Source organism: Chryseobacterium sp. GP-SGM7 (genome assembly GCF_049166575.1).
Lineage (GTDB): Bacteria > Bacteroidota > Bacteroidia > Flavobacteriales > Weeksellaceae > Chryseobacterium.
The window spans coordinates 692,057-922,742 of sequence record NZ_JBMHFF010000001.1 but is presented as its reverse complement, the minus strand read 5'-3'; the positions used below and the strand labels follow the sequence as shown (position 1 = coordinate 922,742).

General features: G+C 34.0%; 211 protein-coding genes, 1 tRNA gene, 1 pseudogene and 1 riboswitch (1 of these 214 only partly in view). Of the genes and pseudogenes, 90 read left to right on the top strand and 123 right to left on the bottom strand.

Annotation, left to right across the window (positions count from 1 at the left end; translation table 11 throughout):
- Positions 1-145: 145 nt before the first annotated feature.
- From rhaM to ACOOWA_RS04115, 10 genes are all read right to left on the bottom strand, one after another.
- Positions 146-460, bottom strand: coding sequence for an L-rhamnose mutarotase (gene rhaM, locus ACOOWA_RS04160; RefSeq protein ID WP_421373400.1), 315 nt, complete (start codon positions 458-460; stop codon positions 146-148).
- A gap of 6 nt (positions 461-466) precedes the next feature.
- Positions 467-1,555: an L-rhamnose/proton symporter RhaT gene (gene rhaT / locus ACOOWA_RS04155; RefSeq protein ID WP_421373398.1), complete on the bottom strand. Its 1,089-nt coding sequence runs from the start codon at positions 1,553-1,555 to the stop codon at positions 467-469.
- 325 nt (positions 1,556-1,880) lie between these two features.
- Positions 1,881-3,029 (bottom strand): glycoside hydrolase family 88 protein, encoded by a 1,149-nt coding sequence (locus tag ACOOWA_RS04150; protein ID WP_421373397.1) that lies wholly within the window; start codon positions 3,027-3,029, stop codon positions 1,881-1,883.
- Between the two features lie 316 nt (positions 3,030-3,345).
- Positions 3,346-4,122 (bottom strand): rhamnogalacturonan acetylesterase, encoded by a 777-nt coding sequence (locus ACOOWA_RS04145; protein WP_421373396.1) that lies wholly within the window; start codon positions 4,120-4,122, stop codon positions 3,346-3,348.
- Between the two features lie 167 nt (positions 4,123-4,289).
- On the bottom strand, positions 4,290-6,107 hold the full coding sequence (locus ACOOWA_RS04140) for a rhamnogalacturonan lyase (RefSeq protein WP_421373394.1): 1,818 nt from the start codon (positions 6,105-6,107) through the stop codon (positions 4,290-4,292).
- Positions 6,108-6,495: 388 nt separating this feature from the next.
- Positions 6,496-7,299, bottom strand: a complete 804-nt coding sequence (locus ACOOWA_RS04135; RefSeq protein ID WP_421373392.1) for a hypothetical protein — start codon at positions 7,297-7,299, stop codon at positions 6,496-6,498.
- A 9-nt stretch (positions 7,300-7,308) separates the two neighbouring features.
- Positions 7,309-10,083 (bottom strand): glycosyl hydrolase, encoded by a 2,775-nt coding sequence (locus tag ACOOWA_RS04130; protein ID WP_421373391.1) that lies wholly within the window; start codon positions 10,081-10,083, stop codon positions 7,309-7,311.
- A gap of 131 nt (positions 10,084-10,214) precedes the next feature.
- Positions 10,215-11,537, bottom strand: coding sequence for a rhamnogalacturonan acetylesterase (locus ACOOWA_RS04125; RefSeq protein WP_421373389.1), 1,323 nt, complete (start codon positions 11,535-11,537; stop codon positions 10,215-10,217).
- Position 11,538: 1 nt separating this feature from the next.
- The gene (locus ACOOWA_RS04120; protein ID WP_421373388.1) at positions 11,539-14,394 is read right to left on the bottom strand and encodes a glycoside hydrolase family 2 TIM barrel-domain containing protein; all 2,856 of its coding nucleotides are present in this window, start codon (positions 14,392-14,394) and stop codon (positions 11,539-11,541) included.
- A complete protein-coding gene (locus tag ACOOWA_RS04115; RefSeq protein WP_421373387.1) occupies positions 14,394-15,770 on the bottom strand; it encodes a rhamnogalacturonidase in 1,377 nt (458 codons plus the stop codon). The genes ACOOWA_RS04120 and ACOOWA_RS04115 overlap by 1 nt, the downstream gene beginning before the upstream one ends.
- A 402-nt stretch (positions 15,771-16,172) precedes the next feature.
- Here ACOOWA_RS04115 and ACOOWA_RS04110 point away from each other — a divergent pair, with 402 nt between their 5' ends.
- The 6 genes from ACOOWA_RS04110 to ACOOWA_RS04085 all read left to right on the top strand — a co-directional run bounded on the left by ACOOWA_RS04110 (position 16,173) and on the right by ACOOWA_RS04085 (position 20,231).
- Entirely contained in the window at positions 16,173-16,562 is a 390-nt protein-coding gene (locus ACOOWA_RS04110; RefSeq protein ID WP_421373385.1) for a hypothetical protein, read from the top strand.
- A gap of 59 nt (positions 16,563-16,621) precedes the next feature.
- Positions 16,622-17,068 (top strand): thioredoxin family protein, encoded by a 447-nt coding sequence (locus ACOOWA_RS04105; RefSeq protein WP_421373384.1) that lies wholly within the window; start codon positions 16,622-16,624, stop codon positions 17,066-17,068.
- A gap of 5 nt (positions 17,069-17,073) precedes the next feature.
- Positions 17,074-18,000, top strand: coding sequence for an FAD:protein FMN transferase (locus tag ACOOWA_RS04100; protein ID WP_421373382.1), 927 nt, complete (start codon positions 17,074-17,076; stop codon positions 17,998-18,000).
- A gap of 40 nt (positions 18,001-18,040) precedes the next feature.
- Entirely contained in the window at positions 18,041-18,268 is a 228-nt protein-coding gene (locus tag ACOOWA_RS04095; protein ID WP_421373380.1) for a DUF4266 domain-containing protein, read from the top strand.
- Between the two features lie 34 nt (positions 18,269-18,302).
- On the top strand, positions 18,303-19,472 hold the full coding sequence (locus ACOOWA_RS04090; protein ID WP_421373379.1) for a DUF3570 domain-containing protein: 1,170 nt from the start codon (positions 18,303-18,305) through the stop codon (positions 19,470-19,472).
- Between the two features lie 63 nt (positions 19,473-19,535).
- A complete protein-coding gene (locus tag ACOOWA_RS04085) occupies positions 19,536-20,231 on the top strand; it encodes a VIT1/CCC1 transporter family protein (RefSeq protein ID WP_421373378.1) in 696 nt (231 codons plus the stop codon).
- A 186-nt stretch (positions 20,232-20,417) separates the two neighbouring features.
- On the opposite strand, the gene ACOOWA_RS04080 is transcribed toward ACOOWA_RS04085, so the two are convergent.
- From ACOOWA_RS04080 to ACOOWA_RS04060, 5 genes are all read right to left on the bottom strand, one after another.
- Positions 20,418-20,909, bottom strand: a complete 492-nt coding sequence (locus ACOOWA_RS04080; protein ID WP_421373377.1) for a hypothetical protein — start codon at positions 20,907-20,909, stop codon at positions 20,418-20,420.
- A gap of 410 nt (positions 20,910-21,319) precedes the next feature.
- Positions 21,320-21,823 carry a phosphatase PAP2 family protein gene (locus tag ACOOWA_RS04075; protein WP_421373376.1) on the bottom strand — a complete coding sequence of 168 codons (504 nt, stop codon included), beginning with the start codon at positions 21,821-21,823 and terminating at the stop codon, positions 21,320-21,322.
- 267 nt (positions 21,824-22,090) lie between these two features.
- Positions 22,091-22,648 (bottom strand): CinA family protein, encoded by a 558-nt coding sequence (locus tag ACOOWA_RS04070; protein WP_421373375.1) that lies wholly within the window; start codon positions 22,646-22,648, stop codon positions 22,091-22,093.
- A 407-nt stretch (positions 22,649-23,055) separates the two neighbouring features.
- Positions 23,056-23,781, bottom strand: a complete 726-nt coding sequence (locus ACOOWA_RS04065) for a polysaccharide deacetylase family protein (RefSeq protein WP_421373374.1) — start codon at positions 23,779-23,781, stop codon at positions 23,056-23,058.
- 154 nt (positions 23,782-23,935) lie between these two features.
- Positions 23,936-25,009, bottom strand: coding sequence for a serine hydrolase domain-containing protein (locus ACOOWA_RS04060; protein ID WP_421373373.1), 1,074 nt, complete (start codon positions 25,007-25,009; stop codon positions 23,936-23,938).
- Positions 25,010-25,045: 36 nt separating this feature from the next.
- Here ACOOWA_RS04060 and ACOOWA_RS04055 point away from each other — a divergent pair, with 36 nt between their 5' ends.
- The gene (locus ACOOWA_RS04055) at positions 25,046-25,432 is read left to right on the top strand and encodes a GLPGLI family protein (RefSeq protein ID WP_421373371.1); all 387 of its coding nucleotides are present in this window, start codon (positions 25,046-25,048) and stop codon (positions 25,430-25,432) included.
- A gap of 120 nt (positions 25,433-25,552) precedes the next feature.
- On the opposite strand, the gene ACOOWA_RS04050 is transcribed toward ACOOWA_RS04055, so the two are convergent.
- Positions 25,553-25,996: a hypothetical protein gene (locus ACOOWA_RS04050; RefSeq protein ID WP_421373369.1), complete on the bottom strand. Its 444-nt coding sequence runs from the start codon at positions 25,994-25,996 to the stop codon at positions 25,553-25,555.
- Positions 25,997-26,459: 463 nt separating this feature from the next.
- Between ACOOWA_RS04050 and ACOOWA_RS04045 the strand changes: the two genes are divergently transcribed.
- The 3 genes from ACOOWA_RS04045 to ACOOWA_RS04035 all read left to right on the top strand — a co-directional run bounded on the left by ACOOWA_RS04045 (position 26,460) and on the right by ACOOWA_RS04035 (position 29,643).
- Positions 26,460-27,461: an SPFH domain-containing protein gene (locus tag ACOOWA_RS04045; RefSeq protein WP_421373367.1), complete on the top strand. Its 1,002-nt coding sequence runs from the start codon at positions 26,460-26,462 to the stop codon at positions 27,459-27,461.
- A 265-nt stretch (positions 27,462-27,726) separates the two neighbouring features.
- On the top strand, positions 27,727-28,914 hold the full coding sequence (locus tag ACOOWA_RS04040) for a hypothetical protein (protein ID WP_421373366.1): 1,188 nt from the start codon (positions 27,727-27,729) through the stop codon (positions 28,912-28,914).
- Positions 28,915-29,205: 291 nt separating this feature from the next.
- On the top strand, positions 29,206-29,643 hold the full coding sequence (locus ACOOWA_RS04035; protein WP_421373365.1) for an SRPBCC family protein: 438 nt from the start codon (positions 29,206-29,208) through the stop codon (positions 29,641-29,643).
- A 590-nt stretch (positions 29,644-30,233) separates the two neighbouring features.
- On the opposite strand, the gene ACOOWA_RS04030 is transcribed toward ACOOWA_RS04035, so the two are convergent.
- Positions 30,234-30,425, bottom strand: a complete 192-nt coding sequence (locus ACOOWA_RS04030; RefSeq protein WP_421373364.1) for a hypothetical protein — start codon at positions 30,423-30,425, stop codon at positions 30,234-30,236.
- Between the two features lie 115 nt (positions 30,426-30,540).
- Here ACOOWA_RS04030 and ACOOWA_RS04025 point away from each other — a divergent pair, with 115 nt between their 5' ends.
- The 5 genes from ACOOWA_RS04025 (at position 30,541) to ACOOWA_RS04005 (ending at position 35,783) form a co-directional block, all read left to right on the top strand.
- The gene (locus ACOOWA_RS04025) at positions 30,541-30,708 is read left to right on the top strand and encodes a hypothetical protein (protein ID WP_421374674.1); all 168 of its coding nucleotides are present in this window, start codon (positions 30,541-30,543) and stop codon (positions 30,706-30,708) included.
- A complete protein-coding gene (locus ACOOWA_RS04020; RefSeq protein WP_421374646.1) occupies positions 30,675-31,700 on the top strand; it encodes an MFS transporter in 1,026 nt (341 codons plus the stop codon). The genes ACOOWA_RS04025 and ACOOWA_RS04020 overlap by 34 nt, the downstream gene beginning before the upstream one ends.
- A gap of 38 nt (positions 31,701-31,738) precedes the next feature.
- On the top strand, positions 31,739-32,998 hold the full coding sequence (locus ACOOWA_RS04015) for an arsenic transporter (RefSeq protein WP_421373363.1): 1,260 nt from the start codon (positions 31,739-31,741) through the stop codon (positions 32,996-32,998).
- Between the two features lie 156 nt (positions 32,999-33,154).
- A complete protein-coding gene (gene nhaA, locus ACOOWA_RS04010; protein WP_421373362.1) occupies positions 33,155-34,498 on the top strand; it encodes a Na+/H+ antiporter NhaA in 1,344 nt (447 codons plus the stop codon).
- Positions 34,491-35,783: a DUF389 domain-containing protein gene (locus tag ACOOWA_RS04005; RefSeq protein ID WP_421373361.1), complete on the top strand. Its 1,293-nt coding sequence runs from the start codon at positions 34,491-34,493 to the stop codon at positions 35,781-35,783. Before nhaA ends, ACOOWA_RS04005 begins: the two co-directional genes overlap by 8 nt.
- Before the next feature lie 50 nt (positions 35,784-35,833).
- On the opposite strand, the gene ACOOWA_RS04000 is transcribed toward ACOOWA_RS04005, so the two are convergent.
- Positions 35,834-36,604, bottom strand: coding sequence for a 4-hydroxy-tetrahydrodipicolinate reductase (locus tag ACOOWA_RS04000; RefSeq protein ID WP_421373360.1), 771 nt, complete (start codon positions 36,602-36,604; stop codon positions 35,834-35,836).
- A gap of 578 nt (positions 36,605-37,182) precedes the next feature.
- Here ACOOWA_RS04000 and ACOOWA_RS03995 point away from each other — a divergent pair.
- From ACOOWA_RS03995 to ACOOWA_RS03980, 4 genes are all read left to right on the top strand, one after another.
- Complete coding sequence (locus tag ACOOWA_RS03995; RefSeq protein WP_421373359.1) at positions 37,183-38,091, top strand: universal stress protein; 909 nt, start codon at positions 37,183-37,185, stop codon at positions 38,089-38,091.
- Positions 38,092-38,104: 13 nt separating this feature from the next.
- On the top strand, positions 38,105-38,548 hold the full coding sequence (locus ACOOWA_RS03990; RefSeq protein WP_421373357.1) for a GNAT family N-acetyltransferase: 444 nt from the start codon (positions 38,105-38,107) through the stop codon (positions 38,546-38,548).
- Between the two features lies 1 nt (position 38,549).
- The gene (locus ACOOWA_RS03985) at positions 38,550-39,665 is read left to right on the top strand and encodes an alanine racemase (protein WP_421373356.1); all 1,116 of its coding nucleotides are present in this window, start codon (positions 38,550-38,552) and stop codon (positions 39,663-39,665) included.
- A 71-nt stretch (positions 39,666-39,736) separates the two neighbouring features.
- Positions 39,737-40,618: a helix-turn-helix domain-containing protein gene (locus tag ACOOWA_RS03980; RefSeq protein ID WP_421373355.1), complete on the top strand. Its 882-nt coding sequence runs from the start codon at positions 39,737-39,739 to the stop codon at positions 40,616-40,618.
- A gap of 192 nt (positions 40,619-40,810) precedes the next feature.
- Here the strand turns inward: ACOOWA_RS03980 and ACOOWA_RS03975 are convergent, their stop codons facing one another.
- The 5 genes from ACOOWA_RS03975 to ACOOWA_RS03955 all read right to left on the bottom strand — a co-directional run bounded on the left by ACOOWA_RS03975 (position 40,811) and on the right by ACOOWA_RS03955 (position 45,048).
- The gene (locus ACOOWA_RS03975) at positions 40,811-41,293 is read right to left on the bottom strand and encodes a DUF6691 family protein (RefSeq protein ID WP_421373354.1); all 483 of its coding nucleotides are present in this window, start codon (positions 41,291-41,293) and stop codon (positions 40,811-40,813) included.
- A gap of 11 nt (positions 41,294-41,304) precedes the next feature.
- Positions 41,305-41,868, bottom strand: coding sequence for a YeeE/YedE family protein (locus ACOOWA_RS03970; protein ID WP_421373352.1), 564 nt, complete (start codon positions 41,866-41,868; stop codon positions 41,305-41,307).
- A 16-nt stretch (positions 41,869-41,884) separates the two neighbouring features.
- Complete coding sequence (locus ACOOWA_RS03965; RefSeq protein WP_421373351.1) at positions 41,885-43,297, bottom strand: MBL fold metallo-hydrolase; 1,413 nt, start codon at positions 43,295-43,297, stop codon at positions 41,885-41,887.
- A 254-nt stretch (positions 43,298-43,551) separates the two neighbouring features.
- A complete protein-coding gene (locus ACOOWA_RS03960) occupies positions 43,552-44,346 on the bottom strand; it encodes a sulfite exporter TauE/SafE family protein (RefSeq protein ID WP_421373349.1) in 795 nt (264 codons plus the stop codon).
- A gap of 69 nt (positions 44,347-44,415) precedes the next feature.
- A complete protein-coding gene (locus ACOOWA_RS03955) occupies positions 44,416-45,048 on the bottom strand; it encodes a Crp/Fnr family transcriptional regulator (protein ID WP_421373347.1) in 633 nt (210 codons plus the stop codon).
- Between the two features lie 142 nt (positions 45,049-45,190).
- Here ACOOWA_RS03955 and ACOOWA_RS03950 point away from each other — a divergent pair, with 142 nt between their 5' ends.
- Positions 45,191-45,433 (top strand): hypothetical protein, encoded by a 243-nt coding sequence (locus tag ACOOWA_RS03950; RefSeq protein ID WP_421373346.1) that lies wholly within the window; start codon positions 45,191-45,193, stop codon positions 45,431-45,433.
- Between the two features lie 61 nt (positions 45,434-45,494).
- Here the strand turns inward: ACOOWA_RS03950 and ACOOWA_RS03945 are convergent.
- The 3 genes from ACOOWA_RS03945 to ACOOWA_RS03935 all read right to left on the bottom strand — a co-directional run bounded on the left by ACOOWA_RS03945 (position 45,495) and on the right by ACOOWA_RS03935 (position 50,454).
- Positions 45,495-45,568 (bottom strand) — tRNA-Arg (locus ACOOWA_RS03945).
- 69 nt (positions 45,569-45,637) lie between these two features.
- The gene (locus ACOOWA_RS03940) at positions 45,638-47,407 is read right to left on the bottom strand and encodes a TonB-dependent receptor (protein ID WP_421373344.1); all 1,770 of its coding nucleotides are present in this window, start codon (positions 47,405-47,407) and stop codon (positions 45,638-45,640) included.
- A gap of 80 nt (positions 47,408-47,487) precedes the next feature.
- Positions 47,488-50,454: a tetratricopeptide repeat protein gene (locus tag ACOOWA_RS03935; RefSeq protein ID WP_421373343.1), complete on the bottom strand. Its 2,967-nt coding sequence runs from the start codon at positions 50,452-50,454 to the stop codon at positions 47,488-47,490.
- 251 nt (positions 50,455-50,705) lie between these two features.
- On the opposite strand from ACOOWA_RS03935, the gene ACOOWA_RS03930 reads away from it, so the two are divergent.
- From ACOOWA_RS03930 to ACOOWA_RS03915, 4 genes are all read left to right on the top strand, one after another.
- Positions 50,706-52,376, top strand: a complete 1,671-nt coding sequence (locus tag ACOOWA_RS03930) for an APC family permease (RefSeq protein ID WP_421373342.1) — start codon at positions 50,706-50,708, stop codon at positions 52,374-52,376.
- Positions 52,377-52,383: 7 nt separating this feature from the next.
- Positions 52,384-52,995, top strand: a complete 612-nt coding sequence (locus ACOOWA_RS03925; protein ID WP_421373341.1) for a hypothetical protein — start codon at positions 52,384-52,386, stop codon at positions 52,993-52,995.
- 501 nt (positions 52,996-53,496) lie between these two features.
- Complete coding sequence (locus tag ACOOWA_RS03920; protein WP_421373340.1) at positions 53,497-53,820, top strand: Mpo1-like protein; 324 nt, start codon at positions 53,497-53,499, stop codon at positions 53,818-53,820.
- A gap of 179 nt (positions 53,821-53,999) precedes the next feature.
- Positions 54,000-54,341: a DUF4377 domain-containing protein gene (locus ACOOWA_RS03915; RefSeq protein ID WP_421373339.1), complete on the top strand. Its 342-nt coding sequence runs from the start codon at positions 54,000-54,002 to the stop codon at positions 54,339-54,341.
- Positions 54,342-54,396: 55 nt separating this feature from the next.
- On the opposite strand, the gene ACOOWA_RS03910 is transcribed toward ACOOWA_RS03915, so the two are convergent.
- Together ACOOWA_RS03910 and dgt are read right to left on the bottom strand one after the other, a co-directional pair.
- Complete coding sequence (locus ACOOWA_RS03910) at positions 54,397-55,335, bottom strand: SPFH domain-containing protein (RefSeq protein WP_421373337.1); 939 nt, start codon at positions 55,333-55,335, stop codon at positions 54,397-54,399.
- A 78-nt stretch (positions 55,336-55,413) separates the two neighbouring features.
- Positions 55,414-56,769 (bottom strand): dGTP triphosphohydrolase, encoded by a 1,356-nt coding sequence (gene dgt, locus ACOOWA_RS03905; RefSeq protein ID WP_421374644.1) that lies wholly within the window; start codon positions 56,767-56,769, stop codon positions 55,414-55,416.
- A gap of 97 nt (positions 56,770-56,866) precedes the next feature.
- On the opposite strand from dgt, the gene ACOOWA_RS03900 reads away from it, so the two are divergent.
- The 4 genes from ACOOWA_RS03900 (at position 56,867) to ACOOWA_RS03885 (ending at position 60,555) form a co-directional block, all read left to right on the top strand.
- Entirely contained in the window at positions 56,867-57,571 is a 705-nt protein-coding gene (locus ACOOWA_RS03900) for an endonuclease (protein ID WP_421373335.1), read from the top strand.
- Between the two features lie 539 nt (positions 57,572-58,110).
- Positions 58,111-58,605 carry a MepB family protein gene (locus ACOOWA_RS03895; RefSeq protein ID WP_421373334.1) on the top strand — a complete coding sequence of 165 codons (495 nt, stop codon included), beginning with the start codon at positions 58,111-58,113 and terminating at the stop codon, positions 58,603-58,605.
- A gap of 325 nt (positions 58,606-58,930) precedes the next feature.
- Positions 58,931-59,656: an AAA family ATPase gene (locus ACOOWA_RS03890; RefSeq protein WP_421373333.1), complete on the top strand. Its 726-nt coding sequence runs from the start codon at positions 58,931-58,933 to the stop codon at positions 59,654-59,656.
- A gap of 131 nt (positions 59,657-59,787) precedes the next feature.
- Positions 59,788-60,555 (top strand): hypothetical protein, encoded by a 768-nt coding sequence (locus ACOOWA_RS03885; RefSeq protein ID WP_421373332.1) that lies wholly within the window; start codon positions 59,788-59,790, stop codon positions 60,553-60,555.
- Between the two features lie 166 nt (positions 60,556-60,721).
- On the opposite strand, the gene dnaN is transcribed toward ACOOWA_RS03885, so the two are convergent.
- Complete coding sequence (gene dnaN / locus ACOOWA_RS03880; RefSeq protein WP_421373330.1) at positions 60,722-61,852, bottom strand: DNA polymerase III subunit beta; 1,131 nt, start codon at positions 61,850-61,852, stop codon at positions 60,722-60,724.
- Positions 61,853-61,967: 115 nt separating this feature from the next.
- Between dnaN and ACOOWA_RS03875 the strand changes: the two genes are divergently transcribed.
- The gene (locus tag ACOOWA_RS03875; protein ID WP_421373329.1) at positions 61,968-62,324 is read left to right on the top strand and encodes a diacylglycerol kinase family protein; all 357 of its coding nucleotides are present in this window, start codon (positions 61,968-61,970) and stop codon (positions 62,322-62,324) included.
- Between the two features lie 123 nt (positions 62,325-62,447).
- On the opposite strand, the gene ACOOWA_RS03870 is transcribed toward ACOOWA_RS03875, so the two are convergent.
- From ACOOWA_RS03870 to tpx, 23 genes are all read right to left on the bottom strand, one after another.
- Positions 62,448-62,831, bottom strand: coding sequence for a ribonuclease inhibitor (locus ACOOWA_RS03870; protein WP_421373328.1), 384 nt, complete (start codon positions 62,829-62,831; stop codon positions 62,448-62,450).
- Between the two features lie 117 nt (positions 62,832-62,948).
- Positions 62,949-66,641 (bottom strand): phosphoribosylformylglycinamidine synthase, encoded by a 3,693-nt coding sequence (locus tag ACOOWA_RS03865; protein WP_421373327.1) that lies wholly within the window; start codon positions 66,639-66,641, stop codon positions 62,949-62,951.
- 10 nt (positions 66,642-66,651) lie between these two features.
- Positions 66,652-67,977: an ArnT family glycosyltransferase gene (locus tag ACOOWA_RS03860; protein WP_421373326.1), complete on the bottom strand. Its 1,326-nt coding sequence runs from the start codon at positions 67,975-67,977 to the stop codon at positions 66,652-66,654.
- 40 nt (positions 67,978-68,017) lie between these two features.
- On the bottom strand, positions 68,018-69,445 hold the full coding sequence (purB, locus tag ACOOWA_RS03855; RefSeq protein ID WP_421373325.1) for an adenylosuccinate lyase: 1,428 nt from the start codon (positions 69,443-69,445) through the stop codon (positions 68,018-68,020).
- A gap of 124 nt (positions 69,446-69,569) precedes the next feature.
- The gene (locus ACOOWA_RS03850) at positions 69,570-70,028 is read right to left on the bottom strand and encodes a hypothetical protein (RefSeq protein WP_421373324.1); all 459 of its coding nucleotides are present in this window, start codon (positions 70,026-70,028) and stop codon (positions 69,570-69,572) included.
- An 82-nt stretch (positions 70,029-70,110) separates the two neighbouring features.
- Positions 70,111-70,560 carry an SRPBCC family protein gene (locus ACOOWA_RS03845; RefSeq protein ID WP_421373323.1) on the bottom strand — a complete coding sequence of 150 codons (450 nt, stop codon included), beginning with the start codon at positions 70,558-70,560 and terminating at the stop codon, positions 70,111-70,113.
- A gap of 135 nt (positions 70,561-70,695) precedes the next feature.
- Complete coding sequence (locus tag ACOOWA_RS03840; protein ID WP_421373322.1) at positions 70,696-71,124, bottom strand: SRPBCC domain-containing protein; 429 nt, start codon at positions 71,122-71,124, stop codon at positions 70,696-70,698.
- Between the two features lie 40 nt (positions 71,125-71,164).
- A complete protein-coding gene (locus tag ACOOWA_RS03835; RefSeq protein ID WP_421373321.1) occupies positions 71,165-71,998 on the bottom strand; it encodes an SDR family oxidoreductase in 834 nt (277 codons plus the stop codon).
- A gap of 134 nt (positions 71,999-72,132) precedes the next feature.
- A complete protein-coding gene (locus ACOOWA_RS03830; protein ID WP_421373320.1) occupies positions 72,133-72,999 on the bottom strand; it encodes a VOC family protein in 867 nt (288 codons plus the stop codon).
- A gap of 280 nt (positions 73,000-73,279) precedes the next feature.
- Complete coding sequence (locus ACOOWA_RS03825) at positions 73,280-73,543, bottom strand: hypothetical protein (RefSeq protein ID WP_421373319.1); 264 nt, start codon at positions 73,541-73,543, stop codon at positions 73,280-73,282.
- A 36-nt stretch (positions 73,544-73,579) separates the two neighbouring features.
- Positions 73,580-73,993, bottom strand: a complete 414-nt coding sequence (locus tag ACOOWA_RS03820; protein ID WP_421373318.1) for an SRPBCC family protein — start codon at positions 73,991-73,993, stop codon at positions 73,580-73,582.
- 58 nt (positions 73,994-74,051) lie between these two features.
- A complete protein-coding gene (locus tag ACOOWA_RS03815; RefSeq protein ID WP_421373317.1) occupies positions 74,052-74,483 on the bottom strand; it encodes a VOC family protein in 432 nt (143 codons plus the stop codon).
- Positions 74,484-74,803: 320 nt separating this feature from the next.
- On the bottom strand, positions 74,804-75,580 hold the full coding sequence (locus tag ACOOWA_RS03810) for an alpha/beta fold hydrolase (RefSeq protein WP_421373316.1): 777 nt from the start codon (positions 75,578-75,580) through the stop codon (positions 74,804-74,806).
- A gap of 2 nt (positions 75,581-75,582) precedes the next feature.
- Complete coding sequence (locus tag ACOOWA_RS03805) at positions 75,583-76,107, bottom strand: DinB family protein (protein ID WP_421373315.1); 525 nt, start codon at positions 76,105-76,107, stop codon at positions 75,583-75,585.
- Positions 76,108-76,299: 192 nt separating this feature from the next.
- Positions 76,300-76,707 carry a VOC family protein gene (locus ACOOWA_RS03800; protein WP_421373314.1) on the bottom strand — a complete coding sequence of 136 codons (408 nt, stop codon included), beginning with the start codon at positions 76,705-76,707 and terminating at the stop codon, positions 76,300-76,302.
- A gap of 78 nt (positions 76,708-76,785) precedes the next feature.
- Positions 76,786-77,376, bottom strand: a complete 591-nt coding sequence (locus tag ACOOWA_RS03795) for a Crp/Fnr family transcriptional regulator (RefSeq protein ID WP_421373312.1) — start codon at positions 77,374-77,376, stop codon at positions 76,786-76,788.
- 324 nt (positions 77,377-77,700) lie between these two features.
- Positions 77,701-78,912, bottom strand: a complete 1,212-nt coding sequence (locus tag ACOOWA_RS03790; protein WP_421373311.1) for a DUF763 domain-containing protein — start codon at positions 78,910-78,912, stop codon at positions 77,701-77,703.
- A 241-nt stretch (positions 78,913-79,153) separates the two neighbouring features.
- On the bottom strand, positions 79,154-80,035 hold the full coding sequence (locus ACOOWA_RS03785; RefSeq protein ID WP_421373310.1) for a YitT family protein: 882 nt from the start codon (positions 80,033-80,035) through the stop codon (positions 79,154-79,156).
- A gap of 7 nt (positions 80,036-80,042) precedes the next feature.
- The gene (locus ACOOWA_RS03780; RefSeq protein WP_421373309.1) at positions 80,043-80,627 is read right to left on the bottom strand and encodes an HD domain-containing protein; all 585 of its coding nucleotides are present in this window, start codon (positions 80,625-80,627) and stop codon (positions 80,043-80,045) included.
- Positions 80,628-80,824: 197 nt separating this feature from the next.
- Positions 80,825-82,873, bottom strand: coding sequence for an adenylate/guanylate cyclase domain-containing protein (locus tag ACOOWA_RS03775; RefSeq protein WP_421373307.1), 2,049 nt, complete (start codon positions 82,871-82,873; stop codon positions 80,825-80,827).
- 5 nt (positions 82,874-82,878) lie between these two features.
- Positions 82,879-84,834 (bottom strand): adenylate/guanylate cyclase domain-containing protein, encoded by a 1,956-nt coding sequence (locus ACOOWA_RS03770; RefSeq protein WP_421373306.1) that lies wholly within the window; start codon positions 84,832-84,834, stop codon positions 82,879-82,881.
- A gap of 361 nt (positions 84,835-85,195) precedes the next feature.
- On the bottom strand, positions 85,196-87,535 hold the full coding sequence (locus tag ACOOWA_RS03765; RefSeq protein WP_421373305.1) for an adenylate/guanylate cyclase domain-containing protein: 2,340 nt from the start codon (positions 87,533-87,535) through the stop codon (positions 85,196-85,198).
- A gap of 87 nt (positions 87,536-87,622) precedes the next feature.
- Positions 87,623-88,120: a thiol peroxidase gene (gene tpx, locus ACOOWA_RS03760; RefSeq protein WP_421373304.1), complete on the bottom strand. Its 498-nt coding sequence runs from the start codon at positions 88,118-88,120 to the stop codon at positions 87,623-87,625.
- 173 nt (positions 88,121-88,293) lie between these two features.
- Here tpx and ACOOWA_RS03755 point away from each other — a divergent pair, with 173 nt between their 5' ends.
- Positions 88,294-90,513 carry an NADP-dependent isocitrate dehydrogenase gene (locus tag ACOOWA_RS03755; protein WP_421373303.1) on the top strand — a complete coding sequence of 740 codons (2,220 nt, stop codon included), beginning with the start codon at positions 88,294-88,296 and terminating at the stop codon, positions 90,511-90,513.
- Between the two features lie 292 nt (positions 90,514-90,805).
- On the opposite strand, the gene ACOOWA_RS03750 is transcribed toward ACOOWA_RS03755, so the two are convergent.
- The 4 genes from ACOOWA_RS03750 to ACOOWA_RS03735 form a co-directional block, all read right to left on the bottom strand.
- Positions 90,806-91,996: an MFS transporter gene (locus tag ACOOWA_RS03750; protein WP_421373302.1), complete on the bottom strand. Its 1,191-nt coding sequence runs from the start codon at positions 91,994-91,996 to the stop codon at positions 90,806-90,808.
- Between the two features lie 67 nt (positions 91,997-92,063).
- On the bottom strand, positions 92,064-93,065 hold the full coding sequence (locus ACOOWA_RS03745) for an aldo/keto reductase (protein ID WP_421373301.1): 1,002 nt from the start codon (positions 93,063-93,065) through the stop codon (positions 92,064-92,066).
- An 87-nt stretch (positions 93,066-93,152) separates the two neighbouring features.
- The gene (locus ACOOWA_RS03740) at positions 93,153-94,058 is read right to left on the bottom strand and encodes a helix-turn-helix domain-containing protein (protein WP_421373300.1); all 906 of its coding nucleotides are present in this window, start codon (positions 94,056-94,058) and stop codon (positions 93,153-93,155) included.
- Between the two features lie 120 nt (positions 94,059-94,178).
- Complete coding sequence (locus tag ACOOWA_RS03735; protein ID WP_421373299.1) at positions 94,179-94,601, bottom strand: hypothetical protein; 423 nt, start codon at positions 94,599-94,601, stop codon at positions 94,179-94,181.
- 264 nt (positions 94,602-94,865) lie between these two features.
- Here ACOOWA_RS03735 and ACOOWA_RS03730 point away from each other — a divergent pair, with 264 nt between their 5' ends.
- Complete coding sequence (locus ACOOWA_RS03730; protein WP_421373297.1) at positions 94,866-95,153, top strand: GNAT family N-acetyltransferase; 288 nt, start codon at positions 94,866-94,868, stop codon at positions 95,151-95,153.
- Position 95,154: 1 nt separating this feature from the next.
- On the opposite strand, the gene ACOOWA_RS03725 is transcribed toward ACOOWA_RS03730, so the two are convergent.
- Positions 95,155-96,246, bottom strand: coding sequence for an MBL fold metallo-hydrolase (locus tag ACOOWA_RS03725; RefSeq protein WP_421373296.1), 1,092 nt, complete (start codon positions 96,244-96,246; stop codon positions 95,155-95,157).
- Between the two features lie 524 nt (positions 96,247-96,770).
- On the opposite strand from ACOOWA_RS03725, the gene ACOOWA_RS03720 reads away from it, so the two are divergent.
- Positions 96,771-98,261 carry a S41 family peptidase gene (locus ACOOWA_RS03720; protein ID WP_421373294.1) on the top strand — a complete coding sequence of 497 codons (1,491 nt, stop codon included), beginning with the start codon at positions 96,771-96,773 and terminating at the stop codon, positions 98,259-98,261.
- A gap of 5 nt (positions 98,262-98,266) precedes the next feature.
- Positions 98,267-98,827 (top strand): YdcF family protein, encoded by a 561-nt coding sequence (locus tag ACOOWA_RS03715; protein WP_421373293.1) that lies wholly within the window; start codon positions 98,267-98,269, stop codon positions 98,825-98,827.
- 53 nt (positions 98,828-98,880) lie between these two features.
- Here the strand turns inward: ACOOWA_RS03715 and ACOOWA_RS03710 are convergent, their stop codons facing one another.
- Entirely contained in the window at positions 98,881-99,483 is a 603-nt protein-coding gene (locus ACOOWA_RS03710) for a hypothetical protein (RefSeq protein WP_421373292.1), read from the bottom strand.
- 85 nt (positions 99,484-99,568) lie between these two features.
- Positions 99,569-100,063, bottom strand: coding sequence for an RNA polymerase sigma factor (locus tag ACOOWA_RS03705; RefSeq protein ID WP_421373290.1), 495 nt, complete (start codon positions 100,061-100,063; stop codon positions 99,569-99,571).
- 161 nt (positions 100,064-100,224) lie between these two features.
- Here ACOOWA_RS03705 and ACOOWA_RS03700 point away from each other — a divergent pair, with 161 nt between their 5' ends.
- A complete protein-coding gene (locus ACOOWA_RS03700; RefSeq protein ID WP_421373289.1) occupies positions 100,225-101,055 on the top strand; it encodes an alpha/beta fold hydrolase in 831 nt (276 codons plus the stop codon).
- Between the two features lie 211 nt (positions 101,056-101,266).
- Here ACOOWA_RS03700 and ACOOWA_RS03695 read toward each other — a convergent pair whose 3' ends face one another.
- The 3 genes from ACOOWA_RS03695 to ACOOWA_RS03685 all read right to left on the bottom strand — a co-directional run bounded on the left by ACOOWA_RS03695 (position 101,267) and on the right by ACOOWA_RS03685 (position 104,132).
- Positions 101,267-102,895, bottom strand: a complete 1,629-nt coding sequence (locus ACOOWA_RS03695; protein WP_421373287.1) for an NADP-dependent glyceraldehyde-3-phosphate dehydrogenase — start codon at positions 102,893-102,895, stop codon at positions 101,267-101,269.
- Positions 102,896-103,051: 156 nt separating this feature from the next.
- Positions 103,052-103,651, bottom strand: a complete 600-nt coding sequence (locus ACOOWA_RS03690; protein WP_421373286.1) for a TonB-dependent receptor plug domain-containing protein — start codon at positions 103,649-103,651, stop codon at positions 103,052-103,054.
- Positions 103,652-103,745: 94 nt separating this feature from the next.
- Complete coding sequence (locus tag ACOOWA_RS03685) at positions 103,746-104,132, bottom strand: hypothetical protein (RefSeq protein ID WP_421373285.1); 387 nt, start codon at positions 104,130-104,132, stop codon at positions 103,746-103,748.
- Positions 104,133-104,441: 309 nt separating this feature from the next.
- Between ACOOWA_RS03685 and ACOOWA_RS03680 the strand changes: the two genes are divergently transcribed.
- Positions 104,442-104,942, top strand: a complete 501-nt coding sequence (locus tag ACOOWA_RS03680; protein WP_421373283.1) for a hypothetical protein — start codon at positions 104,442-104,444, stop codon at positions 104,940-104,942.
- A gap of 26 nt (positions 104,943-104,968) precedes the next feature.
- Here ACOOWA_RS03680 and ACOOWA_RS03675 read toward each other — a convergent pair whose 3' ends face one another.
- The 5 genes from ACOOWA_RS03675 to ACOOWA_RS03655 all read right to left on the bottom strand — a co-directional run bounded on the left by ACOOWA_RS03675 (position 104,969) and on the right by ACOOWA_RS03655 (position 108,091).
- The gene (locus tag ACOOWA_RS03675) at positions 104,969-105,991 is read right to left on the bottom strand and encodes a cytochrome-c peroxidase (protein WP_421373281.1); all 1,023 of its coding nucleotides are present in this window, start codon (positions 105,989-105,991) and stop codon (positions 104,969-104,971) included.
- Positions 105,984-106,283 (bottom strand): type II toxin-antitoxin system RelE/ParE family toxin, encoded by a 300-nt coding sequence (locus tag ACOOWA_RS03670; protein WP_421373280.1) that lies wholly within the window; start codon positions 106,281-106,283, stop codon positions 105,984-105,986. Before ACOOWA_RS03670 ends, ACOOWA_RS03675 begins: the two co-directional genes overlap by 8 nt.
- Positions 106,273-106,608: a hypothetical protein gene (locus ACOOWA_RS03665; RefSeq protein WP_421373279.1), complete on the bottom strand. Its 336-nt coding sequence runs from the start codon at positions 106,606-106,608 to the stop codon at positions 106,273-106,275. Before ACOOWA_RS03665 ends, ACOOWA_RS03670 begins: the two co-directional genes overlap by 11 nt.
- 101 nt (positions 106,609-106,709) lie before the next feature.
- Positions 106,710-107,297 (bottom strand): hypothetical protein, encoded by a 588-nt coding sequence (locus tag ACOOWA_RS03660; RefSeq protein ID WP_421373278.1) that lies wholly within the window; start codon positions 107,295-107,297, stop codon positions 106,710-106,712.
- Between the two features lie 35 nt (positions 107,298-107,332).
- Positions 107,333-108,091 (bottom strand): NAD(P)-binding domain-containing protein, encoded by a 759-nt coding sequence (locus ACOOWA_RS03655; RefSeq protein ID WP_421373277.1) that lies wholly within the window; start codon positions 108,089-108,091, stop codon positions 107,333-107,335.
- Between the two features lie 426 nt (positions 108,092-108,517).
- Here ACOOWA_RS03655 and ACOOWA_RS03650 point away from each other — a divergent pair, with 426 nt between their 5' ends.
- Positions 108,518-109,339, top strand: coding sequence for an alpha/beta fold hydrolase (locus tag ACOOWA_RS03650; RefSeq protein ID WP_421373276.1), 822 nt, complete (start codon positions 108,518-108,520; stop codon positions 109,337-109,339).
- Between the two features lie 235 nt (positions 109,340-109,574).
- Here ACOOWA_RS03650 and ACOOWA_RS03645 read toward each other — a convergent pair whose 3' ends face one another.
- The 4 genes from ACOOWA_RS03645 to ACOOWA_RS03630 form a co-directional block, all read right to left on the bottom strand.
- Entirely contained in the window at positions 109,575-109,766 is a 192-nt protein-coding gene (locus ACOOWA_RS03645) for a cold-shock protein (RefSeq protein WP_421373274.1), read from the bottom strand.
- 423 nt (positions 109,767-110,189) lie between these two features.
- Positions 110,190-111,356 carry a zinc-dependent alcohol dehydrogenase gene (locus ACOOWA_RS03640; RefSeq protein ID WP_421373273.1) on the bottom strand — a complete coding sequence of 389 codons (1,167 nt, stop codon included), beginning with the start codon at positions 111,354-111,356 and terminating at the stop codon, positions 110,190-110,192.
- 30 nt (positions 111,357-111,386) lie between these two features.
- On the bottom strand, positions 111,387-113,528 hold the full coding sequence (locus ACOOWA_RS03635) for a catalase (protein WP_421373272.1): 2,142 nt from the start codon (positions 113,526-113,528) through the stop codon (positions 111,387-111,389).
- A gap of 138 nt (positions 113,529-113,666) precedes the next feature.
- Positions 113,667-113,891, bottom strand: coding sequence for a hypothetical protein (locus ACOOWA_RS03630; RefSeq protein WP_421373270.1), 225 nt, complete (start codon positions 113,889-113,891; stop codon positions 113,667-113,669).
- 346 nt (positions 113,892-114,237) lie between these two features.
- On the opposite strand from ACOOWA_RS03630, the gene ACOOWA_RS03625 reads away from it, so the two are divergent.
- Positions 114,238-114,645, top strand: a complete 408-nt coding sequence (locus ACOOWA_RS03625) for a hypothetical protein (protein ID WP_421373269.1) — start codon at positions 114,238-114,240, stop codon at positions 114,643-114,645.
- A gap of 138 nt (positions 114,646-114,783) precedes the next feature.
- Here the strand turns inward: ACOOWA_RS03625 and ACOOWA_RS03620 are convergent, their stop codons facing one another.
- The gene (locus ACOOWA_RS03620; RefSeq protein WP_421373267.1) at positions 114,784-115,380 is read right to left on the bottom strand and encodes a Crp/Fnr family transcriptional regulator; all 597 of its coding nucleotides are present in this window, start codon (positions 115,378-115,380) and stop codon (positions 114,784-114,786) included.
- A 354-nt stretch (positions 115,381-115,734) separates the two neighbouring features.
- Between ACOOWA_RS03620 and ACOOWA_RS03615 the strand changes: the two genes are divergently transcribed.
- Positions 115,735-116,199 carry a PA2169 family four-helix-bundle protein gene (locus ACOOWA_RS03615; protein WP_421373266.1) on the top strand — a complete coding sequence of 155 codons (465 nt, stop codon included), beginning with the start codon at positions 115,735-115,737 and terminating at the stop codon, positions 116,197-116,199.
- Positions 116,200-116,220: 21 nt separating this feature from the next.
- A complete protein-coding gene (locus ACOOWA_RS03610; protein ID WP_421373264.1) occupies positions 116,221-116,448 on the top strand; it encodes a hypothetical protein in 228 nt (75 codons plus the stop codon).
- A gap of 72 nt (positions 116,449-116,520) precedes the next feature.
- Here the strand turns inward: ACOOWA_RS03610 and ACOOWA_RS03605 are convergent, their stop codons facing one another.
- Positions 116,521-117,273: an SDR family oxidoreductase gene (locus ACOOWA_RS03605; RefSeq protein WP_421373263.1), complete on the bottom strand. Its 753-nt coding sequence runs from the start codon at positions 117,271-117,273 to the stop codon at positions 116,521-116,523.
- Positions 117,274-117,566: 293 nt separating this feature from the next.
- On the opposite strand from ACOOWA_RS03605, the gene ACOOWA_RS03600 reads away from it, so the two are divergent.
- Positions 117,567-118,154 (top strand): DUF892 family protein, encoded by a 588-nt coding sequence (locus ACOOWA_RS03600; RefSeq protein ID WP_421373262.1) that lies wholly within the window; start codon positions 117,567-117,569, stop codon positions 118,152-118,154.
- Between the two features lie 400 nt (positions 118,155-118,554).
- Here ACOOWA_RS03600 and ACOOWA_RS03595 read toward each other — a convergent pair whose 3' ends face one another.
- Complete coding sequence (locus tag ACOOWA_RS03595; RefSeq protein WP_421373260.1) at positions 118,555-118,872, bottom strand: GIY-YIG nuclease family protein; 318 nt, start codon at positions 118,870-118,872, stop codon at positions 118,555-118,557.
- A gap of 380 nt (positions 118,873-119,252) precedes the next feature.
- The gene (locus ACOOWA_RS03590) at positions 119,253-119,954 is read right to left on the bottom strand and encodes a DUF6261 family protein (RefSeq protein WP_421373259.1); all 702 of its coding nucleotides are present in this window, start codon (positions 119,952-119,954) and stop codon (positions 119,253-119,255) included.
- A 410-nt stretch (positions 119,955-120,364) separates the two neighbouring features.
- Between ACOOWA_RS03590 and ACOOWA_RS03585 the strand changes: the two genes are divergently transcribed.
- From ACOOWA_RS03585 to ACOOWA_RS03575, 3 genes are read left to right on the top strand one after another with little or no spacing between them, the layout of a single operon-like run.
- Positions 120,365-121,486, top strand: coding sequence for a DUF262 domain-containing protein (locus tag ACOOWA_RS03585; RefSeq protein WP_421373258.1), 1,122 nt, complete (start codon positions 120,365-120,367; stop codon positions 121,484-121,486).
- On the top strand, positions 121,483-122,625 hold the full coding sequence (locus tag ACOOWA_RS03580; RefSeq protein WP_421373256.1) for an AAA family ATPase: 1,143 nt from the start codon (positions 121,483-121,485) through the stop codon (positions 122,623-122,625). Before ACOOWA_RS03585 ends, ACOOWA_RS03580 begins: the two co-directional genes overlap by 4 nt.
- Entirely contained in the window at positions 122,625-123,284 is a 660-nt protein-coding gene (locus ACOOWA_RS03575) for a hypothetical protein (RefSeq protein ID WP_421373255.1), read from the top strand. The genes ACOOWA_RS03580 and ACOOWA_RS03575 overlap by 1 nt, the downstream gene beginning before the upstream one ends.
- A gap of 73 nt (positions 123,285-123,357) precedes the next feature.
- On the opposite strand, the gene ACOOWA_RS03570 is transcribed toward ACOOWA_RS03575, so the two are convergent.
- From ACOOWA_RS03570 to ACOOWA_RS03550, 5 genes are all read right to left on the bottom strand, one after another.
- A complete protein-coding gene (locus ACOOWA_RS03570; RefSeq protein WP_421373254.1) occupies positions 123,358-125,343 on the bottom strand; it encodes a urocanate hydratase in 1,986 nt (661 codons plus the stop codon).
- A gap of 229 nt (positions 125,344-125,572) precedes the next feature.
- Positions 125,573-125,989: an endonuclease domain-containing protein gene (locus ACOOWA_RS03565; RefSeq protein ID WP_421373253.1), complete on the bottom strand. Its 417-nt coding sequence runs from the start codon at positions 125,987-125,989 to the stop codon at positions 125,573-125,575.
- 209 nt (positions 125,990-126,198) lie between these two features.
- The gene (locus ACOOWA_RS03560) at positions 126,199-130,434 is read right to left on the bottom strand and encodes a T9SS type B sorting domain-containing protein (RefSeq protein ID WP_421373252.1); all 4,236 of its coding nucleotides are present in this window, start codon (positions 130,432-130,434) and stop codon (positions 126,199-126,201) included.
- A 269-nt stretch (positions 130,435-130,703) separates the two neighbouring features.
- Positions 130,704-131,048 carry a phage holin family protein gene (locus tag ACOOWA_RS03555; RefSeq protein WP_421373251.1) on the bottom strand — a complete coding sequence of 115 codons (345 nt, stop codon included), beginning with the start codon at positions 131,046-131,048 and terminating at the stop codon, positions 130,704-130,706.
- 26 nt (positions 131,049-131,074) lie between these two features.
- Positions 131,075-131,497, bottom strand: a complete 423-nt coding sequence (locus tag ACOOWA_RS03550) for a PaaI family thioesterase (RefSeq protein WP_421373250.1) — start codon at positions 131,495-131,497, stop codon at positions 131,075-131,077.
- Positions 131,498-131,601: 104 nt separating this feature from the next.
- Between ACOOWA_RS03550 and ACOOWA_RS03545 the strand changes: the two genes are divergently transcribed.
- The gene (locus ACOOWA_RS03545; protein ID WP_421373249.1) at positions 131,602-132,906 is read left to right on the top strand and encodes a DEAD/DEAH box helicase; all 1,305 of its coding nucleotides are present in this window, start codon (positions 131,602-131,604) and stop codon (positions 132,904-132,906) included.
- A gap of 161 nt (positions 132,907-133,067) precedes the next feature.
- On the opposite strand, the gene ACOOWA_RS03540 is transcribed toward ACOOWA_RS03545, so the two are convergent.
- Positions 133,068-133,958, bottom strand: coding sequence for an SMP-30/gluconolactonase/LRE family protein (locus ACOOWA_RS03540; RefSeq protein WP_421373248.1), 891 nt, complete (start codon positions 133,956-133,958; stop codon positions 133,068-133,070).
- Positions 133,959-134,037: 79 nt separating this feature from the next.
- On the opposite strand from ACOOWA_RS03540, the gene ACOOWA_RS03535 reads away from it, so the two are divergent.
- The gene (locus ACOOWA_RS03535) at positions 134,038-134,382 is read left to right on the top strand and encodes a MerR family transcriptional regulator (RefSeq protein ID WP_047445952.1); all 345 of its coding nucleotides are present in this window, start codon (positions 134,038-134,040) and stop codon (positions 134,380-134,382) included.
- Positions 134,383-134,747: 365 nt separating this feature from the next.
- The gene (locus ACOOWA_RS03530; protein ID WP_421373247.1) at positions 134,748-136,052 is read left to right on the top strand and encodes a hypothetical protein; all 1,305 of its coding nucleotides are present in this window, start codon (positions 134,748-134,750) and stop codon (positions 136,050-136,052) included.
- 188 nt (positions 136,053-136,240) lie between these two features.
- On the opposite strand, the gene ACOOWA_RS03525 is transcribed toward ACOOWA_RS03530, so the two are convergent.
- From ACOOWA_RS03525 to ACOOWA_RS03515, 3 genes are all read right to left on the bottom strand, one after another.
- On the bottom strand, positions 136,241-138,367 hold the full coding sequence (locus ACOOWA_RS03525) for a DNA topoisomerase 3 (RefSeq protein WP_421373246.1): 2,127 nt from the start codon (positions 138,365-138,367) through the stop codon (positions 136,241-136,243).
- A 268-nt stretch (positions 138,368-138,635) separates the two neighbouring features.
- Complete coding sequence (locus ACOOWA_RS03520; RefSeq protein ID WP_421373245.1) at positions 138,636-139,193, bottom strand: DUF2652 domain-containing protein; 558 nt, start codon at positions 139,191-139,193, stop codon at positions 138,636-138,638.
- A gap of 84 nt (positions 139,194-139,277) precedes the next feature.
- Complete coding sequence (locus ACOOWA_RS03515) at positions 139,278-140,024, bottom strand: metallophosphoesterase (RefSeq protein WP_421373244.1); 747 nt, start codon at positions 140,022-140,024, stop codon at positions 139,278-139,280.
- A gap of 390 nt (positions 140,025-140,414) precedes the next feature.
- Between ACOOWA_RS03515 and ACOOWA_RS03510 the strand changes: the two genes are divergently transcribed.
- From ACOOWA_RS03510 to ACOOWA_RS03495, 4 genes are all read left to right on the top strand, one after another.
- Positions 140,415-141,443 (top strand): methionine ABC transporter ATP-binding protein, encoded by a 1,029-nt coding sequence (locus tag ACOOWA_RS03510; RefSeq protein ID WP_421373243.1) that lies wholly within the window; start codon positions 140,415-140,417, stop codon positions 141,441-141,443.
- Positions 141,436-142,092: a methionine ABC transporter permease MetI gene (gene metI / locus ACOOWA_RS03505; protein ID WP_421373242.1), complete on the top strand. Its 657-nt coding sequence runs from the start codon at positions 141,436-141,438 to the stop codon at positions 142,090-142,092. The genes ACOOWA_RS03510 and metI overlap by 8 nt, the downstream gene beginning before the upstream one ends.
- Before the next feature lie 149 nt (positions 142,093-142,241).
- On the top strand, positions 142,242-143,051 hold the full coding sequence (gene metQ / locus ACOOWA_RS03500; RefSeq protein ID WP_421373241.1) for a methionine ABC transporter substrate-binding lipoprotein MetQ: 810 nt from the start codon (positions 142,242-142,244) through the stop codon (positions 143,049-143,051).
- A 624-nt stretch (positions 143,052-143,675) separates the two neighbouring features.
- Positions 143,676-145,937, top strand: a complete 2,262-nt coding sequence (locus ACOOWA_RS03495; protein WP_421373240.1) for a glycoside hydrolase family 3 C-terminal domain-containing protein — start codon at positions 143,676-143,678, stop codon at positions 145,935-145,937.
- Positions 145,938-146,028: 91 nt separating this feature from the next.
- Here ACOOWA_RS03495 and ACOOWA_RS03490 read toward each other — a convergent pair whose 3' ends face one another.
- Positions 146,029-146,577: a type 1 glutamine amidotransferase domain-containing protein gene (locus ACOOWA_RS03490; protein ID WP_421373239.1), complete on the bottom strand. Its 549-nt coding sequence runs from the start codon at positions 146,575-146,577 to the stop codon at positions 146,029-146,031.
- Between the two features lie 127 nt (positions 146,578-146,704).
- Positions 146,705-146,983 carry a DUF1294 domain-containing protein gene (locus ACOOWA_RS03485; RefSeq protein ID WP_421373238.1) on the bottom strand — a complete coding sequence of 93 codons (279 nt, stop codon included), beginning with the start codon at positions 146,981-146,983 and terminating at the stop codon, positions 146,705-146,707.
- A 96-nt stretch (positions 146,984-147,079) separates the two neighbouring features.
- Between ACOOWA_RS03485 and ACOOWA_RS03480 the strand changes: the two genes are divergently transcribed.
- Positions 147,080-147,421: a hypothetical protein gene (locus ACOOWA_RS03480; RefSeq protein WP_421373237.1), complete on the top strand. Its 342-nt coding sequence runs from the start codon at positions 147,080-147,082 to the stop codon at positions 147,419-147,421.
- A gap of 21 nt (positions 147,422-147,442) precedes the next feature.
- Here ACOOWA_RS03480 and ACOOWA_RS03475 read toward each other — a convergent pair.
- Together ACOOWA_RS03475 and ACOOWA_RS03470 are read right to left on the bottom strand one after the other, a co-directional pair.
- Positions 147,443-148,294: pseudogene (locus ACOOWA_RS03475) on the bottom strand (GLPGLI family protein).
- A 170-nt stretch (positions 148,295-148,464) separates the two neighbouring features.
- On the bottom strand, positions 148,465-148,689 hold the full coding sequence (locus ACOOWA_RS03470; RefSeq protein ID WP_421373236.1) for a hypothetical protein: 225 nt from the start codon (positions 148,687-148,689) through the stop codon (positions 148,465-148,467).
- A gap of 288 nt (positions 148,690-148,977) precedes the next feature.
- Between ACOOWA_RS03470 and ACOOWA_RS03465 the strand changes: the two genes are divergently transcribed.
- Both ACOOWA_RS03465 and ACOOWA_RS03460 read left to right on the top strand, forming a co-directional pair.
- Complete coding sequence (locus tag ACOOWA_RS03465; RefSeq protein ID WP_421373235.1) at positions 148,978-150,708, top strand: AraC family transcriptional regulator; 1,731 nt, start codon at positions 148,978-148,980, stop codon at positions 150,706-150,708.
- A 435-nt stretch (positions 150,709-151,143) separates the two neighbouring features.
- On the top strand, positions 151,144-151,515 hold the full coding sequence (locus ACOOWA_RS03460) for an STAS/SEC14 domain-containing protein (protein ID WP_421373233.1): 372 nt from the start codon (positions 151,144-151,146) through the stop codon (positions 151,513-151,515).
- Positions 151,516-151,663: 148 nt separating this feature from the next.
- On the opposite strand, the gene ACOOWA_RS03455 is transcribed toward ACOOWA_RS03460, so the two are convergent.
- Positions 151,664-152,275, bottom strand: coding sequence for a hypothetical protein (locus ACOOWA_RS03455; protein WP_421373232.1), 612 nt, complete (start codon positions 152,273-152,275; stop codon positions 151,664-151,666).
- Entirely contained in the window at positions 152,232-154,046 is a 1,815-nt protein-coding gene (locus ACOOWA_RS03450; RefSeq protein WP_421373231.1) for an Ig-like domain-containing protein, read from the bottom strand. Before ACOOWA_RS03450 ends, ACOOWA_RS03455 begins: the two co-directional genes overlap by 44 nt.
- Before the next feature lie 357 nt (positions 154,047-154,403).
- Here ACOOWA_RS03450 and ACOOWA_RS03445 point away from each other — a divergent pair, with 357 nt between their 5' ends.
- Positions 154,404-154,988 (top strand): hypothetical protein, encoded by a 585-nt coding sequence (locus ACOOWA_RS03445; protein ID WP_421373230.1) that lies wholly within the window; start codon positions 154,404-154,406, stop codon positions 154,986-154,988.
- Between the two features lie 108 nt (positions 154,989-155,096).
- On the opposite strand, the gene ACOOWA_RS03440 is transcribed toward ACOOWA_RS03445, so the two are convergent.
- The 6 genes from ACOOWA_RS03440 to msrB all read right to left on the bottom strand — a co-directional run bounded on the left by ACOOWA_RS03440 (position 155,097) and on the right by msrB (position 161,372).
- Positions 155,097-155,954, bottom strand: a complete 858-nt coding sequence (locus ACOOWA_RS03440; protein WP_421373228.1) for an aldo/keto reductase — start codon at positions 155,952-155,954, stop codon at positions 155,097-155,099.
- On the bottom strand, positions 155,914-156,147 hold the full coding sequence (locus tag ACOOWA_RS03435; RefSeq protein WP_421373226.1) for a hypothetical protein: 234 nt from the start codon (positions 156,145-156,147) through the stop codon (positions 155,914-155,916). The genes ACOOWA_RS03440 and ACOOWA_RS03435 overlap by 41 nt, the downstream gene beginning before the upstream one ends.
- A gap of 33 nt (positions 156,148-156,180) precedes the next feature.
- Positions 156,181-158,397 (bottom strand): xanthine dehydrogenase family protein molybdopterin-binding subunit, encoded by a 2,217-nt coding sequence (locus tag ACOOWA_RS03430; RefSeq protein WP_421373225.1) that lies wholly within the window; start codon positions 158,395-158,397, stop codon positions 156,181-156,183.
- 34 nt (positions 158,398-158,431) lie between these two features.
- Positions 158,432-159,409 (bottom strand): FAD binding domain-containing protein, encoded by a 978-nt coding sequence (locus ACOOWA_RS03425; protein WP_421373223.1) that lies wholly within the window; start codon positions 159,407-159,409, stop codon positions 158,432-158,434.
- Complete coding sequence (locus tag ACOOWA_RS03420; protein ID WP_421373221.1) at positions 159,406-159,999, bottom strand: (2Fe-2S)-binding protein; 594 nt, start codon at positions 159,997-159,999, stop codon at positions 159,406-159,408. Before ACOOWA_RS03420 ends, ACOOWA_RS03425 begins: the two co-directional genes overlap by 4 nt.
- A gap of 272 nt (positions 160,000-160,271) precedes the next feature.
- Positions 160,272-161,372: a peptide-methionine (R)-S-oxide reductase MsrB gene (msrB, locus tag ACOOWA_RS03415; RefSeq protein ID WP_421374642.1), complete on the bottom strand. Its 1,101-nt coding sequence runs from the start codon at positions 161,370-161,372 to the stop codon at positions 160,272-160,274.
- Positions 161,373-161,953: 581 nt separating this feature from the next.
- Between msrB and alaS the strand changes: the two genes are divergently transcribed.
- The 8 genes from alaS to ACOOWA_RS03375 all read left to right on the top strand — a co-directional run bounded on the left by alaS (position 161,954) and on the right by ACOOWA_RS03375 (position 178,139).
- Positions 161,954-164,557 (top strand): alanine--tRNA ligase, encoded by a 2,604-nt coding sequence (gene alaS, locus ACOOWA_RS03410; RefSeq protein WP_421373220.1) that lies wholly within the window; start codon positions 161,954-161,956, stop codon positions 164,555-164,557.
- 456 nt (positions 164,558-165,013) lie between these two features.
- Positions 165,014-167,497, top strand: coding sequence for a DUF5686 family protein (locus ACOOWA_RS03405; protein ID WP_421373219.1), 2,484 nt, complete (start codon positions 165,014-165,016; stop codon positions 167,495-167,497).
- Positions 167,498-168,393: 896 nt separating this feature from the next.
- A complete protein-coding gene (locus tag ACOOWA_RS03400) occupies positions 168,394-169,140 on the top strand; it encodes a hypothetical protein (RefSeq protein ID WP_421373218.1) in 747 nt (248 codons plus the stop codon).
- A 191-nt stretch (positions 169,141-169,331) separates the two neighbouring features.
- The gene (locus tag ACOOWA_RS03395) at positions 169,332-170,807 is read left to right on the top strand and encodes a hypothetical protein (RefSeq protein WP_421373216.1); all 1,476 of its coding nucleotides are present in this window, start codon (positions 169,332-169,334) and stop codon (positions 170,805-170,807) included.
- A 137-nt stretch (positions 170,808-170,944) separates the two neighbouring features.
- Positions 170,945-172,753 carry a cytochrome-c peroxidase gene (locus ACOOWA_RS03390; protein ID WP_421373215.1) on the top strand — a complete coding sequence of 603 codons (1,809 nt, stop codon included), beginning with the start codon at positions 170,945-170,947 and terminating at the stop codon, positions 172,751-172,753.
- 111 nt (positions 172,754-172,864) lie between these two features.
- A complete protein-coding gene (locus ACOOWA_RS03385; RefSeq protein ID WP_421373214.1) occupies positions 172,865-175,270 on the top strand; it encodes a hypothetical protein in 2,406 nt (801 codons plus the stop codon).
- A 33-nt stretch (positions 175,271-175,303) separates the two neighbouring features.
- Positions 175,304-175,540, top strand: coding sequence for a hypothetical protein (locus tag ACOOWA_RS03380; RefSeq protein WP_421373213.1), 237 nt, complete (start codon positions 175,304-175,306; stop codon positions 175,538-175,540).
- A 145-nt stretch (positions 175,541-175,685) separates the two neighbouring features.
- A complete protein-coding gene (locus ACOOWA_RS03375; protein WP_421373212.1) occupies positions 175,686-178,139 on the top strand; it encodes a DUF5686 family protein in 2,454 nt (817 codons plus the stop codon).
- A gap of 30 nt (positions 178,140-178,169) precedes the next feature.
- Here ACOOWA_RS03375 and folP read toward each other — a convergent pair whose 3' ends face one another.
- Positions 178,170-179,045, bottom strand: coding sequence for a dihydropteroate synthase (folP, locus tag ACOOWA_RS03370; RefSeq protein WP_421374640.1), 876 nt, complete (start codon positions 179,043-179,045; stop codon positions 178,170-178,172).
- 112 nt (positions 179,046-179,157) lie between these two features.
- Between folP and ACOOWA_RS03365 the strand changes: the two genes are divergently transcribed.
- The 8 genes from ACOOWA_RS03365 to ACOOWA_RS03330 all read left to right on the top strand — a co-directional run bounded on the left by ACOOWA_RS03365 (position 179,158) and on the right by ACOOWA_RS03330 (position 187,560).
- On the top strand, positions 179,158-179,730 hold the full coding sequence (locus ACOOWA_RS03365; protein ID WP_421373210.1) for a DUF1599 domain-containing protein: 573 nt from the start codon (positions 179,158-179,160) through the stop codon (positions 179,728-179,730).
- Positions 179,727-180,836, top strand: a complete 1,110-nt coding sequence (locus ACOOWA_RS03360) for a BT_3928 family protein (RefSeq protein ID WP_421373209.1) — start codon at positions 179,727-179,729, stop codon at positions 180,834-180,836. Before ACOOWA_RS03365 ends, ACOOWA_RS03360 begins: the two co-directional genes overlap by 4 nt.
- 86 nt (positions 180,837-180,922) lie before the next feature.
- Positions 180,923-181,273 carry a TerB family tellurite resistance protein gene (locus ACOOWA_RS03355; protein ID WP_421373207.1) on the top strand — a complete coding sequence of 117 codons (351 nt, stop codon included), beginning with the start codon at positions 180,923-180,925 and terminating at the stop codon, positions 181,271-181,273.
- 20 nt (positions 181,274-181,293) lie between these two features.
- Positions 181,294-183,420, top strand: coding sequence for a S9 family peptidase (locus ACOOWA_RS03350; protein ID WP_421373206.1), 2,127 nt, complete (start codon positions 181,294-181,296; stop codon positions 183,418-183,420).
- Between the two features lie 40 nt (positions 183,421-183,460).
- Positions 183,461-183,838 carry a GxxExxY protein gene (locus ACOOWA_RS03345; RefSeq protein WP_421373204.1) on the top strand — a complete coding sequence of 126 codons (378 nt, stop codon included), beginning with the start codon at positions 183,461-183,463 and terminating at the stop codon, positions 183,836-183,838.
- 108 nt (positions 183,839-183,946) lie between these two features.
- Positions 183,947-184,705, top strand: coding sequence for a triose-phosphate isomerase (tpiA, locus tag ACOOWA_RS03340; RefSeq protein WP_421373203.1), 759 nt, complete (start codon positions 183,947-183,949; stop codon positions 184,703-184,705).
- Between the two features lie 152 nt (positions 184,706-184,857).
- Positions 184,858-185,053: riboswitch (cobalamin riboswitch) on the top strand.
- A gap of 103 nt (positions 185,054-185,156) precedes the next feature.
- The gene (locus ACOOWA_RS03335) at positions 185,157-186,431 is read left to right on the top strand and encodes a T9SS type A sorting domain-containing protein (RefSeq protein WP_421373201.1); all 1,275 of its coding nucleotides are present in this window, start codon (positions 185,157-185,159) and stop codon (positions 186,429-186,431) included.
- Positions 186,432-186,438: 7 nt separating this feature from the next.
- Positions 186,439-187,560, top strand: a complete 1,122-nt coding sequence (locus ACOOWA_RS03330; protein ID WP_421373199.1) for a T9SS type A sorting domain-containing protein — start codon at positions 186,439-186,441, stop codon at positions 187,558-187,560.
- Between the two features lie 76 nt (positions 187,561-187,636).
- On the opposite strand, the gene clpP is transcribed toward ACOOWA_RS03330, so the two are convergent.
- Both clpP and dnaG read right to left on the bottom strand, forming a co-directional pair.
- Positions 187,637-188,323 carry an ATP-dependent Clp endopeptidase proteolytic subunit ClpP gene (gene clpP / locus ACOOWA_RS03325; protein ID WP_421373198.1) on the bottom strand — a complete coding sequence of 229 codons (687 nt, stop codon included), beginning with the start codon at positions 188,321-188,323 and terminating at the stop codon, positions 187,637-187,639.
- Between the two features lie 211 nt (positions 188,324-188,534).
- Positions 188,535-190,520, bottom strand: coding sequence for a DNA primase (gene dnaG / locus ACOOWA_RS03320; protein ID WP_421373197.1), 1,986 nt, complete (start codon positions 190,518-190,520; stop codon positions 188,535-188,537).
- A 108-nt stretch (positions 190,521-190,628) separates the two neighbouring features.
- Here dnaG and ACOOWA_RS03315 point away from each other — a divergent pair, with 108 nt between their 5' ends.
- The 12 genes from ACOOWA_RS03315 (at position 190,629) to ACOOWA_RS03260 (ending at position 199,596) form a co-directional block, all read left to right on the top strand.
- Complete coding sequence (locus tag ACOOWA_RS03315; RefSeq protein WP_421373196.1) at positions 190,629-191,243, top strand: hypothetical protein; 615 nt, start codon at positions 190,629-190,631, stop codon at positions 191,241-191,243.
- A gap of 39 nt (positions 191,244-191,282) precedes the next feature.
- Positions 191,283-191,873: a transglycosylase domain-containing protein gene (locus tag ACOOWA_RS03310; protein WP_421373195.1), complete on the top strand. Its 591-nt coding sequence runs from the start codon at positions 191,283-191,285 to the stop codon at positions 191,871-191,873.
- 66 nt (positions 191,874-191,939) lie between these two features.
- Entirely contained in the window at positions 191,940-192,347 is a 408-nt protein-coding gene (tsaE, locus tag ACOOWA_RS03305) for a tRNA (adenosine(37)-N6)-threonylcarbamoyltransferase complex ATPase subunit type 1 TsaE (RefSeq protein ID WP_421373193.1), read from the top strand.
- 69 nt (positions 192,348-192,416) lie between these two features.
- Complete coding sequence (locus tag ACOOWA_RS03300; RefSeq protein ID WP_421373192.1) at positions 192,417-193,610, top strand: alanine dehydrogenase; 1,194 nt, start codon at positions 192,417-192,419, stop codon at positions 193,608-193,610.
- Positions 193,611-193,619: 9 nt separating this feature from the next.
- Complete coding sequence (locus ACOOWA_RS03295; protein WP_421373191.1) at positions 193,620-193,991, top strand: hypothetical protein; 372 nt, start codon at positions 193,620-193,622, stop codon at positions 193,989-193,991.
- A 109-nt stretch (positions 193,992-194,100) separates the two neighbouring features.
- On the top strand, positions 194,101-194,871 hold the full coding sequence (locus ACOOWA_RS03290) for a histidine kinase (RefSeq protein WP_421373190.1): 771 nt from the start codon (positions 194,101-194,103) through the stop codon (positions 194,869-194,871).
- Positions 194,849-195,556 (top strand): LytR/AlgR family response regulator transcription factor, encoded by a 708-nt coding sequence (locus tag ACOOWA_RS03285; RefSeq protein WP_421373189.1) that lies wholly within the window; start codon positions 194,849-194,851, stop codon positions 195,554-195,556. Before ACOOWA_RS03290 ends, ACOOWA_RS03285 begins: the two co-directional genes overlap by 23 nt.
- A gap of 117 nt (positions 195,557-195,673) precedes the next feature.
- Entirely contained in the window at positions 195,674-196,552 is an 879-nt protein-coding gene (gene bla-A, locus ACOOWA_RS03280) for a CGA/CIA family class A beta-lactamase (protein WP_421373188.1), read from the top strand.
- A gap of 30 nt (positions 196,553-196,582) precedes the next feature.
- Complete coding sequence (locus ACOOWA_RS03275) at positions 196,583-197,005, top strand: hypothetical protein (protein WP_421373187.1); 423 nt, start codon at positions 196,583-196,585, stop codon at positions 197,003-197,005.
- Positions 197,005-197,898, top strand: a complete 894-nt coding sequence (locus tag ACOOWA_RS03270) for a 3-hydroxybutyryl-CoA dehydrogenase (protein ID WP_421374638.1) — start codon at positions 197,005-197,007, stop codon at positions 197,896-197,898. Before ACOOWA_RS03275 ends, ACOOWA_RS03270 begins: the two co-directional genes overlap by 1 nt.
- 103 nt (positions 197,899-198,001) lie before the next feature.
- On the top strand, positions 198,002-199,318 hold the full coding sequence (locus ACOOWA_RS03265; protein WP_421373186.1) for a hypothetical protein: 1,317 nt from the start codon (positions 198,002-198,004) through the stop codon (positions 199,316-199,318).
- 38 nt (positions 199,319-199,356) lie between these two features.
- Positions 199,357-199,596, top strand: a complete 240-nt coding sequence (locus ACOOWA_RS03260) for a hypothetical protein (RefSeq protein ID WP_002977986.1) — start codon at positions 199,357-199,359, stop codon at positions 199,594-199,596.
- A gap of 55 nt (positions 199,597-199,651) precedes the next feature.
- Here the strand turns inward: ACOOWA_RS03260 and ACOOWA_RS03255 are convergent, their stop codons facing one another.
- Both ACOOWA_RS03255 and pheT read right to left on the bottom strand, forming a co-directional pair.
- Positions 199,652-200,068, bottom strand: a complete 417-nt coding sequence (locus ACOOWA_RS03255) for an META domain-containing protein (protein WP_421373185.1) — start codon at positions 200,066-200,068, stop codon at positions 199,652-199,654.
- Between the two features lie 154 nt (positions 200,069-200,222).
- Positions 200,223-202,625 carry a phenylalanine--tRNA ligase subunit beta gene (pheT, locus tag ACOOWA_RS03250; RefSeq protein WP_421373184.1) on the bottom strand — a complete coding sequence of 801 codons (2,403 nt, stop codon included), beginning with the start codon at positions 202,623-202,625 and terminating at the stop codon, positions 200,223-200,225.
- Between the two features lie 493 nt (positions 202,626-203,118).
- Here pheT and ACOOWA_RS03245 point away from each other — a divergent pair, with 493 nt between their 5' ends.
- Positions 203,119-203,745 (top strand): hypothetical protein, encoded by a 627-nt coding sequence (locus ACOOWA_RS03245; RefSeq protein WP_421373183.1) that lies wholly within the window; start codon positions 203,119-203,121, stop codon positions 203,743-203,745.
- A gap of 9 nt (positions 203,746-203,754) precedes the next feature.
- On the opposite strand, the gene ACOOWA_RS03240 is transcribed toward ACOOWA_RS03245, so the two are convergent.
- The 9 genes from ACOOWA_RS03240 to ACOOWA_RS03200 all read right to left on the bottom strand — a co-directional run bounded on the left by ACOOWA_RS03240 (position 203,755) and on the right by ACOOWA_RS03200 (position 213,352).
- Complete coding sequence (locus ACOOWA_RS03240) at positions 203,755-204,384, bottom strand: peptide deformylase (protein WP_421373182.1); 630 nt, start codon at positions 204,382-204,384, stop codon at positions 203,755-203,757.
- A 293-nt stretch (positions 204,385-204,677) separates the two neighbouring features.
- The gene (locus ACOOWA_RS03235) at positions 204,678-205,550 is read right to left on the bottom strand and encodes a ChaN family lipoprotein (protein ID WP_421373181.1); all 873 of its coding nucleotides are present in this window, start codon (positions 205,548-205,550) and stop codon (positions 204,678-204,680) included.
- Positions 205,551-205,736: 186 nt separating this feature from the next.
- On the bottom strand, positions 205,737-206,765 hold the full coding sequence (locus tag ACOOWA_RS03230; protein WP_421373180.1) for a hemin-degrading factor: 1,029 nt from the start codon (positions 206,763-206,765) through the stop codon (positions 205,737-205,739).
- A 4-nt stretch (positions 206,766-206,769) separates the two neighbouring features.
- Complete coding sequence (locus ACOOWA_RS03225; protein ID WP_421373179.1) at positions 206,770-207,420, bottom strand: class I SAM-dependent methyltransferase; 651 nt, start codon at positions 207,418-207,420, stop codon at positions 206,770-206,772.
- Positions 207,421-208,194, bottom strand: coding sequence for a heme ABC transporter ATP-binding protein (locus ACOOWA_RS03220; RefSeq protein ID WP_421373178.1), 774 nt, complete (start codon positions 208,192-208,194; stop codon positions 207,421-207,423).
- Entirely contained in the window at positions 208,194-209,234 is a 1,041-nt protein-coding gene (locus tag ACOOWA_RS03215) for a FecCD family ABC transporter permease (RefSeq protein WP_421373177.1), read from the bottom strand. The genes ACOOWA_RS03220 and ACOOWA_RS03215 overlap by 1 nt, the downstream gene beginning before the upstream one ends.
- Positions 209,218-210,096 carry a heme/hemin ABC transporter substrate-binding protein gene (locus tag ACOOWA_RS03210; protein WP_421373176.1) on the bottom strand — a complete coding sequence of 293 codons (879 nt, stop codon included), beginning with the start codon at positions 210,094-210,096 and terminating at the stop codon, positions 209,218-209,220. The genes ACOOWA_RS03215 and ACOOWA_RS03210 overlap by 17 nt, the downstream gene beginning before the upstream one ends.
- A 22-nt stretch (positions 210,097-210,118) precedes the next feature.
- Entirely contained in the window at positions 210,119-211,204 is a 1,086-nt protein-coding gene (locus tag ACOOWA_RS03205; protein WP_421373174.1) for an HmuY family protein, read from the bottom strand.
- Positions 211,205-211,216: 12 nt separating this feature from the next.
- Complete coding sequence (locus tag ACOOWA_RS03200) at positions 211,217-213,352, bottom strand: TonB-dependent receptor plug domain-containing protein (protein WP_421373173.1); 2,136 nt, start codon at positions 213,350-213,352, stop codon at positions 211,217-211,219.
- A 241-nt stretch (positions 213,353-213,593) separates the two neighbouring features.
- Between ACOOWA_RS03200 and ACOOWA_RS03195 the strand changes: the two genes are divergently transcribed.
- Together ACOOWA_RS03195 and ACOOWA_RS03190 are read left to right on the top strand one after the other, a co-directional pair.
- Positions 213,594-214,391: a T9SS type A sorting domain-containing protein gene (locus tag ACOOWA_RS03195; protein WP_421373172.1), complete on the top strand. Its 798-nt coding sequence runs from the start codon at positions 213,594-213,596 to the stop codon at positions 214,389-214,391.
- A gap of 203 nt (positions 214,392-214,594) precedes the next feature.
- Positions 214,595-215,881, top strand: a complete 1,287-nt coding sequence (locus ACOOWA_RS03190) for a T9SS type A sorting domain-containing protein (protein ID WP_421373170.1) — start codon at positions 214,595-214,597, stop codon at positions 215,879-215,881.
- Positions 215,882-216,052: 171 nt separating this feature from the next.
- On the opposite strand, the gene ACOOWA_RS03185 is transcribed toward ACOOWA_RS03190, so the two are convergent.
- From ACOOWA_RS03185 to ACOOWA_RS03160, 6 genes are all read right to left on the bottom strand, one after another.
- On the bottom strand, positions 216,053-216,343 hold the full coding sequence (locus tag ACOOWA_RS03185) for a putative quinol monooxygenase (protein WP_421373169.1): 291 nt from the start codon (positions 216,341-216,343) through the stop codon (positions 216,053-216,055).
- Between the two features lie 182 nt (positions 216,344-216,525).
- Positions 216,526-217,410, bottom strand: coding sequence for a sulfite exporter TauE/SafE family protein (locus ACOOWA_RS03180; RefSeq protein ID WP_421373168.1), 885 nt, complete (start codon positions 217,408-217,410; stop codon positions 216,526-216,528).
- Positions 217,411-217,544: 134 nt separating this feature from the next.
- A complete protein-coding gene (locus tag ACOOWA_RS03175) occupies positions 217,545-218,786 on the bottom strand; it encodes a sulfate adenylyltransferase subunit 1 (RefSeq protein WP_421373167.1) in 1,242 nt (413 codons plus the stop codon).
- Positions 218,787-218,937: 151 nt separating this feature from the next.
- Positions 218,938-219,846: a sulfate adenylyltransferase subunit CysD gene (cysD, locus tag ACOOWA_RS03170; RefSeq protein ID WP_421373165.1), complete on the bottom strand. Its 909-nt coding sequence runs from the start codon at positions 219,844-219,846 to the stop codon at positions 218,938-218,940.
- A 24-nt stretch (positions 219,847-219,870) separates the two neighbouring features.
- On the bottom strand, positions 219,871-220,563 hold the full coding sequence (locus ACOOWA_RS03165) for a phosphoadenylyl-sulfate reductase (RefSeq protein WP_421373163.1): 693 nt from the start codon (positions 220,561-220,563) through the stop codon (positions 219,871-219,873).
- A gap of 84 nt (positions 220,564-220,647) precedes the next feature.
- Entirely contained in the window at positions 220,648-221,055 is a 408-nt protein-coding gene (locus tag ACOOWA_RS03160; protein ID WP_421373162.1) for an RrF2 family transcriptional regulator, read from the bottom strand.
- Positions 221,056-221,209: 154 nt separating this feature from the next.
- Between ACOOWA_RS03160 and ACOOWA_RS03155 the strand changes: the two genes are divergently transcribed.
- Positions 221,210-221,638, top strand: a complete 429-nt coding sequence (locus ACOOWA_RS03155) for a DUF4268 domain-containing protein (RefSeq protein ID WP_421373161.1) — start codon at positions 221,210-221,212, stop codon at positions 221,636-221,638.
- Between the two features lie 321 nt (positions 221,639-221,959).
- Here the strand turns inward: ACOOWA_RS03155 and ACOOWA_RS03150 are convergent, their stop codons facing one another.
- Positions 221,960-222,634 (bottom strand): YceI family protein, encoded by a 675-nt coding sequence (locus ACOOWA_RS03150; RefSeq protein WP_421373160.1) that lies wholly within the window; start codon positions 222,632-222,634, stop codon positions 221,960-221,962.
- 741 nt (positions 222,635-223,375) lie between these two features.
- On the opposite strand from ACOOWA_RS03150, the gene ACOOWA_RS03145 reads away from it, so the two are divergent.
- The 3 genes from ACOOWA_RS03145 to ACOOWA_RS03135 all read left to right on the top strand — a co-directional run bounded on the left by ACOOWA_RS03145 (position 223,376) and on the right by ACOOWA_RS03135 (position 224,318).
- Positions 223,376-223,552 carry a hypothetical protein gene (locus ACOOWA_RS03145; protein ID WP_421373159.1) on the top strand — a complete coding sequence of 59 codons (177 nt, stop codon included), beginning with the start codon at positions 223,376-223,378 and terminating at the stop codon, positions 223,550-223,552.
- Between the two features lie 208 nt (positions 223,553-223,760).
- The gene (locus ACOOWA_RS03140; RefSeq protein ID WP_421373158.1) at positions 223,761-224,000 is read left to right on the top strand and encodes a hypothetical protein; all 240 of its coding nucleotides are present in this window, start codon (positions 223,761-223,763) and stop codon (positions 223,998-224,000) included.
- Positions 224,001-224,003: 3 nt separating this feature from the next.
- Positions 224,004-224,318 (top strand): type II toxin-antitoxin system RelE/ParE family toxin, encoded by a 315-nt coding sequence (locus ACOOWA_RS03135; RefSeq protein ID WP_421373157.1) that lies wholly within the window; start codon positions 224,004-224,006, stop codon positions 224,316-224,318.
- Positions 224,319-224,365: 47 nt separating this feature from the next.
- Here ACOOWA_RS03135 and gldG read toward each other — a convergent pair whose 3' ends face one another.
- From gldG to kbl, 6 genes are all read right to left on the bottom strand, one after another.
- A complete protein-coding gene (gene gldG, locus ACOOWA_RS03130) occupies positions 224,366-226,033 on the bottom strand; it encodes a gliding motility-associated ABC transporter substrate-binding protein GldG (protein WP_421373155.1) in 1,668 nt (555 codons plus the stop codon).
- A 4-nt stretch (positions 226,034-226,037) separates the two neighbouring features.
- A complete protein-coding gene (locus ACOOWA_RS03125) occupies positions 226,038-226,766 on the bottom strand; it encodes an ABC transporter permease subunit (protein WP_421373154.1) in 729 nt (242 codons plus the stop codon).
- An 86-nt stretch (positions 226,767-226,852) separates the two neighbouring features.
- The gene (locus ACOOWA_RS03120; RefSeq protein ID WP_421373153.1) at positions 226,853-227,404 is read right to left on the bottom strand and encodes a CopD family protein; all 552 of its coding nucleotides are present in this window, start codon (positions 227,402-227,404) and stop codon (positions 226,853-226,855) included.
- 93 nt (positions 227,405-227,497) lie between these two features.
- Entirely contained in the window at positions 227,498-228,148 is a 651-nt protein-coding gene (locus ACOOWA_RS03115) for a hypothetical protein (RefSeq protein ID WP_421373151.1), read from the bottom strand.
- A gap of 77 nt (positions 228,149-228,225) precedes the next feature.
- Positions 228,226-228,666 (bottom strand): hypothetical protein, encoded by a 441-nt coding sequence (locus tag ACOOWA_RS03110; RefSeq protein ID WP_421373150.1) that lies wholly within the window; start codon positions 228,664-228,666, stop codon positions 228,226-228,228.
- Positions 228,667-228,733: 67 nt separating this feature from the next.
- Positions 228,734-229,930, bottom strand: coding sequence for a glycine C-acetyltransferase (gene kbl, locus ACOOWA_RS03105; protein WP_421373149.1), 1,197 nt, complete (start codon positions 229,928-229,930; stop codon positions 228,734-228,736).
- Between the two features lie 165 nt (positions 229,931-230,095).
- Between kbl and ACOOWA_RS03100 the strand changes: the two genes are divergently transcribed.
- On the top strand, positions 230,096-230,686 hold the 5' portion of the coding sequence (locus tag ACOOWA_RS03100; protein WP_421373148.1) for a cupin-like domain-containing protein. Its footprint extends 276 nt past the window's final position; the window shows 591 of its 867 coding nt (coding positions 1-591); the start codon lies at positions 230,096-230,098; the stop codon falls past the right edge of the window.

Sequence of the window (230,686 nt, the reverse complement as noted above, 5' to 3'; positions counted from 1 at the left end):
CGAAAACGATTACTAAAGTTCATTTTCAGTTAACATAAAAAGGCACCGAAAATTTCAGTGCCTTTGACCTTCTAACTCGTAACTATATAAATATGATAAAAAAATAAAATTTCATATCGTAGAAGAATCTGTTGTGATTTATTCTTTATTTTAAATAAAAAATTTCTTCAAGATTCATGCTTTTCGGAGAATTATCATCATTGGTCTGCATAATGTCTTTATTGTATTCCCACCATTTTTGCATAATAGACTGATTCGGCAGATTTTGGTATTTTACTTCATCTTTACAGATTAAAACTCCAAATAAAATATTCGTTTCTTCATCTAAAAAGATTGAGTAATCTTCCACACCAGATTCTTTTAATAAGTTTTTTAATTCCGGCCAGATTTCAATATGACGTTTTTTATACTCTTCCTCGAAACCTTCATGAATAAACATTTTAAATGCAATTCTTTTCATCACTAATTATCTTAATGAGTTTCCATACCCTACAATTAAAATAGAGATAAACATTACCAACATTCCTACAGAAATCATCGTAATTGTTTTCTTGGAAACACCTTTCCATTCTTTGATGATTACGCCCCAAAGATTAGCAATTAAAATGATAAATGCCATGTGAAGAATCCAAGAGCTTGGTCCGTTCCCCATTTTGCTTTCACCCATTCCGTAGAAAAAAAATTGTAAAAACCACATTGTTCCTGCCAAAGCACAAAAAATGATATTCTTTGCTACAGGTACATTTTTCTTGGTATAATCAGTATAAGATTTATTTTTAAATGAAAGATAAAGGCAACCGATAAGATTGGTTGCCATCCCGCCCCAAAGTACAACAATGTATGTTACATTATTCTGAAAAAGAAATTCTCCCTGATTAGGATTTGCCAGTTTCCATGCTTCATTAGCTACAGAGGCCATTGGTTTTCCTGCTTCCAGTCCGAAATTGAAACAGGCGCTTAAAACTCCGGAAATAATCGCAACAATCAATCCCAAACCAAATTTATATTCTGTTTTCACTTCTGAACCATGGGAATCCAGAGAATCAGTCTGAAGCTCTTTATCTTTCATTACCCCAGCTTTTCCGCTGATTATAATTCCTATAACACAGACAAAAAGCCCTACTAAAACCATTTTTCCCCACGAAGTTGACATCATTAATCCTATATTGTCTTTTCCTGCCTGCGGTGAAAATTCATAAAAAATGGAAGGCACAAGTGATCCAATAACCATCGTTAAACCTAACATAATACTGCTTCCCAATGCAACACCCAGATAACGAACTCCCAAACCGTACATAAAACCTCCGATTCCCCAAAGTGCACCGAATAGGAAAGTTAACCCTAATATCGATGAACCTGCATTTTGAATAATATCCCAAAAATCAGGAATCGTAAGAAATGCAGCCAATGGCGGAACAATGATCCAAGAAAAAGTACCTCCGATCAGCCAAAACGTTTCCCAAGACCATACTTTTACTTTTTTGTATGGCAAATAAAAACTTCCCGAAGAAAAACCTCCTAAGAAATGAAATATAATTCCTAATAATGCATTCATAATTTATCTTATGTATTGAATTTGAAAATTACCAAGATGGAATCGATTGCGCATCTTGTAGTGTCATGCTTAAAATCCTGAAAAAAAATAAGACTTTTTATGATGACTTGCTGTCGTTATTTAACTTATTAAAATAGTGTGATTTATGCTTTTTTTAATTGAATTGAGTTTTTATATTTTTCTCCAAAAATGAATGCTGTTTTATTATTATTGAAATTTTTAGATATTGAATCAAGTTGTATTTATCTCTATATATTTGATTCTTATACATGAAAAAGACTCAACAATTTTCATTATTAAGTCTTTATTTCTGTTTAAAAATAATTTATTTTAGTTTATAAACCTCGCTGCTCGCCAATAACAGACAGCCTAAACCATAATCTTCAAAATCCGGTTCTTTGCTTACAGAAAGCGGTTGACCGTCTTTCGGCTCTTTTCCTGTTCCTTGTACCCAACCTAAAAAGCCGTTTGGCTGAACAGAATCTTTTGCAATGGCTTTCCATGCTTTCACCAAAACCGGAAGATAAGTTTCTCTGTCAATTAAACCATTATTTACGCCATACGCCATTCCATAAACAAACAAAGCTGTACCTGTCATTTCCTTTCCTCCAAAATTAGTCGCATCATGCAAGCTTACATTCCAAAAACCATCTTCTCTTTGAATTGGGAGCAATGCAGCCAACAAATCTTTGTAATCCTGCAGATATTCCTGATAATGAGGATCAGATTTTGGTGTGTCGTGAAGTGTTTTTGCCAAAGCTGCGACTACCCAACCGTTCCCGCGGCTCCAGTAACAATCTTCCCCATTCGGTTCTTTATATGGCGGAAGAAAACTTTTGTCCCGCCACCAGATTTTGTCTGCCTGATTGTAAAGGCCGTTTCCACCTTCTTTGTATTTGGTATGGGCATACATTTCGTAGTTTTTGTCGAAATATTTTTGCTCGCCTGTTATTCTACCTAATTTAGTAAAAATAGGCATCGACATTTGAAGGGCGTCAATCCACCACCAATCATCCACTTTTGAGGTAGCAATCATACTGTCCATCGCCGCTTTTACGTTTTTAATTCTCTCAGGATTTTTTCTTCCGTCGATTTCATAGAGATCAAGATAGGTTTGCCCGCAAGCTTGGTGATCAGCGTTCCGCGTGTATGTTCCGCGCTGTAAATTCCAGTTGTGATTATTTGCCCAAGACATTGCGTAATCGTAATATTCTTTTTTAGGATCTACCGAATACAAGGCCATCAAACCTTCATAATAAACTGCTCTTGTCCAAAGATTACTTGGCCATACTTTTTTGCCAACGATATCTTTTTTGGTATCGGGCCACTTATTCATAAAATATTGATTTGCTCTTCTAGAAACTTCCAAAACCTCTTTCTTATCGGGAAGATCAACCTTTGTTTTCTGTACAGAGCAGGAAGTTACTCCTGCAAGAATCAGTGCAAAAAAACCTGTTGTTAATAGCTTTTTCATAGGTATATATTTATTTTTCTATTTTCTTTTTAATCATAAATTTTTTATTTGAAGCTTTTCCCACTTTCCACTATATCTTTTGCTCCACTTCGCTACACAAAAGGATATCGTTGCAATCGGGGTTATGGTTATTGTCATCTATTTAAGCATTAGGAATATTCACAGAGTTTGTCATTCCATAGGAATCTGGACTCGAATCTTTCTATTTTATTTTCTAATACTTTGCCTAGATTCCTACGGAAAGACAAACTTTGAAAATAAAAAAATTAATCAGTTTTCCTATTTATTCAAACATCAGAAACGAATTCACAATGCGTTATTTGATATACTTTCTGAGCTCACAACCTTTTAATTGTTTAATCCCTTTTGTTACCAATTCTGCGTTTACAATTGCGCCTTTTTTGTTGGTGTGGGTATGATCTTTCGGGAAAAATTCTTTTACTTTTTCAGCACCCATTTTTTCATATTTTTCGATAACCCTTGTATTTAAATCTAAAAAATAGACTCCGGTTTGCTGTGCCACTTCTTTAGCCCAAACTCCATACTGATCTTTTTCGATTTTCCCTTCTGCATTAAATTTATTTCTCGGAATTGGCGAAACGATAATTGGGATTGCCCCTTTAGATTTTGCTTCGTTCGCATATTTCCTCATGTAATGTCCGAAAGTGTACACTGTTTCATTTACTTTTCTAATCGGATTATAAATATCTTTTGATTCTTCACCAATTCCTTTGATCGTTCCTCTCGCTCTCAAAGTATCTGCCAATTCACCACCATCATTATGACCGAACTGCATCAAAACATAATCGCCTTTTTTAATGGTTTTCATAATCGAATCCCAACGACCTTCAGTAATAAAAGTTCTGCTGCTTCGTCCCCCTTTTGCTTGATTCTGAATTTCAATTTTGTCTGTTTTAAAATATAAATTCATAAAACTTCCCCATCCCCAAAGTGAATCCGCACCTTTGCCTGAACCGTTTTGTACCGTGGAGTCTCCGATGATATAAAGCACAGGTTTATCCTGAAACTTTTGAAATGAAACCGCTAGAAATACGATTGATGCAATGATGGGGAGGATGTATTTTGTTTTCATAATTTATTGTTTTTGAACACTAATTACACAGAGTTTTTTTTAAAATGTTGCTGTTTAGTTTCACAAAGCCGCTATCACTTACTATAAGCTGACCGAAAATCTTTGATTTTCAAAACTTATTTGATCTTTTCAAAAGCCGAATCACAAGCTTTGCATAACTAATATGTTTAAAAATCTTTTGTACCTTTTGTGGTTAAAATATTCGGCTTTGGCAGCTCTTTAATTGATTCATCTAAATAATAATCGGTGTGTGGCGGCTGATTGTAGCCTACATTTTGCCAGACAATACTTAAGCGGTATTGCGGATTATGCATTAAAGTGTATAACCGGTGTTTTGTCGGAATTGCAGTTGAAAAAATTCTCAATTCCTGATTGTCGGCTGTTCTGTACATCACTTCTTCCCGCCAGTCTCCGAATAAATCTGCCACTAAAGCTGGATTTTTCTTTGTTCCGTTATTCGATTCACAATTGAAATCTTTGGCATCAAAAATCACATTGGTTTTCTCTTTTTTCCAGTCCCATTTTGAAATGACTGTTCCATCTAAAATTTCGCTTAAAAAATCCCCATCCCAATAAATTCCCATATTCACTGCCGGATTTTTGTCGCTGATCTTTTGGCCTTTTGAACTATAAACACCTTTTAAACCTGCTCCTGCAGCCCAGGATTCAGAACCTTCATAACGAGGGTCAATATTTAAAGACAGACCTCTTCCCGGACCCTGAAACTTACTCGCTTTACTGTAAACTGTTGAAGGTAACTTCCATAAAACTTTTCCGGTTTTTCCATCTCTGAAATGTGCTCCCGCATCATCAAATCTTTCCTGAATATCAAAAATTTCCAGCCCAGGATTCGACGGGTCTAAATCTCCAACATGCAACGCATCGCCGTGACCATATCCTGTGCTGGTCAACACTTTTCCGTCATCATCAACCGTCATTGCGCCGAAAACAATTTCATCTTTTCCATCGTTATCAACATCTGCAATGCTAAGATTATGATTTCCCTGTCCACGGTATTTTTTGTTTTCTTCTGAACTTTCGGTATCGAAAAGCCATCTCAAACTGAGTTTTTTATCTTTATAGTCCCAAGCTGCAATCGCCGTTCTGGTGTAATAACCTCTCGACATAATCACGCTCGGAGTGTTACCATCAAGATATGCAACTGCTCCTAAAAATCGGTCTAAGCGATTTCCTTTTGCGTCACCCCAGGTTTCGGTCATTTGTTCGTTAGTGGGATTTAAACTTCCTGAAAATCTTGGAACTTCATAATTTACCGTATGAATTTCTTCACCCGTTTCACCATTAAAAACTGTCAGAAATTCCGGGCCCGAAAGGATCATTCCGTTTTCATTGACGTAATTTTTCGTTGCATCTCCGATGATTTTGCCTTTTCCGTCTTTGCTTCCGTCAGCAGTTTTCATTACGATTTCAGCTTTTCCGTCCTGGTCTAAATCATACACCAAAAATTGCGTGTAATGCGCTCCTTCTCTAATGTTTTTGCCTAAATTAATTTCCCATAGAAATGTTCCGTCCATTTTATAAGCCTGAATAATCGGCGGGTCTGTTTCTCCTTTTTGGCTGTTGTCTTTTGACCTTCCGGTTTGATGAATGATGATTTCGTATTCGCCGTCACCATCCAAATCGGCTACTGAAGCGTCATTCGGAGTGTAACCTTGTGGAGTTTTTAACGGAATCGAAAAATAAGGTTTCTGATTGGCTGTATATTTTGCAAAATCTTGATCTACCGATTGATTCTGAGTATTTGATTTGATGAAATAGGTATAATTTTTTCCTTTGTTGGCGGTTTTGTCTAAAAAATTGGTTTCGTGGATTAATGGTTTTTCATTAAGTTTTTTAGTTTGATTATTTTCAGTTCGATACAAATCAAAATGAGTGTTTTGAGCTTCAGTTCCGAGCAATCGCCAACTTACAAACACACCGTTTTCTGCTGGAATGGCAACGATTCCACGCTTTAGATATTCCATTTGTTTTTGGGCTGAAAAGAGCTGTGACAGAAAAATGGCGGATGTAATGAATATATATTTGAATTTCATAAATCTTTGCTTTGTAGGTTTTTGGCTAAAGCCGAATTTGAATTCTCATTTTTAAACGGGTTAAAGCCCGTTTCTATTGAATTTTCATCCTTTTCAGAGTTTGAAATTTGACGTTGAATCTTTCGCAGCCCGACTTGAACGGAAATCCTTTTTTGCTTGGTCTGCGAGTTCTATATAATCTGAATAGTCTTGCAAAAAAGATTGAGAGTGGAAGGCGGAATTGTCTGCCATAAAAAAATAACTGTTTGAAATTCAACAAAGTTAAATAGCTGCCCAGATAATATTCATTCTTACCAATCAATCGATTGCGCAAGTGTAATTATTTTGTAGAAACCTGCTTCAATAACCACTTCACCCATTCCTCAGTTCCCTGGTAATTCGTAAAATCTGCTGGTAATTTTTTGCCGTCGATATATTCGTTGTAGCACCACGGATCACCCAGAGCAAACACAGTTCCTTTGCCTATTTTTGCAATGGCTGCGATGTTTTTACCTTCTGCGGATAATAGTTCTTTCGCCGGACTTTTCACGGAAATCGTCGCCACTTCCTTCATATATAATTTTTGTTCAGAGAAAATTTCATTTCCAGCCGGAATCATCACTTTTCCCTGTTCAAATTCTCTTTTCTGAACCCGGTTGTAACTGTCTTCATTAAAATGAATTCCAAATTTATTTGCCAGTTTATTAAAGTTTACAAACTCAGAATTTCCTTTATCGTTGCTCAGTAAAACTAAAACACTTCCGTTTTTCACCCAGTTTTCAAGAGTCTTAATAGATTTTGCATCGACTAAATTTGCTTTTCCACCGTATGCTTCTTTATCAATATCGGGATCTACGATGATGTAAATATTGGCGTTATCTAAATCTTTTTTGGTCGGAGCATTTGTCAGCATACTAATTTCCGCGCCTTGTTTTTGAAAGATTTCTCCCAACAGAGAAAATCCGCCGTTGGTGGTGTCATTCCACGTGTAATGCCAGGATTCCAAAGCTTTGGTTTCTTTATTTTCTCTTTTTTCGTTGTTGAAAAAATGGTCTAAAACAACTTTCGGTTTCTGTTGGGCATTGGAAAAACCAACGGTCAGCAAAGTTCCTAAGATGAATGATTTTATGATATTTTTAGTCATAATTTATTTTTATTTTGAATAATGAATTGGGATTAATTGAATCTCGCCATCCAGACCGGAAGGCTGAACTTTCCAGTTAGATGCATCGAAAGGCTTGTAGTTAATATTCACAAAATTGATTTCGTGATAATTTCGCCATGCAATTTTATTTTGGTCCATATATCGGATTCGGTTAGCCATCAGGTTTGAAACTTCAATCTGAATGGTATTTTTTCCTTTTTTAAGATATTTTCCAACGTTGATTTCAAACGGATTGCTCCAGACAATTCCGGCTTCTTTTCCGTTGACAATCACCGTTGCACTTTCGTAGAGTTTGTCGAACTTCAAAAGATAATCGTCTACTTTATTTTTCTTTAAATTAAATGTTGTTGTGTAAATTCCGGTTCCAGAAAAACTCTGCGTTGAAGTGTCATCCGTGAAATTTGTCCAGGGATGAAGTTTCGTCAAAGTTCTTGATTTCGGAAGTTCCGGACCACCTTCTTTGAATGATAATTGCCAAGGTTGATTTAAAATAATCGGAGCTTCAACTTTTTCAATGTATCTCCATTTTGAAATTGAATTGTCTGGAGTTTCCGAAGCTTTGATAATTAAAGATTCTCCTGATTTCAACTGGATTTTTACTGAATTATCCTGAGTTTTAGCGATTCCAAAATCCCCGTTTTCAGGATTCATCAAAGCGACTTGTTTCCCAATAAAATTCAGCGGAATATCTTGATTAATTTCTTTTGAAGTGTGATTGACGATGTAATAGTATTTCCCGCCATCAAATTGTCTTCTCACGAATTTCAATCCGGTGTCCGTCAGTTTTTCTCTATCAATTTTTAAAAATTCCATACCTTTTTCGACATCTGAAATCAGAATAATTTTTCCTTTTCCAAATGTTGCCAACTTTACATTTCCATTTTGCTGAAAAGGAATTGATTTCCACAAATTCTGAAGTTCAGTTTTTCTTTTTTCGGCTTCAAAATGTCCCGGAATATTTTTCGGTTCATTTTGAAATATAATGGATGCTCCTTTTTGAGCTAAATTTAAAATATTTTTCAAGGTAGATTCCGGCAAATAATCCAGTTGTGGAATGATGAGCACTTTGTACGAACCACCCTCTTTTGAAACCTGAATATTCTGATGATCCAACTGCGCCTCTCCAATCATTTTGTCGGAAGCCATATCCAGAGAATATCCGGATTTTCCCAATTTATCGAGGCTTTTATAAAACTCAGTTGGCTGTAACCACTTTTCAATATTGTGAATTTTAAAAGCCATATCTTTTCCTTTCGGACTCGCCCATTGGTCATAAATCGGCCAGTAAATCAAGATTTCATTATCTGATTTTCCGCTTTGTAATACACTTTGCGTGCGGGCAACGTAAGAATTTAGTCCGCTCAACTGTGGCCATAAACTATTCTCAGGTACAAAATTGGTCGACGCATAAAAAAGCCATCCCGGAAATTTTACATCCGCCGGTGTATACGTTGTTCCGTGATAAAAAACATGATTGATTCCCGATAAAAAAACCTGCTCCACTTCCGGTTTTGCCTGTGACCAAGAGGTTTTAAAATGCTCAGTCAGCCACGTGAAAGTTTCATTCGAAATCAGTTTCTTGCCCATCACATTCGCTGCCGAAGAAGAAAACTTCAGCATATTAATATCCGGAATATCCGATTTTTGAATGTCGGCACTGTCTCTTTTTAGACCTAAAATATCAAACGGCGTGCTTCCAAAAGTTTCAGATTCGGGAATATCAACTGCGGCGTATAAATCCAATAAATTTCCAGGTGAACCGTGTGCCTGATTGGTGTTTTTTGAGTTTTTGGAATGTGCCCAATTGGTAAAATCTGTGGTAAAACGGTTTAAAATGAGGTCACTCAAGGTTTCTCTATAATCCGATTTTATTCTCGCAGCGATTTCGTTTTCCTCGTTATCCACTAAATATTTGATGTACGGACTTAAATCGTACCCACGTCTTTTTTGAAATTCTTTTTTAAAATCTGGCGTCCAGTCTGCATTGTAAACTTCATAACTATCATTGAAAAAAGAACGGATTCCATAGTTTGAATTTCCGAAAGCTTTATCGAAAGTTTTGAGATAATCTTTTGTGGCGCTGGGAGAAAAATGGTCTAAAGTATAGCCTTCGCCACCGGGAGCAGCACGTTTTACTTTTTGCAAAGTTTTACCAATAAAAACAGCGTAAATAGACCATTTCCCTGAAGTCGGTTTCCAGTTTAAAGTTCCGTCAACATTGATTTTATCGTTTAAAACGACTGTTTCATTTTTATCATTGTAAGCCGTTACAATATCCAGTTTTGCTGTTTTTAAATTTTTCTGTTTTTCGTCTTTCAGAACGATTTTTTTTGAAAATTTTTCATTCGGTTGAATCTCGTAAGTCTGAACAATAATCTTAGTCGCCGCATCATTTTCACTGACTTGCGGTCCGCCAATCGGCCAACCGGTTCCGACTGCCATATCCACTCCCATTTGTAAGCTTTTTGCTTTGCTGGTCGTAAATTGAAGCATTTTCATCCATTCTGGGGAAAGATAATTGATGTATTGAGTTTCAAAACCTTTTGTACCATAAATCGGGACAATTTCTACTCCACCAAAACCTGATTTTGAAAGCGTGGTTAATTGTTTGTCTAAACCTTTTTCGTCAACGGCACTTCCCATCCACCACCAACGCGTCCATGGTTTGGCAGTTTCGGTAATTGCCGGCCACGGATTTTGTGCGGAGAGATTTCCGAAGGCAAAACAGAGAACGCTGAGCTTGACTATATTTTTAATTTTCATTTTTCAACTTTTTATTTAACCACGCTTTAAATTAACCACAAAAGTCACAAAAGAATTTAGACACATTTGTTATTTTAAAGGAGCTATTCTACTTTTGAGAAGAACACACTAGCTTTAAAAATCAAAGATTTTTAGTTTCCATCAGGTTTTAAAGATTCCATATAAATGCTTTCCGGCCAATGAAAATCTTCGACAGCATCGGGTTTATTTGGATCAAAACTTTTATAATTTTTTGATATGTATTTGCTCAAAGGCAACTTTTGGTCTACAATAGATTTCACAACACATTTTGCCAATTCGTAGGCTCCGTAAGGATTGAAGTGCGTATCATCTGCTAAAATCTGCTTTTGATTTGGATAAGAATTGGCTGGATAATAGACGAATGCTTTCTTGGAATTTTCTGGTCCCATCGCTTCAAACAGCGTCTTACTTACCATATTGAGGTCGATTAAATATACATTTTCTTCTCTCGAAATTTCCCGCATCGCATCAGGAAAATCATCTAAAGTGTTGACTATTTGATTATTGTCATCAAAAACTCTGCGATTCATTGATGTTACAAAAACCGGAATCGCACCCAACTGTTTAGCCTTCTGAATCCATTCTTTTAATCTTTTTCTGTAACCCGATTTTACGCTGTTTCCCGCTTTCTGGTCGTTGTGACCAAATTGAATAAATAAATAATCTCCGGGTTTTATTTTATTCCAGATTTTATCGATTCTGTGGCGGTCTTCGAAAGCTTTTAAGGTTTCTCCGCTTTCCGAGTAATTGGCAATCACCACTTCATTCGGAACGAAAAAATACGGCAACATTTGTCCCCAAGAAGCCCACGGTTCGTATTGGGCATCCACAACTGTGGAATCTCCTGTGAGATAAATGGTCTTTGCCTTTTTGTTAGGTTGAATCGTAACAGCGCAAACTTTTGGGGCTTTATCATTAAACTCAATCGTCAGCAAATTGTCCCAATGCAGATATTTTGTTTCTCTTGGTTTTAATTTTATCATTCCTATTTTTTCGCCGTTTTGATTTCTAATGATACTGTCTTTAACGTGAACGGTGGTTTGCTTTTCAATAATCTCGCCCTGTTTTGTTTCGATATCACTTAACATCAATCGACGGTTTTCTACACGGACGGTTGTTTCAGAAATTCCTTTTGTATCGCCTAAATTCAGTTGAATATCATAATTTCCTTCAGGAATCGCCACTGAAAAATAGAACGGTTTGTCGCTCGTGATGAAATCACCAGTCAAAGCATTTCCGCCTCTGTCGACTGATTTTAATCCGGAGATATCCATAAAACCATAACCGATTTTCTTGTCAAATTTTGAAGTTGACGTAATGGGAATGAAACCTTTTTCAACTCTGTCTCTACCAAAATCAAATTTGAAACTGGTTTGCTGTCCAAAATAAAATGAACAGAAAAAAATCACTAAAAAAGCTAATTCTTTTTTCATTTTAATCTGTTAAAATATTTTCTTTGGGCATTGTGAATTGCTTATTTTCATCACCCAAATCCGGCAAACCGAAATAGAAATATAAGATTCTTTTAAAAGTTCCGTTCAGGTGATTCAGTTCACTTTCAGGTCCTAAAGATTCGGTTTTATCATTAATGTTAAACGCCAAAACAGTTCCCAAAGGCGGAATCGCATCGAGGAAAGAAATATTTCCGTTGGGTAATTTCGGATAACCTTCTGCTCCATAAATTCCGTAAAAATCGAAAAGTCTGACGAACATTTTTTCTTCATTTGTTCCAACCGTTATTTTTCCTTCCGCAGTATCGAGCTGCAACCACGAAACATCATCAAAATAACCTTTAAATTCAGGATAAATCCAAGGCGATTGACCCGTTCTTGTGATATTTTTTAAATTTTGCCAAACATTGTAAGTCTGTCCTTGCAAACGGTTTTTCCAAACGTGATAAGGCCCTTTTCCCAGCCATTTTGCATTGATAACATAATTCTCAGGATAATCGAAACTTACGCCTGCAAACGGGTAATCTCCGGATAAATAATATTCGTAATTTAATTCTAAAATTCCGTTTGGATTGAGTTTCCAAATAACTTTTTTTCCGTTTTTGTAATTGACTTCAATCAGTTGGTTTTGTCCTTCTGCAAAAGATTTTATGGATGATAATTCCGTTGTTCCGTTGACGAAAACCGGTCCGTTTTTGAAAGTCATTTTTTTGCCTTTTTTATCGACAATGACAGATTTTAACAAACCGTCTTTCTTTCCGATTGTAAATTCTTTTTCTTCTGATTTCAAAATAAAAACGGAATCATTTTCAGCAATAGAAACAGGAAATTCTTTAGTTAAAGATTTTGAAAACTGTTGAGAAATTTCATCATTAGATTTAATTTTCCAGGTCCAGGTGTAGATTTCTTTTCCAAAAGAATCGTTTGCTGTCAATAACAAGCCTTCATTTTCTTTCCAGTTTGCAGGAAGATTTAAATTGATATTTCCTTTTTCTGTTGGTTGAATATTGGGTGATTCAGCTTTTCCAGTTTTAATAATATCAAAACCAGATTCAGAAGAAAACGGTATTTTAAACTTAACTAATTTCCACTCAAACTGACAGTCTTTTAAATTCGTAAAATGATAACGGTTTTCTACAGGAATATTTCCGTTAAAATCATTTGGTAACATTTTCAAATCAATTTTTACAGGACTATAAATTTCGCGAATTGCGTAAAAACTTCCTTCTTTTTCACGATGGGGTCCTAAAACTCCGTCGGGAGCGTTAATTGCGTTCACATCAATCTGATTGTTGAAATCCGTTCGTACCAAACCTTCATCCACAAAAGCCCACAGAAAACCGCCCGCTCCTTTCGTGGAATTCCAATGAAGCTCCCAATAATCGGCTAGAGAAGTTCCGCCACCACCGTCGTCTTGGGCGTGAAGAAATTCAGTCGGCATATAAATATTTTCGCCTTCAAGAATATTTTTTGTGCTGTAATAATCTTCGTAATGGTTGCAGTCGATTCCGTTGAAAGCGTTTCCAGGTTTGTGATGTGCGTGAATGACAGGACGGTTTGATAAATCATATTTTGCAAATTCATTATCCAAATCAAAATTATGCCCACCTTCATTTCCGTTGCTCCAGAAAATTATGGAAGGGTGATTTGCATCTCTCGTCACCATTTCTTTCACAAGCTTTTTGCCGATTTCTGTGCTGTATTTTTTTTGCCAACCCGCCAATTCATCCAGAACATATAAACCGAGCGAATCGCAAATCTTTAAAAATGACTTATTTGGCGGATAATGAGAACAACGAACAGCGTTCATATTCATTACTTTGATAAGCCGAACGTCCATTAAATCCATGTTTTCCGTCACAGCCCTTCCTGTTTCCGGCCACCAAACGTGACGGTTGATGCCTTTCATTTTTATTTTCGTTCCGTTAACGTAAATTCCGTCGCTTTTTTTGATTTCTATTGTTCGGAAACCGAATTTTTCTTCGGACTGAAAAATTGTTTTTCTTTTTTTATTTAAAGTGAATTTGGCTTTGTAAAGACTGGGCGTTTCGGCAGTCCAAAGTTTTGGATTTTTAATGGAAAACTGAATCTGTTTTAAAGTATCTCCTTTTTGAATCTGAACCTGAGATTCGGCAACCAAATTATTTTTAACATCAAATAATGCAACTTTTAAATTATTGACATTTTGAATTCCATTTAAATGAATATCAGAGCGGAAAGTTCCGTCAGCTTTGGCATCAATTGCAGTCCACGAAATATGTTCCTTTGAAGCAGCTTCCAAATAAACCGGTCTGAAAATTCCACCTAAAATCCAGTAATCTGCCAAACGTTCTGCATTGTTGACCGATTTATCAGCAGACATTTTTGAAACTTTGACTTCGAGAATATTTTCTTTTCCGAACTGAATTTTATCTGAAATATCATATTTAAATTCATAAAAAGCACCCTGATGAATTTTTCCGGCAGGTTTTCCATTGATTTTCACTTCTGTATCTGTCATTGAACCTTCAAAAACGATAATGATGGTTTTGTTTTTCCAGGAATTGGGAATGGTGAATCTGTGTTTGTATAAACCCGTTTCGTCGTGAAACTTGAAATTTCTTCCATACGTCACATAATCACGACCGTAGTTATAAGAGCCAAAACCTTGTTGTTCCCAATGAGAAGGCACATTTATTTTGCCCCAACTTCCGGATTTTCTACCAGAATTTATCCAAAAATCCCACTCTTTTGTGTGTTCAGCATCTTTCCCAGTTAAGAATTGAATTTCTTTAGACTGAGAAAACAAAAGTTGTGAACAGACACATAAAAGAGCGAATATTTTAAAAGAAAAATTCATTATTTTGCAGCGATGTCGGAGTCGTCTTTTTTATCGTAAGATTGTGTAAGAGAAGGTACTTTCATAACATTGACTTTGGTTTGTTTTAAGTTTTGAATGTTATTTAAGTTTTCCATTTCGGGTTTTAAAGCTTTGATTTTTAAATTTTCAAAAGTAAAATCTTTTAAATCAAACAAATCCGATTTTTCAATAGAGAAAGCGGTTTCACAACTTAAATCTATATTTTTGATGGTAATATTATTGGCTAAACCTTTTTTAGGTCTTGCTTCACCTTTTAAATCAAAAAACTGATTCCAGCCTTTTACGTAGATAAAGGTTTTTACATTTCCCTTGATGTTGTCGACAGTGAGATATTCATAATGTTGAGGCGTATCCGGACGCATTTTTAAGTGTAACAATCTTGAAGCATCTTTGACCTTAGAATTACGCAAAATTACATTGTAATTGTGAATTGATTCGCTTCCACAAGTCAGAACTGAATGGCAGAATCCGAAAGTATTATCTTCAATCAAAACATTTCTATTTTCGCCGTTATTTGGGTCTGAATCAGCTTTTGGACCTTTTCCACCTTTCAAAGCGATTGCATCATCGTTCACTGACATGTAGCAATTTTTAATGAGGAAATTTGAACAGGCATCGATATCCACAGCGTCTGTACTGGGTGCTTTTACCGGTTCTTTCGGTGCAAGAATCGTAAGATTTAATAATTTCACGAATTGAGATTTGTAATAATGCGTGCTCCAGAAAGGAGAATTTTTTACCGTAATATCTTCAATCTGAACATTTTTAGAGTTTGAAACGTAGATAATTCTCGGTCTCATTTCGTCCATATTGGTACATTTTGGATTCCATTCGCGTCTTTTCCAGAACGATTTCCAGAAACGAAGTCCGTTTCCGTTCAGTTCACCTTTTCCTGAAATTGTGAATCCGTCTAATCCGTCTGCATTAATCATTGCCGGGAAATATTTTACGGTCTGACCTTCCATTCTTGTTATTACAACAGGATAATCATTGATGTCATCGCTTCCTTTTAATTTTGCTCCGCTTTCTAAATGCAAATGTGTTCCTTGTTTAAAGAAAATTGAACTTATCAGGAATGTGCCTTTAGGAACAATAATTATTCCACCATTCTTTGAAGCTTCATCGATAATATTCTGAAGCTGTTTTGTCTGAAGAATTGTGCTGTCATTCTTCATTCCGTTTTCTGTAATGATGTATTTTTTGCCTAATTTGTTGATGTCGGTCGGTTTATTTTCTTTAAACCATTTTGGAATGGTGGTTCCGTCGGGAAATTTGTCCTGACTTTTCACTGCTGACGAAAAAATCAAAAAGGCAAATAAGGATAACAGGATATTGGATTTATTTTGACGCTTCATAGTTTACTTGTATTGCTAAAATAACTTGATCTCCATAAATATTTAAGAATAAATTTAGAAATCTCTTGAATAATTTTATATCACTAAAGAAAAAATTATTCATTTATTTCGTTTTATAAAAATATAGATTTTTAAGACTTTCACTATCCTGCTCTTTAGGGTGTAAGTAAATAAGATTATAAATCACTGAAATGAAACTGGTTTGATCAATATAGTATAACCTTTCTTTTAAAAATTCGAAAAAACTTTTCAACAGATTAAATTATCTCAAACATCATTGTTTACAGACAAAGAAAGAAGCTTTTTTACATCAACAAATCAGACAACCTTTACGTTTAAATATTTTATACATTTGGTCTTATTTAAAATCATTCTAACAAAAACATTTCCTAACTTTGATTAGTGAAAAAGCTGGTTTCCATATTGTTATTAACCCTGTATTTGGTTTCAACGACCGAGCTCTATCAGCTTTTGAAAATACCACAATTGGTGGAACATTATATAGAGCATAAAGGATTAAATTCGGAAATGACTCTTACTGCTTTTCTGAAAACGCATTATGACCATCCTGCAAAAGACGGTGACTATGGGAAAGACCAAAAATTACCGTTCATCATCCACGCCAAACCGCTGAGCTTCCTTTTCACACTGAATAAAGAATTTCAGATGGATGCTTATCAGGAATCATTTGTAAAAATTATATCTCATAAAATGCCTTCAAAAGATGAAGATTTTTGTTTTAAAGGCTTTCTGAATTCTGTCTGGGAACCGCCCAGGTTTTCTTTTTCTTAATTAAATCATCGATCTACAAATCGTACATTAAATATTTATTCATCATTAATTTTAGAATAATGAAAACATTTTTTTCAGCCATATTAATGGTTGTCTTCGCTGTTGGCATTCAGGCGCAAAGCCGTCTTGAAAATGCCAAGAAACAGGCATCGGAAAATAAAGAACTTATATTACTCAATTTTTCCGGCTCAGACTGGTGTATTCCGTGTATCAAACTTCATAAGAATATTATTGAAACTGATGAATTTAAAAAACTGGAAACCGAGAATATTGTCGTTTACATCAACGCAGATTTCCCCCGAAGCAAAAAAAATCAGCTTTCTCCGGAACTGAAAAAGGAAAATGCTTTTCTTGCCGATCAGTACAATCAAAAAGGGCTTTTTCCTTATACCATTCTTCTGAACTATGATGGGAAAATCCTGAAAAGCTGGGAAGGTCTCCCGTCTGAAAATGCTTTGGCTTTCAGTAAAGAAATAAGAGAGATGAAAGAAAATCAAAAACCTTAAAAAGTATGTTGAGAGAATTCAAAAGACCCCGGAAGCTGATGGGGAATGCTTTTGAAATAACCGTTGTAAACGAAGATGAAAATTCCGCAAACGAGCATATTGATAAAGCCATTGCAGAAATCCAGAGAATCGAAAAGCTTCTCACTACTTTCAATGAAGATAGCCAGACCAATCTCATCAATCGAAATGCAGGAATAAAGCCTGTAAAAGTCGATGAGGAAATATTCGATTTGATTGAAAGAAGCATTAGAATCAGCAGAATAACAGATGGATATTTCGATATTTCATATGGCGGAATCGATAAAAGCTTCTGGAATTTTGATAAGGAAATGAAAGAGCTCCCAAATCCTGAATTGATTAAAGAACATCTGAAACTTGTTAATTATCAGAATATTATTCTTGACCGCAGAAATCTGACTGTTTTTCTTCAGGAAAAAGGAATGCGAATCGGTTTTGGAGGAATCGGAAAAGGCTATGCTGCGGAAATGGCAAAACAACTGCTTCAGAATCGTGGCGTGCATTCGGGAATTGTGAATGCATCCGGCGATTTGACAACTTGGGGAAATCAGGCGAACGGAAAACCGTGGACTGTCGGAATTGCAGATCCTGATAATTCAAAACAACCGTTTTCTTATATGAATATCACCGATATGGCGGTTGCAACCTCGGGAAACTACGAGAAATTTGTCGTTATCAACGGTAAAAAATATTCTCATACCATCAATCCGAAAACGGGAATGCCCGTTTCAGGTGTGAAAAGTGTCACCGTTTTTTGTCCGAATGCAGAAATTGCCGATGCGATGGCAACTCCGGTAAGTATTATGGGAATTAGTGCAGCGCTGAATATGGTGAATCAAATCAATCATCTGGAATGCATTATTATCGACGACAAAGACAATATCTATTCATCTCAAAACATCAATCTAAAATGATTTCCTTGATTTCATTTCAATAAAAATAAATTCAATACAAATGAAAAATTTAATTAAAATAGCGATCGTAACTTTTTCTGTTGTCCTCATTGCTTCTGTGCAGTCTTGCGTAACGGTAAAAGAGTACGAAAAAAATAAACTCAACGATGCCGAAATGGCACTCGGAAACAGAACCATCGAAAAAACCGAACTCAGCTTCCAGTCCTACAGAGAAGGTTCTTCCGGAGCCAATGCGGGAAAAGTTGGCGGTGGATGCGGTTGTAATTAAAAGAGTTAACAATAAAATATAATTGTGATTTAAAATGAAAAAAATTATCATAAGTATCGTTGCTCTTTTCGGGATTTTCAATGTGAAGGCGCAGGAAAATACGAGCAACGAACAGCCAAAGAAACTGACTTTTGATGAAGCCAATCTGGTTTCAAGTTATTATAAGCAAGACGGAAACAATTCTGCCGTGACCGGCGGAATCGGTACAGAAAAACTGACCGATATTTCCAATACCATTGATGTGACGATGGTAAAATATGATAAAAAAGACAGAAAAAACAAGTTCGGATTCAGTGTCGGGATTGACCATTACACTTCTGCTTCTTCGGATATGATAGATCTGAAAGCCAATTCTTCAGCTTCCCACGCAGACAACAGGATTTATCCTGCCTTGAGCTGGAGCAGAGAAAACACGGACAAAGGAACTTCTTTATTGGCGGGTGTTTCCACATCTTTTGAATTTGATTACCAGTCTTACAGTGCCAATATCGGGATTTCACAAAAAACCAAAAACAGAATGGGCGAATTTACCGCAAAATTCCAGGCTTATATGGATCAGGTGAAAATGATTGCGCCGATTGAATTACGAACGTCTGACAACGAAGGAACAAGTGGAAGGAACACTTATGCGCTTTCTCTGGCCTATTCACAAATCATCAATCAGAATTTCCAGATGGAGTTTTTGGCAGACGGAGTACAGCAAACTGGATATCTGAGTTTGCCTTTTCACAGAGTTTATTTTGATGATAATTCTGTGCATCAGGAAGCTTTACCCGACAAACGTTTCAAAATCCCGGTTGGCGTAAGAGCTAATTATTTTTTTGGCGACAAAGTCATTTTGAGAGCATATTACCGTTATTATACCGATGACTGGGGTTTGAAATCCAATACTTTCAGTCTGGAAACGCCTGTGAAGATTTCGCCTTTTGTTTCGGTAAGTCCGTTTTACAGATATTATTCCCAGACTTCGGCAAAATATTTTGCACCTTATCAACAGCATACGGCGTTTGATGATTTTTACACCAGCAATTATGATTTGTCTAAATTCAGCAGCAATTTTTACGGAGCAGGAATCAGAATCAATCCTAAAAACGGTCTTTTTGGAATTTCAAGACTTAATATGCTGGAAATACGGTATGGTCACTATACGAAATCTATCGGGATGAAATCTGATATTATTTCATTAAATTTAAGATTTAAATAAATCATTTTTAATTTTGACTTGTTAAGATAATTGGCAAGTCAAAATTTTATTAAAACTAAAACTATGCATCATCAACTGGAAAAACATTATGTAAACAGAGTCGGCTGGCTTCGTGCTGCAGTTTTAGGAGCGAATGACGGATTATTGTCTACGACAAGTATTGTAATTGGTGTAGCAGCAACCAATCCGGACAGAAATACTATTATCCTCGCCGCATTGGCCGGAATGATTGCCGGAGCAATGTCTATGGCAGCCGGAGAATATGTGTCGGTAAGCTCGCAGGAAGATACTGAAAAAGCTGATTTATTAAGAGAAAAACGGGAATTGGAAGAAATGCCGGAAATTGAATTGAGAGAGCTGGCAAAAATTTATGAAAGACGAGGCGTCAGCAAAGAAACAGCTTTACAGGTTGCTACTGAATTAACAAATCACGATGCTTTGGCAGCGCATGCACACGATGAATTGGGAATTAATGAAATTACTCAGGCAAAACCTTTGCAGGCCGCTTTTGCGTCGTTTGGCTCATTTGCTTTGGGTGCAATATTGCCTTTCGCTGTTTCTCTTTTAGCACCCATTAAAGAAATGGTTTATTTCCAGTATGGATTTTCGATTGTATTCCTGATGATTTTGGGAGCTATTTCTGCGAAAACGGGCGGTTCTAAAATAGGAATTGCAGTTTTGAGAATCTGTTTTTGGGGAACTGTTGCGATGGGAATCACAGCATTGGTAGGACATCTTTTCGGAGTTTCGGCAACTTAAAGTTTTATGAATTGAATCATCGATTCAGCAATCTTTTTTTCTCTTGTTTTAATTCAGAATAAAACTGACTGTCACATACATTCATTGAAAAATAAAAAAACATTGCGAGGCCGATAAGCATCAAAGTTGTAGAAATTTGTTTCTATTGAGCTGCAATTTTAAGTTCAGCCAACTGATTATCAATCATTATTTATTTTTTATTCCGATAATTTTAAGAGATGCCGAACTCAAATAAATTTCTAAATCAGTGAGAGATTCAATGTTTTCAAAATTTTGACAAAGCATATCTTTTTTATTAAATGACAGCTCAATTTCCGGGTTGTATCCGGCTACAATTCTTACGACCGAATATCCGTTGTATGCCAATTGAAATCCTTCGAAAAGACATTTTTTTTCTGCTTTTTTATATAATTTGTGTTCCTCAAGCAAACTGGTACTCTCATCATCATTTTTATTATGATCCAAAGATTTCCAGCTAGAATAATTTTTAGGCTGTTTTAATGGAATACCCTCACTGTCAACAGGTATAAACATTTCAAGTTTTAAAACTTTTTTTAAAAACTGAGCATATTTAACCATTAAATTAAGCGTCTGCAAGTCTGCATACCCTTCATTTGAATAATAATCAATTACAAAAGAAGTCATCGGTATCAGCTTATAGAAAGCATTTCTAGACATAAATCAAATCCTTTTATCTGAAGGGCAAATATACAGATTTAACATCTTGGAATATATCTAAATAAGGGTTTATGATATGATCCTAACCCTGAATAAACCCAATTTTTTTTATACGAATAGAATTTTCTTTAGGCATCAGCTCATTTCAGAAAAATACAGAAGACTCTCAATATAATTTAAAATAGTTCTCTATTCATCAACAGAAACTACGATCACGCATACTTATGATTCATGATAAAAATGTTAAGCAGGTTCTGTCTTATTTTCGAAATTTACCCATCTTGGCACACAAATTGAAACTAAGAAATCAAACTATTTTAAAAATAGCTATTTAAGGGAACCAAAATATTCTCAGCAGATGCTGAGGATATTTTTTTTGTATATGAATTTCGGTAAGCAGTAATAGTGAATTAATCTTTGAAGAAAAATCTCTCTTTTTCTAATGTAGATTTTTTTTTGAGATACAATGCTGCGGCTATAATGATAAACTGCAATCCGACGATAAACCCTCCCATCACATCCGTAAACCAATGAGCGCCCAAATAAATTCTGGATACTGCACCCAAAACAAGCATCAAAATCATCAATGAAATAAGTAACGCTTTATTTAGCCTGCTTAATATTTTACTATATGCAATTATTACAGAAAGTAATCCGAAGTAAACGGTATAAAAAAGAACATGACCACTTGGAAAACTCTGAAAATGGGTCTCCTGAACTATTTTTACAACATCACTTCCCGGTCTTGGCCTATCGATTAAAAATTTTAAAATCCAGCTTATTCCTCCTGTAAGAATGGTTGAAAATATAAGATAAGCTTCCTTTCTTCTCTGGTTTATATAAAAAATAAAAGATGTTGCCAATATAATTACCAATGCAACCGGCGAATATCCCAAAAAACTTACTCCTTTCATTATTTTGTCTAAAAAAGAATGCTCGTAGTTTTGAAATACAACAGATACATAAATATCCCAACTAAGCAATGATTCATTGTTAACAAAGGAAGTTAAAGCAATAAAAACACAGAGCAGAACAATAAAAAAAATGATGTCTTTTCTATATAAATGATGGAAGATTGAATATTTTTTCAAATTACTTTTTTACTATTAGTTATAAATAAACAGGATACTTAAACGGTTCGAAAGAACTTATATTTTCTTATTTCGAGCTTACAGATAAACTTAAGTTTTATCTAATTCGAGCTTTAAACAACCAAGAATGAACTCACTGTAATAAAGCTGCGCCTTGAGAGACATTGTTCTGGAATGCAGATCAAGCCTTTCAGAGAGGATGATATTTCCTTTATGTGATATAGCAAAGTAGGCAAACAGCTTGTTTCCTGATTCCTGAAGCGTTGTTGCATATCCGGTAATCCCAATTGACCAGTCACTGCTAAAAATCTCGGCAACCTCCAATGCCATACTTTCCGCTGTATTTGAAGAAACACCGTTAGTAATAAGTGCTTCTTTTTCGTTTACATCCAAAAGAGAAATTTTTTCTTCCACTCTATAAGCTGTAATGCCACCTTTGAAGAATTTTGAAGCATCTTTCATCTGTGAAAATGAAAATTGCAGAAATCCTGATGTCACACTCTCTGCTACAGAAATAGTTTGATTGGAAGAATGTAACTGCTCTCCTACATAATCTAACAAAGTCTGCAATTCGACCAAAAAATTAATAAAAGAATGAGCATTGAGGTGCTCTACAGTAAGGTCGATTTTTGAATGCTTTAAAATCATGATAATCAAATTCTATGCATTTGCCAATCTAATATTAAGCCAATACTTTGGGTAATTTTGTACACTTCTGTATTGTATTAAGATTCAAATCAATATATTTCAGAATTCCGGCATTTTAATTTTAAATATTAAAAACGACAAAGCATATTCTTCTGGAAACTGTACCTTAATGCGGGATTTTACAGCAAAAAATAACGCCACTATAATTTATTGGCGTTGTTTGTGATCCCAAATATTCAAATCCGAACAATTTTCAGAGTACTTAAAATAACTTTTGTTGCACTATAATTTAATTGACGGATGTCTAAATAATCCTTAAAATACGATAATTATCGATACATTCATCGATACAGTTTAAAATAAAAACATTCTCAGATTTAGCGAAACATCAATCTTAAAATTAAATTCTATTGCGGATAAAATCTCATCTGGTCAAAGACATTATTGGGTTTTGCTCTCAGCAGGTCAATTAACTGTTTTAGTTCAGATTCTTCCCAAGACTTCTGAAACATTTCATCGTGGATAAGCATTACCACATTATTTTTAGTAAAAGTATTTCCCGAATTACAAAGACTTTGTACCGATTTGTACATTTCGTCTACCGTTTGTATTGGTGTACCATCACTATCCCGATGCTGCCATTCTATATCCCATCCAACGACTTTATATCCTAACTTTGCCAATTGATCGGCAGTTTGGATTCCATTGGAGATATCGTTCTTTGATTTGCCATTCAGACGCCACATATTGCGACCGGGAAGACGTACAATTTTATATGGAAGCTTCAGCAAACTTTGATTATATACAATGTCATTAACAGATTTTTGAACATTATTGTAAAATGTTTCGTAATGGTTATTGGCATGCGTAAAACTGTGATTGTACTCATCTATGTAAGGATTTGCTTCGTAATATTTGGCATAAGTATCCATCTGTTTATTTTTAATCACATGTTCTCCAACCATAAAAACACTGATTTTTACCTTTTCTTTTAAAATAATATCGTTAATATTTTCACTTCCATTGAGTGGGCCATCATCAAAGGTAAGATAGATATAACACTTGCTTTGCGCCTGAATATGATTGAAAATCATACACGCCATAATGACAAAAAAAGAAATTTTCCTTTTCATATAAACGGTTTTTGTAAAGGTAGGTAAAAATGGAAAAATTTTTAATTATTTTCAAGATCGTAACTCTACCATTTATTAATCAAAATACTAAGATAATCGTCAAATTACATTTGGTTTAGAGTTATTTGTTTCAGACTATTAATCAAAAACGTTTTTACTGCCCAAAATAGGCTGAGATTAATCTCTCTCTCATTTTATTGAGGTACTTAATATCTTTTGTATTGGATAAAATGATAAGCGTAAGTTTTTTTTCAGGCAAATGTACCCAATTGGCACTGTGACCATATCCTTCACCCTGTCGTTCCACAAATAATGTACTCATTTTCCCAAAGCTTTTAGGATATACCCAATAGCCTAAAGCGGTATCTTCAAGATTTTTGACAGGAGTTAACATAATCTCTAAAGTTGATTTCTTTAATAAAATATTATTAAAAATCGCCTGATCAAAGACCAACATGTCTTTTGGCGTAGAATACATGGCTCCGGCAGAGTAAAAATTATCAATATAAGTGTTTGTGGGAGTGTGAAGTAAAAAAGGATCAGATTCGTCTGCGGTATAGCCGTCATCAATATTTTTAGTAATATCATTATGATGCAGCAATCCTGTATTTTGCATTTTTAAAGGAATTAAAATTTGTTCTTTTAAAACTTCTTCAAAAGATTTTTTATATATTTTTTCAATAATCTTTCCAAGCAAAATATAGTCACCGTTGTTGTAGCTAAACTTTGTGCCTGGTTTATCAATAAGTTTTTCAGACAAATAGGTGTTTATAAAGTCATCCAGATTCCAGATCGTGTTGTCGTATGCCTGATGAATAAATTCCGGTGTGCTGATGTCTTTATTTTCTCTGCCGCTACTGTAGGTCAGTAAGTTTCTGATGGTTGCTTTCTGCCCGGCTTCTCCTCTGTATTCAGGATAATAAGTAGAAATCTTAACATCCAAATCTATTTTCCCCTGTTCATACAATTGCATAATGAGAACGGCTGTGAAAGTTTTTGTAAGAGAAAAAATATGAAATCTGGTATTATCAGAAAAATTAATATTATAGTGTCTGTCAGCAAGACCTTTGTAGGTAAGCAATTCAGTTTTTCCGTTTTGAGCCAATAGTACGGCACCGTTGAAATTATCCATCTTTACGGAGGAATTAATAACCTCTTCCACTTTTTTTATTTGAGAATAACTTAAAGTTATGGTTAAAGTTAACACACCGATAAGAATATTTTTCATGTTGCCGATTTTAAAGCTAATATAATAATTTTTGATATGTACAATGCGTGGTTTACAAATGAAATTCCTATTTCTGAAGGCCCTTATAAATTCAGCGGACTTCCAGGTTTGATTGTGAAAATCGAAGACACAAAAAAACAACATATCTGGGAGCTGAAAGGAATTGAAAAATTCAGAAATATGAAATTTAGCTTTTCGAGATTTATTACTGTTACAGAAATGCAGTATAAAAAAGCTGTTGAAAACTACATCAAAGATCCGATGAGTAAAATGAGAGAACTTAAGCAAAGGTATGAAATCACTAGTTTGACGTCAAATTTACCCGACGAAAGTTCGCACTCAGATATTGATTATGAAAAAATGAGAACCAAGAAAATACAGGATAACTATAAAGAAAACAATAATTTTATACAACTTGATTAATTGATAAATGTCTCACTATTTTTTAACCAGGTCAGATTTTATATTAAAAATTTGGTATTTGATTCTACCATAGAAAATCATGATTATAACCTATTAAATACTGATTTTACCGATTGGTTTCTATACAGAAACCAACGCAGACCTTATTTTTTCAGCATATCCTGAAGATGTTTCCAGATCCCGTTCGAAAATAACACTTCCATCTGTTTTCTTTATAATCCTCAAGGTATGGAATGTTTTTCTGAATATAGAAAATAAAGGTCTGTCTTTTATCGCCAGAAATCGGTCAGAAATCGTAAAATCATATTCCGACCGGGAAAATTCTTCTTTATAGATGCGTACAGACCGTTCTGTTATTACGCATCTGTTTCTGAAATAAGTTGAAACAATCATAACAGGAAAAATAATGAAACCTAAAAGACTCCATGCCCCGATCTTTACAACTGATGCTTTACCCAAAATGAGACCATCAACCAAATTATAAAATGACCCGAATATAATAAACGGAGCAAGTATTGTATAGAAAATCAGTGTTGACTTTGACAAATTGAAGTGCTGTTTCATAGAAGCATATTTACTTTACTAAAGTACTTAGTTTTTATATCCCACCAAAATGTATGATAATCATATTCATATTTTTTTGTTTTTTAATTAATTTTATCTGAAATATCTGCTATTTTACATCAAAGCATGAATGAATTTTATTAAATTTATATTAACATCTTTCTGTTGGGTATTTGGATTGTTAATTGATAATAAAAAACATGTTGTCTATTTATGGGAAAATATTAAATAAACTGAAAAGCAAAAACTTGCATTTCTTTGATAAGCGAAGCGCCCTTGTTTTACTTTATTTCAGCATAGTTTTTTAGTTTCTTTTGTTTAACCTTGCGTTTATTTTATCGCAAAGGAAAACAAAGAATTTAAATCAAAAAGCTTTTTTAAAGGTAGACAAAGGCGTTTCACTTACTGAAGTAAAACAAATTTATAAATGTAATACAGGTAATAAAAATTAAAATAATAAAATATGGGTTTAGGAGAGTTTTTCAGAAGCCAGCTTTCACAGGTCATTGAATGGAAAGACCAACAGCCGGAAATACTGGTTCATAAATTTCCATCGGGAAATGATGAAGTTAAAAATGCATCTAAAATTATTGTGGCACCGGGTCAGGGAGCAATTTTGATTTACGAAGGCAAAGTGGCTGATCAGATAGATAGTGAAGGCATCTATAACCTTGAAACAGACAATCACCCATTTATCACGACATTGCTTAAACTTCGCACCAATTTTGAAAGTGAGCATAAGTTAAAAATCTATTTTTACCGTACTTCTGAAGTTGTTAACCAGGGATGGGGAACTTCACAGGAAGTTAAATATCTGGATCCCATTTATAAGATCCCTGTGGAATTGGGCGCAAACGGAACCTTTTCTTTCAGGATCGCCGACCCTTTATATTTATTCTCAAACGTAGTGGGATCCAGAGACCAATATTCTGTACAGGAGGCACGCGAACTGTTGCAAGGCAGGTTTCCGCAGAATCTTGCTTCAGTGCTTGCCAAAAGCGGGATCTCCTACCAACACATTGATGCACAACTACCCTCGCTGTCTAAACAAATTTATGACCAGTTGCAGCCGGAGGTTCAAAACCTTGGATTTCTACTCACCGACTTTAAACTCAACGGAACACTATTCGATCAGTCCACAACGGAAAGAATTGGCAAAATAGCCGATATCACGGCAGAGTCAATGGCTGCCGGAGAAGGCGGGCTGTTTTATGTAGAAATGGAAAAACTGAAAGCACTGCGTGATGCCGCAAGCAACGAAGGCGGACTTGCCGGTGCAGGTCTGCAACTGGGTGTTGGTATGGAGCTGGGTAAAACTTTTGACATTGCCAAGGAAAAACAATTAAATAGCGAGGCCACCGACATTGTTACAAAATTGCACCAGTTGAAGCTACTGCTTTCTGAAGATCTCATCACCCGGGAAGAATTTGAGGCCAAAAAAAAAGAGTGGTTAGATAAACTTTAATTCGTAAAAAGATGAAGAAAACTGTGGGGATTGTTATCATACTTCTAAGTATTGTATTAATTGGTATTATCATATTACGCATCTGGAATATTGAGATTATCGGCCTTCTAAATCTTATTCAAAGCAGTGCTACCATAATTTTGCTCGGTATTGCAATTTTGATACTCATTATTGTTTATGGTAGTTTTTTAAGAAATGAAAATCAGCTTTACAATAAGAACAGAGGCAATAGGGCTCATCCCAAACAATAATATTAAAACTGAATATGGCGAAGAATATCAAAGCAATCAAATGTCCAAACTGTGGTAGTATTAAAAAGACCGAAATCAAAGCGGATTATTTTCGATGTCTCAACTGCGATACCGAATATTTCCTTGATAATGACGATATCAACATCAATATTAATCAGACACCTTATCAAAGTTCACCACAAGCAACGGTCGCGAAAAAAAATCCAACTTCAGCAGTAATTATAGCAGTATTACTTGTATTCACACTCTTTATGGTGATTAATTATTTCAATAAAAGCTCTACCAAAGCAATATCGGCTGAGACAGAAAAAGTAAAATATGATTATTATGGAGGAGATATTGTCTATCAAAATTCAAATACAGGCAAAGCTGTGTTGCTAAGACTGGGGCGCGAAAATATTGTCGGAGCAGATAACAGTGTAGACTATGTCAATACTCACGCAGTTTTTGTCGATCCTGTAAGCAAAAAACAGTTCCAAGATAATATAGTATTTGAACGCACAAGGCGGCTGAATGATTACCAAAGTACTTTCAAAGTTTTTCAGGATGGGACTATATATATGACCTATCCCGGTGAAAAATTGTTTACTATTGACCGCAAAAATGATAAGCTTGTGGATGTGACCCAATCTATTTTTAGCAAACATCCGGAAATGCGCTCGGGAATAGCCAAAATAAAACTCAGTGATGACTACTTTGATCTGATGGCCAATGACGGTAATCAATATTATTATGTCCCGAAAGTAGATTTACTGACAGATAAACGTGACGAGGCAGAAAAAGCGATCTACAGCACTTATCCCGATACTTGGCTTGAGTTTGACATTTTTTCATCTGACAACCTGATGAAGATGATACTTGACAGAGTTACGTTAAAACCAACTGGTATCAATCTGCTACCAAATCGTAAGTTTTTCAGTCCAAAATTACTTTATCAGGATGCTAAAAATTTAATTATTGCTACTTGTTCCACCGCCAATACGGACGGACCTGTAATGCTACAAAGCCTGGATGTGATGACGGGAAAAATCATATGGTCTCAGCCTGCCGTTACTTTTTATTACAGAAGTGCTGCAAAATGCAATGAAGGATTTGCTATCAAATATACTTCGGGACAAGATCACGATTACATATCCGGGGTATTGGTGATATCACCGGAAGGGAAAGTAATAAGTGATTATCTGCTAAAACGTGGAGAATAAACAAATGTTTTCCGGTATTGATATAGAACCACCCCTTTCGTGTAAAATTTTCAATCCTTTTTAGAGTACCTTAAAAAATGGTAGAATAACAATTCAATTAATTTGCTAAGTTAACCTATTAATTTATTATATTTACGGTAATGATTTATCAGGAATCAATTAAAATCGAGTGCATTAAACACGATTAAAGGATTTTTTACTAAAAGTATTGCTTTTTGTTATCCACTTTTTATTATTCATTTTCAAGATAAATCTTCACATAAAAACATAAATTTTAAAAAAAAATTAGCTATGGCATTTTTATTAAGAACTGAAATCACGATCAATGCGACGCCCGACAAAATCTGGGCAATACTTACAGACTTCAAAAATTATCCCAATTGGAATCCCTTTGTAACTTCTTTGACAGGAGAAGTGAAAACAGGAAATAAAATCACAGTACGCCTTGAACCGCCCGGTGCGAGTGTAAATAATTTTAAACCTACTCTAACAGCTATAGAAACAAACAAGAAATTTAGTTGGTTGGGCGTCTTTCTATTCAGAGGAATTTTTGATGGAGAACACAAATTTGAACTTATTGATAACAAAAATGGATCAACCACTTTTGTACAGAGTGAAAATTTTATTGGAATTCTTGTACCACTTTTCAAAAAGACGCTGGACAATAACACCAGACGAGGATATGAAGCAATGAATAATAAATTGAAAGAGTTGGCTGAAAAACAATGATAATACCATAAGCAGCCTCTTGGCAAAATATACTTTTGAACCATTATTCATCGAATAGAATAATCAAATATGAATGTCCGTTTTTAAAAAATCAGCTAGCTTTTAATATCTGATTTCTATGACAAGCAGAACCTTAGAAATTAAGTTTTACTAATTATGGACATTCATAAAAAATAATGCCAACAGAATCTGTTAAAATTATTTGGTGCTCAATGGCATTTGTGACCCCGGAGGTGCTTTTTCGAACACTATTTTGGAAGATTAGATAAGCTTGCTGAACTTTCAAAAATTATTTTTTTTAGAGCCTGTTTAAATTTTATTCATATATAACATGAAAAACTGACAATCAATTTAATACTTAATCACTTCTTAATCAGTCATTTATCCTTAAACATTTTTCTCCTTGATTTTTAAACAGACTCTTAATATTTTTATTAATATTATTATTAGGATAATAAGCAAGATTCATAAAAACAATGATTTTGTAAACAACTTTCACCCAGGAAAAGTGTAATTGTCCTATCAGTACTTCTATATTCGCACAATTATTTTGACTAAGTCAAATAATTATTTATTATTCGAAAGTCTAATCATTTTCTGCCAATATCAATAGAATGGTTATCCATAGCATGATTTTTTTGACTTTTACCTGACTTTCCTTTCTTTTCCTGAATATCTTCATCTACCAGTTCATATGATATTTCAATATAATTGACAGTCGGACTTAAATCGGAATACTTTTTGGAAATGACAATTATCTGACTCAAAGAAACTTGAGACAATCGATCATTTAAGCTTTTCTGAATATAGATACCAAGAAATCATATGAAAAACGCAACCCAAAGACTGTCAAAACCTTTATCAGCATTGAAGGCGCTTAATTTCTTTATGGCAGATATGCAGGCAGGCATAGGGCCGTTCTTAGGGATCTTCTTACTATCAAAAGGATGGCAAAGCGGTCCTATAGGTACTGTAATGTCTTTAGGAGGCATAGCAGGAATGATCATGACCACACACCGGCGGGAGCTCTTATTGATTCATCCAAACGTAAAAGAATATTTATAGTCATCCCGGGAATCTTCACTGTTATAGCATCTGCACTAATATTATTATCACAAAATTTTTGGGTTGTAAGTTTATCGCAGGTGGCGACTGCAATTGCAGGAGCTGCAATCGGCCCAGCTGTAGTGGGAATCACATTAGGAATTGTTAAGCAAAAAGGTTTTAATCGTCAAAATGGTCTCAACCAAGCTTTTAACCACGCCGGAAATGTTGTCGGTGCAGGATTGTCAGGTTATCTCGGACTAAAGTACGGAATGCACGCCATTGTACTCCTTGCCGCACTATTTGGAATTTTGAGTATTGTCAGTGTCCTTATGATTCCATCAAAAAGTATTGATAATGACGCTGCAAGAGGTGTTGCTAACGATAAGGGAGAAAATGAAAATGTCAGCGGCCTCAAGGTTCTGCTGAAATGTAAACCTCTTCTTATACTGGCAGCAGCACTTGCTTTTTTTCATTTGGGTAACGGTGCATTGCTTCCGCTTTATGGAATGGCGGCAGCTTCCAAAATGCAGGAAAATGCTTACATGTTTGTGGCTTTAACCGTTATTATTGCTCAAGTAGTGATGATCCTTGCCTCAATAGCAGGGATGAAGATTGCAGAAAAGAACGGATACTGGATGATAATGCTCATTTCATTCATATCTCTTCCGATAAGAGGGCTCATCGCCTCGCAGATGATCAGTGAAGTCGGATTATATCCAGTACAGATCCTTGACGGTATCGGTGCAGGACTTCAGAGTGTCGCAGTGCCTGCGTTGGTTGCTCATATATTGAACGGTACCGGCCGGATCAACATTGGGCAAGGTGCTGTAATGACCGTTCAGGGTGTAGGTGCAGCGTTAAGCCCTGCTATCGGCGGATGGATCGCCCAGCAAATCGGTTACAGTCATGCGTTTGTAATTTTAGGGTTCTTTGCTGTCGTATCGATTATACTTTGGTTTTATAATGCCGAGACAATGAAGAAAGAGTGCGCACCGAGTTCAAATCATTAAATTTTCCTTAGAGCTATTAAAATCCATACCTTGGAAGAATGACTACAGATATTTTCATATACCTAATTACTCTTATGGCAATTTTAGGGGTAATCATCAGACCATTTAAGATTCAGGAATCTATTTGGGCTGTAAGTGGTGCAGTATTACTTTTAATTTTTGGATCAATCACTTATCAGGACGCATGGAAAGGCATCATTAAAGGGCTTGACGTTTATCTTTTCCTGATAGGAATGATGACCTTATCTGAATCGGCACGAAAGGAAGGCCTATTTGACTGGCTTGCTTCCCATGCGATAAACCTCGCAGCAGGCTCCTCATCAAAATTATTCGTTTTGATCTATCTGATAGGTCTTGCAGTAACCATATTCATGTCAAATGATGCTACAGCAGTTGTTTTGACGCCGGCCGTTGCGGTAGCCGTCGCTAAGGCAAAGATTAAGAATCCGCTTCCTTACTTACTGATATGTGCTTTTATCGCCAACGCGGCTTCTTTCCTCCTGCCAATCTCCAATCCTGCCAACCTTGTTATTTATGGTTCAAATCTTCCGTCATTGATCACCTGGCTAAAAATATATACCCTTCCTTCGATAATTTCAGTATGCATAACTTTTCTCATCCTTTTCCGGACCCAGAGAAAGTTTTTAAATCACGAAATTACAGATGAACAGAAATACCTTAAATTAGGCAATGGAGGAAAAGTTGCTTTGGCAGGAATTATCATTACTACATTCGTACTTCTACTCTCCTCATTTTTACATTGGGATCTTGGTATCCCAACATTTCTTTCTGGTGTAGTTACATCAATTCTGATATTAATTGTCTGTAAGAAAAGTCCGCTTGAGTTGATACGCCATATCTCCTGGTCGGTAATACCGCTCGTTGCAGGTCTTTTCATACTTGTAGAGGCGGTGCAGCAGACAGGCATTATCAGCAACCTATCAAAGCAATTAGCCGATTTAGACGCCACTTCACCAGACAAAGCAGCCTGGAATGCAGGGCTTATCACAGCATTTGGGAGTAATCTGATCAATAATTTACCGGCTGGTCTCATTGCCGGAACAACGCTATCTGGCATACATCTGCATGAAGTTGTCCGAAGTGCTGTACTTATCGGAATTGATCTCGGACCTAATCTTTCGATCACAGGATCGCTCGCGACAATTCTATGGATTAAAGAGCTAAGAAAAAACGGATACGATATAAGCGCATGGCAATTTCTAAAATTAGGTATACTCATCATGATACCTACCTTAATGGTAACTTTGGCAGTTGTAATATTGCAGGAATCTTTGTAAGAACAAAATAACCAATCCTGAAAATTCTATGGATAATATTACATTCTCAATGTCAAAGTCTTGACAGGGATCAGCATTAACTGCAAAAATATCTATTGAGCTGTAATAAATTTTCTTTTTAGTATTCATAAATTTGCGATCAGTTAATTTGATATTATGACAGAAGACGTAATCCCTAAGCCAATTGATAAGATTGCGCAGCCGATGCAAAGGTTTATTCAACAGGAAAAATCAGGTGGATTGCTTTTGGGCATCAGTGTGATCATTGCATTAGTATTTGCTAACACAGGTTTATCGAATGGCTATCATCACTTTTTGGAGCAGACCTTTGGTTTTCAGTGGAAGGAAGATGTTTTTTTTGACTTCAGTATTCATCATTGGATCAATGACGGATTGATGTCCATTTTCTTCTTCGTGGTGGGACTGGAATTGAAACGTGAGATCATCGGTGGAGAATTGTCAAATCCCCGCAAAGCACTGTTGCCTATCGTGGCAGCTGTTGGTGGAATGGTGATGCCGGCTTTGATATTTTTACTGCTTAATCCATCCGGTGAAATGCATAAAGGTTGGGGCATCCCGATGGCAACGGACATCGCCTTTGCATTGGGTGTACTGTTTCTCTTAGGAAAGAAAATTCCACTTTCTCTCAAAGTATTTTTAACAGCATTGGCGATTGTAGATGACTTAGGGGCAGTCTTGGTTATCGCATTTTTCTACACTTCTAATATAGAAATAGTATATCTGGCCATCGGTCTTCTTATACTTGCTTTGATGTATCTGGGAAATAAACTTGGCGTACGTTCCATTTTTTTCTTTGCTTTCCTCGGCATCTGCGGTGTATGGACGTGCTTCATCATTTCCGGTGTCCACGCAACGATTGCGGCAGTACTTGCTGCTTTTACCATTCCTGCAGATGTCAAGATCAAAGAAAATCTCTTCATAACCAAAATCAGCAGCTATCTCGAACGATTTAAAAATTTAGATCCTACAGAGAATACGCCTACTTTGACTAATGATCAGCTGCATGTTCTTGAAAAGATCAATGAAGTAACACTCGCAGCCACTCCTCCACTTCAAAGGCTGGAACATTCGATGCACCCAATTGTAACTTTTGTCATCATTCCTATTTTTGCCATTGCAAATGCTGGTGTTTCTTTAGATATCGACTTTGACAATCTTTTTAACACCAATGTAGCATTGGGTGTTGCCGCCGGCTTATTGATAGGAAAAGTATTGGGAGTCGTAGGTTTCACTGCCATCTTCATCAAATTAAAGATCGCACAATTACCCAATGGAATGAATATCCGCAATCTATTAGGTCTAGGTTTTCTGGCATCCATAGGATTTACGATGTCATTATTTGTGACTTCTCTGGCTTTTACTCACGAGGAATATCAGACTCAGGCAAAAATCGGTATATTTGCAGCTTCACTTATAGGTGGCATTATAGGCTATATTATACTCAACAAAAATTCTAAAACAACACAAAGTGATGAATAATATGTTTAACTTCATCAATCTTCATAATGGTGAAGAGGGAAAAAACAAGGTTCTGGAAAACGTAACTTCCAATATATCCTTTCGTGGTTCTAATCTCTGGATTCTGGCCTGTGCGATAATCATTGCGTCTGTAGGTCTAAACGTCAACTCGACTGCCGTGATTATCGGTGCAATGTTGATTTCGCCTTTGATGGGTCCGATCGTCGGTGCAGGATTTGCACTTGGAACATACGATTTCACGCTTCTTAAAAAATCTTTTAAAAATCTTTTGATCGCCACCGTGGTAAGCCTTTTGGTTTCTGCCCTATATTTTTATATCAGTCCGTTCAAAGATGTGCAGTCGGAGCTGCTTGCGAGAACGTCCCCAAACATTTATGATGTACTCATCGCATTTTTCGGTGGACTGGTTGGGGTCATTGCGATCACAAGGGTTGAAAAAGGAAATCCCATTCCCGGCGTAGCCATCGCTACAGCGTTGATGCCGCCCCTGTGTACTGCCGGTTTCGGTTTGGCAACTTTTAATTTTTCTTTTTTTGTAGGAGCATTCTATCTTTATACCATCAATTGCTTCTTTATATGCATCGCAACCTTCCTTGTTGTAAAGTATCTCAAATATCCTTCCTCTATTGTCGATAACAAATATGAGAAAAGAATCAGATACAGTATAACTTTTCTGATTTTAATTATGATCATACCGAGTTCATATCTCGCCTACAACCTCTTTCAGGAGAAGAAATTTACGAAGACCGCAGAACTTTTCCTCCAGAAAGAATTTGAAAAAAATGGTTATACATTAATTTATAAAAAAATAAATTACAATGCCACTCCCAAAACGATTGACGTGGCTTTCCTGAACAAAAAATTCACACCGGAAGAAATCAAATTATACAACAAATTGCTTGCTGATAATGGGCTGTTTAATACTACAATTAATATCAGGCAGAACAATTCTGACCTCAAGTCGGAGATTCTGAATGAAATTAATAAAAATAACACCAACATTTCCGAGAAGGATATTGCATTGTCCAATCTGCGGTCGGAGCTTGATAAATATAAGGTTTCCGATTCTACTTTAGGAAAGGAACTTCAGATCCTGTTCCCCGACATGTCTGATGTTTCGTATGGTAAAATATCTGAGTTTGCAGGAACGGACAGCACCAGACTTCAGCTTTTTATGGTTTACTCCGGCAAAGGCATCAACGAACCTCAGCTTAAAAGATGGCTGGAAAAAAGGCTCAATGAGAAAAATATCGAACTCTTAAAAAGACCCGAAATCAAGGAATAGATAATAAATGCCATTCATATGTTAAATGGCATTTTATTTTTTCTGTGGTTTCAGGAAAAACTTTTGGCGGTCTCGCCAAAGAAAAAGGGGCGGAGAATGTCTTCAAAATTATAAAGCCCTTTCTGTTTGTTTTTCAGGTTCTCGGCAACGAACAAGGCCCCGCTTCCAAAAGCTTCCCGTGATATGGATTCGTGGACCAGCCGAACGGTCTGATAAGGGAAACCAAAGATCACTTCGTGTTTTCCGACGATTCCGCCTGCTCTTACAGAATTAATACTGTCAGTCTCGATATCTAATGTTTCAGCAATTTTCATTGCTGTCCCCGACACTCCGGATTTGGTCTTGAAATGCTCCTCGACCACCTCGATATCAACGCCCGGAGCAATATTTTTTAATAGAGAGGCAGCAAATAATAGGTAATTGACTCCTAAAGTTATGTTTGGTGACCAGAATACAGCGGTCTCCTTTGCCAATTCCTTTAGAAGCCTGACTTCGTTTTCCCCGTAATGGGAAATGGCGGAAATGATCTTGATCTGCTTTGATGCTGAAACCTTTCCGTAATGATGGATGCCATTCTCATTTGAAAAATCGATAATAAAGTCTACGGGATGCTCTTCCAGTAATATTTTAATATCAACTGTACTTTGAGAATATATTGTGGCACAATCTGGCGATGAGATTCCCAGAATATCTTTTGCGGAGAGATTGTCTAATGTATCAGTTTTCTTTAAAATCCACTCCAGTGAAAAATCACTGCTCTGAAGAATAACATTCGCAACAGCCTTTCCCGCCTTTCCAAATCCTAATAATCCTATTTTCATAATTACACTTTTATATTATTTAATTGATGATTTCGAATAATTGATTTTAGTAAGATACAAAAAAATTAAAAAAGCACCCTCTTTTGCATGAGTACGCTTCCGGACACTACGATTTCAAAGCAACTTCAGCTTGCATCCAATATGCTTTTGGTATATCCCTACTGACCATACACACAATGGAAGAATTGTTTTTTATTTCAACAATGAAGCTGCCAGTAAAGTAAATCTCCACGATAAAAAAAGATAATGAAACTTAAACGATATATAAAATACTTTACTAGGATTGATGCATCTTAAAAAGATTAAATATTTCATATTGGCTATATGATATTTGCAATCTGAGGCTGCACGGCTATTCTCAAATCAAAAATATAATTCTCAACTGACATATCAAAAAGCACTCTAAGAATCAGCTTTTAAAGCTTTGGCAAATCAGATCTTGAACGAATTAGTTTTATCACAATAATAATTTTACATATTCTATAAATTATACCATCATCATTGGTTATTCTAACATACTTTGATTTAAGAATACCAGAACTTTGCACATCAATATCATCGTGATAAATAATTAGACTATGCAAAATTCTATAAGTACCCTATTAGTAACCACTGACTTCACGGAAAAATCAAAGAATGCTTTAGAGATGGCAGTGCATATCGCGTTGAGGCATCATTCACGCATTATCATATTGCATAATATTAATCATTTTTTTGTGATTGATAAGACCGGGAAACAGCTTTTAGGTGCAGATGTTGTCAAAAACAATGTGAAGCGCGTCGAAAAGACCTTTCAAAAGATGAAAACTTCTCTGGTCTCAGAGTACCCCAAATTGGTCATTGAGACCATACTGACATCTGATACGTTAATTAACGGCATAAATAAAGTAATAGATGATGAGGATGTAGACCTTGTGGTGTGTGGTACGTCAGGAAAACAGGATTTTATCAGGGTCGTAATCGGTTCGCTTTCGTACGAGATACTGACAGGAGTAAATACTTCTGTACTTCTCGTTCCGGAAAGTTGCACTAAATATACATTTGAAAAAATACTTGTACCTGTGAGGGTCACTGATAATCTGTCAGACAAGATAGACCTTTCTTTGACTATTGCTAAAAAGAATAAAGGCTCTATTGATATTTTGGGAATCAGCAAGGAGGATAATGTCAATACAATTGGGAAGGCATACCTTGACGTAAGGAGAACACTTGAATATTGTTCGCAGCGATATGATTCTCATTTTGTGGAGACCGGAGACAATGCACTTCAAATCTCAGAGTACTCAAAGGATGATGGAGCGGATATTATCATTCTCAACTATCAGGATGAACAAAGCTGGAAATCAATCTTTATGGAAAACTTTTTCAAACAAATTATTAATAATACGGTTGTTCCGCTATTCTTTTTAAAGAACAGATACGAAAAGAAGATAGATAGCACAAAAGTCGGTGATGGCTATGATGTCCTTCTTCCTCATCCAGGATAAATTTCAATTTAAAATGAACATAAAAAAATATTCTGAAAAGAATAAAATAGAAGAAAATAAGAAACAGGAAATTGTTGAGTTCCTATTTGAGCATCTGGAGCAATTTGGTGATCCTGAAGGTGACATCGCTGATGCCATTGACTACGCTTTAGGATATGGTAACAAGCCTGGCGGAATAATCATAACTGCCACAGACCCGGAAAATCAAAAAATTGCCGGCGCTGTGGTCGTGAACAGGACAGGAATGAGCGGGTATATTCCGGAAAATATCCTGGTATATATTGCAACCGATAAAAAAGTGCGGGGAAGAGGAATAGGAAAACTCCTGATGCAACATGCAATCGAGGCTTCACAAGGAGATATTGCCCTTCATTGTGAACCTGACAATCCGGCTATACATCTTTATAAAAAATTAGGTTTCACCAGCAAGTACCTTGAAATGAGATTAAAAAAATAACATGTCATATATTACACTTAATTCAAATAAATTAAAATACAATTACCATTATTTAGATCAGATTTTCACAGAACATCACATTCAGTGGGCTGTGGTTGCAAAACTGTTATGCGGAAATGAAATGTTCCTGAAATGTCTTCTCGAATTCTCTGATAAAGAGATCTGTGACTCCAGGCTGACCAATCTGAAGCATATTAAAACAATATCACCCAAGACTCAAACTGTATATATAAAACCGCCGGCAAAAAGACTGGCAAAAAGCATTGTTAAATATGCCGATGTGAGTTTCAACAGTGAAATTGAAACCGTAAAAGCACTTTCGAAAGAAGCCGTGTTGCAAAACAAGATTCACAAGATTGTCATCATGGTAGAAATGGGAGAATTGCGGGAAGGGATTATGGTTAGGGATTTATCTCGTTTTTTCGGTAAAGTGAAAAAATTTCCAAACATTGATATTGTAGGAATCGGAACCAACCTTAACTGCCTGAATGGTATTTTACCGGATGAGAAAAAGTTGATGAAACTCCATAGTTTTAAAGAGATCATAGAAGAATCGCATCGCACGAGAATACCTTTCATCTCCGCAGGATCATCAGTTACCATTCCTTTGATATTCCAGGATAAAATCCATTCTGGAATCAATCATTTCAGAGTTGGAGAATCTTTATTTTTCGGTACAGATGTCTACAACGACTCTACCATCAGTGGGATGTATCAGGATGTATTCAAACTTACCGCCGAGATCATTGAAATTGCACAAAAGCCAATGATACCTGCAGGGAATGCCGGAACTAACCTTACAGGTGAAACACCTCAACACGATATTTCAAATAGAGGAAAAACTTCTTTCAGAGCAATTGTTGACGTTGGTGTGCTGGATATCGACCCCAAACAGATCGTCCCTCTTACAAAGGATGTCAAAATCATCGGTGCAAGTTCGGATATGATGATATTGGATCTTTCCGAGAACCTGAATAATTTGAAGGTCGGAGATACTGTAGACTTTAGCATGAATTACCTGGCTGTATTGCGTGCAATGAATTCAGAATATGTAGATAAATTGATCGACTACGAAATCTTTCCTGCAGAATTGAAGATCTTAGATCATCAAAATTGATCTCCACAGACTGAAATCAAAAAAATCGGGATTTAATTAATATCAATATCTTTGATTTTAAATAACAGAATTTGATTTCAAATATAATTTCTCTGACACTAAAAAAGCTCGACAAAAGCTCAGAAACCAGAAATGAATTTCTGATGATGCCTTTTTCTGATTTTTATAAAAAACTTACGTCAGAAGTGCATTATAAAAATAAATTTTATGCTGTCCTGTTTTTCAGGCGTGCAGAGGGCTCTGTTGTAATTGATAATCGGGAATTTGCTCTTGACGTAAATCGTTTTTTTTTCATCAACTACAATCAGGTCTACAGTTTCAAATGCAGCGAATCAAATGAGGGTGATGTGATATTCTTTACCAAATCATTCTATAACCACGTTTACACGGGTAATAAAATGATCAGGAGCGATACTGCCCTTCGGAATGTCTCGCCATTTATTTCACCAAAATCTGATAATTTATTTGATATTAACAGGACATTTTTGGAACTGCATAATGAATATCAATCTAAGCGTAAATCTAAGAAAGAGATCCTATGCCTTCTTCTGAAAGTACTTATGCTGAAGTATATTCGAAATTCGTCAAAAAAAAATGTGATCGACCGGTCTGTAGATCATAAGAAGAAATTGGTGGATGACTTCAATGACCTTGTAAATGTTCATTATAAAGAATTAAAAACGACTTCAAAATATGCTGATCAATTAAATATAAATTCCAGCTATCTTAACACATTGGTCAAAGAATTTCTTGATATAACAGCAGGTCAGGTTATTAAAAACCGTGTCATTCTGGAAGCTGAAAGATTGTTGCTTCACACCTCTCTTTCGATCATCGAAATCTCGTATGAACTAGGTTTCAATGATAATTCCCACTTTGGAAAATATTTTAAGTCAGTCAAAGGCATTTCTCCAAATAATTTCAGAATAGCTCATGTGAATATCAGATTCTGAATTAATCCAAAGCCTTTAGGAAGGATTCCAAGTCGAAAAACAATTCTATTAATATAGAACCGCACTTTCAAGAATGGTTCTCTACACTTCCATAATGAATTTAAATAAACCTGTTATTACACGTCGATTAATCAATTTGGCTAACAGTAAGTCTCTAGTTATTTTTATGAAAACACAATTATTTTTTTAAGATTAATGCGGCAGTTTATCTCTGACGTAGCCATAGACCCAAGTTCCTGCAACAGCACTCAATAAAGTAATGACAACCGCAAAAGCTCCTGTTCCGATCTGAGCAAAAAGAGGTCCCGGACAAGCGCCGGTAATTGCCCATCCAAATCCGAAAATCAATCCGCCATAAATTTGGCCTTTATTGAATGTCTTAGGAGCAATAAAAATTTTCTCTCCGTAGATGGTTTTTACTTTGAATTTTTTAATCAGCCAGACAGAAATCATCCCCGTTAAAACTGCGCTCCCAATCACACCATACATATGAAACGATTGCAGACGGAACATCTCCTGAATTCTGAACCAACTGATAATTTCCGCCTTTACAAACAAAATTCCGAATAAAATTCCTACAATAAGATATTTCAGGTTGTAGTACGATTGATGTTTCAGAAGACTTTCATTGGTGCAAATGCTGTCCTGATGCCGGATGTCTTTTTCTTTTGTCATTATTAAATATTTTAGAGTGAAAGTATGATTGGCAAAATTACATTTGCCATTAAAAACCCACCGATCATAAAGCAAATGGTCGCTACTAAAGAAGGCCATTGAAGATTGGAAAGTCCCATTATTGCGTGTCCGCTTGTGCAACCTCCGGCATAGCGTGTTCCGAAACCTACAAGAAATCCACCTACAACCATCATAATGAATCCTCTTAAAGTTAACAAGCTTGAAAAATTCATCAGTTGCCTCGGGACAAGATTGCTGAAATCCGTAATTCCGTACATCGCAAGTTCTGCTTTAAGATTTGAATTGACTGTAATTTCTCCGGAATTTACCAGGAAATTGGCAGCAACCATTCCTCCAAAGAAAATTCCTAATACAAAAAACAAATTCCAGGATTCCTTTTTCCAGTCGTACTTGAAAAAACTCACATTTGCCGGAATACAGGCTGCGCAAATATGTCGCAATGATGAACTTATCCCGAAAGATTTATTACCTAAGATCAGTAATATCGGGACGGTAAGTCCTATTAACGGACCTGCAATGTACCATGGCCACGGTTCTTTTATAATATCTAACATTAATTATTTATTTAAATTATTTTAAAACTTTACTTTGACATACAAAATCGCTTTTGGGAACATCAGTTTGTGCGATGGCTTTAAATCCTCCTTCAATTTCGGTAAAATTTCTGAAACCTCTTGCCAGAAGAATGCTCGCCGCCATCATACTTCGGTATCCACCTGCACAATGAAGATAAAAATGTTTGGTCGGTTCAATATGGTTAATCCATTCATTGATATAAGCTAAAGGTTTGTTATAGGCTTCATCGACGTGTTCTGCTTCGTACTCATTTTCTTTTCGTACATCAATGATTTTAGCATCTTTATCTTTAATTTCGTTTTCAAAATCTGTAGCAGAAATTCGGTGAACCTTGTCAATTTCTTTTCCGCTGCTCTTCCAGGCTTTAAAACCACCTTTCAGAAAACCCAAAACATTGTCAAACCCTACTCTGCTGAGTCTTGTGACCGTTTCCTCTTCAGTGTTTTCATAGGTAATTAACAAAATAGGTTGTTTTACATCTACAATCAGAGCTCCGACCCAAGGTGCAAAATCTCCGTCTAGTCCAATATTAATCGACTGAGGAACAAAACCTTTCGCAAAATCATCATTATTTCTGACGTCAAGAATCAAAGCCCCAGAAAATTCGGCAGTTTCTTCAAATTCTTTGGGAGAAAGTGCACAAAGACCTTTAGATAAAACCGCATCAAAACTTTCGTAGCCTTGTTTATTCATCGCTACATTCATCCCGAAATAAGCCGGTGGAGGAAGAAGTCCTTCTGTAACGGCTTTTATAAAGCTTTCTTTGTCTTTTTGATTCAATGCATAATTGGTTTTCTTTTGATTGCCCAACGTATCAACGGTTTCTTTCTGCATATTTTTTCCGCAGGCAGAACCCGCTCCGTGTGCGGGATAAACAACAATATCGTCATTCAAAGGTAAAATCTTCTGACACAAACTATCGTAAAGCAGCCCCGCTAATTCTTCCTGAGTCATACTTGCCGCTTTCTGTGCCAAATCCGGACGACCGACATCGCCCAAAAACAAAGTATCTCCACTGAAAAGCGCTTTTTCTTCTCCATTTTCATCGATTAATAAATAGGAAGAACTTTCCATCGTATGTCCCGGTGTATGCAGAACTTTTATTTTGATATTTCCAACTTCGAAAACCTGATTGTCTTGAGCAATTATGGCTTCAAATTCGGGATTTGCAGTCGGTCCGTACACGATTGGCGCATTTGTTTTTTTGCTTAAATCAACGTGTCCGCTTACAAAATCTGCATGGAAATGCGTTTCAAAAATGTATTTTAATTTTAAATTGTCTTTTTCCAGTCTCTCGATGTAAGGTTGAGTTTCTCTTAAAGGATCAATGATTGCGGCTTCATTTTCAGAAACAATATAATAAGCTCCCTGAGCGAGACACCCTGTATAAATCTGTTCTATTTGCATTTTGATATTTTAATTTGATACAAATTTCCGGGTTTTAATTCTGTTGTACAGCTACTTTTGTTACATAAGATTTTTATTAATTATCTCCTATTTTGAAACGCCGAATGATCGCAGCCCGATTTGTCCCTGTTTCTTTTATTTATTTTAAAGGAATCGGCGAATCTCGTTCCTCGATTTGAACTTAACTCTTTAGTTAGAAGGAACGACGAGCATAAAAGTGAGATTGGAAGGCGGACAAAGCTGCCCAAATAATATCATAAGAAAAGTTCTTTGATAATGATGTAAATTCCCATCACCAGAATGAACCAACCGAAAGCAGGCTTGAGCTTTTTACCATCTATTTTTTTTGATAATTTTGAGCCAATGATGATTCCAACGATGGCAATTGCGGAGATTCTTCCTAATAAATTCCATTCTATTTTAATGTGATTCATTGATGAAAAAAATCCGATCAGAGAATTTAAAGAAATGATGACCAAAGAAGTTCCGATGGCTGTTTTCATCGGTGTTTTCAATAGATTAACCAATGCAGGAATTATCATAAATCCGCCTCCTGCTCCTACCAAACCTGTCAGAATACCGACAACGAAACCTTTTCCTGTCACCAAAAGTGAACTGTTGTTTTGTGAAGAGAGCTTTTCGATTTCTAATTTTACTCCTTTTTGAATCATTTTATAGGAAGCGACAATCATTAATCCTGCAAAAACCAGTACCAGAAAAATGTCTTTGGTTACGAGAAAGTTTTCAAATTTTATAATCTTATCAGGAATTAAAGGAAGAAGAAAATTCCTTGTAAGGAAAATGGAAATGATGGATGGAACACCGAAAACAAAAGCCGTTTTGAAATTCACCAATCGTTTTTTGAAATAAGAAAATGAGCCAACCAAGCTGCTGATTCCTACAATGAAAAGTGAATATTCTGTTGCCAGAAAAGTATCTAATCCAAAAAGATAGACCAGAACGGGAACGGTAAGAATGCTCCCTCCGCCACCGATTAATCCCAAAGAAATACCAATAAAAACCGAAGCGATATATCCGAAAATTTCCATATTCTCAACTTTATGTTGCAAAATTGGTAAGATTGGAAATGATCTACCGCTACTTTTGTTACATAAGACCTAAAGATTGCTTGAAAGTATAATTTTATTTCGTCCGAGTTTTAATTTTCCGGAATCTTCCAGCTGTTTCAGAAGTCGGGAGACCACTACCCTTGCAGTTCCAAGCTCATTGGCCAGTTGCTCGTGGGTTACAATAATTGTTTTAGAATTGAGATTTTCAGATTTTTTTGTGAGAAGATTCAGCAGTCTTTCATCCACTTTTTTAAAGGCAATAGCGTTGATGATATCCAGCAATTCTTCAAAACGTTTGTGATACAGTCTGAAAATATAATCCAGCCATTCAGGATATTCTTTGATGAACAAAGAAACTTTGTCTATGGGAAGAAAAAAAATTTCTGCATCTTCCTCTACTTCGGCTCTCACGATGCTTTTCTCGTTGTGCATTCCGCCTAAAAAAGACATTATGCAGCTTTCGCCGGCTTTGATGTAATAAAGCATAATCTCTCGACCGTCTTCTTCCGTTCTGATAACTTTCAGCAGTCCCTTCATCACAATGGGAATAGCACGGATAGACGAATTCTCGTCTACAATCACATCGCCTTCCTGGTAGACTTTGGTGATACCGTTTTGATTAAGTTTATCAATCAATTCAGGAGAGGAAATGAATTCAGAAGAAATTATATCTAAGTTCATTTTTTATAAATATCCTACGAAATTACACAAACACAGCTTTATATCCAATTCATAATAAGTTTCATAAAGTAAAACAAGGGCGCTTCGCTTATCAAAGAAATACAAGTTTTTGATTTTCAGTTTGTTTAATATTTTCCCATAAATGCACAACAGGTATATTAAAGCCTACAAAGATGAAGAAGCTTGTCTCGTAGACGCTACTCATGAAAAGTTAATTTCAGAATTATTATTTTACAAAGTCCAAAGAGTTTTGAGTGCGAAAAGCTGGGAAGAAAGATCACAAGTAAAAGTAATTGCCAACAATCATTTTCCTTTAATAGGTTTTTTGAAATGTCCAAACTGCGGAGAACATCAACTCTGCCCTATCATCTATCTTACTAATTAACAATAGTTTACAAAATAAAAAAAAGGAAAAACCACTGATAAAAGTGGTCTCTCCCTTAGAGTGACTTCGGAGGGATTCGAACCCCCAACCAACGGAGCCGAAATCCGCCATTCTATCCAGTTGAACTACGAAGCCGTTTTTGATAAGTAGTGAGTAATTAATAATCAGTAAATTAAATATTATCAATTACTCATTACCCATATTTTAGAATGTAATCTTCACTCCTCCCGCAATCTGCGCACCAAGAACTTTGTAGCCTTTGTACGTTTGGTATTTTGAGCTCAGAAGATTGTTTCCGAGTGCGAAAATACTGAAATTTTTGTGAACTTTATACTCCGCCGAAAGATTTAAATCTGCATAACCTCCCACTTTATCATTTGTATCTTCTGCAGATTGGAAAATCATTGACGGACTTCCCACTCCTTCAAGCATATACGAGTTTGTCGTTCTGTCGCTTGCGAAAATTCCTTTGAAACCTAATGATAACTTTTTCTCAAACATTGTGTATTTCGCACCGATACTTCCTGTGACTAAAGGAACGTTATAAATGTTTTTGTAATTTTTTAAATCATATTTTAAAAATCGAACATCAGCATCCAAAATTAAATTTTCTAAAGGAAAATACTGCAAACTACCTTTGATATCACTTACATTTCCGTCGTCATAAATGGCAGAAAAAGTATTTGCAAAATCGTAACCGGGTCTGTCTAAAGTAAATTCATTGGTAAAAAGATTATTGGCTCCGAAGAACATAATGTTTTTCATTTTTCCGAATCCTGCAGAAACATCATATTTAAAAGTTTCATCAATATCTCCTCTCAAACCTGCATATAGATGATACTGAGTTTCCGTTGGTCTCAACATCTGATCAGATACCAGAAACGGATTTTCCTGTAGTAATTCTGCGTAAGTATTTAGTTTTAAACCACCGTCAACTCCACCATAGAACTTGAATTCCTTAGAAGCCGCCACCTGAAATTCAGCCTGCGGAAACCAATACGTTTTATTGTTTTTCAATTCTTCTGCTAAAATCAGATTTGAATTTCTTGCATTCAGGAAATTAATTCCGGAGCCTAACATCAAGTAAGATTCTCCTTTTGCAAAAGTTAATTTCGGAGTAATTCCGCCATTAAAAAATGTCGCTGAATTTTTATTTAATAAAGTAAAATCAGTTTTCACGGTTTCTAAACCTAATCCTAGATCAGCATTCATTACAATCCCGCTTTTTCCAAGCTCAACTGCGTGTTTTGAAAGGTTTGCCAAGATCGAAGCCTGATTTTCTTTGGCATCAAAATGATCACTCAAAAATGAAGATTTTACTCTTATATCATTCAGAATTTCATTAGAATAAAAATCATAATAACCGTTTACCTTAAACTGATTGACTTTCTGTTGCAAATCAACATCAGCAGAAGGATTTACGGCATAAATTCCGTAATAATTATAATTGTTTAAACCATATTCTGCGTTCACATTGATTTTTCCCTTTTCACCGTAAGAATTTAAGAAAGCCCCTAAAGTCGCCGAACTTTGCTTAGAATCCCAAGGATAATCTTTTTTCAGTCCGTTTGTAGACAAAACATGAACATCTGCACCAACTTCCAGTTTATTTTCAAGGGTTGTAGAAATATTGGCATCCGCTAAAATCTTTCCGTAATTACCCATCCCAATTTGGAAATAGTTATTTTGAGCTGTTCCGTCAAATTTCGGAGCAACATCTTCTCCCTGAATTGTGGAAGTTTTAAAATCTGAAACTGCTGGAACATCCGTAATGGTATATTTTACCGGATTCGCTGACTTCTCTTCAGGTGGATAGTTTTTTTCAATCACCACAGAAGTTTTTTTCTTCTCGATTTTCTTTACTTCCGGCTCTCTTTTTTTGTTAAGAATCAGCTTTTCTTCTTTGATTTGGGAAAACGCTACAGACGAAATCCCCAGAAATAATATAGATAATATTTGAATTTTCTTGTTCATTGCTTATTGTATTTAAGTATTTGTGATGAAGTATTCATGATTTAAATTTTAAATACTCACCCATTGATACATTATACATTTTACTTTTTAATCTGTTTTTTAACCTCTTTTGCTTCTGCAACAATTTCAGGGAAATCTGCATAGTTTGAGATAATCTGGTCGCAAGTGTAACTCGCTTGGTAATTATCTTTTAGACCAATATAGTTTTTCGCCATTAAAACCAAAGCTTTTGCGCCCCAATAATCTTCTGAAGCATAATTATTGGCAATTTTAAAGATGGTTTCGTTGGAAGATTTAAAGGCTTTTCCTTTATTCTGATAGAATGCTTTTGCGTAAAATGCTTCAGCCGCAACTTCCGTATTGGATGATTTTTCTAGAGCAGAATATGCTGTTTGCGCATCTTTATCTTTCCCAGAATTCATCAGACTTCTTGCCTTAATTACTTTTGCAGTTTCAATTACCGCCGCAGAATTTTTACTGTTGGCAATTACGGCATTTGCTAATTTTTCTGCTTCTGAGAAATTCTTTTCTTCTGCATACAATTTCATCAATTCAACATTAGCATAATTTTTAACGTTGATATTCGATGAATTTTTAATGTTCTCCAAATATTTTTTAGCTTCGGCAAAATTCCCTTGGGAAATATAAATCTGAGAAACTCTCGTTGCTGCATCGTCCTGATAATCGTTCTGAACATTGGCAACTTCTTGAAGAACCAGCAATGCTTTTGTAGGATTATTCGTCTGATAATAACTTTCTCCCAACTCATATTTAGCCTGGTAAAGACCTTCTCCTGTAGGATTTTGAGTTAAATATTTCTCGTAATAAGAAATGGCATTTTTGTAATCTTTCTTCGTGAAATATTGTTTTCCGGTTGATAAGTTGATTTCGTCAATTTCCGAAGCATCAACATTTACACCGATATTTCTTGCGAAACTTTCATAACCTGAAACATCTCCGCTTTTCGTGAAAATAGGTTTTGCAGCCTGAACAATTTTCTGTGCATAAGCCGTATTTTTATATTGTTCACCTAAAGATTTAAGCTCAGATAATGCTTTATCATTTTGATTCTGGTCGATATAATTCTGCGCTCTGTAAATCAATGCATTGGCTACCAAATCTTTATCAGAAGAAGATTTAATAACTTTTCCGAAGAAATCATTTGAATTGACGTAATCATTCTGAGCAGCGTATGCAACTCCGATTTCATACTGTGCATCATCGATGTATTCAGACGCAGGATATTTTGAAATCAATGATTTTAAGTTGGTAATTTTTGCAGCATTATCATCTTTAAATCCTAAAGCCAAAGCTTTTTGGTATAAAGTATAATCTGTAGCATCATCATTGTTTTTATCGTAAATCGCAATTGCCTGATCCAAATCGTTATTGGCGTAATTAATATCTGCTAAACGAAGTTCGGCATCATTTTTAAACTCAGGTTTTGGATTTTTTAAATATTGTGTAAAAAACTGTTCAGCCTGATCAAATTTTTTAGATTTAAAGTACGCATATCCCAAATCGTAAGAAAGCTGCTGTTTTTCGGGGAAAGTTTCGTTCGTCAGTTTTTCGTAACGGGCAATTGCAGAAGGATAATTTCCTTTCTGATAATAAACCTGTCCTAACCAATACAACGCTCTGCTGTGGAATTCTTTATTTAAATCAAATTCTAAACTTCTCAGGAAATACTTTTCAGCTTCGTCAAAATTTCCTTTGTTAAATTCTTCCGTTCCTAATAAATAAGAAACTTCCTGGTCAACCTTATCTGTTTCAGGAGTAGAATTTGGTAATTTATCAATCGCATTTAAAGTCTCTTTAAAGTTACCGGAATACAGATAAGATTTCACCAAAAGCGATCTCATTTCTGAAGTTTTCGCATCGTTATTGTTGATGGTAATATAGTTCTGAATCACATTTGTAGGATTTTCAAACGGATTCCCGATGTCGTAACTTAATTTTGCATACTGTTCGTGCGCCAGTTTTTTCACACTCTTATCATAATCCATCTGGTAAGCCGAACGGAAAGCTGAAAGAGCTTCCTGCTTTTTTTCGACTGCCAGATAAGCATTTCCTAACTGATAATAAGCATTCTGAGCCAAAGCCGAATTGCTGTTTAACAATTGGTTGTAATAAGAAACTGCTTCATCATATTTTTTCAGCTGTGCTGCAACAAACCCCATTTCATACAAATCATTTTCTGACGGGTTTTGCTGAACACTCAGATAATCTTTCAGATGCGGATAAGAAGCATTATAATCATTTTTCATGAAATAAGATTCACCAATGATTTTATGAACTTCTGCTTTGTAAGATTCTGAAATATCTTCGTTTAGCAAAGCATTTCCTTCCGAAATCGCTTTATCATAATCTTTATCATTATAATACATCTGCACATAGTACGGACGCACCAGTTTTGAAAATTTAGGCTGATCTTTTACCGAATCAAAATATTGAAACGCCTGATCATTCTGTCTTTTAGAATAATACAAATGTCCCAACATGTAAGCGATGTCGCCTTTTTGAGATTCATCAGCAGTTTTGTGAGCTTCTTCCAATGCATCAATAGCACCTTTAGAATCGCCCATCATAAATTTAGCATAACCCAATTTCAATATATACTGCGTGTTTTCTTCACGAGTTAACTGATATTGATTTACCTTTTTTAAGGTTTTCAAGGCTTCTTTAAAATCTTTTTTAGCCAAATAATAATCCGCTAAAGGTAAATTTGCCTGAGCAAAATAGGCCGAGTTCGGATATTCTTTCATAAAAGCTGTCAAACCGTCTTCTGCATGATTTTTCTGAAGGATCACTCCGATCACGTTATCAAAGAACTGCGCTGCCTCTTTTTTCGACTGCGCCAGATTCTGATTATAGAAATACTGACGTGCATATTCGTATTGAGAAGCGTTATATATTTTGGTCTGATAGAGATTTTCGGCAAGATTAAACCTGTAGTTTTCCTTTTGGGTAAAGTATTGAGACTGTTGCGCTTCGGAAACTCCGAAATAGAAAACAGCAGCCGCTAAAAGTATTTTTTTTGATTTCATTAATATCAAATTTTAAAATGGGAAGGTCATCAAAAATAAGACCATTTATTTTAAATTTCAGATAAGATTTTATCCACAAATTATCAACGAAAATATCGAAAAGATATTGTATAAACAAGTCTTTTCACATAATGTTAGTATGTGGATTATTTTTTAATACTAATTAACTTTTCAATAAGAAATATTAAGAAAATCTTAATTATTTATCAGAAATAATTACATTTGTTTTTTTCAACATAAATTGTCATTGAATGAATCAACTTTTCAGAAGAAAACAATACTCAGAAACAGACACATCAACGAGTTTACACAGAGTTTTAGGAGTTTGGGATATCGTATTTTTTGGTATTGCAGCAATTATCGGAGCGGGAAGTTTCAGCAGTTTAGGCGAAGCAGTCTTCAGAGGCGGTCCCGGTGTTATTCTTCTTTATCTGATCTGTGGTTTTGCATGTGGATTTACTGCTTTATGTTACGCTGAGTTTGCAAGTAGAATTCCAACTGCAGGTTCTGCCTATACTTATGCTTACGCAAGTTTTGGGGAATTGATTGCCTGGGTAATTGGCTGGGCACTGATTATGGAATATTCTTTCGGAAATATTTATGTTGCCTTTTCGTGGTCAGATTATTTTACAAGTTTTCTCGAGCGTCTCGGAATGCATATTCCTGATTATTTAACCTGCAGTTATACCGAAGCGAAAAAAGCTTTTCAAAATGGTTCAGAAAATAAAGAATTGATAAACGCTTGGGTTAACGCACCGTTATTAGGAAGTTTAAAATTCATCGTTGATGTTCCGGCTTTGGTAATTAACGGATTGATTACCTGGCTGTGTTACAGAGGCGTAAAAGAAAGTAAAAACTTCAATAATTCTTTGGTTATTTTAAAACTTGCTGTTATCGTTTTGGTTATTTTGGTTGGTTTTTCTTATATCAATACGGAAAACTGGACTCCCGTAAGTTTAGAAACCGGAAATCCTTCTTTTATGCCGAATGGTTTTGCCGGAGTGATGAGCGCCGTTTCAGGAGTTTTCTTTGCTTATATTGGTTTTGATGCTTTAAGTGTACTTTCTGAAGAAACCAAAGATCCGCAAAAAACATTACCGAAAGGAATGATTATCTCTTTGGCTCTGTGTACAGTAATCTACATCTGTCTTACTTTAGTTTTAACCGGAATGGTTGACTACAGAAAATTCGACGGAGTCGGCGATCCTTTATCATTCATCTTTGAAAAAACAAACGCAAACGTTGCCTGGATGGAATTGACGGTTTCATTCGTCGCAATTGTAGCGATTACCACAGTTTTATTGGTTTTCCAGATGGGACAGCCAAGAATCTGGTATGCAATGAGTCGTGACGGATTGATGCCTAAAAAGTTTCAGGATGTTCATCCAAAATACAAAACTCCGGCGTTTGCAACGATTGTTACGGGAATTGTAGTGGGTGTTCCTATTATCTTTACTGATAAAAGCTTCATTTTAGATTTTACAAGTATCGGAACTATTTTCGCTTTTGTTTTGGTTTGTGCAGGCGTTTTAATGCTTCCTCCAAAAACAAAAATAAAGGGCAGATTTCACCTTCCTTATATTAATGGAAAGATTATTTTTCCTGTTATTTTTATTGGTGGGTTGATCGGTTTTCATTTTTTTCAACCTGATTTTTTCAACCATTTGATGGAATGGAACGATCCTAAAGAAGGTGAATTCAAAGCTTCTATTTTCTTTTTTATATTAATTAATTTAGGACTTTGTATTTTAACTTTCATTAAAAATTTATCCCTGATTCCTTTAATTGGATTGAGTTCTTGTTTATATCTTTTAACAGGAATGAGTCACGAAAACTGGTTCTATTTCGGAATTTGGTTTGCTGTGGGTTTGGTGATTTACTTCTGCTACGGATATAAAAACAGTAAGTTGAGAAACGTTTAATCAGTTAATGAAATATCTTTTCACCCTGCTTTTTTTAACCATAATCGGATGCAACAAATCAAAAGTTGAATCTGATAAAAATTTATCAATAGAAAATTCTGAAAGGAAGAAAGTTCCATACAAAGATTTTTTGAGTTCAATTAATAAAAAATCAAAAGAAGAGAAAAAAAATTATCTGTTTAAATTTATCAATTACGATGTTCCGAATTACTGGACTTCTACTCTATGGTCATTTAACGGAACATCGAGAGAGCCACAAAAAGGAACAATTGCGTGTGGATATTTTGTAACGAATACGTTGACCGATTTTGGTTTTGATATTAATCGAGCTTATTTGGCGCAACAGGCTTCATCGGTAATGATAAAAAAACTTTGCAGTGACATCAAATATTTCAGCGAACGAAAGGATTTAGAAAAGTACATTTTAAGTAAAAATAAAAATCAGGTGTACATTGTCGGACTTGATTTTCATACCGGTTTCATCACAAGAGAAGATAAAGATACTTATTTTATACATTCAAATTATATTAAAAATAAAGGGGTTGTAAAAGAACTTACAAAAAACTCAAAAGCTTTAAATGCTTCTAAAACTTTCATGATCGGAACTTTAAATTATTGATAACAATCCAATCCTTGTTTTTTCGAAAATTAGTGAAACGTCATTGTATATCTTAATTTGAGAAACTATTAAATACCTGTTGTGCATTTATAAATTTGTTTTATTTCAGTAAGTGAAACGCCTTTGTTTATCTTTAAAAATTAAATTCTTTGGTTTCCTTTGCAATAAAATAAACGCAAGGTTAAACGAAAGAAACTCCAAAACTATACTGAACTAAGTAAAACAAGGGCACTTCGTTTATCAAAGAAATACAAGTGATTGATTTTCGGTTTATTTAACATTTCCCTTTTAAATGCACAACAAGTTATTAAATAACTCGTTGTTTAGCTTTGCATTTAATTATCGCAATGAAAGACAAAGTTTTTGACAACCTGCATATTGTTTAAGAAAGCAATACTATATTTGAATACAATCATCTAAAACAAAACAAAGTTTTATTTTACAATAAATAATTGGCGAAATTATTGCTAAGATTTTTATAGAATCAAAAACAAAAATGCCATGTCTGAAAGAATCCAAACCTACAAAGAATTCTACGAGTTTTATTTAAACGAACACAGGAAACTGGGAACAAGGATTTTTCATTTTCTTGGAATTTTGTTCGTTTTTCTTGTCATCGGATTTGTGATTTATACCGGCAAAGAAAGGTTTTTATGGTACATCCCTATTTTCGGATATGGTTTTGCCTGGCTGAGTCACGCTTTTATTGAAAGAAATAAACCCGCAACTTTTAAATATCCTCTTTGGTCATTGATTTCGGATTTTAAATTATTTTTTGAATTGTTGATTGGAAAACAAAAATTTAAAACTCAGGAAAAAGCTTAACTTTGATTATCATTATATGAATGTCGATTTTTAATTATAATACGAAAAATCTACAGTCTTTTTGTCTTTCCGAAGGAATCTAAATCATTTTATTTCAACGTGATGAGATTCTTTCAGAATGACAAAAATGAGCTAAAAATTAAACTATTACGCATATACATAATCATTAAAATTACAATATGAAAAATATTTTTAAAATAATAAGCTACACTTTTTCAATAGCATTTTTCATGATACAATGCAAACCGACGCCAAATTCATCTTCAGGTGATGAGAAAACATTCATCATCGCATCAGAAACAAAAGACTGCACCGGAGTTGCTCCGATGAAATGTCTTCAGGTAAAAGAAAAAGAATCCGACAATTGGGGAAATTTCTACAGCAACATCGAAGGTTTCACTTACGAACCTGGTTTTGAATATGTTTTAAAAGTAAAAACAGAAAAAATTGAAAATCCGCCAATGGACGGCTCTTCAATCAAATACAGTCTGATAGAGCAGGTCTCGAAAACCAAAAGATAAAAAAATCCCTTTCAAATTCGATTGAAAGGGATTTTTATTTTTATAACCGTTTTATTTATTCTTGAAACCCTCTGTTTTTTGGAGAAGGTGGAGATTGAGTTTTTGTAAAATCATCCATTTTTTGTGTTGCAGTCATCGAAACGACCAAATCATTCAGCATCGAACTTGCTGCTGTTGGTGAATTCGGAAGCAAAACCAAATTACTTCTGTTATTTGCGCCAATGGAGCTTAATGTGTCATAGTGCTGTGTTACAACGATTAAAGCAGAAGCTTCCTGAGCATTAATGTTCGCAGCATTCAGCATTTTCACAGATTCTTCCAGACCTTTTGCAATCTCTCTTCTTTGATCTGCAATACCTTGTCCCTGAAGTTTTTTAGATTCTGCCTCTGCTTTTGCAACCGCAACAATTCTTATTCTTTGTGCTTCAGATTCGTATTCAGCAGCCGTTTTTTCTCTTTCAGCAGCGTTGATTCTGTTCATTGCATGTTTCACCTGTTCATCCGGATCGATATCAGTTACCAAAGCTTTGATAATATCGTAACCATAACTTTGCATGGCTTCCTGCAATTCACTTTTTACAGCTACTGCAATATCGTCTTTTCTTACGAAAACATCGTCTAATTTTGTTTTTGGAACTTCAGCACGAACAACATCAAATACGTAAGAAGTAATCTGATTTTCAGGATTTTCCAAACGGTAATATGCATCTTTTACATTTTCTCTGATTACCTGATACTGTACAGAAACTTTCATTTTAATGAAAACGTTATCCAACGTTTTGGTATCAATAATAACGTCTAATTGTTGAATTCTTAGATTCAGACGCTTTGAAATCTGATCCAGAAAAGGAATTTTTAAATGCAAACCGGCGTGACTTACTTTTAAAAATTTACCTAATCTTTCTACAACTGCTGCAGATTCCTGCTTTACCGTAAAAAAAGAGGCGAATAATGTGACAAGCCCGAAAAAGACTAAAATACCTAAATACACCATATTGTTTTTATTTTAATTAATTGATATGTTGAGAAGATACAAAAAATTTGTAAATAAATCAAATTAAAATGAATACCGTTACATCGTCATTCCAATGTCTATTCCTTTGATTTTTCGGTAAAGATCGGTTGCGTAATTATCTGTCATTCCGGAAACGAAGTCGACAATCCCCAAAGTTTTTTGATAATCGCTTCCCTCTTCATACACAAACTGTTTCGGAAGAAGTTTTAAAGCTTTGGTATCGTAAGATTTCCTTTCATCCTTTGTTTTTAAAATAGAAGGTATAAAATGGTCAAGTAATTCATACATTACATTGTAACCTGCATTTTCAATCTCAACCACAGTTCTGTGATTGTAGATTTTTTCGATAGAGAAACTTTCAATATCCTGTAACGAATTATTTTCAGATTTATAAATATCCAGCAATCCTTTTTGCAAATTTCCTTCTAAAATGGTATTAAAATTAGATTTGTAAAGTTGTAGAGATTTATTAATTAATGCATTGATAACTTTGGCTCTTAAATAAGAAATCTGTTCGTTTTCATTTCCGATTGAACTCAGTTTTGTGTCTATTCTTTTAATATCATCGGTTTCCGATTTCACCAATTCAAAAAATAAATTTTTACAGTCTGCCGTTGATACAATTCCCAAACGATGCGCATCTTCCATATCGATAATATTGTAGCAGATATCATCTGCAGCTTCTACCAACCAAACAAAAGGATGCCTTTTAAAAATATAGGGCTCGTCACTTTCCTGAATCAGATTTACACCTTTTGCAATTTCAAGGAACGTTTCTTTTTCGTTCTGAAAAAATCCGAATTTTTTTCTGTGAATAATTCCTTTTTTCCTGGCAATGGCTTCACAAGGATATTTTGCAATACTCGCCAAAGTGGTAAAGGTAAGCTGAGTTCCTCCTAAATCTTTCCCTTGTTGCTGATGTGCCAAAACACGAATTGCATTGGCATTTCCCTCAAAATTGACCAGATCAGCCCACTCTTTTTCTGAAAATTTAGGCTTAAGGTCATTTTCATTTCTTTCAAAATAGCTTGCAATCGCATCTTCACCGGAATGCCCGAAAGCCGGATTTCCTACATCATGACACAAACAAGCTGCTGCAATGACGTTTCCTAAATTATGATTGTAAAAATTCTTTGAATCGTCTGTCAGTTCACTTTTATAATTTTCAGCAATATATTCTCCGATCACGCTTCCTAAACTTCTTCCTACAGAAGAAACTTCTAACGAATGCGTTAAACGATTGTGTACAAAAACACTTCCCGGAAGCGGAAAAACCTGCGTTTTATTTTGCAGTCTCCGGAAAGCCGACGAAAAAATAATCCGGTCAAAATCTCTCTGAAAATCGGTTCTTGAAGCTACAGTATTTGGATTATTACCGGTTCTCTGACTGGTATAAATTTCGTTCAAATTCATCATTTTCCAAAATTAATTCAAATTTTACTTTTAAAGGAATAATATTTGAGTTTTTGTTGAAAAGTACGAGATGCCCGAAGGTCCCACAATTGTTCTAATGAAAGAAGATCTGCAAAAATTTGCAGGTGAAAAAGTAACGGAAATTACAGGAAGCGAAATTCCTGAAAAAGGTGAAATCGAAGGTGAAATTTTAAGAGAAATCAAAATATTCGGTAAGCAAACTTTTCTGATTTTTGATCGTATTATATTTAAAGTTCATCTGATGATGTATGGTTCTTACAGTCTATTTAAAAGAAAAGATATTGATACACTTAAACTTGGACTTAAGTTTAAAGATGGCGGAATGTTTTTCTATACCTGTATCGTGAAAGTTGTTGATGAAAGCTATCTTCTAAAAATCGATTGGGAAACGGACATCATGAGTGATGAATGGAATCCTGAAAAAACTGAAAAAACTTTAAAGTCAAATCCCAAAATGATGATTTGTGATGCTTTGATGAATCAGGAAATTTTTGCAGGTGTCGGAAATATTATTAAAAATGAAGCTTTATTCCGAGTTGGAATTCATCCGGAAAGTTTGATTGGTAATTTGCCTGATAAAAAATTGAAAGAAATCATTGCAGAAGCACGTAATTATGGTTTTGATTTTAAAAAATGGAAGAAAGCGAATGTTCTGAGTAAACATTTTCAAATTTATCATCAGAAAAACTGTCCGGTATGTGGAGCAGAAATTATTAAAAAAGACACCGGTAAAAGTAAGAGGACAAGTTTTTTCTGTGAACATGATCAAAAGCTGTATTAAGTTTTATTAATTCATAAGAATTTTGATAAAATAATTGTTAAAAGTAAATTAATATGCAAATCATTGTACTTTGTTGTTTTTGTCAAATCAAAAATAAATAATACACAATAATTAACAAATCAATAATATTTTACGAATTAAATAATCAATTTAATTCGTAAATTTTAGAGTTATTAAATAATTAAACTCATAAAATTAACACTAAATACACATTCAGGCACTTTAAAACAGTGATAAACATCATAATAGATCTCTTTGAGGTTTAATTTAATTGCCGTAATATTGCATTATAAAATTCGCAATAAAAACTAAATTAATTAAATATTTAAAATTATGATCGCAATTATCGGAGTAGCAACATGTGCAGTATTAGTTTCTTCTTATATCGCAACGGTTAAAAAAGAAAACAACTAATTATTAACTAAAGAATTTTGTCTATAAGACAATTTTATCAGTTAACATTCTTTATGTTTGCAGTATAAAATTACTGCCCGCTCTTCTACTTACTCGGAGTAGAAGAGCGCAAAAAAACATAAAATATGATTACACCCATTGAGAAACTTCAGAAATTACTTTTTTCTCATCTCAATGCAGTTATTACCAATCTTCAGAAAGAGCCGGAATGCGAAGATTATTTCGGATTTAATTTTCAGCTCAACAATTATCAAATAAAATTCAGAAAAGCTAAAATAACGCCGACCAAAATTGGTCAGTTTGTTACTTTATGGAAAAGAAATTCTATTTCTAAAGAAACAGAACCCTTTTCTTCAGAAGATCGATTTGACTTCTACTTAATTTTAACCGAAACAACAGAGAATTTTGGGGTTTTCTTATTTCCAAAAAGCATTTTAATTAAAAATCAAATTCTTACTGTAGATTCGAAAGACGGAAAGCGAGGTTTCAGAGTTTACCCTAACTGGGATATTCCGGAAAATAAACAGGCAACGAAAACTCATAATTGGCAGACAAAGTTTTTTGTTGATTTTTCTGATGATGATTTTGTTGAGAAATTTGAGAATATCTTAATGTCTTAAATTTTATCTCGCAGATTTTTCTGATTGCGCAGATTTCTATTTTCATTATTTTTAAACTTTTTTAAACCATTAAGCGAATGAAGTTTTTAAGAATAAAACTGTTTAGATTTTTTAAGATTCACCAAGTAAACCATTAAGCAAAGCGCAAAAGTTAATTTTCTGATTCTTAAAATTCCTCTTACATTCAACAATCATAATGGTAAGAATAGTATGAGCTTAATTGATTTGCGAAATCTGTCTGAGCGAAATGTTTTAAAAATTTTAAATAAACTTAAAAATCTTTAAATCGATTATCTTTGCAGCTCAATAATAATGCACTGCAAGTATGAATCTGTACAATCTCATCATTCAGGATAAAGAATCTGTAAAACTCGATGATGTTTTTCTTGAATCTCGAAATAAGGAGCAGTTTGTACAGCTCATCAAAGAACAGACCTACGCTAAAGAATTACAGGAATACGGACTTCCCGTCAACAATAAGATTCTTCTCGAAGGAAGCTCGGGTTGCGGGAAAACAATGACTGCAAAAGCCATTGCCAATGCTTTAGACAAGAATATTATCATTCTTAATCTCAGCAATATTATTTCCTCAAGAATTGGTGAAACTTCGCAAAATATTAAAATGATTTTCGACAAAGCGGCGAGAGAAAGATCAGTTCTTTTTCTTGACGAACTCGACCAAATCGGAAAAGCGCGTGGAAGTGATGATAAAGATGTCGGTGAAATGAGAAGATTGGTCAATACTTTGATTCAGCTCATTGATTATTATCCTGAAAATGCGCTTTTATTGTGTGCTACGAATCATGCTGAAATTATTGATACCGCTATTATCAGACGTTTTCAGCTCAAAATAAAATACGAAATGCCTTCCAGAGAGTTTCTTGATTCTTTTTATGACAGCCTTTTATTAAAATTTCCTGAAGATGTGAGGAGTATTGATAGAAAGTACGGGATTTCTTTTGCGGAAGCGAAGGATCATACTTTTACGGTGGTGAAAGGGAGGCTGATTGAGAAGTTGGATGGAAAAAATCAAGACAATTCTAATATTTAAATGAAGATTTTTCTTTTAGTGTTGATTTAAAATTGTTTTAGAAAGGATAATTATTTATTTTAGCGTGATTAGTTGAATTGACACAATGAGTTAATACAAGAGTTATCGGTAACCTAAAAAAAAAATAAATCTTGAGAATATTAAGTGATTTAGAAAAAGAAATTTGCACAAAAATTTTAAAAAATAGTGGTTCTAATAATTTTATTGCAAATATAATAGATACTGATCTAAAAGGCGTTTGTATTGAAGTTAAACGTAACCCAAAAAGTGCAGGACTTATATTTACAATAAATTCTGACATCCCAACAGATGAAGAGAAGGAAAATATTATATTTAGAACTGAAAAACTATCCTTTTTTATTCTGCAATTAGTTAACTTATTAAAAATGCTTGAAAAAGATGGTTATATTTTATTATTGGAACGAGGTTCAAATAGCAAACAAGACAACAAATTTGGAAGATGTATATCTAATCTTCCGTCAATAAAACATACTTTTTCTGATGAAAATATCATTTCTCTTTTATGCGCATACTCAAATAAGGAAATTTATTCTACAGATGAGTTTGAAAGATTTTGCAAAAATGGATTTGTTCCAAGAGATGAACAAAGGTTTAAAAAACAGATAACTATTACTCAATCTGCATTAGGCATTGCCATTTTAGCATTATTATTTAATATTTGTTACAATTTATTTAAAGCAACATCTGATAATATAAAAATTAATAAGAATCAATATCAAGGTATTATTCAAAACACTAACGATATTAAAAATAAGTTAGATTTCATAATAAAAAATGAAAATGATGATATAAATTCAGGTTTATTAAAAAATATAAACTCAAAATTGGATTCTATTAAAAATCAATTAAAGAAAAATATAAAAGAAAAAATAAACTAAAGGTTCTCAAAAAGCCAACCAAACGCCCGAGTACGATTTGCTTTATTTAATATCTTAAATTTAAAAATCAATTTATTAAATCAATTTTTCAAATACAAAATGTAGCATAACGAAACAAAAAAAGGATTTCAAAATTTGAAATCCTTTTTGCATATATTTTTTAATCTTACAATCCGATTACCGGCATTGAAAGCATCAGGATATTTTCGTTTTCTTCAAGTCCGTCAAGCGGCTCGATGATTCCCGGTCTGTTTGGCTGAGACATTTTCATGGTAATGTCATCTGCTCCTAAAATCCCCAACATTTCTGTCAAAAACTTAGAGCTGAAACCGATATTGATGTCTTCCCCATTGTAATCGCAAGGAATCTGCATATCTGCTTTATTTGCATATTCTGTATCTTCTGCATGAAGATGAAGAATGTTGGCAGACAATTTAAACCTAACCTGATTTGTTGATTTATTCGACATGATTGACGCTCTTTTGATCGCACCCAATAAAAGGTTTCTGTTAATCGTCAAAACATTCGGATTTTCTTTTGGAATTACAGCAGTATAGTTAGGATATTTCCCGTCGATTAATCTACAGATCCAGATATGTTTACCAAAAGTAAATTTAGCCATATTCTCGTTGAAGTCGATGGTAAGATCTTCGTTCGAGCTTGCTAAAATATTTTTGAAAATGTTCAAAGGTTTTTTAGGCATGATGAATTCCATGGGCTCGGCGTTCATCAAGTCTGTTCTTTTATATACAACCAATCGGTGAGAATCTGTAGAAACAAAATTTGTTTCGTTTTCTCCAAACTGGAATAAAACTCCCGTCATTACCGGACGAAGAGAATCATTACTTGTTGCAAAAAGTGTGTTGGTTAAAGCTTCAGACAAAACTCCTGCAGGCATTGTTACAGATTGTGCTGCATCAAATTCAGGAATTTCAGGATAATCATCTGCGTTGTCTAATGCAACCGCAAAGTTATCTTTCTCGTCTAAAATCTCAAGCAAACTACCTGTACCTTCAGCATTATCTTTTACCACCAAAGTAAGAGGCTGCTCACCATATGTTTTGATAAAATCTTGAAAAATCTTAGCAGGAACCGCAAATTTACCAGAATCATCAGACTTTACTTCCAATGAAGTAATCAGCGTAGTTTCTCCATCGGATGCAGTAATGGTAACGTTGTTTTCGTTTAATTCAAAAAGATAGTTTTCTAAAATCGGTCTCGACTGAGAACTTGATATTACACCACTTACAGTTTGTAAAGCCTTCTGTAGTTCACCACTTGAAATAATAAATTTCATAGATTTAAAAATAAGTTTCTACAAATATAACAAATACAAAACAGATAAGAAAAAATAATGTTGAGAGTTATTAACAAGCATCAAATAAATTTATCTTTGCTAACAATAAATAAAGATGCGCAAACCGCCAATCCATAAAAGTTTAATTAATGCATTTCGAGGTGTTTTTCTGATGATGAAATCAGAAAGAAATTTTCAGCTGGAATTGTTGGCTTTCGTCGTGAATGTTTTTTTGATTTTTTATCTGAGACTTTCAAATTTAGATACAACTCTTATTCTATTAGTTTCGTTTGGAGTTTTAACAGCGGAAATTTTCAATACTGCTATCGAAAAAATATGTGATATTATTCAGCCTGATTTTGATAAAAGAATAGGTTTTATCAAAGATATTTCTGCCGGAGCAGTTGTTTTGATGGCAATTCTCTCTATAATTGTTGGTTTTTTGGTGTATTGGAAGTACATTTTTAATTAATCCTGTCATTGCGAGAAACGAAGTAACAAAGCAATCTCAAAAAATGATTTTCCACAGATTTCACGGATTTACACAGATGATTGTATTATTTGTGAAAATATTTGTATAATTTGTGTTTAAGAATCAATCTAAAATCAATCGTATATTTTGGTGTGATTCTATAATTTCAACCAACATTTCAAAAAGAGTTTGTCCGTTTCCATAAATCAACTCATCCAATTTCTTTTGAATCAACTCTACATTAAACGGTTTTCCCTGTCTGATTTTGTTTTCATAAAATTCTTTGGTCAAATCAAAACCTAAATCTTCTTTTGACTTCTGAGAATCTTTCCACATAATATCAGTATTAATTCCATACAAAATGTCATCAAAACCGTCCAAAGTTCCGACTTGCCAATCTTCATCTTTCATAAAAAGTTCAGAAACTTCTGCATAGAAACCTCCAAGATTTGAAAAATGACTGCCATTGATGACAGTCATTTTTTTATTTATATTATTCTTTTTCATTATTAATTGCAATCTAAAATCATTTATTGATTATAAAATTCCATTCAGTTATTCAAACCTCACAGGTTTTAAAGACCTGTGAGGTTTTTAGACTTCTCGTGGTTGCAAACCAATAATTTATTTAAAATATTCAACGCCGTTTTTAAAGATATTATGGTAATTCGCAGTCGGAATATTCTTCATTAAACCTTTTGCAAAACGTTCAGGATGCCCCATTCTACCAAAAATCTTTCCACATGGACTTGTAATTCCTTCAATTCCGAACAATGAATTATTTGGATTGAACGGCATTCCGTGAGCGATATTTCCTTCTAAATCTAAATATTGCGTAGCGATTTGTCCATTTTCAAACAACTTTTGAATTTCTGCTTCTGAAGCCATAAAACGACCTTCGCCGTGAGAAATCGGAATGGTATAAATCTGCCCTTTCATTCCTTTCAACCAAGGAGATTCGTCATTCAGAACTTTTACGTTGACCATTTGAGAAATATGTCTTCTGATCGCATTATGAGCCAACGTCGGAGAATTTTCATCCAGATCTTTGATTCTTCCGTAAGGCAACAATCCTGACTTCACCAACGCCTGAAAACCGTTACAAATCCCGATAATCATTCCGTCTCTGTCGAGCAATTCATGAACTGCATTTCTCATCTTTTCGTTCTTCAAAACATTCACGATAAATTTAGCAGAACCATCCGGTTCGTCACCCGCAGAAAATCCTCCGGAGAATGCTAAAATCTGTGACTGTTTAATTTCTTTTACCCACGCATCGATGCTTTCATCAAGCAATTGATGATTGATGTTAATTAAAGGTAAACTGTTAACAATTGCACCTTCTTTTGCAAAAGCATTCAGCGTGTCATACTCACAGTTTGTCCCAGGAAAAACCGGAGCAAAAACTCTTGGCTGAGCAATCCCGTGTTTTTTAATGATGATATTTCTTGCAATAACTGAGTTTAATTCTGAATTTAATTCAACTGTAATTTTTTCTTTTTCTACTGTCGAAAAAAGGTTTTCAAAAGTTTTCGTATTGGCTTCAAGTAATTTTTCGATTTTGAAATCCAAATTATTGATTTTCAGAATATTTGAATTTTTAACTTCACCAATTAGTTGAAGATCAACAAAACTCAATTCTTCAGTAGATTCTATAATTAAACTTCCAATGTTTTTAGCTAATAAAACGTTTTCATCAGCAACATTTATTTCAGCACCCAATCTGTTTCCGAAACTCATTTTTGCTAAAGCAACTGCTACTCCACCTTCCTTAACTGTTTTCACTGAAACAATTCTTCCGGCTTTAATATTTTCGAAAATCAAATTATAAACAGCTTTTAGATTTTCATAATTTGGAAGTCCGTTTTCCTGTGGAATATGATTGAAGAAATACAATTTATTTCCAGCCTGTTTAAATTCCGGAGAGATAATATTTTTCTTTTCTCCATTCGCACAAGCGAAAGAAATTAACGTTGGCGGAACATTCAAATCCTGATATGTGCCACTCATCGAATCTTTACCCCCGATTGCTGCTAAACCGAAGTTAATCTGTGCATCATAAGCTCCTAAAAGTGAAGCCAATGGTTTTCCCCATTTTTCAGGATTCTGACCTAGTTTCTCAAAATATTCCTGGAAACTGAATCTGATATTTTTATAATTGCCGCCCATTGCAACGATTTTCGCAACGCTTTCAACGACTGCGTAAGAAGCTCCCAACAATGAGTTTTGTTTTGAAATTTCGGCATCAAATCCCCAACTTGCCAAAGAAACGGTTTCAATATCTTTTGCTCCTAAAATCGGCAAAGTCTGAACACTTCCTTCCATCAAAGTCTGCTGATATTTTCCGCCTAAAGGCATCGCAACCGTAGTTGCACCGATAGAAGAATCGAACATCTCCAACAAACCTTTTTGAGAAGCGACGTTTTTATCACCTAAAATTTTCAAGAAATTCTCTTCATTAAAAGCTAGAGTTTCTTCTTTTACTTCGTTAAGATGGGTAATCTTAACTTCCTGGCTTTTTGAGCAACCATTCGTATCTAAAAATGCTCTTGAGAGGTCAACAATTTTATTGCCTTTCCAGAACATCTGCATTCTTCCTGAATCTGTAACCTTTGCAACTTCAACAGCCACAATATTTTCAGCTTCACAGAACTTGATAAACTTTTCTTTATCTTTCGGTTCAACTACAACCGCCATTCTTTCCTGAGATTCAGAAATAGCAAGCTCGGTTCCGTTCAAACCTTCGTATTTTAATGGTAAAACATCTAGATTAACTTCCAAAGAATCAGCAATTTCACCGATTGCTACAGAAACACCTCCAGCTCCAAAGTCATTTGATTTTTTAATCAGTCTTGTCACTTCAGGATTTCTGAATAATCTCTGGATTTTACGCTCTTCAACCGCATTTCCTTTCTGAACTTCAGAACTCATCGTGTGGATCGAAGTTTCGTCCTGCTCTTTTGAACTTCCGCTTGCCCCACCAACTCCGTCACGACCGGTTGCTCCTCCTAAAATAATAATAGAATCACCCGCTTCAGGTTTTTCACGTCTCACCCAATCCACAGGAACCGCTCCGGCAACGAAACCGACTTCCATTCTTTTTGCTTTGTAGCCTTCGTCATAGATTTCAGAAACCATTGTAGTCGCCAAACCGATTTGGTTACCATAAGAAGAATATCCGTTTGCAGCATGTTTTGTGATTGTTTTTTGAGGTAATTTGCCCGGTAAAGTTTGGTCAACAGACTCCAAAACGTCAGCAGCACCCGTTAATCTCATCGCCTGGAAAACGAAAGAACGTCCGGATAAAGGATCCCTGATCGCACCACCTAAACAAGTTGAAGCCCCACCAAAAGGTTCGATTTCTGTCGGGTGATTGTGTGTTTCATTCTTGAATAACAAATACCACGGTTCTTTTTTACCATCGTACTCAGCTTCAATTTGGATTGTACAAGCGTTGATTTCATCTGAAACCACCAGGTTTTCCAAATCACCTGTTTTATGGAAATATCTTCCGCAAACGGTTGCCAAATCCATTAAAGAGATCGGTTTTAATTCGCGTCCTAAGAATTTTCTTTTTTCGATGTAATCATTGAAAATAGTTTCCAATGTATGTTTAAATTGTCCTTCAAATTCAATATTTGACAATTCAGTTTCAAAAGTTGTGTGACGACAGTGGTCACTCCAATACGTGTCTAAAACTTTAAGTTCCGTTTCTGTAGGATTTCTTTGTTCCGATTTAAAATATTCCTGAATGAATTTTAAATCATCCAAACCTAATGCAAAACCATGATTATTAAAAAATTCCTCCAGTTGAGCATCATCAAAATTGATAAAATTTTCGTGAACAATTACTTTTGAAGGTGTTTCTTCCGCAGGGATATCTAAAATGGTTAAATCTTTTTCCTGAGATTCTACTTTATTGATGAGAAGATCTTTGATTTTTGCTAAATCAGATTCGGAAATCCCTTCAAACTCGATTAATTTCCCACTTCTTACTTTAGACTTCTCATTTCCAGTCAGTAAAGCAATACACTGTTGGGCAGAATCTGCACGCTGATCGTATTGTCCAGGCAAAAATTCCAATGCGAAATAAATTCCCTGTGCAGGATTTTCTTCAATTAAAATATCAGTAACCGGATCTACAAAAGTGCTGTTAACCACTTTTTCAAATTCGCCATCATTTAAACCAAAAATATCGTAAACGTTGTATACTTTTACGCTTTGGATCGACGGAACGACCGCTTTTACTTCATCAAAAATTTTTGGACTTTCCACATCGAAAATTCCTCTTTTTTCTACGAAAATTCTTTTATTCATTTTTACTTTTTTATCGATCAAAATTGAATTCAGTTAAGATTCCTTTTCCATATTCTGAAATGTCATAATGATGAAAATTTTCAATTTCTTTCTTAACTGTAATTGGATAATATATTTTATATCCTTGTGAAATATAATGTTTTAAAAGATCTAGAGTAGGTCCTTCATATATTTTTATATTTCTATTGTTATTGGGGTAATTATATAAATAACAGTTGTAAAAACATCCTGCTACCAATACTTTTTTATCACTTTTAATTTTTGAAAACTGAGTATGAATTGACTTTGTATAGACTAGAAAATCGTTCTCCATTTTCTCGTTGACAAAAACGGTTCCTTTAAACTGAACTTTATTTGAGCTTACATAAATTACAAACGGGCTTAGAATAAATGAAGAAAATATAATATTCTTTACCATCTTATTCTGAATCAAAAATACTAAAATCAATATCACAAATGGAATAAGCGGTATATTATAGTTGCTTTCAAAAGGATATTTTAAATATAAGAAACTAGTAATAAGAATCATTAGAACTGAGAAAATTAATATTTCTTTATTGCTTTGAAAATTCCTGACTAAATTCTTCGAAAAAATGATATAAATACAACCTACTAAGAGTCCTAAAATTCCCAAAACACCGTAAATATACATGGTGTACTGACTTACTATACTTTTCAGATCGATCGAACTTTCGCCAACATCCGGCAAAATATTCAATGAATACTTACTAAAAACCGGAGTAAAAATTAAAACAAAAGTTGACACTGCAACACCAAATATTACCAAATAATCTTTCAAAGATCTAATTCTAACCGTAAAATACAAGAAATACAAAATTGGCATTAATAAAATAATATTTGTAAATCTTGTACTCACCATTAAACCTAAAGCCACACCTGCCCAAAAAATATATTTTTTCAAAATAAACCATAATCCCGACAGCAAGAAAAACAAGCTCCACACATACTCCATATTACTTGTAGATGCTATAAAAACAGCCTGTACAAAACCAAGAGCCAGAGCAGCCATTACTTTATCTTTAACTCCTAAGTTTCCTATTATTTTGTAAAAAACAACACAGCATAAAGCAGTAAATAGTACACTTAAAACATTGAGAATTAGCCATGCGCAATCTCCAAAAAGTGACGCCAAATATTCTGAAACAGGATAACCAGGAAATCTTGATGCCCTGTAAGATCCCGTCTCGAGAATTTTTTTCCCTGTATGAAGAACCAGCCAATTGTCCAGATCTAGTCCAGGACTATTCCAAATAAATGGTAATCTTGATATGATTACTGAAAAAAAAATAAATGTAATATTAATTTTATCCTTCATGTAGGCTCATAAAATATGCAGCCCAAAGACTGCATATCAATTATACTTTAAGGTCAGCTTCCAGGCCAATCAAATCCTGATTCGCATCAATAATCGGCTGAACTTCATTGGCAATGAATTCTTCCGTTTGAATAGGTGCAAAACCGATGAAGTTTTTCGGGTCCAGAACTTCTTTTAATTTTGATTTATCCAGTTTTAATGAATTGTCGTTCAGGATTCTTTCGATCAAATCGTTTTCTTTTCCTTCTTCTTTTACCTTTTTAGAAGCTTCCATAGAATGAACTCTGATTACTTCATGAATTTCCTGACGGTCGCCACCAGCTTTCACTTCTTCCATGATGATGTATTCTGTTGCCATGAAAGGAAGCTCTTCCATAATATGTTTGTTGATTCTGTTCGGATAAACCACGATTCCGTTCATGATATTATTCCAAATCAATAGAATCGCATCAACTGCTAAAAACGCCTGAGGAATGGTTAATCTTTTGTTTGCTGAATCGTCCAATGTTCTTTCAAACCATTGTGTTGAAGCGACCATCGCAGAACTCGTTGTCAAAGACATCACATATTTTGCCAGTGCTCCAATTCTTTCGCTTCTCATTGGATTACGTTTGTAAGCCATTGCAGATGAACCGATTTGATTCTTTTCGAATGGCTCTTCAATTTCTTTCAGATTTTGAAGTAACCGTAAATCGTTTGTGAATTTATGCGCAGATTGAGCAATATTTCCTAATAAAGCCACCACTTTAGCATCAATTTTTCTGTCATAAGTCTGCCCGGAAACTCCGAAAACCTTTTCGAAACCGAATCTTTTAGACAATTCTTTATCTAAGTGTTTCACTTTAGAATAATCACCGTTGAAAAGCTCCAAGAAACTTGCTGCAGTTCCTGTTGTTCCTTTTACTCCTCTGAATCTTAATGTTTCTAAGAAAAAATCCAATTCTTCGATGTCTAAAACTAAACTTTGTAACCAAAGAGTCGCTCTTTTTCCAACGGTCGTTAACTGAGCTGGTTGGAAATGTGTGAATCCTAAAGTTGGAAGATCTTTATATTGAATGGCAAAATCAGAAAGATTTTTCATTACGTTCACCAACTTTTTCTTCAAGGTTAAAAGTCCGTCACGGATTTGAATCAAATCTGTATTGTCTCCTACAAACGCTGAAGTTGCCCCCAAGTGAATAATTCCTTTTGCTGATGGCGCCACATCACCATAAGCGTGAACGTGAGCCATCACATCGTGACGGAATTTCTTCTCATATTCTGCCGCTTTATCATAATCAATATTTTCTGCATTGGCTTTCAGGTCAGTGATCTGCTCGTCTGTAATTTCAAGACCAAGATCTTTTTCGATTTCAGCAAGAGCAATCCAAAGCTTTCTCCAGTTCTGGAATTTGTTGTTATGAGAAAAGTTAAACAACATTTCTTCGCTTGAATAGCGTTCTTCCAAAGGATTTTTGTAGGAATTCATTCTTTTCTTTTACTTTTTTATAGATATGCAAAAGTAAGATTTTTTGGTGAGAGATAAAAATTCATAAAGCGCGTTTTGAATTTTGCTTACATCAGAGCAATTTCAATAGATTTGGCCTAAAATTTTAATTTAAGTAAATTCCAAAAAACCATGTCCAGGTTATTAAAATAATCTGCATCGGAATTCTTTCTTTATAAAGATAGCTCATTCCCGGACCGGAATAATCACCCTTAAAAATATTCACTTTCTTTTTGGATGAATTTATATTTGCCACAAAAACCAAAACAAGAAAAACAATGAGTAAGGCTGCAGTCAATTCACGGATTGAAGGAATCATCAAACCAAATCCCGCCGCAATTTCTATTAATCCCGTAAAATAAACCCAAAACATTTTCGCCGGAACAAAATCAGGAATCATTAAAGCCATTCCTTTCTGGAATTTAAAATGAGCAAAACCTGTGAAAAGAATGAAAACTGCCATTCCTAAATTTCCCGAAAACAGAAAATTCCAGTTTCCCTGAAAGATTTTTGTTCCCAATAACGCTAAAATAAATGTTGTGAAAAGAATGACTAATAATTTCATAATTCTTAAAATTGAGCCTAAAGTTAAACAAAAAAGAGATTTTCCCAATGAAAACCTCCTGACTGAAACTATTCAGCTCATATTATTTTGCCTCCGAAAGCTCTTTAACAATTTGTAAGCCTTTATTGAAGCCTTCATTCATGTGATCACGCCATTCTTTATCAACCTGAACTTCGGTATGGAGTTTCGTTTTTCCTTCAAAATCAATCAGAATATATTTTTCAAAGCAGCCACTCCATTCCATCACTTCTTTGCTTTGGGTATCTTCGTTTCCGTCTTTATCGACCATTCCCAAATGTTTAAAAATAATCTGACCAGGTTTTTCAAGACTGTCAATTGTTGAGACCATCCCTTCTCCGTCTGCATTAGTGAAATATGTTTTTCCGCCAACTTGCCAATCGGATTTCATTATTGACGCTGATTTGGGATTGAAAAATTTAGTCCATTCGCTGTACGATTTGTTTTCCCAAAGAACGTCCCATATTTTTTCTTTTGGTGCATCGATGATAATTTCGTAAGATAAGGTTTCCATATTTTTGATTTTTGATTTGTTTTAATTTAAACACAAATGACACAAATTTTCAGCACGAATTACACTAAATAAAGTATTAAATATTAATAAGAGTTTGTGATATTTGTGAAATTCATTTGCGTAATAAGTGTTTAATTACAGTTGATTTTCAGATAAGTTTTTCACATTCTGAATCGCCTGTGGAACTTTCTCTTCAAAAAAGCTTTTATATTCTTCATTGGAATTAATTTTTAAAATAAGCTTTGTACTTTCATCATCTCCTTCAAGAATATAAGATTCAGTGGCATCACCCCAATCCATCGGAGTTTCAATTCCGTTGTAGATCTCTCCTAAATGCAGAAATACCATTTCCTTATTTGGAATATTCTTAACGACTTCGCTGTACATTCCGTTGTTTTGCGGATCTAAAAACTGTATTTTACTCCCTTCTTCCAAAGTTCCCATATAATAGGAGCCTTCGATAAAAGCGGAGGTCCATTGTCTGTAGGAAAACTCGTCCCAAAGTACACTCCATACTTTCTCGGGTGCAGCGTTTATTTCAATTTCAAACTGTAAAAGTTCCATTATATTTTAAGTTTAGGTTCAAATTTTAAGCAAAAATAATTTATCCTCCAACGAAATCTCCACCGTTTATATGAATAATTTCTCCGGTAATAAAACTTGAATCTTCAGAAGCCAGAAAAACATAAGCGGGAGCAACTTCAGAAGGCTGTCCTGCTCTTTTTAGCGGTGTATCTCTTCCAAAAGAAGCAATATCTTCAAAAGTTTCTTTTACCAAAGGTGTCCAAATCGGTCCTGGAGCAACTCCATTGACAAGAATTTTCTTCTCGGCAAGATTTACAGAAAGTGAACGGACGAATGTAGCAATTGCACCTTTTGTTGCTGAATAATCGATAAGATGATCACTTCCCCGATACGCTGTAACAGACGTTGTGCAAATAATTCTTCCGCCTTTGGTCATTAAATTCAAACAATCTCTCGTAAAGGAAATCATTGAAATAATATTGACATCAAAGGTTTTTTTTATTTGTTCATCCTTAATCTTGGAAATTTCACTTTTAGGAAACTGAATTCCGGCATTATTAACCAGAATATCGATTGTTTTCCAATCTTTTTTAATTTTCTCCAAAGTATTTTTTCTAAAAGTTTTATTGGATATATCGCCTTTAAAAAGCACACATTTTCCACCTTCTTTTTCAACGAGTTTCTGTGTTTCTTTGGCATCTTTTACACTGTCTTTGTAAATCACTGCAACATCGGCTCCTTCTCTTGCGAAATGTACTGCAACCGCTTGTCCGATTCCGCTGTCGCCACCGGAAATAACGGCTTTTTTATTGAGTAATTTTTTACTACCCAAATAATTTTCTCTGATAATCTCAGGATTTAAACCGTCTTTCGGTACTTTTGAAAGCGATTTTGACTTGTTCTGTGTCTTCATAAGCAAATCTTTTAGAGAAAAGCATCAAACAGCAAGCCGAAGAGGAAAGTTGGGTGATGGAAGCTGGATGCGGGAAGTTATTTTCAGACTAAATATTACTTCCAGCCTCCATCATCAAGCTTCCAGTCAAATATTTAAGAATTATAAGCTTCTTCCAAATCCTGAATGATGATTTTCTGCATTTTCATCATTGCCTGAAAAACTTTCTGAGCTTTTTCCTGATTTGCATCATTCATCAGTTCGATTAATCTTTTAGGAACAATTTGCCAACTGAAGCCAAACTGATCTTTCAGCCAGCCACACATACTTTCTCTTCCGCCCTCAGAAATAAGTGAATTCCAAAGATGATCGGTTTGTTCCTGATTATCTGTCATGACAACCATCGAAATTCCTTCATTAAAATCAAATTGATGATCATAAGAATTATCCATACAGAAAAAAGAATATCCGTCGATTTCGAAGTGAGCATGCTGTACATTTTCAGGAACTTCATGAGTTTCATTACCCACTCCGTCTCCGTATTTTAAAATGCTTCCGATTTTTGAATTCGGAAAAATTTCAGTGTAAAACTCCATCGCTTTTATAGCTTTGCCATTATTCTGATGAATAAACATTAACGTCGGAATAATTTTTTGTTCTACATCGCGGTTTTCAGCCAAATAAACCTGCCAAGTCACACCAAATTTATCACGAACCCAGCCGTATTTTTTGCTCCAGGGATATTCTCCGATTTCCATTAAAGCCATTCCGCCATCCACCAAATGATCCCAATATTTCTGAACCTCATCTTCAGTTTCACAAATTATCATGAAAGAAACTGAAGCATTTTTCTGAAAGTGAGGACCACCATTTAGCAACATTAATTTTTGACCGAAAAGATCAATATTCATCACCATTTGAGTATCTGCCGTAATTTTTCCGTCAAAAACTTTACAGTAAAATTCTGCGGATTCTTTTGCATCTCCGTCGTACCAAATACACGGGAAAATATTGTTATTCATAATTTTTATTTTTATTTTTTTGTCTAAACACTAATGCCACGAATTATCACTAATATTTTCAATTACAATCTTAAATATCAAATAGGTATTTTTTCTATAAAAAGATTCTTCACTATGCTATGCTTCTTTCAGAATAAGAAAAAGTGTCTAAAAAATTCTGCTTTCATTGGCCAATGAAATCAAAACTCTACGAGATAAACGCCTTTGCGAAAACATGCACAATCAACTAAAAAAAAAATTTTTGTCTGCTTTGCATTTTTTAAAAAGTCAGATTGCTACGTCACAAGCTTCTCGCAATTACAATTTCATCAGTTTTAAAAGAGAAATTGTTTTCCTGCATATAACCTTTAAGCTTAAGAATAGTATTTTTTCCAAAACCGTGAAATTTTATCAGTTCATTTTCAGAATAATCTGAAAGCTTACTAAGAGAATCTATTTTCTCTTTTGCCAGTGCTCTTCTTGCAGGCATTGCAATAACGCCCTGTAAAAAATCGTTTTCTACAGCATGATGCTCAGTACAAATGGATCTTAAAGATTTTGCCATTATTACCAAATTGATCATGATTAAAAAATTTCAAGTTTAATGATTTTCTACGTATTTGTGAAAATTATCTAGTATTGCATACCAACCATCTCGTTGCATTTCTGCAGAATTCTGAGTTTCAGGATCGAAAATTTCGGTTACTTTGGTTGTATTTTGGTCAATTTTTTCAAAAATTACTTCTACCACTCTCCCATCTTCCAAGTGATATTGGATTTTTTCATTGGTGATTACCTCATCATAAATTCCTTCAAAATCAAATCCGAAGCTTCCGTCTTTTGCTTCCATTCTTGTTTTGAATTTGCCACCCATTCTCAAGTCATTTTCAGAGCTTGGACATTGCCAAGATTCGTGAGCAAAATTCCATTTTGTGATATGTTCGGGAGTGTTGAAATAGTCCCAAACTTTTTCTACTGGAGCAAGAATTGTAACATCTACTTTAATTTTTTCCATAATTTTATTTTAAATTGTAAAACCACAAACAGCCACCCTATTACAGATAAATATATGATTAATTTGTATATTTAGCGTTATAATTAATCATCCAATGCACCCCATATTTGTCTTGAAAACTACCAAAATAGTCTCCCCAAAACTGGTCTTCAAGCGGCATTTCGATGTTTCCTCCTTCCGAAAGTCCTTTGAAAAGCCTGTCTGCTTCTTCTCTTGATTCGGGGAAAACTGATACGTAATTGTTGTTTCCAACATTGAGTTTCTGTCCGAAACTTGGAACAATATCTGAAGCCATCAATACATCTCCGCCAATCGGAAGCGCAATGTGCATCACTCTGTTTTTTTCTTCATCAGTAAGATTTTCTGTTCCTGGAGCATTACCCATTTTGTGGATTTCACCACGAAATTCTCCGCCAAAAACAGATTTGTAAAATGTAAAAGCTTCTTCTGCTTTTCCGTCGAAATTTAAGTAAGGATTTAATTTTGTCATGATTTTTTATTTTAATTAATATTTTTATTTTTTAAATACAAATAGCACTAATTTTTTCACGAATAGACACTGATAACGTTTGTGAAATTTGTGTAAACTATTTGTGTTGTTAGTGTTTAGTTTTAACGCAAAGTTCGCAAGGATTTTTTAAATGTTTGAGAATATTTTTCGTTCTCAAAGGCGTTTGACTTCGTCGAATCTTCGATTTCACTCAGCTAAGAAATCGGTATTTATTATTTACTCAATTTGTAATTCTTAAAGTAGTAGAGTTGATTAAAGAATCTATTTTTATACTCTCTAATTTTCGTTTCATTAATTTTTTAATTATTCAAAAACTTTTCAATTTCACTTACTGTAAAATCAATCAGTTTTCCATCAATATTTCCTCCGAAATCTGCCATCATATAAGAGCCATGAGTTGCAGGGAGAATCATTAATTGAGAATTTTCTACCAAACGCCACATTTCGACAACGTGTTCCGGTTTCATTACATCTTTGTCGCCAGAAATAAATAAGGTTGGAGACTTTATTCCTTTCAAAAGATCTTCACTCCAGTCTTCGAAAGTCTGCATTCTTTTGCTGTCTTTTTCAAACATATTTTTGAGAGCAGACTGATCTGAATTTAATTCTAAAAAATTATTTTTGAGTGATTCGGGCATAGATTCTAATGTGACATTTTCCATTCCTTCAAAAAAGCCATCTATCATCCCTGTTTTTTTGTAAAATGCAGAAGCAACTATAAGTTTTTCAACCAGATCAGGAAACAGATGGGCGATTTGCATCACTGTATTTCCACCGTTACTAAACCCCCAAAACGATGCTTTCTCAATTTTAATTTCTTTAAGAAGTGAAGCAACGTCTTTCGTATCCTGCTCGAAAGTTTCAGGTATATTTCTATGTTCTGTCATTCCGTGATTTTGGAGATCAATTCCAATGAGTTGAAATTTATTTTCAAGCTTTGGAATAATTTCCTTAAAATCAAACCGAATCGAACCAGCTCCGCCGTGAATCAATACTAAAGGTTTTCCGGAACCATAGATTTCATAGTACATTTTAATTCCGTTGACTTCTTTATGCCCTTTTTCTACAGGATTCATTTTTAATATTTTAAATCTGTATCAAAGTCATATTTCATTCCCGGATAGTTAAGAATTCTTCGCATTAAACCCATTTGTCCGCACAGATAATCTTCACGACCGATGCACATTCCGACGAAATTTAAAACTGTTTCAGGAAAGAAATCGATATTCATTCCCATCGGAAATGCTTTATCTAAATCTTCATCAGTTGCCGACAATAATTTTTGATACACCAATGGTGAAATTTTATGAAAACTAGTTTTGAGCTGTTCTAAAGTAGGGTATTTAAAACTTTCGTCCAGTGCTTTTCCCTGAAAGAAAAAATCTTTAAACTCAAATTCTTCATTCAACCCAAGTACATTTCCCAGTGCATAACGCATATCGAGAAAGTTGCCAATCATCCAGATGATATGATTGGTACGTCCTTCAATTCTTCTAAGGGCATCTTCATCTGAAATTCCGTCAAGAACCATCAGAAAACTCTGGCTGTGACCACGAAATGCGGGGATGATGATGTCTAATTTTTTTGATATTGGTGTATCCATTTGTTTATTTTTTTGATTTTTTTAATTTCCCACAGATTGCTCAGATTTACATGGAGATTGTGTTTATTCGTGAAAATATTTTTGAGATTTTGTATTAAAATTTTCTCGTAGATTTTGCTGATTACGCGGATTTTTTCACTTGAAAAAACTTATAAAAATTGTGGAAAGTCATTTTTTATATTTGTTTTTAAATTATTCTGTTGGCATTTGAGAAAGGTCTGCATAAGTTACGTTCCAGCCATGACCGTTGATGTCCCAAAAAGAATTTTGATACATCCAGCCATAATCCTGAGGTTCTTCATGTTGGTAAGCTCCGTTTTCCACAGCAGCATTTACAACTTGATCAACTTCTTCACGACTATCTAAACCAATGGCAACCAAAACCTGCGTTGTATCGCCTTTAGGAACCGGTCTTTCAGAAAAAGTCTGAAAATATTCTTCCGTTAAAAACATTACATAAATTGTATCACTCATCATCACGCATACTGCCTTTTCATCTGAAAACTGTTCGTTGATGGTAAAACCGAGATGAGTCCAAAATTGTTTTGTTTTCGGAATATCTTTTACTGGAAGATTTACATAAATTTGGTTGATTTTCATTTTGTAATCTGTTTATTGTTAAACTTTAAACCAAAATTACCAAGTTGCAACGAAAATCAACTTGCCATAAGACAAGATTTAAATTTTCTTGGGATGCGAAACCAATTCTTTACGAATTCTGCTTAAAGAAGTGTCTGTCACACCTAGATAGGAGGCAATTTGCTTTAACGGCGCAAACTGTATGACATGTGGTTTTTGCTCTAAAAGATTGAGATAACGTTTTGTAGCAGAAAGTATAAACATTTCTACAGAACGCTGTTTGTAACTGAAAAGTTCCTGAGACATCCAGGCTCTTCCCCACTCGCTCAAATTTGGAATTCTATGATAAAGTTCCTGAAATACTTCAAAATCTATCTTCCATAATTCACAATCTGTGATGCAGACGATATTTTCCTGCGTAGGAATTCTTTGAAATAATGATGAGACTTCGATTACGATTTCATTTTCCACGAAAAAGTGCGTGGTAACTTCGTTTCCGTTGAAATCATTGACGAAGGAACGAGCCAAACCTTTTTCAAGAATAAAATATTCATTGGCGGTTTTTCCTTCTTTAAGAATAAAATCTCCTTTTCGAAAATTTTTTTTTTCGTGGGCTTTAATTATTTCTTCTAATTCTTCAGGGAAGAAAAAAGGAAAATCGTAGTAAACGTTAAAAGCTTTTTCAGTCATTTAAAATGTTTTTTTGAGCTTTAAAATTAAATTTTTTATTGGAATTGGAGATGATATATTTTTTTTCTTTTGTCATTTCGCAAAAATCTAAATCAATTTTATGTTTTTCAGATTTTTTCAGAATGGTAAACTTGACGAAAATTATTTTTATCTCTAAATAATTTATGTGAAATCCTTTGTATGTAATATTTTAATTATCGCAAAGGCAGACGAAGAATTTTAAATTACTAAACGTCTTTATGATATATAATGGCGTAAACTTATCAATGAAATACAGATTATACCCTTTGAAGCAACGAGTAAAAAGAAACATTTAATTAAAACTTAAAATAATGATAGCTGAATAGGTTTTGGAGGAGCTGGTTTTTCGGCATCTCCGAAGACAGTTTTCCCGCCAAAACGCCATGAATTTTGTCTTTCCTCTTCAATGACATCGTTGATATCGAAATCGGGAGTGAAATTTTTCTCCGCTTCTGAGATTATCGTATGAAGTTTGTTGATGGATTGTAATTTATCCGAATTTCCAAGTTTGGATTTTTCGATACCTTTCTGTAAAATTGAAATTGTTTCGTCATATACATTGATCGGAACAGGAAACGGGTGACCATCTTTTCCGCCATTGGCAAACGAAAACCTTGCCGGATCTCTGAATCTTGAAGGCGCACCGTGAATAACTTCACTTACCAAAGCAAGACTTTGTAAAGTACGCGGTCCGACTCCTTTTAACAAAAGTAATTCTTCAAAATTTTCAGGCTGGTTTTCTCTCGTCATGTATAAGAGCGTTCCGAGTTTTTTTAAATCAACATCTGAAGCACGCACATCGTGATGATTGGGCAAAATTAAATTCGCAAAGTCCTGCATTATTTTTTCTGAATCGGTATGTGAAATTTCAAGAATGCCATTACGGTTTTCCTGAGCTTCACTGGCTGTTAAATTCAGAATATTTCCACGGTTGATCCCCTGAATTCCTTTGTGAGGTTCATCCACAAAAGATTTCATGTTTTCGGAATGCCAATGATAACGTCTTGCCGTTCCATCAGCGTCGTTCATTCCCTGTTGAACAACAGACCAGCTTCCTTCATCAGATACAATAAAATTATGCAGATACAATTGATAACCGTCCTGAATCGCCGTGTTATCTACTTTCGCAGATAATTTACTTGCACGAACCAGCTCACTACCGTTCAAACCTGTTTTGTCGGCAATGACTAACAATTCATTTGGAGTTTCTTTGGAAAGTTTTCCTTTTCCACCACAAATATAAATTCCAAGTTCTTTAGAATTCGGATTAATTGAACGTTTTAAAGCTCCCATAACAGAAGTAGTGATTCCTGAAGAATGCCAATCCATTCCCATTACTGCACCAAAACTCTGAAACCAAAAAGGATCTGCCAATCTGCGAAGAACTTCATTCTTTCCATAATCAGAAAGCATTACTTCAACAATAGATAGCCCGAGAATCGACATCCGTTCATACAGCCAAGGTGGTACTTTGCCGTAGTGAAGGGGTAATGTTGCGGTTCCGGAGCGTTTCATTGTTGGTTGTTGGTTGTTGGTTGTTGGTTGTACAAAATTAAAGCCTTATGAGGATATTTCATAAGGCTTTGAGCATATTTTTATTTTTTAAAGCAAAAGATTTTATTTCTTTTAAAGCTGTTCAAAAATTTACAAAACAATAATTACCGTATGTTTTTACATTTTGTAAGCTTTTGAATTACTATTTTTTTTCAATTATTTCTTTTGGTTCTTTTGGGGTAAAAAATTCTTATAATATAATTTAATGCTTCACAATTTCTTTTACAATTCCGCCCTGAGGTTCTCTTACGGTTTGCGTAAAAATAAAAGCTTTGGGATCAATCGAACGAACGATATTCTGTAATTTTCTTACCTCAAGTCTTGTTACGATGGTAAAAATAATATCTGCATCCTGGCTCTGTTCAAAAGATTCTTTCATAAAACCTCTTTCTCCTCTGTAAACGGTAATCCCTTTATTCATCGTTAAAACCAAAGCTTTTTTAATTTCTTCACTGTTTCCGGAAACGATGGTTACGCCTGTATAAGCTTCAATTCCTTCAATCACATATTTGGTAATCTGACTTGCTACAAGATACGTCATAATTGCATACAAAGCGGTTTCAAATTTAAGAAAAACGGTAGCGATGATGAAGATAATAACATTCATTCCCAAAATAATTTCAGTAATACTGAAACTGCTTTTTTTGAATGTTAATAAGGCTAAAACTTCCATACCGTCGAAGGTTCCACCACCTCGCATGGATAAACCTATGCCTATTCCCATGAAAAATCCTCCAAACACAGCGACAAGAAGTTTGTCGTGGGTTACTTCCGGAAAAGGAACAAAAGAAATGGTTACAATAATAAATAGAATCGTCAAAAAACTTCTGATTGCAAAATGTTTCCCGATCTGAAAATAAGCTAAAATGATGAAAGGAATATTTAAGACCAATAAAACAATACCCAAATTCCAGTGATAAACTTCGTGAATTAAAAGTGAAATTCCGGTAACGCCTCCGTCCAAAAAATGGTTGGGAACGAGAAACGATTTTAAAGCAAAACTGGCAGAGATCACCCCTAAAATAAGATAAATAATATCCGAAAGAGTAAATAGCGTACCATGTTTAGTTGTTGCTGAGCTCATACAATGATTAGTCGTTTTTTAGTTTTGTTTTAATGATATCCAGATTAGCCTGCTTTTTTTCTTTTCTGGTATTGATAGCAGTTTTTGTGAAATAATGATGACTTTCGAGAAATTTCTCCTGCAGTAAATTCCAGTCGCGCTCTGAATTTACAATTCCAAACATAGAAAGTTCTTCGAATAATTTATCACCAATCACAAAGAAATCATTTCTTCCTAAATAATCCAAATCGGCATCTGCTAAAATCTGTTCTAAATGATTGTGCGGTGTCTGCGGAATTTTTGTCGCCATAATCATTCCCTTTATTTTCTTGGTCTGCGATTCGGAATAACCATAATCTGAAAGATATTCTTCAGCAATTTCACACGATTTTTCTTCATGATTTTTTGAACCGAATAAAAATCCTGTGTCGTGAAATAAAGCTGCCGTTTTCAGCAACACTAAATCTTCTTCTTTAACGTTTTCAGCTTCTGCAATTTTTTCTACAGAATCAATAACGTCTTTTACATGCATCACGCTGTGATAGGAAAGATGCTCAGGAAGATTTTCCCTGAGTCTGCTGATGATGATTTTTTTTAATTTTTCGTATTCCATATTTTTAAATAGAGAATGTTTTTTTACCACAAAAGGTACAAAAGACAAATAAAGATTATTAAAGTGTTAATAAAAACTTATTAAAGTTCAAATAAGGCTAAGAAATTTCTTCATGCTTTTTTGAACTTTAAACAGTATTTTTCGATACTCTAATATTTAGAAAAAAACTTTTGTGCCTTTTGTGGTTAAATTATAGGTTAATCTTTTTTAATTTCCAGTGCAAAATACATATCCATATCGCCTTTTCCTTTGGTGTGAATTTTTCCTCTGTATTCGCAATTGATTTTATCTTTTATCAACTGATAGGTTGATTCAGAAATATTTATTTTGCCTTTTTCGCTGTTCTGCTCCATTCTTGCAGCAGTATTTACAGTATCACCCCAAATATCGTAAGCAAATTTTTTAACGCCTACAATTCCTGCAATCAGAGAACCTGAATTAATCCCGATTCTGATATCTAAAGTATTAGGATTTACCTTTTTCCTTTCTTCAATAAAATCAATAATATCTAAAGCTACCAAAGCTGTCTGATATGCATGATTTTCATTTTTATTCGGTAAACCACACACTGCCAAATAGGCGTCACCAATTGTTTTTATCTTTTCTAAACCATGCTTTTCCATGATTAAGTCGAAAGCAGTGAAACATTCGTTGAGTTCTACCAACATTTTTTCGGCTCCCAATTTTTCGGAACTTTGGGTAAAATTAACAAAATCGGTAAATAAAACAGTGACTTCATCGTAATATTTTGCTTCAGAACTACCGTTTTCCTTCAGTTCTTCTGCAACTTCGTGCGGAAGAATATTCAGTAATAAATTTTCTGTTTTCTGTTTTTCTTTCTGCAGTTCAGAAGTTCTTTCATCCACCTGTTTTTCAAGCAAATCATTTTGATCCTGAAGAATCTGCTGTTTTTCCTGCTCCTGTTTTAAATTAACATCAGAAAGACGGTTGACTTCATCCAGCTGTTTTACCAAACTTAAATTGGTTGATGCGAATTGCCAAGCCAAATAAGCAGAGATCGAAATCGGAAAGCTTATGAAAATAAACGCCAAAACATATCCCATGAAATCATCTCCGAAAGCTTTATTAATGTCAATCGTATTTGTTTTATTTAAAAACATGAAAACGATAGACATTACAATAAAAAGAAAGAATACCAAAACTCCTCCTCCTACAATGAAAGCAGATTTTTCTCTTCTGATCATTGCTCTTACAATTAAATAAAAAGATTCAAAAGCAACAAAAGAAAGGTAAAAAAAAGCAAAACTAGCAGCTGAAGCCGCACTGAAATAATAGAGAATAAAAATAGAAGCTGAAATAATCAACATTACCTTTAGTCTTTTTTTTGTTTTTCCAAATAAAGTATTGACAAATCCTGTAAGCGAAGTACCGAATGCCATTACCGAAAGAAATGCAAAAAATGTATAAGAGTCGACATCTAAAGGATTTCTTATTTCTGACAAGAGCAAGACCATATAACTCATCAAAGAAATCGAAAAATTGTACGTAGAAAAATACAGATTATAAATTGCTTTTCTGTAAAAAATAAATAACAAGAGATGAATAAATCCTAATGCACCAAATATTCCGCAAATCAACATAGTGTAAAAGTTGAAATACTGCACTTCTTCAGTTTTATCTCTGATAAATTCGTTAGCAGAAGCAAGTTCTACACCGATGGCAAAAGGGACTAAAGTAATAGTCTTTTTTTTGTCCGCAGCAATCGGTAAAAATCTTATCGCTAAAACATTTACCTTGGTATTATTTAAAGTAAACAATTCCGGGATTCTATTTTTAATCCTGAATTCTCTTGATTTTTCGTCGCCGATTTTGCCAATGCTTTCAATCTTTTTACCGTTTAAATAAATTTCGGAAGCACCAAGTTGCTGAATTCTAAAACATAAAGATTTATTAACCGACGCAGAATCTATCTTAAAATAGTACCGAACCCAATAAATCTGATTTTTTTTTGAATCTTTTTTATACTTATAATTCGTTGGATTCCACGAATAAACTTTTCTAGAATTAAAATTGACATGTTTCCATGAAGAATCATCAAATTGTGGTGAAGCAAAAGCAGGGTTATCACCAGCAAAAAATTTACTTTCTTCATCAATAGATGCACCTTTTTTTATTTCCTGCTCGGTAAAAATTTTAGGTTTTTCGAAAGAATTTTGGGCAAAATATAAATTCTGCAATCCGATTAACAAGAAAAATATAAGTACGAAGAGTATATTTTTTTTCAAAATTTCTAAATTTTAGATTTGTTTACAAAATACATTTCCATAGCGCCCTTTCCTTTGGTTTCAATCTTTCCGCGATATTCAAAACTAAAGTCATCTTTTATCAAATTATAGGTCGCTTCGGAAATATTTAATTTTCCTAAAGCACTGTTCTGCTCCATTCTTGCAGCGGTATTTACCGTGTCTCCCCAAATATCGTAAGCAAATTTTTTCACTCCGACGATTCCCGCAATCACAGGCCCGGAATGAATTCCGATGCGAATATCCAAAGCATTTGGGCTGTTTCTTTTCCTTTGCTGAATATAGGAAAGAATTTCCAAACCAGCATTTACTGCGTTTTTAGCATGCTCATCATTAGAAATCGGCAATCCGCTTACTGCTAAATATGCATCACCGATGGTTTTAATTTTTTCTAAATTATATTTCTCCATGATTCTGTCGAATTCTGTGAAACAGATATTCAGCTCATTTAAAACTTCCTGAACACCTATTTTTTCTGAATTGGCTGTAAAATTGACAAAATCGGTAAATAAAACCGAAACCTGATCGTAATGTTTTGCATTTGATTTTCCCTTTTGTTTTAACTCTTCAGCAATTTCATGAGGGAGAATATTAAGCAAAAGGTCGTCAGACTTTTTCTTTTCGGCATTAATTTCTTTTGTGCGTTCAAAAACCTGACATTCCAGAAATTCGTTTTGAGTCTCCAGAATTTCTTGTTTTTCGGAAGATAAAGTTTCTACCTGCTCGATTTTCTGGTGAAGATTTTTATTATCATTTGCAGAACGCCACGCCAAAAAAGCAGAAAGCGTAAACGGAAGGCTGAAAATAAACATAATGTAGAGGATAAAAATAAACATTTCACCAAAACTGCTTCCGGGATTTACCGCCAAAACTCCATCTGAATAAATCAGATAAATTAATGTGCAGAAAAGAACAACAAAGAAGAATAGCAATCCCGCACCCAAAATTCTGGAGCCCGGAATTTTCTTAATGATTGCCCGAATAATCAGATATAGCGCTTCAAGGGAAACAGCTAAAATGATAACAACCATCAACTGCTGACCAATTTCCAGATCTACCCCGAAAAATATCATCAATAAAAGCATTAAAACTGCCAAGCCAGCCAGGATTTTAAATCTTATCCCAATTTTTCCAAAAAGATTATTGAGCATAACACTTAAAAATACTGCGGCAAACAAGCCTGACAGAGAACTAATATATCCTAATCTCACACTCGTTTCGACATCTGATGTTTCAAATGAAAAATACCATGTGAATAAAAAAAGAGACATCCACAAATTAAACATAGAAAAGTAAAGATTTGAGAGATCTTTTCTATAAAATAAAAATGTAAGAAGATGAATAAGGAATAAGGTAAAAAAAATAAATGCAATTCCTTCCAGCAAAAAGCTTCGGGTAAGGGATTGTCCCAATAGTTGTGAAACATATTGATTGGGGTCTGAAAGTGTAATTTCAAAACCTTTAATACGCTGTTCAGCGAAAGGTTCAGTATTTTCGTATCTGATGGCAAGTGAATGTCTACCGGCATTTCCGCTACTGATGATTACGGGAATTATAGGATTAACATATTTCTTTTCACCCACTTTATCCTTCGCAAAAGTCCCTAAACGTTTAACGAATTTTCCATCCCAATACACGTCCATCGCTGCACCGCTTCTGAATTCCAATCCGATCGGCTGATTTTCTGCTGATGCATCAGTACATATTTCAGTTCTTAGCCAAACAATATCTTTTGGATTTTTACTTTGAAGTTTTGAGTTTTTGAAGTTTTTGGTAATTGATTTTTCCCATTCAGAATCATCAAAATTCTTATCTGCCCATTGTTTTTGATCACCAATCCTGAATTTCCAGGGTTTGTTGAGTTCAATTTCCTGATTATTTTGGAAAAAACTGTTTTTCAAGAAAATACTGCACGTATCATTTGCCGTCTTTTTTGCCTGCATGCATATTGACAGCAGAATTAAAATAAATAAACAAATGTTTTTTTGATATTTCATGAAAATTAGTCGGTTTGATCGGAATTTTATGCAAGATATTAAAAAAAGAACATCATTTTAACGCATTTTTTAAAAGAATTCTTTATTAAATGAAATTTTTATCTTAATGTCCGTTTTCAATCATAACTCTAAAATCAGCCGTCATTTTATCATTGCGTAGGAATCTAAACATCCTGAAATAAAGCAATTTAGATTCTTCCGGAATGACAAACAAACTTTTAAAACTAAATTATTACCAATAATGGACATTCATAGATTTTTATTACAAAAATAATATTCCGGCAATTATTTTCTTATAAATTTAAAGTTAACTTTGCGAATCGACAAAATACATTTGCATTGCGCCTTTACCTTTGGTTTCAATCTTTCCGCGATATTCAAAACTAAAGTCATCTTTTATCAAATTATAGGTCGCTTCGGAAATATTTAATTTTCCTAAAGCACTGTTCTGCTCCATTCTTGCAGCGGTATTTACCGTGTCTCCCCAAATATCGTAAGCAAATTTTTTCACTCCGACGATTCCCGCAATCACAGGCCCGGAATGAATTCCGATTCTGATATCTAAAGCATTCGGATTGTTTAATTTACGTTGCTGAATGTATGAAAGAATTTCCAGACTTGCATTAACTGCATTTTTTGCGTGTTGCTCATTTGAAACCGGCAATCCGCTTACTGCTAAATATGCATCACCAATGGTTTTAATCTTTTCTAAATTATATTTCTCCATGATTCTGTCGAACTCTGTGAAACAGATATTCAGTTCATTCAAAACTTCCTGAACTCCTATTCTCTCAGAATTTGCAGTAAAATTGACAAAATCGGTAAATAAAACCGAAACCTGATCGTAATGTTTTGCATTTGATTTTCCCTTTTGTTTTAACTCTTCAGCAATTTCATGAGGAAGAATATTAAGCAGTAAATCATCAGATTTCTTTTTTTCTTCGGCAATTTTTTTATTGTCTTTTCTTTTCTGGTTGTAAGAAAATCCTGCAAAACCTAATAAAAGAATAGATAAGCCAGCTCCCACTGCCCAAATGTTTTTCTGGTTTTGTGAACTTTCCAATTCTGCTTTTGCAATGGTATCTTTTTTCTCCTGGTTTATTTTGGCAATCTTTTTTTCCTGATCGTATTTTAATGCAACTGCTTTTTGCTTTTCATCGAATTTAATCTGAATTTCTTTTCGTTTTAAATCTTCCTCAAGAGCTAATCTTTTTCTTTCTTCTTCTGTTTTTGCAGCTGCCTGTTTTTTTTCGTATTCAAAACGGAGTGCCTTTAATTCGATTTCCTTTTGTAAGCTGATTCTCTTAGCTTCTTCCTCAAATTTCACCCTTACTCTTTCGTTGGCAACTTCAGTTTCAGATTGTGTTTCAGATAAATTTCTCATCTTTTCCAACCCATAAGCTTCGTCGTTTTTGTCCTTTGATTTTTTCAGATAATAAAGAGATTTTTCATAATCTCCCAATTGTTCATAAGCTTCCTGAAGAATATCATAATTCTGAATAAAAACCTCAGACGGAACTACTGTTTTTAGATTTAAAAAATAATCAAGCTTTTCAGACTGCTCTTTTGTAAGCTTTTGCAGTTCGGCTTTTTTTATTTCATTATTTTTAAAATCAGCTTCCTGATTTAGTAAAGTCTTCAGATCAACCAGACCTTTTTGATGACTGTAATAAGAATGCATATAATCTTTATCATCACTCAGCCTTAAAGACTTATCTATTAAAATTTTAGCATTTGCATAATCTTTTTGTTTATAACTAAGATCAGACAAAAAATAATAAATCATTTTAAGATTATCATTCAGCTTATGTTTTTCGTAATATTCTTTAGATTCTTCCAGAAAAATACGTGCCTTATCATATTGCTTCGTTTCACTATAAATATCACCTAAAAACATTTTGGCATTTGCCATTTTCAATTCATCTTTATTTTTAGCGGCAAATTTTAAGGACTCTTCAAAATAAAAGGATGCTTTTTTTAAATCTTTATTAGATAGATAAAATACACCTGCTAAATTGTAAGCTTCATGTAAGAATTCCGGAAAATTGGTTTTGGTAAATTCAATGTATGTATTTAAAGATTTATAGCCTTCTACCGGATTTTCCTGAACAAAATTGTTTTGAAACAACCTTTGGTATGCAACCAAAACCAGCTTTTTATCTTTAATTTTCTTTTGGCTGTAAAGATCTAAAATCTGATTACAATAATTATTTGCGACAAGATTTTTTTTATTTACCGAATTAATTGTTGCCAAAAGAAAATAAGTTAAAGCCCTTTTTTCGTAATTCTGAGTTTTATTCAAGTACTTTTCAGCCTCATTAAGATATTTCTCACCATTAGAAATATCCATTTTCTGCAACAACAGATTTCCGATAAATAGATTTGATCTGCCAATTTGCTCAGTATCATTCAGCTTTTGGTTGATCGGCAAACCCAATTTAGCATAAACCAATGCACTGTCAACATTTTTAGCATCAATATATCTGTTCCCGATTTCATCTATAATCTTTATTTTATCTGTAGTAGTTTTTGTTAGAGCCAATTTATTTTTAAGCTCCTTAATTTCTTTAGAATCCTGTGCTTTTAGGTGTAAGTTTCCAAAAAACAGATAACAGATTATTGTAAAAGAGGTAAATTTATTCTTCAATGTTTGGTTATTGCGTTGATGCACAAAAATAAAAAAATCATTCCGTTAAACAACAGAATGATTCAAATTGATGAGAAATACTTTTATTTATTTCAAAGAAGCAATGGCAGCTTCGTAATTAGGCTCTTGTCCGATTTCCGGAACCTGCTCTGTGTAAATTACTTTAGCTTTTTCATCCAACACAACAACAGCTCTGCTCAAAAGTCCTTTTAAAGGAGAATCTGAAAGCGTAACGCCATAATCTTCACCGAAATTCCCTCTGAAATCTGATAAAGTTTCTACATTATTTAAACCTTCAGCTGCACAAAATCTTGACAAAGCAAATGGCAAATCTCTTGAAACATTAATCACAACTGTATTATCAAGTGTTGAAGCTTCTTCGTTGAATTTTCTTGCAGAAGCAGCACAGATTCCCGTATCAATACTTGGGAAAATATTTAATACTACTCTTTTGCCTGTATAATCAGCAAGATTTTTTTCAGATAAATCTGAGGATACCATTGTAAATTCCTGAGCATCATTTCCAACTGCCGGAAGTGTTCCAACTGTATGTATAGGGTTTCCTTTGAATGTAATTGTAGACATAATTTATTTTTTAAAAAAGTTTATCAAATTTATTCAATTTTCAGCCGATTTTGTTAGAAATAAAGGTTAAATAATTCTTAAAACGCAAAATCTCATTGATTATTAAAGTGTAAAAAATTAAAAATTAACTAAATTTGTGAAACTTAAAATTAAATCAATAAACTAACACTATAATGTCAGACAAATCAAAAATCTATTACACCCTTACGGATGAGGCTCCAATGTTGGCAACACATTCGTTTTTACCTATTGTAAAAGCATTTACAAAGTCAGCAAACATTGAAATCGCAGTTCCGGATATTTCTTTAGCAGGAAGAATCTTAGCTAACTTCCCTGAGTTTTTGACTGATAATCAAAAAATAGGTGATGCTTTGGCTGAGTTAGGAGAATTAGCTACTCAACCTGATGCAAATATTATCAAATTGCCCAATATTTCTGCTTCTGCACCTCAATTGGATGCTGCAATTGCTGAATTGCAGGGAAAAGGTTTCGCCGTTCCAAATTATCCTGCAGAACCGAAAAATGACGAGGAAAAAGCAATCAAAACTAAATATGCTAAAGTTTTAGGAAGTGCCGTAAACCCTGTGCTAAGAGAAGGAAATTCTGACAGACGTGCTCCGAAAGCCGTTAAAAATTACGCAAAAGCAAACCCTCACAGAATGGGTAACTGGGCTTCAGACAGCAAAACTGACGTTGCTCACATGAGCAGTGGAGATTTCTACGGAACAGAAACTTCTACTACTCTTGAGAATGCTACAAAATATAAGATCGTTTTCAAAGGAAATGATGGCGCTGAAACTCAACTGAAAGATTTTGCAGGTCTTCAGGCGGGAGAAGTAATCGATTCTTCTGTAATGAATTTAAATTCTTTGAAATCTTTCGTACAGGATGCGATTGAAGAAGCTAAAAACAGAAATGTACTTCTTTCTGCTCACCTGAAAGCAACGATGATGAAGATTTCAGATCCAATCGTATTTGGAGCTATTGTTGAGACTTTTTTCAAAGATGTTTTCACTAAATACTCTGAGACATTCAAATCTTTAGATGTTAATCCGAACAACGGTTTGGCCGATCTTTTTGATAAGATCAAAGGAAATGCTCAGGAAGCTGAAATCAAAGCTGATATCGAAACTGCTTTGGCAAACGGACCAAGAGTGGCAATGGTAAATTCCGACAAAGGAATTACGAATTTCCACGTTCCTTCAGATATCATCGTTGATGCTTCTATGGCTGCTCTGGTAAGAGGCGGAGGAAAGATGTGGAACAAAGACGGAAACGAAGAAGATACTATTTGTATCATTCCGGATCGTTCTTATGCAGGTTTCTATCAGTCTGTAATTGATGATATGAAAGCGCATGGAAAATTAGATCCAACAACAATGGGTTCTGTTCCGAATGTTGGTTTGATGGCGCAGAAAGCTGAAGAATACGGATCTCACGACAAAACTTTCCAGGCTTCTGCCGAAGGAACTATTGAAGTTCAGGACGAAAACGGAAACGTTCTTCTTTCTCAGAAAGTTGAAAAAGGTGATATTTTCAGAATGTGTCAGACGAAAGATGCTCCAATCCAGGACTGGGTAAAATTGGCTGTAAACAGAGCGAGATTATCTGATACTCCTGCCATTTTCTGGTTGGATAAAGGAAGAGCGCACGACACGGAAATGATCAAAAAAGTTGAAAAATATTTAGCTGATCACGATACAAACGGACTTGACATCAAAATTCTTGACGTAAAAGATGCAATGACTGAAACATTGCATAGAGCAAGAGAAGGAAAAGATACAATTTCTGTTTCAGGAAACGTATTGAGAGATTATTTAACCGATCTTTTCCCAATTCTTGAACTTGGAACTTCTGCTAAAATGCTTTCTATCGTTCCATTGATGAATGGTGGTGGTTTATTTGAAACCGGAGCCGGAGGTTCTGCTCCGAAACACGTTGAACAGTTTTTGGAAGAAGGCTATTTAAGATGGGATTCTTTAGGAGAATTCTTAGCTTTACAGGCTTCTTTAGAGCATTTGGCACAGACTCAGAACAATACAAAATCCCAGGTTTTAGCAGATGCTTTAGATGAAGCTAATGCTAAATTCTTGGCGACAGATAAATCTCCTGCAAGAAAAGTCGGACAAATCGATAACAGAGGTTCTCATTTTTATTTGGCAATGTATTGGGCGGAAGCTTTGGCAAATCAAACTGCTGATGCTGAATTGGCTGAACAGTTTGCTCCGGTTGCGGAAGCAATGCAGGAAAATGAAGAAGTAATTAATGCTGAATTGATCAATGCCCAAGGAAAACCTCAGAATATTGACGGTTATTACAAAACTGACACTTACAAAACGTACGAAGCAATGCGTCCAAGTACTGTTTTAAATGAAATTATTGACGGAATTTAATTTTTCGGATTTAATTATAAAATTGAAAGCTCCTTTTTTAAGGGGCTTTTTTGTTTGTCTAAAAACGAATATCACAAATGTTTTTCACGAATAACACAATAAAATATGCGATCTATTTGCCATTCTGACGAAGGAAGAATCTCTATGTAGTATTAGCGAAATATTTTTAAGTTTTGGCTAAAGGCAATCGTTATATATTACAAAATTAAAGCGGGCTAAAGCCCGCTCCTATTGATATTGATTAGTATAAAATATGAAATTTACCAAAAACTAATTCCTAATTTCTAAATAATCAAACATGCGCTTTTCTAATTTTAATCATACTCAAAATAAACAATCCTAAAACTCCCAGTACAAAATATCCTTCGGCAACTTCCATTTGAATTTGAGGTTTAATAAGTGAGACAATTCCGTAGCTGATTGCTGATGTGATGATAAAAGCAACTCCGCCCGTTAAACCTCCTGCAATGCCCGCAGAATCCGGAAATCTTCCGATACAGTAGGAGAAATAATTATTAAAAATAAATCCGGCCGTTATGTGGATCACAAAAGCAAACGCCACCAGACTGTAAATATTATTTGAAAAATAAGATACAATAAACATCAAAATGATTAAAAATATCTGGATAAAGTTGGCGTAACGAATTTTAGGCAAAAACGCTTTATTGATTAATGCTTTTCCTAAAAAGCCACCCGTCATCCATGCAAAACCGAGGATTAATGAAACATAGCCGGCAACCACTTCAGAGTAACCCATTTTGTGTTCTATGATAAAAGAACCACAAAGATTGAAGAACATAATCATTGAATAACTCAATCCGCACATAATCATTCCGTAGAAAAAATCTTTAGCTCTGAACATTAAATCATATTCTTTCAACAAAAAATCAACACGAAAAGGATTTCTACTCTTTAAAGTTTCACCAGAAAAAATAAATTCCAAAACCAAAAGAACCAGACTATATCCTGCCAAAACATAAAAATTCGACTGCCATCCGAAAACTTTTTGCAGATAACCACCGATAAAAGGTGCAATAATTGGCCCTACTGACCAGACAATTGTCATAATACTCAAATAATGCTTTCTTTCATCCCCTTCATAAACATCTACAAAAAATGCCCTCTTGGAAACTACTGCAAAACCTGACAAAATTCCCTGTAAGATGCGCATTGCATAAATTACAAATATGTTTTGAGTGGTTGCAGTAATCAAAAAAGAAACTACAAACAAAGCCAAAGAAGCCAATGATATTTTATACCTTCCGAAAGAATCCACAATGCTTCCTGCAAAAAACTGAGTTAAACCATAACTGATTAAAAATATGGATAATGTAAGCTGAATATTGCTTTCCGGCTGATGCAATTCGGTCGCCATACTCGGCATTGAAGGAAGATAAATATCTGTCGCCAAACCCGACATCGGAATTACGGCAAATGCTAAAATCGTAGCAATAAATTTATTTTTTTCTTTAAGTGTAATCATTGTTGATGCTAAAAAAATTCATGGAAACCAAGATTCCTGAACCAAATTCAGAAATCTAAAATTTGTTTTAATTGTTTACCAATCTCATAGAACCTTCGCTGTATCTTTCGCCAGTATTTGGATATTTTTTTAAAATAGAATCGATAATTTCCAGGTCAGATCGAGAAAGTTCAATATTGGTAGCTTCTATATTTTCCTCTAAATATTTAATACGTTTTGTACCCGGAATAGGAATAATATCTTCACCTTGATTTAGCACCCATGCCAAAGCGAGCTGCGTTCCTTTCACACCTTTTGATGCGGCAAAATCATTGATTTCTTTTGCCAAATTCCTGTTATTTTCCAGATACTCTTCCTGATAACGGGGAAGTGATTTTCTAAAATCTTCATTGCCAAAATTCTGAACATCATTAATATTCGAAAAAAGCCCTCTCGCTAATGGAGAATACGGAACCAGAGTAATTCCCAATTCTCTGACCGTAGGTAAAATTTCCTTTTCAATATCTTTCGTTAATAAAGAATATTCCGACTGTAATGCGGTAATCGGATGTATTTTATGTGCTTTTCTTATTGATTCTGCTGAAGCTTCTGACAAACCTAAATATTTCACTTTTCCTGCTTTTACCAAATCTGCCATGGCTCCGACTGTTTCCTCGACAGGAATATTGGGATCTACTCTGTGTGCATAATACAAATCGATTTCATCAATTTTTAATCTCTGAAGACTTAAATCAACAGCTTTTTTGATCCATTCCGGCGAGCCGTCGAAATAAGTTCCGGGAGCACCACTGTGACTCGCTTTTCCGTCTTTAAACCTGAATCCGAATTTTGTCGCAATAAAAATTTTGTCACGATTCGGAACAAGAACTTTAGAGATCAGCTTTTCATTTTCTCCATTGGCATACATATCTGCAGTATCTAAAAAATTGATACCAAGATCCAAAGCCTTGCGTAAAGTGTTGATGCTTTCCTTTTCGTCCGCAGGTCCGTACGCAAAACTCATTCCCATACATCCTAAACCGATTACTGATATCTGCTCTCCTGTATTTCCTAATTTTCTAAATTTCATGATAATTGTGATTTAAAATTTATAGTGCAAAGTTATACTTGAAACCCGCCGTCTGTAATATAGAATTCAAACGAAGAATTATAAAATTCAAACAACAGAAGTTCTTACTGCATTGGGAGTCACTCCTGTTTGTTTTTTGAAATAATTGGTAAAATAGGCTGGTTCTTCAAAACCTAAACCGTAGGCTATCTCAGCAATATTCCAGTCTGTGTGTCTCAACAATTCATAAGCTTCATGAATGATTCTTGAGGTAATCTGCTGACTTGTTGTTTTTCCTGTAATCTCTTTCACAGAACGGTTTAAAGAATTAACATGGATAGACAGATTTTCAGCGTAATCTACCGGGCTTTTTAATCTTAAAAAACTTTCAGGACTGTCAATCGGGAATTGTCTTTCTAATAATTCCATAAATAATGACGCTACTCTTTGCGAAGCATTCTGATAATGTTCAAAATTCTCTACAGGACGCATTTTCATCGTTTCATGGATCAAAAGATGAAGATAAGCCCGCAACATATCATATTTATGTAAATAATCCGACTGGATTTCGGTCATCATTTTAATAAAAATATCTGCAACAGTATTCTGCTGTTCTTCGTCAATAAAGAAAATCGGAGTTCCGCCAACTCTGAAAAGCGGTGATTCCTGTAACATTCCCAAACGGTTTCCATCAAATAAGAAATGGTCGGTAAAAAGGCAGAAAAACCCTTTCTGATCTTCATTATCAGCTTCCCACGAATATGGAACAGCAGGATTTGAAAACAATAAAGCAGGCTTATCCACACGAACCCATTTATCTGCATAATGCAGCCTGCCTTTTCCTATAATTAATGAAATTTTATAATAATCTCTCCTGCTGTAAGGCGTAATTGATGAACAATTCTCTCGTGAAAATACATTAAAATGCCCTACTCCGGGAGTTTTAATGCACTGTAAATCTCTGTTAAGCGCATTACGCTCATAAAAACCTTTTACTGTTTCTCTTGATTCCATAATTCAAAATTATAAAATTCAAACAGATATAAAACTGTAAAATAATAAGAATTGATAAAATAAAAAATGACCAATCTTTCGATCAGCCATTTAAAAATTGAATTTTTGTTGATAATTGATTCAATGGTGTCGGTTTCCGTGCTTTGCTTTATGCACTTTTACTTTTTTATCCATGTGTTTGTATCTCTTATCGTTGTTTTTGTTTCGGTTATATACTGCTACAGGATTTTGTCCTTTATAATATTTACTTTTGAATTTTGCATACTTTTCACGACCCATTATTCTTTCCAATTCACCATAACGGTCAGTAGACCATCGATCGGGATTGTTTGCATATACTCTGTTCCAGCCATCATAATCGGTGTATTTGTCGTTCAGCGAATTTAATTGATTGGCTTGTGTTGCAGAAAGTAACAAATCTGAAACCACGGTTTGCCAGTTTACATCGGTCACACTTCTTCTGTAATCATCATAATAAGCTGACTGCGCATATCCTAAACTAAAAGTTCCAATGAATAATGCTGTTATTAATATTTTTTTCATTTTAATCAATTTTAAATATTGTATTTCAAGAATTTCAATACAGATGCCAAATTATATATCAATGGTGATAAAATTTGTTAAAAAGTAAATGAAGATTATTTCAAAGAAATTATATGATACGCTTGAACAAGAAACTGAAAGAAATTATCATCGTTATCTCAATTTTAAATCAATATAAATTGCTGAAGATTAAAATGAATAATCTGTTCATATTATAAAAATTTGTATTTTTAAGGAAGAGTTTCACCAAAAGACATCAGTATTATGGAAAATATAAAGTTTGAAATCACCCCTTATCAGGATGAATTACAATTATTAATTGATGATAAAAAAGTTGGTTATATGTCGATTTCTGTTGACGGAAGACTGCTCAATGTTTATTATACAAAAATTGATGAAGATCTTGAAGGTCACGGTTACGCCAAATTACTATTAGATAAGTTAGTTAATTATGCTGAAGAGAAAGATTTAATGATTGATCCCGAATGTGATTTTGTAAGACAACAATTAGAAAATCATCCTAAAAGATATAAGGGAATTTGGCATGACTAAATTATTCCCACCAATTTTGAAACTGTTGATCTGTTTTACTTAAATATAGTTTTTCACCGATTTTAGGAGTGAGAATATGAAGATTTTTCTCCTTTCCTAAAGCCGTAACTTTTTGCAGAGGCTCATTCCAAGGATGTAAAGCCAGAGCAAACTTCCCGGAATGTACCGGAATAATATTATTTGCCTGAATATCTACACTCGCCTGAACCACATCTTCCGGCAAAGCGTGAATGTATTTCCAGGCTGCGTTGTACTGCCCGTTTTCCATTATGGCGTAATCAAAAGGTCCGTATTTTTCGCCGATGGTTTTAAAATGGGTGTCGTAACCGCTGTCTCCACCTAAAAACAGTTTTTTTGTAGGAGTTTCTAAAACATAAGACGTCCATAACGTATTATTTCTATTGAATTTTCGTCCTGAAAAATGTCTTGCAGGTGTGTAAGTAATTTTAAAATTATTTTTCAGCTTAACCGTTGTTTCCCAATCTTCCTCAATCAGCTTTTCCGGAGAATATCCCCATTTTTCGAAATGCGCACCAACTCCTAAAGGCATAATAACTTTTCCAACCTTTTCACGGATTGATTTTACGGTCGGAAAATCCAAATGATCGTAATGGTCATGCGTAATAACCAGATAATCAATATTCGGAATATCTTGAGGCTTAAATAAATCTGAACCATCAAAAGCTTTATTAAAAAACTTAAAAGGCGCGCCAAAAGTGCTTAAAACAGGATCAATCAGAAAAGAAATTCCATCAATTTTTATGAAATAAGAAGAATGTCCCATCCAGATAAAGACATCTTCATTTTCAAGAAGATTTTTCAGGTTGGTTTGAACATTCGGGATGCTCTGTAAAGGCTTCAGCAAAGGATCTTTTTTACCAAATAAAAAATTAACCATTACTTTTGGCATCGAAAAACCTTCCGCAATTTGCGGCGTAAAACTTTGATTTTGAAATTGTTTATCTTTATAATTCTTAGATTTCAAAATTCTTTCCAGACGTTCTCCTTTCGGTTCTGCTCCAAAAACTTCCTGTGAAAGCACTGAATATGCCACAATTGCAATAACCGCAACCAATATGATAAAATAAATCATTGTAAAAATTTAAGATTCAAATGTAAAAAACTTTCTTTAAGTTTGATACTCTTTCATCAATGACGCATAAAAATGAATTTTACTTTTTTATATTTTAATTTTTTAAACTAAGTTAACCGCAAAAGAGGTAAAGAATAATTTTGAAAATAGAAATCTACAAGCTTTCAAAACATAGAAATCTCAAATTATATAGTTTTGTACGCTTTTGAAGAACTTCGGGAAATCAAATCTTTTATTTCTTTTGAGGTTTAAAAAAATCATCTAATAAAATCCAAATTATATTAAAAATTCTTTATCAATGTCCGTAATTATTAATAACTTAGTTTTCAACAGTTTTTTTATCATTCTGAAAAAATCTAAACTACATTATTTTCCACCTGTTGAGATTTCTACGAAATAACAAAATGACCGCTGAAATTAGCATCATACATTTAAAAAAAATTAAATTTGCTTATCAAAAAGCTAAAACCTTGAAATATTTTTTATCCATTTTATTTGTTCTTTCGGTTTTTTCATGTAACCCTGTGAAAAAGTATAACGAACAAAGATTAAGTTTGATTCAGCCTGAGAAACTTCGTGAAGATGTTGATTTCGTTTACCGAAAACTACAGGAATTGCATCCCAATCTGAATTGGTATATTTCAAAAAAAGAACTCGATTTTAAGTTTGACAGTTTAAAAATGACGATCAATACACCTTTAACTTCCACTCAATTTTATTTTAAATTACAGCCAATTGTTGCGAAAATCCGTGAAGGACATTTATCGTTGAAGATTCCTGCGAAAAGATTTTCAAAGAGAGAAATTAAAGCTTTAAAAAACAAAAAAGGTCTTTTCGGAAGGTTTGAATATTATGCAGAAGATAATCATTTGTATTTTATTGAAAACAAAGATTCCATTCAAAATATACAACCGGGAACTGAACTTTTGAGCATTAATGATGTTCCGGTTTCAGATTACATGAAAAAATATCGTGAGCTGATCAGCAGTGATGGTTACAATGAAACTTTTTATAATCATTATTTAAAAGACGTTTTTTTTAATTTTTTTGTTGCCGAGAAAGGAATCATGGACAGTGCAAAAATCGAAACGCTTTACAAAAACGAAAAACAAATTCTCACTTTAAAGCGTGAAACAAAGGATAAAAAAGATCTTGAAAAAGATAAAGCCGAGAAAAAACGTACTCCTGAAAAAAAACTGAATGATTATGTTGCTTCAACAAGTTCTTACAACAGGAATTTTAAATTTCTTGATAAAGACAGTACAATTGCCTACATAAAAATTAAAAGTTTCTCCAGAACGTTCGCCAATAAATTTTATAAAGAATCTTTTGCAAAAATCAAAAATGCAGAATCCTCTTACCTCATCATTGACATCCGTGAAAATTACGGTGGCTCATTGTATGAAATCAACCAACTGTATTCTTATTTAGCTCCGGAACCGTTTGTTTTGATTAAACCTTCGCAATTGGCTTCAAGAAATACACCTTTAAAAACGAATTATTTCAGAAAATCAAATCCTCTCGAATACACGCTTAAAACTTTGGCTTATCCCGGATATTTTTTATATCAAACATTAAATGTTTACAAAGGAAAAGACGGTATTGCCTATTACAAAATGAAAGAAAGCAAACCGACGAAGCCAAAAGATGATGTTTTTAAAGGAAAGGTTTATGTTTTAATTAATGGCGGTAGTTTTTCGGCATCATCGATAATTTCATCTAAATTAAAATTTGATAAGCGTGTAACTTTAGTTGGTGAAGAAACAGGCGGTGCAAACGACGGAACGGTTGCAGGATTTTACTCTTACCAGAAACTTCCAAATTCCAAAATAGATTTACCGATCGGATTGCTCTTGGTTCAGCCCAATATTACTTTTGAAAACACTCAGAAAGGTGTTGTTCCAGATGTAGAAATTGAGGAAAGTATGCAGGACATTATTGATAAAAAAGATTTGGAACTTGATTGGGTGAAAACTGATATTCAGAAATTGAAAGCCAATAAAATTCACGATTAAATTAAATGAAACATATCATTAAAGGTTTAAAAATTATTTGTTTTATCATCTTCGTATGGTTTATTATTCATTCTGTGTACATTGTTTCTGATGGCTTATCAGATAAAGGAACAATTGCCGATGTTGCAGTAATACTTGGTAATAAAGTGAATGAGGATGGAACTTTATCTGAAAGACTTGAAAAACGTCTTGAAACTGCAGTCGACCTGTACCGAAATCATCGAGTAAAAAAATTGATTGTAAGTGGCGGTTTGGGAAAAGAAGGATTTTATGAAGGTTCGAAAATGAAAGAATATCTCATCAGCAAAAACATTCCTGATTCTGTAATTACTGTTGATAATAAAGGAGATAACACAAGATTGAGTGTCGAAAACACTTTAGAAATTCAGAAGAAATATTCTTTTAAAAGTATCATTGTTGTATCGCAGTATTTTCATGTGACAAGAACTAAAAAATTATTTGAAGAAAAAGGATTTGAAGATGTGAACAGTGTAAGTCCGAGATATTTTGAATGGCGTGATTTTTATTCTATTCTTCGGGAATTTCCGGCTTATTATACACAATAATATTAGTCAAAAAATAATCGACGAACTTCCCAGTCCGCCGAAATATTTTCAAACTATTTTTTAAGTTTGCTCAGAAGATTCTCAATCTGACTGACATATTTTCCATAAAAGCTTTTATACCAATATTTACCTAATAAAAACAATCCGAAAAGACCTATTGCCACTGCAGAAATCAATATCGTTGCAATTCGCAGATCACTTAACGGTTTTGGATGCGGAATAAATTCAATCACAATAATCATTTCACAGACCAAAAACGGAACAAACGAAAGTATAAATGAAAGATAATATTGTTCATTTAATTTAAATTGAAAAAGTAAATCCTGCAAAGACTCATATGTTTTCATCATCGGACTGCTAATTTCTTTGTACAGTTTAAAAAACTTACTGAAGAAAAAAGAGACTACGATTACCATTGAAAAAAGCAGAACCGTTAAATAAAATTTAAACTTAAATAATGGTGCGTCAGGAAAAGGAATCCACACGACGGCAAATCCGAAAAGCAATATTCCTATTGTCGACCAGAATTCCATTCTCATATTTTTTCTGATTTTTTCTAAAGGAAGATTAATTTTTTGCGACTGCTCTGTTGAAATTTCCGGTGTTTCATCAGAAACATCTTCATTCCATGTATTTTTTAGGTCATCTATATTCATAATGTTTGTTTTTAATTCTTGGCTGGAAGTTGGAAGATGGGTGTTGGAAGTCTTCAAGTTTCAACCTTCCGGCTTCTAACCTATTTTACTGTTTATTACTTAAAATTTCTTTCAGTTTATTTTTGGCGCGGTTCATTTTTACTCTTACGTTTCCTTCTGAAATACCCATTTGTTCGGAAATCTCTTTTCCTGAAAAGTCTTCGAGATAATAAAAGATAAATGCTTTATCGATCGGGTTTAGCTGATTAATGGCTTTGTACATTTCTGCCAGCTTTTCTTCTTTTTCCAAATCATATTCGTCCTGAACAATTTTATAATTAGAAAAATCTTCGTTGGCAATAAAACTTCTTTTCTTCTCAGATTTCAGGAAAATAATTGCCGTATTTAATGCAATTCGGTACAACCAGGTTGAAAATTCACTTTCTCCTTTGAATTTCGGGTATGCCTTCCAAACCTGATATGTAATTTCCTGAAACAAATCGTCACGATCGTCTTTATCGTCCATATACATTTTAGAAATCTTAAAAATGATTCCTTTATGCTTTTCGATTTTGTTTATAAATTCCTGTTGTAAGGTCATTTTTTTGTTCCGCTCTGTAGAGTTAGTATCACATTAAAATATTTGTTACAATTTTTTTAAGATATTTAAAATTAATTAAAAAACAGATACCACATCTTTATTTCACACTTGTGGTGGCTCAAAAATTGTGTTTATTCAGTACATCACAAAAAAATATCAATATGCCTTACATTACAAAACAAGAAAACAAAGATTTTGAACTTTACTACGAAGATTTCGGTTCCGGACAACCGATTATTTTAATTCACGGATGGCCTTTAAGTGGAAAATCCTGGGAATTACAGGTTCCTGTACTTTTAGATTTAGGGTACAGAGTTATTTCTTACGACAGAAAAGGTTTCGGAAAATCTGCTCCGTCTTCAGATGGCTATGATTATGATTCTTTAACCGCAGATTTACATGAACTCATTACTCAATTAGAATTAAAAAATGTTATTCTTTTCGGATTTTCAATGGGTGGTGGCGAAGTAGTTCGTTATCTAACAAATTACGGCTCTGAAAACGTGGATAAAGTAGCATTAATTTCTTCCATCATTCCTTTGGTAAAACAAAAAGATGACAATCCGGATGGAGTTGCTGAAGAAGAATTATATGGAATTTTAAACAGTCTAAAAACTGATAGAGTAACCTTCCTGGAAACTTTCCATAAAAACTTTTACAATTACGGACTATTATCACAAAAAGTGAGTCAGGCACAATTGAATTATGACTGGAGTATTGCATCTTGCGCATCACCAATTGCTACAATAAAATGTGCAGAAAGCTGGGCAAATACAGATTTCCGACCAGAATTGGCAAATGTAAATGTAAAAACGCTGATCGTCCATGGCGACAATGACCAAATTGTTCCGATAGAAACTTCCGGACAACAGGCTGCTAAAGGAATTGCAGACAACGATTTTGTTACTGTTGAAGGTGCTCCACACGGATTAAATGTTACTCATGCAGAACAATTGAATCAAATTCTTACAAAGTTTTTGACTAATAATTAAAGTCTTTTTTCAATAGATCTGATTTAATAATCAGAAACCCGCAATAATTTTTATTGCGGGTTTATATTTTTAATTATCAATGAAGTAATAAGTTGTTTTAACGGTTTATCTGTCATTCTGAAAGAATCTCAACATACTGAAAACAAAGCAGTTTTGATTTTTACTAAATAATAAAATGAACGATGATTTTAGCTTAAAAACAGATTTCAGATTAAAAAATATAATCCGTACTCAGGAAATTAGAATCATGGTCTCTTACAATCGTATTCAGCAATTCTTTATTGGAATCTGTAATTTTTGTTGCCACTAAAGAACGAATCGAGAACGAACGTAGTGCATCAAAAACAGAAAGCGTTCCTTCTGCACTGTCTTTTCTTCCTGTAAAAGGGAAAACATCGGGTCCTCTCTGAGCCTGACAATTGATATTTACACGGCTTACCAGATTCACAAAAGGATCAATCAATTGTGAAACTTCAGTTGCATCTTCACTGAAAATACTTACCTGCATTCCGTGATCGGCATTTACCTGATAATCGATAGGTTCTTCAATATCATCAAACGGAACAACAGGAATTACAGGACCAAACTGTTCTTCGTTATACAGTTTCATTTCACTATTTACAGGATAAACAACTGCCGGGAAAACAAAAGATTCTTCTGTAAATCCGCCATTTTCATTAAGAACTTTTGAACCTTTCGACAAAGCATCATTAATGTATTCTTTCAAATATAATGGTTTATTGACTTCCGGAAGCGGAGTTATTTTCACATCTTTTTCCCACGGAAGACCAGGTTTTAAAGCTGAAACTGCAGCTGTTAATTTTTGAATAAACTCTTCCGCAACATTTTTTTGTACGAAAATTAATTTCAGAGCGGTACATCTTTGTCCGTTGAAAGAAAGTGCTCCTAGAATAATTTCGCTTACAGCGATGTCGAGATTAGCATTTTTAGTAACGATGGCTGCATTTTTTGCATCTAAACTTAAAATCGCTCTCAGACGGTTAACTTTCGGATGCAGCTTTTTTAATCCATTTGCGACTTTACTCGAACCAATAAATGCCAAAACATTTACTTTCCCGCTTTCCATGATTGGGGTGATAATTTCCGAACCCTTTCCGTATAAAGTATTTACCGTTCCTTTCGGAAAGGCTTCTTTAAATGCTTTTAATAAAGGATAATGCGCTAAAACACCATGTTTTGGAAGTTTAAACAAAATTGTGTTTCCCATAATTAAAGCAGGAATCAATGTTGTGAAAATCTCGTTTAAAGGATAATTAAATGGTCCCATACTCAAAACAACGCCAAGCGGAGCTCTTCTGATTTGTGCAATTGTTCCTTCCGCCTGTTGGAAACATGAAGATTCTCTGTCTAAATCTTTCAGCGCATCGATTGTCTGGTTGATATAATCTACCGTTCTGTCGAATTCTTTTGTGGAATCTGCCAAAGTTTTCCCGATTTCCCACATCAGTAATCTGATTACCAAATCACGCTCTTTGATCATTAAGTACACAAATTTCTGCATACATTTAATTCTTCCTTCCACAGACATTGTCGGCCACTCTCCCAATCCGTTATTGTAAGCTTTTACCGATGCATCTAAAACATCCATTGCTTCTTTCGGACTGATATTGGGAATGCTTCCCAACAGTTTTCGTTCTAGACCGTTTTCTGTTTTAATGCAAACTGGCGAATAAATTTCGGTTACATCACCATTCCACTTTACCAATTCTCCGTTAAGAAGATATTCTCTTTGATGGATTTCGGGAACTTTATATTCTTCAGGAATTTCATTTTCTGATTTGAACAGATCACGAAATGACGATTCATTAGATAAACTCATAAATTATTCGATTTTAATAGTTTTGAAATTTGAAAGAATAAAGTTAGACCTAAAAATTCGTTTTTAAAAGAAACGAGTAATAGATTTGTTCTATTTAAAGGGTATTTTAATGATTATTAAAATTAAATAAATCGATTCATTGGTAAAAATTGAATTCTACTTTTTATCTCTGAATCTTTTTTTCATTGTTACTAAAATCACTCCGTTTTTTGCTTTACTTCCATAGATTGCAATAGCTTGTACTCCTTTCAATATATCTATTTTTTTAATCTTCTTTACATCAAAATCTTTAATATTTTTGGCATCAGTAATTTTTCCGTCAACCAACCAAATCGGCTCACTGCTGTCATAAATTGATGAAGGCATACCTCTTGTTGATGCAGTTACATTTTGAGAATCTGATGATACACTAATCAGCTTACCCTGAATTTCTGAAAGAGCTGAGATTTTTACTGAATCTTTTTCCTGAGCATGTAAAGAAACAATTCCTCCTGCAGTTAATATAAAACCAACGGCAAACTTTGAAAATAGAGCGTTGATAAATGAATAATTCATATTTCTATTGAGTTGCGAATGGTAAAAATTTCCGCAGATATTCTTTGATTCGGATTTAGATAAGATTTCTACAATCTTATCATCAGAATCATTGGTAAAATCTCTGACTGTTTTTGAGCAAACCGAACAGAATCTACCTTTTTCATGTTGAGTCATTGCTTCCCAATTTTCATGACAGGGTTTTTTTATCGTAATTTTCATCGTATCTTTTTGTTTAAAGATGTTTTATTTGATAAAAAGGTTGGAATTGATTATTATTTAAACCAAAAAACTCAGCATTGCGCTGAGTTTGATTCTATTTTTCTGTTGATTTCACTGCCCAGAAAACCAGTAAAGGCTGCATAAATAATCTTGCTAATCTTTTCCCGTCGGTATTGAGTCCGAAACTGTTTCTGTTGTTTTTATATTGGGCAATATTTCCCGGAAAAACTGCCGTAAAAAATGCTCCTGAAATTTTACCAACAATGGATTCATACTTTTTGGGAGTCGCAATAATCGTCGATCCTAAAGCAATTTCTGCAATTCCTGAATACACAACGGTATCATCTTTGTCGAGTGGAACCCAATTCGGAACCTGTGCCTGAAATTCTTTTCTTGCAAAAGTAAGGTGACCGATTCCTGCTGTTATAAGCATAGCTCCGAGACCGTATTTTGCGATTGTTTTGATGGTGTCTGCTTTCATAATGTATATTTTGATGTTGTGAAGTCAAGAATGATTCCAATTTAAAATTTTTCCTGAACAAACTTGTAATTAATTTAGGGAGTTACATAAATAACAATATGAATGTCAGAAATAAATTAAGTTATCATCAAATAATCACTATTTATTCGAAAAATCAGATCCAAAATCAGGTAAATCTATTCCAAAAACACATCATGATTTTTACTAAAATCAATTTCTTTCGAAAAGCAAGAGATAATTTTTTATGATTTTATTTATATTTGAAATATTCAATCAGGATAAAAAAGTTGGAGAGAAAAATACAATTAAATGAAAGAAGAAAGTATCAATAAGTTAAACGGTCTGTTTTCAAACTTAAAAACAGAGGAGCAGAAACGCAAAGAAAGTCTGGAAAAAAAGAAAAGCGAAGACGATCTGTTTATTGAAGGTTTTAAAACATTGTGCAAAAACTTTATTGATCCTAAAATGCAGGAATTCAGAAGAATGCTCAGACAGAATGATTTTGGATGTAAAATAACATTCAGCGATGAAAATAAAACCGGCTTAGGAATCAATTCTCAAACCAATATCAAGCTTCAGATTTCAAGAAATGTAGATTCTAATTTTTATACAAATGATAAGTTTCCGCACATCATGTTTATTGCTGATAAAAATTTAAAAAGAATCAGCGTGCATCAGGACACAATTTTCCAAAACGGAACCGGAAGTGCAGCAATGAAAGAACAGTTTTATACACTTGAAACCCTTAATGAAGATAGTGTAGAAAAGGAAATTTTAGAGTCGATTGAAAATATTTTAGTGAATAAATAAGTTTGAAACCTGATTTGAAAATTTACTTATTTTAGTTTTCTATATTTCAGATCAGAAACCAAAACAGAATCATTCAAAGCAGCCAGAAACGCCAGCAAATCTTCCTTTTCTTTTGGATTAAGCACAATGGGTTTTTGTAGTTGTTTAGACAAAGTCGCACTTTTTTCAATTCCATTTTCATAATGATCTAAAACTTCATATAATGTTTTAAATCTGCCGTCATGCATGTAAGGATAAGTATAAGCAAGATTTCGCAAACTTGGAATTTTAAACATCATTTTATCGGAAGACTCAAACGTTTTGTTCCATTTTCCGTAATCTTTTAGTTCGGAATTATAAGATAGTCCGTTATTGGCAAATTCATACGTTGAAAACAAGGGTTCTTGATGACATGAACTGCAGTTTTGCTTAAATAATTGATACCCATTTTTTTCAGATTGAGTAAATTTTGCTTTTCCCAGCTTTACTTTATCATATTTTGAATGAGCCGATACAATCGTCAGCTGAAATTGTGAAAGTGCTTTCATCAAACGCTCAGAAGTCGCCAAACTGTCACCAAAACTCTTGTAAAAAAGCGCTTTATATTCTTTAGATTGATTAAGTCTTCTTACAGCAACATTAATATCTTCGCCCATTTCTTTCGGATGATTGATCGGCGCTAAAGCCTGAACATCGATATTGATAACCGAACCGTCCCACATAAATGTTTTTTGCCAAGCCAGATTAAAAATTGCTGGAGAATTTCTGTCACCAATTCCGTCTTCAATACCTTTGCTTAAATGATTTCCTGCATGAGAAAAAGCCTGATTCGACAAATGACAAGTTGAGCATGAAATGGTATTATTTCTTGATAAGACAGGATCATAAAACAGTTTTCTTCCTAGCTGTACTGTTGAAGACTCCAACGGATTTTTATTGAAATCATAAACAGGCTTTGGAAAATAAGTGGGATAAATCAAGGATAAATCCTGCAGACTGTATGAAAATATCAACAGCAAAAAACTGATGGCTAAAAAAAGTTTTAGCTTAGAAAATACAGATTTAATCATTTACGGATTGATAGTTTTCATCAGGGTTTTGGAAGTTTTGAAGAATACGGATGATAACTAATATATCATATTCAATGAAGTAAATGAGAGAATTATGTTTCGTTATCAAAACTTTGTGATATTTTGTGTCTTCGTATCTGTTAAAAACAACATTTCCTTCACAGATTATGTCAACTATTTCATCTAATTTCGTTAGAAAATCTTCAAAAACTTTTGTGTTCCATTTTTTGAGCAGATATTCTTCAATATTTCTTAAATCAGAAAGCGATTCATCCGAAAACTTAATTTCCATCTTTATACTTTTCTAATCGTAGCCTTGCCGCTTGCATCACATCTTTATAGTCATGTGTACGTCCATTTCGAAAATCCTCTTCAGAACGTTTTAAAGATTCCAGAATTTCCTCTTTGGTTTCATTTTTCCATACTTTAGGTTCAATAGTTTTTGAAATAACTAAAAGCTCTTCCGGGGTAAATCTTTTCTCCTTTAATTTTTTGAAAAATGTAGGTTTTTTAATTCCTGATTTTTCAATAATATATGACATTTTGAAAGGTGAGTTTTTCAGAATCTCATCAATATTATTCTGAATCTCTATATATTTTTCTATTTCTGCTATCATAATATTATTAATTTAAGTATAATTTTATGAGACAAATTTAATCATTTATTCAAACTAAAGTAAACAAATTGTCGGCAGACAGTTTAAAATATTTAATAATCTTAATTTTTACTTTTTTTCTTCTTTTTTGAAGTAATAACTACCGCTCCAAATCTCGCATTATCACCATAAATCGCTCTTGCCGATTTTTCATCGAGTACTTTAACCGATTCTATATTTTCTTGATTTAATTTTTTCATTTTATCTTCAGAAATTCTAAACCCGTCTAAAAATATTTTTGGTTGCGTAGATTCTATATCTTCTTTAGATGGCATTCCCAACCAACCAGATAGACCAATTGTATCATTCACTTTACGAAAACCACTAAAACCTTTTTTTAAATCGATTTTCTTTATTTCTTCATCAGTTTTTAATTCCTGTGCATCAATTGTATTTGAAAAGCTCACACTTGCAACCAGACCCAACGCAAATCTCCCGAAAACGGATAATGCTATATTTCTATTTAATTGGTCATCTTTAAAGTTTCCACAAATATTAAAATTAGATTTGATTTCTTCATATATTTCTTCATCAGAACAATGAGTAAAATCTCTGACTGATTTATTACAAACCTGACAAAACTTACCTTTTTGATCAGATGTCATTGCGTCCCAGTTTTCATGACAAGGTTGAGGAATATTTAATTTCATAATGTATTTTATTTTTCTCCTAATTTAACTAATATTTACAAATGAAAATACCTCGGATCTGGATATTGAAACTCAAAATTTAATTTTTCAATTAATTTTGCAGAAGAAATTGTTCTTCCGACTGCTGTTCTAGTTCCCTCATAATGCAAATTTTTCTGAGCATTAATCACCTCTTCTTTGTTGGGATGAATTGGTGCTACAATATTGTAAACTTCAGATTCAGACTTTTTATCCAGCATTTTTTGAATGACAGAACAAATATCTGCGTAATGAATATGATTCACCAACTGATCCAGATTAGAAATATTATAATTCTTTAAAAGTCTTTGATCTCCCATTAATCCGCCCAATCTCAAAATATTGGTTTGTGGGAATTTATCTAAAATAAAATTTTCACTTTCCACTCCTTTTGCAGGTTGATCGTCTTCTGTAAATTCTTGTTCTGTCTCAGGATAAACACCTGTCGAACTTGTGAGAAATAACTGCCCTTTAAAATCTCCGAGGAAGTTCAGCAGGTTTTGGCGTTTGTCATTCATCGGAATTTGAACACCTCTGATCCCTGAAAACGGCATGCTGATAATGATGGCATTCAGTTCTTTTGCCGCTTCCCACTCTCTCATTTCCGGATTAAGCTCGTTATGAAAACTCACCAACGTTGTGTGATACCCTTTTGATCGTAAATCTTCAATTTTAGATTCTGTGGTGCTTGTAGCAAAAATTTCGTATTGATTTGATAATCGTTCTGCAATATGATTTCCCAACCAGCCGCAGCCGATGATGCCTATTTTTTTCATTTAATACTCTTATTAAATTTTAAAAGTGTTGTTTAAGAAATCAAAAATATCATTTTAATGCTTATTTTTCTAAAAAATACTGATGATTTTCAGTATCGTCAATGTTTTACTTTAATAAAAAATATTTCAAAAATTTATTAATTATATTTTATAATACAAAGAATATAAAACCTATGAGCATGAAGTCATTCATGTTGGAAACCAAAAGGTAAAAAACACTTCATTTATTATGAATACAGTTAGTTGTTCCAATTTTAATTGAAACAGGCAATATTAAAAGAAAAAATTGCTCACAGTAGAGCTGCACAAATAAAAAAATAACGAAAACAAACGATATTATCTTACATCAAGGTCAAAATGATTTTACCAACCTACATTTGCTAAAGAATTAAAACATAATACTAATCAAGTAAACAAAATTAAATTATGAGCACACTTACTTTAAAAGACGGAACAGAAATTTTTTACAAAGATCAGGGAAAAGGACCGGTTTTGATGTTTCACCACGGATGGCCTTTGTCTTCTGACGATTGGGATGCACAGGTGATTTTCTTTCTACAAAGAGGTTACCGAGTAGTGACGCATGATAGAAGAGGTCACGGACGTTCCAGCCAGGATATTTATAATCACACGATTGACCAGTATGCTTCTGATGCTGCAGAATTGGTAGAATTTTTAGACTTAAAAGATGTCGTTCACATCGGTCATTCAACTGGTGGTGGCGAAGTGATCCGTTATGTAGCCAAATATGCCAACGGAAGAGCTAAAAAAGCAGTTTTAATCAGTGCAGTACCTCCAATTATGGTGGCAAGTGATGAAAATCCTGATGGTGTTCCGATGTCTGTTTTTGATGGTATCAGAGACCAGACTTTGAACAACAGAAATCAGTTTTTTATTGATTTGACTTTCCCTTTTTATGGCTATAACCGAGAAGGTGCAGATGTGAAAGAGGGCGTACAAAGAAACTGGTGGAGACAGGGAATGATGGGCGGAATTGTAGCTCATTATGACGGCATCAAAGCGTTTTCTGAAACTGACCAGAGAGGAGATTTAGAAGCAACTGAAATCCCGGTTTTGGTAATGCACGGTGAAGATGACCAAATTGTTCCTTTCCAAAATGCGGCTTTGAAATCTATTAAATTGTTGAAAAGCGGAACTTTGAAGACGTATCCCGGTTTCCCGCACGGAATGCCGACTACGGAAGCTCCGACGATCAATAAAGATCTTTTGGAGTTTATTGAGGCTTAAACTTTCTGCATTTTTACCAATAACTTTAAAATTATTTATATCAGATTTATAAATAATCAAAGTTTTAATAGATTCACAAAAATAAAGAGACTTCATCTGATGTATAATGAAGTCTCTTTTTAATGTTTCTTGTGTAGAATTTTTAAATAATATCACAAACTTTTTAGAAATAAAAAGAGCAGAAAACTTATTAATTATCTGCTCTTCTTAATCATATGTGTTTAAATTAATGTAGTTACGCTATTTTAACGTTTACTGCATTAACACCTTTGTTCCCATTTTGTAAATCGAATGTTACGACATCATTTTCACGAATATTATCTACCAAACCTGAAGTGTGTACGAAAACTTCTTGTCCACCATTTGATGGAGTAATAAAACCAAATCCTTTAGTTTCGTTAAAGAATTTTACTGTTCCTTGTTGCATTGTATAAGTATTAAAAAATTATTGTATTCTTTTTGCAGGATCATCCCACTGCTTTGATCAAAATCAAAACGATAATAAACTTTTGAAAAAATTATGGATGTATAGAATTTAAGAGTGAAAATCAAACTTCTTAAAAGGTAGAGCACCTAAAATATTAATGACAAAAATTGCGAAAATCTTTTAGTAAAAATTAAAAATAGGCTAACTTTAATTTCAAATTTATACCGACAAGCGCTTTATTATTTTACAAATATATGTTAAATAATTGGATTCTACAATTATTTGATTAAAATATATCCCTGAATTTTATTAATTTAATAAACCACCCTTCAGTTGTACGGAAAATTTCATCTAAAATTTAAACATAAAATAAGTCATGCATAGTTTTATACATGACTTATTTTTTGCTTTAAAAATAATCGTTTACATCCAAGGATCCAGAACAACCTTTACACAGCCATCCTGTTTTTTATCAAAAATTTCATAGCCTTTTGCTACGTCGTTTATGGATAGTCGGTGCGTGATAATATCGTCTAATCTTACTTCTCCGTTTTCAACATGTTTCATCAATTTGTCGATAATCGCATGAACAGGTGCTTGTCCGGCTCTTAGAATAATTCCTTTGTCGAAAATCTGTCCGAGCCTAAAATTATCATAATTCACAGCATACACTCCTAAAACAGAAACTGTTCCGCCTCTTCTTACAGCACTCATACAAGCTTCAAGAACTTTCATAGAACCTTTTTCAAAATTGATAACTGCTTTTGCTCGGTCTAAAAAATTACGTTCAGGCTCAAAACCTACTGCATCAATACAAAGATCGGCTCCTCTCCCATTCGTCATTTCTCTGATTTTCTCAACTGTACTTTCGGCATCTTCCCACAAAATGGTTTCGCAACCTGTCAATTTTTTAATCTGGTCTAAACGATATTGCAAAGTATCAACAATAATTACTTTACCTGCATTTTTAAGAATAGCACTTTTAACTGCCATAGAACCAACCGGTCCCGCTCCAAAAATTGCTACCGATTCTCCGCCTTTTAATTCACCCCACATTACTCCGGTATAGCCTGTCGGAAATATATCTGTTAGAAACAAAGCCTGTTCATCCGTTAAAATATCAGGAACTTTTCGCGGACCAAAATTCGCATAAGGAACTCTTACGTACTGTGCCTGTCCGCCATTATAACCTCCGTACAAATCGGTATAACCAAACATTCCGCCCCCTTTTTCGCTTAAAATTCCTCCTTCCGGACCATAATTTTCAATATTTGAATTTTCACATCCTCCCGGAAGGTCATTTTCGCAAAAATAACAGCATCCGCAAGCAACAGGAAACGGAACAACTACTCTATCGCCTTGATGCAAATGAGTAATATTCCTTCCTGTTTCTACAATTTCTCCCATAAATTCATGTCCCATTACCATGGGTCTGGGTTGTGGAATTCCGCCTGAATACATGTGAAGATCGCTTCCGCAGATTGCAGTGGAAGTTACTTTTAAAATAATGTCATTTTCATCCTGAATAATGGGATCGTCGACGGTGTCGCAGGTAATTTTACCCGGTGCGTGAAAAACTGCTGCTTTCATAATAATTATATTTTGTGATTTGGTTGTATTTTATTTAATTCCGTTTCTCTGTTTTTCAAAGTCCCATGCTCTGTGCGAAGCAACAGCTTTGATAAAGTTTTCATCTCCGTTTGAACTTTCCTCAAGAATGACCGCATAATCTTTATGATTTAATTTAAAAATATCGGTCTGCTCGAATATCGGCTTTGTATTTTCATCAAAGAATATGGCTTTACAATGTCTGAATGCTTCATTGACGAACTCCACTATACTGTTTTTATAGTCCGGTTGAAGCCAGTTTTGCGAAGAAGTTTCTCCCGGTGCAACATAAACAGCATCAAAACATACACTCATCGTACTAGAAATTGAATGCAGCGGAACAATTAATGATCCGTCGTCCGCTTTTACCGGAGCAATTTCCGGGGCAACAAACTGTATAACACCACCCTCTTTTTCAATCTTATCTAGAAAATCGCTCACTCTTTTTCCGTCGCATCCGTCTGCTACAAGCACTGCAATTATTCTTGATTCTATTGAATTTTTAGCCGTATTTTTCATGCTTAAAGCATCAGAAACTTTAATTTTCGGTTCACGCTCCTCACTTTGCAGTGTTGCAGGATCTGCATCTGCAGGGATACTTCCATTCGGCTGTTCGAGAGCTTTCACTTCAACACCTAATTTTTCAGCAACGATTTGAGCTAATTCTTTATTAACAAAATTCAGCTGTCCCACCATTCTTTCTCTGATCGCATGAATGGTAACTTTTGTCAGTTCAAATATCAATGCTTTCTGAAGATGAGTTTTTTCAGGCTCTGATTGACTGCTGTAGAATAATTTTGCCTGAGAATAGTGGTCTACAAAAGACTGACTTCTTGCTCTGATCTTGTTTCCGCTGATTTTTTCACCGTAAGACGCAAATCCGCCATCTTTCATCATTGCCTGAAACGGACAACCGCCGCCAATAGAATTGGGTTCGTAGCTTACTTTTCCTTTCGCAATCTGCTGTCTCATATGACCGTCGCGCTGATTGTTGTGAACCGTCTGAACTGATCTGTTGATAGGGATTTCATGGAAATTAGGTGATCCTAATCTTGATAACTGTGTATCGGTATAAGAAAATAATCTTCCCTGCAACAACGGATCATTGGTAAAATCGATTCCCGGAACGATGTGTCCCGGATGAAATGCAATCTGTTCTGTTTCAGCAAAAAAGTTATCCGGATTTCTATTTAAAGTTAAAGTTCCAAAAGTCTCTACAGGAACCAATTCTTCAGGGATAATTTTAGTAGGATCTAAAAGATCGAAATCAAAATCATGCTCGTTTTCTTCGGGAACAATCTGTACTCCAAGATCCCATTCCGGGAAAGCACCGTTTTCAATTGCTTCCCAAAGATCTCTTCGGTGAAAATCGGGATCTGCTCCAGAAATTTTCTGAGCTTCCGGCCAGGCTACAGAATGAACTCCCAATTTGGGTTTCAAATGAAATTTCACAAAGAAAGAAGAGCCTTCACTATTGATAAATCTGAAAGAATGTACACCAAAACCTTCCATCATACGTAAACTTCTAGGAATTGCACGGTCGCTCATCAACCACATAATCATATGCATACTTTCAGGCATTAATGAGATAAAATCCCAAAAAGTATCATGTGCGGAAGCAGCCTGAGGAATTTCGTTATCGGGTTCAGGTTTTACTGCATGAACCAAATCAGGAAATTTCATCGCATCCTGTATAAAAAAAACAGGCATATTATTCCCCACAAGGTCATAATTTCCTTCTTCAGTATAAAATTTAATCGCAAAACCTCTCACGTCTCTTGCCAGATCTGTACTTCCTCTGCTTCCTGCAACGGTAGAAAATCTTACAAAAACAGGTGTTTCTTTTCCCGCTTCAGATAAAAATTTAGCGCAGGTATATTTCTCCATGCTTTTGTGAAGCTTAAAAACCCCGTGAGCTCCTGATCCACGAGCGTGAACAATTCTTTCCGGAATTCTTTCATGGTCGAAATGAGTGATTTTTTCCCTTAAAATAAAATCTTCCAGAAGGGAAGCTCCACGTTCTCCGTCTTTCAGAGAATCCTGATTGTTATTAATTTTAAGTCCTTGATTGGTGGTGAGTTTTTCATCAGAATTATCAGTTTTATAGTAGTTTAACTGATCTAATTTTTCATTTTGTGGTCTGTTCTTATCCATATTAATAATTATATTTAAATGATGATATAGAAATTGAAAACTAAGTTCAACCTCAAAAAATATGCGCCTCATCAACAAGATAAAAGTATGAGTGAATGAAATGAGGCGCTGAGTAAAAAATTGTTTTACAAAAGAATTTTATCTATTTACAGAAGTTCCCGCAGAATCATTTGTTATAGTGGATGATTCAGCATTTAATGGAGCATTCTGAATTGTTGAATCTGAAGGAGGTAAAGCCATGGATGTATCTGATCGCAAAGTATTTGAAACAGTAGAATCACTGGTCTGAAGGTCGGTTTTTTCTTTAGAACAACTCATAAGAAGTGCACCTGCGACCATTGTTATAAGAACATAAGTTTTCATAATTTTAAAATTTATATTGATTGGTTTAATCAAATATAGACGTTTAAATTTCACTTCTGTTATGACCGCAATCATAGGGCTGAAATCATTCAAAACAAAATATACCACATCACTGCATAAGTTGAAAATAGATTTCTACAGTGGTCTTATTCTTGAATGAAATACAGTATTAATTATCAGATTGCTGCTCAACACAGAAAATTGGCTGCGAAAAATATACAGAAACATTATTCTTGAGTTACCGTGAAAACATTTAATGATAACAGTAAAGGATGTATGACAACTATTACTAAGTATAAACAGTCAGCAAAAAAAATTAATTATCAAATCTTTAAAAATAAATAGTATGCTTAAAAAAATGCTCGCAGGATTAGGAGGAGCCATCGCTCTCAACCTTCTGCACGAAATTTTAAGAAAAAACTTTGACAATGTACCTCACATCAATGAAGTTGGGGAAGAAGCGTTAAAAAAAATGACAGATTCTACCGCTCTTGAAATTTCAGATCCGGATAAACTGTACGCCGCAACATTAGCCGGGGATATTATTAGTAATGCCATTTATTACGGAACTACGGCAACCAGTTTTAATTTCACAAGCGGAATCGCAGCGGGAGTCGGAGCTGTAGTTTTACCACAAAAAATGGGCTTAAATGACGAACCAGTCGCAGAAAATAATAAAAAGAAAATAATGACTGTCGGTTATTATCTTTTTGGAGCTATTGTTACCAAATTTATTTATGATAAAATAAAATAAAAATTTCCCTCTGAAAATCAGGGGGAAATCATTTTTTAACATAAAGCCTAACTATATGGATGATATATCTTTATGCTATTGTAAATTTAAGTGTTCAACCAAGTCATTTTCTATGCGTTCAGTCATAGAAAGATTATTTTAAAGACAAATTCTTCCTTCACAGATTTTCACTAAATTTTCCTGTTCCAGTTTTTTCACCGTTCTGATAACCGTTTCTACCCTCAAGCCTGTAAGATTTGCAATCTGTTGTCTCGAAAAAGGCACAACAAATTTAAATGGTTCTGTAATTTTGTGATGAGCTTTCAGAAATTCAAGTACCTTATATATACGGTGAGACGGCGCATTGACAGACATTGTCGTCAACATTTTATGTCGATAAAACATTCTTTCGGCATTATGGCGAAGCAAATTCTGCATAAGATCTTTATTTCGATCAAGCATTTTCATAAAATCTGATTTTCCCTGCTTAATAATTATAGAATCGTTGAGACACTCAGCGTTAATACAGTATGGAACTTCATAATGAAGAAAAGTTTCTGAAAAACAGTGTCCTGCCGAAGGAAGACTGTGAATAAATTCTGAGCCGTCGTCTCTATATGTATTGAGTTTTACGAGTCCAGACCGGATTTGATAATAGTATTTTGGCATTGAGCCTTCATAAAAAATAATTTGTCCTGCTTTGTATTCGTTAATTTCCGCTCCATTTTCAAGAAGAATATCTTCGTCAATTACCATAAAAAATTTGAAATTGTAATAAGTTGATAAACAAAATCTCATGAAAGTGAAACCTTATTTCCACTTGTGCGATTTGTCCACCGTAAATGTAGACTTAATCATTACAAAAGTTTATGATTAGTAACATAAACGTAATATTTAGTTGAATATATTAAGAAAGAAAATTATTTTCAGCAATACATACCACACATTATATGTACGGCATAGTAATTGAATTTAACAGATCACACCACTACACATATATTATTATGATTTCAAATTGCCTGTATTTTTACAGGCAATTTTTATATCTTTTCGTATACCACATTGTTTCTCAAAGGCATATTTGTTGTTTTAACATCATCAAAAAATATTATGGACAATTCAAAAACAATATCGGTACTCAATGATTTATTGCAGATTACGAATGATCGAATAAAAGGTTTCGAAAGTGTGGAAGGGAAAGTTTGGGAAAGTTATTCTGATTTAAAAGGAGAATATGATAAAATGATTTCACAATCAAAAATTATGAAAAATGAAATTATAAATTTGATTACAGAACGGGGTGGAAATCCTTCAGACAGCGGATCTGTTGCAGGAAGTCTTCACAGAGCCTGGATTAATATTAAAAATTCTCTTCCGGTAACCAACAATGATCAGGAAACTCTGCAAAATGTAGTTTTTGGTGAAAAGCATGCCATTGAAGCCTATGAAAACGCCTTGAAAAGTGGAGATTTATGCTCTGAAAGTTCATCTGTCATTGCTGATCAGCTTCACAGCCTGAGAACATCTTACCATCAGTTTAATAATATTGAACATTACAAAAGCAAAGAAGATTAATCATTTCTAAAACCAAATTACATGAATTACCAAGAAGCCTTACAGCACAAAAAAGAATCATTACAAAACGCAGACGATTCTGTATTGAAAATGTTTCATCTTGTGATTGCTCCTGCCAATACCGATGAAAGTAAAAAATTCATCGATGATTTTATGAAAGATCCTGAAAAATTTGATGATGAAAGCTGTAAAAAATATTCTTCAGACGGATTTTTTGAAGTGGTGAGTTTTAATAAAGAAGAAAAATAATTAAGTTTAAATTATAACAAAAACGGCAAGATAGTTCTTACCGTTTTTTCATTTTAAAATGTCAAATTAATGTTATCCGTTAACGATAATTCCGCCATTCGGATGGAGAACCTGTCCTGTAATCTGCGCAGAAGCTTCTGTTGCAAGAAATAAATAACTTGGCGCAATTTCTTCTGTCGATGCATTTCTTTGTAATGGCGGTTTGTTATCATCTTCCTCTTTTTCGTCAAAAGTTTCTTTCGTTAATGGTGTGGCAACAGGACCGGGTGCAACTGCATTTACCCGGATTCCTTTTGGTTTAGATTGCAATGCCAATGATCTCGTGAAAGAAACAATTGCCCCTTTTGATGCAGAATAATCTAAAAGTTCTTCATGACCTTGATATGCAGTTGCAGAAGTGGTATTTATAATACTGCTTCCCTCTTTTAAATACGGAAAAACAGCTTTTGTTAATAAAATCATTCCAATAATATTTGAGTTAAAAGTGGTCCGAATATCTTCTTCTTTTAATTTTGAAATATCATCCTGCGGAGTTTGTGTTCCCGCATTATTGACTAAAATATCAATGCTTCCGAATTTTTCGACAACTTCTTTGGTAGATTTTTCGCAAAAATCATTATCGTTAATATCTCCTTTCAAAACAATACAGTCACTTCCTAAAGCAAGAATTTCTTTTTTGGTTTTTTCCGCTTCGTCATCGTCACTGTGATAGATAATGGCAATATTTGCTCCTTCTTCTGCAAAAAGCAAAGCCGTTGCTTTGCCTATTCCACTTCCTGCTCCCGTAATGAGGGATGTTTTGCCTCTAAGTTTTAAATTATTCATAGTTTTATTATATGGTTTGATCTTTTTTATTAATCATAATTGCTAACCGATTTTGGAAAGCAAATTTTAAATATATCTAATACATAAATGAGAAATTGCATCACTTTTATTATAAATTTTATCTGATGGTCAGTTTTAATATTATCCAATTTAGAAATTTGAAATCTTTTGTATTATGCTTATAATCATGATAAACACTAAAAAAAAGATTAAATACCACATCTTGATCATTTTATTGTTGATGGTCTGAAAATTGTAATTTTCACCGCAATAAACCAATCAAATAAAATATTATGGCAACTAAAAATGCAACAGTCAAAAAAAGTACGACTGCAAAAACCTCAACAAAAGAATCAAAAACAAGTTCTAAAACTCCTGCCAAAAAAGATGCCGCAAAAGATCTGAGCGATTTGTTTGAAGATGGATTGAAAGATATTTACTGGGCAGAAAAGGCATTGGCTAAAGCATTACCTAAAATGCACAAAAATGCAACTGAGCCTAAATTGAAAACAGCCATTGCTAGTCATTTGGAAGAAACTAAAGAACACGTAAAAAGAATAGAGGGATGTTTTAAAGCATTGAAAAAAAGAGCACAGGCAAAAAAATGCGATGCGATGGACGGACTTTTGGAGGAAGGAAAAAGCATTATGGAAGAAACAAAACCAGGCGCAGTACGGGATGCAGGAATTATTGCTGCAGCACAGAAAGTTGAGCATTATGAGATTGCAACTTACGGTACTTTAGCCGCTTACGCAAAAGTTTTAAAAGAAAAAGATTGTCTGAAATATCTGCTTTCAACTCTGGATGAGGAAAAAAACTGTAACAATTTACTTACGAAAATTGCAGATACCAATCTCAATTCAAAAGCGATTAATGAGTAATCATAAAGTTAGTTAGAAAGATCCGTCAGCGGATCTTTTTTTATGTTCTTTTGGCGTTTATATCTAAAATTCAAAGCATTATGATTATGATCATAGTAAACAGTTTTTCAATATTATATATCGTTATAAGAGTCTTATTTGTAATTTAAATAAAAGATCCTTTCACAACAAATCCGTTTAGATCCTTTGACTTCGCCGAACCTAAAGGTTTCAGGATGACAAACAGTGCGATAAGTTTCATTGTCCAGACCAAAAGATTCTGCAACCCAATTTGTCATCCCGTAGGGATCTCAGCGTTAGTATTAGAGATATTATATTGAAAGATTGCGTTTAGATTCTTTCAGGATGACAAACATAGAATTTATCCCTTATTTTCTTCACAAATATTCCGTAAGAATCATTAAAACTCGTGTTGAAACAAATGATTCAAAAAATCCATTTTGGGATTCTGGATTCTTATCATCTCTAATTTTTTTATTCGAGATAACTTTTTTATCTCTTTTTCCCGTTCGATAGCCTGATGAATCCAACCGAACTTTTCATAATAAACTAAGAATTCCACATTATATTTTGCCGTAAATGATTTAGGATTTAGCTTTATTTTATGTTGGTGTAATCTCCTATGTAGATTGTTTGTAACACCTGTATAGAGAACAGTTTTATTTTTATTGGTAAGAATATAAACGTAAAAACGTATAAATTCCTTCAGTGAGTTCAATCATTATGTGTGTTTTTTTATTTAAGCCAATATTTAATTTTCCCCACATATTCTGTACACAATTACATATACAGTTTGTCATCCCGTAGGGATCTCAACATAGTATTGAAGAATCGTATGGAAAGATTCCCGTTTATATCCTTTCAGGATGACAAACTTTGCGCTTATTTCTTTTTGCAAAACCCAAAAACTTATGTATACACTTCTGCACACAGTTTGTCATCCCGTAGGGATCTTGACTTATTATTGGAGGCGTTGCATTGGAAGATTCACGCCTAGATCCTTTGACTTCGCCGAACCTAACGGTTTCAGGATGACAAACTGGCTGGTAAAAGGAATGATTAACAGAAAAACTCAGCATTCCGCTGAGTTATAATAATTTATTCTGTTTTTTCATCCTTCTTTTTCACCTCCGAATTTTTCGCTGCCTTTACCAGCTCATTCGTATCGGTGTAAAGCAATTCCCAACCCGAAACCTCTTTCATAACCGTCAACAGATTAATGTAGGCTTTCAGGTTTTTCTCTAAATCTTTCCGAATGGCAGATGCGCTCGACTGATTTCGGAGATCTGCATTGGCTTCTGCCTGATCGGCAAATAAAGTTTCAAAATCTTCATGCTTTGTTTTCATTTCCATGAAAGCAGGATTAAGAGAAAGCAAAGCTATTTTCTGCAGGTTTTCAGGAGTTTCCAGTTCTTCGATCAGCTTTTTCATCTGAGCGGTTTGGGAGGAATAACTTAAACGGTCAAGATTCAGTCCGTACGTTTTGAATACGCTGTACAAATCCACCGCCGACTGATAATTGGATGCCGTAGAAAGTTGTCGGTAACCGTTGAGAAAGGCTTTCAGATTGGTGTAAGCGACATCCCTTTCATGGTCTGCATTGGCAACGTCTTTTCCTTTTCCGCTGTAGATTTGTTTAGTATACACCAAATCGTATTCATTGTAGGAAGTCTGCAAAATTGCGGTAAGCGGATGGTTGGAAATCACAGGATATTTTCCCGACTGGATGTTTGAAATAATTCTCTGAGCCAAAGTCGCAAGATCTTTAGTGCTCAATCTCACTAATGAAATTTTCATCATTTAATGTGTTTGTTTGTTAAAAATTTATTAATTACTCAAAACAAATATAAATAATTCCGCATTTAGTTTCAAACATTTTGTGGGAAATAAAATGCAGTTGGAGGAACTTCCCTGCAACTTGTTGGAGACTTCCTGCAATTGCAGAAGGTTACAAACAAGGTTGTTTTAGACAAAATGCAGATGCAGGAGGTTTGTTTTAAGGTTGTTTTATCTAAAAGTAATTTGTCTTTGGTTATAAATAATGTTGTTTTAGAGAAAAAAGATTTTTGTTGGAAGAAAATGGTTAAAATCTCACCTAAAACTTAAGTGAAGTATCAATTATTAAACAAATCAAAAATTGTTTTGGAATGATTTCAATGTAGATGTAATTTTCCTATCTTTTTTCTTAATTTTGTTCAAAATAAAATATAATGAGCAATCATTTAGATACTGAAAAAGGAGATATTGAGGAAGAAATAGGAAATGAAGAAATTGATGTTTTAACTCCTTTTGATCCAAAGAAAATCAATATTAAAGTAATTCCTTTGACAATTGGACAGCTTGTTGATAAGTTAGAATATAAAGAAATAAATATACCAGAATATCAAAGGAAAGCTGGTTTATGGGATGAAAAAAGAAAGAGTAGATTTATTGAATCATTGATGTTGAAACTTCCTATCCCATTGTTTTATTTTGATGAAAGAGAACAAGATATATGGTGGGTTGTTGATGGCTTACAACGAGTCACGACAATGAGAGAGTTTATTATAGAAAAAAAATTCAAATTAAGTAAATTGGAATTTCTAAGAGAGTTAGAAGGTTGTGGTTGGGACGAATTAGAAAGAATTTATCAAAGAAATATTAACCAATCTCAAATCACTATAAACCTTATTCAAAAAGGTACACCAGAAAAAGTAAAGCACAATATTTTTAGAAGAATTAATCAAGGGTCTATAGAGTTAAGCTCTCAAGAGCTGAGAACAGCTTTACTCTGGGGTTATAAAACTGAATTTCTTAAGAGTTTAGTCAGGGGTACAGGTAAAGAAGCAAAGAAGTTTATTGAAGTTACTGGAGGAAAGGTTAAAACTGACCGACAAGAAGACTTAGATTTTGCAAGTCGCTTTGTAGGTTTCTTTCTTCAGGGTTATGAAAATTATGAACCAGATATGGATAACTTTCTTACCGAAGGAACATTATTAATACCTGAAAGTAAATTAAATCAAATTAAAATTAAAGATGCTTTTTACCAAGGATTAGATACGGCATTCACAATATTTGGAAACGATGCATTTAGAAAACGTTTGAACAAAGATGATGCAAGAAAACAATTGAATAAATCAATTTTTGAAATCCTGTCAGTCAGCTTCGCTCAATTAGAACCTAAAGAAAGTAAAAAATTAATAAAATCGAAAGATAGATTTATAGCAGAGTTTATTTTACTACAAAACGATAAAAAATTTTTAGATTCAATTTCTAATGGGACTTCTGGAAAGGATAGAACATTATTACGAAACAAAGAAGCTCGAAAACTTATCGAAAAATTTAAAAAATGATAAAACAAGTACAGATCAAAAATTTCAAATCGCACAAAGATAGTGGGGGATTAGAGTTGTCAAACCTGACAATTTTGTGTGGAAATAATAGTGTAGGTAAATCGTCATTTTTTCAACCATTATTGCTCTTACGCGAGGCTTATTTTAGTAGAAAAGGATTTGAATATTTGGATCTATTGACTGATTCTGTCAAGATTGGAAATGTTAGAGATGCATTATATGAAAATGCAAATGATAATACGATTAGTTTCATAATTGAGAGTGAAAAAAAAACGTATTCATTTTTATTTACTATTGAGAACGAAGGTGAACTAAAAAATTATATTAACAAAGATCAAACGTGTGTTATACCAGAAATAGATACAAATGAAGCTCTATTTAATCAAAATTTTCAATATATAAGTTCTTCAAGATTAGAACCTAAAATATCTTATCAACGAAATGATGTTATTGTCGAAAAAATGGGACAAATTTCGGAAAAAGATGGGAAGGCCGAGTTCGCAGTCCATTATCTTCATATACATCAAAACGACAAAGTTTTGGAAAAGTTAATCAATCCAAATTATGTAGGAGATACCCTACTCAATCAAATAATTGCTTGGGAAAGAGAGATTAGTGAAAATGTTATTATTGAAACACGTGACTCGGGATCCTTAGGTTTTGAACTAATTTACACCTACGAGGGTAACTTTGTCGCAGGAAAATCTCTAAGTAAGAGTCCAATAAATGTAGGTTTTGGTTTGTCTTATACATTACCAATCTTAGTTGCCGTTCTCTCAGCAAAACCTGGTGGATTAATAATCATTGAAAATCCTGAAGCTCATTTACATCCTAAGGGAATTGCAAAACTTTCTGAATTACTTTGTAATGCCGCTCAGGCAGGTATACAAATTATAATTGAAACTCACTCAGACCACATTATAAATGGTATTCTCGTGCAATGCAAAAAGCACGAAAACCACTCTAAAGAAGGAATTAGCAAGGAGAATGTATTAATCTATCAGTTTGAAAGAGATGAAACAAGCCCTAGCTCAATAGCACATAAAATAGTTATTGAAGAAGGAGGCGTAATCCGTTTTGCACCCGAAGGTTTTTTCGATCAAATTACTACAGATACTGACTTTTTATTTGATTTATAATGGAGCAAAAATTTTATTTTTATATTGATGATACTTTTTTTTTAGAACCTTTAACTATTGAAACTGTAAGAGATTTTCAGTTATTATTTGAAGTTTCACGACAATTAGGAGTCAAAGCAATTTATAATAAAAATCTTTTTCAAAAAGCACTTAGTAATATTGAAAATGATAATGCTTTACCAAGGTTTAAAAATAAAGTGAAAGATTTTTTAAAAGACTTTGAAGGTATGAATGAAATAGCTCCTTCTCAAGGAAATATTAATATTACTTTAGCAAAGATATGCGATCAAACACAAAATCAATTTAGTAATGCAAGAAATGCTTGGTCATTTATTAATAAATCATTGCCTGCAAGAAAGTTTAATCCACATTATCCAAAACATGGTAGAAAAAGAGATAATGGCACTTTGATTCTTTGTCATCCTGGCGAATCGCAATTATATTGTATGGACAAAAATTCCCAAAAATTATTAGATGATGCTATTTTTGATTTGAGAAAAAGATCCAACTTTCATATCAATTATGACGAGGAAGAAAAATTGTTTATATTGTTTCCTAATGAACATACGGCTGACAACACTTTTCACGCCTATCATAATAATTTAGATAAGTCAAATAATAATATACCAACATCCATTAAAAAATATTTTGGTAAATGAAAGAGACTAATCATTTTATTGATAGTCTCTTTTATTTACATTTAATTATTGATCAGATACTTCTTAAAAAGTTTTAAAACAAACTTTCATCCACAAAATTCGGTAGCGTCACTTTCAAATTCGGTTCTGCTTCCATGGCTCTTTTGATGGCGAAAACGGCACCTTCATTTCTTGCCCAGCTTCGTCGGGAAATTCCGTTGTTGACGTCCCAAAAGAGCATCGATTTTAATCTTCTGTCGGCATCATCGCTTCCATCGAGCAACATCCCGAAACCACCGTTGATCACTTCGCCCCATCCAACGCCACCTCCGTTGTGAATAGAAACCCAGGTCGCTCCACGGAAACTGTCGCCAATTACATTGTGAATCGCCATATCTGCCGTAAATCTCGAGCCGTCATAAATATTGGAAGTCTCTCTGTATGGCGAATCCGTCCCCGAAACATCGTGATGATCTCTACCCAAAACCACCGCCCCGATTTCTCCGTTGGCAATGGCTTTGTTGAAAGCTTCTGCGATTTTCATTCTACCTTCCGCATCGGCGTATAAAATTCTAGCCTGTGAACCAACGACCAGTTTATTTTCCTGCGCTCCTTTAATCCATTGAATATTATCCTTCATCTGTTGCTGGATTTCTTCGGGAGAATTTTTAATCATTTCCTCTAAAATGGTGCAGGCAATCTCGTCTGTTTTCTGTAAATCTTCCGGTTTTCCGCTTGTACAAACCCAACGGAACGGCCCAAAACCATAATCAAAACACATCGGTCCCATAATATCCTGAACGTAAGAAGGATACTTGAACTCTCTTCCCAAGGTAGGATTTTCTGCCATCACATCAGCTCCGGCTCTTGATGCTTCCAGTAAAAAAGCGTTTCCGTAATCGAAGAAATAAGTTCCTTTTGCGGTATGTTTGTTGATGGCGGAAGCGTGTCTTCTCAAGGTTTCCTGAACTTTTTCTTTGAATAATTCAGGGTTTTCTGCCATCATCGTGTTGGATTCCTCAAAGGTTTGTCCGACCGGATAATAACCGCCCGCCCAGGGATTGTGAAGCGAAGTCTGGTCTGAACCGATATCGATTCTTAAATTTTCTGCATCAAATTTCTCCCAAACCTCAACGATATTTCCAAGGTAAGCTATAGAAACCGTTTCATTATTTTTCTGAGCTTTTCTTACTCTTGTCACCAGTTCATCAAGATTTTCGTGAATTTCATTGACCCATTTCTGATCGTGACGGATTTTGGTAATCTTTGGATTGACTTCTGCAATTACCGTGATACAACCTGCAATATTTCCTGCTTTTGGCTGAGCTCCGGACATTCCGCCTAAGCCAGAAGTGACGAATAATCCGCCTTTCGGTTCTTTATTTATTTTTCTGAAAGCATTCAAAACGGTAATCGTCGTTCCATGCACAATTCCCTGCGGACCGATGTACATATAAGATCCAGCGGTCATTTGTCCGTACTGCGTTACACCCAACGCATTGAATTTCTCCCAATCATCAGGTTTAGAATAGTTTGGAATCATCATTCCATTCGTTACCACTACTCTTGGTGCATCTTTATGCGAAGGAAACAATCCCATCGGATGACCGGAATACATCGTCAATGTTTGTTCGTCCGTCATTTCCGACAGATATTTCATTGTCAAAAGATACTGAGCCCAGTTTGAGAAAACCGCACCATTTCCACCGTACGTAATCAGTTCATGAGGATGTTGCGCCACTGCATAATCCAGATTGTTCTGAATCATCAGCATAATTGCTTTTGCCTGCTCAGATTTTCCGGGATATTCTGCAATATCTCTCGCTTTCATTTCATAATCCGGACGAAAACGATACATATAAATCCTTCCGTATTTTTCCAGTTCTTCCTTAAATTCCGGCAACAATTCTGTGTGGAACTTAGGTTCAAAATAACGTAAAGCGTTTTTCAGAGCAAGTTTTTTCTCTTCATCCGTTAAGATTTCTTTACGTTTCGGAGCGTGGTTGATGTTTTGTTCGTATGGTTTTGGCTGAGGTAATTCGGTAGGAATTCCCTGTTTTATTTGTTGTTGGAATGTCATTTCTAAATTTGAGATTTCTTATTTGAGATTTGAAATTTTGTGGTTTTAAAGATATTCAAATTAGAAAATCCGTGCAACTAATGTTAAAAAATATGCAGCGTGATGGAAATTCCCCTCCTCTGGAGGGGTGGCGAAAATTCGACAGAATTTTTGACGGGGTGGTTAATCGTGCGTAAACCACCCCGTCTTCTCCCGTTGGTCAAATCCACCCCTCCAGAGGAGGGGAATTTTAATTGCTGTAATTTTTAATAATAAAATCTTCTAATTCTTTCATCACCAATGACAGATTGTTTTTGATGTCAAAATCTGTGATTCTAAAAATATTCAATCCTAAAGACTCCAAATAATCTTGTCTAATTCCATCATATATTTCTTTTTCATCATGACTTGAGCCATCTATTTCTATAATCAAGCCAAGAGTTTTTACATAAAAATCAACAATGTAATTCCCGATAATTCTCTGTCTGTCAAAATCGATTTCGTGAAATGTTTTTGCACGAACTTTTTTCCAGAATATAACTTCATTAAGAATTCGGGCTTTGCGTTTTTTAGGTAAAAGTATTTTTAAATTGGGATTGTAAGGAAGATAGGGTTTGCAATTTTTGTAAATTGGGATTCCATTTATTTCTGTAAGAATTTCTTTCATCGGATTGTGTTTAATGAAAGATAAGAATTTTTTCTGAAAATTTTAGAAAAATAAGCTTAATTGATTGCATATAACCACCCCGTCTTCTCCCTTCGGTCGAATCCACCCCTCCAAAGGAGGGGAATTTTATGCTAACATAATTGGAAATGATCACAAAAACAATGAAACCTCACTGAAATCAATGAGGTTTTATCTTTATATTTAAAATATCAATTATTATTCTTCACCAAAACCCATCCGGTGAACGTTCTGCCATCCGGAAGCGTAATAACGTACCAATAACTTGATGTAGGAATTGGTCTTCCGGCAATCGTTCCGTCCCAAACAATCTGAGTATTTGTATTTTGCTCGAAAATCAGATATTGATAACGGTCAAAAACTTTTACGTTGGTTTTTTTAGTTCCGAAAACATGAAGGTTTCTGATGATCCATTTATCGTTCATTCCGTCTCCATTTGGTGTGATGGTATTCTTAATATCTAAAATTACTCCATCCTGTTTTACAATACACGTTCCTTCAACATATCTCACGTAGAACGTTGTAATTCCTGTCGGCAAGTTGTAGAAAACATTGCTTTGCTGCCAAGTAATTCCGTCGATTGAATAAACAATCGGCTGTGAACCCGTTGCAGTGATGGTATATGTATTTCCGTTTGCAACCATTTGCTGAATTACAGGAACATCATAATATTTTGCTTCAAAAGTTGTCGTGTAAGAACAGCCGTTGTCTGAAGTAACTGTGACCGTATAAGTTCCAACCATTCCTATATTGACTAAAGTATCGGTAGTAGAAACTATTTGTCCTGCAGGATTCGTCCAGACATAACTTACAATAGTATGACCTTCAACTTTTAAAGTATAATTGAATGTTGCATCCGGACAGAAAAACTGAGTCGGAATTGCGAAAAACGGCACATTTTTCAAAGAAATCTTTATGGTAGCCACTTCTGGACAAAATCCGGGAACGCTTACTTTAACGTAAATTATGTCTGAACCTGAATTCTGATTAAAAGAATAGTTTACCGGATTTGTTATCGTATTTGTTCCTGCATTTAAATCTGCTAAAGACGGATAATATGTAAAACTCACAGTACTTCCTGAGTAAATCTGAGATTGGAATTGGGTAAGATTTACGACTTCAATTCCATCATTTAAAGTATCACAAACATTATTTAACAGGAACGGACCAGAATTTTGAAGCACTACTTTATTTCCAATCATAAAATTAATGCTCGCAATATCGTCACAACCAGGAATGTTCATCACTTTCACCCAAATCTGTGTTGGAAAAGGATTTGCTGTAAAATTCTGAGGATTTGCAATTGGGTTTATACCATTTTGCGCATCATTTTGCGTAAGATAAAAAGTGAAAGTATTGATCTGGCTCGGTATATCAACGTACAGATTGGTATAGTTCATCAGATTAACTTCATAAATTCCATCAAGATTTTCGTCACAAACTATTATGCTCGAATTGATCGCTTTTGGAGGGAAATAAGTATTCAGCTGAATCGGAGCCACCGAAAAACAGCCCGTTGTTTTTGACTGAAATCTGGCCCAAACCTGAACCGATGAAACGGTGGTTACCATACTGTTTCCTATCTGAGCGGAAGGATTTCCTGCATTTGCTTCTGCCAAAGTATTGTAGTACGAAATAATCATATCAGAAAGTTGATAAGTATTCTGAGAAGGAATAAATATTTGCGAAACTGCGTCACTCAGTGTAAAAGTTTCATTCAGATTGAAATCTTCATCGCAGGTATTTAAAACAGCATTATTTAACAAAACAACGGTCGGCAAAAATGTCATCTGGATATTAACCTGTGAAGCAGAAAAACATTCGTTATTATTAAATTTTACTTTCACATAAACTGTTGCATTTCCCTGAACCAGAAATTCATTTGGATTTGTAATTTCTCCTGAAAAAATGTGTGTTCCAGGATTGTAGGAAGTATAATAAGTAAATGTAACTCCTGAAGAACCATTATAAATTTGAGACTGAGCCGATGTAAGATTATAGAGCTCTACTCCATCATTATTATTATCACAAATATTGGTAAGAGAAATGTTGACCGTTGAATTCACTGCCGGTGTTGAAACCAGACTTACCGTAAACGGATAGATTTGGGTGCAGTTATAAGAACTGATTTTTACGAAATACTGTCTTGTTCCAACAAGATTTACCGTGGTTACAGGATTATTTCCGCTTTGTGCTTCAGCTTGAGTAAGATAAAAAGTCGTTGTCGCATTTTGGTTTCCGATAATTGCTCCTGAAAATTGTGTTAAATCAACATTTTCAGAATTATCATTATTAAAATCACAAATATTAAAATTTGAAATTACCATTTCAGGATGTACCAAATGTATATTGATTGGCCTGACTGTAAAACAGGTATTACTCTGCTCAAATCTCACATAAAATGTTTTGCTTACGAAATTTCCGTTTTCTGTAATGGTCTGTGCTGGTGAGATAGGATTGGCATCTTGCAAGGCATCACTATACTCCTCATAAAATTTTGTAAAAGGAACAGTTGCCGGAGAAATAAGCATATTTACAGATGAAAGAGTGGTGAGATTCACGTTGATATCATCTGTACCGTTGAAACAGATGTATTCATTTTTATCATTTACAAGAATTTTTGTAAAAGTTATGTCTAAATTTACAGGCACCACCGCAAAGCAGCCTCCTGAAATAGTAACTCTTATGTAGACTGTATAACTTCCATTTTTGATAGTTCCAATTACCTCTCCGGAATCATTATAAGCATCCATAAAAGTGCTGTAAACCGTAAAGGTCGCTGCTTGAGAAGTAATTAAAGGTCCGATATTGAATTCAAAATCAAAAGCTTCTGAATTATCTGCATTAATATCACACATTGTGTATGCAAAAGAAACAGGAGAATTTACGTTCACTCCGGGTTTGAACTCAAAATTGACTGGCCCCAAAATATACGTACAACTTCCGTACTGAACTCTTGCCCAAACTTTCGTTGCCGGAACAATATTGGTTGCAGTGACAGACCCGGTATTATTCTGTGCGTTTGATTGTGAAAGAAAATAAGAAATATTGGTACCTCCCGTCGGAAAAAGCTGATCATTTAAAAGAGTAAGATCATAGGCAGATTCTATTCCGTCATTATTGGTATCACAAACCGAAACCAAATCTGTAAGAAGATTTTTAGTTAAAAAATTTAAAGTAAGAACCGCAACTCTGAAACATCCCGGAACATTCGGATTCTGAATCCTTACATATAAAACCGCATTAGCATTTAATGAATAAACGGTAGAAATGCTGTTCTGATTATTTTGTGCATCAACTAAAGAATTATGAAATGTAAAATTAAAATTCGCCGGATTCTGTGAGGTTATGTTCGGTTTAAAATCATTTAAATTAATCTGAACCGGAGCATTTCCGCAAAAATCCTGAGTGTAATCTCTGGAAATAGGATAAGTTGGATCAAAATCCAGGATAAAATCATCTGTTAAAGCCAAATTACTGTTTCCACAAATATTAAAATTAACATTGGCTGTGTAAACTTCATTCTGAGTAGGACAAACCGTTGTCTGAATTCCCGTTCCTACAGTTTGCCCTGCAGAATTCGTCCAGTTCACGGTTGGCTGAATGATACTTCCGTTCGGAGTAAACTTCCATGATTCCTGTAACGCCTGCCAATTTCCGGTATTTCTCGAAGCAGGAGAATATCCTACCGTTCCATCATTATTAATAATTCCGATTAGCGCATTTTCAAACTTTCTGGTTGCACAAGGTGTGAGTTTTTTATCAACAAAAACCTCCACAATATTGGTTGTCTCATGCAAAACAATCTGTGATGAAGAACGATCGGTACAACCCGCAACTCTTCCATCATAGAAATTGACTACGAATTTTCTGTACGGAGCAGTTCCTATGGTTGAATAGTAAATTTCTGAACTATCCCCTGCCGAAAAAACCATATCATGATAGACCCCGAAAATCGAATTCTTCGGAAGACCAGGATCAGGATTTTGCCAGATTACATTGGGGTAATTGATATTCCCTTGCTGATTCAGATCAAAAGTAACCATCCCGTTTGAACCGATAACTACAGACTCAAAGTACTGATTGAAAAAACAAAATCTGAATGGCAGATCTATTTTAGAAGTAAATACATCATCAAAATTGGCATTCAGTGAAGTTCCCTGATTCAGAGGAATGGGCGGGTCATAAGTTCCCTGATTGAGCTGATACGTAGTAGACTGTCTCAAAACCGGAAATTCCACATGAAGAGGAATGCATCCATTTGCATCAAGATTATTGGTACAGGTAACGTGAAAGTTTTCATTTCCTGCAGCATCTTTAATTTTGATGTTTACCGGAGCCTGTGAAAAGGCAAAAGCACCGATAAACAGTAAAAAAAACTGTAAATATTTTGTCATTGAATTTGGTGTAAAAAAATTATAATTCATCAATAACTATTTACTGATAAATATTATTCAAAAATAATATTTTTAAAATATAAAATAAACAAACATAAAGAATTATTTATAATTTATTAAAAATCAATTAACATTACAATAACAGAAACCTATTAATAACTCAAAATCAACACTATAATCTACCACACTACCTAAAATATTTTCTTCATTTCCAACCTCTGAACGATTAATTTCCATTATAAAAACAAAAAAAGTGAAAATCTCACGACTTCCACTCTCAAATTTTGCTTTTATTTTCTTTAATCTTTATCTGAAAACATAGAATTTGCAAGCGATGTAATTACCGATAAAGCAATACTGAAAATAAATGCCCACCAAAAGCCGCCAACTTCCATAGAATCTATAAAATAATCTGCGACCAAAATAATAACCGCATTGATAACCAGAGCAAAAAATCCTAAAGTAATGATCGTCAACGGAAGACCAAAAAGACTGAGAATAGGTTTTAAAATAAGATTTAAAATTCCTAAAACAATCGCAAAGATTACTGCTCCGCCAAAACCGTCAAAATGAACTCCCGGAAGGATTTTTGTGAGTAAAAACGCAACGATTGCCGTGATAAAAAGTCGGATAAGGATATTCATAGTTTTATTTTTTTATTCAGAATTATTTATTTAATTTTCATCATGGTCACTAAAGAAGTTGCCACATGGCTTTCTGAAGAATGATTTTCATCAAAAGTATAAATTTCGGTGCGAATTACACTAATTTTACCGCCACCTTTTACCACATAAGATTTTGAAATCAACGCATCTCCCATTGCTGGTCGTAAATAATTGACTTTCAGCTCTACTGTAACAACATAACAATCTTCTTCGTAATGACTTACGGCTGCATAACCTGAAGAAACATCAACCAAAGATGCAATCATCGCTCCGTTGAACATTCCTGCTTTTCTGGTCATCAATTCCATTTTCGGAATCTTGATCGAAACGAAATCAGTTTCAATTTCCAAAAGTTCGGCTTTGTAGAATTTTAAAGTTTCGGAACGGCTGAAACTGTCGGTCATGAGTTTTGTTTTTTCGGGAGACATGAGGTTTAGGTTTAGGTTTAGGTTTAGGTTTAGGTTTAGGTTTAGCAAATTTCTTTAAATAAATTTACATTTCAACAAAAATTCTTTTCGCTTACCTTTGCAAAATGGATTTAGAAGCTATTTATCAAAAACTGCAGATTCAGGATATGAATCAGATGCAGAAATCTACATACAAAACGACAGAAAACAATACGGATGTTGTATTGCTTTCGCCTACAGGATCTGGAAAAACACTTGCTTTTCTGTTTCCGGTTTTAAGAAATTTAAAGAAAGAATCTACAGGAATTCAGGCACTAATTTTGGTTCCGGCAAGAGAATTGGCTTTACAGATTGAGCAGGTTTTCAAATCGATGGGAACAGATTTTAAGGTGACAGTTTGCTATGGTGGTCACGATAAAAAGATTGAAATGAATAATCTCAAGGAAGCTCCTGCGGTATTGATAGGAACTCCGGGAAGAGTTGCTTATCACATGAGAAATAAAAATCTTGAGGTAAAGACCATTAAAAATCTTGTCCTTGATGAATTCGATAAAGCATTAGAGTTTGGTTTTCATGATGATATGGAATACATTATTGAAAATATGTACAATCTTTATCAAAGAATTTTGACTTCGGCGACTTCAATGAACGAAATTCCGAGATTTACCGGATTAAAAAACGAAAAACTTGTTGATTTCTTAAAACTGGAAAATAAACCGGATATTCAGCTAAAGAAAGTACTGACCATTTCGGAGGAAAAACTGGATACTTTATTCCATCTTATCTGTAAAATCGGAAATAAAAGAACGCTTATTTTCTGCAACCACAGAGAAGCAGTTGACCGTATTTCTGAATTGCTGCGTGAAAAAGGCATCGACAGAGAAACGTTTCACGGCGGTATGGAACAGGACGAAAGAGAACGTGCGTTGCTGAAATTCAGAAATGATACCGCAAGAGTTTTAATTACTACAGATTTGGCTGCAAGAGGTTTAGATATTCCCGAAGTTGAATCGATTATACATTACCAATTACCTACAACGGAAGATGCTTTTATCCACAGAAACGGACGAACCGCAAGAATGAATGCAAAAGGTTCGGTTTATCTGATTATGACCGCCGAAGAAAAATTCCCTTTTATCGAAAAAGGTGTACCTGAAGAATCGGTGAAAGAATTTTCAAAAGTTCCCGCTAACTCGCCATTTCAAACGGTTTACATCAGTGCCGGAAAAAAAGATAAAGTCAACAAAGTAGATATTGTAGGATATTTAATCAAAAAAGGTGAGCTTCAAAAAGAAGATGTTGGACTTATTGAAGTAAAAGATACAACGTCATATGTTGCTGTTTCAAGATCTAAGGTAAGAGAATTGCTGAAAAAATTAAGCAACGAAAAACTGAAAGGAAAAAAAGTGAAAATGGAGGTAGCTTATTGATTTTTTTAACCACAAAAGACACAAAAGTTATTAAAAATTAAAGATTAATTGATAAAAATTAAAGATCAAAAAAGATAGACTTTTATAACCAACCCTTTTTTTATCTTTTTTGCAGGTTTATTATAACTAAGAATTCTTTTGTGAATTTTGTGGTTAAAGATTTACTTCATTGACGAAGTTTTCGTCGGTAAAGTATAAACAGATTTTGAAGCAGTAATAAACAGAATATTATTTTTTTCACCGCCGAAAGTTACATTCCCTGTCCAGTCTTCCGGAATTTTGATGTGGTGAATTTTTTCGCCTTTAGAATTGAAAATTGTTACTCCATCTCCTGTTAAATACAAATTTCCTTCTTTATCCAACGTCATTCCGTCTGAACCCATTTCACAGAATAATTTCTTCTCAGACAGATTTCCTTCACCTAAAATATCATAAACATACGTTTTTCCTGCATCAATATCAGAAACGTATAATTTTTTCAATTTTGTACTTCCGATAATTCCATTGGGCTGAACGAAAGTTTCAATTTTTGAGATTTTTCCGTTTTGATTTCTGTAATATAAATTCTTTTCAGGAATTTCAACTTTAAAATCTTCCCAATAATCTCTTTTATATAAAGGATCTGTGAAATAAATTCCGCCATTTCCATCAAGCCAAAGATCATTAGGACCATTTAATCTCTTTCCCTCAAATCCTTTAGACAAAACTTCGATGGATTTATCTTTTCCGATTTTCCAGATTTCTCCTTCGTTGTCTGAACAGGTAATCAAATTATCATTTTCATCAAAATAAGTTCCGTTGGCACGACCTGTTTTATCAAGAAAAAGAGAAATTCTGTCGGTTTTCCAGTCCCAAACATAAATTTTATCATTTGGCTGATCGCTGAAATATACATTACCCGATTTGTCGGCTGCAGGACCTTCCGTAAAAGAAAATCGGTCTGAAATTAATTTTGGTTCGGTGTTTTCAAACATAGCATTATAATTTGTTGATTTGCAACTGAGAAATGCCAAAACCAAACCAACAAGACCTATATTCAGGATATTTTTCATACTTTTAAATTAGAGATTGCAATTTACAATTTGCTAAATGGTTTAAAAAATATTTATCTTTGAATTTTCCGGATTTATAATGAAGACAAATTTACCCGACAAACTGTATTATTCGATTGGCGAAGTTGCCAAAGCTTTTGACGTAAACGCTTCATTGATACGATATTGGGAACAGGAATTTCCTATTATTAAACCTAAAAAAAACAAAAAAGGAAACCGGTATTTTACTCCCGAAGATATTAAAAACCTGAAAATCATTTATCATTTGGTAAAAGAAAAAGGATATACGCTTGACGGAGCAAGAATTGCGTTAACCACCAACTCAAAAATCTCAGAAACCGTTACATTAATCGACCGATTAGAATTTGTAAAAGCTGAATTATTAAAATTAAAAGAATCTTTAGTGGAGAAAGATTCCGAGTAAATTGCATGTTGAATGATTAATTTAAGAAATAAAAAGCACATAAAAATCATCGCCGGAATCTCGTTATTTCTCGTTATATTGGGAGCTGTTTTTAATGCAAACACATTATTAATGAGTGCTGTAATCGGTATTTTCGTCGGTTCACTCCTGCAGATTTTCATTCATAATAAAAGAAATTTTTAAACGGTTTTCATCCCATCAAACTCGGCCATTTCAATGTATTTCCAATAGTACAATATTCTGGAATACAACAATTTATTTATTATTTTTCCATCATTTGTGTTTTGAATTAAATTAATTCATAACTTTATTCTATAATGATTTGAGAAATTAAAATCATTATCAAAAACATAAAATACAAAACGATGAAAAAAGCTTACTACCAAAAAATGGGTATTTTAGGAATACTTCTTCTTGCGCTCACTGTCTTTCAGAATTACACCGAAAAAAGTGACGAAAAATTTCCTGATCTCACCTTTATTTCTGAAAATTTACCCACAGAATCTCTTTCAGAATTTGATCCGAATGAGCTCGATGAAAATCAATGGCAAAAACTTGGATTTTCTGAAAAACAAACCGCAACAATTCTAAAATACAAGAAAATTGTTGGAGGAAATTTCCTTTCAAAAGAGCAGTTCAAAAACTGTTATGCGATTTCTGAGGAAAAATATACTCAACTTGAAGATTACATTTTACTTCCCGAAACCAACGCTGAAGCCAAAGGAAATTCAAATTTTAAAAATTTTGAGAAGAAATCTTTAATAATCACAAAGAAATTTAATCCCGACCAACTTTCACAAACTGATTGGGAAAATATGGGCTTTTCTGAGAAACAATCTGCAGCAATTTTAAAGTTTAAAAATTATTTGGGCGGAAGTTTTGTGAGCAAAGAAAAGTTTAAAGAGTGTTTTATTATTAATGAAGAAAATTATTTAAAATTAGAACCTTATTTGATTCTTCCTGCAAAAACTCCAGCGAATTTCAACCCTTATGCCGGAAAATTAAAATCATTTAATTCTAAAAAAATTCAAACGTCATTTGACCCAAATGTTTTGGATGTCAACGGCTGGATCGCTTTAGGTTTTTCTGAAAAGCAGGCCAATGTCATTGTGAATTATCGCGACCGAAACCTGAAAGGCAGTTTCAAAACTTTAGATGATATTAAAAACTGCTTCGTTATTTCTGTCGAAAAATTTGAAGAATTAAAACCATTTATCAAACTGAATCCTTCAACAATGTCAAAAAATTCAGAGGATAAAAAGCCTGAATTTAAACAGGAAAAAACCGATTTTTCAAAAACCGATATGAATTCGATTACCTTTAAGCAGCTTTCAGAATTTGGTTTGGATGAAAAAAGTGCAGGTTCTATGATTGGCTTCAGAAAGAAATTAGGCGGATTTATGACAAAAGAACAGATACTAGAAACGTATAACATTGATAAAGAACTGGTTCAAAAATTACTGAGTATCGCTCCGCTTGATAATTCAAAAGTCGAAAGATATTCATTGGTTGATGCTCCCGAAGAATGGCTGAAAAATCATCCTTATTTTAAATATTCTGCGGATAAAATCATTTATTACAGAATCAGCAATCCCGATGATAAGAAAATTTGGAAATTCTTAAAAACCAAACCGGAATATGAAGCGAGGATGAGACTTTATGTGAAATAGTTGATGGTTGATCGCGAAATTATTTAAAATTTAACCATTAAGATTTTTTAGAAATTGAGATAGTTTAAGAAAAATCTAAAGATTTTATAAGAATCTTCCTTAAAGCAAAGCTCAACTTAATATATCTAAAATACTTAATAAATCTTAATGGCTCAAAATCTTAAAGTTTATAAAAAATCATATATAAATTATGAATTGAGAACGATTTTAAATTCCTGAGAAAGCGAAACAATTCCTTCTGCTATATTTTCAGGATGTGTTGTAAAGCCTTTTAATTTGGAAGTTTTTCCTTTTAAAACCAAATCCATTAACTGTTTATCAGATAGTTTTTTACCGAAAATATCAAACAAAACTTTGAAGCCGCAGTTTTTAAAATCTGAACATCCGACTGCAGTTTTACCTTTCATCAGATTATGATTTTTACACTTCGGACATTTGGTTTCTTCCCAAGACTGTAATTCTTTTTTTACAGTCGGTTCACGTTTTTTCTTTTCTTTAACTTCAGGTTTTTCTTCTTCGAGATTAATGACTTTCCCTTTTCCGTCGACTACCCTTTTTGTTAATTCGCTTACCATCTGAATCAGTTCATCTTTAAACTGATTGGCTTCATACTCGCCTTTTTCAATCTTACGGAGTTTAGATTCCCATTCACCAGTTAATTCCGGGCTTTTGAGCAATTCGTCTTCAATGGTATCAATTAACTGAATTCCTGTGGATGTTGCAACTAAATTTTTCTTTTTCCTTTCAATATATTTTCGTTTGAAAAGTGTTTCGATGATGTTTGCGCGGGTTGAAGGTCTTCCGATTCCGTTGTTTTTCATCATTTCGCGAAGCTCTTCATCATCAACCTGCTTTCCGGCGGTTTCCATGGCACGAAGAAGTGTTGCTTCCGTATAAGGCTTTGGCGGTGATGTTTTTCCCTGATGAATCATCGGTTCGTGCGGACCGGTTTCTCCGACAACAAATTCGGGAATTGTCTGTTCTTCTTCCTTATCTTTTTCTTTATCTGTTGATTCTTCTTTCGGTTCTTTGGCATAAACAGCTCTCCAACCCGGTTCGAGAATCTGTTTTCCGCTTGTTTTAAATGGAATTGTTCCCACTTTTGCTTCTACCAAAGTATTTGAAATTTTACATTCAGGATAAAAAACTGCAATAAAACGTTTGGCAATTAAATCATAAATAAATTTTTCTTCTCTCGTTAAATTTTGAGAAGGCGTTACTTCCGTCGGAATAATCGCATGGTGATCGGTCACTTTTGCATCATCAAAAACCGCTTTCGATTTTGGAATCGGTTCCTGCAAAAGAGGTGCAATTAAATCCTGATACGGAGTCATTTTGCGGAGAATTCCTTCAATTTTAGGATACAAACTTTCAGATAGATAAGTTGTATCAACACGCGGATATGTCACATGTTTTTTCTCGTAAAGACTTTGAATATAATTTAAAGTATGCTCTGCAGAATAACCATATTTTTTGTTGGCTTCCACCTGAAGTCCGGTCAGATCAAACAGTCTTGGATTTTTTTCTTTTCCTTCTTTAATTTCAAATGAAACGATTTCAAAAGGATTGATTTTTAAGTATTCCAAACCTTTTTCAGCTCGGTCTAAAGTTTTCAACCGGTCTATTGCTGCGTTAAAAATAACGTCACGGTATTTGGTTTTCAGTTCCCAATATTCTTCAGTCATAAAAGCATCAATTTCTTTCTGACGCTGAACCAGCATCGCCAAAGTTGGAGTCTGAACTCGTCCAATTGACAAAACGGCTTTATTTCCACCAAATTTTTTAGTAAAAAGTCGTGTAGCATTGATTCCCAAAAGCCAGTCTCCAATTGCTCTTGCATTTCCTGCGAGATAGAGATTTTTGTAATCTTCGGCAGGTTTCAAACTGGCAAAACCTTCTTTAATAGCTTCCTCCGTCAAAGATGAAATCCACAAACGCTGAATTGGTTTGTTGCACTTTGCTTTCTGTAAAACCCAACGCTGAATGAGCTCACCCTCTTGTCCGGCATCCCCGCAATTGATGACCTCATCGCATTCCGCAACCAATTTTTCAATGACTTTGAACTGATTTTCCACCCCTTTGTTGGGTATTAATTTAATTCCGAAATTCTGAGGAATAATTGGCAACAAAAATAAATTCCAGGATTTGTATTGAGGACCGTAATCGTGAGGCTCTTTCAGGGTACAAAGATGTCCGAAAGTCCATGTCACGCAGTAGCCGTTTCCTTCCATGTAGCCTTGTTTAGGCATCGTCGCGCCCAATACTTTGGCAATATCTCTGGCAACGCTGGGTTTTTCGGCAATACAAAGTTTCATGAATGAATCGGAATTTTAGAAGAGGGCAAAAGTCGGGATTTTTTTTTGCAATTCCCAATTTAGTTATCACCAAAAATATTTTTTAGCCGCAAAAGAAACAAAAGATTTTTATGCTGGTAAAGAACTTGCAAAAGAAAACAACAGATTAGTAAAGTTTATATATCTACTTCAACGTCCAGTTTGTCATCCGGAGGAATCTAAACTTTTTTTTTAAATGTCTTGGTTGAGATTCTTGCAGAATGACAAACAGACAAAAAAAACAAGTCTGTTAAACCAATGAATTTCCAAAATATTGGATTCCGCCTACTTCCGACAATTGCATCATTTTTTCACTGGAATCAGCTTCGTGAGCTTTAGAATTTTTCAAAAAAGAATGGCTGTAAAAAGCGTAAGAAGGCTGTTCGGCAAAACCGTTTTTCAACATTTGATGAGCTTCTACGATGGGTTTTCCGTAGAGTTTTCTGAAATTTCCGATGTTGTATTGCGAAAATTTTCCGTAATGAACAATGAACTTTAATGATAACTCGATGGTGGTATTCAACATTTCACTCAATTCCTCAATCTTCATATTAAAAGCCTTTCTCATATCTTGAATCATTTTTGAAATCTTTTTAAATGAAGGTTTGCTGTCGTAACGATAAAATAAAATAGCATCGCCCTCAATTTCAGAAATATCAAAATACTGATTGTTTACATCAATTAAAATAGAAAGTAGTTGTCTTACAATATATTCGCCGGTATAAAGTTTTGTATTGAACACAAATTCAGTAAATCCACTGAAATCGGGAATCAAAATAATTCCGTTTTCTAAGTTTGTATTCTCCATAATTTTTAGGTTTAAAACCTCTATTTTTCTAGACGGAGAAGGATTTTTTTTACTTTAAATATTTAAGGATTTTTTATCATATAATTAAATTTCAATAATGAGTTTCTTATTGTAACCATTATACTTTTCAGTGATATAACCATGAGGATTGCAAATAATTTCTGTTTCTCCGATTTTATATCTTGAAGGCGTGTGAATATGACCGTGAATCCAGTAAAGAGGTTGATGTTCTATAATAAAATCTTCAAGATTGGAAGCATACGCTGAAGTTACAGGATCGGTTTTAAAATGTCCGGGAACAGATTGCAAACTTGGGGCATGATGCGTAACCACAATATTTTTCATTCCTTTTGAGCTTTCCAGACTTTCTTTCAACCAATGTCTTGAAATTTGATGAATCTTAAATGTATCAATAGTTCGCATCTTCGAGTAAGATGGATCTCTCCGGATTAATTTATAATCGTTCATCTGAGTCTGACAAAGACTTCCATAAGCCATCGGACTTCCAAATATTGAAAAATCCGTCCAGAAAGTTGCGCCGTGAAATCTTATATCTTCAATATCAACAAAAGAATTTTCTAAAACAGAAACATTGGAATTTTCTGCGGCTTCGAGAATTTTATTTAAAGTTTTTGGATAAGAACCTTTGTAATATTCATGATTTCCTAAGACATAAATGACAGGTTTGTTTGGAATTTTAGTTTTAATCCACTCAATTCCTTTTGTCCCTAAATTAATATCCCCTGCCAATATTACAACATCGGCTTGATCAAAAGAAAAATCACTAAAGCCAAATTCCTGATGTAAATCACTGATGATCTGAATTTTCATAGCTCTAAAATAATATTATTCTACAGAAAAACAAGTTCTAAAGCAAACATGATTTAAATCAGTAAGCTAAATTAAACATATAACTAGCTGATTTTAAATAAGTTGTATTTAAGTAAATTTTAAAACACAAATAAAGTCTACTTTTTTAGTAGACTAATAAAAATATATGTTCTATATTTGCAACCGTATTCAAGTTAGGAAATGGAAATGAAGACAAAATTCAGATATAATTCAATGAGGATGATCAACATCAATAATATGATGGTGCATTGCTGTATGCCTTTATATGTGAATTTTAGTGGATGACCTTACTTTTATTATGACATATTTTTAAAGGCTTTACCACGTTCGTTGTAAAGCCTTTTTTATTTAAAAAACGATTTGGAAAAAATGATAGAAATAAAAAACATATCAAAAACTTTTCATCAGAAAAAACAGTCTTTTAAAGCTTTAGATAAAATTAATTTAAACATTGAAAAAGGCGACATCGTGGGAATTATCGGCTTTTCGGGAGCAGGAAAAAGTACTTTGATAAGAACCGTTAATCTTCTGGAGAAACCAGATGAAGGGCAGATTATTATTAATGGTATAGATTTCACGAAACTAAATTCCAAACAGTTGGCAGCCGAAAGAAAGAAAATCGGAATGATTTTTCAGCATTTCAATCTCCTTTCGTCAAGAACAGTTTTTGAAAATATTGCGCTTCCATTGGAATTGGATCATATTTCAAAAGATAAGATCAGAGAAAAAGTAAACGAACTTCTGAAAATTGTAGGACTTGAAGATAAAGCTAATGAGTATCCGAAAAGTCTTTCGGGTGGACAAAAACAAAGGGTTGCCATCGCAAGAGCACTTGCTAATAATCCTTATCTCCTGCTTTGTGATGAAGCGACAAGTGCGCTCGATCCGGCCACAACACAGTCGATTTTAGAATTATTAAGAGACATTAATCAAAGATTGGGAATTACTATTTTGCTGATTACACACGAAATGGAAGTCATCAAAACAGTCTGTAACCACATCGCAGTAATCGATAAAGGACAATTAGTAACAAAAGGGACTTTAAGTGAAGTTATTTCCGCCAAAGATAATCCCATCGTGAAACAATTTTTAAACTCAGGTGCTATGACAATACCACAGGAAATCAATAAAAAACTGCAGAAAGAACCACAAAACGGGCTTTTCCCATTGGTAGAAATCCAACTTAATCAAGATATAAGCGTTGAAAAACTGCTTTCAATAATATACGATCAGTATAAAATTCCATACAAACTTTTAAAAGCCGATGTTGAATATCTCGGTGATTCAAACTTCGGAAAACTGCTTTTGCAATTGCAGGGCGAGACAGAGGAAAATCAGAAAGCCATCTATTATTTTAATCAGAACAACATTCAAAATACGGTAAAAGGATATGCTTAGTGATACTGTAATTTCGCTTTTGTCGAAAGGAATTTGGGAAACAGTTTACATGACTTTTGTCTCAGGGTTTTTCGGTTTTGTTATCGGACTTCCCGTTGGAATTCTTCTATTTTTAACCAGAAAAGGGCAGCTTTTAGAAAACGTTATTTACAATCGAATTTTATCGGTAATGGTTAATATTTTCAGATCAATTCCATTTATTATTTTAATTGTGTGGATGATTCCTTTCACAAGATCTTTAGTTGGAACTTCCATTGGTATGAATGCAGCACTTGTTCCTTTAAGCATCGGTGCCGCTCCGTTTATTGCAAGATTGGTTGAAAACAGTTTACTCGAAATTCCGGGCGGATTAATTGAAACGGCTAGAGCTTTAGGAGCAAGTCCGTTTCAAATCATCAGAAAAGTTCTGCTTCCGGAAGCTTTGCCATCTTTAATTAATAATGCAACGATTACTCTGATTACGCTTGTTGGATATTCTGCAATGGGCGGAGCTGTCGGAGCAGGCGGATTGGGACAAATCGGTTATCAATACGGGTACATCGGTTATGATGCCTTAATTATGAATCTGGTTTTGGGTTTATTGGTGGCTTTGGTTTTTATCATACAGTTTTCAGGAGACAGATTAGCGAAAAGGTTTAATCATCGATGATTTGAGTAGGTCTGTTTGAGAGTCTGAGAGTTTTAGCGTTTTTAAGAAATGAAAACATATAAATTATGAAAATCTATTCCTTAATATAACTAAACAAATATCCAGCTTCCATCATCCAGCTTCAAACAAAAAAATAAAAATAATTAACAATGAAAAAAATAAAAATTTTAGAATTAACAGTAGGTTTACTTTTATTCGGAGCTTGTAATTCTCCAAAAAAAGATGACCCGAATTTCATAAAAGTCGGAATTACATCCGGACCTGAGCAACAGATTGCCGAAACTGCTAAAAAAGTAGCTAAAGAAAAGTATAATCTTGATGTGGAACTGATTTCTTTCAACGATTATGTAATTCCCAATGAGGCACTGAATAACGGCGATATTGATGCAAATGCTTTTCAGCATGTTCCTTATCTGAACGAACAGTCGAAACAGCGTGGTTATAAATTAGCTGTTATCGGAAATACATTTGTCTATCCGATTGTGGCATATTCCAAAAAGATAAAAAATATCAGTGAACTACAAAACGGAAGTACCATTGTAATTCCGAATGATCCGACAAATGGCGGTCGTTCTCTCCTACTTTTGCAGAAAAATGGATTATTAAAATTAAAAGATGGAATCGGATTATTACCAAAAGTAACCGACATTGCTGAAAATCCGAAACAATTGAAAATTCTTGAAATTGAAGCACCACAGCTTCCAAGAGTTTTGGATGATAAAGAAGTGGTGATTGCGATTATCAATAATAATTTCGCTGCTCAAGCCGGATTGGACGCTGATAAAAACGGAATATTTAAAGAAGATAAAGACTCACCTTATGTGAATGTCGTAGTTTCAAGAGAAGACAATAAAAATGAAGATAAGGTAAAAAATTTCCTGAAAGCATATCAGTCTAAAGAAGTGGAAGATAAAGCCCGAGAGATTTTTAAAGGTGGAGCTGTAAAAGGCTGGGAATAATAGTTATTGGCTGATCGTTGTTAGTTGATTGTTATTAACAATTTCCTTTCCCTGAAAGCTTAGATTTTTATAGGCTAAGCTATAAACTTTAAACTCTGAACTTGTAAGAGATTCTATTAACCTGTTGTGCATTTATAAATTTGTTTTACTTCAGTAAGTGAAACGCCTTTGTTTATCTTTAAAAAGCTTTTTTTGATTTAAATTCTTTGTTTTCCTTTGCGATAAAATAAACGCAAAGTTAAACAAAAAAAACTCAAAAACTATGCTGAAATAAAGTAGAACAAGGGCGCTTCGCTTATCAAATAAATACAAGTTTTTGATTTTCAGCTCGTTTAATATTTTCCCATAAATGCACAACAGTTTATATTATTATTATTTGCAAACATCGTTTCGGACAAACCTTTGCTTCCGAATCGGTGTTTTTTTATAAAATAGATTATTAACTTTAAAATTCTCCGTGCTGAATTGACATATTGTCTAATCGGTTAAATCTTTTAAGGTACAAATCATTAATTATTCTCATTACGGTGGTTAAAAATAACCATTTCATAAAATATTTATTTTCTCAATTTGAGATAATAAATATTTTATCTATTTTTGTAAGCAATTAATAAAGAGTTTTTTATGTTGAAGAGAACTATACTGTTAAGTTTATTTACGCTTATATCTGCCTCTGCTATGGCTCAAAATACAAAAATTCCTGTTTACCTGGATGAATCAAAACCAGTAGAACAACGAATTCAGGATGCACTTTCCAGAATGACACTGGAAGAAAAAGTAGCAATGCTTCATGCACAGTCAAAATTCAGTTCTCCAGGAGTTCCGAGATTGGGAATTCCTGAATTCTGGACAACCGACGGTCCACACGGAGTTCGACCTGAAGTAATGTGGGACGAATGGGATCAGGCCGGATGGACAAACGACTCCATTATCGCCTATCCTGCGCTAACTGCTCTATCCGCAACTTGGAACAAAAAAATGTCCTGGAACTATGGCAAAGCTTTAGGTGAAGAAGCAAGATACAGAAAGAAAGACATTCTTTTAGGACCCGGAGTGAATATTTACAGAACGCCTCTCAACGGAAGAAATTTCGAGTACATGGGAGAAGATCCATACCTGACTTCAAAAATAGTTGTACCTTATATTCAGGGAGTTCAGTCTAATGGAGTTGCAACTTCTGTTAAGCATTTCGCTTTGAACAATCAGGAAATGTTTCGTCATACAAGCAATGTGATCGTTGACGACAGAACATTATACGAAATTTATCTTCCTCCTTTCAAAGCAGCGGTTACAGAAGGAGATTCTTGGACGATTATGGGCGCTTATGATATGTACAAAAATCAGTATGCAAGCCAGAACAAATATCTTTTAAATGATATTCTTAAAGGAGAATGGAAATACAAAGGCGTGGTGGTTTCTGATTGGGGAGCTGTAAATAATACCGAACAGGCAATTCACAACGGACTGGATGTAGAATTCGGAAGCTGGACGAACGGTCTTTCTGCCGGAACCAGAAATGCTTATGATAATTATTATTTAGCAAAACCTTATTTAGATTTAATTAAATCAGGAAAAGTAGGTACCAAAGAGCTTGATGATAAAGTAACCCGACTTTTACGTTTGGCATATAAAACAACGATGAATACCAAAAAACCTTTCGGAAACATCGCTTCAGACGATCATAAAGCAGTGGCAAAAGAAATTGGAGAAGAAGGAATTCTTTTGTTGAAAAACCAAGGAAATATACTTCCTATTGACATCAATAAAGCTAAAAATATTGCCGTAATCGGTGAAAATGCCATTAAAGTAATGACTGTTGGTGGTGGTTCATCTTCATTAAAAGTAAAATATGAAACTTTACCTTTAGACGGAATTAAAGCAAAATTTGGTAAAAACTCAGATGTACAATATGCGAGAGGTTATGTGGGAGATGTTGGTGGTGAGTACAACGGTGTAAAATCTGGACAAGACCTGAAGGACAGCCGTTCGCCTGAAGAATTATTAAATGAAGCTGTTGAATTAGCCAAAAAATCTGACTATGTAATTTTCGTAGGTGGATTAAACAAATCTGACTTTCAGGACAGCGAAGGAAATGACAGAAAAAGCTATGGACTTCCCTACAATCAGGATAATGTAATCTCAGCTTTAGCAAAAGCAAATAAAAACTTCACTGTAGTTTTGATAAGTGGAAATGCTGTTGCAATGCCGTGGATTAAAGAAGTTCCATCAATCGTTCAAGGTTGGTATCTAGGTTCTGAAGCAGGAAATTCTATGGCTTCAATTCTATCTGGTGATGCAAATCCTTCCGGGAAACTCCCTTTTACATTCCCGGTAAAGCTAGAGGATAATTCAGCGCATGCGATGGGAGAATATCCCGGAAACAAAGAAGAGTTGGCTGCAGGAAAAGGAAAAGATCAGAAAAATCCTATCAACATAAAATACAACGAAGGAATTTTCGTAGGATACCGTTGGCACGACACGAAAAAAATCAAACCTTTGTTCAGCTTCGGTCATGGTTTAAGCTACACCACTTTTGAGTTTGGAAAAGCAAAAGCTGATAAATCAACAATGACTCAGGACGATACAATTACATTTACTGTTTCTGTAAAAAATACAGGTAAAAAAGCAGGTGCTGAAGTAGCTCAATTGTATATTACCGATGTAAAATCTTCTGTTGAACGTCCTTCAAAAGAACTGAAAGGTTTTGAAAAAGTATATTTAAATCCAGGTGAAGAGAAAGAAGTGACTTTCACCATCGACAAATCTGCTTTAAGCTTTTTTGATGCTCAAAAGCACGATTGGGTTGCAGAACCTGGAGATTTTGAAGCACAGATTGGAAATTCATCTGATGCTATAAAAACTAAGGTAAAGTTTAAACTACAATAATTTATTCATAATAAAGAAACTCCCCGAAACTTAATAAGTTTCGGGGAATTTCATTTTTTCGTTTTACTTCGAAGACTAACGGATCATCGTATTAAAGATTCTGATCCTCATGCTTCCCTTCATTAATCTCTTCAACCATTTTAGCATTAAAAGCAGGAAGATCTTCCGGAGTACGGCTGGTTACCAATCCGTTATCTGTAACAACTTCGCTGTCTTCCCATGCAGCTCCTGCATTTTTCAAATCAATACTTATAGAATCTACAGAAGTCATTTTTCTGCCATTTACAGCACCTGCGCTAATTAATATTTGAGGACCGTGACAAATTGCCGCTACCGGTTTATGCTGATTGAAAAAATCCTTTACAAAAGATAAAGCCGATTCATTTGTTCTTAACTGATCCGGATTGATAACTCCTCCCGGTAAAACCAATGCATCATAATCTGAAGCGGAAACCTCATCTAAAGTTTTATCTACATTATATTCCTGTCCCCAGTCTTTTTCTGCCCATGCTTTGATAGTTCCCGATTTCGGACTTACAATATGCGCTGTCCAGCCTTGTTGTTCCAAATGTTGTTTTGGAGATTTTAACTCACTTTCTTCAAATCCATGCGTTGCTAAAATTGCAATTTTTTTAGACATAATATTTTATTTTTGGTATTATGCTATTGACCAAGAAAATATAATGCCGTGAGTTTGGGATGTGGTATTTAAAAAATGTTAAAAAAAATTGATTGATGGTTGTTACGTTTTGGTTATACGCATTTTTTTATTGAAGGTTAAAACTTCCAACACCGAGCCTCCAACATCCAGCTATAATAATTAGCTGTATAAAAATGACTAATCCGAACTTCCGCAAAAAGCTCTTCTTTGAAATCTTATGTCTGAAAATCATCATTCCTAAAACAGCACCAATTGTTCCTCCGAAAAATGTAAAAACCAATAAAGAAAATTCTGAAATTCTTCTTTTATGATAAGCAGCTTTCCATTTGTCCAGAGAATAAACGGCGAAAGTGATGATATTAATGATTAAAAGTACATAAAACATGATGGCAAATCTAAAACAAAAATAAACATCAAAAAATACGCTATCTCCCCATTTCAACAATATAAAAATTTTTACATTTGTTCCTTAAAATAATCAATGACAGTAAAGGATTTGGTGGGCAGCTATTCTGTTCAGGGAAATAATCAGGAGGCAGGTGAAAAAATAAGTTATCATGGCATTTTAAGATTATCTCTTGACGAAAACAACCGTATTATTGCAAAATGGCTGATTGGCGAGCATATTCAGAATGGTACAGGTTTTTATAAAGACCAGATTTTAGTTATTAATTTTAATTATGAAGGTGAAGATCAATATCTTTACAAAGGGGTTGCCGTTTATCGATGTGTCAACGAAAATACATTAGATGGATTTTGGTCGGAAAAATATGGTGATCCTATGTATTTGGGGAGTGAATATTGTACCAGAATTCAGAGCTGATTTTAAAAAAAAGAACACTCCTTATAAATCCTGCTCTATCGAATTTTCATCCAGCATATTTTGCTGTTTCTGCTTCTGCATATTTCTGAAATTTTCTTTGTATTCAGGTGCAATGCTTGTCCCCATACTTTCAAGGGTTCCGACCATGTTACTGCTGAAATTCTTTTTTGCTTTCAACAAATCAGATGCAGTAGTTTGTTTAGCATTGTCGTATCGAAGTTTACTCACTGAAAGTACCTGATCTTTTAAATTACTGGTTGATACAGATTTTATCAATTCAAAATCATAATCTCCTTTTTGATCTGATATTTTAATAATCAGCCCAGGCAATCCCGAGAATTTATACGGACCATATGATAACGGGACTTCGGTAGAATATCATGCCACCCAGTTTCAACCTTTATATGTAATCTCGGCTTTTTTACATTTAAAAGAATTAATAACTTTTGTTTCATCAATAAGCTTCCAGTGAGCTATGGGTGATTCTTGATAAGAAAGTACCGTCATCCCTACTCTTTCAAAGTATTTAATGTTTTGATTAGACTGCTTTATCGTATAAGGAAATTTCGTTCTCGGAAAAGACTTCCCTCTAAAATCTGTACTCTGGGCTGCACCTAAAGTAGCTCTCTGAAATTCACTCTGAAAGATGGAGTCAAACTTTAAAGCTTTATCACTTATAAAATATGCTTTATCACTGAGCACCTGCAATCTGAAAAATTCTTCGTGGGTAAAGTCGGGAGTTGATTTGTATATTTTACCTATCAGCAGATACGTAAAGTCTGCAATAAGCGCATCTTTTTTATCTGACTGCGAATAAGAAATTATAAATAAAAAGAACGCTAGAAATACTGAGTTTTTTTTTGAAATATTCATATGATTTGTAATAAAGTAAAATGCACTTGTAGCGAGGCTACAAGTGCAATTATATTTAAAATTCTTCAACCTTGCACTGCGCATTACAAATTTGAATAGTGATAAATAAGTTAAATGGATTTATTTTTATAAATTAGGACAGCTCATTTGAGATCCTTATATCTATCTTCTTACCATTTAATTTTGTCTCTTTGAGGTTCGCCCTCAGACAGTGATGAATTATTTGCCGAGCTATTATAGGCATTTGTGTTTTCTTGAGTTTTTTGCTCAGTCTTATTCATCTGGAGTACTTCGCTGTTTTTTTCAGATATCACTGATAATTCTTCAACTTCCCTACAACTGAGTGCAGAAATTGAGGTCATTATTACTATTAATATTGAGATAAACTTTTTCATATAATTATTTAATTTAAAAGCTTATCCCGGCCGGGACAGATGTCTGTTTGAATTCTGCTGCTAAGGTATAATCCATGCACCAGCGAAAAAAAAGAAACAAGTCCTTACTCTTAAATCCAGGATAAATGACGTCCTAATCTATAAATAAGGACGAATGGAATAATGTAATCAACTAACAATCAATAATTTGAAAAATGATAATATTTTAATTTAAAAACTCGATTTATGAACCGTTTTTAAGTCCTAATTATTAGTTTTGTAGAATAATTACAAATCACCTCCAACATAATGTTATTACGAAAGTGTTTTTTGGTCTTTTTGCTCCTATTTTTATTTAATTATGGAAAATCAAACAGTCGGGAAACTTATGAAGAACTGAAAAAAAGCTATGAAAAGTTTGATGAAAACGACAAAAAAGCGTTAAGATTTGTATCACTGTATCTAAAAAAAGCAAAGCAAGAAAAAAATTACTTTGAGCTTAAACAAGGTTATGAAGATTTTTCTTACTACTCTCCCGATAAAACAACGAAACTAAAATATTCCGACAGTGCAATTGTATCGGCAAAAATGTCTGCAAACAACGATTTAATATCATCTGCATACCTCTATAAAGGAAGTCTGTATCATTTTTACGGAAAAAATTACCAGAGTGCCTTAGATTTGTATCTGAAAGCTTATCAACACTCTAAAAATACCAAAGATGAATATCTTAAGTATAAAGTGCTTTACCAAATGGGGCTCGTGAAAAACTATCTTGGATATTATGAGGAAGCTGCTGAACATTTTAAGGAATGCGCACAATATTTCGAACCAAAAACAAGAGGAAACTATCATCCTAACATAATCTATAACTCAACCAAAGGATATCTCAACAGTTTGCATCAACTTTCTTTGTACTATCATCAAAGTAAAGACTATAAGAGCGTAGATTCTATTAATCTTATCGGACTGAATCTGTCGTCTCAATCTAAAGATTATGTGCTCGAAAAAGCCTATTTTCTTAAATCTAAAGGAATTTTGGAATACAATACAAGAAATTATAAAAAGGCCGTAGAAAATCTTAGCAGCGCTATCGCAATTTTGAAGAATAACGATGATTTCTACTGGTCTTCTGTTACCAGTTATTATATTGGAAAAAGTTATCTGGAATCCGGAAAGGAAAATGCTGCCATTAATCACTTTACCAAGGTAGATTCGATATTTCAGAAGAAAAATTTTATAGTACCTGAACTTCTTGAAAACTACAATTTTCTGATAAATTATTATCAGAATAAAAAAGATTACACAAAAGAGCTTGAGTATTCGAAGAAGCTTTTAAAAGCCGACAGTATTCTTAATAAAGATTTTAAGTATTTATCATCAAAAATACATAAAGACTACGATAAAAAAGTTTTAGAGGAAGCTAAAATCAAGCTGGAAAGTAAAAATAACTGGAAAATCGCGGCCATCATATTTCTTCTCTGTGCATTAATGATATTAACATTAATAACCAGAAATTATTATAAGAAAGGAAAAATTATAAATTTAAAATACCATGATTTAGAAAAAAGGCTGTTGCTACAAACTAAGCCTGTTTCATTATCATATGAGAGCATCTCTACAGTCGGAAAATCTGTAATGAATGAGAATGTATTTTTAGATTTACAAAAAAATCTGCAAAAATTTGAGAACAACAATGAATTCACAGAAAAAGGCCTTACCCTGTCGTTACTTGCCGAAAAATTAAATACAAATACTTCTTATTTATCTCAGTTTATCAATGAAACAAAAGAAATGAATTTTAACCGGTATCTTTCCAGTCTCCGCATTAATCATATTACTAAGCAGATGTATAAAAATCCTAAATTTCTACTGTTAAAAGTTCAGGGTTTGGCAGACGAATGCGGAATTGGTTCGCGACAAAATTTTTCAGATTTGTTTCAGGAAATCAATGGAATTCGCCCGACAGATTTTATAAAACAGAGAAAAAAAGAACTTGAAGAAACAGCTTCACAAAATGTGATTATTTCGTCTTCCTAAGTATAGTTTACCATCACATATGCTCTAATTTTTCTTAGTTCAGATAATTTTGAACCCTATACTCATTTTCCATTATCTTTTTAAACTCTTCTTTCATAAATCGGTTTTTTGAGAAGAATTTCAGGTTAACGATTTGTTTTACCATAAATTGGGAAATTTAAGAAATCAAGAAAAACGGTAATTGTGACCTGATCGCATTTTGTATTAGTTTTTATGGGTGATTGGTATATTGATTTTTCATTTCGTGGCAGAATTTTCTGTATGACCCGATTATGACAGCTTACTTTTGACTTATTTTAGAATAATAATTCAAAATCTGTTTTTTTATATTTGAAAAAATTTAAATTGAAAATTTAATATTTTATTTAAGTACCACATCATTATTCTATGGCTTAATTATTGCCAAATCTCTTTCACCACCAAAAAAATTTTGATATGATTACAATACTTAATGATGCCCCTGAAAATGTTGCCGCATTTAATGCTACTGGAGAAATCAACAGAGAAGATTTTGAAAATCTTGTCATTCCACACGTTAAAAATAAAGTCGCAAAGTTTGATGAACTGAATTACATGCTGTATCTGGATACCGACCTAGAAAATACAGACATAAAAAGCTGGCTTACAAATTCTCTTTCACAAATCAATACCATTTCTAATTATAATCGAGCGGCCATCGTGAGTAGTAATGAAGATGCAAATAAATTTAGCGATATAGATGGATTCAGTAATTTTAAATTCTTCTCTAAAGATAATGTTTATCACGCGCTCTATTGGTGCAATAATGGCAATGAGCCTGAAAAATAAAAGACCTAATCTCAGAGTTTAACCTAAGTTAAAAATATTCTGTAAGAAAACTATTTTACTGTATAAAGTCGGGAAAAATCATGAAAAGTCTTTTTCACTAGCTGTGAGAGAGACTTTTTTTTATTTTTTCAGAATAGCTATTTTAAATCTACTTCCAGTAATTCCAGTTGATGCCATCGAAAATTGCTATAGAATTACTTTTCGTGTCATAACACATCATTCCGGGGTAAGGATTAATAACTGTAAGATCCGGATTCAATATATGAGGAAGAACCAATGCTTTATCAGCTGCTTCTAACACCAACACTCCTTTGGCAGAGCTTGACGAAGCACCTATGATGACGCCTTTACCGATCTCGCTACCTGCAAAAGGAACTAATGTTAAAATATTTCCTTCATCAGACATGTCTTTCCATGCACTGTTTTCGTAGAATCTGACCTTTTTTGTCAGCCTGTCGAATATAAATGTACCGTTTTGAACATTGCTTGTTGCAGAACCTGCCGCTCCAAAATTTGGAGTGTCAAGAACAGCGGGTAAAATAAGGCCTTTTTTATTAGCAGTAGTATTATCGGTTAATACATTTGAGGTGTTCCCATCAAATTCTATAATAGATCCTATTCCTGATATTCCTGTTTTTCCTATTCCTATCTGGGCATTCAAAGTAAATATGAACATAATGGCCATCAATAACAAAGTTTTTTTCATGTGTGTAGAATTAATCGTTGCAGCTTCTTTTAATACAGTTCCATACAGAACCATTGAATAGTTTAATACACTGAGAAGCAATGTCGTAGATAATCATTCCTTTTTTTGGTTCAGAAACTGCAGAAGAATTCGAAACCCTTGTGATAACCATTCCTTTATCTGAAGAATTGAGAGCCAGAAAACCATTTGGAATTCCACCTTCGGCATTCGTAGGTCCGACCGGCCAGTTTTTAAATCTTTCTGAAAGAGTAGAAATGCCGAGATTTGTGGTGGATGGGGTAACTCCTGTTGTTCCCGGTTTATAACAATAATCTACCGAAATATTGATGGATGCAATATTGCTTGATAATCCTGCATTATCTTTAATGGTGTACTGCACCACAGATGCTGTGTTAAAAAAATTATTGACGGGAGTAAATGTTAAAATTCCGGCATTATCAACAATCCAGGTTCCCTGATTAGTAATAGTAAATCCTTTTGTATTACCTCCTGAAGTGGAAATATTGGATGCTCCAGATGGGGCAACCAGGTTGATGCTTGACGGAATAAGTATTCCACCATCAAAATCGCTGTCGTTAGTAATAAGATTAAATGTTTTGTATACATTTTTGGGAGCTGAAAAAGTATCATCCCCTGCAAAAGGAGCTCTGTTGATTCCGAAATTATTTCCTTGTGAAGTGCCGTTTGTAAATGTTGTAGGAATGACGTTATTTGTATTACTAAGGCTATTGCCTACCACAGAAAATCCTGAAGGAACTTCCAATTCCACCGTGAAAGGTCCTGGATAGGTATTGGTATTAATATTATCGAAAAAATAAAATCCTGTTGAAGACGTTGTGGTTGTACGGAATACAACCCCGTTATTAAGCAGTCTTACTGTAGCTCCTACGTATGGATTTCCATTGGGAACTCCTGCATCATTATCATTATAAACATTGCCGGCAACACTCGCTGCAAAAGTAATAGATTCTTCATTGTAGGCACCGATAAATGCTAAATCTGAAGTCCCCGAAAAAGTCTGTATCAGTTTTACTGCCTGTGTATAGTTGCTGGTTGTAATACCAAACTCAGACCAGTCGGCAGCTAAAACTCTCACTCCACGTACACAGGTACCGGTTCCCGATGTTCCGGAAACACCTGGAGCATAAGCGGGAGGATTAACGTTAGCATTATAAAATTTCCAGCATGCATTTCCAATAACCGGCACACTGTTAAAAGCAACGTTATAAGGAGTTCCTACTACAGCGTTTGAATCATTTATAAAATAAAAACTGTCGGGTGCGCCTGAAGGGTCTCCCATTTGAGTAAAGATAAGGTCAGGAATTCCGTCACCTATTGAAGACTGCACAATCCCCATCGTGTTGAGGCTTATACTAGAACCTGACGGGATATTAAATAAAGCGGTTCCCAAGTCTAACCCCTGAATACCATCTGACAAATATGATATTAAATTGTTATTAACCGGAACGGGAGTAATGTTACCGTTTCCGCCATACATTTGCCCTACACCAATAAAAGTGCTACCATTAGGTGAGGGAATATTATAAATAGGCAATGCAATGAAAGTTCCAGGTGTAAAAGATATTCCGTGGGAAGTTAATGTAGCATTATTAACACCTGTACTATAAGTTTTTGGCTGGTGCGCAGTACCGGTTCCGTCTGCATCCCAAGTAAACGCAAGAAGATTATGGCTATTGTTAGGTTGAATTGCTGTGTTACTATCCCAATACCCTGAAAAATCAGAATAAATTCTCGAGACATGGTGCTGAGCCAGTAAATTACAGGAAATACTCAGTCCTGCAAGAACCAAGAAATGCTTTATCATCAAAATTTCAGTTTTCTAGGATGCTAAAATAAAGATTTCGGATTCCGAAGTGAATTATATTTTGTTAAATTTTTCAATATATGAATATTGTCATAAAGACAGTTTTTTAACATTTATTTCATTGAATTATGAAAAATTCATCATGCTAAAGTACTTTATATGAAGCTTTCACAGGATGATACCTCAAGTTTAAAATTAATTTACATTTTATCAGCTTTACCGAAAATAATAATTATCTTTAAAAAATAGTCAACAAAATGAAAGATTGTTATTATAATTATTCATTATGAAAGGTCAAAGTTTTTTTGTATTTTAGTTATTCAAACTAATTTAGAATCACATCATTCTCCAAAAACCATGAAGAAAATAATTTTCCTGTTATCAGTTTTCACAACCCTGCCTTTTTTTTCTCAGGTTAATGAAAGTACAAATCATTTTAAAACAATAAGAGAGGCAATGGGTGACCTTAATAAAGACGGACTGCAGGATAAGGTGCTTCTTTCTATGAATACAAAAGATGTAACTCAGCCACTAAAGCTTCAGATATTTTTTTTGGGTCAGGATAGAAAATTCAAATCTGCTTTTAGTTCTACAGAAGTTTTCGATCCGCAATATCCTGATGGAAAATACGGCGGGAATCAGATTTCTGATATACATATCGAAAACAATAATCTGATTATTTACAAAGAAATCGGTGATGTAAAACATGAGGAAACTTTCCGTTTCAACAAAGGAAAATTTGAGCTGATTGCAGTTTCGAAAATATATTGGGACGGCAAAGAAACAACTGTTGATACTAAAATTGATCTTCTTACAGGAACTATCACCGAGATTACTCAGATTTTAGGTTCAAAAAAAGCAAAGAAAAATCGAAAGAAAATTACCGTTAATACTCTTCCCACGCTTGATAATATTAAATCTTATAAACATGAATTTAATTAAAAGCTTTAATTTTCTGAAACAAAAAATAATATTGTAATCAGACAATTCAATAATATAAAAATTAAAAACCTCAACTTTTAAAGCTGAGGTTTTTAATTTATACTAATTTCAGTGAGGAGTGTGGGCTTTTTCGTAAATAATACCTTGTTCTTTTAAATTTGCCCAAAACTCTTTCGGAATCTCTGCCTTCCATCCTTTTACATTATCCACAACCTGTGATGGAGTACTCGATCCCGGAATAACAGATACAAATTCATCAGCCGCTAAAACAAACTGTAATGCCGCGTGAATGATATCTACGTCGTATTTTCTGGCAGTTTCAAGAATTTTTTTTCTTTTTTCTTCCATCCCTTTCGGAATAACATCTTTATAATTATAGCGCGTTCTGCCTGCAATATAACCTGAATTATATCCTGCTCCCGAAACCAGTTTCACTCCTGCTTTTTTAACGGCAGGCAACAGACGGTCAACGGCATCCTCATGCTCAAGAATTGAATATTGTGTCGCTGAAAGACAAATATCCGGGTCTGCACTTTCAAGACAGTCGAGAATAGGTTCAATTTTATTTACCCCCATTCCCCAAGCTTTGATAATTCCTTCATCCCGAAGTTTTGATAATGTTTTAAAAGCTCCTTTTCTAGCCTGTTCAAGAAAATAATCATACCGGTCACCCACCTGATCCTCAGACAAATCGTGAACGTAAACAATATCAATGTGACCTAATGAAGTTCTTTTCAGACTTTCCTCGATAGACCGTTTAATCGCATCTTCAGTATAATCATGTTTGAAATCGTAGTACAATGGTGCTTTCCACATCGTAAGCGGAACTTCTTCTTCCTCAACTTCCCTAAAAAGCCTTCCTACTTTGGTTGAGAATAAAAAATCGGCTCTGTTTTTATGTTTCAGAAAATCTCCGAAACGTCGCTCACTTTTTGTAAGTCCGTACCACGCACGGAGAAGTATCATAATATCTAATTCCTTCATTCCATGCAGCCTCTAAAACGCTTTGTGCCTGCTCATCGGTTATTTTTTCAAACGCTGTTCCGATTGCTACGCCTCCCAATCCCAATGCGTGCTCTTCTGTTATAATCTCATTTTTCATATTGAATATTTTATTGTGATGATAACAGAAGTGCAAACACTGTGCTGATAAAGGCAATCGCCTTTTTTAGTTTAAAATTTTAATAAATATTTAGGATTTCTCAAAAAACTTTTCAGGGGTAATCGGTAAATCCCTGAAACGTTTTCCCGTTGCATTAAAAACAGCATTGGCAATCGCGGGAGCAACTCCGATAATTCCAACTTCCCCTAAACCTTTTGCCCCACTTGGATTGATATTAGGATCAGGTTTATTTATGAACGATACTTCAATAATCGGAGCATCCGCATTCACCGGAAAATGATAACCTGCTAAATCGTTTCCAATCAAACCTCCTAATCTTTCGTCAATCAGCTGTTTTTCCATTAAAGCCATCCCGATTCCACCAACTGCAGCTCCTGTAATCTGATTGGTTGCAGGCTTCGGATTAATAACTTTTCCGCCATCTACCACGGCGACCATTTTTTCAACAACAATTTTTCCTGTTTTGGAATTTACCCTTACTTTACAAAAATGCGCTGCGGAAGAACAGAATGAATATTTTGATCTTTCATCTCCGGGGCCAGAACTCGCTTCCACTTCCAAAAGTGTCAGGTTATTTCCTTCCCATATTTTTTGATACGGAACAAAATGTTGTCCTTTTGTTTTCAAAGAAACTCCGGTATCAGAAAGAAGAATATCTTTTGCCGTGGCATTTTTATACGCTGAATCTGAAGATGCAATATATTCCGAAAGTTTCAGCTTTAAGGCATCAATTACAGCAACAACAGCTCCACTGATGGAAGACATTCCGGTACTTCCGCCCTGACTTCCTGCAGGTGGTAAATCTGAATTTCCAAGCTGTATTTTAATTTTAGATTTTGGTATTCCTGTTGCATCGTGAAGAATATTCATCATTCCGGTTCCAGTTCCTGTTCCAATGTCGGTCATTGCAGTCTGAAGGATGATATTTCCTTCTCTATCCATCACGATTCCTGCACTGGCTTTATTTCTTCCGGCATTCCACATTCCGACTGCCATTCCGTAGCCGATTTTCCAGTCACCATCTGTTTCTGAGTTGGGAATTACCTTTCTTTGATTCCAGCCGATCATTTCAGCTCCTTTCTGGATGGCTTCTTTTAAATAATTGGTCGACCATGGCAGACCTGTATCCGGATTTTTATGTAAAGCTAAATTTTTATATCGCAATTCTGCAGGATTCATTTTAAGCTGATAGCTCAATTCATCAATGGCTGATTCCACTGCAAAATCTCCTGTACAGTCGCCCGGACCACGCATCCAAGTTGGTGCACTGAGATTGAGTGGGACAACAGCGTTTTCGGTTTTTAAATTATCAAACTGATAAATCAATCTTGTGACACGGGTAATTCCGTCACTGAAAGGATCGTAAATAGCACAACCATTTTTTGCCTGATGATGAATTCCAAAAATTTTCCCTGTAGAATCTGCTCCAAGTTTAATTTTTTGCCATGAAGCAGGTCTGTAACCTACTGAATGAAACATCTGAGGTCTTGTAAGCATTAATTTTACAGGACGGTTAACCTGTTTTGCTCCCAAAACAGCAGCCAAAACATGAGGCCAGACTTTTAAGCCTGAGCCAAAACCGCCGCCAACAAATTCACTGAATACCTGAATATGATCAACAGGTAAGTTGAAAAGTCCTGAAATTGTTTTCTGAACACCATTCACCCCTTGACTCTTGTCGTATAATTTTAATTTATTTCCATCCCATTGTGCAATGGTGGTGTGCATTTCCATCGGGTTGTGAACTTCTTCTGCGATATTATATTCCTGCTCAACGGTGAAAGGCAGATTTTTCCACGCATTAAGATTTCCTCTTTCTTTTCCGGCAGGTTTTAATTCTGTGTTAATTCTTGCTTTGTTAAAATCAACTTCAAAAGGAGCTTTTTCATACTCTGCTTTTACCAAAGAAGCAGCATACACCGCTTCTTCAAAAGTATTTGCAATTACCAAGGCAATCGGCTGACCTTTGAAAAAGACTGTATCGGTATGAAAAACCGGTAATCCGAATTTTGATTCTTTTATTTTGGTTTCATCTGCAAAACCGGGAACTGCAGGCTTTTTAAGATGCGAAATAATATCTAAAACTCCTTCTGCCTGTTTTGCCAAATCAAGCTGTAAAGATTTAATTTTACCTGAAGGAACTTCACTTGTCACCAATACGGCATAACAAATGTTGTCCACTTCATACTCTGCTGCATATTTTCCTTTTCCGGTTACTTTTGCCAAAGCTTCTACTCTTCCGTCAACAGGAATCGGATATGCTTCTGTTTCGTCAAAAAATCCCATTCTTTTAATTTTAAATTGAAAATTTTTTAATTATTTAAGATTTCAGGCTGTTTTGAAGAGCCGTTTCAATAGCACCTTTCAGCATCGGAATTTTATATCCGTTTTTTGAAAGAGGTTTAATATTTTCTGTTGCGATTGAAGCCGCTTTTGCAAATGTTTCTGCGGAAGCTTTTTTCCCTTTCAGATAATTTTCAGCTTCGTACCAACGCCAAGGTTTATGGGCTACTCCGCCTGAAGCTAATCTTGCTTCAATGATTTTATCTCCTTCCAAATGTAAAGCCGAAGCAACCGAAACCAATGCAAAAGCATACGAAGTTCGCTCCCGAAGTTTTACATAAGCAAAATTTTTCGAGAATGGCTCAATCGGAATTTCGATATGGGTAATCAAAGCATTTTGAGGAAGTATATTATCCATTAAAGGCGTATTTTCCGGCAGTTTATGAAAATCTTTAAAAGGAATTCTTATTTTCTTTTCATTCTCAGAAGTTGCAAAAACCTCCGCATCAAGCGCTGCAAGTCCAACACATAAATCGGAAGGATGTACCGCAACACACTGTTCATTATACCCAACCAAAGCGCTCAAACTATTCTCACCCTTCAACGCACTACAACCACTTCCCGGATTTCTTTTGTTGCACGGCATTGTCACATCATAAAAATAAACACATCTTGTACGCTGCAGCAAATTTCCTGCTGTACTTGCCATATTTCTAATTTGCGGTGAAGCTCCTGCCAAAACTGCTTTTGCAATCAGTGGTGTATGTTGAAGAATATTTTTATCGGTTGTTAATGCCGTATTTCTAACCATTCCACCGATGCTGATGTTCTTTTTAGACATATTTATTTCATTGGAAATAGCCGAAGTAATGTCTATTAAAGCATCCGGTTGAGCAATATTTTTTTTGAGTAAATCAACCAGGTTAGTTCCTCCCGCAATAAACTGCGATTTTTCGGTCTTTGAGCGTAATGCAGCATTTATGTTGGCTGCTTTTTCAAAAGTATAAGGTTTCATTGTGCTGCAACTTTTTGGATGGATTGAACAATTCCGTTATAAGCTCCGCAACGGCAGAGATTTCCGCTCATAAATTCCTTTATTTCTTCTACCGATTTTGTATGCCCTTCTTTTACACAGGCAACAGCAGACATAATCTGTCCCGGTGTACAATATCCGCACTGAAAACCGTCACATTCAATAAAAGCTTCCTGCATCGGGTGAAGTTGTTCTCCGTTTGCCAATCCTTCAATTGTTGTAATCTCTTTTCCGGGAACCATAACCGCCAAAGTAAGACAGCTTAAAGCCCGTTCTCCATCGATATGAACTGTACAAGCTCCACATTGACCGTGATCACATCCTTTTTTTGTTCCTGTAAGATTTAAATCTTCTCTCAAAACGTCTAAAAGCGTTGAGCGGGAATCACTTTTTAGTTCATATGATTTTTTATTGACGGAGATTTTAACAGGAAGCACGGTCTTTTTCGGAAGTATAAACGTTTTCACATCATTGTAAAAAGCTTTGACTGACGTTGGTATTGCAGCCAGTAAAGCTGCCATTGCAGAGGTTTTGAGGAACAGCCTTCTGCTGTAATTTGGTTTTTCAGGCATTGCGGTAGAATTTTAAATTCAACGATATGAGATTTTAGTAAAAAAATAATCTCATATCTTTCAAATATACTTAAATAATAAGCTGTAATTTAGACTTTAAACTAATTTAGAGATAAACAAAATAAGAAAATTTGATGCACAATCATAATATAATTCATCAAAAATACAGTTGAGTCTTTCAATTGATTTTAGCTTGAAATTTCATTGTGTTCTGATAAAATATTTCAACTCAAATAAACACAAAAAAGACTGCCTTTCGACAGTCTTTTCATTTACTTTTTATTGAGAAGAGAAATATAATCTCCGTATCCCTTTTTTTGCATTTCAGCTTTCGGAATAAATTTTAATGAAGCTGAATTGATGCAGTATCGAAGTCCGCCTTTATCTTTCGGCCCGTCATCAAAAACGTGACCCAAATGTGCATCTCCGGTTTTGCTTCTTACTTCAGTTCTCGTCATTCCGACTGAGTTATCAACTTTTTCATCAATCAACTTTTGACTGATTGGTTTTGAAAAACTTGGCCATCCGCAACCTGATTCAAATTTATCGGTTGAGATAAATAAAGGTTCACCTGTCGTAATGTCTACATAAATTCCTTCACGGGTTTCGTCCCAATATTCATTCTGGAAAGGTCTTTCCGTATCATTTTCCTGGGTTACCTTATACTGTTCGGCAGTTAATTTTTGTTTTAAAACGCTTTTATCCTGCTTTTGATATTTTACTTCACTTTTCTTAGGAAGCGGGTTTGCATTTCTGGCCTCTTCAAAAAGACCAGGTTCAATGTGGCAATATCCGCCCGGATTTTTATCCAAATAATCCTGATGATAATCTTCAGCTTTATAAAAGTTTTTTAACGTAATCGTTTCTACTACAACCGGCTTTGAATAATTTTTCGCAAGTTTAGCTACTTCACTTTTTACGACTTCACCCGTATTGTTATCGGTGAAATAAATTCCGCTTCGGTAGTTGTCACCTACATCATTTCCCTGTCTGTTCAACGTGGTCGGATCAATTGACTTAAAATATAAATCGATCAATAATTTCAAATCTACCTGATCAGCATCATATTTTACTTTTACTGCTTCCGTAAAACCAGTAGTATGACTGATTACCTGCTCATAAGTTGGGTTTTTAATTTTCCCGTTAGCGTATCCCACTTCCGTTCCTACCACTCCTCTTACCTGCTGAAATAAATGTTCGGTTCCCCAAAAACATCCGCCTGCAAAATAGATTTCTTTTACATTTCCTGCATCCATGATTTTCTCATTTTCTTTTTTAGTTTCAGTGGATTTCTTTTTGTTTAAATCTCCACAGCTTGTTGCAAATACTGCAATTCCCAGAATTAATCCGAGAAATATAAATAGGTTCTTCATTTTTATTTTTCTGTTCATTTTTAAATTTTTGATTTATGTTGAATCCGCAATTTCTTATTGCAAATTTCAGACTAGATGTAATGTAAATTCAGTGATAATTTCTATACAATTTATAGTATATTTTCACTGATTTAATCGCATTAATATATACGAAAACTTAGATGATGCGGATTCGATTTTGTTAAACCTGTTAATCAAACCTTCAAGGTTTTTGAAACCTTGAAGGTTTAGAAAGAAAATTCCTCTTTCGTCGAAATGACAATTTTTGTAAGTATACCCTAAAAACCTTAGCCCCGATTGCAGCTTTGTCTGAGCTCATTTTTTGAATTTGGTGATGACATTGCAGATGTGGAATTCAAAAAATAACGAGTGCGGAAAGCGGGAAATAGCTTCTGAAAGAAAGGATGCTGGAAAATGGATGCTAGAAGTTTACATGATTGAAAACATTTTTCTTTATGAATTACTTTAGAATCTGATAAAAAAGTAAGTATTAAATATTTGATATAAAATCGGACAAAAACATTAAATTTGCAAATCAAAAAAAGCTAAAAGCCAAAAGCAATTAGCCAAAAGCAACAAATATGACTTCACAGGAAATAAGACAACAGTTTTTAGACTTTTTTCAATCGAAAGGACATCTCATCGTTCCTTCTGCACCGATTGTGCTGAAAGATGATCCTACCTTAATGTTTTCCAACTCTGGAATGACGCAGTTCAAAGATTATTTTTTAGGATATAAAGAGCCTAAAGCCTCAAGAATTGCCGATACACAGAAATGTTTAAGAGTTTCCGGGAAGCATAATGATTTGGATGATGTGGGTCGTGATACGTATCACCACACGATGTTTGAGATGTTGGGAAACTGGTCTTTTGGTGACTATTTCAAAAAAGAAGCCATTTCTTGGGCTTGGGAATTGTTGACTGAAGTGTATGGAATTCCTAAAGAAAATCTTTACGTAACCATTTTTGAAGGTGATGCTAAAGAAAATCTTGAAAGAGATACCGAAGCTTACGATTTGTGGAAACAGTTTGTTTCTGAAGACCGTATTATCAACGGAAACAAAAAAGATAACTTCTGGGAAATGGGTGCAAGCGGACCTTGCGGACCATGTTCAGAAATTCATGTTGATTTAAGAAGTGCAGAAGACAAAGCTAAAATTTCAGGATTGGAATTGGTGAATAACGATCATCCACAAGTGGTAGAAATCTGGAATCTGGTATTCATGCAATTCAACAGAAAAGCAGACGGTTCTTTGGAAAATCTTCCTGCAAAACACATCGATACCGGAATGGGATTCGAACGTCTTTGCATGGCTTTACAAAAGAAAGAGTCTAATTATGATACAGATGTTTTCACTCCTTTAATTGCTAAAGTTGAAGAACTTTCAGGTAAAAAATATACAGGAATTTTAACGGACGAAAAAGACATCGCCATCCGCGTTGTAGTGGATCACATCAGAGCAGTTTCTTTTGCAATTGCAGACGGACAGCTGCCTTCCAACGGAGGAGCAGGTTACGTGATCAGAAGAATTTTAAGAAGAGGAATTTCTTACGCTTATAGATTTTTAGACCGAAAAGAACCTTTCCTTTATCAATTGGTTGCTGTTCTTAATGAGCAAATGGGCAAATTTTTCCCTGAGCTTGAAAAACAGCAGACTTTGGTAACCGAAGTGATCAAAAGTGAGGAAGAATCTTTCCTGAGAACTATTGAAACAGGATTAATAAGAGTTGATAAATTAATTCAGCAGACGATTTCTGAAGGTAAAAAAGTATTGCCAACAGAAGAGGTTTTTGAATTGTATGACACGTATGGGTTTCCAGATGATTTAACGAGAATTATTGCGGAAGAAAAAGGCTTAACTATTGATGAAGCAGGATTTGAACAGGCTTTAAACGAACAAAAGAAACGTTCAAAAGCCGATTCTGCTCAGAAAGTATACGATTGGGTAACTTTAGAAGAAAAACCCGAAAACTTTGTAGGTTATGATACATTTGAATCTGAAACCTACATTACAAGATACAGAAAAGTAGAAAATAAAGACGGAGAGTTTTATCAGGTTGTATTGAGTGAATCACCTTTTTATCCTGAAGGTGGTGGACAAATAGGTGATAAAGGAATACTTGAAAATGCAGTTGAAAGCTTAGAAGTTTTAGAAACTAAAAAAGAAAACGGATTGATCATTTCATTAATCAACACACTTCCGAAAGATGCAGGAGCTGTTTTCTATGCTAAAGTAAATGCAACGGAGAGAAAAAATTCTCAGTCTAATCACTCGGTAACGCACTTGTTGCACGAGGCTTTAAGAGAAGCTTTGGGAACTCACGTGGAACAGAAAGGCTCATTTGTTGGTCCGGATTATCTGCGTTTTGACTTCTCTCATTTCAGTAGAATGACTGAGGAAGAATTGACTTTGGTTGAAGAGAAAGTCAATGCAAAAATTAAAGAAAACATTGCGCTTCAGGAATTCAGAAATATTCCGCTTCAGGAGGCGATTGACAAAGGTGCAATGGCTTTATTTGGCGAAAAATATGGCGACAGCGTGAGAATGATTCAGTTTGGAAGTTCGAAGGAACTTTGTGGTGGAACGCACGTAAAACACACCAGTGAAATCGGTCACTTCAAAATTGTTTCTGAGAGCTCTGTTGCAGCTGGAATCAGAAGAATTGAAGCCATTTCAGGAGACAAATCTGAGGAATATTTCAACAATTTAGAAAAGCAGATTCATGAGCTTTCTCAATTACTGAAATCAAAAGATGTTGTAAAATCGATTGAAAAATTAATCGAAGAAAACACTTCATTGAAAGCTGAAGTTGAAGGTTTCAAAAAAGAAAAAGCAAAAGGCGAAATCGGCGACTGGAAAGGTGCGTACGAGCAAAAAGGAGATAAATTACTTTTAGTAAAAAGAACTTCCCTGGATGCCGGTTCAGTGAAAGATATTGTATTTCAGTTGAAAAAAGAAATCCCGACTTCAATCACGGTTGTTCTTTCTGACGCAGACGGAAAACCAATGATTACCGTGGGTGTTTCCGATGATTTGGCAGGAATTTATCAGGCAGGAGCATTAATTAAAGATTTAGCAAAAGAAATTCAGGGCGGCGGCGGCGGAAATCCGGGCTTTGCAACGGCAGGAGGTAAAAATCTTGACGGTTTGGAAAATGCTTATCAGAAGGCGTTTAATATTTAATTATTTCTTATGAAAATATTACCACATTGTGGTTTCTAAAATATTTTGTTATCGAAACGTACTACTAACAAATCCCGTTCAGTCTTTGAACGGGATTCGTTTATAATAAAATGAATTCATGGTAATTTCGATCAGAGTTTTCTGAAAATTTATATTGTTTTTTTTATTTGAGTGTAAATTTTGTTTTTCAGTTCATCTACTTTCCATACAAGATTACTCTCCAATGAATTTATTATCAAACTGTCAAAGATCAAATCTTTAAAATTATTTCTTTCCAAAATCCTTAAAAACTCTTAAATGAAACCTAATTTATCATTCCTTCGGGAATTGAAAAGCATAAAAATCATTAGTACTGCATTGAAATACAGCGTATTTTATTTTTAACAAAAGATTATATTTTCTGTTATCGTTTTGTAACTTTCTTATCAATAGTTTTGTCTTAATAATAAAAACTCAATGACTAGACTTTTATCCGCGCTTCTATTACTTTTTACTGTTCTTACTTTCGGTCAAAGCCAGCTTAAAGTTTTCAATAAATCTACTAAAAAACCGATTGAAAATGCCGCCGTTTACTGTGACGATAATCTGCTTGGAAAAACCAATTACGAAGGCGTTTTATCTTTTAAAACCAAATGTAAAAAAGTAGAAGTTCTAGCCAGTAATTTTGAAGATGCTTTGGTAGATGTAAAAAAGTCGATGGAGGTTTCGATGCAGCCATTATCTGATAAAATGAGCAATATCGACCGCGTGGTGATTCAGGATAAAAGTGACCCGAGAGCCTTGAGAATTTTGGATGAAGTGAATAAAAGAGCCAAAGATAATTCTCCAAAGTCTTTGGATTCTTATGATTTTAAATCGTACACTAAATTTTCTATCGACGTCGATAAAGATTCGGTAGACACGTTCAAAAACTTTTTGGCATCCCGAAAAGATTCTCTTTCTAGAGTTGAGAAAAAAGAAGCCAAACAGAAAGAAAAAGAAATAAAAGACTCTTTGATTAACGAAGATTTTCTGAACGCTTCTCAGGAAAGCCAGATGTTTCTTTGGGAAAAAGCCACGGAATACAAATATTCTAAAAGTTTCGGCGAAAAAACCAATATCATCGACAACAGAATGTCTGGCTTTAAAAATCCTATTTATGAAGCTTTGGCAATTAATATATCAAACCTTAACCGAACTCCGAGACAGTTGAGACCGGAAAACAGAAAGCTTTTTAATTTCTATCTTTCTGATACTTTGCAGATTGACGGAAGGAAAACGTATGTGATTAAATTTAAGGAAATCACCGACAAGAAAAAGCAGAACCCAAGAAAATTCAACGGAAAAATCTATGTCGATTCTGAAACGTACGCTCTGAAAAAGTTTGAAAGTGCCAACAAAAAAAGAAATGAAGGCGACATCGTCTCCGTCTGGAAACCGATTAACGGAAAATGGTTTCTGGATTATGAAGACATTAAACTGAAAATGGGCGACCAGACATTTAATATGTCAAAGAAAGACAGCGTAAAAACCGATACTTTGAAAAAAGGTCAACATCTCAGCGACCGACACAAATACAACCAGAAAACTTTTGGAAATTACCTGTATGTAAAAAACCGATTCTTTGATTTTAAATTAAATGAAGCGTTGAAAGCATCAGAATTTAAAGGCTATTCTCTGGAAATGAAAAACTCCGACGGAAGTCTTTTGGATAAATACCGAACCGACAGTCTTACCGCAAGAGAAAGCGCCACTTACACAAAAATCGATAGCTTTGTACAGAAGCATGATTTTGAAAAAAAACTTAGTTTTTTAACTCAATTAATTCGTGGAAATCTCCGTTATAAAATGATTGATTTTGATATTACAAAGATTTTCAGCTACGATAAATACCAAGGTATTCGTTTGGGAGCAGGATTGAAACTGAACGAAAAATTCAACAAAACATTTTCTCCGGACGGTTATTTCGGTTACGGATTTAAGGACCACACCTGGAAATATGGTTTGGGTTTAGATGTTAAACTCTCGGACAAAAGAACTTCCATTTTCAGGCTTGATTATGTAGATGATGTATTTGCAGCAGGAAGATTCAGCAATACGATGTGGGATATGATGATGAAAGTTAATGATCTGAATCTTGATCTTCACAATGCCAATTTTTATAAATCTCAGAAATGGGGTGCGTCTTATCTGTATGATATTTCGAATTCTTTAAGTATGAAAATTGCTGTGAATAAAGAGAAACAACAAGCTCTTTTTGATTACAGTTATAAGAATTTAGGCAACCGATTCGACAATACAAGCGCTACTTTATCATTCAAATTCTCTCCGAATGACAAAAATATCATGACGCCGAGCGGAAAATACACATATGAAAAAAGTTTTCCTCAGGCTTACGTCAATTTTGAAAAAGGTTTTGAAACATTGAGTGGAAATTTGGATTATTACAGAGCAGATGCATTGATTATTCATCAGTTCAGATCAAAACTAGGTTATACTAACATCAAACTTTTCGGTGGAATTTCTTCAGGAACAGCTCCGATCTGGAAGAACTTTGAAATTGCAGGTCAGAACGACAGAAACCCGGATCATTGGTATTCTAATATTAATACACCAAATAATCTAGCTTTTGCAACGATGCCTTCAGGAACTTTCTTTGCAGATAAATTTGTAGCCTTTAAAGTTTCACAATATCTTCCTTTCAGATTCAAAACCATTGGATCGAGATATTCAAATATCGAACTGGAATATCAGGCTGCGATTGGTGATTTTAAAAACAGAGGCGATCATCAGTTTGATTTTCAGGTTTTGGATCATTATTATCAGGAAGTTGGTTTGATGTGGAACCGATTTTTGGGGAGGAATTTTGGCGTTGGCTTTTCATATCGGTTAGGGTATTATCAGACTTCAGAGTTTAAGGATAATTTTGGGATTAAACTGAGATTTAATTTATTGAACTAATTTTTTAACATTCAGATGTAGTTTTTTAGACGGGGTTAAGTTTAGCTGCGCTTTAAGAATTTTTTATCCCGCAGATTTCACGGATTTTTACTGATTAAATTGTAATTCCATTTTCTTAGTTGGATTGTTTATCGCAAGGTTCGCAAAGTTTTTTTAAATGCTGAATGTTTTTAGGATATACAATGGCGTAAACTTAAGAGAGAAATACAAGATTTAATGAATATCTGTTTTTAATCATCTGCTAAAATTTAACAGTCACTTCGTCATTTCGATTTTACGGATTTTCGCAGATTAAATTGTAATTCCATTTTCTTGGGTTGAAGATTTATCGCAAGGTTCGCAAAGTTTTTTAAATGCTGAATGTTTTTAGGATAGACAATGGCGTAAACTTAAGAGAGAAATACAAGGTTTAATGAATTTCTATTTTAATCATTTGCTAAAATTTAACAGTCACTTCGTCATTTCGCAGGAATCTCGGGAACTATTTTTTCTACCATTAACCTTAGTTTAGTTTTTGGATGGGTTAAGTTGAGCTTCGCTTTAAGATGAATGATAATTTTGGCCTACGGATTTCACATATTTTCACAGATGAATTTTGAATTATATTTTCTGAGATAAATTTTTTACAAAAAAAGACTCAGAAGATTTTCACAGAGTTATATTTATTCAAAAGTTTGCAAACTTATTAATGAGCATTTTTTTGCATTTTGTAAACTTTTGAATTTCTATTTTACAAATATTTCTTTGGATCTTTTGCGGTTAAAAAAAAATCAGGCTTCAATTTTATAGATAAAAATCTGTGTGATCCGCATGAAATTAAATTTTTCCAGTAATTACATAAAACATAATCCTATTTGGTTTCTGTTTTGTTAGTATCTTCCAAAAAAATATTATTTATGAAAAAACTACTTTTTGCAGTAATGACTTCATTACTGTTATTATCTTGTCAATCCAAGAAAGATAAGGTTCAGGATTTTGTTGATATGTACAACCGTTCATCAAGTATGATGGCCGTTAATCAAATTAAATCCACGAAAGCAACTGCTGTTTCTGAAGATCAGGTCGATATTTCTGTAGAAACAAATTACGAAAAAGGCGACATGGAAAGTGATTTGGTAACGAGTGCTCTTCCCGATCTGATCGGACAGGCCATCAGAAGCGAAAAAGCGGGAAAAGAGCTTTTCGAGAGCGGTGTAAAATTTAATATAAAAGTTTACGGTAAAAATTCTCAGGTTATTTTAGACCAGCCTATTGACAAGAAAAAATTATCAAAAGATGTTGATTTTAAAGCAATAGCCAAAGGTGATAAACCAGACAGTAAGCAACTGAATATTATCTTAGAATCATTCAACAAAAACCTTCCAATTGTAGATGCCTCTTCTGGAACAAAAATTACCAGCATTAAAGCGGATGCCGACAACAATCTGGTATATACCTGCGAAGTTCCTGACAGTTTAAAAACGGCTTTAGCAACACAGGGAGCGGAAAAAGCAATGAAAGAAGCGATGTTGAAATCAGGTCAAATCCGACAGGTTTTTTCGCAAATATCCGTTCTGGGAATTAATCATATCAAATATTTATATGTTGATAAAAGTGGGAATGTTTTAAAAGAAATTACGATTACTAAAGAAGAAGCAATGTAATACAATACTTTGAAAATAACTGTAAATCCCGATAATTTCGGGATTTTTATTTTGATTCATTCTAATTATTTACTTTTACTTAACAATCTTTAACATTAATTAATTTAAACTTAAATCATGCAGTATGCCGGCTTAAAATATAGTTCATAATAGACTCATAGTTTTGCCTCAACTAAACTATAGAAAGTATTATGAAATTTAACCACTCAATTGCAGCTTTATTCTTAGCCGCAACAGTTTTTCACAGTTGTAAGGACGACAATGAAACAGTTGAAAGCCCGGTAAACGAAGCCATCAAATTAGAAAACTTCTCAAAAGAACCAGCTTTTGTTTACGGAATGGCAGGCTTTGAGAACTTAAACATTACCACTTTAATTTCAAGCTCGGATGTGCTTGCAGGAAGTCCAAATTTCGTTTTCGCAGGTCAGCCAGATGGAATGGGAATTATGAAAGATCCCGCTTCTGATGGTTATTTAATGATAACCAATCATGAAATTACACAATCTGTTTCAAGAGTTTATTTAGATAAATCTTTTAAACCTGTAAAAGGAGAATATATTCTTAACGGAATTGGTGGAATGACAAGATTGTGTTCTGCAACTTTGGCAACACAAAAAGAGCATGGTTTTGATGCATTTCTTACTGCAGGCGAATCTGGTGAAGAAAGTATGGTTCACGCTCTAAATCCTTTGGCTCCTGTTTCACAGGCAGCTGATAAGACAAGAGTAAAACCGGCTTTAGGAAAAGCTTCCATGGAAAATGCAGTTCCACTTCCTAAAGATATTTCCAACGGAAAATCTTATATTTTAATTGGTGAAGATCAGTCTTATTCTACTTCACATCAGTCTGCAGGTCAGCTTTTGATGTATGTAGCACAAACTCCGGGAGACCTTGATAACGGAAAATTGTATTCATTAAAGAGAACCAACAACAATACCACAGAAACCGATATGACAAAAGGTTCTCAGTATGATGTGGAATTTGTTGAAATTCCGAATGCTAAAAATTTAACAGGGGCACAAATCAATCAGAAAAATATGGAGATCAGTGCAATCCGTTTTTCAAGAGTTGAAGATGTAGATTATAGAAAAGGAGCAGGAAAAGGAAGAGAAATTTATTTTACTGCAACAGGAGAATCTAATGACGGTGTCAATCCGAAACCCGGATTAACGATGTGGGGAAGAGTTTATAAATTGGTTTTAAATGAAAGCAATATGATGACAGGAAAGCTCGAAGTGGTTGCAGAAGGAGATTCAAACCCTGGAAATAATTTGATCAATCCTGATAATCTTTGTGTAACTGAAAACTTTGTGTATATTCAGGAAGACGGAGATTCTTATTATACTGCTGCAGCTCACGATTCTTACATTTGGCAGCTGAATATCAGCACAAAACAGTACAAACCATGGCTGAATATGAAGCACGACAGAAACAATACAGCTTGGCAGACTGCTTACAACCAATCGGGGAATTTAGGGAAATTCGGTTCTTGGGAATACGGTGCGATGATTGATATTTCAGACATTATAGGAATTCCAAATACTTTTGCCGTCAACATTCACTCTCATACATGGCAGAAAGATGCATTCAAAAATGCAGACGGAGCTGGTGTAAATACCAACAAAGAAGGCGGTCAGATTGTATTGATCAGAAACGTTCAAAAGTAATATTAACCATGAATCCTGAAAAGTATCAGTAGAGTTTTCTCTACTGATGCTTTTTCATACTATTAAATCGCTATGATTAAAAAAAATCAATGAAAACCAGCGATTGCATATGACTGCTAAAAATGAATAAATTCTATATGAAATTTATACTAAAATATCCGGTTATCTTATTTCTCACTTTTATTTTTTCTTTATTCGGAGTTCTGCAATGTCAGAAAAATCATAAACCTTTAGCGGATGATTTGAATGAAGTAAAAAAGGAAATTTTAAAGAATAATGTTGAATTTCTGCGTCAAACCAATGAGCTGATTAATTTGATTGAAAAAGAATCAGACCAGAAAAATCTTCAGGTGAAATTTGAAAACCTGAGAAAAACCTACAAAAAAATGGAATGGGCAGTAGAATACTTCCTTCCCCACTCTTCCCGTTTTATCAACGGGCCCGCTCTTCCGGAAATTGAAATGGCTGAAAACGTAGAAATTGAAGCTGAAGGTCTTCAGACGTTGGAAGAAATGCTTTATCCTTATGAAAAACAAAACAAGGAAGAAGTCATCCGGCTTTTAAAAAAACTGCTCAATAAAAACAATACGATTAAAACCAATTTCCTGGTAATTTCGATGAGTAAAGACCAAATTTTTGACGCCTTAAGACAGGAAATCTTCAGAATATCGAGTTTGGGAATTGCAGGTTTTGACACACCGATTTCAGGAATGTCTTTAAAGGAAATGCCTTACTCTTTAGAATCAATAAAACTGACGATTCAGCAAATATCAACAGGAAAATCACAAAACAGTCTTCAGAAAATCAATAAAGAAATTGATTTTGCCAATGATTTTTTAAAGAAAAACAATGATAAGCTGAGTTTTGATTACATTAATTTCATCCCAAATCATTTAAATAAAATTTCTGCTTTATTACTTGAATTTAAAAAAGATGAAAATATACCTGATGTGGAAATTATTTCTGCTTTACGTAAAAATACATCAACCTTTTATTCAAAAGATGCTTTCGATCCTAATGCTTTTACTCCCGGAAAAGAATATGAAATATCACCCGAAAAAGTAAGTTTAGGAAAAGAACTTTTTAATGACAATATTCTTTCTGACAACAATATGAGAAGCTGTGCAACATGTCACATCGCCGAAAGAGCCTTCACAGACGGTTTAGAAAAATCGATGTCTCTACAGAATTCTGCTTTGCCAAGAAATACACCTTCATTAAATTATTCAGCCTTTCAACATGGCCAGTTTTGGGATATGCGAAAAGATGATCTGGAAGGTCAGAGTTTTGCCGTCATTACCAACAAAGAAGAAATGCATGGTGATTTGAATGCGATTATTGTAAAAATCAATCAGAATAAAAAGTACAATGTCGCTTTCAAAAAAATTTATAAATCTGAAAAAACACAGGTTTGGCATCTTCAAAATGTTTTAGCAAGCTACATCCGTTCTTTAGCTGAATTTAATTCAGATTTTGACCACTATATGAGAGGAAATCAAAATGCTATGACCAGTCAGCAAAAAAAAGGATTTAATCTTTTTATGGGAAAAGCGCAGTGTGCGATTTGTCATTTTGTTCCTTTGTTTAACGGAAACGTTCCGCCGGATTATAAAAAAACCGAACAGGAAGTTTTAGGACTTGCGGTAAATTCTGAAAACAAAATTGCAGATCAGGATCCGGGACGTGGAAAATTTCATGAAACAGTAGCCTTTCTTCAACATTCTTTTAAGACCCCAACTTTAAGAAATATCAATAAAACTGCTCCTTATATGCATAATGGCGGTTACAAAACCTTAAAAGAAGTGATGAAATTCTACAATAAAGGTGGTGGAAAAGGCTTCGGATTACACTTTGAAAATCAAACGCTTTCAGATGCTCCCCTCAATCTTACCGATCAGGAAACCAATGATATTATTGGGTTTTTAAAAGCTTTGGACGATAAATAATGAGCTCCCGGAAAATTCTCCGGGAATTCTTATTCTTTTTAAAGAATAAGTTAGTTCTAAAAACTTTCTCAGAAAGATAAATATCTGTAATTTTGTTCTGAGCATAATTGTATGAGAAAGAGTCTGATTTTTACATTTTTATGGGCATTTATTTTTGGTTTTTCACAATCAAAAATTACTGTTTATGATGAAGCAGATCAAACCCTGATTTCTAACGCAACAATTTCATGTGACCATAAAATTCTGGGAAAAACCAATTCTGAGGGTTTTTTGGAATTCAAATCCAAATGTAAAAATATTCAGATTGAAGCATCTGGATTTTATAAAGAAAGTGCGTTATCTGAAGAAAACGCCAAAGTTTATCTCACAAAAAAATCATCAAAAATTTATGCAATAGAAAGCGTAATTCTAGAAGATAAAAGTGACCCGCGAGCTTTGGAAATCCTTCGAAAAGTAGAAAAACTATTTAAAAATAATTCACCGGAAAGTCTGGATTCGTATGCTTATAAATCGTACGAAAAAGTCTCTCTGGATATTGACCAGGACAGTATTACAGCGTTCAATAATGTATTTACCAATAATTTAGGTTTTTTCAAAAAAAATAAAAAAGAAGATTCTCTGAAAGATATTTCAGCACGAAGAATTTTTGCCAACAGTAAACTTTTTTTATGGGAAAGAGCTCAGGAATTTATTTTTTCTAAAAAATATGGTGAAAAAATAAATATTCTCGATAACCGAATTTCCGGATTGAAACAGCCCATCTACGAAATGATTGCCCTGCAAAGTAACCGAAATAAAATCCCAAATCAGATCAAGCAGGAAAACAGAGGTTTGTACCGTTTTTTTCTCACAGACAGCATAGAAATCGATGGAAGAAAGAATTTTGTGATCCGTTTTCGTGAAGTCAATTATAAAAAACAGATGAAAAAGAGAAAATTCAGCGGAGTAATGTATATTGATACAGAAACATACGGAATAAAAAAAATTGAGAGCATCAGTAAAGAAAAAAACGAAGGCAATATTACCAGTACATGGATTTTTTTCAATAACAAATGGTTTTTATCTGAAGAAAATGTAAAACTTCGCATGAGCCGGATGATGATGGGGCAAGACAACGAAAATCCTGAAAAAGAACAGGAAAAAAAGAGCAGTTTCGGAACTTATGCTTACTTGTATTCAAAATATTCCAACTATATCTCTCCTATTGAAGAAAATCCTGAAGAGTTTAAAGGTTATACTTTTTCGGTAAAAAATACAGATGGGAAAATGCTTCATCTTTACAGAACCGAGCCTCTATCTCCGAGAGAAAGCCATACGTACAAAACAATCGACAGCCTGGGAAAACTCTATAATATTGATCGTACAGCGAGGGTTTTGACAGGTTTGATTAACGGACAGGTACGCGTAGGAAGTTTTGATTTTGATATTGGCGAAGTCATTAATTACAATTTATATGAAGGTTTCAGATTGGGTTTAAAAGGAAAGCTGAACGAAAATTTTGATCCTTATTTTTCTCCTGACTATTATTTCGCATACGGTTTGGGTGACGATAAATTCAAGTACGGAATCGGGCTGGATATGAAAACCTCGCTAGAAAAAAACTCTTATTTCAGAATTGAATATTATGATGATGTAAATTCTTCCGGCGAATTTTACCGCAGACTATGGACATTCAGAATGCGAATGATGAATTATGGAAACAACTTAAACAACGACAAATATTACCGTTACAAAGGAGTATCTTTATCTTATCTAAATGATATTACTAATGGCTTAACGCTGGCTTTTGCCACAAGAAGAAATTCTGAAGAAGCTTTGTTTGATTACAATTTCAGGGGAAAAGGCGGGTCATTTGAAAATTTTAATACTTTAATTACGTTAAAATATTCTCCCAACTCCACAAATATTATGACTCCGCAAGGAAAATCTGTGATTGATCAGAAATATCCTGAACTTTATTTTAATTACGAGCAAAGTGTAAAAGTTTTTGGCGGAGATTTTAATTATACCCGTTTCGATGCCTTATTTGTTCAAAATTTCAAAACGAGATTGGGAACTACCGGACTTCGCCTTTACGGAGGTTTTCTTTTGGGCGAAGCACCGATCTGGAAGAATTTTACAACAAACGGCTTGGCTTCACCGAGTCGCGACATTAATTTTAACCTTACTTCTTATCTCGGTTTTGCCACTTTGGAAGGTGGGAAATTTTACAATGATAAATTTATAGCCTATTATCTCACCCACAAACTTCCGTTTTATTTTAAAAGTATAGGCCAAAATGTAACGAGTTTTGATTTTATACTTCGTGGAACTATTGGCGATATGAAACATCCTGAATATCATGATTTCAGATTTAAAAAATTAGATCATCTTTATCAGGAAATAGGTTTGGAATGGAATAATTTCCTCTCTTCTTATTTTAATCTCGGATTATTTTACAGAGTCGGATATTACACCACAAACAATTTTAAACAGAATTTTGCCATACAGTTTAAACTAAAACTTCTTGAGTTTTAACAGGAATAAAAGTGAAAAAGCAATTATTAAAAAATGAAAAAAATAGAAATAAAAGCAGAACAGTTTTTTGAGTTACTGAGATTAAAAGATACCTCGATGTGGTCTATTTTCTCACAGATGATTGATGGTGAAGAAAAAGAACTTATTTTTCTGGATCATGAAAATAAAATTTTATTCAACTACATTTTACCCGATAATCAGGAAAAACTTGAAGAAGACAGAATAAAGTTTTCTAAAGAATTTGCAGAAAAACAGGCATCACTTAACTAATAATTAAATTATACTGAGAATTTTTAACTTCTGCGGCACTTTATTTGCCATAGCTGTTTTTGAATTGTACAATTTTGGATTTTTTTTTGAAAAAGTGTATATTTTTTTGACCCCGCTAATGAAATTTAATTGTTAGAAATTCTTTATGAAAAAAATTTATATCCTGCTTTTATCATTCGGATACCTTACGGTTTTTTCACAGTCTAAGATTATTGTGAAAAGTTCATCAGATAATACCGCAATCTCAAATGCGACAGTAAAATGTGATGAAAAATATTTAGGCAAAACTGATGCATCGGGAATTCTTAATTTTAAAACAAAATGTAAAAAAGTAGAAGTTTCCGCAAAAGGTTTTTATACCGATGACGCAGTTACAGATAAAGTGATGGAAGTTTTTCTATCAAAAACTGATCCCAAAACACAGAATATTCAGGCTGTGATTTTAGATGATAAAAGTGATCCGCGCGCTTTAGAAATTCTTAGAAAAATTAATGACAATTACAAGCAAAACTCTCCGTTAAGCCTAGATTCTTATTCATTTAAATCTTACGAAAAAATTTCTTTAGATTTTGATGAAGACAGTATTAAATCATACAACACCTACATTGCCAAAAGAATAGATTCTTTAAAAAATCTTCCACAACAACCGATGAAAAATCAGGAGAAGAAAGATTCTATTGAATCTGTAAATCTGATGAAACTGATGGGTAAGAGTAAAATGTTTCTTTGGGAAAGAGCATCACAAAGTTTATACTCAAAAAAATACGGCGAAAAAACCAATATTTTAGACAATAAAATTGCAGGTTTGAAAGAACCTATCTACGAATTGATGGCTTTCCGTTCCAACAGAAATGTAATTCCAAAAGAAATAAAAGAAGAAAACAGAAATCTTTACCGATTCTTCCTTACCGATTCTCTGGAAATTGACGGAAGAGAAAATTATGTGATTCGTTTCCGACAGGTTGGTTATAAAGAGAAAGCTGATAAGAGAAAATTCAATGGCTATATTTATGTAGATAAAGACACCTATGCTCTGAAAAAAATTGAAAGCAACAGCAAAATTAAAAGTGAAGGCAGTATCACAAGTATTTGGAAGCCAATAGATAACAAATGGTTTCTGGTAAAAGAAAACTATAAAATAAAAATGGGATCAGCAGCTTTTGATAATGACGATAAATCTGAAAACAAAAAAACAAAAGAAGAAAAAGAGGAAGATAAAAACAACAGAAAGAAATTTGGGACTTATGCGTTTGCAACCGCAGATTATTTTGATTTTAAAACTCCGATAGAAGAAAAGCCACAAGATTTTAAAGGATATACAATCGATGTGAAAAATTCTGACGGAAAACTCATCGATCAGTACCGTACCGAAAACTTAACAGACCGCGAAGCAACAACTTACACAAAAATAGACAGTTTGAGCAGCAAATACAAGCTCGATCAGAAAGCAAAGGCGCTGACTGGTCTTCTAAAAGGAAAAATAAGATTGGGAATTGTAGATTTTGATTTGGCAAGAGTGATTGGCTACAACAAATATGAACATTTCCGTTTTGGGGCAGGAGCAAAACTGAACGAAAGATTCAATAAATATATTTCTCCTGATGCATATTTTGCCTACGGAATTTATGACAAAGACTTTAAATACGGAGCCGGAATAGACGTTCGAACTACTTTGGAAAAGAATTCTTTTTTCCGTGTAGAATATTTCAATGATGTCATGGCGGCAGGTCGTTTTTCAGAAAATTTATGGAATTTCAGAATGAAAATTATGAATTCCGGTGTTGCGCTGAATAATGGAGTTTTTTATGGTTATGAAGGTTTCAAAGTAAGTTATGAGAATGATATTACCAACGGATTAACCTTAAATGTTTCAGCAAAAAAAACGCAGGAAGAATCTAAATTTGCTTATGATTTTAAAGGTTTGGGAAATCAGTTTGATATTACATCATCCACCATCACACTAAAATATTCTCCCAACTCTAAAAATATCATGACGCCAACCGGAAAGTATACGTACGAACAGAATCTTCCCGAGTTATACTTAAACTACGAACAGGGATTTAAAACTTTAGACGGAGATTTTAATTTCAGCAGGTTTGATGCACTTTTTGTTCATAATTTTAAAACAAAATTAGGGGTAACCGGTATCCGTGCTTATGGCGGAATTATTACCGGAGAAGCACCAATCTGGAAAAATTTCACCATGAACGGATTAGGAAAAGGACAGGGCGGATTAAATTTTAATCTTACCTCTTATCTTGGTTTTGCAACGATGGAAGGCGGAAAATACTATAATGATAAATTTGTAGGTGCTTATTTAACGCACAGACTTCCGTGGTATTTCAAAAGTTTTGGGAAAAATGTTTCGAGTTTTGATTTTATCTACAGAGGAACAATCGGTGATATGAAAAATCCCGAATTTCATCAGTTTGAATTTAAAAAACTAGACCATCTTTATAACGAATTGGGCTTAGAATGGAATAATTTCTTATCATCGCAATTCAACTTAGGATTTTTCTATCGGGTTGGATATTATAATACGCCGAAGTTTAAAGATAATTTTGCCATCCAGTTTAAACTAAAATTATTAGGATTTTAAAATATATTCAAACCAAAAACCTCTCAGAATTTAATTTTGAGAGGTTTTTTGATTGTTTAAATTGTCTGAAAATATTTTAACCGTTTTCTTCGCTTCTGAAACATCATGAACCCGAAGGATTTTCGCACCCTGTTTCAAAACCTGCAAATGCAGTTTCTGAGTTTCCTCGTTTATGTCTAACGCAGACTTTCCTAAAGGTTTATATATAAATGATTTTCTTGAAATTCCTATTAATAAAGGAAATTTTCCGAATCCAATAAACTGGGTTTCATTAATCATTTTCATCTGATCTTCGACGGTTTTTCCAAATCCGAAACCGGGATCAAGAATGATGTCTTTAATTCCTTTTTGTAATAGTTCGTTTGATTTTTTTGTAAAATACTGATTGATTTCCAATGTAATATCACCAAATTTAATTTTATTATGCATCGTTTCGTAAGACGGATTTACGTGCATTAAAATATAAGGAAGTTTAGTTTCTGCGACGGCATCAAACATATTTTCATCAAATTGGCCACCCGAAATATCATTTATAATATCAATTCCTTCATTAAAACCAAACTTTACCGTTTCCGCATAAAAAGTATCCAGAGAAATTAATGCTTCAGGAAATTCTTTTTTGATTTCTGAAATAACAGTTCCTATTCTTATTATTTCCTCATTACTACTGAGAAAATCAGCATTCGGTCTAGTAGATTGCGGTCCGATGTCAATCAGTTCTGCTCCATCTTTCATTAGTTTTTCAGCATGATGTAAAGCAGATTTTTTATTATTAAATTTTCCGCCGTCAGAAAAAGAATCCGGAGTGAGATTTAAAATTCCCATGATTTTTGGCAAGCTTAAATCTACCGGTTTCCCGTTGCAGTTTATTGAATAATTATTGATGAGCGATGAATGATTTTCCATCGTGTAAAAATACTCACTTCTTGCTTCAAGTCTGCAATTTCCATTCAAAAACTATTATCTGATTCCTTTTACCTAAAACGTAATTTGTATCTTTGAAAGATTAAGAAAATTTATGTCAAAAACTTCAGAACAGTTCGGTAAAGTGATTAATGAATGTCGTGATCTTTTCAGTAAAAAAATGCACGATTACGGGGCAGCGTGGAGAGTTTTGCGGCCAAGTTCGATTACCGATCAGATTTACATTAAAGTCAACAGAATCCGCACATTGCAGATGACCGATGTGAAGATGATTGACGAAAGTGAAGAGGGAGAATTTGTTGCGATCGTTAATTATTCAATTATCGGATTGATTCAGCTGGAGAAAGGCCTTTCGAATGATTTTAATGAAAATCCTGAAGAAATTTTACATCTTTACGACAAATATTCTACTGCAGCTCAGACTTTAATGGAAAAGAAAAATCACGATTACGGTGAAGCGTGGAGAGACATGAGAATCTCGTCAATTACCGATTTGATTTATCAAAAAGTACTGAGAACCAAACAGATTGAAGACAATCAGGGAAGAACTCTGGTTTCAGAAGGTTTAGATGCCAATTATTTTGACATGCTGAATTATGCAGTTTTCTGTCTTATTAAATTTTCTGAACAGAACATTTCAACCGAATCAAAAACTAATTCATTATGATCAAAGGTTTATTACGTTTCATTATTGCTATAATTTTCATTGCTTCAGGTTTTGTAAAAGCGGTGGATTTGGTCGGTTTTTCTTTTAAAATGGAAGAATATTTTTCGCCATCGGTTTTTAATATGCCGTTTTTGGAGAAATTTGCCTTGTTTTTTTCAATTATTGTAGTCGTTCTTGAATTATTTTTAGGCTTTTTGCTGTTATTAAAATTAAAACTGAAATTCACACTTTCCGCTTTGATTGCACTTTGTGTTTTCTTTGGATTTCTGACGTTTTATTCAGCGTATTTTAATGTGGTAACCGATTGCGGATGTTTCGGAGATGCTATTAAATTCACACCTTGGGAAAGCTTTATGAAAGACGTAGTTCTTTTGGTTGGTTTGATGATTCTTTTTGTTCTCTACAGAAAAGAATTTATTAAAAAAGATGCTTATTCAGATCAAAATAAGGCTGAAAATAATAAATTTAAATCAATTGCGCTCAAACTGTTCTGTGGAATTATGATTTACATAATGGCCCAGGGAATTATCAACGAGCCGATTATCGATTTCCGTGATTATAAAATAGGTACAGATATTAAAGCTGAGAAAAATAAAATTAGTAAAAATCCTTCTGAGTATAAGACTGTTTATTCGATGAAAAATTCTAAAACCGGAGAAATTCTAAAGGTAAATCAGGATGATTATGTAAACCAGACAAAATATTGGGAAGAAGGTTCGCCATGGAAAATTGAAGAAGGTAAAAACGAATCTAAACTCATTAAAGAAGGCTATAAATCTGAAATCGTAAAATTTAAAATTGAAGACCCTACAGGAAGTGATTTAACGGACGAAATCATTAATGCTCCAAAAACAATTTTAGTTTTCTCTTATCATCCGAAAGAAGTTTCGCCTGAATTAATTAAAAAAATAGAAGCCAAAGTCAATGCCCAAAAAGGAGCTGTAATCTACGGTGTTTCTACCGAACAAAATACTTTTAAAACAATCAAAAACGCAATGATGGACGGAACTGCAATTAAAACCATCGCAAGAAGTAATCCATTTGTTTTGATCTTAGAAAAAGGAAAAATTATAGACAAACAATCTGCAAAAAACTATGTTGACTGAGATGGTCAATTGTAAATGGGTGAATTGTCAATTTTCATTACTTTGAAAACATTAAACTCAGAACGTTAAACTTTAAACTTATTAAAATGCAAAAATCAAATAAATCTATCGCCGGTTATCACTTATTAATGATTCTTTCGTCTGTTGACGGAGAATTTGCTCCCGAAGAAGGTATGTTGGTACAACAATATCTTGCTGATGAATTTCCTTTTAAAATAAATTTAGATAACGAACTGGAAGCGATTGCTTTGCTTCAACCTGAAGAATGGAAAGATCATTTTGAATTTCACGGGCGTTGTTTTCTGGATGATTCTACGGAAGAAGAACGTCTGCACTTTATTCAGTTTGCAAAAACGCTGATTAAAGCTGATGATAAAGTGACTGATGAAGAACACACTTTCTACATTCTTTTAAAGAATCTTTGGAGCTTAAACTAACGAAAAATACAAATATTGATATGAAAAAAACCTGCCTGTCCCTTTTAATAATGAGTACAACAATGTTCCAATCTCAGATTTTCCCTGAAATGAAAGCTCCGGTTGCCGATAAAAAGCAGCATCTGAGAAATATTCATAATGATAAAGTGAATGATCCCTATTACTGGATGATTGATTATTTTAAAAAAGGAAAAGATTCCACCCAGGTTGTTGAATATCTCACTGCTGAAAATAATTATTGGGAAGGAATGATGAAAGATACAGAACCTTTCAGGGAAAAACTTTTTCAGGAGATGAAGGCAAGAATTAAAGAAAAAGATGAATCTGTGCCTGTTTTCAAAAAAGGATATTATTATTACACACGAACTGAAACAGGAAAACAGTATTTTAAATATTGCAGAAAAAAAGACAACCTCAGTTCGCCCGAAGAAATTCTTTTGGATGTAGATCAGCTTGCAGAAGGTCATGCTTATTATTCTGCAGCGGGTTTCAGCATCAGTCCGGATAATTCTAAAATGATTTACGGAGTGGATGACGTTTCAAGAAGGCAGTATAAATTATTTTTAAAAGATTTAACGACTGGTAAAACCGTCGATTTGGGAATTAAAAATACAACAGGATCAGCGACCTGGGCAAATGACAACAAAACCATTTTCTATACCGGAAAAAATCCTGAAACTCTTTTAACAGAGAAAATTTACAGACATTCTTTAGGAACCGATCCTTCAAAAGACGTTTTGGTTTATGAGGAAATAGACAAGACGAATTATATTGGTGTCGGAAAATCTAAGAATGAAAAATTTATTATGATTGTTTCTTCAGCAACAACTTCTTCGGAAACAAGATTTTTAAGCGCAGATGAGCCAAAAGGTACATTTAAAGTTTTCCAGCCGAGAATAAAAGATGTTTTGTATGATGTAACGCCTTTAGAAGATAAATTTTTAATTACAACCAATAAAGATGCGTTGAATTTCAAAGTCATGGAAACTCCTTTGGATAAAACGAATGTTGAAAACTGGAAAGATTTTATTCCGCACCGCAAAGATGTTTTGATGGAAGGAATCAGTGAGTTTAAAAATTATCTCGTGTTCAGTGAAAGACAAAACGGACTTTCGCAATTGGCAATTATTGACAGAAGAACCAATAAAAAAGAGTTCTTAAAATTCGACGAAGCAGCTTACACTGTTTATCCATCAGGAAATCCTGAATACAATACCGATTATTTCAGATTCGGATATACTTCTATGATTACGCCGAGCTCACAATTTGAGCAGAATTTACAGACAGGAAAAAGAATTTTACTCAAACAGCAGGAAGTTTTAGGAGGCTACAATAAAGCCAATTATGTAACGGAAAGACTTTTTGCTTTTGCAAAAGACGGCACAAAAATCCCGATTTCTATTGTTTATAAAAAAGGCTATAAAAAGGACGGAAAAAATCCGCTTCTACTCTACGCTTACGGCTCTTATGGAAGTTCGATGGATGCAACGTTCAGCAGTACAAGACTCAGTCTTTTAGACCGGGGTTTTGCCTTTGCGATTGCACATATTCGCGGAGGTCAGGAAATGGGAAGGCAATGGTATGAAGACGGAAAAATGATGAAAAAGAAAAATACTTTTACCGATTTCATCGATGCCGGAGAATTTTTAGTGAAAGAAAAATATACTTCACCCAAACATTTGTACGCTCAGGGTGGAAGTGCAGGTGGACTTTTGATGGGAGCGATTGTCAACATGAAACCTGAACTTTGGAATGGAATCATTGCACAGGTTCCGTTTGTGGATGTGGTCAATACAATGTTGGATGAAAGTATTCCATTGACAACGAATGAATATGATGAATGGGGAAATCCGAATAACAAAGAAGCATACAATTACATGAAATCTTATTCTCCGTACGAAAATATTGAGAGAAAAAGCTATCCGAACTTATTAGTTACAACGGGTTTGCATGATTCTCAGGTACAATATTTTGAGCCTGCAAAATGGGTGGCAAAATTAAGAGATTTGAAAACTGACAAAAATGTCCTATTCTTAAAAACAGATATGGAATACGGTCATGGAGGTGCTTCCGGAAGATTTGATTATCTGAAAGATATTGCGCTTGAATATGCATTTATGTTTAAACTGGAGGGAATTAGTAAATAAATGAGTTCTCGCAGATTTAGCAAATTTTGCAGATTATTAAATGACTGAAAATGAAATTTCATATATAATTCGTAAATGTATTTTTAACGTTTACAATCAATTAGGGCCTGGTTTATTGGAATCAATTTACCAAAGAATATTAATCTACGAACTTGAAGAAAATGGCTTAAATGTAAAATCTGAAGTTTTAATTCCAGTATATTACAATAACAAAAAGTTTGACTTAAATTTTAGAATTGATATATTAGTGGAGGATAAAGTAATTTTAGAATTAAAATCTATAAAAGAATTAGAAGCAATACATTACAAACAACTGTATTCTTATCTAAAATTATCAAACAAGAAATTGGGCTTATTAATCAACTTTAATACGACAAACATTATCGATAGCATAAAAAGAGTCGTTAACAATCTTTAAATCTGCTAAATCAAAATAATCTGCGAGAAAAAATAAAGGTTCTTGCAGATAGCAAATTTCACGTACTAAATTTAATTTATAAAAAACAAAAAAGATAATATAGAAACTATGAGAAGAAAAATAGTTGCAGGAAACTGGAAAATGAACAAAAACGTCATTGATGCTCAACAATTAATGATTCAGTTATTAAGTTACAAAAATGAAAATACAACCAACTGTGAAGTTTGGATTGCACCGCCTTCATTGTATTTAATGATGGCAAAAGATATTTTTGAGAAAAACGAAATCGGAGTATTTTCTCAGGATATGAGCGAATTTGAAAGCGGAGCTTATACAGGCGAACTTTCAGCAGATATGCTTGAATCTATCGACGCAACCGGTTCTTTGATCGGTCACTCTGAAAGAAGACAATATCACGGTGAAACTGACGAAAGCTGCAATAAAAAAGTAAAATTAGCTTTAGATAAAGGTTTAATTCCTGTTTACTGTAACGGAGAAACTTTAGAGCAAAGAAAAGCCGGACAACATTTTGACGTGGTAAAAACTCAGACCGAAACTGCTCTTTTTACTCTTTCTGCTGAAGAAATAAAAAAAGTGGTGATTGCTTACGAGCCAGTTTGGGCAATCGGAACGGGTGAAACTGCAACGCCGGAACAGGCGCAGGAAATTCACGCTCACATCAGAGGAATTATCGCTGAAAAATACGGACAGGAAGTTGCTGACGAAATTTCTATCCTTTACGGTGGTTCTGTAAAGCCTGATAACGCAAAAGAAATCTTCTCTCAGCCAGATATCGATGGTGGTCTTATCGGTGGAGCTGCTTTAAAACTTGAAGATTTCTCAAAAATTATTGAAGGTTTTAATTAAGAAAATTATTCATACGAAAAAGTAAAGACATATCATCTGGTATGTCTTTTTTAGTTAAATTAATAAAATATTGATTTTTAAATTATTTATTATTCAACATAATTTAAAAATTATTAAACTATTAATAAAATAACAATCAAAATTTAAGTAATATCTTTGCAGAAGTTTAAGGTTGAACCTCGAGTTCATTAATAGGGAATCAAGTGAAATACAATAATTCTTGAGCTGTACCCGCAACTGTAAGCTATTCGACTTATTATAAGGAAAACCACTGTTTTGCCTGAAACAAAATGGGAAGGTAATAATAAGATGCAAGCCAGGAGACCTGCCTTAAATGAATTTCAACTTTCGGGAAGAAAAGTTTATGAAATAAGAATCTTTATAGGTTTTTTCATGAATGTTTTTCCCTGCAGTGAAGTTTCGGGAATAAAACTTTAATTTAAATTATATCATGAAGAAAATCTATTTTCTTATTCTTGCGTTTGTAATTTCTTTTGCAAATGCTCAGACTGAAGGAGTCTTGGTACTCAACGAAGGCGGTGCGGGAAGCAATTCTGCTGAAATTTCTTTCATTAATAACCAATCGGTTGTCACCAACAATTACTACAAAAGTAAAAATAACAATGCTGTATTGGGCGATACAGCTCAGGATATTAAAATTTTTGGTGATAAGATTTTTGTAGTTTTAAATATTTCAAACCAAATCAAAGTCATCAACAAATCTGATTTTTCATTGATTACAACAATCTCTTCCAATCTTGACAATCCAAGATACATCGCATTCAGCGGAAATAAATTTTATGTAACCAATTGGGGAGGAAACGGTTCTACAACAAATTACGTATCCGTTTATAATATAAGCACTTATGCTCACGAAGCAAATATTCCTGTAGGAAATGGTCCTGAAAAAATCTTTGCTAAAAACAATAAATTGTATGTTTTATTGAAAGGAGGTTTCGGATTGAATCAGTTTATGGATATTATCAATACTACAACCAATACGGTTGAATCTCAGGTAAATGTCGGAAATTCTCCAAACAGTATTTTTGAAAAAGATAACTTATTGTATATTATGAGTTCGGGAGATCCTTATTCTGCAACATCTTTTGGAAGACTTACTGTTTACAATACAACGACACAAACTGTAGCCTCAAGCACAACATTTCCGGTGGGAGTAAAACCATCTTATATGGACACCGACGGAACGAATATTTATTACATGAACGAAGCTTCGATTTATAAAACATCAATCGCTTCGCCTTCAATTACTACAACTCCGATTGCCATTACGCCGATTACGGTAAACAGCTATGGAACTGCTTATGGATTTAATGTTGTAAATAATAAAATATATGCAGCTGATCCACAAGGATATATTGCACCGGGAAAAATTTACACTTACGATCTACAAGGTTCTTTATTAAACACTTTTACGGTAACTTCCCTGCCAAACCAAATTATTGCATACAGCAACGCTTCTCTTTCAACTGTTGAAAATGCTAAAGCTTCTAAATTGTCATTATATCCGAATCCTGCAAGCAACAAATTCTTTGTCGAGGGTTTATATTCGGGAAATGTTAAGGTTTATGATTTAAATGGAAGAATTGCAATTAATACTCAATATTCAGAAAACGGAATTGATGTAAGTGCACTTTCTAAGGGAATTTATATTGTAAAAATTACTGATAAAAATAACAGTTTCAGCGAAAAATTAATCATTAAATAAGATTACAATGCGAAAAATATTTAGTCTTTGGTTTATTCTTATTGTTGGAAATTGTCTAGCGCAATTTACGGCGAATGATGTAAAGTTTTTTGTGGGAACAGGTTCTCAGACTGCGTATTTTGTTGCAGATTTCAAAGATGGAACCGATGACAGATCATATGTTTGGGGAGTAAAATTTAATCCGGGACAAAATGTGACCGGACCTCAAATGTTGCAGATGATTAAAAGCGCAGAATCTTCATTTGATTATAATTTAACCTTCAACAATGGTTTTCTCGATAAAATTTCCTTTAATGAACATCTTGCACAGTCTGTTCCTGATTATTGGAGTTTGTGGAGTGGAGACGATACTAATAACTGGTCTATGGCAGGTTGGATGAATACCGGAACCATCTCAAACGGAAAATGGTATGGTGCAAGTTACGGATTCAGTAATCCAACTGCTCAAGCTCCTGCAACACCAATTCCAGCATACAGTTCGCTTTGGTACAATGCTTCTCAAATCACCAACTGGATTGGAACAGGTTCTAACAAAAGCTTAGTTGTGATAGATTTCGGAACTAATAATTCAAACGGAAACGCCAATTCTTTCGTATTCGGAATTCAATATAACGGAACAATTACTGCGGAACAGGCTTTACAATTAATTGATGCACAAACAAGTACATTTAATTACACTTCAGCTTCCAATCAGGTTTCAACTTTATCATTAAATTCTTTTTCAGGAACAGCAAGCGGAACAAATATTTGGAAATTATACAAAGGAACCAATTTATCAAACTGGAAAACCAACGCCAATCTTTCAGCGATTACTTTAAATAATAATGATTGGTTCGGATTGAGTTTCGGTACAAGAAGACCTTTTACGCCAACTGAAGCGAATCTTACTTTAAGTGCTTCAAATTCTGTAAAGGAAACTTTTAAGATTTACCCAAATCCTGTGACTGATTTTATTGTAATCGAAACAAAAGATGACATTAAAAATATAAACATCTACTCTATTTCCGGGCAAAAAGTAATGAATACTTTACATAAAAAAATTAATATTCAAAGCTTTCCATCAGGAGTTTATTTTGTTGAAATTAAAACATACAAATCAACAACCACTCATAAGATAATTAAAAAATAAACGATTCTAAAAACACAAAAAATCCCCGCTTACTTTTGTCAGTGAACGGGGATTTTTATTTTAGCTCAAGAAAAAATTATTTCTTTTCTTTAGATCTCTGTAAAACCTCATCTACCATTCCAAACTCCTTTGCTTCGGTAGAAGTCATCCAGTAATCTCTGTCTGAAGCTTTCTCAACCCACTCGTAAGTCTGTCCGGAATGATCTGAAATAATGTCATACAACTCTTTTTTAAGTTTCAACATTTCTCTCAAATTGATTTCCATATCTGAAGCCACACCTTGAGCTCCACCGGAAGGTTGGTGAATCATCACTCTTGAGTGTTTTAACGCAGAACGTTTTCCTTTTTCACCTGCAACCAATAAAACAGCTCCCATAGAAGCGGCAATACCTGTACAGATTGTTGCAACATCCGGTTTAATGATCTGCATTGTATCATAAATCCCTAAACCTGCATAAACACTTCCTCCCGGAGAATTGATGTAGATCTGAATATCTTTTGAAGGATCTGCACTTTCCAGGAAAAGTAGCTGAGCCGTTACAATGTTTGCAACCTGATCATCAATTCCTGTTCCTAAGAAAATAATTCTGTCCATCATCAAACGAGAGAAAACGTCCATTTGTGCAACGTTTAATCTCCTTTCTTCCATGATGTAAGGCGTAAGATTGGTTGGGTTAAACATTCCCATATACTGATCGGTTACCAAACCGTTGTTTCCTAAATGTTTCGTAGAGAAATCTCTGAATTCTTTTTTAATGTCCATATTTCTATTGGTATTTTTAAAATTTATTTGAACTGTAAATTACAACTTTTATTCCTAAAAATTTATAAGACTTTTTGTCAGTTTAGATTGTAAGGTTTAGGTTTAGGTTTAAAATTCTTCAAATTAATTTTAACCTGTATGAATAATTAATTATCCGTTTAAACCCGAATTATAGACTATCAACTGACAACTAAAAACGATCAACTATTTACTATCTCTTCCTATCCACATAAATTCCTTTAATGGGCGAATATTCTATAATGTCATTCAATCTCATCGAAGCCTGTTTCAATAAAGTAATTTTTTTGATGAGCTCAAAATACTTTGCTTCATCGGTACTGCTGTATTTATCAAGCTCAGAAATAGTCTCTTTCATTAAATAATCGATATATCTGTATTTATGAAGCAAAACATCTCCTTTAATTTGCTCGGCAACTTTATCACCATAATTAGGCGGATGAATATTTCTTGAACTCCAGTTTTCAAGCTCATCCAGAGGAATTAATGCATCAACAACTTTTGTGGTGATTTCTTCATCCATAAAACTTATAAAAAAGCTTCCGCTTCGAAGCTCGTCATTCTGAATTCCTTCTTTTACCTGATCAATGATAATTTCGTTTCCTTTTACCAGAAATTTATACTGTTCTTCATCAAAATGATGCAAAATTTCTTCAATAACGGTAATTTGATATTCCGTATTATTATCGTCGGTTCGTTTTAAAACAATATCTCCAAACATCAACATATGATCGATCAATTTGTTTTCCATAAACAAAACATCATACAGATACGGATCACTTTTCTCCTCATCAAAAGGAACAATCTCCATTTTTACGGGAGCGGCACTTTCTTTTTGCTGTTGAGCGTGCTGACTTTGATTTTGTGAAACCTGCCTCTGAACATCCAGTTCATTAAACAAACTCTGCTCAGAAAGACCAAATTTATTCGAGACTTCCTTTAAATAAACCTCCCTTTTCAAAGCATTCTGAACGAAACCAACCGATTTTACAATATCACGGATTGCTTCAGCTTTTTTGATCGGATCATTTCCGACTTCTTTTAAAAGAATTTCAGCTTTAAAATCAATGAAATCCATCGCCTGATTTTCGATGAATTTTTCGACATACTCCTGTGGATGTTTTCGGGCAAAAGAATCGGGATCATCGCCATCCGGAAATAGCAGAACTCTGATGTTCATCCCTTCCGTTAAAAGCATATCTATACTTCTGAAACTCGCTTTTATTCCTGCGTTATCACCGTCAAAAAGAATCGTTACATTTTCTGTGAGCCTTTTGATCAGCTTAATCTGCTCCGTCGTTAAAGAAGTTCCTGAGCTTGCCACCACGTTTTCAATTCCGGACATATGAAGTGAAATCACATCCATATAACCTTCCACTAAGAGACAGATATTTTTTCTTGAAATCGCCTGTTTGCTTTGATTTAAACCATACAGAACATTTGATTTGTGGTAAATTTCTGTTTCAGGAGAGTTGAGATATTTGGCGGTTTTAATATTATTTTTAAGAATTCTGGCCCCAAAACCTAAAACTCTTCCCGAAAAACTGTGAATCGGGAACATTACCCTTTCACGGAAACGGTCGATTCCGTTCGGAGCATTTTCAGGGAAAATTGCCAGTCCTGATTTTTCTAAAATCTCCTTAGAATATCCTTTTTCAATCGCATATTCGGTAAATGAATTTTTCTTTTCTGGTGAATAACCAAGCTGAAATTTTTTGATAATGTCATCTTTCAGTTCACGCTCTCTGAAATATGAAAGTCCGATTGCTTTTCCCTCATCATTTTCCCAAAGAATATTTTGAAAATAATCGTTGGCAACTTCGTGTATTTTGTAGAGAATATCTCTTTCAGACTGAGCATTTTTAGCTTCTTCGGAAAACTCGCGTTGATCTTCTTCAATTTCGATTCCGTATTTTTTGGCAGCGTGACGGAGAGCTTCAGGATAGGTGAAATTTTCAATTTCCATTAAAAACGAAATTGCAGTTCCCCCTTTTCCCGTGGAAAAATCTTTCCAAATCTGCTTGCTTGGAGAAACTACAAAACTTGGCGATTTTTCTTCATGAAACGGACTCAAACCTTTGAAATTGGATCCCGCTCTTTTCAACTGCACATATTCGCCAACAATCTCTTCTACCCTGATTGTTGAAAATATTTTATCGATCGACTGCTTGGAAATCATATTGGCAAAAGTAATGAAATGATTTTGAGCTTCAATAAAATTACTTTCAATTGCTTAAAATTTAGTTTAATTAATTATTTTTTAGTGTACTTTTAGCGAAAAAATTGAATGAAGAAAATTTACCTTGTTTTAGCATTTATTTTCACTCTTCACCTTTTGATGTCTACAGACTGTTCCGGTTTTCACAATGAGGATATCGAAGTGGTGCCGGACCCAATAAAAATTAGTTTAGATAATTCTAAAGTATATCATATTAATGATACGATTACAATTCGAGGTCGTGTTTCTGTAAACGGATTTAATGTGATTTCGAAAGATTCTGTGAAAATGGAGAAAAATCCTCTATTTATGATTTCTGTTTCTAAATTAATTAAAAATAAAGTCACTTACAATTTACAGTATGCTCTGAATAAGTTTAAAATTATCGCTAAAGATTTTCAGATCGATAATTATGCAAACTGTCCTAATGGTAATTTATACTCTTCAGCAATCGAAAATACCGCAGAAAAACTGTATCGTTACGAAGTTAAACTTATCCCTCAGGAAACAGGAGATTTTTCAATTTGTTTTAATGATACTTTTTCGCTTGAAAATGTTATTAAAAAGCAAAATTTATTACAAAACTATCCTACAGGAACAAATTCTATGGTATGGGAAAGTTGTGGGATTAGCAGTTTTACGGCAAATCTTACGGATGGTGATATATTTATTGAGGTAAAATAAATGAAATCGCAAAACTAAAATTCAATTGTTTGTGCAATAATGAAATATCTCAAAAAAATATCTTTTCTGATTCTTACATCAATTTTTCTATTTATTTTATATTTAGAATTTGGTGGAAACTATATTTTAGATAACAAAGCGAAAAGAACAATTTTATTAAATATGAGAGTCAATAAAAAGCTCCCACAAAACGTAACCAGATTTTACAACACTATTTACAAAAATTCATTATCAAAAAATTCATGGAACTTTTTTCTTAGTTCAGATTATCAGAAAGATTGCCCTTGTTATCAAATGTCGCATAAAATTTTGCCAACATTAGAAATTAAAAACGTTTCTCCAATTGATTATTTTCATGTTACACGGTATATTGAACGCAACTTCACTCAAACCGAATGCCTAAGTTATAATTTGAACAATTTTGATTTTTTAGAAAAAAGAAAAGGAATTGATACAGTTTCAAAATCTTTATTCAATAAGTCTATCGAAAATCTAGAGCCTTTAGAACTTGCAGAAGTTTTTGCAATCTATGAGCAACCTTTAAAAAATAACCGAAACAGAAATCCTGAAAAAGCAAGTAAAAGCATCAAAAGGCATTATAATATTTACCTTAAAAATTTAATCAATTAATAATTTCAGTCCAAAATTTATTTATACTTAAAAGGTTTATTAATTTTGTAGTCTCAAATAAATTGCATGAATTTTACCATCCATCAAATCAACGACTGGCAAAAAATCGTAGAATCAATTTTACCTAAACTAAAGCACAATATTCTTTTGTTAAAAGGAAACTTAGGAGCTGGTAAAACAACATTCTCTCAATTTCTGCTTAAAAATTTAGGCAGCGAAGATGAAGTCAATTCTCCTACTTACTCCATTGTCAATGAGTACAATTCACCGAAAGGAAAAATTTTCCACTTCGATCTTTACCGTTTAAAAAATATTGATGAAGTTTATGACATCGGTATTGAAGAATATCTCGACAACTCATTTTTATGCATCATCGAATGGCCCGAAGTGTATCAAGAAGAACTTTACGGACTGGATTATCACTCGATGAGCATCAATAATACGGGAGAAAGCAGAGAGATTACATTCGATTAAATAGTATATCTTTGCTTAAAGAAATCGATTGTACAAAATAATTTTCTGTAAGTTATAATTGAATAAATAATGAGTACTACAAATATTTTTACTCCTTTTTCCGAGGAAGAATTAATGCCGCAGGAAGAGAAGCTGGAAGTTATTAAAAAAGGGAAACAATTCAGCATCGGAGTTCCTAAAGAAACTTGTCTTAATGAAAGGAGAACATGTATAACTCCTGATGCAGTGCAGGTTTTGGTAGAACATGGTCACGAAATAATCATCGAAGCCGGAGCAGGACAAGGCTCATTTTTTACAGATTTACAATACTCAGAATCTGGAGCGAGAATTACTCAGGATGCGAAAGAGGCATTTTCCCAGGATTTGGTTTTGAAAATAAATCCGCCTACAGAAGAAGAAATCGATTATTTAAAACCGAATATGTATCTGGTTTCCGCACTTCAGATCAATTTACGAGATAAAGATTATTTCTTAAAATTAGCCGAGAAAAAAGTCAACGCCATTGCTTTCGAATTTATCGCTGATGAATACAAACAATTGGCATTAGTAAGATTGATCGGAGAAATCGCAGGAACGGTTTCTATTTTATACGCTTCAGAATTATTAGCTTTATCAAACGGATTAATGCTTGGCGGGATTACAGGAGTAAGACCTGCAGAAGTAGTGGTGATTGGAGCAGGAATCGTAGGTGAGTTTGCCACAAAAGCTGCCATTGGTTTGGGAGCAAGTGTAAAAGTTTTCGACAATTCCCTTTCAAAACTGAGAAGACTTCACACTTTGGTTGACAGCCGGGTTCCTACATCCATTATTGATCCTAAGGAATTAAGAAAAAGTTTAAGAAGAGCCGATGTCGTTATCGGAGCTTTACCAAGGCTTAATTCACAACCGATTGTTACCGAAGATATGGTGATGAAAATGAAAAAAGGCAGCGTAATTATCGACATCGTGATTGACAACGGAAAAGCCATTGAGACTTCTGAATTAACAACAATGGAAGATCCTTACATTATCAAACATGGCGTGATTCATTGCGGATTGCCAAATCTTACTTCGAAAATGCCAAGAACGACAACAAAAGCGATCTCTAATTTCTTCCTTTCGTATATCTTAAATTATGATGAAGAAGGCGGTTTCGAAAATATGCTTCTCCGCAAAAACGAAATGAAACAAAGCCTGTATATGTATAAAGGAAGACATACCAAAAAAGTAATTTGCGACCGTTTCGGACTTACGTACCACGATATCAATCTTTTAATTTTCTAATTTTTCTTGATGAAAAAACTTAAATTCTTTTTAATAGGACTTCTCCCGGGATTTCTGATTGTATTTTTTGTTCTTAATAAAAAAGGCGTAAGCTGCAGCGGATATTTACCAAACAGCCGTGTTATCGCCGAAACATTATCAAAAGATTTTCAATATTCTGACCAGTTTAAAAATGAAATGACCGCTTTAAAAGTTGATGAAAAATTTTTAAAAGACAGCATCATTACTTTAGGGAAAATAGATTTTGACCGCAGTCATGCTCAGAAAAAACCTTGTCCTGATTATGTACTCGTCTATCCAGAAAAAAATCCTGTTTACGAGGTTACTTATGAAAAGTGCGAAGAAAAAGCAGTTTTAAACAGTCTGAGAAAGCTGAAATAAAATTATTATATGCCGCGAATGCACGAATTATTATTTAAAAACTTTTGCATTCGTGACAAAAAAATTAGCGGAAAGCAAAATCATTTCATCTAAATATTCTCTTTAAAAAATGGAAGGCAATCTCTATCTTATTCAAGATTATCTGATTTTCATCGGCGTTTTTGCTATTTTCTTTTTTTTAACGGTTGCTATTTATCTTTTCAGCCAAAATCAGCGTCTGAAAAATAAAAATTTCAGGCTTTTTGAAACCAATAAAATCATTGAGCAGAAATTAAATGAAGTTCAATTGGAACATATCGGAACCAAACTCAATCCGCATTTATTTAAAAACATTCTCAATTCTGTACAGTCTCATGCCTATCAAACGTATATGTCACTCGACAAACTGGCAAATGTTCTCGATTATATTCTTTACGAAAGCAACAACAAATTTGTAAGTCCGAAAGAAGAACTAAATTTCGCTTTAAGTCTTATTGAAATCAATAAAATTAAGGTAAACCCACTTTTTGATTTCAGAATTAAATCTAAAATTGATAAGTCTGATTCTATTTTTGAGGAAAAAGTTTTTGCACCTTTAATTTCTGTTGATTTAATTGAAAACGCCTTTAAACACACCGATTTTCTTGCACAGGATTCATTCATATCCATTCAATTGGAATTAGATAACAGAATTTTTTCGATGAAAGTGAGCAATAAAGCTTCTCTGAAAAATATTTTACCAAAAGAAAACAGCGGTTTTGGAAGCCAGTCTTTGGATCAAAGACTGAAAATGATTTATAATGATTTTTACACACTTCAAAAAAACTCAAAAAATGGTATCTTCACGGCAGAATTAACAATTAATTTGGGCGAATTCTATGATAAAATGCGTTATTCTTGATGATGAATTGCTGGCGATAAGCTATCTAAAACTCATCTGCGAACAAATTGAAAACGTGGAAGTTGTAAAAGCTTTTAATGATCCTAAATTATTTCTCAGCGAAATCGGAAACATCGACTGTAATCTCTGTATTTTAGACATCGAAATGCCTGGAATGACCGGATTACAGATTGCCGAATTAATTTCAGATTCAAAAAAAATCATTTTTACCACCGCTTACAAAGAATATGCAGCCGAAGCTTTTGACCTAAATGTTGTAGATTATGTAAGAAAGCCCATCAAAAAAGAAAGACTGGTTCAGGCATTTCAAAAAGCAGCTGATCTTTTAGCAAATACTAAAAAAGAATTCATCGAATGGAATACCAACATCGGTAAATCTACGATTTTCACTGAGCAAATTGTTTATGTTAAAACTTCTGACATCGACAGCCGAGACAAAGAAATTACTCTAAAAGATGGAACTTCAATTGTTTTGAAAAATCTTAATTTTAAATCTCTTTTAGAAATGCTTCCTTCAAAAGATTTTGCACAGGTTAATAAAAAAGAAATTATCGCACTGTCTTCGGTAAAAGTTCTGTCAACCAACGAAATTATCACTACAATTTCCCTAGAACCGAATCAGTTTTTAAAAATTCACATCGGCGAAATATATAGAAATTCATTGATAGAAATGTTCGGGAAATAAACTGCTTATTTTCATAGAATATATCTGAAACAAAATAATTCTTATCTCAAATAATAAAAAATCTTAAATTGCAAATCTCTTTTATTTACTGAAAGAGATTTTTTTTAACATCATATTATGAAAAAAATAAGCATACTTTTCCTTTTTATTTCAGCATTTATTTTTGCTCAGCAATCTGCTTTAGACCAGAAAATCAACTCTGTTATTAAAGATAAAAAAGCAACCGTGGGAGTTTCTGTTTTAAGCTTTGAAAATGATTTTAAATACAATAAAAATGCTGATAAAAATCTTCCGACTTTAAGTGTTTTTAAATTTCATATTGCAATTGCAGTTTTAGATTGGGTTGATCAGGGGAAATTATCCTTAGATCAAAAAGTTGTTTTAAAAGAATCTGAATTATTACCCAAAACCTGGTCGCCGATAAAAGAAAAATATCCGACCGGAGATATTGAATTAACTTTAGGTGAAATCATCGATTATACCGTTGCATTGAGCGATAATAACGGATGCGACAAATTATTAAAGATGATCGGAGGCACACAAACTGTTCAGAAATTTATGAATTCTAAAGGTGTAAAAGGTTTTCAGATCAAAGTGAATGAAGAAGAAATGCATAAAGACTGGAAGAATCAATACAAAAATTACAGCACAACACAATCTGCCGTCAATCTTCTGAAAACTTTTTATGACGGAAAACTTCTTTCAAAAAAATCGACAGATTACCTGATGAAAATTATGCTCGGAACAAAAACCGGCACGAATAAATTGATTGAGCAACTTCCCAAAAACACTCCTGTAGCGCATAAAACAGGAGCTTCAGGGAAATATGATAATGATTTAACGGTTGCTGAAAATGATATGGGAATGGTAACTTTACCGAATGGCAAACATTATGCAATAGCTGTATTTGTAAACAATTCTACGGAAACAGATGACGTGAATTGTAAGATGATTTCAGACATTTCAAAGATTGTCTGGGATTATTTTAATAAGTAAAATTTTAATGTTAATTTTAAAACCATCAAAATGAAAAAAATATTTTTAACTCTGGGAATTTTTAGCTGCGTATTTTTCTATGCACAAAAAAGTGAAAACTTCTATGAAATAAGTTACAACAGCATTTGTTGCGGAACACCTTCTACGGCTCCGGTAATGAATTATATTGAAAGTTTTAAAACGAAAAACAAAGTAAAAGAAATTGAAGTTTTCAGGCAATCTGGTTTGGGAAGAGAAGGTGAATTCAAATTATTTGTAGGAATTGATGCTCTTTCAAAAACAAAGAGACAAAGCTTTATAAAAGGTCTTAACTCTGCTATTAATTCTCAAAATAATACGAGAAACCAAAGCAGTGACGGAATTGTAAACTTCCAAAGTACAGAATTGGTAAAAAAGGCAAATTTAAAACAGATTAATAATCTAACTATATATAAAAAAGAAAAATTAAAATGATCAAAAACATTGTCGTTATCGGAGCCGGAACTATGGGAAATGGTATTGCACATACTTTCGCACAAAGCGGTTTTAGTGTAAACTTGGTAGATGTTTCTCAGGAGGCTTTAGACAGAGGTTTAAAAACGATTACCACTAACCTGGACAGGATTATTGCAAAAGGAAATCTTACAGAAGAACAAAAAAATGAAACTCTAGGAAATATCACCACTTTTACACAACTAAAGGATGCAGTAACAAATGCAGATTTAGTAGTAGAAGCGGCAACAGAAAATCAGGATCTGAAGCTGAAAATTTTCGCTCAGATGGATGAATTTGCTCCTGAAAACTGCATTTTATCAACCAACACATCATCAATTTCTATTACTAAAATTGCTGCAGCCACAAAAAGAGCAGACAAAGTAATCGGAATGCACTTTATGAATCCTGTTCCGATCATGAAACTGGTAGAAATCATCAAAGGCTACTCTACTTCTAAAGAAACTTTTGATGCGATTTACGAAATGAGCAAAACGTTAGGAAAAGTTCCTGTTGAAGTGAACGATTATCCGGGTTTTGTGGCAAACAGAATTCTGATGCCGATGATAAATGAATCTATCGAAACATTGTACAACGGCGTTGCAGGAGTGGAGGAAATTGATACGGTAATGAAATTAGGAATGGCTCATCCGATGGGACCGCTTCAATTGGCAGATTTTATCGGACTTGATGTTTGTCTGGCAATTCTAAACGTAATGTATGACGGTTTCAAAAATCCTAAATACGCTCCAAATCCATTGCTTGTAAATATGGTAATGGCAGGAAAATTAGGTGTAAAATCAGGAGAAGGTTTCTACGATTATTCTGAAAGCAAAAAGGCGGAAAAAGTAGCAAAAATGTTTTCGAAAAAGTAGGAAGCTGGGTGCTCGAAGTTGGAAGTTTAAATTCTCAAACTTTGAATATTAAATCATTAGTTTTATCTTTAAACCTTAAACTCTAAACCTTAAACCGTTTATATTGAAATTTAAAGAAAAATACATTCAAATATCAATGGTCATCATTACTTTAGTGATGACCATTTTGCGTTTTTTACTGAATGAAAAAGGCAGGGTAACTCCCGATGGAATCAGGTTTATGAGATCGGCTCATGTTTTTCCGGAAATCGATAATACCATTACACCTTTAGGATACATTTTCAGTATTAAATTTTTCACTTTTTTTGGTTTAGATGAATTTTGGAGCAGTAAACTTGTGGGAATTTTTTCATTTTTACTCATTATTTTCATCGCTAAAAAAACAAACTTTTATTTACGGGAGGCAATTATAACCTGTTCATTATTTGGCTTTGTAAGTATTTTTGCGGCAACATTCAGTGAAACATTAACTTTATTTTCTGTTTTTATTTTATTATTTGTTGCTCATTCAATTATAGAAGAAAAATTTACAAATAAAAAGGCACTACTTTATTTATCGCTTACTTTAATTTTAACTTTTAATATTCGGTACAGCGCACTTTTCATTATCGGAGGAACAGGATTATTCGGCTTAATAAGGTTGAAAAAAAATTATGGGAAAACATTTATATTCTCTGCCATTATCGCTGCATTTTACATAGTTTTTTATAAATTTTTCTTCATCGATTTATTTAATAAAAATTATGTGGGTGATTTTCTTGAAATAGGTTTAAAGCCGACTTCTCTTTTACTTATAGAATTTGCACAAGGTTTAGCGACGAGCTTCAATCCTTTTGTGCATATCTCAAATCCGGGAGGAGGAATTATCAATTTGGGAATTTACGGAATCGGCTTAATGAATATTTTAGTAATTATCTTTCTTTTTGTACGAAAGAAGCTTTCAGAAACAGAAAAATTTTTTGTTACTATTGGAGTTTCCGGAATTATCTGTTCATTTTTAATCCAATATTTCTATTCTACTGATCCTTTAGGTTATCGTTTATTATCTCCGTTTACTTTTCCTATCTGGTTGGTTTATTTTAAAAAACTTTTTGAAATTTTTGAAAAGAAAATCTATTTAATAGGAGCATTAAGTCTTGTGACAGGATTTACTTTCACATGGCTTTCAAAAGCAAATTATTTAAAGAACCGGGCTGAAATTTCAGATTATTTAAAAGCAGAAAATCTTGATAAGGTTCCTTTGAAGTTTTACATAAAAGATTTTGAAGATCTTGAAAAAGTTCAGATTTCTGAATTGATCGGCACTGTAAATTCAGATATAGATTTTACTTTTAAAGCACAAGACACCTTAAAAAAAACAACATTAACGCCTTATAAAGTTTTACAAAAAATTAAGCTCGACAAGAACAAATACCAATAATTTTATTATCTTTGATTTAAAGTTAAAACATTAAAAAAATGAAATTACCAAAGTTTTTATTGGCAGACAATTCGGAATTTCCTGAAGATTTATTCGTAGTACATACAGAATATCCAAGATTCATCTTAAATGTTGAAGAAGAGGAAGTTGAGTGGCTAGATGATTTGGAAGGTGACGATGAAGAAACAATGGCAGATGAAGCTACAAAAGTAGTGGAAGCGGCGTTCAAATGGTGCGACGAAGAGTTGGCTAAATACGACGAAGAAGAGGAAGATTAAGAAAATTCACTTATAATAAAAAAGGAACTCATTGCGAGTTCCTTTTTTATTTTGTTTATTCGGATTTATTGAATTTCAACAGTAACAGATTATCCTGATACAACTCTAAAGTAGTTCCTGAAACCACATATTTATTGGCTTTCTGCATCATATCGAGGAAATTTTTCTCAACACTCATATTATTGCAAGCCATTTTTGTAGAACCTAATCCTGAAGGGGTAAACTGTCCTGAAGCAGTTTCCATTACCACAGAACCGAAATATCTGTTGCAACCTGCATTTCCATTCACTTTTGAGCCTTCGATATTCAATGTCGGAGCCTGTCCTTTTACATTATCTGCTAAAGTCCATTTTGTATTGGCGATTGACGGTTGTGCTTTGCCAACTTTAGAAGCAGACGAAGATGTATTTTTCATTGTTCCGCAAGAAGCAACTAATGCCATTGCGAATATTCCTAGAACTATATTTTTCATGTTACTTTTTGATTTAATTCAAATTTACGGAAATTATTACTAATTCATTTCTAAAAATTTAGATTTATGTTAAATCAAATTTCCTGAAAAGTGATGGTCATAAAACAAAAAAAACGGACAAACGTCCGTTTATATTATGTGTAAATTTTATCTATTATCCTCTTAATTCAGCATTAAATTCTTTCTGGAAAGATTTAATTAAAGAATCCATTACGTGGGAAATTTCTTTTTCTTCTAAAGTTTTTTCTTCGTTTAATAATTCAAAGCTCATCGCATAAGATTTTTTGCCTTCCGGAAGATTTTTCCCTTCGTAAACATCAAATAAATTAATATTTTTAATGAAAGGAGATTTATTCTTTTTTGCCGTTTGATACAATTCCTGATACGTAATATTTTTATCAATCAACAGCGCTAAATCTCTTCTTATTTTGTTGAATTTCGGAATATCTTTAAATTTCAATTCATTCTCAGAGCGCAATTTCTGAGCAAATTCAAGCTCGATTTCTGCATAGAAACATTCCTGATCCACATCAAAATCTTTCAGCATCTGAGGTGCAACTTTTCCGATTCTTACCAAAGTTTCATCTGCGCATTCGTAAGCAATAGCATCAGAGAATCTTTCATCTTCCAAAGCAATCTCTTTGTAATCGATCGCTAATCTTTCCAACAAAACCTTTACATAAGCTTTCAGATTATAAAAATCTGTAGCAGATTTTGGCTGTAACCAGTTTTCGGCAACATTTCTTCCCGAAACTAAAATAGCCAACTGCTTTCTCTCTTCGTAAGTTTCTTTTTTATGATAAATTTTTCCGAATTCGAAAAACTTAATGTCCTGATTTTTTCTGTTGATGTTATAAACCGCATTTTGTAAAAGTCCTTCTAATAAAGACTTTCTCATGAATGCCAAATCTCCGCTTAACGGGTTTAATAATTTCACAGCATCGGTTTCATCTTTTACAGAAGTTAATGAATTATTCATCACTTCGTTGAAACCTAAGCTCTGTAAAGTTCTTGCCCAGGAATTTTCCAGTTCATCCTGATCGTTTGCACTCAATTTTACAGGCGTAAAAGATATTTTCTGTGGCGCATCGATTTTATTATAACCATAAATTCTTAAAATCTCTTCGATTACATCAATTTCTCTCGTAACATCGGCTCTGTAAGTAGGAACAGAGATTTCAAAACCATTCTGAATTTCATTTAAAACCTGAATTTCTAGTGCTTTTAAAATTTCTTTTACCTTTTCTCTGTGAATTTTTGTGCCTAAAATCTGCTCGATTTTTGAAAATCTGATGATCACATAATTGTCTTCAATTTTCTTAGGATATTCTTCCAGCAAATCTCCTACTAATTTTCCTTCTGCTAATTCTTCAATTAATTTGATGGCATGAGTAATTGCAGTTCTTGTAATATTCGGATCTACCCCTCTTTCAAATCTGAAAGAAGCATCGGTATTTAACCCATGGAATTTCGCTCCTTTTCTTACCGCAACCGGATTGAAATACGCACTTTCCAGGAAAATAGTTTTTGTTTCATCAGAAACTCCGGAATTCGCACCCCCGAAAACTCCGGCAATACACATCGGGTTATCTTTTCCGTCTTTGATAATGATTTCAGAACCGTTCAATATTCTTTCAACACCATCCAGAGTCGTGAATTTTGTTCCTTCATCGACAGTTCCTACTTTTATTTTTTTATCTGCAATCTTATCTGCATCAAAAGCGTGAAGCGGCTGTCCTAAACCGTGAAGAATATAGTTTGTAATATCTACAATATTGTTGATTGGGCTTAAACCAATAGCTTTTAAACGGTCTTTTAACCAAGACGGGGAATCTCCAACTTTTACGTTTTCAATAACAGCACCGATATATCTTGGCGTTAATTCTGTATTTTCCACTTCAAGCGTAAAATTATGAGAACCTTCGTTATTTAAAGCTACAGAAGAAATTTTTTCAAAATCAGATTTTTGCTGATTGGTAGAAAGAAAAGCGTGCAGATCTCTTGCAACACCGTAATGTGACATGGCATCGGTTCTGTTTGGCGTTAAACCAATTTCAAGAACCTCATCATTTGCCAATTCAAAATAATCTGCAAAGTTTTTTCCGACTTCATATTTTGTTTCGTCTAAAATCATGATTCCGCCGTGATCGTCGCTTAAGCCTAACTCATCTTCTGCACAGATCATTCCCTGAGAAACCTCGCCTCTGATTTTAGCTTCTTTAATTTCAAAGAAACTTCCGTCTTTAGCATAAATTTTAGTTCCAACCACTGCAACAGGTACAGTTTGTCCTTCAGCAACATTCGGCGCACCGCAAACGATGTTTAAAATTTTCCCGTTTCCTATGTCTACCGTTGTTTTGTTTAATTTATCCGCATTCGGATGCTTCTCACACGTCAAAACTTTTCCTACAACAATGCCTTCAAGACTTCCTTTTACACTTTCAAACTTTTCTATTCCCTCCACTTCAAGACCTATATCGGTAAGAAATTCGCCGATTCTCTCGGTTTTCAGTTCTGTTTTGATGTAGTCTTTCAGCCAGTTGCTTGATATTTTCATTCGTAGAAATTTTAAAAAATTAATCTTCAGATTTTGTATCCCTCATTTTTAACAACAATGAAATACCTGAATTTTACCTCTACAAAGGTCGTGTTTTTTTAAGAAATACCGAAATTCAAAAAGGTTAAAAAAATCATATAAATCGCTATATGGATTGAGGAAAAAGTATTCTCAGATAAACTTAACTGTGAGAAGTTTGTGTAGAATTTTGTATGAATTTGAAAAGAAAATATAAAAAATCATACGAATTTCTGTTTTTAATCATAACTCTAAATCAGCAGTCATTTTGCCATTGACTTCGTCGAATCTTCGATTTCCGGAGGAATCTGAGCTGCTTTATTCTGGCTGTATTAAGATTCCCTCCCGTAATGACATACAAACTCTTAAAGCTGAATCATTATCAATTATGGACATTCATAAAAAAATACATCATATTCTGATAACAAAAATAATTTAGCTACTTTAGTTTTAAATTTTTCAAAATATCAAAATCATGAAATATATTTTAGGTTTAAGCTTACTTTTATGTACGTTTTTCTCGTATGCACAGAATTATCCGTTTGCGACAGAATTTGTCACTGGAAAAGTAGTCCTCAAAGATTTATCCGAACAGAACGGACAGATAAAATGGTATCCTACCCAAAATGACAAACTGCATTTCAGAACAGATGAAAAAGCAAAACCTACAAAATATAATCCCAGTGATATTGCAGGTTTTTCTTCTGAAAACCTGAAGTTTGTACCTTTGTATAATTTCAAAGCTTATGCAGATAATTTTGCATTGGTAGGAACGCCTACAAAAATTACAGAAACGTTCGGAGAAGTTGTTTCAGAAGGAAAATTCAATATTTATTTCACATCAATCAGAGGATATAATGCTCTTTCAAGAACGCTGGAAAATTATCATAATTTTGTATTTCAGGATGCAAATGATCCTGAGAAAAAGCTCTACGCTTATCCTTACATGATCAGAATGAAAGAAAAGAAATATGAAAAAGCAAAAGAAGATCTTTATATTCTGTTTAAAGATTATCCCAAAATTATTGAGAAGATAAAAGCTTTCAAAAAAGAAGACGATTTTTCAGAAGTCGTTAAAATGATTGAGAATCTTAATCAGTAATAGGCTCAATTACCTTCCCACAGAATCACTTTTCTTAAACGCATCCACTTTCAGATACTCATCACTCTCTTCTTTTTTCTTCTTGTCTGAAATTAAAATTCCGAAAAGGTGATCGATTTCGTGCTGGAAAATTACAGCGGTAAAACCTTCTACCATTTCAGAAAATTTCTGACCTTTTAAATCAACATATTCCAGCTGAATCACTTTGCTTCGGTAAAACTGGTCTCTAAATTCGGGAATCGACAAATCTCCTTCCGGACCAAGATTCTGCAATTCAGATCTCCATGTGATAACGGGATTTAAAAAATATTCCAACGGTTCATCTTCTTTGTCAAAACGCTGTACCCAGATTACTTTTCTGTTGATTCCGACTTGCGGAGCGGCAATTCCTACTCCACCATCGGTTGAAAGAAGAGATTTTTCCATTCTTTTTACCAAAGTTGCCGTGTTAGGATCTTTTGGATCAATTTCTGTCGAAAGATTTAACAAAATTGCATGTTGATGAGAATCTGTTGTCTGATAAATCGGTAATGCCGTATTAATGTCACCTTGATTGATAAGAGCAATTTCAGATTTTGTCAGTTTTTGGGCATTGATGAAACTGATAAACAGAACGAAAAATATAGAGAGTTTTTTCATTTTTAAAGAATGTTGAACAAAGATAAAATATGTTTTTAGGTTTTGGCTAAAGCCAATGGAATTATTTGCATAAAAACGGGCTAAAGCCCGTTTCTATTGAATACTTTCAATTTGTCATTCTGACGAAGGAAGAATCTCTAAAAATATAGCTAAGATTCTTCCTGCGTCAGAATGACATACTTACTATTTTTATTCTCATACAGATTTACCAAATTAAGAAGAAAAAAATCTGCGAAATCTCTAGAATCAACGTGAGATTAAAACTTGGCTCTTTTAACTTTTTACCTGGTTCTTTAGTACGTTTTCGTCATATCTGCCGGAACAATCAGATTAAAATCTGTCGGAATATAGTCTTTTTCAGGAATTTTTAATTCAGGATTTTCAGATTCGAAAACAGAGATTACCGCCACTTTCAGATTGGGATTTTTCTGTTTGATATACCAGTAAATTCCGCCAAATTCTTTGCTGTGGAAGTTTCCGTTGTAGTGAATGAATAATTTTCCGGGTTGTAAGTTTTTAAGAATAGATTCTGCCATTGTAGCGTCTTTTATTGCCTGTGCAGAAATAAAATTCATCACTTTTGTACCTTCAGCATGGTCGCCCATCATTTTTTTCATTTCAGAATAACCGGGAGTATCTAAAGTGACATTAATCGGCAATTGTGCGATGTAAGATTTTTCTCTTTCACTTAATTTATTTAAAGATTCCAAACCTTCTTTTGCAGTTTGGGAGGCATATTTTCTCGGAACATTGGTTGCGATAAAGTTCAGGTTTTTATCTTTTGCGAAATCTACCAAAGGTTTGTAATCTGTAGTGTAATTGTTCCACAAACGAACCGAATCTTTCAGATTTTTAGCATCAATTTTACCTGCAAGATATTTATTAAGCTGTGGCTGATTGTCTCTTTCAAACATTTCTGCACCCAAAGTAATCTGCCTGTTTTTCTTGTCGTATAAACCTTCTGTAACTTTCAGTTGAAGCCAGTGAACGATAGAATTATTGTGAAGTTCGCCAAAGAAAACAACGTCATAGTCTGAAAGCTGTTTTATAAGTTTTTCTGTTTTAACGGCTTTTCCTTTTTTGTTATAGAATTGATAAGGTTTAAAATCCTGTGCGTTGATGACGGAAAATCCGAAAACTAATATGGCTGTAAAAATATTTTTCATTTTTCATTTTTCATTTTTTTAAACACTAATGACACGAATAGGTTTCACTAATATCACAATAATTATTGAATATAAATTTACAAATTTGTGTTATTCGTGAAAAAACATTTGTGCAATTTGTGTTTATATACAAAAAAACCGCTTTGAATCTTCAAACAAAACGGTTTTCATCAACTATTTTAACTTTTAATTTTCTAAACCTGCTACAAGGTCTTTCCACTCTTGTAATTCAGGGATTCCCGGTTTTCTTTTTCCGAAAAACTGTACGATAAATTCTCCTTCTTTGTTGAATACTTCAATGGCAGTTACTTCACCGTCTTCCGTTGGTTTTTTCACGATCCATGCTTCAGCAATTTTGGTTACGTCTAAATGCAAATTGAAATCAGGATCCATCACGTTGAACCATTGTTGATGCCACATTGTTTTCTTCACTTGTCCTGTATGAATTTGGATAATTCCTCTGTTCCCAACAAAAATCATGATCGGAAGATTTTTTTCTGAAGCATCTTCCAAAACATTTACCACTTTAGAAGGATCAATCTTTTTAGCATATCCTTCCGGGGCCAATCTCAAAGCCTGGGTTCTTGAAACTCCGAATTTTCTGGTCATCATAAAGAAATCGTGTGTATCTTTTAGCTCTGTCCATGATTTTTTGAAACCTTCTGCATCAATTTCAGAATCTGGTTTCTCAGGAGTTTTTGGAGCAAGTGTTTCAAACTCGAAACTTTCGTTTTGATTTTCAGCTTCAAACTCAGCTACAATTGGGTTGAAAGCATCAACGTTGCTGTCTTTCGTTAAATAAATTTTGTGAAGCGCCAAACCATCTTTTCCAAAAAACTGGAGACTTTTTTTATCCCCTTCAACCACAGCAAAAGCAAATTTCCAATGATTTTGGAAGATTCTCAAATCGATGTCTTCACCTACGAAAAGTTGTGCATGAGGACTGCTGAAATCTCCATTCAGATAAGTGCCTTTTCTTTCGTGAACGCATTCGTCATTTCTTGTAAGCGCCATTACTTTTCCTAATTTTTCAACTTCTGTTAAGATATTGGCAAATTCAGGTTTCAGAACGGTAACTCCTTCACCGACGTTAGTTAATAATAATTCTGCTTCGCTTACATTCAACTGTTCAGCGGCATTTCTTATTCTCAAATGTGGATTTTCTGCTTTCAGAGCTTCCCATTTTTCTTTCAAATCATTAATTATTGTATTCATTTATTTATTTTTTTATGGTTAAAACTGTATAAATTCTTTTGATTAATTCTTCACCGGTTTTGCTTTTTATCTCTTCTTCCTTTTCAGAAATTTTCATTCTCTTAAACTGACTTTGAGAAATTACTTCCTCTAAATCTTCATTGCTGTAAAGTTTAAAATGATAAGCCGTGAAAGGGAGCTTTTCCATAAACTTTTTTTGACCAAACGCTAAAACAAATGTTCCGTTGTCTTTTAAAACACGATAAATTTCATTAAGGAAACCAATGGGATTTTTCCAGAAATACACTGTATTTACGGTAAATATTTTATCAAAAACCTCATCTTCAAAAGGAAGTTTATCTCCTTCATATAAAACAAATTCAGCGTGATCTTTAAATTCAGCATTTAATTTTCGGGCTTCATGATGCATTGTTTCGGAAATATCAATTCCGATATATTTTATATTCCGGGCTACATGCAGAAGACTGTTGACGTGTGCTGCATTTCCGTGACCGATTTCCAGAATATTTTCGTTATCTTCCATCGCCATCGCATGAATGCTTTCTAAGGTCATCCCGATATTGGTGGCATTCATCATTTCACCAATCTCTATCCCTTTTTTACCTTCCGGATTACAAAGGTTTTGTGCTAATATTTTTAAATCTTTTTCTTCCATTTAGCCAAAAATAATCATTGGGTTTGCGTGTACAGGATGCGGACAGATTGTACATGGAAAATTATAGGCCTGAGAAATATTTTCGGAAGTAAAAACCTCTTCCGGAGTTCCGTAAGCTGAAACTTTACCGTTTTTCATCAATAAAATTTTATCTGCAAACTGAGCGGCAAGATTCAGATCATGTAAAACAACAATTGCAGAATTGACATTTGCTGTAAATTTTTTAATGATTTCTAAAGCTTTGTACTGATGTTTTACATCGAGATTATTTAAGGGTTCATCTAAGAAGACAAGTTTTTGTTCAATATCATTTTCAAGCTGTGCCATTACTCTCGAAAGATGTACCCGTTGCTTTTCACCACCCGATAAAGTATTATAATCTCTTTCTTTAAGATGATAAATATCTGTTTCGAACATCAATTTATTCATTGCTTCGAAATCTTCTTTTCCGGGTTGAGAATCGAAATAAGGGTATCTTCCCATCATAACGACATCTTTCACCTGCAAAGGAATTTCGTTTGAATTATGCTGGGAAAATTTCGCCTTATGCAAAGACAATTCTCTCACTTCCCATTCTGCAATGTTTTTATCTTTGAACTGTATTTTATGCTTTCCTTCCTTCATTTCATTTGCCAAAATACTCAGCAAGCTGGATTTTCCGGCTCCGTTTGGACCAACAATTGCCAGAAATTCACCGTAATTCAGGGAAACATTTACATCATTCAGAATAAAAAATTCTTTGTGTCTGTAATCAATCTGGCGTGCTTTCAACATTAGAGTGATTTTTTAAATTTAATTAAAATAGCGATGAAAATAGGACCGCCAATCAATGAAGTTAAAATACCGATCGGCAATTCTGACGGAGCTACTATACTTCGGCTGATTGTATCTGCAATTAAAAGTAAAATACTCCCTAAAATCGTGGAAAGTGGTAAAATAAAAACGTAGTTGGATTTAAATAAAAGTCTTAAAATATAAGGTACAATCAAACCTACAAAACCAATTGTTCCTGAAAATGCTACACAGGTTCCTATCATTAAAGAAGTGATGACAACGATTTGCTTTTTCAGCCTTTCCACGTTAATTCCTAAATGTTGTGCATCTCTTTCGCCCAGCATCATTGCATTCAGCGCTTTTCCTTTCGGAAGCAAAATGGTGTAAGAAATTGCGATTACAATGGCCAAAACCATATTTTTAGTCCATGTTGCTCCTGCAAGGCTTCCCATGTTCCAAAATGTGAGGTCTCTTAATTGCTCGTCTTTTGAAATATAAATAAGAAAACCGGTAATCGAAAAACCGATTGAAGTAATGGCAACACCGCTTAGCAACATCATCACAACGTTTGTTTTTCCGGCACTTGTGGAGATTCTGTACACCAACATCATTGCCAGTAAAGCTCCGATAAAAGCTGAAATTCCCGTTAAAGAAAACTGAATCACTTCAGGCAGATATTCTTTAAAATATCCTCCTAAAACAATTGCAATTGCTGCCAGTAAAGTTGCTCCCGAAGTTAAACCGATTGCTTCACCCGTTGCCAAAGGATTTTTGAATAATCCCTGCAATGTCGTTCCTGAAACTGCCAACATACTTCCTACTAAAATTGCCATAACAATTCTGGAGGCTCTTACATCCCAAAGTACATATTTATCACTTAAAGCTAGATTGGGATCGCCTTTAATACACTGAGCCAAAACTGTAAAAGGTGAAATGCCATTGAAATCATATACCCCGACATAAAGTGCCACAATTGCCAATAAAACCAGCAAAAGCGCACTCATTGTAAGATAAAGGTATAATTTATTTTGTGCTTTCAACTAAAAGTTTATTTAATGAAACTGCAGCCTCACCAAGTCTGGGTCCAAAACCTGAAACTAAACCTCCATCCATCGCAATGATTTTTTTGTTTTTTCCTGCGTTGGTTTGCGAAACACCCGGCATTTTTAAAGCACCTTCGTTTCCACCTGATCCTTCAAGACCTGAAGAGAAGAAAAACAATACATCAGGATTGGCTTTTACCACCGCTTCCGGAGTTAAAGGTTTGAAATCTTCAAAATCATTGATTGCGTTTTCGCCTCCTGCAAGACCGATCAAAGCTGCCATTGGTGTATTTTTACCCGAAACCATCATCATATTTCCTCTTGCGTAGATGAATAATACTTTTGGTTTTTTAGCAATTGGCTGAATTTGTTTTAAGTCAGTATCAATTTTATCATTTAACTTCTGATAATCTGTATTCCCGATTGCTTTTGCGACCTCAGCAATTAATTTTTTAGTTCCTTCAACAGTATACTCCTGTTTGAAAGTTTCCGTTTTAATTCCTGAAGCTTTTATTTTGCTCATCAATTCAAGGTTGATGTCTTTATCCGAAGCTAAAATTAAAGTGGGGGAAACTGCCATGATCGGTTCAATTGTAATTGATCTTACATGACCTAGATTTTCTGAAGATTTTTTTAAAGATTCGGGATAAGTACTTGTAACATCTGTTGCCACAATTTCTTTTTCGTGACCTAAAGCGGCAACGATTTCTGTAATTCCACCGTTCAGGGTTACAATTTTATTGTTTGATTTCGGAGCTTCAGCAATGAGTTCGTTTCCTTGTTCTGTAGGTTTATGCGCTTCTTTTTTGCAAGAATACACTGCCATTAAAACAGAAGCTGCAAGTATGAATTTTTTCATTTTATTTTTTGATTTATTTAAATTATAAAGGAGCATACTCAAACTGAGGGAAGCCTCTTTCCCCCGAAGTATTTGTAATTCTTGTGAATCTCAGTTTAAAAAAATATCCATCTGCATCTTTGATGACATAAAAACGGTCACCAAAAACTTCAAGACCATTGGTGCCTACTGGATTTCTCCAGTTTGAACCTATGATTCTGTGATCATTGTAGATAAACTTAGACTGAATAATATTTTCAACTTTAAAGTTGTTGTACGCTTCGATACCTGAAGCCGGCGACGGAACTATTACTTCATAAACTCCTACTCCGCCCATATTATTATTGTTGACAAAGTCGGCATAAACATAACTTCCTGCTCCTGTAATTGTATTGGTAAAAACAGTGAAACAAAGATCCCAGTTTTTCTTTTCAGGCTGAATGAAAACTTCTTTGTTATTTTTTAAACTAACGAAACTATAGTTGTAAGCCACATTTTTGGTAACTGTAAGTTCTTTATGAGTTGTAGAGTTCAGTTCTGCATATTTTACGGTATAACCTGCACCAGCTCTTATCACCTGAACTTTCATCCACCCTCTGTTTTCGCCTCCTGTAGCAACTGAGCCTAAAGGAACCGAACCATTATAGATCTCTTTACCCAGATTGACCAAATAAATCCCGTTCTCGGCATCATTTACTGCAATACCTTCTATAGCGGTATAACCCGATGGAAAATCACCTTTCACATCATCAATAAATGCTACATTTGCTGCATTAAAATTAGCAACCTGTACCTCGTCCTTTAGTGCAGCAAGACTCGATTCTGTTACGGCATCAATATTTGTAGCACCAGCAATTTTTCCTGCTGCCATCATTATAGATGAATTTAAAATTACCTTGAAATCATTACCTGAATAAAATGCCAAATCCCAATCGGTTCTTTTGGTTAAAACCTCTTCTTTTTTACTCAAATCATACCAAACCTGATTAGGCTCTGTAGCACCACCAACGTGCGCATCGACTATTGAACCTTGTACCGGAGGTACGGCTACCGCATCTTCATTATCGTTGATACAAGACTGTAAAATAAATGAAGCACTGAGAAAAAGGCTAAAAAGTATTTTTTTCATTTTAATTCTTTATTAAAAATTATAATTTAAACGAGCGAAGTAACTTCTTCCGTAGAAAAGATTTTGCATATCTGCACCTGCATTGTGAGCCCCTCCGGAATTGATTGTATTTCTTACCGATGATACATCAAAAATATTCTTGATTCCCGCACTTAATTCCAAATGATTATTGAAAAACGGTTGCGTAAGCGTGAAATTCAGCATATTGAAATCTCCTACTTCGCCTAATATATATTCTGGTGCAGCACTCGGATTTTGCTCAAACTTTTGTGTAAACTGTTTTCTAACGCCTGTATATTTGTAATACAATGCGAACAGCGTTTTTGTTTTTTCTGATGTATAATTGGCAGCAAGATTTGCTTCAGTATAAAAATTATAGTCATCAGGAGAAACTACTGTACCAGAAATCAGTTCCTGAGAAATTCCCAACACTGAGACACCTGCATTTAAAGAGAAATTATCTTTTTTCACCGTTAAACCTCCACCAAATACCAGAGATTTATAATTATTAATATTTAAAAAAGTATATTTAAGTGGCTGATTATTTACAATCACACTTTCTATTCTGTCCTTCACATCAAGATACATTCCGGATAAGCTTACATTAAATTTCCAGGCGTTTACTGCAGGCATATTGTAATCGTAAAACAGACCGAAAGAATATCCGGTTTCAGGTTTTAAATTTTCATTTCCGCGAATATCATGATTATTATCTACTACAAAAGTGTACAGCTCATCGTAAGTAGGAAACCTGTTGGAAGACCCAAAAACAGCTCTCACATCTGATCTTGAAGTGGTATTATATCTTGCCGTTAAAGAATAGTTATATTGCGAATCAAATTTATCGCTTAATGCCAATCTCACTCCGGGACGTAATGAGAATTTATCGTCAACTTTCCATTCTGCTGAAACAAAATTCGCATAATTAAAGATTGATCTTTCGATATTAATTCCGTTATTATTGAATTGAAAAGTTGATGAGCCTGCAAAACCACTTGTATTATCTAGCTCATATCCTAACTGGAAATTAATTTTATCATTATCTAAGAAATTACTAAACATTCCCCGTGAGTAAAATACCTTGGTATCATAGTATGTATTTTTTTCGTCTCTTGAAATTTCATTTCTATTGGGAACATCATAAAGATAATTCTGAGATTTTCTTTCCTGAGTCTGATAAGAAAAATCACCCTGATAATTAATTCTTGACCCTAATTTTGTCTGAATATTAAACTGATGAATCCACCTCTTGGTAAAATAATCTCTGTCTTGCGAAACAAAGGTTCTCTCGCCACCACCAAAAGGATAATCTGTAATTCTGGGATCTCTGAAGTTGATCTCTTCTGTCAGAAAATTCACCTTGTAAAAAAATGAAGTGTTATTTTTTGAGTATCTAATCGCAGCATTCCCAGTGAGTTGGTCTTTTGGAAGCCATTCATAGCCTCGTTTCAGATCGTTATTTAAATTAAAATATTTATATCCATTCAAATTGCCTCTATATCCCTGAAAATCATTGTGATTCACATCGGCAGTCAAAGACCAGTTATCTGAAAGTTTAAATCCTAAATTTAGTGTCTGAATATGTCTTCCGTTCCCTTTTTTGAACCAATCGTAGTCTTTACCTACAGTTTCTTCCTGTAAAGATAAAAGTGCCGTTACTTTTTTGGAGTAATTTTTCTTTGTAATGATATTAATAACACCAGCAACCGCATTATTACCATATTCTACACCCATTGCTCCTTTTACAATCTCAATACGTTCAATATTGTTTACATTGATTTTACTAAGATCAATTTGGTTACCCATCCCCTGATCTCCAACTACAGGAATATTATCGATAAGAACTTTCGTGTAAGAACTGCCTAAACCCATAATTCTAGCATTGGAATCACCATTTCCGCTATTGGGCTCAATAAGGATATTTAAGTTTTGATTCAGAACTTCTGCAGCTGTTGTTACAGCCATATTCTTAATTTGCTGTGCATCGATCACCTCAACCTTGTAAATTGATTTGTTGATGGATTGCTGCATATATTGACCCGTAATGACAACTTCTTCTATTTTCTTCTGATTGAGAGAATCTTTTTCCTGTGCATTCAACCAAAATACGGCAGATAATGACACAACAGAAAGCACTTTCTTCTTCATAGACTCAAAATTTTGCGACAAATATAGTACTTTATTTAGAATAATTAAAAACTAATAATAATCAATATAATTTGTCAACAAAATATGAAACCACTGTAAACAAGCTTAAAAAGGGGATTTAATTAAAATACAAAATATTACAATAATTTTTAAAATGTAAATTCATGTCAAAAATCATTATTTTATTTAGAACAATTAAAAATTAATGACTAATTTTGTTCGATAATAAAAGATTAGAAAAATGAAATTAAAACTACTTTTTACAGGATTGGTATTCTCGGCTGTTACAGCAAATGCACAGGTTTCTACAATCAACGAAAACTTCAATGATTTTACAGCAGGAGATACAGCTGCAGCATTTCCACAGAACGGATGGTCAACTGTTTTAGCAACTAATCCGGTGCCTTTTCCACCCGCTCCGGTAATGGTTGTTACCAATGCTGCTGATAAAGCTATTCAGTCTTATTCAGGAAATAATTCTACAATGCCTTCTTACCTCATTACTCCTCAGATTGTTACTCCTACAGGAAATAAAACCCTTAAATTCACAGCCCTGAAAGCGGCAAGCTCAAACGGAACTATCGAGGTTGGATTAGCTTCAAATCCTACAGATATGAGCACATTTGTATCTTTCGGAACAGTTTCATTAACGACTACAACTGCTCAAAATGTAAGCATAGCTGTTCCTGCTTCTGCATCTACATATATTGTTTTTAAATTTATACCGACATCAACTCACAATCTTCTTCAGATCGACAATGTGGTATATGATTTGACAGCTAATTTGGCAGTGACAGATAATACTAAAAAATCAGAAAGCATTCAATTTGCGGTTAACTCAGACAATACAGCTTTACAATTTATAGGCAAAAATGAAATAAAAAATGTTACCGTTTTTTCTGCAACGGGACACCATGTAGCTTCAGGGAAAGTAAATAATAACAGTTTTGATATCAACACGCTTCAAACCGGAGTTTATTATGTTTTAATTGAGACTAATGATGGCAAAGCTGTGAAATCAAAATTCATTAAAAAATAATTGATCTTAAATAATTTGAAAAAATGACTGCCAATGGCAGTCATTTTTTTTGTTAAAAACATGATTTTCATAATATTATAAAAATTTAACATTGATAAAATTAATGAAACATGATATTTATCCTGTTTTTATTTAGAATTATTTAGAATTATTAAAAATTATTATTTAGTTTTGTAGAATAATTCTAAATAAGGAAAATAGTTATGAAAACAAGATTATTTTTGGTGTCAATTTTAGCAATAGCAGTACAACAGACTGTGCTGGCTCAAACAGATGCAAACGGGTATACAACAGCAAATGTAACGATGGGTAATGCCTATGCAAATCGGGTATTTTTCGATCTTTCTGCCAATACAACTGTTTCACAAGCCGGAGACAACTGGGATATTGCCTTCTACAGAAACAATGCAATGGATAAAGGAGTAAAAATTAATGATGCAAAGAATGTTACCGTTTATCAGGCTTCAGGTATTCCTTCAGAATTTGATTCTGTAAATCCTTCACAACTATCAACATGGGGTTCTCCGCTATACAATCCGGATCAAACAACACGCTTACAGGACGGAGCATTTGACACTGCTACAAAAGCTACAGCAGGACCTCTGAATTATGGATGGGGAACTTATAATGTAGGAACCCATACTGTAAATGGAGAGGTAACTTTTGTCTTAGATTATGGCAACGGCAATTTTACTAAATTTTTTATAACTTCTTTCGCAAGCGGCTATACTTTCAAATACGCAGTCTGGAACGGCAGTTCATGGGGAACTACACAAACCAAAACTTTAGCAAATGGAAGTGATGATGCATACTTCAATTATTTTTCTTTCACGACAGGTGATAAAGTTCCAAACATGGAACCGCCAAAAGCAAATTGGGATCTTATGTTTACAAGATACTATACATTTTATACGAATACGATGATGTATAAAATGGCGGGGGTTCTCCAAAGCCCAACCATTACGGTCGCCAAAGTACAGCCTGAAACCCAGGAAACTTCAGTGGCAACCTTACCTGCATCCACAGCTTTTTCGGGGAACATTACTACAATTGGTCACTCTTGGAAACCCACAACAGGATTTTATACAGATGTTGTTTACTACATAAAACAGGGATCAGATTATTATAGATTATATTTTATCTCCAATGGAGGAACAGCCAACGGAAATATGTATTTTAAATACAAAAACATTACAGCAAATCTGGATGTAACAGAAGTCAGCAAAAAAGCATCTTTCGGTATTTATCCAAATCCTACTACAGCTGATAAAAAGGTCACAATTTTATTTGATGTAAAAGAAAAAGCAACCAACAAAGGTAATGTAGAAGTTTACGATCTTACAGGTAAAAAAGTGTACAGTACAGAACTAAGCAACCAGGCAGGCTTTTACAAACAAGAGATGAACTTATCTCATCTTCCGTCAGGAAATTATATCGTAAAAATTTCTTTTGGAGGTAAAACAGAAACCAAAAAACTTATTGTAAAATAATAATGTGAATAGTGAATAAGCTTTGCTGTCAATGGTGAATTTTAAAATTGACAATAGACTATTCAAAACAAGTCAGATTCACTTTTAAATGAATACTTTCTATTTTTTCTAATAAAAAGGCAGTTTCAAAAATGATGAAACTGCCTTTTGACTTTTCTAATTTTAGTAGTATTAATAGATTTTAAATCCTTTATAAACCTTTGCTGATTCTTCAGAGATTTTAGAGGCATTTTTTCTGAATTCTAATAAATGATCGGTTCCGTTATGATGATTGTGATGCTGAATACTTTCCCAAAGCTCAACAAGAAAGAAAGTTCCTTTGTTTTCATTATCTTCAATGAGATCATACTGAAGACATCCTTCTTCTTTTCTTGTTTCTCTTACCAAAGTCTGAAACAATTCTACAGCTTCCATCAAATGATTCTCTTTGAATCTGAACAGCGCAACAATGTGTAAATTCATGTATTATTTTTAGGCTGTAAATGTAAATTATTTTTGATTTGAGTTTAAAAACAATTCTGCTAAATTTTTCACAAAAATTGTTGTCGTTTTGATTTTAACCAAAGAACACAAAGATTTTTTCTAAATTTTAATCTGTATATTTTTTGTTCGCAAAGGCGTTTACTAATTCCTAAATTTTGAATCTAAAAGATAGATTTAAAAATGGTAATCGAGCTCATTACAACAACTAAAGTTCCGATAATGACAAACATACTTTTAACAGGAAGTTTTGAGGTCAGCATTGCAGAAACAGGTGCGGTGATAATTCCACCAATGAGAAGTCCGAGAATAATATTCCAATGCTGAATTCCTAAAGTAAAAAAGAATGTGATTGCGGCAGTGATGGTCAGAATAAATTTCGCAACAGTCGAACTTCCCACAGCAAATCTCGGGGTAAAAGAATTTTTAATTAAAGTGCCTGTAACCAGCGGTCCCCATCCTCCACCGGCAAAAGAATCGATAAAACCACCGATAACGCCGAGTCTTGTAAGATTTGTTTTCTTTTTTAAAGATTTATTTTGTTTAGGTTTGAAAGCATTCGAAAAAATTTTGAAACCTAAATACAAAGTATAAAAAGCAATAACCGTTTTGGTGATTTTTGAGTAGTATTCGCCTAAATAGGTCAGGCTCAATGCTCCAAGAACAGCTCCAATGATGGCAGGAATGGCCAATTTTTTGACTAAATTTTTGCTTACATTTTTAAGTTTAATATGACTGATGCTTCCCGCTGCAGTGGTAAAACTTTCAGCAGAATGAATACTTGCACTCACAATATGCGGCGAAATTCCCAAAAACATAAGCGTGGTTGTACAAATCACACCGTAGCCCATTCCCATTGATCCTGCGACCACTTCTGCAAAAACTCCGACTAAAAGCATCCAATAAAAAATGTAATTGTCTTTGGCTAAAATAATTTGAAGTTCATCCAAATATCCCAAACTGTAAAGTATAAAAAACACAACAGTAAAAACTGCAATTGTTACCAAAAGCAAATTAATTCTAAACTGGATTTTTGGAGTAATCACCATGTTAATATATGTTTAAAATTGAACCATTAAATCGAATAAAGTATTTAGATCGATTAAGAAAATATCTTTGATATTATAAAAAGCTGCTTAATTTGTTTACAAACCTTAAAAAATCTTAATGGTTTAAGTTAATTTTATAAAATCATTACTGCGCCAACGGTAGAATTACTCGTTTCATCAATCAGAATGGCATTTCCGGTTGATTTACTGTCTTCAAAACTGTCAAAAACCAAAGGCGATGCTGTTTTTAATCTTAATTTCACCACTTCGTTCAGCTTGATACTTTCAGTAATTGGCGTTTGTTCAAGTGTATTGACATCAATTTTGTACTCGATTCCTTTAATGATGGTTTTCACCGTTTTGCTTTTGTGTTGAATGAAATATTTATTGCCTTCATTCAATTCTTTTTTATCGAGCCAGCAAACAACGGCTTCCAATTCATTTTCAACTTTCGGTTGCTGATTGGTTTTTACTAAAAAATCTCCCCGACTGATGTCGATATCGTCTTCCACATGAATAACGGCTGGTTGATTTATGAACACAAAATCGGTTTCTTTTCCTCCTGTTTCAATTTTTGAAATTTTAGTCTGAATATTTTGCGGAAGCACGGTAATTTCATCTCCTTTTCTATAAATTCCGGAAATTACTTCACCTGCATAACCTCTGTAGTCATGAAGTTCATCCGTTTGCGGACGAATCACGTACTGTACCTGAAATCTTGGTTTTTCATTGTCTTTATTTTCATTAATCTCAACATTTTCAAGGAAATCCAAAAGCGTTTCGCCTTTGTACCAATCGGTTTTCTCAGACTTTGAAACAATATTATCCCCATGAAAAGCAGAAATTGGAAAATAATGGACGTTTTCGAGCTTCAGTTTCTTTGCAACCAAATCATATTGCGCTTTGATATCATTATAAATTTTTTCAGAATAATCTACCAAATCCATTTTATTGATTGCAACCACTACATTTTTTATCTTTAAAAGTGATGCAATAATCGAATGTCTTCGGGTCTGCTCAATTACACCCTGTCTTGCATCAATAAGAATTACAATCAGTTGCGAATTTGAAGCTCCTGTAATCATGTTTCGGGTATATTGAATATGTCCCGGTGCATCTGCAATAATAAATTTCCTTTTCGGCGTCGAAAAATACCGGTAAGCCACATCAATCGTGATTCCCTGCTCTCTTTCGGCTCTTAAACCGTCTGTTAAAATAGCGAGATCAATTCCGTTTTCATTTTTATTTTTTGACTGTTTTTCCAACGCTTCAAGCTGGTCAATCAGTATGTTTTTGCTGTCGTATAGCAATCTGCCGATCAATGTACTTTTCCCGTCGTCTACACTTCCTGCGGTGATAAATCTTAGTATGTCCACGTTTATTATATTAGTAATGAGTAATTGGTAATGAATAATCAGGTGAAGGTTGAGGTTGAGATTAAGGTTTAGCGGAAAAAAAAATTGATTTTAACAAATAATTTTAAATCTTCGAATTATAAACTTCCAGCTTCAATCACCAGCTTCCCGCTTAAAAATAACCTCCTTTTTTCCTGTCCTCCATTGCGGCTTCAGTTGCTTTGTCGTCAATTCGGGTTTCGCCGCGTTCGGAAATTCTGGAAGCGGTGATTTCTTTTAAAACATCATCCAAAGTTTCGGCTGAACTTTCTACTGCGGCAGTACAAGTCATATCTCCTACGGTTCTGTAACGCACTTTTCTGTTTTTAATCTCATCATTTTCATCAACCTTAATAAAATCTGAAACTGCAATTAACTGTCCGTCATACTCAATTACATCACGGTTGTGAGCAAAATAAATCGATGGTAGCTGTATATTTTCTTTTCTGATATAATTCCAAACATCTAATTCTGTCCAGTTTGAAATCGGGAAAACTCGTACGTTTTCGCCTTTATTGATTCTTCCGTTATAAATATTCCATAATTCGGGACGCTGTAATTTCGGATCCCATTGCCCAAACTCATCACGTACCGAGAAAAAACGTTCTTTTGCTCTGGCTTTTTCCTCATCTCTTCTCGCTCCGCCAATGCATGCATCAAATTCAAATTCTTCAATGGTATCTAATAAAGTATGTGTCTGTAACCAGTTTCTGGAGGCAAATTTTCCTTTGGGCTCGGTTAAGTTTTTAATTTTAATCGTATCTTCAACTTTTCTCACAATCAGTTCTGCACCCAGACTTTCGGCAAAATAATCTCTGAACTGCAGTGCTTCCGGAAAATTGTGTCCCGTATCAATATGCACAAAAGGAAAAGGAATTTTCATGGGAGCAAAAGCTTTTTTCGCCAAATGAACCAGTGTAATCGAATCTTTTCCGCCACTGAAAAGTAAAGCAGGTTTTTCAAACTGAGCTGCAATTTCACGCATGATGTAAATGCTTTCGGCTTCAAGCTGTTCGAGATAATTTAATTGATAGTCACTCATTATTATTTAAAAATTAAATGTGAATTAATGTGAATGCAGACCGCATTCTTTTTGTGAATTTTCCCACCACCAACGTCCGGCTCGAGGATTTTCGCCTTCTTCAATAGCTCTTGTACAAGGTTGACAACCTACGCTGATGAAACCTTTTTTATGCAGAGACAATTCCTGAACATTGTTTAGTTTTAAATAATCTAAAACATCCTGATACGTCCAGTTGATCAATGGGTTGTATTTGTAGAGATTTCTGTCTTCATCCCACTCCAGAATCGGCATATTTTCTCGATTTTCAGACTGTTCCGCCCGAAGTCCGGTAATCCAGATTTTTGCATTTTCGAGTGCACGATTCAAGGGTTTAACTTTTCTGATAAAACAGCATTCCTTCCTATTTTCAACGGAATGATAAAAAGCATTAATTCCTTTTTCTGTAACAAATTTTTCAACATCGGCTGATTCCGGAAAATAGACTTCTGTTGTTTTTTTATAACGTGAATTGTTTTTTGAAAGTAAATCGTAATGCTCGTAAAAAAGCCTTCCCGTATCTAAAGTGAAAATTTTTATCGGTAAATTATTTTTAAAAACAGCGTCGGTAATAACCTGATCTTCCTGACCAAGCGAAGTTGAGAATACAACTCCTTCTGAGAATTTCGACGAAATAAACTGTAGTCCGTCTTCTAAAGTAAGCTGCTGTAAAGTATTTATATCTTCCTGTGAAAGCATTTTTTCTGTTTGATACCAGCAAATATCCAACAAAAATATTATCCTACCAAATAACTAGACTTTTAAAATTAAATAGAAGACAAATTAATCTTTTAAATCTAATAACGTTTTCTCTTCTAAAATTTTCAATGATGCATCTCTCACTTCAATCAAAACATCATGTAAACTGCAGTGATCTTCATTGCAGTCTGCACATTTTTCGTAAAAATTAAGGCTTACACAAGGCAACATTGCAATGGGACCATTCACCAGACGAATAATCTTTGCTAATGATACGTTTTGAGGATTTTCTTTAAACAAATAACCGCCACCTTTTCCCTTTTTACTGTCGAGAATGTCTGCTTTTTTCAGTTCGAGCAGGATATTTTCAAGAAATTTCAACGGAATTTTCTTGTGTTCTGCAATTTCAGAAATAAGAATTGGGCCTTCATTCCTCTTATCTACGAGATATGAAAGTGCCTTAAACGCATATTGAGATTTTTTTGACAGCATTACAGCAAAAATAATAAAAAAAGTTGGATGTAGAGGATGGAAGTTAGGAGATGGATGCTGGAAGTTAAAAATCGCTTATCATCAAAATATAACTCAGAACTTGACTTCCAGCTTCTGACATCCTGCTTCCAGCTAAAAAACATATCTTTGTTTCATGTTCAGTAAAGAAGAAGCACAGCAATTAAAAAAGGAGTTTTGGACGGCTTTTGGCAAGTCATTCCCGAGAAAATGGATCTTGTACGATACCAAAGTGAAAGATTTTTCATTCAAATTTTATGCAGATAAGAAAAAGGCAGAAGTTTCGTTGGATATTGAAATGAAGGATGAAGTTTTCAGAGATGCGTATTATAATAAAATCTGGTCGCTGGAAGATATGCTGAAAGATTATATCGGTGATTTTCACAAGGAGGAATTTTATACCTTAGAAAATGGTAAAGTCATCAGCAGAATTTGGGTTGAAAAAGAAGGCGTTTCTGTTTTCAATAAAAATACTTGGCGTGATGCTTTTGAATTTTTCGTTGAAAAAATGGATGGGTTTGAAAGGTTTTATTATGAATTTGAGGATTTTATAAAGGATGTTTAATCAGTATGATTTTTGAAATTTTAGCAGAAATTTTATTTGAATTGATCTTTTTCAAACTCCCTGTATTCATTTACAGGAAAGTAAAATTATTTTTTGTCAAGAAACAAAAAATCGAAAAATTTAAAATAAAAAAGCCATGAAAATCTGACATTGCTAAATGTACAGAACATTGGAGTTTAAAATTCCGGCAGAAAAAATGATTTCCAATATTACAGAAGACGATACTACTGAAATTATCTTTCTTGATTAGAAATTAATTCAATCAAAACAAAAAGACATCTGCATTTCTACAGATGTCTTCATATTTATAGCAATTGCTGATTATTTTTGGTCAGCTTTTACGTCGATAGCAATTTCGATATCTTTGCTGATCATCCATTCAGCCGGATCAGTTTCGTCAGTTCCGAATTTGATTCCCCAATCAGCACGGTTTACCGTGAATTGAGCTTTTAAAGTAGCCGATTTATCCACAATATCCACTTTTGCAGGGAAAGTTACGTTCATAGTTTTTCCAAGAAGCGTAAGATTTCCACTAACCGTTTTGTTTGCTCCGGCAATAGCATCTGTTCCCGGAGTTGCAAGATCTTCAACTTTCGTGATTTTAAAATCTGCAGTCGGGAATTTTTCTACGTTAAAGAAATCCTGATTCTTCAAGTGACCTTCAAGATCTGTATATTTTTTGTCCTTTTCAGTTACAGAAGCCGGATCTACTTTTAGAGATTTCATATCGATTACAAATTCTCCGGAAGCCAATTGATTGTCTGCAACAGATAATTCTCCCGCAGAAACTGCTAAAGTTCCCCAACGTGGAGCAAAACCTCCTTTATGGAAAGCTTTCCAGTTTACTTTTGAAGCAGCAACATCAACTGCGAAAACATTACCCTGTTTTTCAGCTACAGTTTGTTCCTGACCTGCAGTAGCAGCTTCTTTTTTATCTCCACAAGATGCAAGAAGTAAACCTAAACCCGCTAAAGCAATTACGCCAATTTTTTTCATTTTTTTTAAGTATTTAATATTATTATTGATTGTTGTCTTAAGTAAACCTCAAAACTTTTATTTTATTGTTTTGACTCTGCAAACCTCCGAAAAACTGAAGGCTTTATTGTTAACATAGGATAAGAAAAGACTAAAAATATAAAAAACTTTTGAAATTTGAAGTTTAAAAAATAATGAATTAATCGAAAATAGCTAAAAAAGTCTCTATTCACTGATTTGTTTTATGTATATCCTTAATTTGTAATAATTTAATTTTAGCTACATTTGTGTCATTATGAAAGAACCTCAACACGTTGAAATAAAGCAATTTAGATTCCTTCGGAAAGACAAAAAAGACTGTCGATTTTTAGTATTATGATTAAAATCTGACATTCATTATCTATTTAAAAAAATAAATGTTCAAAACTTCTGTGGAAATAAAATATAACATCAAGCTTTTTACGATCATCTCTTATATCATTTTCATAGTTGCGTTTTTAATTCCGAAAATAATAAATACTAACTCTTATCGGTATGGAGAGTTACACAACTTATGGGCATTTTCAGTATTGGCTGTCTTCGTATTTCATGGAATTTCAATTTTATTAACTGTTTTAAATATTGCTTTTATAATTCCGAAAATCAATGAAAATAGAAAGAAATATTATATTCTAACTCTTTGTAATGCTCTTATTTTAATATTTTGGATTTGGGTTTTGATAATGATTTTATTTTTCACTTAGTTATAATAAAATTTAATTTATGATTTGGAAACCAATTACTTTACAAGAATTATCATTAGAAATTTCGAAAGGAGAAAATGCCATGAACGAAGACGTTTTAAAATTTTGGAACTCAATAAAATTCATCCCTACAAAATGGATTGAAAATGAATACGGAGATGAAGGCGGAGGATTTTGGGCAGTTGCAAAATATTAGAACTTTGTACTTTATTACAATGATATAGAGGAAGGATTTAATATTTCAGAATTTGAAAGAGAAGGAGAAATAAAAGAATATTACGCTGAACAGGATGAATTACAGCACGCAGTGATGAAAATTTTACATTGAATTAAATTTGATAAAATATAATTACAAAACATTTTCATCTTTCCAAATTTGTATCTTTGATTTAAAATATCAGATCATGGATTTGCAAACTAGAAAATTAAATTTAATAACATATTTGGCTCAATTGCAGGACGAACGTTTTTTTGAAAAAATTGAAGAATATATTTTAACAAGATTCGAAAAAGAAGACCATTCCGAGTTTTTTCCTTTCACTGTTGAAACATTAGTTAATCGTATTGAAAAATCTGAAGAAGATTTTAAAAACGGAAAATTTAAAACTCAGGAAGATTTAGAAAATCAATCTGTAAATTGGTAATTAATGAAAATTATTTGGACTGAATTTGCAATTCAAAATCTTAAAGCTATTTTTGAATATTACGCCGTTAAAGCTGGTCGAAAAGTAGCTCATAAATTACGAAAGCAAATATTTGAGTCCACAAAACATTTAATTCAAAATCCAGAATCAGGACAGCTTGAATTTTATCTTGAACATTTAAATAAACATTACAGATATATTTTAAGTGGAAATTTTAAAATCATTTACCGAGTTGAAAACAATCAAGTGATAATAAATGATATTTTCGATGCCAGACAAAATCCAATTAAAATGATGGATGAAAAGCGTAAAAGATAGTGATAAAACAAAAAAAGAGAAACCTCGCAGTGTCTCTTTTTTATATTCTATCCAAATTTCTTTTTTCTTAACCAGAAAAATAATCCTCCTAAAAATCCGATAATTGCTAAAGGAAGCAGCAAATTCAGGTATTGCCAGTTTGTTCTTTCGTCGGTGATTCTTTTGCGGTCGAGAAGACGTTCTTCGATGTTTCTGTTTCTCAGTTCCATCAGATTGCTGTCGTCGAGAAGATAATCTAAAGCATTTCTCAGGAATTGCTCGTTACCAAACTGTTCCTCCGTCAACATATCAACACCTAAAGGTAAAGCCTGTCCTTTAATGACTTTATTTCTGCCAACATCTCCGTCTGCAATCACAATCATTTTGTTTTCAGGACTTGAAGCTTTAAACCCCGGATAAGATTTTCTTTCAATTCTTGAAGCATAAGCAGAATTAAATTTCCCTTCCAACGCTACTGCAAAAATCTTTGGTGTGCTTGGTTTTTCCATCTGCCCGAGACTGTCGACACTTGCAATCTCTTTCAGCTCAACATAATTTGGAACCTGCTTTAATAAAGTTCTTTCGCTTGATTCAAATAAAACATGAGTTTTAAACTTTCTTCCGCCCAAAGTATCAATGGATGTAGGAAATTCTAATTTTACAGGATTAATATTTTTGGTGATCGGATGATCATGCTCTGCAATTCCCAAAGGAAAATAAGGCCAAGGAAGACTTGTGTATTGTGCGTTTCCTCCTACTTCACCGGTCACTAATTTTAAAAGTGCATATTTTTTCACATCTTTTACCAAAGCCGGATTGATTCTTAAACCATAATTAAAAAAGAAATCCGTCATGTTGATATCAACTGGGAAAGGCATTACTTTTTTAGACTTCGTCAAAGTATCCATTTCAGCATTTACCGCATCAATCATCCAAAGCGTTTTTCCACCGTTCATGATGTACTGATCCAAAATTACTTTTTCATTATCTGTGAAAGCTTTTCTAGGTTTTGCAATCACCAAAGCGCTCATTTGTTTCAATAAGGGAACGTCTGCCTGAGTGATTTCCACATTGTTTTTGGGAACAATCGGACCTGCATCATAGCTTTCCGTTGCCAGTCTCATAAAACTTTCAAATTCTGTCGGACTCAATTCATCCTGGTTTACCAAAATCCCAACTTTTTTTCTCTTATTTGTAGCAACAGCTTTAATATTCGAAACTAAATTATATTCTAAATTTTCAATTGATTTTCTTAATTGTTCATCTGCATTAATATTCGACTGCTGTACGACCAAAGGAATAGAAATTCCGCCACCATTATATTTTACCACCGCATAAGGAAACAGATAAATCTGGGTAACTTTTCCATCTTTAAAATCCGGAAGAACCGAAGGCTGCATCCCCATTGCCATCAATGTATCCTGAGACATTTTGGTTTTCATGGGATCGATGAATTTAAAATCGATTTTCGGATTGATCTTTCTGAATTCTTCGAGCATAAATTTCGTTTCACTCTGAAGCTGCTTAAAACTTGCAGGAAAATCGCCTTCCAGATAAACATCAACGGTTAAAGGTTTTTTAATTGATTCTAAAACTCTTATTGTGCTGTCTGAAAGGGTATATCTTTTTTCTTTGGTTAAATCTAATCTGATGCCCGAAAACGCAAGAACCAGCGTAATAACAAAAGTTGCGATCAATAAAATGGCAAACGGAGATTTTAGGTTAATCTTCTTCATGTTTTTACTTCTTTTTATTGATAAAATGATTAGATAATGTTAATGTAAAACCGATGATGAATACAAAATAAGCAACATCTTTGAAATCGATAAGACCTCTTGTAAAGCCTAAGAAATGCTGATAAAAACCTATATTCTGTAAAATAAAATCTGCTCCGCCCAATAATTTATAACTTGCCAACTGCTCAATCCCGAAATACATGATGAAACACATAAAAACTCCCAAAAGATAAGCCATAATCTGATTCTGCGAAAGCGATGAAGCCAAAATTCCAACTCCGGAAAATGCCGCAATCAGAATAATTAATCCAAAATAACTTCCGAAAGTCATACCCATATCGATATTTCCTTCCGGAACTCCCAAAACGTAGATCGTGTAGAAATAAATCAGTGAAGGAATCAGGCATAAAATTCCAACAACCCAAACTGAAAGAAATTTTCCTGCAACCAAATCTGAAACTTTCAGAGGTTGGGAAAATAACCAGTTTAAAGTTCCTGTCTGCTGTTCTTCTGCAAAAGTTTTCATCGACAACGCCGGAATAATAAACATCAGTAACCAGGGAACCAGAACGAAATAGCTCTGTAAAGACGCCAATCCGATATCGAAAATATTAGAATCATTCTCGAAAAAAAACAGAAACAAAGTCATGATCAGACTGAATGCCGCAATGATAATCCATGCGCTCCAGTTCCCGAAATAACTCCAAAGTTCTTTTTTAAATATTGCAATCATAGTTTTATTGTAAAATGTTGTCAGTTGATTGTTGTTAGTGTTATATTCTTTCGATCAACCATAAACCAACAGCTATCAACCAATCATTAGTTTTTCTTTTTGCTTTTATTCACCAGTTTCACCGTCATCATGATTAAAAATACCAAAACGAAAAATCCGGTAATTAATTGCCACCAATATTCGATGACCTGATATTTTAATATAACGGTAAAAACGACCAAAAATAAAATAAAAGTGGCAATTTCATTTGCCTGTCTCAGTTTTAAATTGGCAGTTTGTAAAGTTTTTCCGTTGAGTTGGGTTAAATGTTTTACTTTTTTCCAGCACCAGTAATGGTAAATTGCCAAACCGATGAGGAAAGTCAGTTTTAAATGAAACCAAGGCATTTTCATTAAACCGGTATTCAGAAATATCATGACTAAACCACAAACAGCCATGATGATTCCTGCAGGAACGGTGATGATATTCCATAATCTTCGAGCCATGAATATATATTGCTCTCTCAGAATCGACTTTTTTTCATCTGAAAAAGCATCGGTATCTTTATAATACACAAAAATTCTTACGAGATAAAAAATTCCTGCAAAATAACTGACCATAAAAATAATGTGTAACGCCTTGATGATGGTGTAAAGCATCGTAAAAATTTGTGTGCAAAGATAGTTTATTTCAGAAAAAAAGTGAATTTTATATCCGGAAATGATGATGAAAAAGAGATTATTTAGAGTATTTTAAAATTTAAATATAAGTTTCATATCAATATTAAAATTAAAAAGCAGATCTGAGCCTTCATGATTCAACAGATAGTCAAAAGGCAAACCATCAATTGGCGGATCATTCGGCATTTTGCCATCCATATTGGTGTAAGAAATCTTTCTCTGCCTTAATCCAAAACCTATTTTGGGCATAAAACCAAACCATGATGTCTTTTTATGAAGTAAAATACTATAGTTGATGTTGAATCCGTATTTTATTCTATTATAATTTGAAGAAGTGAAAGAATAATAGTCTTCATTTCTGTCATAATAATTTCCTGAGACGTTTTTTCCGAAATGATTTAGATAAAACGCTTCGGCAGAAACGAAATGCTTTAACCTTGATTGAGGAGCCAAGCTATAAAATACTTCGGGTCTAATCTCAAAAATTCTGCTTTTACCATCAAAATCACCAATCTTTATAGGAGTTAAACCGTCTGTACCATAAGCTACTTCACCACCAATCCACCATCTTTCTGATAATTTCCGAATATAGCCAACATTATATCGTTGATCACGCAAAGGTGCAAAAACACTTACTGTTATCATTGATTTATAATCTCCGGACTGAGCGAAAAACGGGCTCGAAAAAACATAAATAAAAACTAGAAGTAGATATTTTTTCATAAAATATAATGAGCAGATTAATCTTCTAAAAATAACATAAATCCTGATTCAGAAAGAAAATAATTTCATTTAAAAAATCATTTTTGAAAGGAAATACTATCAACTTTCTTTCCGTCGGCGTACTTCTTAATGTATTTCAATTTTCCGGTTTCATCATAATATTTCCAATCGCCAAAGTAATACCAATGTCTCTGAGCATCTGAAATATCAAGTTTCGATTGCCCTCTTTCCATGACTTTACCATTTGGAAAATAAAGTTTTGTTTTAGTAACAGATTTTCTGATGTTATCTTTCTGATAGAGTTTATCCTGAAAGGTAGTTTTCCAGACCCCTACTTTTTCGCCTTTTTTATATTTCCCGACAGCAATTAAAGTTCCCTGATCTGAAGAATACTCTTCCTTCCATTTTCCATGACGTTTTTGTGTATTATTAGGAAACTTCACATATTGATTCATCTCAGTTTTGCAAGAAACGAAAACAAAAAAGGATAACACGATGAGTAATATATTTTTAAACATAAAAAAACAGAATTTCTGTAAATATAGAAATTCTGTTTTATTCTACAATTGTAGAAGTGTTTATTTTTTAAGAAATCACACCTAATTCTTTTCCTACTTTCTCAAAAGCAGTAATTGCTTTATCTAAATGTTCTCTGGTATGCGCTGCAGAAAGCTGTACTCTGATTCTTGCTTTCTCTTTTGGGACAACCGGATAAAAGAAGCCAATCACATAAATTCCTTCATCCATCAGTTTTTCCGCCATTTTTTGTGCTAATTTTGCATCATACAACATGACAGGAACAATTGCAGCGTCTCCATCCGGAATATCAAAACCTTTAGATTTCATTTCTGTTCTGAAATATTCTGCATTTTCCATTACCGTATCACGAAGTGAAGTGTCGTCTGAAATCATTTCTAAAACTTTCAAAGCCGCACCCACAATTCCGGGAGCCAAAGAATTTGAAAATAAATATGGTCTTGAACGCTGTCTCAGCATATCGATGATTTCTTTTTTACCTGAAGTAAATCCACCTAAAGCACCACCCAAAGCTTTTCCTAACGTTGAAGTAATAATATCTACTCTACCCATCACTTCGTTGGCTTCATGAGTTCCACGACCAGTTTTCCCAATAAATCCGGTAGCGTGAGAATCATCCACCATTACCAAAGCATCGTACTTATCTGCTAAATCACAAACTCCTTTCAAATCTGCAACAATTCCGTCCATTGAAAAAACTCCGTCTGTAACGATGATTTTGAAACGGTGATTTTTTTCGGAAGCCGCAATTAACTGGGCTTCCAAATCTGCCATATTGTTGTTTTTGTAACGGTATCTTGCTGCTTTACAAAGACGAACTCCGTCAATAATTGAAGCGTGATTCAATTCATCAGAAATAATAGCATCTTCTTCAGTAAATAAAGGTTCAAAAACCCCTCCGTTTGCATCAAAACAAGCCGCATACAGAATGGTATCTTCAAGACCTAAAAATTCAGCAATTTTTTCTTCCAGTTGCTTGTGAATATCCTGAGTTCCGCAGATAAATCGTACCGAAGACATTCCGTAACCGTGAGACCCAATCATTTCCTGTGAAGCTTTCATTACTTCAGGATGGTTTGACAATCCCAAATAATTGTTTGCACAGAAGTTCAGCAATTTTTTTCCATTAGCTTCAATTTCGGCACTTTGCTGAGAAGTGATGATTCTTTCTTTTTTAAAAAGTCCGTCGTTTTCGATGTTTTTCAGTTCGTTCTGTAGATTTTCAAGATATTTTCCGGAGATCATTATAATTAAATTTAGTTGCGCTAATTTAATAAAAACACATCAAACGAAACACTTTTGAAAATCTTTATTGATTTTTTAAATTTAAATCTTTGTATAAATTAAAACCTATTAGTCCACAATATTTGTAGGATAATATTTATATTTGAATTTTAAAATTGAACCATAATGAAATTGACACAGGTAAAAAGCGTTGAAAATATAACATCAGAAGAATTTATTTCGAATCATATGAAAACCTGTAAACCAATAATTATCAAGGATTTTGTAGAACATGAAAGCCCCGCTTTTCAAAAATGGAATTATGACTATTTTAGAGAAATCGCAGGAGAAACCAAAGTGAATGTGTATGGAAGTGAACTCGAATCCATCGACAGAGTAGCAAGTCAACCTGTAGCGCAAACTACTTTTTCAGAATATTTAGATTTAATCAGTACAAAAACTACTGAATATCGTTTGTTTTTATTTAATCTTTTAAGCATTAGACCCGAACTTAAAAATGATCTTCAATATAGAGATCTTACAAAGGGAAAAGTTTTGAAATGGCTTCCCTTTATGTTTTTTGGCGGAAAAGGATCGATTACGAGAAATCATATTGACATTGATATGTCTCATGTTTTTATCACTCAATTTCAGGGTATTAAAAGAATCTGGCTTTTTCCCTGGGAGCAATCTGACTTAATGTATAAACTACCTTACAACTTTCACAGTTTGGTCAATCTTCAGGAAGCCGATTATGAAAAATATCCGGCTTTGGAA

Coding starts and splice junctions, on each gene's coding strand:
- rhaM (WP_421373400.1), bottom strand. CDS start 460: ATGAAAAGAATTGCATTTAAAATGTTTATTCATGAAGGTTTCGAGGAA.
- rhaT (WP_421373398.1), bottom strand. CDS start 1,555: ATGAATGCATTATTAGGAATTATATTTCATTTCTTAGGAGGTTTTTCT.
- ACOOWA_RS04150 (WP_421373397.1), bottom strand. CDS start 3,029: ATGAAAAAGCTATTAACAACAGGTTTTTTTGCACTGATTCTTGCAGGA.
- ACOOWA_RS04145 (WP_421373396.1), bottom strand. CDS start 4,122: ATGAAAACAAAATACATCCTCCCCATCATTGCATCAATCGTATTTCTA.
- ACOOWA_RS04140 (WP_421373394.1), bottom strand. CDS start 6,107: ATGGAATATCTAAAGCGTGGAATCGTTGCCATTCCAGCAGAAAACGGT.
- ACOOWA_RS04135 (WP_421373392.1), bottom strand. CDS start 7,299: ATGACTAAAAATATCATAAAATCATTCATCTTAGGAACTTTGCTGACC.
- ACOOWA_RS04130 (WP_421373391.1), bottom strand. CDS start 10,083: ATGAAAATTAAAAATATAGTCAAGCTCAGCGTTCTCTGTTTTGCCTTC.
- ACOOWA_RS04125 (WP_421373389.1), bottom strand. CDS start 11,537: ATGAAAAAAGAATTAGCTTTTTTAGTGATTTTTTTCTGTTCATTTTAT.
- ACOOWA_RS04120 (WP_421373388.1), bottom strand. CDS start 14,394: ATGAATTTTTCTTTTAAAATATTCGCTCTTTTATGTGTCTGTTCACAA.
- ACOOWA_RS04115 (WP_421373387.1), bottom strand. CDS start 15,770: ATGAAGCGTCAAAATAAATCCAATATCCTGTTATCCTTATTTGCCTTT.
- ACOOWA_RS04105 (WP_421373384.1), top strand. CDS start 16,622: ATGAAAACATTTTTTTCAGCCATATTAATGGTTGTCTTCGCTGTTGGC.
- ACOOWA_RS04100 (WP_421373382.1), top strand. CDS start 17,074: ATGTTGAGAGAATTCAAAAGACCCCGGAAGCTGATGGGGAATGCTTTT.
- ACOOWA_RS04095 (WP_421373380.1), top strand. CDS start 18,041: ATGAAAAATTTAATTAAAATAGCGATCGTAACTTTTTCTGTTGTCCTC.
- ACOOWA_RS04090 (WP_421373379.1), top strand. CDS start 18,303: ATGAAAAAAATTATCATAAGTATCGTTGCTCTTTTCGGGATTTTCAAT.
- ACOOWA_RS04085 (WP_421373378.1), top strand. CDS start 19,536: ATGCATCATCAACTGGAAAAACATTATGTAAACAGAGTCGGCTGGCTT.
- ACOOWA_RS04080 (WP_421373377.1), bottom strand. CDS start 20,909: ATGTCTAGAAATGCTTTCTATAAGCTGATACCGATGACTTCTTTTGTA.
- ACOOWA_RS04075 (WP_421373376.1), bottom strand. CDS start 21,823: ATGAAAGGAGTAAGTTTTTTGGGATATTCGCCGGTTGCATTGGTAATT.
- ACOOWA_RS04070 (WP_421373375.1), bottom strand. CDS start 22,648: ATGATTTTAAAGCATTCAAAAATCGACCTTACTGTAGAGCACCTCAAT.
- ACOOWA_RS04065 (WP_421373374.1), bottom strand. CDS start 23,781: ATGAAAAGGAAAATTTCTTTTTTTGTCATTATGGCGTGTATGATTTTC.
- ACOOWA_RS04060 (WP_421373373.1), bottom strand. CDS start 25,009: ATGAAAAATATTCTTATCGGTGTGTTAACTTTAACCATAACTTTAAGT.
- ACOOWA_RS04055 (WP_421373371.1), top strand. CDS start 25,046: ATGTACAATGCGTGGTTTACAAATGAAATTCCTATTTCTGAAGGCCCT.
- ACOOWA_RS04050 (WP_421373369.1), bottom strand. CDS start 25,996: ATGAAACAGCACTTCAATTTGTCAAAGTCAACACTGATTTTCTATACA.
- ACOOWA_RS04045 (WP_421373367.1), top strand. CDS start 26,460: ATGGGTTTAGGAGAGTTTTTCAGAAGCCAGCTTTCACAGGTCATTGAA.
- ACOOWA_RS04040 (WP_421373366.1), top strand. CDS start 27,727: ATGGCGAAGAATATCAAAGCAATCAAATGTCCAAACTGTGGTAGTATT.
- ACOOWA_RS04035 (WP_421373365.1), top strand. CDS start 29,206: ATGGCATTTTTATTAAGAACTGAAATCACGATCAATGCGACGCCCGAC.
- ACOOWA_RS04025 (WP_421374674.1), top strand. CDS start 30,541: ATGCAGGCAGGCATAGGGCCGTTCTTAGGGATCTTCTTACTATCAAAA.
- ACOOWA_RS04015 (WP_421373363.1), top strand. CDS start 31,739: ATGACTACAGATATTTTCATATACCTAATTACTCTTATGGCAATTTTA.
- nhaA (WP_421373362.1), top strand. CDS start 33,155: ATGACAGAAGACGTAATCCCTAAGCCAATTGATAAGATTGCGCAGCCG.
- ACOOWA_RS04005 (WP_421373361.1), top strand. CDS start 34,491: ATGAATAATATGTTTAACTTCATCAATCTTCATAATGGTGAAGAGGGA.
- ACOOWA_RS04000 (WP_421373360.1), bottom strand. CDS start 36,604: ATGAAAATAGGATTATTAGGATTTGGAAAGGCGGGAAAGGCTGTTGCG.
- ACOOWA_RS03995 (WP_421373359.1), top strand. CDS start 37,183: ATGCAAAATTCTATAAGTACCCTATTAGTAACCACTGACTTCACGGAA.
- ACOOWA_RS03990 (WP_421373357.1), top strand. CDS start 38,105: ATGAACATAAAAAAATATTCTGAAAAGAATAAAATAGAAGAAAATAAG.
- ACOOWA_RS03985 (WP_421373356.1), top strand. CDS start 38,550: ATGTCATATATTACACTTAATTCAAATAAATTAAAATACAATTACCAT.
- ACOOWA_RS03975 (WP_421373354.1), bottom strand. CDS start 41,293: ATGACAAAAGAAAAAGACATCCGGCATCAGGACAGCATTTGCACCAAT.
- ACOOWA_RS03970 (WP_421373352.1), bottom strand. CDS start 41,868: ATGTTAGATATTATAAAAGAACCGTGGCCATGGTACATTGCAGGTCCG.
- ACOOWA_RS03965 (WP_421373351.1), bottom strand. CDS start 43,297: ATGCAAATAGAACAGATTTATACAGGGTGTCTCGCTCAGGGAGCTTAT.
- ACOOWA_RS03960 (WP_421373349.1), bottom strand. CDS start 44,346: ATGGAAATTTTCGGATATATCGCTTCGGTTTTTATTGGTATTTCTTTG.
- ACOOWA_RS03955 (WP_421373347.1), bottom strand. CDS start 45,048: ATGAACTTAGATATAATTTCTTCTGAATTCATTTCCTCTCCTGAATTG.
- ACOOWA_RS03950 (WP_421373346.1), top strand. CDS start 45,191: ATGCACAACAGGTATATTAAAGCCTACAAAGATGAAGAAGCTTGTCTC.
- ACOOWA_RS03940 (WP_421373344.1), bottom strand. CDS start 47,407: ATGAACAAGAAAATTCAAATATTATCTATATTATTTCTGGGGATTTCG.
- ACOOWA_RS03935 (WP_421373343.1), bottom strand. CDS start 50,454: ATGAAATCAAAAAAAATACTTTTAGCGGCTGCTGTTTTCTATTTCGGA.
- ACOOWA_RS03930 (WP_421373342.1), top strand. CDS start 50,706: ATGAATCAACTTTTCAGAAGAAAACAATACTCAGAAACAGACACATCA.
- ACOOWA_RS03925 (WP_421373341.1), top strand. CDS start 52,384: ATGAAATATCTTTTCACCCTGCTTTTTTTAACCATAATCGGATGCAAC.
- ACOOWA_RS03920 (WP_421373340.1), top strand. CDS start 53,497: ATGTCTGAAAGAATCCAAACCTACAAAGAATTCTACGAGTTTTATTTA.
- ACOOWA_RS03915 (WP_421373339.1), top strand. CDS start 54,000: ATGAAAAATATTTTTAAAATAATAAGCTACACTTTTTCAATAGCATTT.
- ACOOWA_RS03910 (WP_421373337.1), bottom strand. CDS start 55,335: ATGGTGTATTTAGGTATTTTAGTCTTTTTCGGGCTTGTCACATTATTC.
- dgt (WP_421374644.1), bottom strand. CDS start 56,769: ATGAATTTGAACGAAATTTATACCAGTCAGAGAACCGGTAATAATCCA.
- ACOOWA_RS03900 (WP_421373335.1), top strand. CDS start 56,867: ATGAAAGAAGATCTGCAAAAATTTGCAGGTGAAAAAGTAACGGAAATT.
- ACOOWA_RS03895 (WP_421373334.1), top strand. CDS start 58,111: ATGATTACACCCATTGAGAAACTTCAGAAATTACTTTTTTCTCATCTC.
- ACOOWA_RS03890 (WP_421373333.1), top strand. CDS start 58,931: ATGAATCTGTACAATCTCATCATTCAGGATAAAGAATCTGTAAAACTC.
- dnaN (WP_421373330.1), bottom strand. CDS start 61,852: ATGAAATTTATTATTTCAAGTGGTGAACTACAGAAGGCTTTACAAACT.
- ACOOWA_RS03875 (WP_421373329.1), top strand. CDS start 61,968: ATGCGCAAACCGCCAATCCATAAAAGTTTAATTAATGCATTTCGAGGT.
- ACOOWA_RS03870 (WP_421373328.1), bottom strand. CDS start 62,831: ATGAAAAAGAATAATATAAATAAAAAAATGACTGTCATCAATGGCAGT.
- ACOOWA_RS03865 (WP_421373327.1), bottom strand. CDS start 66,641: ATGAATAAAAGAATTTTCGTAGAAAAAAGAGGAATTTTCGATGTGGAA.
- ACOOWA_RS03860 (WP_421373326.1), bottom strand. CDS start 67,977: ATGAAGGATAAAATTAATATTACATTTATTTTTTTTTCAGTAATCATA.
- purB (WP_421373325.1), bottom strand. CDS start 69,445: ATGAATTCCTACAAAAATCCTTTGGAAGAACGCTATTCAAGCGAAGAA.
- ACOOWA_RS03850 (WP_421373324.1), bottom strand. CDS start 70,028: ATGAAATTATTAGTCATTCTTTTCACAACATTTATTTTAGCGTTATTG.
- ACOOWA_RS03845 (WP_421373323.1), bottom strand. CDS start 70,560: ATGGAAACCTTATCTTACGAAATTATCATCGATGCACCAAAAGAAAAA.
- ACOOWA_RS03840 (WP_421373322.1), bottom strand. CDS start 71,124: ATGGAACTTTTACAGTTTGAAATTGAAATAAACGCTGCACCCGAGAAA.
- ACOOWA_RS03835 (WP_421373321.1), bottom strand. CDS start 71,998: ATGAAGACACAGAACAAGTCAAAATCGCTTTCAAAAGTACCGAAAGAC.
- ACOOWA_RS03830 (WP_421373320.1), bottom strand. CDS start 72,999: ATGAATAACAATATTTTCCCGTGTATTTGGTACGACGGAGATGCAAAA.
- ACOOWA_RS03825 (WP_421373319.1), bottom strand. CDS start 73,543: ATGGCAAAATCTTTAAGATCCATTTGTACTGAGCATCATGCTGTAGAA.
- ACOOWA_RS03820 (WP_421373318.1), bottom strand. CDS start 73,993: ATGGAAAAAATTAAAGTAGATGTTACAATTCTTGCTCCAGTAGAAAAA.
- ACOOWA_RS03815 (WP_421373317.1), bottom strand. CDS start 74,483: ATGACAAAATTAAATCCTTACTTAAATTTCGACGGAAAAGCAGAAGAA.
- ACOOWA_RS03810 (WP_421373316.1), bottom strand. CDS start 75,580: ATGAATCCTGTAGAAAAAGGGCATAAAGAAGTCAACGGAATTAAAATG.
- ACOOWA_RS03805 (WP_421373315.1), bottom strand. CDS start 76,107: ATGGATACACCAATATCAAAAAAATTAGACATCATCATCCCCGCATTT.
- ACOOWA_RS03800 (WP_421373314.1), bottom strand. CDS start 76,707: ATGAAAATCAACCAAATTTATGTAAATCTTCCAGTAAAAGATATTCCG.
- ACOOWA_RS03795 (WP_421373312.1), bottom strand. CDS start 77,376: ATGACTGAAAAAGCTTTTAACGTTTACTACGATTTTCCTTTTTTCTTC.
- ACOOWA_RS03790 (WP_421373311.1), bottom strand. CDS start 78,912: ATGAAACGCTCCGGAACCGCAACATTACCCCTTCACTACGGCAAAGTA.
- ACOOWA_RS03785 (WP_421373310.1), bottom strand. CDS start 80,035: ATGAGCTCAGCAACAACTAAACATGGTACGCTATTTACTCTTTCGGAT.
- ACOOWA_RS03780 (WP_421373309.1), bottom strand. CDS start 80,627: ATGGAATACGAAAAATTAAAAAAAATCATCATCAGCAGACTCAGGGAA.
- ACOOWA_RS03770 (WP_421373306.1), bottom strand. CDS start 84,834: ATGCAGGCAAAAAAGACGGCAAATGATACGTGCAGTATTTTCTTGAAA.
- tpx (WP_421373304.1), bottom strand. CDS start 88,120: ATGTCTACAATTACATTCAAAGGAAACCCTATACATACAGTTGGAACA.
- ACOOWA_RS03755 (WP_421373303.1), top strand. CDS start 88,294: ATGTCAGACAAATCAAAAATCTATTACACCCTTACGGATGAGGCTCCA.
- ACOOWA_RS03750 (WP_421373302.1), bottom strand. CDS start 91,996: ATGATTACACTTAAAGAAAAAAATAAATTTATTGCTACGATTTTAGCA.
- ACOOWA_RS03745 (WP_421373301.1), bottom strand. CDS start 93,065: ATGAAATTTAGAAAATTAGGAAATACAGGAGAGCAGATATCAGTAATC.
- ACOOWA_RS03740 (WP_421373300.1), bottom strand. CDS start 94,058: ATGGAATCAAGAGAAACAGTAAAAGGTTTTTATGAGCGTAATGCGCTT.
- ACOOWA_RS03735 (WP_421373299.1), bottom strand. CDS start 94,601: ATGAAAAAAATATTAATAACAGCATTATTCATTGGAACTTTTAGTTTA.
- ACOOWA_RS03730 (WP_421373297.1), top strand. CDS start 94,866: ATGGAAAATATAAAGTTTGAAATCACCCCTTATCAGGATGAATTACAA.
- ACOOWA_RS03725 (WP_421373296.1), bottom strand. CDS start 96,246: ATGATTTATTTTATCATATTGGTTGCGGTTATTGCAATTGTGGCATAT.
- ACOOWA_RS03715 (WP_421373293.1), top strand. CDS start 98,267: ATGAAACATATCATTAAAGGTTTAAAAATTATTTGTTTTATCATCTTC.
- ACOOWA_RS03710 (WP_421373292.1), bottom strand. CDS start 99,483: ATGAATATAGATGACCTAAAAAATACATGGAATGAAGATGTTTCTGAT.
- ACOOWA_RS03705 (WP_421373290.1), bottom strand. CDS start 100,063: ATGACCTTACAACAGGAATTTATAAACAAAATCGAAAAGCATAAAGGA.
- ACOOWA_RS03700 (WP_421373289.1), top strand. CDS start 100,225: ATGCCTTACATTACAAAACAAGAAAACAAAGATTTTGAACTTTACTAC.
- ACOOWA_RS03695 (WP_421373287.1), bottom strand. CDS start 102,895: ATGAGTTTATCTAATGAATCGTCATTTCGTGATCTGTTCAAATCAGAA.
- ACOOWA_RS03690 (WP_421373286.1), bottom strand. CDS start 103,651: ATGAAAATTACGATAAAAAAACCCTGTCATGAAAATTGGGAAGCAATG.
- ACOOWA_RS03685 (WP_421373285.1), bottom strand. CDS start 104,132: ATGAAAGCAGACACCATCAAAACAATCGCAAAATACGGTCTCGGAGCT.
- ACOOWA_RS03680 (WP_421373283.1), top strand. CDS start 104,442: ATGAAAGAAGAAAGTATCAATAAGTTAAACGGTCTGTTTTCAAACTTA.
- ACOOWA_RS03675 (WP_421373281.1), bottom strand. CDS start 105,991: ATGATTAAATCTGTATTTTCTAAGCTAAAACTTTTTTTAGCCATCAGT.
- ACOOWA_RS03670 (WP_421373280.1), bottom strand. CDS start 106,283: ATGGAAATTAAGTTTTCGGATGAATCGCTTTCTGATTTAAGAAATATT.
- ACOOWA_RS03665 (WP_421373279.1), bottom strand. CDS start 106,608: ATGATAGCAGAAATAGAAAAATATATAGAGATTCAGAATAATATTGAT.
- ACOOWA_RS03660 (WP_421373278.1), bottom strand. CDS start 107,297: ATGAAATTAAATATTCCTCAACCTTGTCATGAAAACTGGGACGCAATG.
- ACOOWA_RS03655 (WP_421373277.1), bottom strand. CDS start 108,091: ATGAAAAAAATAGGCATCATCGGCTGCGGCTGGTTGGGAAATCATATT.
- ACOOWA_RS03650 (WP_421373276.1), top strand. CDS start 108,518: ATGAGCACACTTACTTTAAAAGACGGAACAGAAATTTTTTACAAAGAT.
- ACOOWA_RS03645 (WP_421373274.1), bottom strand. CDS start 109,766: ATGCAACAAGGAACAGTAAAATTCTTTAACGAAACTAAAGGATTTGGT.
- ACOOWA_RS03640 (WP_421373273.1), bottom strand. CDS start 111,356: ATGAAAGCAGCAGTTTTTCACGCACCGGGTAAAATTACCTGCGACACC.
- ACOOWA_RS03635 (WP_421373272.1), bottom strand. CDS start 113,528: ATGGATAAGAACAGACCACAAAATGAAAAATTAGATCAGTTAAACTAC.
- ACOOWA_RS03630 (WP_421373270.1), bottom strand. CDS start 113,891: ATGAAAACTTATGTTCTTATAACAATGGTCGCAGGTGCACTTCTTATG.
- ACOOWA_RS03625 (WP_421373269.1), top strand. CDS start 114,238: ATGCTTAAAAAAATGCTCGCAGGATTAGGAGGAGCCATCGCTCTCAAC.
- ACOOWA_RS03620 (WP_421373267.1), bottom strand. CDS start 115,380: ATGGTAATTGACGAAGATATTCTTCTTGAAAATGGAGCGGAAATTAAC.
- ACOOWA_RS03615 (WP_421373266.1), top strand. CDS start 115,735: ATGGACAATTCAAAAACAATATCGGTACTCAATGATTTATTGCAGATT.
- ACOOWA_RS03610 (WP_421373264.1), top strand. CDS start 116,221: ATGAATTACCAAGAAGCCTTACAGCACAAAAAAGAATCATTACAAAAC.
- ACOOWA_RS03605 (WP_421373263.1), bottom strand. CDS start 117,273: ATGAATAATTTAAAACTTAGAGGCAAAACATCCCTCATTACGGGAGCA.
- ACOOWA_RS03600 (WP_421373262.1), top strand. CDS start 117,567: ATGGCAACTAAAAATGCAACAGTCAAAAAAAGTACGACTGCAAAAACC.
- ACOOWA_RS03590 (WP_421373259.1), bottom strand. CDS start 119,954: ATGATGAAAATTTCATTAGTGAGATTGAGCACTAAAGATCTTGCGACT.
- ACOOWA_RS03585 (WP_421373258.1), top strand. CDS start 120,365: ATGAGCAATCATTTAGATACTGAAAAAGGAGATATTGAGGAAGAAATA.
- ACOOWA_RS03580 (WP_421373256.1), top strand. CDS start 121,483: ATGATAAAACAAGTACAGATCAAAAATTTCAAATCGCACAAAGATAGT.
- ACOOWA_RS03575 (WP_421373255.1), top strand. CDS start 122,625: ATGGAGCAAAAATTTTATTTTTATATTGATGATACTTTTTTTTTAGAA.
- ACOOWA_RS03570 (WP_421373254.1), bottom strand. CDS start 125,343: ATGACATTCCAACAACAAATAAAACAGGGAATTCCTACCGAATTACCT.
- ACOOWA_RS03565 (WP_421373253.1), bottom strand. CDS start 125,989: ATGAAAGAAATTCTTACAGAAATAAATGGAATCCCAATTTACAAAAAT.
- ACOOWA_RS03560 (WP_421373252.1), bottom strand. CDS start 130,434: ATGAATTATAATTTTTTTACACCAAATTCAATGACAAAATATTTACAG.
- ACOOWA_RS03555 (WP_421373251.1), bottom strand. CDS start 131,048: ATGAATATCCTTATCCGACTTTTTATCACGGCAATCGTTGCGTTTTTA.
- ACOOWA_RS03550 (WP_421373250.1), bottom strand. CDS start 131,497: ATGTCTCCCGAAAAAACAAAACTCATGACCGACAGTTTCAGCCGTTCC.
- ACOOWA_RS03545 (WP_421373249.1), top strand. CDS start 131,602: ATGGATTTAGAAGCTATTTATCAAAAACTGCAGATTCAGGATATGAAT.
- ACOOWA_RS03540 (WP_421373248.1), bottom strand. CDS start 133,958: ATGAAAAATATCCTGAATATAGGTCTTGTTGGTTTGGTTTTGGCATTT.
- ACOOWA_RS03535 (WP_047445952.1), top strand. CDS start 134,038: ATGAAGACAAATTTACCCGACAAACTGTATTATTCGATTGGCGAAGTT.
- ACOOWA_RS03530 (WP_421373247.1), top strand. CDS start 134,748: ATGAAAAAAGCTTACTACCAAAAAATGGGTATTTTAGGAATACTTCTT.
- ACOOWA_RS03525 (WP_421373246.1), bottom strand. CDS start 138,367: ATGAAACTTTGTATTGCCGAAAAACCCAGCGTTGCCAGAGATATTGCC.
- ACOOWA_RS03520 (WP_421373245.1), bottom strand. CDS start 139,193: ATGGAGAATACAAACTTAGAAAACGGAATTATTTTGATTCCCGATTTC.
- ACOOWA_RS03515 (WP_421373244.1), bottom strand. CDS start 140,024: ATGAAAATTCAGATCATCAGTGATTTACATCAGGAATTTGGCTTTAGT.
- ACOOWA_RS03510 (WP_421373243.1), top strand. CDS start 140,415: ATGATAGAAATAAAAAACATATCAAAAACTTTTCATCAGAAAAAACAG.
- metI (WP_421373242.1), top strand. CDS start 141,436: ATGCTTAGTGATACTGTAATTTCGCTTTTGTCGAAAGGAATTTGGGAA.
- metQ (WP_421373241.1), top strand. CDS start 142,242: ATGAAAAAAATAAAAATTTTAGAATTAACAGTAGGTTTACTTTTATTC.
- ACOOWA_RS03495 (WP_421373240.1), top strand. CDS start 143,676: ATGTTGAAGAGAACTATACTGTTAAGTTTATTTACGCTTATATCTGCC.
- ACOOWA_RS03490 (WP_421373239.1), bottom strand. CDS start 146,577: ATGTCTAAAAAAATTGCAATTTTAGCAACGCATGGATTTGAAGAAAGT.
- ACOOWA_RS03485 (WP_421373238.1), bottom strand. CDS start 146,983: ATGTTTTATGTACTTTTAATCATTAATATCATCACTTTCGCCGTTTAT.
- ACOOWA_RS03480 (WP_421373237.1), top strand. CDS start 147,080: ATGACAGTAAAGGATTTGGTGGGCAGCTATTCTGTTCAGGGAAATAAT.
- ACOOWA_RS03470 (WP_421373236.1), bottom strand. CDS start 148,689: ATGAAAAAGTTTATCTCAATATTAATAGTAATAATGACCTCAATTTCT.
- ACOOWA_RS03465 (WP_421373235.1), top strand. CDS start 148,978: ATGTTATTACGAAAGTGTTTTTTGGTCTTTTTGCTCCTATTTTTATTT.
- ACOOWA_RS03460 (WP_421373233.1), top strand. CDS start 151,144: ATGATTACAATACTTAATGATGCCCCTGAAAATGTTGCCGCATTTAAT.
- ACOOWA_RS03455 (WP_421373232.1), bottom strand. CDS start 152,275: ATGGTTCTGTATGGAACTGTATTAAAAGAAGCTGCAACGATTAATTCT.
- ACOOWA_RS03450 (WP_421373231.1), bottom strand. CDS start 154,046: ATGATAAAGCATTTCTTGGTTCTTGCAGGACTGAGTATTTCCTGTAAT.
- ACOOWA_RS03445 (WP_421373230.1), top strand. CDS start 154,404: ATGAAGAAAATAATTTTCCTGTTATCAGTTTTCACAACCCTGCCTTTT.
- ACOOWA_RS03440 (WP_421373228.1), bottom strand. CDS start 155,954: ATGATACTTCTCCGTGCGTGGTACGGACTTACAAAAAGTGAGCGACGT.
- ACOOWA_RS03430 (WP_421373225.1), bottom strand. CDS start 158,397: ATGGGATTTTTTGACGAAACAGAAGCATATCCGATTCCTGTTGACGGA.
- ACOOWA_RS03425 (WP_421373223.1), bottom strand. CDS start 159,409: ATGAAACCTTATACTTTTGAAAAAGCAGCCAACATAAATGCTGCATTA.
- ACOOWA_RS03420 (WP_421373221.1), bottom strand. CDS start 159,999: ATGCCTGAAAAACCAAATTACAGCAGAAGGCTGTTCCTCAAAACCTCT.
- msrB (WP_421374642.1), bottom strand. CDS start 161,372: ATGAAGAACCTATTTATATTTCTCGGATTAATTCTGGGAATTGCAGTA.
- alaS (WP_421373220.1), top strand. CDS start 161,954: ATGACTTCACAGGAAATAAGACAACAGTTTTTAGACTTTTTTCAATCG.
- ACOOWA_RS03405 (WP_421373219.1), top strand. CDS start 165,014: ATGACTAGACTTTTATCCGCGCTTCTATTACTTTTTACTGTTCTTACT.
- ACOOWA_RS03400 (WP_421373218.1), top strand. CDS start 168,394: ATGAAAAAACTACTTTTTGCAGTAATGACTTCATTACTGTTATTATCT.
- ACOOWA_RS03395 (WP_421373216.1), top strand. CDS start 169,332: ATGAAATTTAACCACTCAATTGCAGCTTTATTCTTAGCCGCAACAGTT.
- ACOOWA_RS03390 (WP_421373215.1), top strand. CDS start 170,945: ATGAAATTTATACTAAAATATCCGGTTATCTTATTTCTCACTTTTATT.
- ACOOWA_RS03385 (WP_421373214.1), top strand. CDS start 172,865: ATGAGAAAGAGTCTGATTTTTACATTTTTATGGGCATTTATTTTTGGT.
- ACOOWA_RS03380 (WP_421373213.1), top strand. CDS start 175,304: ATGAAAAAAATAGAAATAAAAGCAGAACAGTTTTTTGAGTTACTGAGA.
- ACOOWA_RS03375 (WP_421373212.1), top strand. CDS start 175,686: ATGAAAAAAATTTATATCCTGCTTTTATCATTCGGATACCTTACGGTT.
- folP (WP_421374640.1), bottom strand. CDS start 179,045: ATGGAAAATCATTCATCGCTCATCAATAATTATTCAATAAACTGCAAC.
- ACOOWA_RS03365 (WP_421373210.1), top strand. CDS start 179,158: ATGTCAAAAACTTCAGAACAGTTCGGTAAAGTGATTAATGAATGTCGT.
- ACOOWA_RS03360 (WP_421373209.1), top strand. CDS start 179,727: ATGATCAAAGGTTTATTACGTTTCATTATTGCTATAATTTTCATTGCT.
- ACOOWA_RS03355 (WP_421373207.1), top strand. CDS start 180,923: ATGCAAAAATCAAATAAATCTATCGCCGGTTATCACTTATTAATGATT.
- ACOOWA_RS03350 (WP_421373206.1), top strand. CDS start 181,294: ATGAAAAAAACCTGCCTGTCCCTTTTAATAATGAGTACAACAATGTTC.
- ACOOWA_RS03345 (WP_421373204.1), top strand. CDS start 183,461: ATGACTGAAAATGAAATTTCATATATAATTCGTAAATGTATTTTTAAC.
- tpiA (WP_421373203.1), top strand. CDS start 183,947: ATGAGAAGAAAAATAGTTGCAGGAAACTGGAAAATGAACAAAAACGTC.
- ACOOWA_RS03335 (WP_421373201.1), top strand. CDS start 185,157: ATGAAGAAAATCTATTTTCTTATTCTTGCGTTTGTAATTTCTTTTGCA.
- ACOOWA_RS03330 (WP_421373199.1), top strand. CDS start 186,439: ATGCGAAAAATATTTAGTCTTTGGTTTATTCTTATTGTTGGAAATTGT.
- clpP (WP_421373198.1), bottom strand. CDS start 188,323: ATGGACATTAAAAAAGAATTCAGAGATTTCTCTACGAAACATTTAGGA.
- dnaG (WP_421373197.1), bottom strand. CDS start 190,520: ATGATTTCCAAGCAGTCGATCGATAAAATATTTTCAACAATCAGGGTA.
- ACOOWA_RS03315 (WP_421373196.1), top strand. CDS start 190,629: ATGAAGAAAATTTACCTTGTTTTAGCATTTATTTTCACTCTTCACCTT.
- ACOOWA_RS03310 (WP_421373195.1), top strand. CDS start 191,283: ATGAAATATCTCAAAAAAATATCTTTTCTGATTCTTACATCAATTTTT.
- tsaE (WP_421373193.1), top strand. CDS start 191,940: ATGAATTTTACCATCCATCAAATCAACGACTGGCAAAAAATCGTAGAA.
- ACOOWA_RS03300 (WP_421373192.1), top strand. CDS start 192,417: ATGAGTACTACAAATATTTTTACTCCTTTTTCCGAGGAAGAATTAATG.
- ACOOWA_RS03295 (WP_421373191.1), top strand. CDS start 193,620: ATGAAAAAACTTAAATTCTTTTTAATAGGACTTCTCCCGGGATTTCTG.
- ACOOWA_RS03290 (WP_421373190.1), top strand. CDS start 194,101: ATGGAAGGCAATCTCTATCTTATTCAAGATTATCTGATTTTCATCGGC.
- ACOOWA_RS03285 (WP_421373189.1), top strand. CDS start 194,849: ATGATAAAATGCGTTATTCTTGATGATGAATTGCTGGCGATAAGCTAT.
- bla-A (WP_421373188.1), top strand. CDS start 195,674: ATGAAAAAAATAAGCATACTTTTCCTTTTTATTTCAGCATTTATTTTT.
- ACOOWA_RS03275 (WP_421373187.1), top strand. CDS start 196,583: ATGAAAAAAATATTTTTAACTCTGGGAATTTTTAGCTGCGTATTTTTC.
- ACOOWA_RS03260 (WP_002977986.1), top strand. CDS start 199,357: ATGAAATTACCAAAGTTTTTATTGGCAGACAATTCGGAATTTCCTGAA.
- ACOOWA_RS03255 (WP_421373185.1), bottom strand. CDS start 200,068: ATGAAAAATATAGTTCTAGGAATATTCGCAATGGCATTAGTTGCTTCT.
- pheT (WP_421373184.1), bottom strand. CDS start 202,625: ATGAAAATATCAAGCAACTGGCTGAAAGACTACATCAAAACAGAACTG.
- ACOOWA_RS03245 (WP_421373183.1), top strand. CDS start 203,119: ATGAAATATATTTTAGGTTTAAGCTTACTTTTATGTACGTTTTTCTCG.
- ACOOWA_RS03240 (WP_421373182.1), bottom strand. CDS start 204,384: ATGAAAAAACTCTCTATATTTTTCGTTCTGTTTATCAGTTTCATCAAT.
- ACOOWA_RS03235 (WP_421373181.1), bottom strand. CDS start 205,550: ATGAAAAATATTTTTACAGCCATATTAGTTTTCGGATTTTCCGTCATC.
- ACOOWA_RS03230 (WP_421373180.1), bottom strand. CDS start 206,765: ATGAATACAATAATTAATGATTTGAAAGAAAAATGGGAAGCTCTGAAA.
- ACOOWA_RS03225 (WP_421373179.1), bottom strand. CDS start 207,420: ATGGAAGAAAAAGATTTAAAAATATTAGCACAAAACCTTTGTAATCCG.
- ACOOWA_RS03220 (WP_421373178.1), bottom strand. CDS start 208,194: ATGTTGAAAGCACGCCAGATTGATTACAGACACAAAGAATTTTTTATT.
- ACOOWA_RS03210 (WP_421373176.1), bottom strand. CDS start 210,096: ATGAAAAAATTCATACTTGCAGCTTCTGTTTTAATGGCAGTGTATTCT.
- ACOOWA_RS03205 (WP_421373174.1), bottom strand. CDS start 211,204: ATGAAAAAAATACTTTTTAGCCTTTTTCTCAGTGCTTCATTTATTTTA.
- ACOOWA_RS03200 (WP_421373173.1), bottom strand. CDS start 213,352: ATGAAGAAGAAAGTGCTTTCTGTTGTGTCATTATCTGCCGTATTTTGG.
- ACOOWA_RS03195 (WP_421373172.1), top strand. CDS start 213,594: ATGAAATTAAAACTACTTTTTACAGGATTGGTATTCTCGGCTGTTACA.
- ACOOWA_RS03190 (WP_421373170.1), top strand. CDS start 214,595: ATGAAAACAAGATTATTTTTGGTGTCAATTTTAGCAATAGCAGTACAA.
- ACOOWA_RS03185 (WP_421373169.1), bottom strand. CDS start 216,343: ATGAATTTACACATTGTTGCGCTGTTCAGATTCAAAGAGAATCATTTG.
- ACOOWA_RS03180 (WP_421373168.1), bottom strand. CDS start 217,410: ATGGTGATTACTCCAAAAATCCAGTTTAGAATTAATTTGCTTTTGGTA.
- cysD (WP_421373165.1), bottom strand. CDS start 219,846: ATGAGTGACTATCAATTAAATTATCTCGAACAGCTTGAAGCCGAAAGC.
- ACOOWA_RS03165 (WP_421373163.1), bottom strand. CDS start 220,563: ATGCTTTCACAGGAAGATATAAATACTTTACAGCAGCTTACTTTAGAA.
- ACOOWA_RS03160 (WP_421373162.1), bottom strand. CDS start 221,055: ATGCTGTCAAAAAAATCTCAATATGCGTTTAAGGCACTTTCATATCTC.
- ACOOWA_RS03155 (WP_421373161.1), top strand. CDS start 221,210: ATGTTCAGTAAAGAAGAAGCACAGCAATTAAAAAAGGAGTTTTGGACG.
- ACOOWA_RS03150 (WP_421373160.1), bottom strand. CDS start 222,634: ATGAAAAAAATTGGCGTAATTGCTTTAGCGGGTTTAGGTTTACTTCTT.
- ACOOWA_RS03145 (WP_421373159.1), top strand. CDS start 223,376: ATGATTTGGAAACCAATTACTTTACAAGAATTATCATTAGAAATTTCG.
- ACOOWA_RS03140 (WP_421373158.1), top strand. CDS start 223,761: ATGGATTTGCAAACTAGAAAATTAAATTTAATAACATATTTGGCTCAA.
- ACOOWA_RS03135 (WP_421373157.1), top strand. CDS start 224,004: ATGAAAATTATTTGGACTGAATTTGCAATTCAAAATCTTAAAGCTATT.
- gldG (WP_421373155.1), bottom strand. CDS start 226,033: ATGAAGAAGATTAACCTAAAATCTCCGTTTGCCATTTTATTGATCGCA.
- ACOOWA_RS03125 (WP_421373154.1), bottom strand. CDS start 226,766: ATGATTGCAATATTTAAAAAAGAACTTTGGAGTTATTTCGGGAACTGG.
- ACOOWA_RS03120 (WP_421373153.1), bottom strand. CDS start 227,404: ATGCTTTACACCATCATCAAGGCGTTACACATTATTTTTATGGTCAGT.
- ACOOWA_RS03115 (WP_421373151.1), bottom strand. CDS start 228,148: ATGAAAAAATATCTACTTCTAGTTTTTATTTATGTTTTTTCGAGCCCG.
- ACOOWA_RS03110 (WP_421373150.1), bottom strand. CDS start 228,666: ATGTTTAAAAATATATTACTCATCGTGTTATCCTTTTTTGTTTTCGTT.
- kbl (WP_421373149.1), bottom strand. CDS start 229,930: ATGATCTCCGGAAAATATCTTGAAAATCTACAGAACGAACTGAAAAAC.